This is a genomic window from Caballeronia sp. SL1002, assembly GCF_057814995.1.
The window spans coordinates 230,687-461,372 of record NZ_JBYMUW010000001.1 but is presented as its reverse complement, the minus strand read 5'-3'; the positions used below and the strand labels follow the sequence as shown (position 1 = coordinate 461,372).

The window sequence follows — 230,686 nt, the reverse complement described above, 5'->3', positions numbered from 1 at the left end:
CGTGTGACAGTACGGCGAAGAACTCGTCCTTTTGGCGATTGACAGATTCGGCCTGCGCACGCGTCGCTCGCTCTAGCTCAAGTTGCATCTGCTGTTGGCTCTCGACACTCTTCTTGTCGGTCATGTCGCGAACGATCTTGGCCAGCCCACTGAAGCCTTCGCTGGAGATTTTGCTCATCACTCCGCTACAGTAGATTCTCCTGCCGTCTTTGCGTTGGTGCCATCGTTCGTCTTCGGCCCGACCAATCGCCTTTGCGGTTTCGCGTTCCCGAAGTGCGACCTCTTGCGCGCGATCTTCCGGCGTGAAGATCAGGTCGGCAGGCTTGCCCAGTACCTCCGGTTCACCATAACCAAACACGCGCTCCGCACCCTTGTTCCAGGACACGATCCTACCGTCCAGATCCTGGACGATGATCGCGTAGTCGTCGGTGGCCACTGCGGCTAGCTTAAGCCGTTCCTCCCCCAGACGAACCTCCTGCTGAGCGAGGCGTCGCTCTGTGATATCAATCAGCGTCAGCACCGCGCCGTCGATGTGGTCTTCACCGGTTCGGTAAGGTAACAGCCGGACCAAATACCATTCTCCGCTCGTCGTGCTAACTTCGCGTTGCGTGATCTGCAGGCTTTCGAAGGTCGCACTCGCGTCGGCGGTCAGCTCCGGATAGATCAGGCGATGCGTCAGGTCGAACAGCGAACGGCCAATGTCCGTTTCGATCAGATTGAACAACCCAACAGCGGGCGCCGTGTATCGCTTGATGTGCATCTCCCGATCGACGAAAATCGTGGCGATGCCCGTCGCCGCGATAAGGTTCTGAAGGTCGTCATTGGCCTTCGCCGTTTCTTCGACCTTGTTCTGAAGCGTGCTGTTGACGGTGACGAGTTCCTCGTTCACCGACTGCAGCTCTTCCTTGCTCGTCTCCAGTTCCTCGGTCGCCGAGCGCATTTCTTCGTTGATCGCCTGAAGTTCTTCGTTTGACGCCTTAAGTTCCTCATTTGAAGCATTAGATTGCTCGATGCTCAGTCGCAGAAGTTCCTTGGTGCGATGCAATTCGCCCTCGAGATGCGTGACAAGCGGATTCTGGTCCGCATTTGTCTGCTCCGCCCGTTCGGGCCGAGTCGTCTCCTCGACCTCGTCGAAGAAAACCGTACAGAACACCGCCGAATTCGTTGCGTCGTTGAACGGACGAACCGTCATGTTGACGTAGGAAGAAGTTGCGCCGTGTGAGAACCGCACCCGCTCAGCATCAACGCTCCTGCCGTTTTGCAGTGCTTGAAAGAGCGCCGTGCGCAATTCGAGCCCCAAGTCAGGGTTGATGAGTGTGAGCAGATTGTGTGAGGGCTCACCACCGACATAACGGAGAAATCGCCCGACGTCGTCGGACATGTGCAGGATCTCCGCGTTCCTGTCCACCAGCACACTCGGCGGCGGGTACCGTTCGATTGCCTGCTGATGAAGCGTCGCGAAAGTCAAGCTTGCGGGGTCGCGTATGGGTGCCGGCCCGAGCGGGCGCGGCGCGAGAGCCTGATGGCCGGTCACAGCCGGCGACGAGATCGACGGGACCTTTGTGGGTAACATTTTCGCCCGATAAATGCGATTTTTCTTATCGACCGTGCTAAAAAGATCGTCGGCGATGTCGACTGATTCCGAGGTCCCGAGGAATAGCAAGCCACCCGGCTGGAGTGCAAAATGAAACGTTTCGAAGACCTGACGCTGCACGCGCCTGTCGAGATAGATCAAGAGGTTGCGGCACGACACGAGGTCGAGATGAGAGAACGGCGGATCGCGCAGCACGTTGTGAGGCGCGAACAGCACGCTTTCCCGCAGCGCCTTGTTGATGACGTAACGGCCGCGCTCCGGCGTAAAGAAATGCCGCAGGCGCGTGGGCGGGACGTCGGTCAGAATCGACTCCGGGTAGCTGCCGGTGCGCGCGACTTCTATCGCCTGCTGGTCGAGGTCCGTAGCAAAGATCTGCAGTTTCGGAAACTCGGAGCCCTCCGCCTTGCGCTCGCTGAACAACATGGCGAGCGAGTAGGCCTCTTCGCCCGTTGAACATCCGGCGACCCACACGCGAACGGACTGAGCCTCAACCTTGCTGGCGAGGATGGCCGGCACAACCTCGCGCTCAACCGCCTCGAATGCCTCACGGTCACGGAAGAAGTTCGTCACGCCGATCAGCATGTCACGAAGCAGCGCACCTGTTTCGTCCGGATGGGTCTCGACAAAGCGCTGATAGGCAAGCAGGTCCGGTAGGCCGTTGACCTGCAATCGGCGCTCGATTCGCCTCAATACAGTCGCACGCTTGTAGTGCTGAAAGTCATGACCAGTACGGACGCGTAGGGCCTTTAAGATGCGTTGCAGCGCGTGTTCTGCCGCCATCGCACCGTCTTCAGCCGCCTCCACCGCCGTTCCGCTCGGGGCTGCGTCGGGAGACGGCAGTGTTATCGAACGAGCGTTCCCCGTCAGTTCTATCAGCTTTTGCGGCATGTCGGCAACCGGCAGCACGATGTCGACCTGCCCGGTTGCCAACGCATTGGCCGGCATCTCAGCGTACTCAGCATCCTCCGGCGACTGCGCCAGCGTGATCCCACCGCATTCCTTGATACGGCCGATGCCGACTGCGCCGTCGCTGCCCGTGCCCGAAAGGATGACGCTGATCGCACGTTCGCCGTGTGCTTCGGCGAGGCTGCGAAAGAACAGGTCGATCGCGACAGGCCCGCCTCGCCCCCGCTCGGCGGGCGTCACTGACAGGTAGCCATCGGTCAACGATAGCGCGGTCGCCGGAGATATGAGATAGACGTGGTTCTTCTCGACCGGCGTCGCCTCGGTCACCTGCAGGACTGGCATTCGGGTGACGCGCCGCAGAACGTTGTCGGCCTGACTTTCGTGCGAAGGTGAAAGATGGAGGACGACCACGAACGCCATACCTGGTTCCTGCGGCATATGTTCGAAGAATCGGATTAAGGCCTGAACGCCGCCGGCCGATGCACCGATCCCGATAATCGGAAAGTCGAGCGCAGGAACCTTGCGAGGCGCTGCGGCCTCGTTGCCGACACCATAATGTGGATTTTCCATCTGACAAGTCAACCTTGAGTAAGTATTGACAAGTTTAATCTGATCTGTGGCAGCAAGGGAGTACGCACCGGGTCTTCCAGGCCCGACGCCCGAAAGTACCCTAAACGCCTTGCCCGCCCACGGCGCCTAGTCGTGCGCAGGCAAGCAACAGGCTCGCGATTTGCTACTGTATGCGAGGGAGGCGACAACACATGGATCAAAGACGCAACTCAGGGCATGTCGTGGTAGTGGCGGCGTCGCTGGGCGGACTGGAGGCGCTGCAAGCGATCGTCTCCACGCTGCCGGCCGATTTCCCGGCGAGTATGTTCATCGTCATGCATATTGGCACGTGGCCAAGCCAGCTGCCCGAGCTGCTCGCCGCAGAAACCAACCTGCGGGTCGTCCATGGCTCCCACGGTGCGGTCATCACCGCAGGGACGGTCTATATCGCGCCGCCCGATCGGCACATGCTTCTTGCTGACGGCAGCATTGTTCTGTCGACCGCGCCGAAGGAGAACTTCACGCGTCCTGCCGCTGACCCGCTGTTTCGCTCGGCAGCGGTCAACTACGGGAACCGCGCAGTCGGCGTGGTACTCACCGGAAAACTGGATGACGGCGCAGCGGGGTTGAAGGCCATCCATGCCTGCGGCGGCTATACGATCATTCAAGACCCGTCGTCGTGCGTTGCTCCCGACATGCCCCGAGCTGCTCTCAAAGCCGTTCCTGCGGACGTGGTCGCTCCGATCCAGGACATAGGCCCGGCCATCGTCAAAGCGTTGACAGACCATTCGTCCAGGGGCTTTGACATGAACGAGAGAAAGCGCGCCGCGCTTGAGCTGAAAATTGCCGCCACCGGCCACTCATCACCAGCCGAGCTGGAACGGCTCGGACGCCGAACGAGCATGACCTGCCCGGACTGTGGCGGCGTCATCTGGCGCATCGGAGAGGGTTACCCGCTTAGGTATCGGTGTCACACAGGCCACGCGTTTTCCGCATTGTCGCTGGAGGCGGAGCAGCGCTCAGGTGCCGAGAATGCGCTATGGTCAGCGGTTCGACGCCTGGAGGAAAAGCTGCTCCTTGCGCAGGAGCGACTTTCTCTGGCGGAGACTGCGCAGAGCGCCGACGCATCGGCGTTTCTCGCCGAGATAGCTCCGTTGGAGATCGCGATTGAGACGGTCAGATGTCTGGCGATCGAGTCGGCCGCTAATATCCCAAACCACAGCATCGATTAATGCAGCGGCTCCGATTCGCCCCCTGCGGCGCATCCCCGCGGGACTGTCGCGACTGGCCGGGCTCAACTCAGGGCGGAACGCGCCAGGGCCGCTGCGGATTCAATTAGTGAGTCAGACGCCCTGTTGTTTGCGGTGGCCGGTTGGGAAACGGCCGAATGGCCGGTCGCGACGTCGAAGCTGACATTGGAATGTCGCCGACTAAATGCTTGCGAACGTCGCTTCATGGCCGAAGCCGGTCCTAGTGACCCGCTCAGGTCGCCCCAAATTTGGCGGTCACAGAGAGCAATCCCGGGCGCGTTGGATCTTGTCGGTCGCTCGTCAGGTCGGACTGACTTCAGGTGCGTTCTAACGTATTGAACTGGTGGTCTTGCAGAAGCCATCAACGGCGATCCAGGCAATGGCGCCGACGAAAATCGCATCGGAATCGTGGCTATCGAACCAAGGCCGTCGGGATTATCGCGACGCCGCGGCCGAAACTGGTGCGCGCGGTGCTGGAAGAGCTCGATCAGGTCGACAGTTGGGCGCGCGACAACGTTCCGGCCGTGGCCGCGCAGTTGGCGCCGCTCGTGGAACTCGACCAAGGTGCTGGAAACCGCGCTTCGACGCACCGCCTACGGGGTGCAGCCCGTGGCTCCGGAGACGCTCGCGTACTAACAGCAGATCGCTGATACCTTTACCGAGTTCAAGGTCATTCCAAAGATACCGGCACTGCAAGACGTCGCGCAAAGGGATTGGGGCATGGCGGAACTCTACGTAATCGACCCGGACGGCAACTTGATTAAATTCGGTCAGTCGATCGACGATTAGGCGGCGCTGCAAAATTCCTGACACGTGTGCACCTTTGCGACTGGTGCGCTTGTGGATCAGGGCGCATTGAAATGCGGACCACGCCGACGGGTCGGGCGTCGCGCTGCCTTGCGTGATTGAAAATTTTGCCCTGCGAGCGAGTTGCGCGGCCACTCCTTTTCTACACGGCGCTCGTAACGCTCGGGACCTTGCCGCTATTCTTTCCCCTAGGCTGGGAACAAAGGCCCGCCGTGCGGCGACGCATCGGCGTTCGTACACTTTAAGAGAAGAGCCGGAACGCCCGTCTCGACGGGATGTATAAGCTCTAGTCCTCCTATTTTACTCATCAACCCCGTGCGGGATGAGTCGTTGGCAGTCGCCCGACAACTAGAGCGCTTGCCCGGATTTGAGCCGTACACGCCGGTCACCGCCGATCGATCAATGCCTTGATCTCCTTCGCACCCGAGCCCTGCGCTGGGCATGACTGCTGAAAGCTACGCAACGCGGTCGGGATTGGCGCGGTGGCGCCTGTCGCGCACCGAACCTGTTTTCCGACCCAGGCGAACACGGCCGTAGCTCTAAACGCCCTTCTGGCGCGTCCTTCAACGAGAGAACAACTGAAGCGGAATCCGCGCAGACTTTTTGCTTAGCCTGGTCCGCTAAACTTCCTCATCAAAATGAAGGGGCGACTCCCGCACGGCAAGAATCCTACAATGTTGTAAATCAAATGAACCGCCGCAGACCGCGAAGATCGCCACGCTCGTTGAGGTTTATTTTCCGCGGACGCTAAGGCTCCGGCGCTCGGGAAGCGGGCGTACCTGATTGTATCAAGGCAGCTTGGACACATACCTTACTTGCCGCTGGCGTTGTTGGAATGCGGCGACGGCGCGTTCACCTTGTTGCTGTCGGGTTCGGCGGTTGTGCTGGTCCCTGACTTGCCGTTGCTTTGGTTGGTCACCTCTCCTGTTTCGTCGAGCGCGTCGTCAACGTCGTCCTCCGGGTTGTCGGGCGTGTCAGCCTGACAACTCCAGGCGGCAATCTCCGCGTCGACGCTCCGCAGGTAGCGGCGTTTCTGCTGAAAAAGCACGATGGATGGGTTCATTGCTTGTCTCACGGTTGGAATTGGGATAGGTTGAAATCGCATGAGCCGAAATCTTATTGGCTGAAGTTTCGTGGATTCAATTTCACTGGCTGAAATCTGAAATACTGCGGCGATGGTGCAGGCGAGGGTATCATCGTCGCCGTTGGTCACCCTGATGCATCGGTTTCCTCCGCTGCGCCTACTGCCGTTTGCCCTTCACCTTACTTCTGTGTTCGTCACCGCGTGTATTGGTGTCGTTCGAACGGCGCAGTCTCGAATCTGGCATGGTTCGCTCATAGAGTCTGGGGTTGAAGTCGACGCCCACAATGACCCAGCATCCCTCGTTCCCGAGGACCCGTCCGGTACGGCCTTATCTTGACCCGGGGGCGCGCCGGCGAAAGGCCGAGCGGTCAGCGCTTTGACACTTACTGATGGTCAAAACGTCGGCCTCAGAGATCGAAACGTGGGTGCGACTGAGCGGGGCGACCGAGGTTCGGGTCGGACCCTACTTATTTCAATCGTTACCCGTCGTTGGGAACTGCATCCGGAGCACGTCCTTAAGTTGGCGCGTCTGAGGTTCGTGGAGCCGAAACAGTTGGGGGATACGGTCCTGCAACCTGCGAATGCCCACTAGTGGTGACTGGATTCGTGCCTTCGGTTTGCTACCTGGCACGACTTGATGTCAGTCGCGCCGCCTCTTGACCGAGTCTTGCCCGGGCGCCGGGACGCCATTGGCTCCGGCTGCGCTCGCTTGGAGAAACCGTATTCCCGGGGTGAATTCGAAGACATCGAGGAAGATCAGTGCGTCGAATACCAAGGTCAAAGTTAGGTCGTCCCCGGCATAGTTGAGCGCTCGACGACCAGTCGTCCGCATGCCGCACAGTGCCAGACACCACTGGAACCATGTGACGAGGTACGCCCCATTCAAACGCCGTGTTGTCTTTTAGCAATTGCTCCGCATACTGGCGAAAGACCTCAGAGGATGTGAGCTCTGGGCATGTGTCGGTACGACCGAGCCCTGTGCAGACAAGCGAAGTGCAGAACGCATCGGTTGAGCGCCACACCAACAAGTTGTACCCACGGACTATCCACCCGCCCAACCATTGCACCTTGAACTTACTGAACCGTAACCAAAGTATTTGCGTCAAAGGCTCTGGGATGCCTAAGCGTTCGTATCCAGCGCTTGCATCCGCCATGGCTGCCCCCGAGGTCTTGTCAACGTCGCTTGGCAGCAAGCGACGTGCCGTCGTGGTGCGTCGCACAGAAAAAGTTCAATGCGTCCGCCAAGTGCGGTCGGAAGCGAGTCCCACTCAGCCAACGACATTGAATGTCAGGTCATTGGCTATGCTGATTGTCATTCGAGCGATTTAGCAGCGCTAGGTACAGACAGGGTGGGGTGGCGCCGAACAGAGGTGTTATTTAAATGGTTGAGCGACCAGCCGCGGCGGACAAGCAACGGTTCAAAGAGATTCGATATTTGCTGTATAACTGTTGGTGACTCGACGCCTAAAAAGATCCAGGGACAACTGAGGTATTTTTTTTTGGAAGGTGGTCAACATGTATGGGACGGATGAGCCTCCAACGTCGGACGCGAAGTAACCCTCCACACGAAAAGAGCGCCGTTGGAGCGTTTCCGTATCGGGTCCGAAGATTGCGCTGTTACTCTCTGACGGGAGAGGACCTAACATCATGGCGCAACTGGTAACCCGAGACGGGTAGTGATCGCCACGTCGCTCGGCGGTCTTCCGGCGCTTAAGAAACTGTTGTCCGGTCTGCCCGAAGATCTGCCCGCGAGCATTTTCATCGTCATGCATATCGGTGCATGGCGCAGTGAGCTCCCTGCGCTTCTCCAGGCTTCGTCCGCATTGCCCGTTTCGCATCCAAGCGACGGCGAATGTATCGCCCATTCGCAAGTATATGTCGCGCCTTCGGACAGGCACATGCTTCTGGTTGGCGATCAGATCATGTTATCGCGAGGCCCGAAGGAAAACTTTACGCGGCCGGCGGCAGACCCGCTTTTTCGGTCGGCGGCGGTCGCGTTCGGGCCTCGCGTTATTGGTGTGGTTTTAACAGGCATGCTCGACGACGGCGCAGCCGGGCTGAAAGCGGTTGACGTGTGCGGTGGGTTTTCGATCGTTCAGGACCCGTCGGACTGTGTGGCGCCCGATATGCCGGTGGCTGCTATGGGAGCGGTTTCGGTGGATATCGTTGCTCCCATCGAACATATTGCGCCGACTGTCATTGCCGCGCTGGCAGGACGCTCGTCAAAAGGAGTCCGTGTGGAAGACAGTGAGCGAGTCGCTCTTGAGACTCGAATTGCGCTTTCAGGAACGTCAACCCCCGAAGACCTTGAGCGGCTGGGCGTTCGATCAAGCCTGACTTGCCCTGACTGCGGAGGTGTGATCTGGCGTGTCGGAGACAACCTTCCCCTGCGCTACCGTTGCCACACGGGCCACGCGTTTTCGGCCAGGTCTCTCGAGGCGTATCAGAGGGAGGGCGCGGAGGATGCGCTCTGGTCCGCAGTGCGACACCTTCAAGAAAGCTTGCTCTTAGCTCAGGACCGGTTCGCTCTCGCGGAAGCCGCAAAAAGCCCACAGGCAAAGGACATTCAGGCTCGCATCGTTCAATTGGAGGCATTAGTCGAGGCTACGCGACAGTCGGCCACGACCACAGACGGGCCACCGCATTAAATGCGCGGCAGCAACTATTTCGTATCGCACACCGGCGTAACGATGCAATACCAAAGTGTCGGCCGTTCATACCTTGGCGTCTCCAACTGTGGCGACTGTTGTCGCCGCGGTTAGCAGCCCAACGCCCGGTATGTCCGCGATGGGCTGGCACGCAAGATTAGGCGTGCGAGTTAGTGAAGCGAGGAGACGAGGATCACCACCTCAGTCATCAGACAGGCGTGGAAAAGTCGCTTTTGTCGGCAGTTAGACGCCTGCAAGAGAGCGCGCTATTGGCGCGCGATCGACTCGATCTAGCGGAAGCGGCGAGAAGTGGTTAAGCCGCTGGGACTGCCAAGCCGCATTGCAAAACTAGAGGTCTATCATTTCCGCGCGGGAGTTGGCGGCTGCATCGAGGGAAACGCATCGCGTTGAGGGTTAGACGCAATCCGATGGTGCGCCGTCGAAGTCGAGCCTGGCCGAAGGGAATAAGGCTTGCTGGTCTGACGGACGATGTGAGAGCTCGTTGACGAGATTAATTGGCTCCGTAATCGTCTTAGCCGCTGTCTTGCGAAAGGAACGAAATCGTGCGACTCAAAGTATTTCATAAGGGCTGGACTGTCGTGTCTGAAAGCGACGAAACTGCCCACGGATTTCGATCCCGCGCAACTGCGAGCATCCGAGCTCGTGACGACGACGGGCCCGGTGGGAAGGAATACGTATTTAGAGAACTTGGCGTCTTTGCCAGTGCGCTGGAGGCGTCGGAGCATGGGCTCGCCTGGGCGAAGCGCTGGCTGGACGATAACCTTTGACCCTTGCGCTAAAGCTGCGCAACAAATTAGCGCCATTCGCGGCTGGAGGTGCCGCGGGCGTTAAACCGGACCGACGTTATTTTTTTGCCGCGGTTAATCCGCCGCTTCTATACCCGCACTTGCAAAATGAGAAAGAAGCAGAGGGCTACTGTTATCTGCCTGGACGAAGGTCGAATATTGCTTGTCCGTCGCGAACAAGCATTATGGACCCTGCCCGGCGGAACGATACGGCGCGGCGAGGCGCCGGAAGAGGCGGCGAAGCGTGAGCTGCTCGAGGAAACAGGCCTTTTCGTCAGTAAGTTGCATTACCTGTTTCTTTTTGGCGGATTAAGTAAGCACCACCACGTCTACTCTGCGGAAATCGGACTTCAATGCAGCGCAGAGCCTCGCCACGAGATAAAGCAGTGCGGCTGGTTCGAGTTTGATCAGATCGGCGGGCTAACCACCAAGGTCCCCACGAGAGAAATCGTCATCCTCCTGCGGAACGGGCTGCAAGCTTTAGACGGGAGTTTCGACGGTACTGTGCCGCCGCCGCGCCTGCGCTGAGAGCGGTTTCGCCGGTCACCCGGACGTCTTGGAAACGATCCGAGCTGCTCTTCTCATCAGGAATGGTGGTCCGTAGCGCAATAGCCCGTCTCTTCTTTACTGTCGGGACCTGTCGCTTCGGGCGCCCTGGGAGGCCAACTGATAGTGCCTTCCGCATTGGCGGATCAATCTTGCCAGCGGCCACCAACGGGGGCGGAGGGCGTCCACGTACGAACCTTTTGGCTGTTTGTTGCAGCGTACTCCGCAACGAGACGACGTCATTGGTTGTAATCGAACGTGCATCGTTTCCGCAGGAAGCACGAACCTAAGTGAGAACCTTTGCGATCTGCGCGTCGGTGAGCCCTCCTGCACAGGATGGCATTGCCCGGCGAAGTGACCCATGAACGGTCGCGGGGGTGTTGCCGCCTTCGACGACTAGGCAGATGAGGGAGGTCGTGTCCTCGCTGACGACCGAAGGATTGCCGCGAAGCGCCGGGAACGCATCTGGCACGCCTTGCCCGCCGCTGAGATTGCACTGCGCGCAGAATGCAGCGTACACCGCAGCGCCGAGTTCGGGAGGTGAATCGGGAGCTCGTGTGTTCAGACGTCCCTCGTCCGCCAGCGCCGGGTCGGATACCCCGTCTGTCGCGCCGGTCGCTGACAGCGACATGAGATAAGCCGCGATCTAGCGCAGGTTGTCATTGCTTAAGTACTGCAGGCTGTCCTCGACCGTCTGAACAATGCTGCCGCACCCCATTAGCAATCCTCGTGCCGAGCGCAAAGTTTCTTGCGCCTAACCAGAACGGCGAGTGCTGCTTCGCAATGCACGTCGCCGTTCCGTCGCGGCCATCCCGGCGCTGGACGTCTACTCGGCCTACGAATCGTCGAAATGAGCTCCCACGCCGCGATCCGCGACCGCCGACCAGGAACAGAGCGCCCAACGTTCCTCGATAGCGTCCGCCGCCGACGAGAGCGCAAAGAAACGGGTCGATATTCCGGCTGAAAAGACTTCCGGCGCCCGCTGGCAACTTTGCGCAGGCCCTAACAGCACAGGATGGAAGGTGACACTTCGATTGCCGGCCATCTGTGTCATCGGGCGAGCCCAGACGTTCCGCGATCTCCAGCGCAATACTGAAACAGCCGAGGCCCACGCCAGCTTACTGGCGGCGGCCGGGGCATCCGAGGCTTCCCACTGCGCAGCGTGGCGCTCCACTGCATTCTCCACGGCGCCTCCCGATTCCTGTGCGGGGTGCCACCGGCTGCCGGCGAGCGCGGTTGAGATCGCGTGATGCTGTCCGACCCAGACATGACGACGGCTGCGCCGAGTGATTAGAATGCTCGCTGCTGAAGTTCTTGCGATGCGATGCGATGGGCGCGGCACGCGGCGTGCGCAGATTGTGGTGTCGACCAATCGCTGTTGCGACAGTCGACGACTGGCTCGCATTGCGGTTCCCGATTAACTCAGGTTGCGCCGCCCGAACGTGGGCAATTTTCACGTCGGATACGCTTAGTGCTGAGACGTTGCAGGGGCCGCACTACAGAAGCCTATTCCACGCTATCGAGCGCGCGGTCGTCAGGCAATGCGATGGGTTTAGCCGAAGTCCGTCGCGTTGACGAGCCCGGCACTGATGGCGTCCGTTTAACGAACCTTGAACAAAGAGGTATCTATGGAAGCGAACACGCCTGCGAACGGGTCCAGTGACAAACTTTCATACCGGGCCTATCAAATCAGCGTCACCGCGCATGAGGGCTCCGAGGGACAGTGGTCTGCGACGATCGATGTCTCACGCGACGGTGTCCCCGTCGATTTCGACGAACCTGAAAGCGTCGGCCCCTTCTGGATCACGCCCGAGGAGGCGGTGCGGGCCGGTGTCGAGCGAGCACGCTATCTGCTGGACCGGCGCGATGCGGTCTTGGACGGACGGAACCCGGCGAGGCCCGGCGCGACCAGCGCCGCGCCCTAACAATCAAATCGCCTCCGCGGTCTTCCGGCAGAGAAGGGTGATCGGTAGACTCGGCGCCATGGGCCTCCGGTGCGCGCGCCTGCTCTCCGACGATTCCCCGGCATCGGGCGAGAGTGAGAGTGCTGCAGCGCGGTGTTTCACGAGAAGTGGATCAACTCAGCCAATTTTCGGACCGTACATAAGGGCAAAAATTAATGCTATAGCGCGGAAATACAATGGATGTGCGGGGACATCCTCTCTTGCAGAAGCGCGCGATGAACCGATGCCCGAAAGCTCGTGTACGCATGTCGGGGCGTCGTACACTACGACCATTGGCCGATGGGTTTTTCTTGGGAGATTGGAAAACAGAGGCGGGTTGTAAGCAGCCTCCCGGCGGTTCCTCCGAAGTCGCTCCCCCGGCACCGTTTCGAAAGGTCGCGTTTGCGAAGCGACACGATTTCGTTCATTCGAGCGGCACACGGTCGCTGCCCAAGCGTGTTTCGCTTGTTTTCTCGGCCGGGCGCGCCAGCAACGGAGGCGTCACGGATTAAACCGCCAAGTACATCGCAACGATCATGCGGGCCGATTCGCTCTCGCGAGATGCATTGCAGGCCCGCCGTGCCGGATCGGAGGGCAACGGAACGCCGGCGACCTCGGGTCCAGCGCCTCGCTGAACTGCCAAATCATACTTCTGAAAAGCTTCGATAACTTTCCGAGCTTTAAGTAACTTCCGCCCCTATAAGGCGGAGGCAGCGGTATGTTGTTTGCTGTTAGGACTCGGACGGTTAGGAGGCACCGATCTCGTTAAGAAGGGAGCGGTGCGGATTTCCGGCGTCGTGAAACGCCAAAGGAACACCGATGATCGAGATCCCTTCCGCCCTACTTTTTCCGCGTCGAAATGTCAGCGCCGCCGACTGGATCGCGTTTGCGCTCGTCTTGTTTGGGGCGCTCGAGTGGGGATGCATCGGCCTGATAAGAGCGGATTTTGTAATCCTGACGTTCAGATCCGCCCCGGCCGTCGTCCAAGGTATTCACACGCTTGTGGGGCTTGGAGGTGTGTACACGATCCTCCGTCTATCGTTACTTCGCTCGGAAAAGAAGGACGAGAACTTCGCTCGTTAGCATTTGCTTGACGCTAAGGGACACAGTCCCGGGCAAACACAGCGTGACCGCACGTCTTGTGCGTTGGCACTGACATGGCGGTGCGACTAGCAGCCCTCAGCAGCGGCGAAAGCGGAGGGCGACGTCGCTGGAGCGCGGTTGCGGGCTGCGATCTTAACGGGATTGCGCACATCCGCCAGGTTGTTTCCATCCTCCTTTCACACCTGCCCGAGCTAGGCTCTGGTCCCACAGCCGATATTCAGAACGTCACTCATTTCATGTTGTTGCCTCCGGGAGATGCAAGTAATTGAGAGCAGCCCCATTTCTTGTTCCTGTCTGCGCTTTCAAGGCAAATCGCGCAGACGCAATCGAGGAGCGCTGCAAGCGGCGACGACCAGCGAGCTTCGGCCGCTCTCTCGCAATAAGCCGGTCGGGCGACGCCCGGTTCTCGCGCGATCGAGCATGACGAAACGCACGGCACGTCGACATAAATGCACATTGCCCGCGCAGACGCCCGGTCGTCTGCTAATGGGAGTCACAGCCCGCACTGCGACCGCCGTGATGTAGTCCTACCGAGCCTCGAGCCGACGGGTCTTCGCCCAGCGGCATTCGGCATGCCGTTTGCTCTACGGACGATGATCCTTGTCGCGTCTTAGCCCGCTTCGCCGCGGGCTTCTTTTTGCCTGGCACTACGATGCCCTGCCGGATAGTCGGTCAGAGGCGATGAGCTCGACTTCGTCTGCTACGGCGCCTTCTTTTCTTCCTTGCCCTATTGCCCCGATGTCAAGCCCCAATTCGGCCCGGAAGGTTGTCAGAGAATGCAGGGTTGACGAAGGTCGGTGCGCAGCCGCCTCAAGCAGTGGCCAGACCGCCCGTGCGAACGACTCTGCCGCTTCCGAAACCATGCATTCCTCCCAATGCTTCAGACCGCGGTCGGCGTTCGATGGCGCGCGCCGGACCATTAGAGGTCGCGGGAGTCTTGGCCTGGCATAGGGCGGCGCAAGAAACGTTTTGCAAGCGGTCTGTGTTTTCGCCCGCTTCCGCTCTGATAAAGTCCGCCAGCTGAGCGGCTTTCAATCTCCTCAGCGGTGTGTGCCCGGAGTCCATCACGGCATGAGCCAACCAGACGATCTCGACCTCTCGCTGCACCAGGATTTTGACTGCTACTAGCGCATCGCCGAGTACTGCATCATTTACTCCCTCGGCCTGATTTGGGTCGCCGCGTTGAGGACCGGAGCGCTTGGTTCGGGGCCCCTGAGCCGGGTGAGTGCACCCCCGCAAGGGGCGGGCGCGCCAGCTCTCGACTGCGAGCGGACCTTGCGAAACTATGGGTCGAGCTGGTTGCACGTCCGTTTGGCTGACGGCGTTTCGGGAACGGTCGATGTGCATTCGGATGCTGCACTTGTCGACTTGGTCTCCATCGAGACTGCCGCTTTCCGCCCATATCGCGGCGGACGGCATCACCTATACGTTTGATGTCAGAGCCGCGGAAGGCGCGTCGCTGAATTCTAAGGTGGCGCCATATCGCATCGGGCTGCGCTGTATCGTCGTTACGGTTGGCGGCGAGCGGGTCGCTGTTACCCAGATCGCACTCCCCAGACCGCCATGGACGTCGTCCTCGGATCGGCTGGTGCCTACCTTTTCCTTCTGCTTGTCCTGCGCATCACGACTCACCGCGTGAGCCGCACGATGACGCCCCTCGATATGGTCATCATGTTTTTGTTCGGCGGCCTATCAAGCCAGGCGGTGCTGGATGGCGACCAGTCGTTCGCAGCGGCATTGAACTTCAACGTAGAGACAAAGATATGCAGCAACGCGATCGTGCGCTCTGCGACGACGTCGATCGACACTGTACGGCTATTCGCTTTTGTACGGGGTCGGCCGACGACAAGGTGTGCGCATCTAGGTCGAGTTCGGGCAACAAGGAGGGTCGCTTGTCTTGCCGTGAAGGCGGTGGCTCGGCCGCGCCGGCCGCACTGCGCTAGCCGAATTCTTTAGCCTTGGTCGAAGCGTCGGGAGACTCGGTCCCTGCAGCCGGCGTGTGGACCGGACTACACCCGGCGATCTCGTTTTGCTGCGCTTGGGTCGGATTCGATTATGAGTTCTGCATGGTATTGACTCGGGTGTGGCATACCCATGATGCCCATGGGCTCGGCCCGCGCATCGACAGAAACAGTGCGCAGGCATGGTATGGCTCGGATTGCGTTGCGCAGCGTCGCATTGCCTGGTGTGGCGCCGTCGCATTTCGGGCCGCTAATGTGCTCGCCGCAACGCCCATTCCAGGGCTGCCCGCGGTCGGAGAGCGCTAAGCTTGCGAAGGCGCTCGTCCCGATTACCAGCGCCAGCGTCGCCCGACGGCATCGACATCATTTGGCTCGGCGCGCTACAGGCCATCACCCGGCAGCAACCCACTCACTCTCCGAGCGCGATCGGCCGTTTCATTTCCAGTGTCGCGGGGACAGGATGCGTAGCGGTACTCAGAGTGCACGGATTTCGCGTGGCATCTCGGAAGTTGAACGCGCCAGCCCGCGCATTTGCTCGGGTGGATGCGGAAGACCGCTGCAAAGTGGGATAACTGTGCAGTCGGTCCCTGCGGCTGAGCAGTTGTATCGAAGACCGGCGCGCGTCGTAGGGCCGCGTATAAGCCGAGCGCCCCGATGCCCGCGACGTTAATCGCCGAAATGAGCGCCCGCAGCTTGGATCGGCGGCCGCCGCCGCGGGACAGAGCGCCCAGCGTTCCCAGATCTATCGCGTCGCCGCCGATGCGAGCCCATAAAAACGGTTCAGCATTCCGGCTGCAAATGATCCCGACGCCACTAGCGACTCCACGCGCGCCATAACGGCGCCCTAAGGCAGGGGTTGCTTCGATGTCGGCCAGACGCGCGATCGCACGGGGCGCGAACGTCTCAGCGACCCAGAGCGCAATACTGAACCAGCCAAGGCCCCACGACAGTCTACCGGCGCCGATCCGAGGCTTCCGTGTGGTCACCGTGACGCTCCACCACATTTCTCATGACATCTCCCATGTATGCGAGGCGCCGTCCGCCGGCGAGCGCCGTCGAGATGTGCGATGCTGTCCGACACGACCGATGAGCAACGGCTGTACCGAGTACTAAGCTCGCTGCTAAACTTGTTCCGGTCGGAATCGTCTAAGACCAGGAGCTGCGGACATGACCGCAAGACCGCAAAAATTGCAAACTCTCGCGCGCAAAATACACAGATACGTGTGGACGGCACTTTTTCTGGAGCACACGAAATCAGACGAGCGCGCCTGTTGGTTTTGAACACCCGACGCTCGCGAGGGGCCTTCAGGCGAGGCGCAAGGGGCCGCATCATGCGGCTCCGATTCCGCTCGTCTTTCGAAGCACGTTAGCGCGGCCCGTGCCGTTGTTTGGCGCCGCCACCGGCACCATGATCCTTCCCGGCCTTCGTATGGTTTCCCGCATGCTTGCCGCTGCTAGGCTTGTCGCCATAATTCGCCGCTGGTTTGCCTGAGTGCGCCTCGGCCTTGGCGTCCTGTTCGGTTCGGCTGCTCGGTGATCCTGTCTTCATGATGAAGCCCTCACTGCTTATGGAGTAACGTTTTCGCCGCCAGAAGGCTGGAAGGGAAAACGTCGGTGAAACCCGCAAGCATCATTCCAGCCCACGCGCCGGCGTGTGGCCCAAGGCGGCTCTCCGGAGGCGCACGCACCGGTTGTCGACCGCGCGGTAGGAAAGTGACCGTTCGCGCGCGGCAGCGCGTCATCACCTGTCGTTTGCAGCGTTTCCAGCACGGCTATCGGGCGCGCTCAGTGCTGACGAAGTCATAGTTTCCTCAAACTCCCAACGGGCAATATTCAATGAAAACTCACGTTCTCAAGCCGCATGCCGCCGCCGTTGCGCTCCTGGTTGGTCCTATCGCCTCAGCGCACTTGTTTGCGTCGGACAACTCTGGACTCAGTCGAGCTCAGGTCCAAGAGGAACTCGCGACCTATCGCTGTGCGGGATTTAACCCTGTCGCCGACGAGATCACCTATCCAGCGGATGTCGAGGCAGCGCAAGCCCGCATGGACGAGGGCCGCGATTGTACTGTTGACCGCCGACCGGCTAAATCGCCACGTGCGCGAGACTCTGGTCAGTCCCGGTAAGCGGTTGAGCGTCCGGCCTCCACAGCAAGGATGGAGGTGACACACTGCCGAGCAACTACGCGCAATGGGCAGCGGCGAAGACCGCTTGTCGTGCGGCGGAAGGTTGACACGCTTGTATGGGCTTGCTGCAGAGCGTCCGGGACCAGCATGTTCCAGCAGCGCGGGGGCGTTTGCCCGCGCCTTGCGCCGGTTTAGATTCCCGACATCGAGAAAGTCGACCAACAAAAGGCCACGGACGTAGCAGCTTTTTTCGCTAATACAAAACGGGGGTGACACGGCCGCTGCAGTTTAGTATCGTCGGCGCCCGGCACCGCTATCGCGTCGCGTGAAGCGGCGCACGGGAAAAGGAAATGCGTCGAGACGCTTCAAGTGGAGCGACCGGTGGTTGTCGCGCGGGAGGCACGCTGGTTGCGGCACGGGACAGGGCGCGGATCGGCGCGCTTACGACTCAGGAGAAACGAATGCCAGCCAAAACGCTCAACGACTTATTCATTCACGCGCTTTCGGACGTTTATAGCGCCGAAAAACAGCTGACCAAGGCTTTGCCGAAGCTTGCTAGGGCGGCAACAAGCCCCGAGCTAGCCGCGGCGTTCACCACTCACTTAGAGGAAACGCAAGGCCAGATCGAACGGATCGATCGGGTAGTCGAAGCTTCGGAGATCAGATTAAAGCGAGTTAAATGTGTAGCGATGGAAGGTCTCGTCGAAGAAGGGCAGGAGCAGATTGACGAGATCGAAAAAGGTCCCATTCTGGACGCGGCACTAATTGCTGCAGCTCAGAAGGTCGAACACTACGAAATCGCAACTTATGGAACGCTGGCCGCTCTGGCCAAGAAGCTGGGCTACACAGCGGGAGTGGAGTTATTGCTCGAGACCTTGCAAGAAGAAAAGGCGACCGATGAAAAGCTCACCATGTTGGCCGAGCAAGAGCTTTCGAATGAAGAAGTGGGAAAATAGTAATCGACGCAATCCGTCTGCGGGCCGACCCCGACCCGCAGTAACAGAGATAACCATTGGAGTAAGTGATGACAGATCCGAAAGAGCACCTCCTTGACTGGTTGCGCGATGCGCATTCAATGGAGCAGCAAGCGGAGCAGATGTTGCGCGCGCAATCCGGGCGGCTGGAACACTACCCGGACCTTAAGGCGCGAATCGATCAACACCTTCAGGAGACTCTGGGCCAGCAAAAGCTCGTTGCCCAATGTATCGAGCGGCTTGGCGGAAGCACGTCGGCGATTAAGGATATCGCTGCGAAAGTCATGGCTTTTGGACAGGCCGCTGGCGGGATGGCAATGTCTGACGAGGTTGTCAAAGGCGCGATCTCCAGCTATGTGTTCGAGAATCTCGAAATAGCTTCATACACTTCATTGATCGCCGCGGCCGAGGCAGTAGGCGACCTACAGACGAAAGAGGCGTGTGAAAAGATCCTTCCGCAAGAGATCGCAATGGCGCAATGGCTATTAGAGCACCTTCCCAGCGTGACGCAAAGGTATTTGGCGCTCTCTGCGACTCCGGGCGTCGAAGCGAAGAAGTAGGGCTGCGGGAAATGTGATCGCCGCAAAGGCCGGTAGCGAGCACCGCCGGACACGCGGGCCGGCTCCGCGTGGGCCTACTAATCGATATCGCCTCTCGCTGACAGACGGTCTGAGCGGCTCCCAAAGGGTAGCTCGACCGTCGGTCCAAGTTTGACGTGTCTCGCACGCGTTGAACGCGTCGTGTTGTGTCCCATCTGCCTGTTGTCACGCATGCGGTTAATTGAAAAGCATCCCATGTCGAATAGGGATCGAACCGCCGGAACGGAGTTTGCTGCCTTTCTCTTTGTCAGTTGGTGGTCATCGGACTCTGTTGGTTTAGGAGAGTGCCCCGGTTATTAGACGGCAAGGCTGACCACTCAACGGCTACGCTCAAGGAGCGGACGTGATCCAACCCGAGACTGCGACTGCTTTCAGCGCTGAAATCCGAATCGAGCTGTCGGAAGCGAGCATCACACCGAGCGGTAACGCGTTAAGGGCGGCGATGACAGCCGCTGGACTATCTCGTATCAGTCAAATCGGACCGGAACGGATCCTTAAGTTTGTGGCGTATGGCGAAGCTAAAGCCTTTCCAGCATTTGCGGGAAAGGCAATGTCTATAGCCGGTGTCTGCGGCGTCACCGTGCAGCGAGTCGACGCGTTGAAAAAACATAGTAACTGAAGAATCTCTGCGCGAAACTTGGACGGCCGAGAGCGGCAATATCCGTGTCTGATGTGAGCGAACGACGACGGTCATCGCCGGGCCAGAATTGTTAGCCGATCGGAGCGTCGCCGCCAGCGAACCCAACGTCAGGAATTGAAATCGCCCGACCCTTAGGATAGCTAAGGGCGTCACGCTCCATCAATAAAAAACGTTACGGCAAGCTCTGAAGAGGGTATGCCTTACCAAAGCATGGTAGGAATTACATCGTTGGACGGCGCAGCGCGCGGTTAGTAGAGGTCAGGGGAGGCGTCCCATCCGAGGCGGTGCGCATCGTCCCGGAAGCGAAATTTGTGAGCCGCAAGTTGGAGTCGATGTAAGACTCGAAGGGCCCGCCAAAGGGCTCGTTAGTCGGGGCCGAGTAGCCGAGGCGGACGCGATATCCCCGGGTTTGGCATGCGCTGTGCTAAATCCAGACTGGCCGGCCGGGGATTATTCCGCGGCGCCAATGCCAGCGGCCTTAGCAGGGCATGGACCGTCGAGACGCCCTGCGACCCAGGGAGAAAGCATGACCGACAGCTACGATCCCGAAATCGGATTCGAACTGGGGTGGGACTTCGCTCGTTTTGGTAGGAGGCCGGACGCCACCAAGGTCGTCCCGCCCGATGTCCAAAGGGGCTATCGCGCCGGCCTCGTTCACTTCGTCCGACCACAACGGATCGCCGATCGATTTGATGTCAAATGGCTCCAACTGAGACTGAATGCGCTACGCAGAAATCGGGTTGTTCAACCCGACGTCACGCCTTCGTTCCTGCGAATGATTGACACGCCGGTCTGCCCTGTGTCTCTAGCGTCACTAACGCACGCCACTCAGACCGGTTCCGATTGGTCCGTCGACAGGATTAACAACGACGGAGCCTACGCAACGTGGAACCTGATGGTCCTAAGCACGCGCGTAAATAGGGCGAAGGGCCGGCTGAATTTCGCGGAGGTACAATCGTTGGCGAACAGCGGCCACGAACAAGGGGGGTTAGCGGCTACGGAGTGGCGTCGTCTCGTATGCCTGATGGCGGGCGCCTTCGAAGAGGAATCGTCGCCGGTTGATTACTTGCCGCTGCTCACAGCGCTACCAAAACGCAGCATTGCCCCGCTCTACCTTCACTTTCAACATATCGTCCTGCAGTGCGCCGCATGCGCGTCGCTGCGCAATACCTTGCTTAAGGCGCTGAAAGTAGAGCACCCGGACGCTACACAGCGGATTCGCCTGAAGATCGCATGCGAACGGCTTGCGCTTCTAATAAAGGGGGTCGATTACCCGTACGATGCACTGGCAGATCCGGGCGTCCAAACCATGCTCGCAGGGTGGTTTCGCAGCCTGCCGGACGGCGAACATCCCGTTCTTGTACGAATAAGCTCTGTGTTCGGCGGCGCGATGCTTGAGGATGAGGCTAAGCAGATGTGGTGTTTAGAAACAAAGGGCTACTACGACGATTTTCACGCAGCGGAAACCGAATGACCTTGGAAAAGCGAATCGGCTCGCTTCAACAGCCGCATGTCGCAAGGTCGGGCAGCAGCTAGCAATGTAGCAGTCGTAAAAGAAGGAAGGCGTCGCGACTCCGCCAACTGACCTTTTTGACTTTCCTTCTCGCCTCGGCTTCGCACGGCAGAGAATCTCGCAGCGCGCGAGCCGCCCGTTCAGCATTTTCAGTAGGGCGTGTAACGATCGCTTACCAGGCGCGCCTGGCGTACAGCGTTAAACGAAGCGAACGTCAGCTGATCTCCAGCGCCGGCTCGGCTGTCCGTTTGAACTTTTGATGCTACCGGGCGCTAGACCGCAGGAAGCGTAACGGGTGCATGCTGCGACGTTCTCAGCATCTCTGCGCTTTGCACACATGATGGCACGAGCGTTGCTGAGTCTCGCCAAGGGACTTGTCCGTTAGTGCGATGAGCAGGTCGCCTCACTTCGACGCCGCGCGGCGTTTTTGGCCGCAACGCATCGGTGCAGCATCAGCGCTTAGACTCGCGGCACAATCGACCGCAACCAACGCACTCGCGTACCTCCGGGACGCTGTAAGGGTTCAGAGTCTTCGCAAACATAATTGCGCGCGACTCCGCGCAATAACTTGTCCACCGTTGTCGAAAAGGAGTGCTCGATATGTTTGTCCATAACAAACGCCTGCAATATACCGTCCGCGTTGGTGCGCCCAACCCTGGACTTGCCAATCTCTTGCTTGAGCAGTTCGGCGGGCCGCAGGGCGAACTGGCCGCTGCTTGCCGTTACTTCACGCAGGCTGTCGCGGAAGACGACCCAGGCCGCAAGGACATGCTCTTTGATATCGCGACTGAAGAACTCAGTCACCTCGAAGTAATCGGCTCTATCGTCGCGATGCTCAACAAAGGCGCGAAGGGCCAGCTAGCGGAGGCTGTTGAATCGGAGGCAGCGCTTTACCGGTCGCTCACAGGCAATGGCAACGATTCGCACACCACCGCGCTTCTGTATGGCGGCGGCCCGGCGCTAACCAATTCGGCCGGCGTTCCTTGGACGGCGGCGTATATCGACACCATCGGCGAACCGACAGCCGATCTCCGCTCGAATATCGCGGCAGAGGCACGCGCGAAGATCGTTTATGAGCGCCTGATCAATGTGACAGACGATCCGGGCATCAAGGAAGCACTGGGGTTTCTGATGACACGGGAGATCGCTCATCAAAAATCCTTTGAAAAGGCGTTGCACTCGATTCAACCCAATTTCCCGCAAGGCAAGTTGCCCGGCGACCCGGCATTCACGAGCGTCTATTTCAACATGTCGAAAGGCGAGGATGCACGTGGCCCCTGGAACGAAGGCGGCGACTGGAAGTTCGTCGAAGATCCGCAACCGGCGGTCGACGGCGGTGACGGTCTTGCGACGGTCCACGTATCGGAACAGGACGTCGAGACGCTAGACGCGTTGGCGTCGCGTACCGCGTCTGACCCGAGCAGTGACCCAACCACTGGCGCGGACCTCGGTTCAACTCAAGGGACGTAATTCCCTTCTGCCGACTCCGCTGCGTTCGCAGCGACAGCCGGGCGGATTGCGGGGATGTAATGCGCCGCTGATCATCGCGGCCCGGCTTCATCATGACCATAGAGGAGCATTGTGATGGCAACTGTTACTTCAAAAGGAACTGTGCGCACCCGTCGGAGCCCAGCCGACTGGGTCGCGGGAGCGCTCGTGATCATCGGCGCGTTGAATTGGGGGCTAGTCGGGCTCGTTCGACTGGACCTGGTTGCGACGATCTTCGGGGCTGACTCCTCGGGCGCACGAATCGTATACGTGCTTGTCGGGCTTGCAGGTCTTTACGTGTTGGTCCGTGCATTCGTCCCTGCACGCGAGCAAAGGCTCGACCATCACTAACCGCAGGTGCATCGGCGCCTTTTAAGCTCCAAGTGCGCTCGCATATGTCTCAGCTCGAAACCGTCGAGGAGGTCGTAATGAACGAGGATCAGAGGGGGGGGATCAAAGACCAGTCGAGAGGTTGGGGGAACACCGTAATCGGAACAATCACGGGAAACGAAGACCGTAAGGTTAGGGAGACGTGCAGATCACTAACGGCGCCAACCAGAAAAACTACGGTGATCGGAATGACAATGTTGAGCAAGGTGCCGACGATCCAGGTAATCCGTCCGACGAGTGACTACGGTCTCTCGGCTTCGGAACCTGCCCGGCTATCGCTAACTCAGCTCTGGAACGCGGTCCTGTATTAAATAGTTACTCACGTGTGCCCCGCTGAACGACGCTTTGCATGCGTGTTCGCCCCGCGAACCGCGTACAACGCCGGTGGATCTCAACAAGGCCGCTTTCAATTTTGTCCGGTCCGAACCCTGGCCCCACCGCTCCCGACCGGGCGGCGGCGAAGAACAACAACAGCCCGCGTAGCATCTTTCGCCGCGGGCGGTCGTCATTCACGAAGTCGGAGGAGGGCGAGATGGAACGAACGCTCGGCGCCTTGGTTGAGCCGGGCCTTGCCGTGGCTATTGAGGAGGTTCGTACGATTTAACGTGAGGAGTGCAGATGTCGAAGGAGATTTCCCTTGAATGTTCTGTTCGTTGACGACGACCCGTCCTGCGGATGCTTTAGCTGCTCTCGTGGTGGCAATGGGACGTGAAGCCACCGTTGCCTACACCGCTCGGGAAGCAGTTGCAATTGCACACGCCAAGACATTCGATTTAATTCTCCTAGACCTCTGTCTAGGAGAATCAGATGGTCGAGATGTGTGCACGGAAATGCGACGCGAAGGCGCGTCGCAACACTCCACAATCCTCGCAATGACTGGGCAAGTTGGATTGGAGGCTGCGGTAAGCCTTGGGGACTTCAGCGGCTACGTGTTGAAACCGCTGCAGTTTGATCGACTCGAAGAGCTGTTGACCGCATAACTGCCGGCCGCAGACTAACCGGCGGGCGGGCTCAATGTCTGAGATTCGAAGTGCGCCAATCGGATGTAAATGGGCCGCTGCAAGCTAGGTGCAAGGCCGCATCGACCACATTCGGACGATCCACTTCTCGACGCCACATACATGGACGGTGCCAGTCGTATCCCGACACTCCGAACTTCCCGGCAGCACGTGGTTGCACCTCGCTCAAGGCTCCTCGACGACCGATCGTTTCCAAACCGATGGATACCGTCGGTCCGTATGCGGCTCGCGCCGACCGATCGCCCCAGCGCGCGCGCCTGAGGCATGCTGGCGATTCTGCCTTGCGCGATCAAGTGTTGGGTGTCGGCGGACTGGCTGGCGTGCGCAGCTTGTCGGCCACGCTCCATGGCAGAAGCATCGTCGATGCGATTGATCTTATGATCGGCGATGTGGGCCAGCACAAAGTAGCGTTAGCAAGTGACGAGGAGCGATCTGACTATCGCCGCCGACTAGCACGAAGTACGGCCGTCGAAGACGCGCCACAGTACTCAAGCAGCACCCATCTTTCTGCGGCTGAGCGCCGCGCCGTTCCCCCCAATGCCGGACTTCATGCGCGCCTCAGGAAATCGGATTGCCGCCCGTCACTCCGTACACCTCGCCCGTGACGAAGCTTGATTCCTGCGACGCCAGCAAAACATAAATCGGTGCGAGCTCTGCAGGCTGACCGGGGCGCTTCATCGGTACCTCCGAGCCGAAAACTTCGATCTTTGCTTGCGGTTGTCCGCCACTTGGCTGCAGGGGCGTCCAAATCGGGCCGGGCGCGACCGCGTTGACTCGGACGCCTTTGGGCGCAACCTGCTTGGCAAGCGCATGAGTGAACGCCGTGATCGCGGCCTTCGATGGCGCGTAATCAAGTAGCGAAGCACTGGGTTGATAACTCTGGATCGACGTGGTGTTTATGATGGTAGCACCTGGCGGCATGTGTTCGAGCGCGGCCTTGCAAAGCCAGAACATCGCGAAGACATTGGTTCGGAAGGTGGCTTCGAACTGTTTGGTCGTCAGTCCGGCAATCGAATCGACAGAGGTCTGTTTGCCGGCGACGTTCACAAGAATGTCGATCCCGCCCAACTCCGACACTGTGCGTTTGACAAGTTCGCCGCAGAACGCTTCGTCGCCGATATCGCCTGGCAGCGCGACCACCGTAACGCCGGCGTCGGTGGCGAGCTTTTTCACCTCCTGCGCATCGGCTTCTTCGTCCGGCAGATAATTGAGTACGAGATCGGCGCCTTCCCGCGCAAACGCGATTGCAACGGCGCGCCCGATGCCGCTGTCTGCGCCCGTGATCATCGCGCGTCGGCCTTTCAATCGCCCGAAACCCTGGTAAGTTTCTTCGCCGTGGTCAGGACGCGGTTTCATGTCTTTTGCGAGGCCTGGTGGTGACTGAGGCTGCCGCTCGAAGTCTGGTCCCGGATATTGCTTCAATGGGTCTTGCATCGAATACTGGTTTTTAACGGCCATGGTACTTCTCCTTTTATAACGAGAACAAATTGTGGCTCACAGGCACGTTTGCTGGAGCGCTGCGGCAGTCGCACAGCAAGCTGTATTCCCCCGCGGCGCGGGGCCGATGCTAGTATGAGTCACGAAGTTTCGGCAGATCCGACGCGGGCCGTTTGTCCAACAAGCCACGGAGGGCTTTCCTGGCTCGCGCTGCGTCTGCGAACTCACGTTTCTACCGCGGGTGCTCGGGTAGCGCCTACAGGGCTGACGCGTAAAGGCTACAAACATGGCTGCGGCCGTTCGGCGGTATCGGCACACTGGCGTGGCGGACGGCGTGGGGCACTGCGATCCCGCCCCATAAGCTCTTCTCCGGGAGCGTCAGCCAAGCGATCGACGTGTTCGGTCCGTCTTCGAAACCTAGTCCGGGTCGCCGGCAGTCTCTCGCCGTTGATTGACCAGCTCTAGCGCGGCTCGGACATCGCAGGATAGGCTGGTCAAACTAGTGCGCTCTGTCACGCGGGCGTCTTCTCCCAGATTTGTATGGGACCGCTGATTTTCGAAGGCGCGGGACGCGTCGATGCGTGGGTCTTGTCCCCGGAGCAGAACGAAGCGCTTAACCTCGCGCTCGTGCACGGTTTAGCCGCCGCTCTAACATCCCGCGACCAAGCGTTACCAGGTCGGTGTAACTTTCATAGAACCGGTTGTCGCGGAAGACGGCAACGTCGTCATCTTCACGATTAAGGCGTCTGAACTGCCACAACAGGGCTGGGCTTCGGTGGTCGCGTCCCGGCTCTTGGAATGCGGCGATGCCCCTCAACCGACGAGTGCCCTTCAACAACCTTAGCCTTACTTGTTTGTCCGCCTTGCGTACGCTCGGGATTGCGCGGGGTTTATAGCCAAGGCCGGTCCATGGCTCGGCCTTGTAGGAAGTCGGTTTCACGGCGCGAATTCGGGCACCTAGACGCTTGTAGCACCGGCGGCTCACGCGGGGATCGGGCCATCAGCGCGCCACATGAGCAGCCCTCGGCTACCGACGGCGCCAGCCACTTCCGGCTTCGAGAAGCGAAAAAAGAAGGGAAGCACTCGGCGCAGCGTTGCTTGGCGTATAGCGAACGTGGCTGTCCGAAGGGGAAGTTCGACGTCTTGTCGCGCCGCGGCTTATCGACATGTCTTATCGTCGCGGCGCGCCGAAGACAGGAAGCCGGAACCTCTGTCGACCCACACGCGGCCGCTGTCCGGAATGCGGCTTGCTATGGCTCACGTTCACACTAAACTTGGAGGCAAACATGGCAGGCGACACCGCATACAAGCCCGGCGAAATCGTGAAAGTCAGCGGCATCTACTCTGTTGTTCACGAGGACGGCAAAAATACGTTCGAAGTGACCTGTGTTGAGGGAGAGCACTTCCCGCCGACGCGAAGTGGGAAAGGAGCGCATTTCGAACTTAAGTACGCCGCGACGCATTCTCATAAACACGACCAATTGAAGGGCACTGAGGCTCGCAACTGATGCGGATCGGCCGCATGGCATGCCGGAAGTGGGAATAGGCCAGCGGCGCCGTCGTCTCGCGCATGGTACCCATGCGTTGCATATGACGTGAATTAGGCCTTTACCTCGACGGGCGTTTTTTGAGTCTGGAGCTTTCGATGTCCAAACATGTTTATAAACTTCTCGAGCTAACCGGCTCGTCCACGATTTCATCAGACGACGCCGTGCAGGTCGCGCTGAGAAGGCGTCTGCTACCGGAACTTCGAATGGCTCAAAGTTCGCGAGGTACGAGGTCGTGCCGAAGGCGGGCAACTCCTGCGCTGGCATGTGACGTCAACGCTGGCCTGCGCATCAGATTGACTTTGTGGAGCAGTCGGAAGTGAAACACAAGTGTGGGGAGGCCGAGGCCATCTTACGAGTAGCGAGTGCAGCGCGAGAGGTGCTTTCGGCGAGCGAGGCGTTGGAAGAACACGCCGAAGCCGAAGGCAGCGAAGGCGTACGGGCCTTGTACTTGGCGCGCCTCGCCGCTGCCGTTGATGATCTGCAATCTGCACGCGATGCGCTGGGGGAACTGCTCGCCAAGAAGTTACGCTGACCTTTTCCGCGTAAGCTTGTCAGTGTGGGACTAGCGGTATGACACGCTCGGGTCTATCTGACCGTAGTTCTTGAGTCCGCGCAAAGCTGCGTACGGCAGACGCTTGCTTTTGCTTACGGCAGACGCTTGATTGCTGCCGCCAGAAATTGTCTGGCCGACCAGAAGTCGCTCCACGGGTCGCTCGACTGGAAGCTTAGATATTCACGTGCCGTCTGAACGTTCCACTGAGCTCCGGTCGTGAGGTCGGAAAGTTGCTCCCAAGCGACAGGCATCGAAACGCCCATTCCAGGTCGAGCACGAGCAGAAAACGCCGCAGCCGTCGTCTGACCCTTACCGTTGCGCAGATAGTCGACATAGATTTTTCCGATTCGGTTAGATGGTCCAGACACCGCCGAAAAGCGTTCAGGAATAGTCTTGGCAAGATGTCGAACGAATGATTGCGAGAAAGCCTTCACCTTCGCATAGTCCATTCGCGGAGTCAGCGGCACGACGACATGCAACCCTTTGCCGCCACTTGTCTTGAGCCAAGCCTTGATGCCTAACTCGGACAGCAGTGTCCGAACCAGCATTGCCGCCTCCTGAACGTGACTCCACTTTACACCTTCGCCAGGGTCTAAGTCGAAGATGACCCTGTCAGGCGCGTCAGGCCGCCGGACGACCGAGTTCCAAGTATGGAACTCGATGGCGCTCATCTGAGCCGCGCTCAGCAACGCGTCCGCCGTATCGACCGTCAGTAACGGCGGATGCTTTGGCCACAAATCGCGGCTGTGAGCAGTCAGGCCAGGCATCGATGTGCGCTCGGCATGCTTTTGAAAGAAGAGGTTACCAGCAACACCGTCCGGCGCGCGAACAAGCGCGACAGGCCGGTCTTTGAGGTGAGGCAGCATCCGCTCCGCAACACTCGCGTAATAACGGACAAGGTCGGCCTTTGTGATTGACGCCGACGAATCGATAACGCGCTCGGGGTGGGTAATTTTGAATTTCGGGGGCGGCTCGGGAGCTTGTGTCTGGTCACCTTCACGGATGACGCTACGAGCAGTCTTGTCTAGGCGTAACCCGACAAACGACGCTTGCCTTACCACTCCCTCCGCCGTCCATTCCGCAAACTCCACCTCTGCGACCAAGGTCGGTCGAACCCACCTCTCGCTGCCGACTGTACGCTTAGACCATCGTCCGGGCTTCTTGACAGGGGTGTCGAGCGGCATTGTACCAACCTCCAGAGGCGCGAGGCGCTGCCAAAGGTCACGTGCGGTTCTCGAGTCCCATCCGGTGCCGACACTTCCAGCGTGATGGAGCTTGTCGCCAACGTAATAGCCAAGCAACAAGCTGCCGACTTCCCCATCGTTGCTGCCACGTGCGGTCATGCCGCAAATAACGAGCTCCTGTCTCAAGCGTGTCTTCGCTTTGAGCCACGTTTGCGTCCGTCCCGACTCATAGAGCGCATCGCGCCTTTTGAGCATTAGGCCCTCCAGACCTAGCCCTGCAGCAGCTTGAAAGACTTGCGCGGGGGGCGCCTCGAAATTTTGACTGTACAACAGGTGTTCGCCGGAGTCTTCAAGAAGCTGCGCTAGTCGTGCTCGCCTTGCCCAGAGCGGCACTTTTCTAATGTCGTCCCCGTCGAGGTACATCAGGTCAAAGACGAAAAACAGAATTTCTTGATTCTTGGCGCCGTCAATGGCATTCTGAAGTGCCGAGAAGCTGGGAATGCCATCCTTGAGCACGACAATCTCGCCGTCAATCCAGGCGTTTGAAAGCGGGAGCTCCAACAGCTCGGCGGCGAGCGTTGAAAACTTTGCGGTCCAATCGTGGCCGTTTCGCGTGAACATTTTCACTCGCTTCTTATCAATCCGGGCAAGGAGGCGATAGCCGTCAAGTTTCGTTTCGGTTATCCAGTCGCCGATAGCAGGGAGAGAGCCAGCAAGCGTGGCCAGCTGTGGCTCCAGCTTTGCAGGGAGTGGCGCTCGTACTGCGGCAGACATGTCAATCTCGGATTCGGCCGCGCGGGAGCGTCGCGCTGCCCTCGGCTCACGTTCCTCAATAAGCCCGAGCGGTTTCGCGATGACGCTGTCAGGAAGCGCCTTTATCACATCGTATTCAGCGAGCGGGCGAGCCCACTCGTCGCGTTTTTTGAAGAGCATCCACTGGTCTTGCTTGTCGCCGGACTTCGATATGCGGACCAACTCCCACAGGCCGGCGAGCTTCTCACCGTGCAGTCGAAAGACTAGCTTTCCAGCTTCCATTCCTTTGGCGGCGTCGCCCACCGGCTGCCACGTCCCGCGGTCCCACACAATGACGGTGCCGGCACCGTATTGCTTCGGAGGGATGGTGCCCTCGAAGGCAGCGTAGTCGACGGGATGGTCCTCAACATGCACCGCCATCTGCTTCTTCCCAGGGTCGTAGCAAGGACCTTTAGGCACTGCCCACGACAACAGCACACCATCGAACTCGAGTCGAAAGTCGTAGTGCAGACGGCTCGCCCAATGCTTTTGGATGACGAACTTAGGACTACCAGTGCCGACATTCGTGTCACCGGTCCGTTGCGACGGTTCGGGCGTGACGTTGAAGTCTCGTTTTTTCCGGTAGTGCGTCAGCGGGCGCAAGTTCGTGTCACGGGCAGGAATCATGATGGCGTTTCGTGGGCAGAGCGGTGAGCAAACGCAACGTGCTACCTTGATCAAACTTCCGGTGAGCCGACGAGCAAGCGGCATGCCGCCGTTGCATGAACACCAAGAGGCGAAATGGCACTCATCGCGACTGCTGGCGTAATGCGGCGCAGCTCGTGCTATGGGTTTTGGCGCCCACGCGGCCGCAGGCCGAACCTGGGCGAGCGCTGTCTGCCGATCAGTGCGTGCTGCACTCAAAAAGGCGCGGACGCAGCGCAGATGAATTTTCAGCTTCAGTTGCGCCCGGGGCACTGGCTCGATTGCGGTTACTCGAAGAGAGGATTGAGGGTACGCCAAGCACCGCCGCGCGGTACGTCGACGCGGCGGTGGACTTTTGCATGATGTTAGGGACGTTTGCTGCGCGCTGGGTTTCGAGCGAAGACTTGCCACCTGGGCTTGCAATCATGCGCTTCCACAAGCGTGCAATCATCGCCTACACGATTGACAACGAGGTCGTATCGGTGATCGACGTGGTTTATGGCGGCCAGGACCAGACACTTATCGTTCAGGGATTTTCATCGTGGTTGTACGTTCGTAATATTGAAATATTCACTGAACTGAAACACGGGTGGACGGCTCCGCTCGGACGCGAAAAATGAAGGGGCGGATAGTTAGAGCTATCCACCCGTTCATTTGCGACACTGGCGACCTTCTCGCGCGGGAATCAAATGAAAACAGCAACTTTCATGGAACCGGTTGTTGCGGAAGACGGCAACGCCGTCACGTTCACGATCGAGGCATCCGGACGGCCGGTTACGGCAATGATCTCGAGAGCCGCGCTCGAACAGCACTTCTGGCTGCGATCTGATGCGGACGCGAACCACATGTTGCGAACGTTCGCCGACGGACGCCATCGCATCGTCGCCGTGGCCGAGCGCCTTGCGTTGCGGAGTGGGGCGGCAGAGGTGAAGCTCGACTCAGCCGATTTCAGGCGGTAAGCGCTTTCTTGGTGAAACTGCGACGTTGCTGTCCGATCCGCTGCCGGCGCAAATGCAATGCGATCTGCCGGCGTATACTTAGCCGCCTGCAAGCTCGACTACGACTGTCGTCGATTTGAGCGGCGCACAACAGAAGCTATAAAAAAAGGCCGATCGGAATCTTTGAAATCGACGGCATCTGACAAACGTGACTAGGGGCTAACTATGGGTGAAGCGTATGGACGCGCGGATTCGCGCGGCAAAGGCTCGCGTCTGCGACGCACGCCCCCGAAACCGGGCAGCACCGCTGCGCCAAAGAAGCACTATTCGAAGCCTGCATCACCAACTTGCAGGTTTTAACAGCGCGAAACGGTTCGAAGGCGCTGCTCGGCCGAATGTTGGATATCAGTCAGTCGAACATGGCCCACCGTCTGCACGGTAAGAAACGCTTGGACGACGCGGAGATCACACGCTTTACCGAAGTGCTGGGATTACCCGGCTGGCTGGACGTACCTCGAGAGCCGAGCGACGTGCCCGAGGCTGTCGCGAAGATGCTTACGCCCGCGTCGCGCGCACGATCTTTGGCAGTGGCGAAGGACGGTACCGCAGAACCTGGGCAACCAGGACGCCCGACTGGTCTCGGCGACACCGCTGAGAGTCCGAGTACTGCGAACGGCATTCTGTCTATCGCGCGGGAGACGCCGGCTTCGGTGGCGGTTCGCTTGCCTTTAGCGTCGCCGCCTCTTCAGGGTTTGGCGATCGAGCTAACGAAGGTTGCGTCGGGCGACAAAGAGTCGTCTGCGCCAGACGCCGTTCCGTCGACCGCGATGACCGATCTGACGGGTCTGGATGGAATTTCGCCGATAGCAGAGGCGTTGCTCAAGACCCTCGCTGGAAAAGCACGCACGGGGCGGCTGAACGAGCCGCAAGCACTACTGCTTCTGCGGCAAGTGGTGCTGCTGTAGGCGGAGTTGCGCTGGGCCATCGAGCGTCGCATAGGCAGTGGCTTGCCTTCACATGGCGTTTTACCGGTCGGCCGCAGGCTTGTCGCGTGTGTCACGCGACTTTAACCGTATGGTGCCCCGCATGTAGAGCGATCACGGAGCACTTTGTTGACGCCCGAGTCACCTTCTATCCGGGGCTCGCTTTGGCTTGCGTGCAAGGGTTTCCGCAGCTTCGTTCAAGCGGTAGCTTCGGACGTCGAATCCAAGCGAACGGCATTGATGCATGAGCGGTCCGGAATCGTGCGATTCAGGCTATTGTCGCCGAGACAGGCGGTTTGGCCGCTGCGCGGAATTTCGCAGGTCCTGCATCTCGACAATGCTGCCGAGTTAAAAGCAGTGCCCTTCGCAGCGGTTGTCGGAACACGGTGTCGACTTCGTCTGGGAAGACAGGTATGCCTAGCGAAGGGGACTTGAAATGTAGGGTAAATCGAGTCTAATCTAGTACCTGTATTCCAAAACGGTCGGAAACGCCCGGCCTTAACTAGAAAGACAGTGAGTAAGTATGTTTGCCGCAATTGTGCCTGAAAACGAGACAGAACGAATCGCTGCGTTACGCTCCCTTAAAATCCTCGATTCTCCACCCGAGGAACGTTTTGATCGCGTGACGCGCCTGGCCAAACGGCTTTTCGACGTGCCGATCGCACTCGTCAGTTTGGTCGACGTGAACCGGCAGTGGTTCAAGTCGTGTGTCGGCATGAACCTCAGAGAAACGTCGCGCGACGTCTCGTTCTGTGCGCATGCGCTCACTGGTGGCAACCTGCTCGTCATCCCTGACGCGCGGCTGGATGAGCGCTTCCACGACAATCCGCTGGTAGCGAACGAACTTGGGATCAGGTTTTATGCCGGCTACCCGCTTACTTTGCCCGGCGGTTCAAGGATCGGCACGTTATGCGTGCTGGATCGGCGACCGCGCCACTTCGGCGCAGAGGAACTTGATCTCCTACGCGATCTTGGGCAGATGGTCGAGCAGGAGTTCGCAGCGCTGCAACTGGCGACAATCGACGAGTTGACGCTGCTGTCCAACCGTCGAGGTTTTGAGGCGCTCGGGCAGCATGCGCTAAACGTATGCAAGCGGCTGAGCCGACCTACCTCGCTGCTTTTTTTCGATCTGAGAAGATTTAAGGCTATCAACGACAGCTATGGTCATGCGGAGGGCGACCGGGCATTGCAGACGTTCGCAGATGCTTTGCGGGACACGTTCAGGGAGAGTGACATTATTGGGCGGGTCGGCGGAGACGAGTTTTGCGCATTATTGAGTGGGTCGCAAACGGGCGAAATTCCGACCGTTCTCCAACGTCTCGGCGAGGGGTTAAAACGGCGAACGAAGCGCGTCGATCGCGGATACGAGATTGAATTCAGCGTCGGCGCAACGCTGTTCGACCCGTCATGTCACGAAACGATCGCGGATCTGATTTCGGACAGCGATCACCGGATGTATGCACATAGACGGGCGCTTGAAGCGGCCCGGGTCGTCCCGGAAAAAAAGTGACGCCGACGGACCGGCGATTTGTTCCGACAGGAACTAGAGGCAGCCAAATCACCTCTGATGGATCGCTGCCTAACGCTAGCATCCGATAGCGGTCATTCGGAGGCGACGCCGACGCGGGCCGCCCATGCCGTGGGCCCGTACGATGCCTTGGGCGCGACGCGGCTTTAAAAGTCTGATCGGCGCGAAAACGCGAACGATCCGGTTCCTATGACGAACCCACGGAGCGCTCGCCACGAACTGCTGCGGCGCCTTCCGACGCAGCATGATCCACAACGCGAGGTGCCTGCCACGGCGCCATCCGCGTAAATTATGCCGGGCGGCTGCTTTTCAACAGACCCAAAGCTCATGTTCTCGCTTCTTCAAGGGCTGCGACGCGTTTGGCCAGACTGAGTCTTCTTGATCAACAGGCTTCTCGTGCTGGAGCTGGTCACGGGCGAGTACTTCACCTTTTCCTGCTCGTCTTGCCACCTCCGCCAGTTGCCGTACGGCCACCGTTAGAATACTGCCGACGACCGTGTACGCTAGCAGGACAGCGCGGTCCTCCGGCGGGTCGACCGCCAGGCCTGAAGGCGGCATCCAAGCGCGCCGAAGCAAAGACCCCTCACCAAAAGCAGAAAGCCCGGCGGTGCGCCAAAGAGCACGGCAATAAACTGCAGGGTCGCACTGATAAGGAGAAACGTCAGGCGACCTTGAGCGAGCATTGCCGGTGCCTACTGCGCTAGGAGCACGACCGCCGTAGCCGCAATTCCGAACAGCAGCCGCTTCATCTGCGGCAACTGGTTGATTCGAACGATCATGGAGTGTCCCCACTTTGCACGTTTTAGCCCGGGGAGCACTAAGTAGTCCTACTTGTTCTACAAAAGGGGGCGACCTAACGCTGTATGGAAGTCCGCAGTGCAAAATACCGGGCGATTGCCCGGCTGGGCACAATAATAAGGGGTATGTTCAGACCTTGACCTTATATTAGGCCGGGCGGCCTCAAATCTGAAGCGCAACACCGTTTCGTATAAGGTGTTGCGATGCACGAAAGAACTCAGTACCAGCAACTTCAACCTGAAGAGCGCCTGACCATTGCAAGCCTGCATCTGCAGGGTTCGAGTATCCGGGCCATGGCCCGGATACTCGGGCGCTCGCCGGCCACCGTTAGCCGTGAACTAACCCGAAACAGCTCTCCAGCAGGCTACGCATCGGTACCGGCTGAAGCGCTCAGCGCTTCACGCCGCAGCGCAGGGCGCCGCCCCACAAAGCTTTGCCTGCAAAGCGTCTGCTGGCGAATCGTTCTCACCCTGCTCGAGTGGAAATGGTCACCCCAGCAGATATCGGGCACACTCAAACGTATGTATCCGACCGACCCGACGCAGCAGGTTTTCCACGAAACCATCTACACCGCCATCTGCGCCCAGCCGCGCGGCGAACTTCGCCGCCAACTCATCGCCTGCCTGCGCCAGGGTCACAGCACACGTATGCCGCGTACACGCGGCACAGACCGACGCGGACAGATTCCCGACATGGTCAGTATTCATGTGCGGCCGCCCGAAATTGAGGACCGACTGCTGCCCGGACACTGGGAAGGCGACTTCATCAAGGGCGCGGGCAACCAGTCCTCGGTCGGCGTTCTGGTTGAACGGACCAGCCGCCTGGTGCTGCTCGCAAAGATGGAAGACGCCACCGCAGCTTCGGCGCTGGCGGGCTTCTCCGCCAAACTCAATTCGATTGTCGCGCCACTGCGGCAGAGCTTCACCTACGACCAGGGCAAAGAAATGTCGCGCCACAAAGAGCTCACGGCCGCCACCGGCGTGAACGTGTACTTTTGCGACCCGCACAGTCCCTGGCAGCGCGGCACTTGCGAAAACACCAACGGGCTGCTGCGACAGTACCTGCGCAAAGGCACCGACCTTTCGGTCTACAGTCAGGACGAACTCGACGCCATCGCGGACAGCCTGAATAGCCGGCCTCGTGCAACTCACAACTTCCATTCACCATTCGAGGTCTTCGCCGCGACCCTCGCATCAGCAAGTCAACCTCAAGGCTCTAAACATTAATCCCGCTGTTGCGCTTCACCCTTGAAACCGCCCCGTCATCCTCTCTTCACCTCGTATGCATTTTGGCTGTCAGGCGGAAATCCATTCGACGCCCAACGGCCCAACGAGCGTCACAGTCCGTTTTAGGTTAGACCATGGAAGCCCGCAGGCGTATCTCCGCCGCTAACCACACTGGGTGAACGCTGAGACATCTCATAGCATCCCGAACTGTGTAGGGGAATAATCGTAGATAAAAGGAAGCCGGCTCGAAGCCGGCGCGAAGGGCTCGCGCGCAGGGGCGCTTACCTACGAGAAAGTCTAGAATAGGGCTGCAGGCAGCAACCGAACGTCCGAATTACGGGTATTGGAACCACTTCGGTATGAAATAACAGACGCGTGGCGCATATTGGACCGGTCCCCGCCGAATGCCGAGCGGCGGGAATGGAAGCCCAGTAGAATTCTCCTTAGACCGTTGAAATCAAGCAATGGCCCCGACCGATGCGACGCGACTAGCGAATGATCGCAGCAACGATTGTTTTTCTCTTTCGCTACGGCGCGGTCCGTTGCAAAGGTTCTTAAGCTGCCGCACGGGAAGCGCTAACTGTCGTAGGCGAACCGAAGGACGCGGATGTACGGTAAGCTCAACCCTTGAACGCGATGACAACAATTCTGGTAGTTGACGATGAGCTTTCCGCACGTACTTATTTGCGCGCCGCACTTCGCAGATGCGGGTATCGAGTCATCCTCGCTGCTGACGGGATCGTCGGTGCGGCAGTTGTTGGTCGCGTAGACGTTGACCTGCTTGTTTGCGATTGGAAAATGCCGCGGATGGATGGGATTAGCCTCTTCAACTACGTTCGCAACAAACGAGCTTTGTCACTCATACCATTCATCTTGATGACGGACGATGGCGGGCCGCCGGACGTCCCATTTTCGGCAGTGGTGAATAAGCCGGCGCGGGCGAAAGAGATCCAACACCTCGCGCGTAAATTTGCACCGCCGCGGCGGAAATACCAGTTCCGCTGGCTGACAATCAGTTTCGATCGATGCGACAAGATAAGTGATAGACGGGCGAAACGCTTGACACCGGCGGCTGGAGAAAATGATGGAGGAAGCGGGATTGGTGTTGAACGTTGATGCACAAATCGGCGAACATAGAATGCGCGATTCGGCGTCATCGTCTCTGTAAGCTTGCCCTGTTGAACGCAAAGCGTTGCGATGTCAGAATGCGTGTCACAATAAGACCTCCCGCAAAGTGGGAAGATGCCGACACATCAGTATTATGAATATTACAAAAATTTCCACATTCTGGTCATGGTGGAATTCATCGGTGAAGAATTCGTCCGAGTAGTAAGCGTGTCGGTGCTCGACAAATCAAGCTTCAGTGCAGCGCCTTTCGACCTCACAGGCGTCGCGCACGATCGCTTCGACTCAATCGGGACTGCCATCGCCCAGGGTGCTTCGAGAGCGCGCGCTTGGATCGATAAGATCGCGCGTTGACTGGGCGCTCTACGCACGGATTCGATTCGACGTTTCAACATGACGTGAAGGATTCAGTCGAACGAACCAAAGTTCTGACATGGAGAGGGCACGGCGCTGCCATCGAGAGAAAAGAGCGTACGGGTCGCTGGTACGCTACGCTTCTACCTGAAGCCCTGCTTGGCAGCGGGCACCGACGAGTTTGGTTTGTCGTTCCGTTTGCATCGCCGCGTCTGCGAACTCGACGGGGAGTTACGGGATCCGCGGCGAACAGCGACGACCTTTCCCATTGTTCCTTTTCTTGTCGCTAAGCGTCCCTATCCCTACAATTACTTTGCGCGCTTTGTTCACACCTTTAACCACTGCAAAATCCCGTAGCGGTCTGTATCGAACCGTTCGTTCCCGTTGGCCTCAATCGCGAGCACGCTCCACTCGTGGGCCGCGCTAAAGTCTTTTGGCGGGTCGTTTTTGCATTGAATGCCAGTTGCACCACTCGCTTGGAGAGCATACGCCATGGCAACAAGTTCGAACGGCTCCGTCCCTGGGGTCCCGGAACTTACTGTGAAGCTTTACACCGCGGTTCTTGAGAGACGGGCGGCGGGAGCGGCTGCGCGACGGGCGAACGGCGCGACCGACGCGCAGCTCCAAGCGCATCCGACTCCGATCGAGCTTGCCGTCCTCACCGCGCTCGCCCAGACCTACGGTCCCACAATCATGCGAGAAGAAGTGATCGCGTCCGTGCTTGATTTAGTTGCGGAAGCCGGTGGCGCAGCGCTCGTTCAGCAGGTGCTATGGGGCGAACGTTCGGCGGATAGGCGGCTCGCCAGGCGCCTGCTGCCGGCACGCCCTCTGTTCGAGATTCTCTGCGAAACATGGCCCGACCTTTTTATGCAGCACGCGTGGGCCGAATTGAAGGGATTCCGTTTTCGACGGCTTGAGCGACCGATGGAGTCGGAGGACGGGGAGCGTGACGATGGATGAGCGCGAGCGCCGACTGCTGGGAAAAGCGCCTCCCGCCGACGGCAAGCCTTCGGGCATACGACGAGTGGCGCCAGCCGTTGCGGCTACGTTGTGAGCAACCGTGACCGACGCACCGTTTAAGTCAGGACTTCCGGCGGCAGAGGTACGGCACGGCGTGCAATCGCTATTTTGTAGAAGACGAAGTAGTTCAGTGTCATTCGCAAGAAGCGTCGGGACGCGCGAACGCCTGTACGGTTCCCGAACGTCCGAAGCGGGATCGCTTTCGCGGCTGTAGACCCCACGGCCGACTTAATTCCGAGTTCGATTCCACGCAAAACGTCTGACACACACGCGCCCGGCCAAATCCTCGAATAGACGGTGCTGAATGTGCTTCAGACGAGGCGAGACGGTGTCGACCACGGGTCAGTGTCAACACGCACAAAGTTCCCTAGCGGTGGTCTATCAGCTTATAAGCGCCGTGCGTCAGTAGAAGCAAATTCCCGGTTCGGCCAGCATGAGGGGTTTGGGTGAAACCGGTCAGCCTTTGTCGCGTCTTCCACGACGAACAGCGTTGGCCCGACCAAAGCGAAGTTACAGTATCGATTTTTGCCTGAGATGCACGCCGTGTTCGCTGCGGCCATTCGCAGGCAACGGAAGTCGCGTTATCGGCGCAGCGAACGATTACCAGCACACGCAAATCAAGATTCAACAGTAATTTTGGAGAGGGTGTCCGGCCGTTTAAGATCGTGCGGGGACGCCAATTTCGCACGCTGTGGTACGCCCGCGCCGGCTCCGATGTTTTCACCAAGGGTTCACGTGGCTGGAGTCGTCGCTTTTTTCATAAGCGGGTCGAGGTGTTATTAGCGAGCGGAGAGGTCTACCGTGCTCACTATTGCCGCGCCGGCGATCCACTCAGAAGGTCCGAGATTCGCTAGATGGAACGCTTCTTCGGAACGCTCAAGTCTGAATTCTTCTACCTGAACAAGTTTCGCAATCGTGACGAGCCGCAAGCCGGCATCAAAGACCGTTTCTACTATTACATCAATGATCGAATCAAGCTAAGATTACGAGGACCTAGCTCAGTCCAATGCAGAAGAAAATATAAGCAATCCTAACGTCAACGTGTCCAACATTCCGGGGTCGGTTCCCCCGGGGGAATTGGCGCACGTCGAAAATACGCGATGCGGCCGTCATCTCTCCTGTAAGCTTGCCCTGTGGAACACGAGGCGTTCCAATGTCAGAATGCGCAACGGCCGCTTCGACGCGATCGAACGGGCGATCGCGGAGGGTACTTCAAGCCCGCGTGCTTGGATCGAAAGGTCGCGCGTCAAAATGGCGCTCTGCGAGCGCCTTAGATTCCGGAACCGGCACGGTTGCGAAAGCTAAGGCTATTGCTGGCCACTTGGAGGACAGTCGGAGCACCCGGGTGATTAATCTGCAATATATTGGCATGCGGCAGGTCCATAGGGACGTAAGTTCGCGACCTAAATATATCGAGTCTTACGACATTCGGAACGATTTTTCGGCCCCGCAGCGGCGACATGGAGAAGTTCAAGAATGCGACGACACTGCCGATAAATAGGCAGCAACCCGCAGCTGCGTCCGCTAGGCGCTCCGCGTTGCGCACAGCGACCTGCGGCCGCTGTCAGAGCACGTAAAGTTAAGCGTATCGACGCTACATCGGTCGCGCGCGGCGAATGGGAAACGTTTTGAGCGAAAGCTCTGATCTATGTGCTCGTCTTGATCCGTCACTCGCGCGCGAATTTTTTTTTACGTTGGAATCAGACATTACCCCTCTTTGTACTCAATCACAAGCACGGCCATGACTCAGCAGATCCCTTTCCCTCGCGTGTTTGGCGGGACAACCTTGTTTGTCTTCCTGAACGCCGTAAAAATGACGTTGTTCATGGTGGACCCCGTCATGCCGCTATTCAATGTGGTCATCGGTGGAGTGAAGTTCTTCGCGACTGAATGCCAAGTACGGAAACACGTCGAAGAAGTGGTGAGCGGTGATCGGACGGCCAGCGCTCCGACATGGCAATGTGTGTTCGGAACCGGCTTCGTTAAATCGGTCGAAGGACAGTGTAAGAAAAGCTGGACTTCGAAGGAGGAGGGCCGGGCGAATGTCTCTTAGAACAGCGCTGCGAAAGAAGCAATACGCGACGAGTGAAGCGCAATTTTTATCAGACACGGCAGAGGGCCTCCAAAACGCGCTCGAGCGTTTCTGGAGCTCAGCCCGCCGCGACGCCGTGGAGGAGTGCATGACCGTACTCGAGCTTCGAATGAAGGACCTATTTTCAGATAACCGGGTCCACGATAGCGCGGAGGCCATGCGGTGCCTTGGCTTGCTGCGCCAGCTGCAGGAGGAATATTCTGAGCTACTCGGGACATTGTGCTCCGAAGCCGGGGAAGCCAGACGCCCCTGAGTAGCAAAACTTGAGACTCATGCTCCCAGGGGATATGTAGTCGGGGGCGGTGAGCGCCCGCCAACGATGAGGGGCTCGTCGGGTCACCCAATGCGGATCTGTCGAAACTAAGCCAACGAGTGAAGAGTTGTTCGCCGCGGACTCTCTTGGATCGTTTCTCGCACCGACTGCGCGCAGTTCGAGCAGAAGTGCTTGTGGAACAACGCGCGGTTCATGGTTCAACATGCTTTAACGGTCAGTGACGTTGATCAGGCGCTCGCACACGATTTTTGCCCGGGCCTTCGCGGCGATGTTCGATCGAAGATCAGCCGTTGGCTCACCGATCCTATCGATGTAGGCCGCCGTCCACGGCACGCCCGCAGAGTCGGTGAGCGGTGCACCGCCGCCATATAACAGTTGCGTTAAGTGAGAGTCGTTGCCTGAGCCGGTGAGTGAACGATACAGTGCCGCCTCCTTCTCGACGCCTTCGGCCAATCGACCCTTCGCCCCCCTATTGAGCATGGCGACGATCGAGCCAATGATCTCAAGGTGACTCAACTCTTCAGTGGCGATGTCGAACAGCAAATCCTTGCAGCCTGGATCATCCTCAGAGACGGCCCGTGTATTGAAGACGGTTGTTGTGAACGAATATTGGTGCGCTCCATTGTGGGGAACGCCCGCCAGCAGGCTCGATCTCGACCATGCCACGATCGTCTTCTGAAGCGTGAACAAATTTTCAGTGCGAGACTTTTGACGGATCGGAGTCGAATCATTCGCTCATCTTTCTATGAGTAATCTGCGGTCTTCGGATTGCTTGATCGCTCTCTTAAAAACCGAGGCGCCGGTGTGCCTTACATCGAGACATTATCGAGATGGACATTGAGCTGCTGAAGAGGCTGAGGTACTCATGCCCCCGGCCATTATTCACAGGAAGAGGCGCGGTTCCGGATGGGAAGGGCTCAGCGGGAAGGCGCGGCGCGTTTTTTAGATGCGGACAGTGCGGCTACGGAGGACCTCCTTACGTCGGCTTTTTTTTGCGGGCAGGTTGTGTAGGTTGTCTACTATCTATTGGGTGATAGATCTTGTCTGAGAGCGGAAGTCGCTCAAAGATTGCTCACCGTGAGAGTTTGTCGATATTGGGTCAATCCCGGCGCGGGTTGACCGACGCGTGCGGCTGCTCGGCTATCGGAGTGATAACAAGTTCGATACCGTAATCACTAGCCGCCTCGAAGGCGCTTTCGCGATCCGTGAACAGACCGAGCAAAGGAGAAATCTGTGTCTGTCCGTCAGGGGTGGTTATCATCGCGATTGAAATTGGCTTGCCTTCGCCATTCGTTCCTACGATGGAAGTGACAGTGAACCCGCGATAGTTGATTTGTCGAGCTTCCATGGCGCGAATGTGTAGTGATCGGGACGGAGCAGCCGCGTATGCCAGCTTCCTACTTGGCCTGAAGGACGTCCGTGCCCTTCACGCCCGCCTTGAACGCGCTAAGCGCGCCGCCCAGATCGCCGCCGATATTGCGCAGCTTCTTGGTGCCGAAGATCAACGCACGGCCAGCAGCACGATCAACCAATGTCCGATACTCAATGAACCCATCATGACGTGTCTCTCTATAACAATTAAAACTCAAACCGGGTTAGCGGCGACGAAGCTCTTGTACGCGGCGTAGGCCGGGTTCTTGGTCTTGCCGTCGGCCTGAATCAAGCCGTAGGCTTTGTCGATGATGCAATACATCATGATCGATTCGACGTCGTACTTGTCCTTGATCGAGTGATACTGCGTGAGCGCTTTGGTGAGATACGCCGCGCCCGTGTCGGGCGTGTCTTGCGAGCCCGACCAGCCGAATTCCGTGATCCAGATCGGCACGCCGAACGAGTCCTTCAGAATCTGCAGCACGTTGATGCTGCCCGTCGGGCCCGCCCCTTCGATGTTGTAGTAGCTCTTGTACCAGTGGCACGTCGTGTAATCCCAGCGCACCAGCGCCGCGCCCGACGCACCCGCCGACGTGCCGTTGGGCGTAATGCCGTTCCACAGCATCTGCTGGGCGCGATAAGCGAGCGGAATGCCCACGTTCACACCAACCTTGATGGTCGGATCGATCGCCTTCACCCCGTCGATCATGCCGCGAATCACGCCGCGAAACGACGGCCACAGCGCCGGGCTCCAGTCGGTCGTCTGGCTGCCGTTGCCGGCGATCTTCAAGCCGACCGTATCGAGTTCGTTACCGCATTCGATGTGCGTGACAAGACCTTTAAGCACCTTCGTGCAGTTCACCGCGAGGTTGTAGCCGAGCGTGTAAGCAGCCGATTCCGAGCTGGTCGGGTCCCAGTGCGCCGAGCGCGGGTTGAGCACCGGCATGATCGCGACGCCGCTGTTCTTGAACGGGCCGTTCAGCGCGTCGGCGAGCACTTGCGACATGCCGTCGCTGGCCACGTCGCAACGGTAGTTGGTGACGCCCAGATCTTGCAGCATCGCGAGTTGGGTGGCGACCGGCGTCGTGTTGTAGATGCCGCTGTTGTAGGCCATGTGGCCGTTCATGCCGTAGAAAATCTTCTTGGCGGTCGACGTCGACGTGGCGGCCACTGCCTTACGCGGGTCCGTACACTTGGTCCAGGTGCTGCCGGTCCAGTAATAGAACTGGCTGTTGGTGCCTTCCTGATAAATTTTGCTGTTCATCCACAGCAGCAGCGTCACGCTGTGGGTGCTGCCCGCTTTCGCGCCGTTCTTGTAGACCACGCCGCCGACCACGGTCCAGACCGCGCCGCTCGCATCGGTAATGGAGGCCGCCGGCGGGATCGCCGTGCCGTCTGCCGACGCGGTTTTGCTGGCTTTGGCGGTGGCTGCATCGGCGCTGGCCGAGAGCGCATCGGCTTCGCTGCCGCCGCCGCAGGCGGCCAGCGCGATGGAGCCTGCACCTGCGGCAAGCGCGCCGAGGAAGTGGCGCCGGGGGGCGACGGTGCCCGCGGTCAGGTCGGAAGCGGAATTCGGTACAATTTGCTTGAGAGCGAAACGTTTGCGGGCGGTCATGGAGTAGAAGTTACGTAATTACTTGGAAGCCCGAAGTATATGCGTAGCATTCCTACCGATCGACCCGTTTGAATCGGAAAAAATGAAAGTAAGAAAATTCTCCTTTATACCTATGGTATGAGCAGGATCATTTGCCGATTCTTTCCAAGTATTACGGGCAAACGTTTGGCTAATGAGCAAAAGTTACGGATCGATCATCCCTGGTTCCTGTAGGGTCTTTCGCTGCGATAGTTTTTTTTACCGTATCCAGGACGTTCGTCTCTTTCCGCCCCGGCCTTATAGGACGGTCGTTCGGCGCTTGTTACCGAAACGGCATTCTTTACCGTCGCGTTAACCAAACAGTGAAAAAAAGCGCTTTTCCGTATTGATCTGTCCAATGGGACTCCTTAGAATCCATTTCGAGATGTAACGCAGCGTAATACTTTCGCGTAACAACTCCCATGCTCTGAGAGGCATCGGCGAACGCATAAGAGATAACCGGCAAAAAATGCCGTCAACGTTCGGGGATTTATCTGGAAACGCTGGAACATGAACGGTCGTGAAACGCTGGACTCCATCCGCGAAATCAATCTGTCGTATCTGATGTTGGCGCAGCGCGTGCTGCGCGAAGACCGCGCCATCGGCATGTTCCGGCTCGGTTTGTCGGCCGAACTCGCCGACTTGCTCTCGGGCCTGACGCTCGCTCAGGTCGTGAAGCTCGCCGCCTCCGATCAACTGTTGTGCTTCTTCCGCTTTAACGACCACTCGATGCTCTGCGCGCTCACGCAGCCGGCGAAGCACGCGGACATCGCGCCGACCCACGCCGCGATCCTGCTGGCCGGCCGTCAAGCCGAACAATTCGCTTAAATCGGGAGCACGCCATGTTGAAGAAAAGCCTGACCGAAGACGCACAAGAAGTGTTTCGCGCGATCGCCCTGATCGAGCTGGGCGCGCGCATGCAGGTGCTCGAAAGCGAATTGACGCTCTCGCGCGACCGGATGATCCGGATTTATCGTGAAGTGAAAGGCATGTCGCCGCCGAAGGGCATGCTGCCGTTCTCGGCCGACTGGTATATGACGTGGATGGCCAATATCCACGCATCGTTGTTCTACAACACGTATGTGTTCTTGAAGAAAGAGGCGGGCTGCTCGCACCTCGATGCGTTGACCAAGGGCTATCGGCTGTATCTCGAACATTGCACGCACAGCGAAGTCGAGCCGGTACTCGATCTGACGCGCGCGTGGACATTGGTCCGTTTCTTCGATGCCGGCATGCTGCAGATGACGCCGTGCTGCCGTTGCACGGGCAAGTTCGTCGCGCACAAGCACGACTTGCAGAACAATGTGGTGTGCGGCGCGTGCCAGCCGCCTTCGCGGGCAGGCAAAACCAAGAAGGCAGCCGCCGCGCGCGAAGCGGCGCTGGCGGCGGCGGAAAAGGATGCGCAGGACGACGTGTCGACGGTGTATCCAGTGGTCGAGCTCGCTGCGTAGGATTTTTGGCGCTGGCCAGCTTTGTTAATGGAACTTACGGGCTAAGCGTGACACCGCGCCCGGCAATCGTCCGCGGCGATCTATTTCTGCGATCCTCGATTGATCGCTTACATCTTTGAATCGTCGACGCTTCCGGGTGAAGCTGACTGATTGCATTCCCGGCAGTTGCTCCGAACGCACGGAGGATCAACGTCATCACCGATTCACGATCCTGGCGGGCAAAGTAAAGCGATGATTCGCGATGACGCAGGCCATTCGCTCTACCATCGACGCTTTTACAAGGCTTCATTTCCGCAATTTTGACACTACTCGCCCGACCGTCTGAGCTGGTGACGATCCAGAAGCGGCAACTTCGAAGATCGCGAATCACGACGTCCTCATAGTTGCATCCAGACAAAGCGGAAAAGCATCAACGGTAGGCTCGCCCGTGCAAATGCGAAACGCGGGTGCAAGATTTCTGAACGTCTCCCGCGCGATGGACTGCGGAACAATCGTCCACGGCTGTCCGACTTGGCGTAATAACAGATCGTCCATGTCCGTTCCTGTAACCTTAGCGTTGCCGCAGAGAAACATGGCGCTGTAGAACCGAAAGCTGTTCCGGTCGACCGGGCCATGGATATGCATGCGTTTCATGGTGCCTCCGCGACAGTCAGGGAGCCCGCTTGCGTACAGATCGCCGCCGGCACAGCAGTTCTCCGGCAGTAGGCATCGAAGGCCCGTCGCCACGTCCACATCAGCTGAAAAAATAAAGCGGCTTTCCTGTCGTGGCTTCATTAGGCAGCATCCGATAGCTCCCTGAGCTGCAGTGACAGACTCGAGGGGGAAGCCCTATCTGCTTCGCGATTTCACCAGTCGCCACGCCGTCCGGTCCGGCGACGACCAGATGGAAGTCCTTGATGCAAAGGAATTCATGCCGCCACCGCAGAGATCACTTGACGCATCACTGCTGCGAGTTCCGCTGCTACGAACTTTGCAACATATGCGTCTGCCCCGACCTTACGCACGTGGTGCTCGTTCGCCGCACCCGACAAAGAAGAATGGATGACCACAGGAATAGCTTGCAGCTCTGCCGCCGACTTGATCTTGCGCGTGAGGGTAAAACCGTCCATTACCGGCATCTCAAGGTCTGTCAACACCAGCGCAATATCGTCGGTGACCTTGCGTCCTTCCTTTATGGCTTTCTCACTGGTGCGAGTCAGGACTTCCCATGCCTCTTGTCCGGTCTTCGTCATGATGTAGGGCACACCCATGGCATTCAAACCCTCTTCTATCAGCGCTCGCGCAACGCCTGAATCGTCGGCTGCGAGCACCTTTGCGCCCGGTGGTAGCACAAGGCGTCCTGTGTTTTCTTCCTTAATTTCCGGCTCGCTTGATGGGAGCACGTCGCGCAGTATCTGCTCGACATCGAGAACTTGCGCGAGGCGTCCACCTGGCTCAGCGTCCAGCCGCGCAATGCTAGTGACGGTCTTGCCGCTTGAATGCCCCTCGGCTGAAAGTACACGATTCCATTCAAGGCGCACGATGTCATCTACTTCTTCAACTGCAAAGCCTTGCGTCGTGCGTGCAAATTCGGTCACAAGTAAGATCCGATTGCCTTCGCGCGCGACACAGCCTGCGACTTTGGCTAGGTCGATGACCGGAATGATCTCGCCCCGAACGTCAGCCACGCCGAGAATCATGTCGGACGACCCTGCGACCTCCGTCAAGACTGGCATGGCAATGATCTCGCGAACTTTAAAAACGTTGATGCCATAAAGTTCGCGGGCTCCAGATTTCGGCGTAGCTCCCACGCGAAATAGCAACAGTTCGAACATGTTGCTACCCGCGAGCCGCACCCGCTGCTCGATGTCATGGTGATCGTTACTCATAGATTCTCCGAATGGCTCCGCGACAGATGACTTGTTTACGGCGGATATTTCGCTGTTCTGAAGTTGCGATTTTTTTGGGCGAACTCGAGTCACCGAAACAATAGGCTAGTCAGCACCTGGGTAGACGCAGCTGACCAGCTAGGACCAGGTAAAGTCTCGCGGATACAAAAATAGGTCGCTAAGGTAGGACTGGCTGTCGAAACCCCGATGCCGGGCATCAAAAGCTGGACGGTACATCGTGGTTAGGTCGCAGTAGAGTCGGCGGTACCTCGGACTCGCCATGTCGGAACTCGTTTCGAACCGGCGGTGGGGCGCGTACTACACATTTACTGCTCGAGTTGCGTGACCTTGCCGGCATCGAACGGATCGTATCGCCGATTCGGTCGGTCACGCGTACGGCATGGTCGCGTTGAACGATCCGGCGGGCGCGGGCGGCGCCGCCGAGGGCCGTGCCGAGGGCGCAATCGCCGAGGGCGAAATGATCGGCTCGTGCGACGCGATGCTCGCGCTCTTCCGCTCCATCCGCAAAGTGACGATGACCGACGCCGGTGTTTATTTCCGGCGAGTCGGGCACGGGCAAGGAACTCACGGCCGTGGCGATCCAGGAGCGTTCGGTGCGTCGCGAACAGCCATCGTCGCGATCGATTGCGGCGCGATTCCGGCGAATTTGTCGCAATCGGAATTATTCGTTTACGAGCGGGGCGCATCCACGGGCGCGAATCAACGCAAGATCGGCCGGGTGGAAGCGGCGAACGGCGCCACGCTGTTTCCCCGACGGAATCGGCGATCTGCCGATCGAAAGCCAAGGGAGCCTGTTGCGCTTCCTGCAGGAACGCAAGATCGAACGGCGTGGTGGACACGATTCCACACAAGTGGACGTGCGCATTATTTCCGCGATGTACGTCGATATGCAGACGGCGATGATCGAAGGGCGTTTTCGCGCGGACTGGTATCACCGTCTGTGCGTGCTGCAAATCGACGAACCGCCGCTGCGCGCGGGCGGCAAGGATATCGAGTTGCTCGCGAAACACATGCTCAAACGGTTTAGAAAGGACGCGAGCCGGCGTTTGCGCGGATTCTCGCCGGATGCAATTGCCGCTATTCATAACTACGGCTGGCCGGGGAATGTGCGCGAACTGATTGATCGCGTGCATCGAGCGTTTGTGATGTCGGAAAGCCGGCAGATTACCGCGCGCGATCTCGAACTCGGTGAAATACGTGGAAGTCGCGCTGGTCTCGCTCGCGCGAGCGCGCGGAGCGGCGGAACGCCAGGCAATCGAACTGGCGCTGCTGCGCCATCGTGGCCGTCTCGGCGATGCCGCGCAGGAACTCGGCATATCCCGCGTCACGCTGTATCGCGTGCTGACCGTTTGATCTGCGGACCGCGACCAACCACGTTCAGGGCAGTGCGCCGGCGTGCGCGCGGCCCGCGCGTGAGGTTTTTCGAACGCGACGACGAACAGCCTTCCGCGCCCCAGGACGGGGGTCTTGCGTCGCGGCGGTCCGATCGCAGCCGAGAGCCGTGCCCGATTAGCTAAATGGATTGCGCAGCAACCCGTGGTCATGTCGTGCTGCGCCTGCTCGCGCGTTACAGGTACCCGGTGCGCAGGAGCAGATGCATGACGGCCACAGCTTCCTTTAGGAACCATCGGTACGCTGCGTTACGGATCAGTGGGACGACTATTTCTCCAAACGTTGGTATTTAAGGCTTCCCTAGCTTTCAAAGTCTTGGGATTCCACCACCTTTCAATACAGGCGGGCGCTCCTGTTTTGGTCCGCCGAGGCGCAACGGGTGTCATTCCGTTTCTGCATCGCAGGTCGTTCAGACTAAGGCCAAAGACACCCTTAAGGAGCACCCCCGGCGGCGGCCAAGCCGTCGTTCAAGCATCAGCAGATTCGGACCGCAATCGATTTCGCGGCCGGGACCTTACTTCCTTCGGCGTAATGCCAGAGCGGCAACAGGACATTGCATTCCGGATAGTAGCCGGCAATACACCCCGGTGGTATCTCATAGGCTTTTACCTCGAGACCACCCAGACGCCGGTCGATGCCATCGTTCGCAATGGTCTGAAGCGTGACGATCTGGCCTTCGCGAAGCTGACGCTTTTCGATGTCGGCCTTATTCATCAGGATCACCATGCGGGTGCCTTTCACGCCGCGGAAACGAGCGGCGCGAGCTCGGGCTTTTCTGTGATGCCGACGGTGCGCTGACCTTGCACATCCGAATGGCCGCGTACCGGCGAAGGCCCCGCGCCTGGCTTACCGATGTTGCCCCGTAACAGAAGGAGGTTGACGAGCATGCGGACGTTCTGTACGCCGAGGCGATGTTGCGTCAGGCCCATGCCATAATGGGCCATTACGGCTTCCGCGTGCATGTACTCGTTGGCGGCCTCGCTCAACGAACTGCGCGAGAGCCCACTCACGCGTTCGATCTCACTCCAACCGGTCGAGCGCGCATAGGCTGCAAAGTCATCGAAGCCAGTCGTGTGTTCTTCTATGAAGGCGACGTCGAGCACGCGGGCTAGACCTTGCGCACGGGCATCGTCGTCGGCCTCGATGACGGCCTTACAGATGCCGAGCAAAGCAGCGCTATCGCCGCCGATCTTCACTTGATGGTATTGCGTGCTGATCTGCGTTTGAGCGGGCGTGAGCATTTGCATCGGCGACTGCGGATTCGCGAACGACACCAAGCCAGGTTCACGTAAGGGATTGAACGTGATAATCGGCACGCCCCGTTTTCGCGCATCCTGTAGCTGATGAAGCATGCGTGGACTGTTTGTCCCTACGTTTTGCCCGAAGAAAAACATCAGATCCGTTTTTTCGAAGTCTTCGAGGGTAATCGTTCCGACGCCGACGCCAATAGCTTCCTTCAAGCCGACACTTGTACTCTCATGACACATATTCGAGCTGTCGGGCAGGTTGTTGCAGCCGTACATGCGTGCAAACAGCTGATACATGTATGAGGTTTCGAGCGAAGCACGGCCGGATGTGTAAAAAACGACCTCCTCCGGATTAAGCGCCTTCAACTCCTTGCCGATCTCGGCGAACGCGTCTTCCCAAGAGACTTCCAAGTAGCGGTCCGAGGCGGGATCGTATCGCATCGGCGCGGTGAGGCGTCCAGCTTCCTCGAGGTCGTGATCGTGCCAGTTGAGCAGCGAAGTAACGGTATTCAGCTCAAAAAAGGCCGGAGTCATGCGTTTGGCAGTTATGTCCCAAGCCGTAGCTTTCGCACCGCTTTCACAGAACTCGAACGTGTGCGGATCCGCAGGCTTGGCCCATGAGCAGCTGACACACATGAAGCCGTCAGGCTTGTTCTGCTTGAGCAAAATGGCGGTGTCCGCCAACGGAACCTTTTCCTGCATCAGGATCGTGGCGACCGACTAAAGTGACCCCCAACCGCCGGAGGCGAACGGGTAAGACGCGCTTTTCGTATCACGAGTCATGGGAAACCCCAAATGGAGGATTTTCACGTCGTCAGTTAGCAAGCGCTGTTCCGCCACCGTTTTAATGCGGGGAAAATCGCCGGTCATGCCGAGACGGCCGGCCACGTTGGTCCGAGATACGACCGGAATTCGGCTCCCGCCGTATCCGGCACCGTCTCCAAAGGTTCGACGATGCGTGCCTCGATGAAGTCTTCCTGGTGGTTGGAAGCAAGGGGGCCGCGCGAGCGACGTCGAGGGTGTCGAAGCCCGCCTTTAACAAACTACCTGGTTTTTGTTCGGCGGCTGCGTCACGTTTGTCCTGTGGCTTCGCTCGTCGGTTCGGCATCCGGCTTTACGGGACGGTTAGTCGCTCTCATGCGTCGGCATGCGATGCCGAAATGTTCTCTATCGCGTGCTCTTCTCGAGTGTAGCCACGCACGTCATGTGCAAGGCCGATCCTGCTTTTCGGTCGGCTCGGCCACTTCGGTACGTCCATGGAAACGGGACAGGCCGGGCCTGTGCCGGCGGGCCGACTGTTTCATAGGGAATTGCATACGCCTTTGAGGAGGCGTTTACTTATGCAGCGTGCTACGCAGCGAAGCGACGTCATTGGTTGTAATCGGACGTGCATCGTTTCCCCACGAAGCGCGAACGTATGTGAGCACCTGTGCGATCTGCGCGTCGGTGAGCCGTCCTGCAAAGGATGGCATTGCCTGGCGAAGTGGCCCATGAGTGGTCGCGGGGGTGTTGCCGCCTTCGACGACTAGGCGGATAAGGGAGGTCGTGTCTTCGCTGACGACCGAAGGATTGCCGCGAAGCGCCGGGAACGAATCCGGCACGCCTTGCCCGCCGCTAAGATGGCATTGCGCGCAGAATGCAACGTACACCGCAGCGCCGAGTTCGGGAGGCGAATCGGGAGCGCGTGTCTTCAGACGTCCCTTTTCCGCCAGCGCCGGGTCGAATACGCCGTCCGCCCCGCCGGTCGCTGGTAGCGACTTGAGATAAACCGCGATCGAGCGCAGGTCGTCATTGCTGAAGTACTGGAGGCTGTCCTCGACCGTCTGCACCATGCTGCCATACGCCGCCATGTTTGCGCCGTGTCCCGTTTTGAGGAACGCGGCAATGTCCTCCTGAGTGATGCGCCCGAGCCCGGAACCCGGATCGGCGCGAAGGTTCGGCGCGAACCAGTTGTCGTTGACGCCCCCCGATAAGTACGTCTTCGACGCTTCATCGAAGCCGCGCTCCTGGTATCCCATTCCCCGCGGTGTATGACACGATCCGCAGTGCCCGAGCGACTGCACCAGATATGCGCCACGATTCCAAGCGGCATCGCGATTGGCTTTGGGTTTGAACCGCTCCTTTGGCGCGAAAACAGCCCGCCATACCCGCAATGCCCAACGCTGGTTGAATGGGAACGCCACCTTCGTCTCAGGCGGACGCAGGTTCACTGGCGGCACGCCGCGCATGAAGTAGGCGTATAGCGCGTGCATGTCGTCGTCGGTGATCTTTACATAAGCGGGATACGGCATTGCTGGATAAAGACCTTTGCCGCCGGGGGCGACGCCTTCGCGCAGGGCCTTCGAGAAGTCGTCATAGCTATACTCGCCGATGCCGGTCTCCCGATCCGGCGTGATATTGCTGCTGATAATGGTGCCGAACGGCGATGCTAGTCCGAGGCCGCCAGCGAACGGCGCGCCATTCAGCGGCGCCGTGTGGCAGCCCGCACAATCCGCGGCTTTGGCGAGATACGCGCCGCGCGCGATCAGTTCGGGTGACGGCTGATCCTCGCCCGCCTGTGCAACGAGCGACCACAGCGCCGAGCACAGGACCGGCAGGATGAAGCGAGAAATGACGCGGAGCGGATGCATTGCTGAAGACATGCCTCACTGATGATAGAGATAGGCAGTAATATCCCGTGCGTCGACTTCATTCACGGCTAGATCAGGCATTGCGCTACCAGGCGCGACGCGCGGCGGGAAGCGGATCCACATCTGGAGATTTTCGGGCGAATTGGGCAGCTTTCCGGCGATGTAGGCGCGCTCGCCAATGTCTTGTAGCGTCGGTCCAACCTTCCCGTACGCACCAGGCACGCCGTCGATCTGGTGGCAAGCGCCGCAGCCGTAGCGCTGAATCGCCGTCCGCCCGTGTTGCGGACTGCCGCCTGTGACCTGATCAAAGGACGGCGGCTTGCCTTCACATGCGACGAGCGCGACGAACACCGCAATCATGAATGCAGTTGAGCGCATCTTACCGACCCTCGCCCAGCGAGTTTGTGCCGCTTCGAACCTGCGGCGGGCCTGCGAGCCAGCGCGCGCCCACGAGCAGCCCGCCCACAAGATACGCAAGCCCGCCCGGCACCCACATTACCAAGCCGCCAAGTTGCTGATCGTGAAGCGGATCGAAGCCGAGCGCGAGCGTCGTCTCGATGCACGATGGGTACCATATCCCCGGTGCGAGCGTCAGCAACGCGCCGAGCGCGCCGGTATGGACCATTGTCGTAAAGAGCGAGAGCATTGCGTGAGCGTTGCCTGATTCCCGTGCGCGCGATGTCTTGCCAAACACGGTCCACCAAAACAACAACGCGCTTAGCAGAAAGCTCGCATGCTGAAGCGTGTGAATGCCTGGCCGCGCGAGCGCGGCCTCGAAGAATCGCGGCACGTGCCAGCACCATAGGGCGGCCGCATGCAGCGTCCACGCGACGGCAGGCAGAGTCAGCCATCGCCATGGGTGCTTGATCCAGGGCGAACGCGTTGCCGCTCCGATCCGAGCGCGTGCTGCAGTCGGAAATGCCCAAAGCCAAACGGCGAGCGGCCGGCCAATGACCAGTAGCGGCGCGGCGACCAGCATGAAAAGTTCATGCTGAAGCATGTGCGCGGAGAACAGCCACTCGCTCAATGCATGCAGAGGCGATACCAGCGCGACGGCCAGCATGAGCCACCCGGCACCGAATGCCGCGAATCGCGTTGTCCGCGTCGCGCGGCCCTGCGATCCACGCCCGCGCAAGCGGACGTAACCGGCGACGTAAAGGCCGAGACTGCCGACGAGCGCGATGATGACCCACGGCTCGAACGTCCACGCGAGCGGCGAAGCATCGATGGCCCCCGAGCCCGCCGCATACACATGCGCCCGCGCATAATCAGAGTAGGCGAGCGCGTAGGCGAGGACGTATTTCAGCAAGCGCGAATGAGCCATTGCGGTATTGAGATGGCGATTACCGAAAGGGCCGACAGCGTACCGACTCCCACCCCCACTGCAGCTATAAAACCTGCGCGCGCAGGGAGGGCGTCGTCGTCTGCTGTGGCTAACCTCAGTGCCCGCCAGCGCTGCAAGGCCAGCAAGGTCGCGAGCGAGCAGACAACGAAGCTCGCGCCGCTCACGCCGTGAAGCAGCACACGGCTGCCAAGCTGGCAAGCGGGCTCGACCAGTGCGTAGTTGAGACTGAGGCATGCAAGCACCATTGACGGTGCGCCTAGAAGCGCAAGCCAGGATTTCATATTCGGACTTAAAAGCGCGACGCCCAATAGATGACAGCATAGATCGGAACCCAGCTTGCCACGACGAAGTACCAGTACAACGCGTTCTCACTGACATCGACAAAACGCCTACCTTCGAACGGTCCAGTGAAGAGCAAGACCGCGAGCACCGCTGTATCGACCGTGTCGGTGATCAGGTGAGTCGTGTGCAGGCCAAGCAGCAGCCAGACCACTGAGCCATATGCGTTGGTGTACCAACTGACGTTTAAAGAAGCGAATTCGAATCCGCGCAGCACCAGAAAAACCACGGACGTCGCCACACATACGCTCAGCCACAACCGCGCGTTCGCGCGATCGCCGCGTTCCGCCGCATTCTTCGCAAGCTGGTTCGGCCAGATGCTCAGGAGCAGCACGCCGGTGTTGAGCGTACCCCAAAGCAGGCCGGGCGCATCGGCGGCCATCGGCCAACTCGGGGCGCGCAGCCGCAGGTAGAAGTACATCATCACCGCGATAGCGAAGACCGTGCCTTCGATAAGCATTAGCCCCATCGTACTCCACCACATCAGGCTGCGATGGCTGAAGCAAAACGTCGGCAGCGCGCCGACGTCGAGAACGAGGCGATCATCATCGGCGTGAGCCGGAACGGAGCGCGCGGTGCGTGAATCTGAGTTCATGGCCGGCGCTCCCGCGATACCGCCAGCCGGTTCTCATTGCGATTCGGCCAGAACCAGCCGATTGTCGCCACCGCCACTGGCAGTGATGCCCACACGACCGCCCACGGCGTATAGATGGAGCCGATGAAAAGAATAGACGTCGCCACCGCGCTGATGAACGGCCAGACAGAGGGTGCGGGAAACAACGGACGATGATCAGGCTTTGCGTCAAGTACGCTCGTTACCAGCACCTCGCGCGCGTCGGCGGCGAGGCCCGCGACGAACGCTGGCTGTGCGCTCGGCTCCCAGAGCGGATCGCGGCCGTGCACAACCGGCATGGCGTCGAAGTTATGCGGCGGTGGTGGCGACGGAATGCTCCATTCGAGCGTGCCCGCGCCCCAAGGGTCGCTGCTCGCCCGCTCGTCGCCCCGCAGACTCTTGACCACGTTGACGATAAAGAGCAGAACGCTCACCGCAATCATGTACGCACCGATCGTCGCCGTGAAATTCATCCCGTCCCAGCCGAGCCCATGCGGATAGGTCCATACACGCCGGGGCATGCCGTGAAGACCGAGCAGATGCATGGGGAAGAATGTGACATTGAAACCGACGAAGAAAAGCCAGAAGTGCCACTTGCCGAGCCGTTCGCCCAGCATGCGGCCGGCGAACTTCGGCCACCAGTAATAGAACGCGCCAAAAAGCGGAAACACTGCGCCTCCCAGCAAGACGTAGTGCAGGTGCGCGACCACGAAGTACGTATCGTGCACCTGCAAATCGAGCGGCACAGAAGCGACCATTAGGCCGGTCATCCCGCCCAACACGAGAATGAAGAAAAACGCGAGAACGAAGAGCAACGGCGTCCGAAGATTTATGCGCCCAGTCCACAGCGTGCCGATCCAGCAAAATATCTGGATGGCCGACGGAATCGCGATCATCAGGCTGGCGGCTGTGAAGAAACTCTTGCCGAGTTCGGGAATGTTGGTGGCGAACATGTGATGGACCCACAACCCGAAGGCGAGAAATGCGGTCCCGATGAGGGACAGCACCATCGCCGAATAGCCGAATATCGGGCGTCGTGCGAAGGTCGGAATGATTGATGATATAAAGCCCAGTGGCGGAATGAAGATCAGATACACCTCGGGATGGCCAAAAAACCAGAACAGGTGTTGCCACAACAGCACGTCACCACCTTTCGCGGGGTTATAAAAGTGTGTGCCCACGAGGCGGTCGAGGATGAGCGCCGTGCTGCACAGCATCACGGAGGGCATCGCGAAGAGCACCATGAACTGCGTAACGAGCGTCGCCCAGACAAACAGCGGCATGCGGTTGAGCGACATCCCGGGCGCTCGCAACTTAAAGATTGTCGTGATGAGGACAATCGCCTCAAGCAAACCCGACAGTTCGGTGAAAGTGATCATTTGCGCCCAGATGTCGGCGCCCTTGCCGGGCGAGTAATCCGGTCCGGCGAGCGGCACGTAGCTGAACCAGCCGGTCGACGGTGCGGCGTTCACGGCAAGCGAGCCGAACAGCAGGAGGCCGCCGAACAGAAAAACCCAATACGCGAAAGCGTTCATGCGCGGAAAAGCGACACTGCGCGCTCCGATCATCAACGGGACGAGGAATGTGGCAACCGCCTGCATCACGGGCACAGCGAACAGAAACATCATCGTTGTGCCGTGCATCGTGAAAAGCTCGTTGTAAAGGTTAGGGCCGACAAGCCTTTGGTCTGGCAACGCGAGTTGGGTGCGCATCACTAGCGCAAGCAGCCCCGCGAGGAGGAAGAACACGAAGGTCGTTGCAATGAAGCGGCGCGCGATGGTCTTGTGGTTGATCGCGCTCAATGCGCCGATAAAACCCGGCGGGTCGCTCCAGGTCGCCGCGAGCGTCGCGCGTACATCCGCGCGCGCGAACGGGCCATCTACCGGATAGGACGCCTTTTCGTCGTCGCTCATTGCAGTGTCTCCAACCAGACAAGAAGCGCCTGCAAGTCGGCCGACGGCAGGCGCGTGGGCGGCATGACCGTGCCGGGCTTCAGCGTACGCGGATCGACGATCCATCCAGCGAGATTGCCGCGATTGTTGGCGAGCGTTCCTGCGGCAAGCGCTTGTCGGCTCCCGATGTGCGTGAGGTCGGGACCGATCAGTCCTTGCGCGTCAGTGCCGCGCACGGTATGGCACCGCGCACAGTCCTGACCCATGAATACTTCCCGGCCGCGCGCGGCCGTTTCGGTCGCCGGCGGCATGGCGGCCCGACGCTGCTGTGCCGCCCACGCTTCATAGCGCGCAGCGGGCTCAGCGATAACCGAGAATGCCATCAAAGCGTGCTCGTACCCGCAGAACTCGGCGCATTGCCCGCGATAGACGCCTACTTTGTCAGCGCGGAATTCAATGGTCGCGTCCTGGCCCGGGATCATGTCCTTTTTCCCGTGTAAATTTGGCACCCAGAATGTATGAATGACATCGGCCGCCTTCAGCGACACGACAACCGGGCGGCCTACCGGTATGTGAAGTTCGTTTGCCAGCGTGAAGCCCGGTGCGCCGTGATCGGGCAAGTAGCGAGCTTGCCACCACCATTGGTATCCCGTCATTTCGATCCGAAGCGCGTTATCGACTGGCAGGCGCGAAAGCGCACGATCTGTCAGCACGTCCGCAATGACAAGTCCAAACAGCAGGAGCGCGGAAACGGCTGTAGCAGCAACCACCCAAAAGTGCAACGGGCGACGCAAGGCGTTAGCGGCGGCGACGTCCACCCGGGCCGCCCGGTTCGCGCGCGGCGCCCGAATGACCGCGAATAGGCAGGCCAACAAAATCGCCGCAAAGACCGCACAGCACACTCCGAGCGTTAAATGCCACAGCTCGAGAATGAGGCTCGCTTGGATGCCGCCTGGATTCAATGCGCTTTGCATGATCTCTTGTTCTTCATAGGCCTTCCCGTGATCGTTTGGCGCGATGCGAGGATCAAAATTAGCCCCGTCGGGACGCGGCGGCCGACTCTTTGGGATTTTGACAAACGGCTCGGTCGTCGTGCTTGTGCGGCAAGTATTGTGCCTGGTATTTACGCGTCGGTTCGGCATGCACATTGCTCGAACGGATCGTCGCGCGGGTGTCCCGCGAGCACTGTTCCAACAAGGCGGGGCCCATCGAGTGGGGCGAATCGCGACGGGTTTGCAACGGAGAGGACGGCTTGGGAACCGACGAGCACTGAGGCGGAGGCCGCTGAAAGCCGAACCGCTTCCTGAGCGTCAGACTCCGGTTCCGTGGAGGCAACTGTGCGTGTGCATCATCTTAACTGTATATCTAGTTGCCCCCTCGCGGGCAGGCTCTTCGACGGCCGCACGGCTGGGATTTTGCAACGGGGCGAACTTACCTGCCACTGCCTGCTCGTTGAAACAAGCGCCGGCCTTGTACTTGTGGACACGGGCTTCGGGCTGCGAGATGTCGAAGATCCGCAAAGCCGCCTGAGCACATTTTTCCTTCTGCTGATCAAGCCCGATTTTCGAGTTGAAATGTCAGCGCTCAGGCAGATCGAACGCCTCGGTTTCTCCGCGGGCGACGTGCGCCATATTCTCCTCAGTCATCTTGACTTCGATCACGCGGGCGGACTCGACGATTTTCCGAACGCCACGGTTCACATGCTGCGGGTCGAGCGTGATTATGCCGTCCAGCAAAAGACCTGGCTGGACCGTCAGCGTTTCCGTCCGGCCCAATGGTCGACCCAGCCTAACTGGCTCATACACGAAAGCGGCGGCGAACCGTGGTATGGATTCGACAGCGTTCGGCCCCTGTCGAACTTTGCCGACGAAATCGCACTTGTGCCCCTGCCTGGACACACATTCGGGCATACGGGAATCGCCGTGCGCGCCGGTACCGGTTGGCTGCTGCTAGCGGCAGACGCATACTTCTATCACACAGAGATGGATCACCTGCATCCGCGCTGCACGCCTGGACTCGCTTTTTATCAGTGGATGATGGACAAGGACGCCGTGGCGCGCCGGCATAATCAAGCGCGTCTTAGAGCGTTGTGCAGCCCTGGGTCGCCGGCCGGCGTTACCGTTTTTTGTAGCCACGATCCGATTGAGTTCGAGCGCCTCGCGGGACGTTCGGCCGGCGTCCCCGCGGACCAGGTGTTGCATCTCGCGGGCGGGTCTTCCGACCAGACAATCGTCATGCGATGAATGCGCAATGTATTTATCGAAGCCACCTCCAGGATCGTCAGATTCAAAGGAATGTGGAGGTTTGCATTGCGACCCAAACTGCAACCTCTCAGCGAACAGACCGAAGTGATCACCGGCGCAATTAGCGGGATCGGTCGTGTACTTCACGCCGCGTCGCGAAGAGTGGCGCGCAGATCATGCTAACTGCGCTCGATGAGGGCGCGCTCAATCGCGCTTGCCAAAGAATTGTCGGCCAACGACGGTGGACAAAACCGGAAGATCGTTCGATAGACGTTCTCCGAGACAGTCTTCCCTTCAAGAAAGTCGTCGATGTCGTTGTAAGAGATTCCGTGCTGTCTTCGTCTGGTCGCTGAGGCGTCAGCGTCTCAAGGTCAGCGGTAGGAACTTCTCCGAACAAGCGCTCACCCGCGCCCATCTCTGCAGCCACAACTCGCACGCGTCGCTTTGTGAGCCCGTACAGCGGCAGGATGTCTGCTCCCCCGTCTCCGTACTTAGTAAAAAACCCCATTAATGATTCCGCAGCGTGATCGGTGCCAATGATAAGCGCGCGCCTCGCACTGGCCAAAGCGTATTGCAGAACCATGCGCTGTCTCGCCTTAATGTTGCCGAGGATGAAGTCCTGCTGTTGTGTCGACGAACGTACGCCCCCCGGCGTGAAGCGATGCGAGTGCGCCATCGGCTGCCGGTGCGACATTCGCGACCACGACCTCGTCTGGGCGGATGAACTCAATTGCATGCTGCGCATCGTCCTCGTCGCGCTGGTTTCCGTAGGGCAATCGGACCGCTACAAACCTTGCGTCTGCCCCGCCCGCACGTAGCTTCTCGACCGCCAATTGCGCGAGGCGTCCCGCCGTGGTGGAGTCGACACCTCCACTGATTCCAAGTACGTAGGTCTGGAGACCCGCTCTAGCAAGGTAATCCGCCAAGAAATTAACGTGCTGAACGCGTTCGTCAGGTGCATTGAACTCCGCCGCGACACAAAGCGTGTCGATGATGTCGCGCTGCCGTGCCTCAAATCCATTGCCACCGCCTCACTCGTGAGTCCGTGCTGTACGATCTGCGCAAGTCTCACTGCGTCGCCGTACACAACAATCGGCTCCGTTGAAATGTCCGAAGTCAGATCATGCGATTGTCCCTGCGGAAAATGGCGCGCGCGCGTGCTCTCAATAACGTCGCTTACGACAGCGCAGACATCAATATGCTTCTTCTGCAGTTCGATTTTTCCTTTCGCGATCCGACATAAGTCTGAGCAATCATTCGGCCGCTGACCGTTAGCAAATCTAAGAAGCTGCGGTTGCCGATAAGGTCGGTGGGCACAAAACCTACAACCGCAAAGCGTCTGATTAATTCGCACAATGGGCCCGTCGACCGACGCCGCGAACAAACCACACGGGGCCCGCTCATAGGGTGTGCCGCTTGTGACGCCGTCCTCCCTGCGCTCATGCATGACCGCGCGCGACCGTACGAACGCGAGTGCGCGAGAGGATCGCCGAGATCGCTGCACCCACGGACGATGAAGTGAGGTTCGTAAATGTAGGCTCGCATGCTTCGGCAACCGCCTTGCGCTATGCTGAGGGTCGGGATGGGCGATGCCGTTGCTTGCCTGAAAACGGCGGTTTCTTGCCGCTCGTCCCTTCTCAGCGCCTCGCGCTCGACAAGCGACTGCCGCAGAACGACGATGCGCTTTATCGATGACCGTATGAGTTGAATTGTCTTCAACGCCACGCGGTAGGAAAACCGCGATTTTTCTTTTGAATCAGATGACAACAGCGACTTTCATGGAACCGGTGGTTGCGGAGGATGGCAACACCGTCATTTTCACGATCGAGGCATCCGGACGGCCGGTTACGGCAATGATCTCGAGAGCCGCGCTCGAACAGCACTTCTGGCTGCGATCTGATGCGGACGCGAACCACATGTTGCGAACGTTCGCCGACGGACGCCATCGCATCGTCGCCGTGGCCGAGCGCCTTGCGTTGCGGAGTGGGGCGGCAGAGTTGAAGCTCGACTCAGCTGATTTCAGGCGGTAGCGTTTTCTTGGTGAAACTGCGACGTTGCTGTCCTACCCGCTGACGGCCCAAATGCAATGCGATCTGGCGGCGTATACTTGGCCGCCTGCGAGCTCGAGTACGACTCTCGTCGATTTGAGTGGCGCACAACAGAAGCTATAAAAAGGCCGATCGGAATCTTTGATCAATCGACGGCATCTGAAAAACGTGACTAGGGGCTAACTATGGGTCAAGCGTATGGACGCGCGGATTCGCGCGGCAAAGGCTCGCGTCCGCCACGCACGCCCCCGAAATCGGGCAGCACCGCTGCGCCAAAGAAGCACTATTCGAAGCCTGCATCATCTAAAGATTCTGCGCAGACAGCGTCAGTTGTGATGACACGGGCGTTTAAGCAGCTGATGGAGGCGGTCGGCGCAGAAAACCTTGCACTCGGTCTCGATTTGAATCTGGGTCGAATTGCGGAGCTGAGTGACGGGGAGCGCTTCACGGCGGAAACTGCTTTCCATATGGAATCCGCGCTTGAACTGCCGGACGGCTATTTTTATCAGCCTAATGCCGTCCTCACATCGGAGACGATCGCACGCTTGCGTGCGCCATTGAGTCACCGGGCGCCGGAAGACGAGCCTCCGCATTTGGATGACACGGGTCGAGGCGATTTTGCGTCCGACCAGGCAGCACAACATACGATCATCAAAGCTCAGGCCAAGGACGCTGACATGCCTAGACGAATCAGCAGGGCGGCGACCGACGCGGTCGACACAACGCAACCAACGGCATCGTCCGCGGCGAGCGTTACGGCGAAAACGTCAGAGGCTAAAGGCGCGTCGCGAGGACGCAAAATAGGAGTCGAACCGTCTCCCCCGCAGAGTCAGGTGCCCTCAATCCTAGAGGTCCGCCGCACCAACCTGCAGGTTTTGACAGCGCGAAACGGTTCGAAGGCGCTGCTCGGCCGAATGTTGGATATCAGTCAGTCGAACATGGCCCACCGTCTGCACGGTAAGAAACGCTTGGATGACGCGGAGATCACACGCTTTACCGAAGTGCTGGGATTACCCGACGGCTGGCTGGATGTGCCACGGCAGCCGAGCGACGTGCCCGAGACTGCCACGAAGATGCTTACGCCCGCGTCGCGCGCACGAGCTGTAGCAATGGCGAAGAACAGTGTGGCGGAACTCGAGCAACTAGGTCGGTCGATTGTATTTGACGCTGACGACCGGGCAGAGACGTCGGGCGCTGTGAACGGCATCTCTTCTGCCGCGCCGGAGGCGCCGGCTTCGATGCCGGTTCGGTTGCCTGCAGCGTCGCCGCCTCTTCAGGGCTTGGCGATCGAGCAGACGAAGGTCGCGCCGGGCGACAACAAGTCGTCTGCGCCAGACGCGGTTCCGTCGACCACGGTGACCGATCTGACCGGTCTGGGTGGAATTTCCCCGATAGCCGAGGCGTTGCTCAAGACCCTCGCTGGAAAAGCACGGACGGGGCGGCTGAACGAGCCGCAAGCACTAGTTCTTCTGCAGCAAGTGGTCCTGCTGTAGGCGGAGTTGCGTTCGGCCAACGAGCGTCGCATACGCAACGGCGCTTTTGCATCGCTTTTTACCAGCCGGCCGCGGATTGACGGGTAGCCGCGCGACGTCGAGCGCATGATGCCCGGAATGTAGGGCATCGTGGAGCACTTTGTTGGCCCCGCGTCATCGTCTATCCGGGGTCTTCCGTTGAAGCCGGCGAGATTGGTCGAAGGCCTAGAACGCTAACGGCGACGGGTTTCAGGTTCTACGGTTATTTAAGCCTTCGTCGAGGCCACACATCCCAACGGTCAATGATCGCTGCCCGTTCGCTCGGCTGTATCGTGCGATGAATATTTGATGGTTCGACAGGCGCCTCGTCCAGTAAGATGACCGTCGGCTTGAAAAGAGTAACCGGGCGCTGCGAGCGTGAGGCGCGCACCGGTCGCAACCGGCGACCGGTGAAGTAGTCGAAATCGGTGCCGTAAGGTCGCAAATGCGCGAGGCCAGCAAAGAATTTCAACGATGCGGTCAACGCCTCTTGAAGTGAAGGTGCGATGGCCGGCTCAGAACAACTGGTTCTCCAACGGGAGCAGATTGGCTGGTTTAACATGCGCCAAGTGCTCGCGGCCAACCGGGTGCACGATCGGATCATGACCCGCTGTCCACAGGCTTTGCCCAAGATCTCGACGATGGATCTCGATAGCGAGCGTCCCGCGAGGCGGTTTTCGCTTCGTACGAGGGCGGTCGATGACGGCATGGCTTGGAAGTGGGCTGCGTTGGGTCGTTATGCCAAGCGCCAGTTACCGCCGTCTATGCGCCCCTCAATTCAACCTTGAATCTATGTCAATGCGTCGCATCACTGTTCGCACCTCGCCCGTTCATGGACGCGGGGTTTTCGCGGTTGCTCGAATGACCGCCGGCGAAACCATCCTCGAATACAAAGGCCAACTCCTTACTTGGAAAGCGGCGCAACGTCGCTACGAACGGTCAACTGCGGAGGACGGGCACACGTTTCTCTTTGATCTCGGTGACGGCCGGGTGATCGACGGCGCGCAAGGAGGCAATTCGGCCCGCTGGTTGAACCACAGTTGCGAGCCAAACTGCGAAGCCGAGCAGCAGGGCAGCCGAGTGTTCTTTCGCGCGTTGCGCAATATCGAGGTAGACGAGGAGCTGTTTATTGACTATCGGCTTTTCGTCGAGGGGCGTCGGACCCCGGCACTGAAAAAGCTTTACCGATGTCGCTGCAGCTCGCTTAATTGTCGGCGAACCATGTTGGCGCCAGCGACACGATGAGCGATGCATCACAGGCTAACGCTGAGTCGTAGCGCAGCGCCGTCTATCGCTTTCAGGTGCGCTGGGCTTAGGACTGGAAGGAGGGCCTTGCGCAATTGCTCGCGACGCAGTACACGTGATCCGGCGAACGAGGTTCTACACGATGGTGCCGACGCGACGGGCCCGTCTCCGCTTTACGTTCCATCGCGACACCGAAGTGACTGGGTACCACACGCGTCCCACTTGTTGCTGAAAACTTGCCGACTTCGTCGTCAAACTGCGCGGAATGCCTGGCCGCACCGCCAACGAGCACTTGGTCAGACGGATTAAAGCAGGTCGAGCGCTATGAAGTCGTACACAGCGCCGATGGCAACGAAGGTCTGCGCGTTTTTGGAGCAGGGCGGCTGGGACGCCCTCGGACCCGGCACAGATCCTAGTTTTCTGAGCAAGGTTGCGCGCCACGTCGCAGCCAGCGACGTGAACGGCGTTCGCGGCGAATGCCCTGGAGGGCAGTGTTCGACTCAGATAATTGTCGCTGTCCAATCGCTGAGATTACCGAGATCATTGAGGGAATGCCTTCCGGACGAACATTCTTGCGCTTAACGCAGCGGTGGAAGCGGCGCGTGCGGGTAAACAGGGCCGCGGCATTGCGGTGGTAGCGACGGAGCGAGCAACCTAGCCCAACGGTCGTCTAGCGCGGCAAAAGAGATCAAGGGCTTGATTGCTGCTTCAGTGCAGGAGATCAAGGTGGGCTGGCGCCTAAGGGACACCCTAGCAGCCTAATTGAGGAAGCTACGAAGGCATTGCGCGTGATGGAGATCATGGCGAAATCGCTGCGGCCTTGTCCAACCAAAGCCGAAAAATCCAACAGGTTAGCGAGGCATCTATTCGGATGGACGAGGCGACCCAGCAGAACGCGGCCATCGTCGAAGAGGCCGCTGCTGCTTGAAAGTTGCTCGAAGATCGGTGTGACGAGCTGACCGAATCGGTGGCTTCTTCGCTTCACTGAACCTCAGGAACTCCGCCTACGACCGGACAATGCAGAGCCGCGTGACGTCAAGCGGCGCGGCTCAGAGCAAGCGTTCGAAGCCGGAGCTGCACTGATCCGCACCGCCATGGCGGCTCGCACTGCGATAGCACATACCCCGGCGACGACCACGGCCGCTGCCCGCGAGTCAGCCGGAGATTGGAGGACATTCTGAGAAAGCACGCGACCCGCGCGGAAGCGCGGGGCCCGAACGCGACGGCGCGCCGAAAAATCAACGCCTGCCCATGGCGGAGGCGCGTTCGGGTGAAGCCTTGGCGCGAGCCTACATGACGCTGTGCTGCATCGGACTTGTCTACATCGCCGTCGCCGCACGCTCAATCGCTAGATTAAGACTGCCTACATCAACCGGTTTGGTGAAATGGAAGTCGAATCCGGCGTCTGCCGTTCGCGCTCGGTCCTGGGGCTGCCCCCATCCAGTGATGGCAATGAGCGTCACATCTTTCATGTCCGGCATCGCTCTTAACCGGCGAGCGACCTCAAGTCCGCTCATGCCGGGCAGCCCAAGGTCAAGCAAAATCACGTCTGGGCTGTAGTGCATAAGGATGTCGACGGCTTCCTCACCCGAGTACACAGTCCGTACTGCATGCCCCTCCAGTTCCAGGAGCGCGGTCATCGCGTCAGCCGCATCGACGTTGTCATCTACGACGAGGATGCGATGCTTTTCCACCGCCGCGACATCGAGCATCGTCGGCGTCGGGACCAATGGCGGGATCACCCTCGAGCTTGCTGGAAGGTGGATGGCGAAGCAGCTTCCTCTGTCCTTTCCAGCGCTCGACGCCGTTACCCGGCCGCCGTGAAGCTCGATCAGCGACTTTGAAAGCGCGAGTCCGATGCCCAGGCCACCCTGTCGATGATGGTCCGGGTTCACCTGAGAGAACATCGAGAAGATAGCCGACAGCTTTTCCGGTTCGACGCCGATGCCGTTGTCCGCGACCGAAATGACGATCTCGGCGTCATCGGCTACCACGGTCAATTCAATTCGTCCGCCCGGTGGCGTGTACTTGGCGGCGTTCGTCAGCAGGTTGGCTAGCACCTGCGCCAGCCGCAGGCGGTCCACCTCAACGTAAAGAGGCCGGGCGGGGAGTTTGACGTCAAGCTCGTGCCCCTTGCCGTCGAGCATCGGTCTCGCGGTCTCGACTGCATCGTCAACCACTTCCTTAAGCGCTACCGCTTCCTTGCGCAGTGTCAGCGACCCGCGCGTGATGCGCGAAACGTCCAATAGGTCATCCAAGAGAAGCGCCATCGCCGCGGACTGCCGGCGCAGCAACGCGGTGCACCACTTCCTGCGCTCATCGGTAAGCCCGGGCTGCTCCAAGATCTCTGCCACTTGCCTGATGGGGGCAAGCGGATTGCGCAATTCATGAGCGAGCGTCGCGAGAAACTCGTCCTTGCGGCGGTCCGCTTCTGCGAGCGCCTGTTCGGCTCGCACTCGGGCGGTGACGTCGCCAAACCAAGCGACGACCGAACCATCGAGCGACGCGGCGACGACGTGAAACCATTGCTCGCCGTTACCTCCTTGAATGCGCACGTCAAAGGCTTCGTGCCCCTGCCGTTCGGCAAGCGGTGCAAGTCGCTCGAGCAAAATGTCCGCATCCCACCCGGCCGGACGGACATAAGAACTCGAACTGCCGACGACGACACCCGCGGCCTGGCTAAATAGCTGAGACGCCGCCTCGTTCAAGTAGTCCCACCGAAGCTCTGCGACTCGGCCATCATGAACCACCGGAGTTACGATGAAAAACGGCACACCGGCACTGTTCAACGCCACATCAAAACGCTGCCGCGCGTCGCGCTCGAGGCGCAGAAGTCGATCGGCAGCATCTTGCGTAGCCGCTTCCGCTTTCCCTGCCCTTCTTGCCACCTCCGCCAGTTGCCGTCCGGCCACCACTAGTATACTGCCGACGACCGCGTACGCTAGCAGGACAGCGCGGTCCTCCGGCTGGTCGACCGCCAAGCCTGAAGGCGGCATCCAAAGCGCGCCGAAGCAAAGACCGCTCACTAAAAGCAGGAAGCCCGACGGTGCGCCAAAGAGCACGGTAACAAACGGCAGGGACGCACTGATAAGGAGAAACGTCAGGCGACCGTGAGCAAGCATTGTCAGTGCCTGCTGCGCTAGAAGCACGGCCGCCGTAGCCGCGATCCCGTACAGCAGCCGCTTCATCCGCGGCAACTGGTTGATTCGAACGATCATTGAGTGTCCCTGCTTTGTGCGTTTTCAGTTGAGAAAGCATTAAGCGTTCCTTTTCCTTCCACAAAATGCGAATCATGTTCAGAAGCTCCACGTCTGCCGCCATTCCAGAACGGTATCAAGCGGCTGTTGCTCATGTCGCTCCAATGTGACTCGCCGATAGAAAAAGACGAAAGCCCCGACTGATGGAAACAGGCCGGGGCTTCGAGTGAGTACTGCGTGATGCGCACAACGCTTCAAATACAACGGACTTCGGTACAGCGGCCTCCGTACAGCGACATCGGTATTGCGGACTCTGGTACTGCGGACTTCGATACTGTGTTACGTCGAGACAAAACATTGGCACAGCGGTCTTGCATGAAAACCCCGGACTTCTCCGGTACTGCGAGGCTACTTGGAAACACACTGCAATCGGTAGAGATTTGACGTTAAGCCGGTCTGCTCAGAGTGTTGCGTTTTGCTCCTTCCATCCGGTGCGATGCGTTGCACCATGGGAACCAGTGTGGCGGAGCTGGCCGGGAAGCAAATGCCCGATCAAGCCGATAATTGTTCGTCTTTCCGGAGATTTGCATGCGCGCGACGCTCCCTACAATGGTGGCTGTCTCTCGGTTTGCGTGGTCATCCCGGCGCGCAAACTTGCTCAACCGGCTCCTCGAGCCGGTTTTTTTTTCGCCTGTCGGCGGGTCTTGTCGCTTACGGAGCTAGTCGATCACGACATTGAAATTGAAGACGGAAGACCGTTCCGTCACTTTTTCCCTAGTGGTTTTTCCATCGCTTAAGCACTTTCCAGGGCTCCGACCGGATCCTATAGTGGAAGTGTGCGCGCCTGGTCGCGCAACCCGTCCCCAACCCTGTAGGAATGGGCTTCTAAGGCGCCGTCCGACGGACGCGTCCCTCGGGCTCTTCTTAGGGATAGCCACAAGGTCGTCGCGCGGTCTCAGCGCTTGGTGGGCGTCTGAACTGTGTACTTTGGCGGCCGGCCAACAAACGACATCCGTTCGATCGGCGCTTGCACTGCGAAATTCGGCATCTGGCCCGAGGAAGGACGGCCACCGGGGCAGTCTTTTGGACACCCAGATCGCACCTTCTACTTAGCAATCAGTCGTTCAGTCATTCAGTCGTTCAGTCGTCGAAGCGTGCGCCGCGGCGTTCACCAGATGCTCGCTTTTCAGCCAAAGCTGGCTGGCTTTTTCGGCGTCGAGCAGATACGCCCGGGCACCGTCGGCAAACGGGTTGGCCGTATCGTTGATCGGCGCGATCGCACAATCTTCGAGATAGCGTCCGCCAATCTCAGCCGCATTAGCTACGACTGCGGCCCAGACCGACGTTGCGGCTGCCTGCGGGATTTCTTTCAGCACTGGAGGGGGCAGACCCGCTTCGGCGCGCGCGGCTCCAAAGGTCTCGAGAAGACCCTGCAAATCTTTCTGCGAAAAATGACGCGGGAGGTCAGTCAGACTGTTTCCTGGCATTACCGAGGCTGCACGGACTCCGCGATCGCGGTGTCGCCGGTCGAATTCGACGGCGAACAGAGCGTTGGCTGTCTTTGACCGGCCATAGGCCACAAACGGGTCATATTCCTGATGCTCAAAATTGGGATCGTTCAGGTCGACGTCGGCAACGCGATGCGCTTGCGACGAAAGCACGACCAGGCGCCCGTTATCTAGGAGCAGCGGCTCGATCCAGGTAACCAAAGCAAAGTGGCCAAGATGGTTGGTCCCGAATTGAAGCTCGAAGCCATCGGCCGTCCGACCAAACGGAGTTGCCATGATGCCCGCGTTGGCGATGATGGCATCGAACGGCCGGCCGTCAGCCAGCAGCGTGTCGGCACAGGCGCGCACGCTCAGCAAGGATGCAAGATCAAGTTCGATCAGTTCCAGACTGCCGCCGGATCGCATTGCGGCGTCAGTGAAAGAAGCCATAGCCCGTTCAGCTTTGGCGAGGTCCCTGACGGCACCGACGACGCTGGCACCATGAGCCATCAGTGCGCGGCATGTTTCGCGCCCAATGCCCGATGATGCGCCTGTGACGAGGAATCGCTTGCCTTTGAGATCGACTCCGGAGAGCACTTCATCGGCGGTCAACTTTTCACCAACATTCTCGGTCATTTCCTTTCCTTGGGTTTCATGTTTAGTAAGGGCTTTGGTCTTCTTCTGCCTAATCCTGAGCGTCGACGAGCCCATTCCGCTATGAAGGAGCAGCACGTCCAAGATGACATTGGTGCCCTGGCCAGCGACTGAAAAGCCGGGAAGGGCGGGTTAGAAGGCTTGCGCGAGCTGGGCAGAACCCGTCGAGATACCACTCGATGCCACGCCATCACGTGTTGTGATAATTTGCTACTGACGGTTTCGATAACGAACGTTACGGTATTAGACGTGAGACTGTCAAGCGGTCTGTTGCTTGCCACGCGAAGACCGTCTGTCGGCAGCGGGGCCCTCCGCGGACGCTGGTGAATCGTAACGCGTGTTACGATAATCATTGGTATCGTTTGTGAAGGGTCGTCTAGTCGCGACCGTTATGAGAAGAGCGAGGCAGACTGGCTATGGGACGTCACCGCGAGTTCGATGTGGATCAGGCGTTGGAGGCGGCACTTTGTGTGTTCTGGCGCAAAGGCTACGAGGGTGCGTCGTACGCCGACCTGACGCAGGCCGCTGGTGTTGAGCGCCCATCGCTTTACTCAGCGTTTGGCAACAAGGAAGATTTGTTCCGTCGGGCGCTTGAGCGGTATTACGACCGCTATCTAGGTTTTTTTGCGGCGGCGCTCGAACGGCCAACCTCGCGCGAGGTGGTCACAGACATTCTCCGGGGCACGGCCGAACTCAACACCCGTTATCCGGATCGCAGAGGGTGTCTTGGCGTTCATGGTGCTCTCGCGGTCTCCGACGATGCAGAGCCCGTCCGCCGCGCGGTCATCAAGGCGCGCGCGGACGGAGAAGCGTCGCTGCGCGAGCGGCTTGAACGGGCGCAGCAGGAAGGGGATTTGCCAGAGACAGCCAACTGTGCCGCGCTGGCCTCGTACGTGTGCGCGGTGGCCCATGGCATAGCTGTTCAGGCGAAAGCCGGCTACAGGCGTGACATGCTGGAGGCCGTTGCCGAGCAGGCGCTCTCGACGTGGCCCGCCAGCGCGCGTAGTACCCGAAAACGCAAAACACCTTCTGCCACCTGATTTCCAGCGACGTGCCACCAAGGCGCACGGTGGCGTGATTGTTGACGCATGCGTTGTTCATGTCCAATGGTATTGACCGCTCAGGCCGCGATAGCCGTCGTTTGCTCGGGCGGGCGCATGCACGCCTGGTCTAGCTCTCGGCGCATGTGATTATCTTTGACTCCGTACGCCCGTAAAACCGCGATTTTTCTTTTGAATCAGATGGTAACGGCGACTTTCATGGAACCGGTGGTTGCGGAGGACGGCAACACCGTCATTTTCACGATCGACGCCTCCGGACGGCCGGTTACGGCGAACGCCTGTGCTGCCGGCGGCTGATGATCGGCCTGTTGACATTAGCAGGAGACGAAAGCAGCGCAGAGCGCAACGGATGATGAGAATCGTTTGGAGAGCTTCTGGTAACGGGTAGCCACGCGACGGATTTTTTTGACGCGACAGAAGAACCGTTTGACCAGATTTCGATAGGCGTACAGATCTTCATCCAAAGGACGTCGCGCAAGAAGATTGGCGCGACTGGGGATGACAGACTGAATGGCCGCCGATTCCGGATGTTGCAGGGTCGCGTTTGTGTCAAAAGCAGTTCGAACTGCTCAGTAGTCGTAGTAGGCGCGATGGCGTTCGTACTCTTGGCGTTCCCGCCACGTCGCTCGCGCCACTCACGTTCACGCCACTCGCGTTGCCGAAAGGCTTGCCCACAAAACGACCGGTGCGGGCGCGGTTCGATACTCTACAGCCCGGGGAAAGGAAGGGGCGTAATAGACGGGCGGCGGTGGACGCGGGGCGTAGTAGACAGGCGGTGCGGCTTAGTCGGGCGCCGCATATCCCATGCCGATATTGAGACTCACGTGGGCGGAGGCGTTCGCCGAGGCTAACGATATCGCGGCGGTGAGACTGACCACGATCGCTATTGAAACTTCCTTTGCGCAAGACGTCTCGCGCGCACGTATGCTGGCCATGTTGACTCCTCGATGATCAGCGTTTAACGCTGCACGGCCGAACGTGGTGCACAAGACGACTCTCAGTAATGTAACGCGAGAAGCTGCCCGTATTCCTGCGGCGCAATGCCGTACGGGAGCCGTAAACTCGGCTTTGGCAGACGAGTTCATTCAACCCTAGACCTAGTCCGTGAGGGAGTCGTCGAGCTTTGAGATTGATGCAAAGGAATTCATGCCGCCACCGCAGAGATCACTTGACGCATCACTGCTGCGAGTTCCGCTGCTACGAACTTTGCAACATATGCGTCTGCCCCGACCTTACGCACGTGGTGCTCGTTCGCCGCACCCGACAAAGAAGAATGGATGACCACAGGAATAGCTTGCAGCTCTGCCGCCGACTTGATCTTGCGCGTGAGGGTAAAACCGTCCATTACCGGCATCTCAAGGTCTGTCAACACCAGCGCAATATCGTCGGTGACCTTGCGTCCTTCCTTTATGGCTTTCTCACTGGTGCGAGTCAGGACTTCCCATGCCTCTTGTCCGGTCTTCGTCATGATGTAGGGCACACCCATGGCATTCAAACCCTCTTCTATCAGCGCTCGCGCAACGCCTGAATCGTCGGCTGCGAGCACCTTTGCGCCCGGTGGTAGCACAAGGCGTCCTGTGTTTTCTTCCTTAATTTCCGGCTCGCTTGATGGGAGCACGTCGCGCAGTATCTGCTCGACATCGAGAACTTGCGCGAGGCGTCCACCTGGCTCAGCGTCCAGCCGCGCAATGCTAGTGACGGTCTTGCCGCTTGAATGCCCCTCGGCTGAAAGTACACGATTCCATTCAAGGCGCACGATGTCATCTACTTCTTCAACTGCAAAGCCTTGCGTCGTGCGTGCAAATTCGGTCACAAGTAAGATCCGATTGCCTTCGCGCGCGACACAGCCTGCGACTTTGGCTAGGTCGATGACCGGAATGATCTCGCCCCGAACGTCAGCCACGCCGAGAATCATGTCGGACGACCCTGCGACCTCCGTCAAGACTGGCATGGCAATGATCTCGCGAACTTTAAAAACGTTGATGCCATAAAGTTCGCGGGCTCCAGATTTCGGCGTAGCTCCCACGCGAAATAGCAACAGTTCGAACATGTTGCTACCCGCGAGCCGCACCCGCTGCTCGATGTCATGGTGATCGTTACTCATAGATTCTCCGAATGGCTCCGCGACAGATGACTTGTTTACGGCGGATATTTCGCTGTTCTGAAGTTGCGATTTTTTTGGGCGAACTCGAGTCACCGAAACAATAGGCTAGTCAGCACCTGGGTAGACGCAGCTGACCAGCTAGGACCAGGTAAAGTCTCGCGGATACAAAAATAGGTCGCTAAGGTAGGACTGGCTGTCGAAACCCCGATGCCGGGCATCAAAAGCTGGACGGTACGTCATAGTTACGTCGCGGCAGAGTTGGCAGTATCTCAGTGGAACGGCCAGCCTCTCTCCACGAAGCAGGCGGCCAAAAGAGCATTGGAACTGTGCGGCGGCCGACGGTCGCCGCTTTTTTGGGGAGGAGATCGATTCACGATCATAGACGCCGATGGGTTGATCGCGATCTTCTCGCTGAACGTTCACGACCGGAGCCGGCCGTCCGCGAAAAACGCCGCGCGCTACCGATATCGCTTTCTCCCCGCGTTACGGCAGGTGGACCACTTCGTGCGGGGGGGCTCGGGCCAACAAAGCGAGTCCTGTGTCCGATCGTGAGGTCGAACGACTGCAATCTAAAATTCATCAGTAAGATTGCGCTTGCAATCACCTGCCGCGCAAGCGGGAGCGCGTATCCCGCAGGCGATCTCACTGTCCTATTGCCGCTCCAGCTCAGCCACAATCCCAAGAGGCAAGGTCGCGGTCGCGATGTCAATTTCGGCACTAATCGGTCGATGCCTAGGGGGACGGGACGTCGCTCGGCTGCTGACCAATCAAATTTCGCTAGCGCACGTGTCCTGATGCAGTACGATAAGGTTGTGCCCGTCACGCTTGGCTTGGTACATCGCCGAATCGGCTTGAATAAGGAGGTTCTGTGCGTCGCTTCCCTCGTCCAAGCTTGTACTGATGCCCACGCTCAGCCGCGGCAAGACGCTTGAGCCATTAAGCACGACGGGATGGCTGACCGCTTCGACCACGATGCCGGCAAGCACGATGACATCTTCCAGCGCAGTGCGCGCCGACACGATGACAAACTCGTCGCCGCCATAGCGTCCGATGTCTTCGCTGCTTTCCATCTTTGCAGCAAGCCGTGCTGCAACTTCGATCAAGAGATTGTCGCCGCATTGATGGCCAAGCGAGTCGTTGACCGTCTTGAAGCCGTCCATATCGATGAACAGCACACTGACGCGCGACCGGCGGTCGGCACCCTGCAGACGCTCCCTCAAGCGGCGGATCAGCGTGGCACGGTTGAGCAGCCCTGTCAGGCTGTCGTGCTCGCTCATGCGTTTGAGTTCCCTTGAACGCTCCGCGAGCTTAAGCGATGTGCGATGCGTAACGATGCCTAAAGACAGCGGATAGACGATGAGCATCGGCGCACTGGCGATCGTACTCGACGAAAGACTGCTCCAGTCGAGCGCTAGCCCGAAACACAGTGCGCCCGCGCCAAAGCCTAATAGACAGACCGCCACGCCGCGCCCCAATAGACGCGCGCCGCCAGCCGCAACGTTGTTCATCATGAACATAAGCAGGACGAGCGCGGACGGTAGCCAGGCAAATTTCATGGCGACGACGACCATTGCGCCGATGAAGTTGTCGACATAGATGTTGCGCCGCTCAGCCGCCCCCGGACATACGCTGCTGCGGGCGAGGAAGTACCCCAAATGCGGCCATGCGAGACAATATGAAGCCGCGAATAGCCGCGCGGCCAACGAAGCGTCTTGTGCCCACAAAACCGTCTGCACGAGGATGCACCCCATGGCGAGACCAACACATCGCAAACCGTATGCGCGCCTCGCAAAGCCGGCGCCGCGCAGAAGCGTGGCATCCGAGCCCATCCTTCGTCGCATGGCTTTCAATTGCGTCTTCATTAGCATCTTCTTACGTCCTTGATTCCGCAGCGCGAGCATGTCCACTCGAAGTTGGGCGTACCTCACTGGTTTTTGTGCTTGCGAGCATATTCTCCGGATACCCGCGGTCTTGATGCGTGCATCCGGGCAGCGTTCGCCGCAGCGCACGGCGGCCGGCTGAGCCTGGATTAGACGAGGAAAAGAGACACGACACGAGCCCAGACCATCACGCAATTGTTGAATTCACCGCGATGACCTGTTTACGACTCATTCGTGACGACCTTTAGGCGACTTGACTCGCCGGCGATAGCGCACTGGAAGGCTCTTACCGCTCTTCCAGATAACACCACACACTGCGGACAAGTCAGCGCGCTCGCTCGCCGATAGCTTCCAAATCAGACGTCGTAATTCGCCCGGTCCGCAGCATCCTTTCTTCCGTCTGATAGCGCTCACATCTCCCTGCTTCCGCGGCTGCGCATTTTCCATGGGCGGTTCCAAGCTTCAAGAATGGCGGTGCCAAGCCTTGCGACTCGACAAGCCGCCGCACGCAGACCGCACGTAGTTCGTTAGCGGTATGCCATCTCTCACTCGACCGCCTCCGTTTGGCAGTTCCGAGCGACGATGAACGGGAGAACCTCAGCGGCGCTCATCGGCCGTGCAAAAATGTAGCCTTGCACGACATCGCAACCGTATTGCTTCAGGTAAGCAAGTTGCTCGGATGACTCGACGCCTTCCGCGACGATCTCAAACTCTAGCGAGTGTCCCAAGGACAATATAGCGCGCGTAATCGCCTCGTCCTCAGCATTAACACCGATGCCGCGAACGAAGGACATGTCAAGCTTGAGCCGGTCGGCACGGAAATTCCGGATATAAGCCAGACTTGAGTAACCGGTTCCGAAATCGTCGATCGCGATGCTCACGCCGGCCGCGCGGATGCGGTTGAGCACATCGACCGCTCGATACTCCATCAAAGCTCCCTCGGTTATTTCGAGTTCGACAGATGTCGGACTCAAGCGGGCACTCGATAATGCGTCTGCCAAAAGCGTCGGTAGATCTCCTCGTCCGAACTGTTTAGGAGACACGTTCACTGACATCCGTACACCGGGGCATATTTCCTCCCACGCTTTTGCCTGCTTGCACGCCTCGCGCAGCACCCACGCCCCTATACGGACAATGAGTCCATTCTCTTCTGCGGCTGGAATGAATGTGCCTGGGCTGATCGGCCCCAACTCCGGATCATTCCAGCGAAGCAATGCTTCAACACCAGTGACCCATCCAGTATGAAGGCTGACCTGCGGCTGGTAGACGAGCATGAACTCATTCTTCTCCACCGCGCGGCGCATCCTGCGCGACAGGTCGATTCTAGCTTCAGCGATGCGTGATAACGTGCTGTCGAAAAGCCGGATTTGGTTCCGTCCGGTCGCTTTTGCTTCGTACAAAGCTAAATCCGCGTGAATCAGTAGCGTCTTGGCGTCGTGCGCATCCCCGGGGTAGCTAGCAATTCCAACGCTCACCTCAACTTGCGATTCCACGTCGTCGAGCATGACTGGGACTTCGAGTTCCGCAGACAGCCGTTCGAGAAAGCTATTCAGCTCGCCACTTTTCGGGTGGGATTGCACGACCACGATGAATTCGTCCCCACCGTACCTGGCCGCCAGGTGCGAATCTCCCGCACAGCGAGTCAAACGTTGTGCCAATTCACGCAAAAGGCTGTCGCCCGCCCTGTGTCCGAGACTGTCGTTGATATCTTTAAAGTGATCGACATCGATAAAGACAAGGTCAACGCGCGTCCCGTGCTCGGAGGCCATCCTAATCTCCGAACGCAGGTGCTCATTGAGCATGCTACGATTGGCGAGTGCTGTCAGCGGATCGAAGTTAGCCTGCTTGTGCAAGAGGTCTCGCGACTGCACCAACTCCGTGACATCGTTAATCACACTGATGTGGTGGGTAATCCGCCCGCGTTCGTCGGGGACGGGCGCAACGTACAGTTGATTCCAGAACGGCGTGCCGTCTTTGCGATAATTTCGCAGGAGCGCCGTAGTTTCCCGCTTCTCTTCTAAGGCTGAGCGGATTTTATCGACCGATGACTGCTCCGTGTCACTGCCTTGGAGAAATCTACAGTCTCGTCCTCTGACTTCACCGATTGAGTAGCCAGTGATTCGTTCGAAGGCGGGATTTGCATATTCGATCAGTTGGGCACCCGCCATGGTGCGTGTAATTATTACCGCATTGACAATCGCATCAAGCGCTCGGCTGCGCAAGCGCAGCGTCAAATCGGCCTCTTTCAACGCTGTTATGTCTTCATAGGTGCCGAGGACACCCGCAGACCGGCCATTGGAGTTATAAAGCGGAAGCTTATTACACTTGAGCCATCGGGCGGGGCGCGCAGGCACTTGCAGTAGCGATTCCACGTTAAGCAGCGCGGAGCCCGAGCTAAGTACGGTTTGGTCTTGTCTCTTAATGTCTGCGGCTCTGTGCCTCCATGGCATCGAGTCGTCGGTCAGCCCGACGATGTCCGCGGGGTCGTCCATTCCCACATCGGCCGCGAAAGAGCGGTTACAACCCAAATAGCGAAGGTCCGCGTCCTTCCAAAATATGCGCTCCGGAACCGTATCAATGACGGTTCTCAGCATCTGCTCCGCTGTCCGCAGCGCTTCTTGCGCGTGCTCGCGCTCGCTTACATCTATCGCAACGATGAAACACGCCTTCTTGCCGCTATAGTCCAGAAAGTGGTACGACACTTCGACTGGAAGAACGGAACCGTCTCTACGCAGATGGTCTCGCAGCCCAGCTGAGCCACTTACGTCGGAGGCCAGATGGAACTTCGATAGGTCGCTGAGGAACGAGTCGACATGATCCGGAGGGCGAATGGCGGTGATTTGCATCGACTCCAGTGCCGCTCGGTCAAAGCCGTACTGGCCAGCGCTCGCCTCGTTCGCCGCCAAGATGTCGAGCGTCGCCACGTCATAAATGAGCATCGCTAGCGGGTGAGTCTCGAAGTAATCGCGGAACCGGCTTTCAGCCTGCTCGGCGATGATTCGCACCTTTGCGCGTGCCAACGTGGTGCGATAGTTCGCGATGAGAGCGCAGCAAAACAGACCGAACGTCAAAGCGCACAGCGCGGAAAGTAATATTCTTTGACGTGCAGACTCGTCGCGACTCTCGGCGGACCGTGCTGCTGTTTCCGCCTCCAGCCTTGTCCTCAAGCCGGCGAGCGCGCCAGTGATGCGCTGCAACGTGTCATTTGCCGCAACCAGTTCTTTACTCGGGACGGCGATTTCGTCCCCGCGACGTACTGTGTGCCTTGTCGTCTCATCGAGTTGGGCTTGCCACTGCGCGGAATCGGCGCGCAACATCTGGACGGCGCGCGCGCCCTCCGGGCTAGCGCGAAGCAATTCCTCGAGCCGCGCATAGCGCCGGCTCGCGCCTCCCGCGCCGGATACGGGCCACGCTGACGAGGAAAATCGTGATATCCCAAGTCCCCGAAGGAACGCGGTGTTCGCTGCGGCGTGGATCGCCTCGAGAGCGCGGATATTTTCCTGAATAAGTGCACCACCTTCGACCTCGCAATCCGCCCGCTTGTGCTCGTCAACGGCGCTTGCGATCATCACGCTTGTTACTGCGAGGGCAGCGGTAAGGCTTGCCAAAAGAAAAGTGAGGCGGTGACGCCCTAATATATGCGTTTTCCCCGCCGGTTTCGCTGACCGTCTCTTTCTCATTTCCGTAGCTCGTCCTTTCGGCCCGGCCCCTTCGTGGCCTCCTCGACAGTTATCGGCACGCAAATGAAGATCCTTGAGCAACGAGCGACGTCGTAGCGGTCCTTGACCTATTTTTCGTATCTGACGGCCGATCCTCGGTCTGGCCCGTCTTACAACACGCCTTCGCAAAGAGGGCACTCATCCCTGGAAACGCGCGCGAAGTCAGGTAACGGCGGCGCTTTTCGCGCGTTTCGGTATTTTCGAATCAGAAGATCTACCTGCGGCCCGTCTATCCGGAAGATAAAGATCAGACTCTATTTGGTCGTCGAAGTGAAATAACCAAGCCGCCTTTCCCGGAGGTGGAGCGGAGCGCCGGCAGCTCGATGAAAGCCTGCAGAGGGCTCAACGCTCACACAGACCGATCAAAACGCCAGACGGTCGTTGCAAGCACCTAGCGCAATCGGATGAAGCACCTTGGTCGCGCACCCTTCGTCAACCAATTGCGGATATGCGAGACCCCGAATAAAAACCGAGGCGCACGCTACCGCATTGCAGGCGAGCTGTCGGGCTAGAGAGCACGGAGCGCATCTCCCACGTGGCACCGACGCCAGTAATCCGGTGGTACCAATCTCGCACCGCCGTTTCACATGTGTCCGGCATCGCTCCTTACACTCCAACCGTGATCATGACAATGCACTCAATGTGCGAAGGGGTAGCGGAAATGAACAAAAAGATTCTCGGTGCAGCGCTCGGTCTGGCGGTACTAGCCGCATCAACAGCAGCATCGGCGCACGTCGACGTTGCCATCGGAGTGGGCATCCCCGGCGCCGTGTACGCGCCTGCACAGCCGGTGTACGCACCGCCGCCTTCCGTCGTATATGCTCCCACACCTGTCGCAGTCGCATACGACGGCGATAACGACGACTGGCGAGCCCGTGAATGGCGCCAACGTCGTGAGTGGCGTGAACGTGAACGGCGCCGCGAGGAATGGCGTGAGCATGAGCTGCGCGAGCATCGCGAGTGGGGCGGGTATTGAAACGATGACGGAAGACGTCACATCCGAATAATCGACCTCAGAGTGTTTCCGAATGAAAAGTAGCCCAATACCGATCATCGCGAGTGCAACGTCGCTGATCTTCGCAACGGCAGGCACGGCAAACGCAGCAGGCTGCCTCAAGGGCGCGGCGGTGGGAGGGGTCGCCGGGCATTACGCGGGGCACCGCGCTGTGGTTGGTGCGGTCGGCGGCTGCATGGTAGGCAGGCACCTTGCGAAGCAGCACGCTCAACAGCAAGCTGCGGAACATCAGGCAGCGCAGACGCAATAAAACGCCGGGGATCTGCGCCAGTGGAACCGGGGAATTGCTGGTCCACCGTGCATCCTGCAGCTAGGCTTAGGTTGTTACCTCGGCGCGGGACTGACCTTGGCCAGCGGAGCGCACGCGGCTACACTCTTGCGGGGCGCTCTTCTCGCCGACGTCTTCTCGGCCGGATTTTTCTTTGCTTTCCGGGCCTTTGCAGTGGCCCCCGCGGCCGGGGTATTCGTCCTTTTCGTACTAATTCTGGCGGGTTTCTCTGGAGCACCTTAATTTATGGACTGCCAAGGGGTTCCGACTTTTGTCCGAAGGCACAAAAATCGCGCCACCTTGACGGGAGGCGGAGATGCCTGGCCTGGAATTTCGATATGTGGGACGGGATCGCCTGCTCGACTATCGGAATTCGACGTGGAGCGTCACTTCGCGTTGACTGACAGCGACATTGAAGCAATCAACGAGCGCTTTCGGCGCGATCGCCTTGCTCGCGTTGCCATCCAACTGGTCTTTCTGCGGGCCAGTGGCCGCACCCTCGATCATGTCGGCACACTGGCGCGCCAGTTACTGCGCCACATTGACGAGCGGCTCGGCCTGCCCACCCCGACTTTCGCGTCCCTTCGCACACTTTATCAGCGCTATAAGACGCTGTACGAGCATCAGGTCTGGATCTGCGAATATCTCGGCATGACGTCGATCGGACAGAGCCACTGGGCAGGACTGGAAGCGTGGATGGGACAGGATGCCATCGAATCCCTTACCCTTCATGAGCTGCTCCAGCACTTTCATTGCTGGCTGTATGAGCGTTGCATCCCGATACCCGCCGAACGGAAACTGCGAGACCTCGGCCGTTCGATCTGGTCGGATGTTGAGCATGGTCTGCTCGCCCTTATCAAGGCAACAGTCACGAAAACACAGTTGGTTCATGCCGATTCTGTCCTCTCCGCCCAGCATGGGACTTCTGGGATGAGAGTGCTCGAATGGCTGACGACGCCACCAGCGCGACACAGTCCCTCGACGCTCACCGAAACCCATATGAAGGTCCGGTTCCTCAAGGAACTCGGTGCGCATACGTGGATACTCGACGCCGCTCCGATCGAAAAGCAGCGTGCGTACGCGCAGCGCATCCACGCGCGCCGGCCTGCGAAGGCCCGCGAACTCAAGGAGTCAACTCGCTAGGCCACTCGCTGAAAAAACGAGAAAGTGAGTTTCGGGTGCAGGAGGCGCCATCGGCCTTCGGCGCCAAGCGTTAAGGCCGGTTACCGAGATCGCGCCTGCAGCTTTCGGCGATTCCGGACTGAGGACAGCCCGTCAAGTTGCGAAAAACCATGCCGACATCGTCCGTGCCAGCTCGAGCACGACCTCCGCGTCGGTCCGACCGGAGGACGCACGTACGTGGAACGAATGATCTGCGTCGTCCACCACGTGCAACGTGGCGCGTGGTCCCAGCGGCTCGACGACCGACCTCAGCAGGGGAAGCTCGGCCAATTTGTCGCGCGTGCCCTGCAGGAAGAGAGTCGGCACCGTGACGTCCGCCAAGTGCTGTGCCCGCTCTATGCCGGGCGCGCCCGCCGGGTGCAGCGGGAACGCGACGAAAGCGAGGCCACGCACGCCGTCGAGCGGGGAGATGGCTTGGGCTTGGGACGTCATGCGGCCGCCGAACGACCTGCCGCCTGCGAAGAGCGGCAGGGCTGGCAGCCGCCGGCGGGCCTCTGCGACGGCTGCCTGCACGGCAGCATGCGCCACGGCCGGCGAGTCCACCCGCTTGGAGCCCCTCTCCATGTACGGAAACTGGTAGCGCAATGTGGCGACGTTGGCCGCCGCAAGCGCGTCGGCCAATGACGACATGCCGGCGTGCTGCATGCCCGCCCCGGCACCGTGCGCAAAGACATACAGGACTCGCGCGTCTTCCGGCACTCGGAGGAGCGCAGAGACCTTAGTGCCGTCGGGCAGTGCCAGGGAAAGCGATTCTAGGTCTTCCATCGTATTCAGATCGTGGAGTTGCGGCCTTTGCGCCTATTCTGCAACGATGAGGCCTCGGGGCGCGTTGTGGCGGCCTGCGGTAAGCGGCAGGTGGAGTTTGCCGGCCGAACCATGGGGCGCGCGCCCATTATGAACGGCGCCGCAGTCGCAATGTGTCGGGTTGACGACCGCAAGCCCGACCTGTGGGCCGCAATGTGATCCGCGCTTTGAGACACCTGCGTATTAGCGCCTCCATCATTGTCAGCGAGCTGTTACGACACTGCAATCAGCATCGACGGAAGTTCTCGCAGAGGGGGTTTTTTATCTGACTCTGTGGAAGAGCATGTCCGGCTGGAAAAGGTTCTGGGTCCGGCCACTTCCGTCTCTTATCGTTGTTTCTTGCTCCATTAATCATGAACTGCATGGCGTCTTGTGGTAGCGACAATCGCTAATGAGCGTCGTTCGTAAGCGCTGCCATTCGATGCTCGAAGGCGTCGTGGTGCAATACTTAATTAGACGGCGAGAGGGATCCCGTTTGGCGACGGGTGCGCACAGGGACTCGCATGACGCGCGAGTCCTGTCGGATGGGTATGGGGATTGCGCGACCATTAGATTTTCAAGGAGCATCGTCATGAATGAAGATCAGAAAGAGGGCGTCAAAGATCAGGTGAAAGGCTGGACGAATACGATCATCGGGAGCGTCACAGGAGACGAGGACCGCAAAGTAAAAGGGGACGTACAAATCACAAACGGGGCAAACCAAAAGGATTACGGGGATCAGAAGGACAATATTGAGAAAGGCGCAGATGACCCCGGTAACGCCTCGAATGAATGAATGTCAAGCCCGTGGGCTTCGTTACGATGGTGTGACGGAATGTCGGACTGCCACTATGACCCCGCACGGAACTTAAAGACGACGACGTGGTTTGAAACAAGCGAAGCGTTGAGTTGCTAGTACGACTGCTTCCCTAAAACCAGCTTTGTGGTGCGACGGCCACGTCGGCCCTTCCAAGTCACCCCGCACTCTTGCGGCGACCATCATCTACCGCGGCACGCCTTGGAAAAAATAATGACCCTCACGTTAAAGAAAGGACCCAACAGCCCCGCCGTGATCGCAGGCATTACTGCAGTCGTCGCGGGCGCCGCACTCGCAGCCGCTGTCTGGAACGTTAGGAAGGCGCGCCGAGCCGAGCGCGCAAATCCCCCTATCGGCGCGTTTCTCGAGATTGATGGTGTGCGTCTGCATTACCTCGATCGCGGAGAAGGCCCGCCTGTCGTGCTGTTGCATGGGAATGCCGTGCTGTTGCAGGACTTCGACGGAAGCGGGCTCATTGAGGGGCTTGCCGCGCGCCACCGGGTGATCGCTTTCGATCGGCCGGGCTTCGGCTACAGCACGCGTTCGCACAGGAAGGTTTGGACTGCGGCGGCGCAGGCGGAGCTTTTTACAAAGGCGCTCCTTCAGCTAAAGGTCGAGCACCCCGTGGTGGTGGGGCATTCGTGGGGCACCCTTGCCGCGCTAGAAATGGCGGTCCGATCGCCCGATGAACTCCGCGGTCTCGTGCTGCTGTCGGGCTATTACTACCCGACCCCCCGTCTAGACGCGGCCATGAGCGCGCCCCTCGCTTTGCCCCTGATCGGCGACGCGATGCGGTACACGATTTCTCCCATCACGGGCAGGGCTCTCATTAAGCAAATGGTTAAGACGATGTTTTCTCCTGTGCCCACGCCGCGCAATTTCGGCAATGCCGTGCCACATGAAATGGTTTTGCGCCCGTCACAGTTGCGGGCGGAGGCGCAGGACGGCGCGTTGATGATCCCCGCAGCAGCGCATCTGAGGCATCACTATGGCGAGCTTCGGCTGCCGGTCGACATCTTTGCGGGTGCGGGCGACAAGGTTGTCGACGTGAACGCACATTCGCGACGTCTGCACGACGACCTTCCGCACAGCAGCCTGACGGTGGTGCCCGACGCGGGCCACATGGTTCATTATGCCGTCGCCGCAGACATTGTCGCCTCGGTCGAAGCGATGATAGGCGCAAGCGCGTCGGTTCGATTCGCAGCGAATGCAGAGCTTGAGGCTTAACGGGCCCGAGCACATAGCTACCCATTGCGCGACCTGCGCATTTCAAACAGCTACTACCGGAGGTCCAAAATGTCAGAAGAAAAGATCGAAGAGAAGATCCGTCGGTTTGCATACGAACTTTGGGAACGAGAAGGTAGCCCAGAAGGCAGAGCGGAAGACTTTTGGGAGCAAGCGAAGCTCAGACTTGGTGTCGAATCGGGTGCGGCAGAGAGAGAAGAAGACGCAACTGACGAAAGTCGACATCTAACCAGTGAGAACGAGCTGGCATCGACACAGGATAAAAACCCCGTCCCATCAAATTCGACGACCAAATAGACGGCGGCGAGGCCCAGCGCTCGCGGCCAGGTGAAGTATCTTCTGGGCAGTTAGCGAAAGTCGGAGGCCTTTCCCTTTCAGGCTCCGCGCCCGCGCGACTAAGATTTTCGTTACTCAATAAGCCTCGCTGGTCGACATTACCGCACTGTGATCAAAAAGGACGAGCAAGAGAGAAGTCGAAACCATCCAGCGAAACCGAACTTGCATCGACCAGGAGAAAAACCGCGGTCCTCCGAGTTGGATAGATCATTGTCGGTCTTACCGGCGTGCGTGCAGTCCTTCGAGGCGGCCCAAAACGCCACGGAAATCGCGGGTATCGACATGGATTCGACCTGCCGACAACTCCGGTCTAGCTCCGCGACGCGGTGCGCGTCGAGCAAGCGTGGGGAATTTGGTCGGCAACGGCTCGAAATTTTTGCTCAAAGGCGGGCGCGTGACCGTACGTCTCGTTCTTGAGGCGGAATACGACACGCGCGATGGGGTGACCGAGTGCGACCTCTCGGTCGGACCCGGCCACGAGTAAGCTTTGTCATCCGGCCACCTGCGGACGCCTCGTCCAGCCATCGGCTCGTGGGAAAGCCGCCTGCCGATATTTTCAACAAAATTCTTTTCGCAGACAAAGCTCCGGAGTCGCTTGCGGATGCAGTGACAACATGTAAAACTGCAAGCCCGATGCGTAATCGGAAAATCTTGCCCCGGCGGAACCGGCCCAGAAAATCTTTCGACGGGATCCGGTTGGACGAGCCGGCCGGGTCTGCAATTCAATGAGTGAATTACGTCTCTGTTGCGCTCACGAGCAGGTACTCGCGCATCATTGAGAATTCGCGCGCGTCTGCGGCATGCGAAGCGAGCGCGCGACTGCGATGCAACGCCGCGTCTGCGAAGCCGATCCTGTAACGTCGGGCGCGCAGCACTCGTTGCATGCTCCTACGATGCCGTTGCAGCTCGCAGTGCATCCGCGACGGCGCCTAACAACGCGTCAGGGCCGACGGGCTTTCTCAAGATACTCGCATTGCCGATCTGATCAAGCGCTAATGTATCCGCGTAGCCGCTCACAAAGATGATTGGCAAGGTAGGGCACTTCACGCGTGCAAGTCGCGCCACCTCCGCACCGTTGAGGCCCGGCATGATGAAATCTATGACGGCAAGGGCGGGGTCTATCTCGTCCATCACGCTTAATGCCGTAGACCCGTCTTCCGCTTCGATTACGTCGTAGCCGGCAACTCGAAACATTTCCGCAAGTGCAACTCGCACATGCTCGTCGTCGTCTACTACGAGTAGCGGTCCCATGTGGGTGACAACTTTGGCTCCGTTGGAAGGTGCGGGCCCGTGACCTTGGGGCGCAGCGTCCCGGGCCGTCGTGAGCGGGAACTGCAATTCAATGGTGCTGCCAGCTCCCGGCGCGCTAATAATTCGAAGTTCGCCCCCGCATTGCTTCACAACCCCGTACACCTGTGCAAGGCCGAGGCCGGTCCCTTTTCCGCGTTCCTTGGTGGTGAAGAACGGCTCGATTGCGTGTTCGATAATTTCGGTGGACATTCCCACGCCGGTGTCGCTCACGCGTACCACGCCGAAGCCCGGACGGTGCGTATCTTCCGTCCCTACGTCGCCTACCGCGCTCGCAATTTCCAAAATGCCACCTCGCGGCATAGCATCGCGTGCGTTCAGCGCAAGATTGAGAATTGCAAGGTGCAGCTGCTCCGCATCTGCGAGAATCCACGCATCTGAAGCGCGGAATTCCACTCGGATCTCGATGCTGGGACCCAACGCGTTGCCGATAAGATTACGCGACTTTTCGATAATTGCATCAAGTTCGACCGGTCGGATATCCAGCCGCTGCGTGCGTGAAAACGCCAGAAGTTGTCCAGCCAGCTTTGCGCCGTACTGCACGGCAATGATTCCCTTTTCAATATACATTCGAGCGGGATGTTCATTGTCGATCCGGCTGCGAGTCAAATGCAGGTTGCCGGATATCGCCATGAGGACGTTATTGAAGTCGTGCGCGATGCCGCCCGTCAATTGTCCGACAGCTTCGAGGCGTTGCGCTTCATACATGGCCGCTTCCGCCTTCACGCGCTCGGCTTGCTCATGTCTTAGTTCGACAGCCTGTGCCACGAGCCGCGCATTTAGTTCTTCTGCTGTCGATTCTCTTAGCCGATCCTTTGATTCTCGCTCAAGGTCAAGCGCATCGAGCGTGTTGCCATCGTGCAAGATAAGCGCGATAAGCGGCGCGATCGTGACGACGACTAGCAGCGCCATTGCAACGCCTTCTCCGAGCTTGCCGACCCTTGTGAGGTCAAGAAGCAGACCGGCTATCAGGGGTGGCAGCAGTGTAAAGGCAAGCTGGCGACGCGTGGCCCCACCGCCGGGCCGCGACGAGGCGACCATCCGAGCCCAACCGGAGTCCGCTTGGGCAAAGTGAGTGGCAAGCGCGAGCGCAAAAAGTGCCGCAGCCGTGTGGGCTGCCATTGTATTGAAAAGAAAAAGAGCATAGAGGTCCGCTACGCCATATGCGTACCCCAACAGCGCGGTACTGGCGAGCAGCAGCACTGCGCTCGCCAGTAGGTCCGCCACTAGATGCCTCAATTTCAGCCTCTCCTGTTGGGCCAACGCGAGCAATACGATTCCGATAGCCGTAGCAATCGAGGTGTGTCCGCTTAGTGCCACTGGCATACGAAAAATGGCATGCGCGAGCGCGGGACTCAAAGCATCTTGGCCGAACACACCGTGTGACAAAAGTGCAGCGACGGCGGCTGTGAAACCTAGTCGGCACGAGACCACGGCTGCTACCGTCGGTAGTATGAAGGCGAGCGCGACACATCCTATGCCGGCGGCGGTAAGCACCGACATCCCCTGCAGTGTAGGGCTCAACGTAATAACTAACGGAAGATGGACCGTGTATCCAATGAACACGGCCACTACGAGACAAATCACCAGCGTGGCGCAGATCCGCGCAAATCGCTTCATCAAGGCTATGTAGTGTCGGTTCAAGTTCTTTTCTCAGCGCTGTCGATCCTTGGATCGTACCAAACGGTGGCCATTACCGCCTCCCCGGTAAACGGATGCCCAATAACGCATCACGCGCCGCACAAGGATTTCAATCCCGCGTTACCGCGAGTATCCGAGCCCGCGGCGATGATGAACCTGGTGGAAAAGAATACGTCTCGAGGGAATTTGGCGTTTTTGGCAGCGCTCTGGAGGCGTCGGAGCATGGGCTCGCCTGGGCGAAGCGCTGGCTGGACGATAACCTTTGACGCTTGACTTGAGACCGTGTAACAGGGCACCGCCATTCACCACCTGGGTGGCGTGCGCAATAGACGGGATCGGCTGTATTGCCCATGGTCAATCCATCGCTTCTAAACACGCAGATGACAAAGAAGCAGAGGGCTACTGTCGTTTGCTTGCACGGAGGGCGCGTGCTGCTTGTCCGTCGCGAGCAAGCATTCTGGACGCTCTCCGGCGGAATGATACGGCGCGGCGAGACGAGACGCCGGAGGACGCGGCGCAACGCGAGCTGCTTGAGGAAACAGGGCTACTCGCCAGTACGATGCATTACTTGTTTCTTTTTGGCGGATTAAGTAAGCGCCACCACGTCTACTCAGCCCACATCGGACCTCAGTGTTGCGCAGAGCCTCGGAACGAGATAAAGCAGTGCGGGTGGTTCGAGTTAGATCGGATCCGGGCACTCACGACCGAGGTCCCTACGCGAGAAATACTCATGCAGCTGCTGGATGGGTTGCAACTCTGAGAGGGGAGTTTGGACGTTACTGCGCCCGATGCCGATGCCGATGCCGATGCCGATGCCGACTAGCGAGTTTGGGCCAGTTCTACTACCGTCCAAACGCAAAGCCACTTCGAGACCCTGAGATCGCCTTGCGCTTTTAGCGTTCAGGCGCTTCGCGTATTGAACCTCACGCGGCTTTTCGTGGCTTCCCTCTTGACTCGACGGTCCGGATCGGTATCGATTTTGCGGCCGGCACCATGTGCGCCTTTCATCCGCGCGGCTTGTTGCACTGGGGCACGCGTTCGCGCCCGACATCGATGCGCGCGCCGACCTTTGCTTTGGCAGAAAAAAAGCATCGGCATCGACAGCGACAGCGACAGCGACAGACGCAGAATTGACGCCCCGTGCTTATATGTTCGCAACGAGATGCAAACTGAAACCAAACTCGGCGGCGCGGATCAATGCCGGGCCCTCGCCCTTCCCGTCTGCGGCGACGGTTTAATCACTTAGTCCCCGCTACCGGGAGCCGTTGTGATTGCAATGACGACGCCTGCCGAAGGCGTCGGAGATAACGCGCAATAAACGATCGGGTTTCGCCATCCGGAAACACGACGGCGACCTGGTCACCGCAGACCATTGTTACCGTGCCTTCACCATAGCGACGCACGTCCACTATGTCACCCTGCTCGAAAGCCATGACTTTCTTCCGTGACTTTGGGATGCGTGGATTCTGCCATTCACGCGCGCTTCCCTGAATTGCGGGCGGATTCACGCAGTTGTCGCAGCGGCAACAGACACCGCCGGCCAGCTCGTCATCGAGTACCGGACGAACTGGCGAAGTCTGTTTGCGCGTGAGCACGCCGGCATCATCGAAGCTCGTCGCGAAGTAATCCAGCAATGCGCGCCAACGGCATTGCCCGCTCTGCGCATATGCGATCATCCTTTCCAGCACGGCACGATCGTGTTCTGCCATTGCTCGGTATCGCTGTGCCGCGCCTTCGATCAACGCGGCCCTATCGGCCCGGTCGACTACTTTCAGCGCGCCTCGCCGCATTCGGCGCACGACGCCGATCTCTTCGAGCAATGCAAGCGCAATGCGCAGCCGGTTCGCGCCGACGTTCGATACCGCCTCGCGCAAAGCTTCCGCAGGCCTAGCAATCGTGCCGGTCTCGCTTTTTTCCGAGAGCGCGCGTAAGGCGTCCGCGATCTGCAGAATCGTATCGACCCCCGGATAGCGGCCGCTTCGAAAAAACTGCTGAACCTGCTTGTCCTTCAATTCGAACAGCAGAACGCAGCGCGCATCGCCGCCGTCGCGACCCGCGCGGCCTGCTTCTTGATAATAGGCTTCGAGACTTCCCGGCATTTGATGGTGAATTACGAAGCGGATATCCGGCTTGTCGATGCCCATGCCGAACGCATTGGTCGCAACCATGACGCGCACGCAATTTTCCATGAACGCGTCTTGCATGGTGGCGCGTTCGGCGCGCGCAAGACGTCCGTGATAGCGTCCCGCCAATTCCCCCGCTTCTATCAGCGCTGCGTGCACGGCCTCGCATTCGGCGATCGTCGCGCAATACACGATGCCCGAGCCATCCAGCGAACGCGCCAGTTCGACCACGCGCGCACGCTTCGCACGTTGATTGGTGATCTGCTCGACAGAGAACAGCAAATTCTCGCGATACACGCCCGTGTTGATGATGTTCGGATCGCGCATGTCCAGTTCGCGCAAGATATCGATGACGACTGAGGGCGTCGCCGTGGCGGTCAGCGCGAGTACTGGCGGGCGCCCAAGCGCTTTGATAGCGTGAATGATTTCAATGAAGGCAGGACGGAAGTCGTGTCCCCATTGTGTGATGCAGTGAGCCTCATCGACCACGATCAGCGGAATTGCCGGCATGTCCGGCTTAGCCAGCATACCGACGAACTCGGTATTGGCAAGCCGTTCGGGCGTCACAAAGAGAATGCGCGCCGTGCCGGATTCGATTGCGTGCACGGCCTCGCGCTCGTCGGCGGCGCCGAGGGAACTGTTCAGCACGACGGTCGCGACACCGGCGTCTCTCAGCTTGTCCGATTGATCCTTCATCAACGAAATGAGCGGCGAGACCACAACGGTCATGCCGGCCAGATGTATCGCTGGAAGCTGATAACAAAGCGACTTGCCCGCTCCTGTAGGCATGACGGCAAGCGTGTCGTGTCCGTCAAGAACGCTTTCGATTACGCTAGCTTGTCCGGGGCGCAAGCTGTCCAGGCCGAATACACGCTTGAGCGAGTGCTGCAAACGATGGTCGAGAGTTCGGATATCGGAATGGTCGACTTTTCGATGGGTATCCATCTTATTTCAGTAGTGAAGCAAGGGACGTCCCGGACGATTGGTGACGCTCCGCGCTCTCTCGCATGATTTGGCGGAAGTACCGCGCGGTGTGTGCCAATCCGTCGTCGAGCGATGTGATTGGTTCCCACCCCAGCAAGCGACGCGCCTGCGAGATGTCGGGTTGCCGATGCCAAGGATCGTCGACGGGTAGCGGCTTATAGACGATCCCGGAAGCGGAACCCGTCAGCGCGACGACTTTGCGCGCAATATCAGCCATCGACAGCTCCTCGGGATTGCCGAGGTTGATGGGACCCGTCACGTCTTCGTCGGTGTTCATCAAGCGAATAAATGCGTCGATCATGTCTTCCACATAACAGAACGAGCGAGTCTGCGTGCCGTCGCCGTAGAGCGTGATGGACTCGTTCGCGAGCGCCTGCATCATAAAATTGGACACGACGCGACCGTCTGCCGGATGCATTCGAGGGCCGTACGTGTTGAAGATTCTGGCGATCTTGACCGACAAGCCATGTTGCCGCCGATAGTCCATGAACAGCGTTTCGGCGCACCGCTTGCCCTCGTCGTAGCACGAGCGCGGACCGATTGGATTGACGTGACCCCAGTAATCCTCGGTTTGCGGATGAATGCGCGCATCGCCATAAACCTCGCTGGTTGAGGCTTGAAAAATACGAGCCTTTACTCGTTTGGCGAGACCCAGCATATTGATTGCGCCGTGTACGCTCGTCTTCGTCGTTTGCACCGGATCATGCTGATAGTGAATGGGCGACGCGGGACAAGCGAGGTTATAGATCTCGTCGACCTCGACATAGAGAGGAAACGTGACGTCATGGCGCATCAGCTCGAAGTTGGCGCTGTCGAGCAGATGCGCGATATTGTCCTTCGTACCCGTGTAGAAATTGTCCACGCATAGAACGTCGTGGCCGAGCGTCACCAGGCGTTCGCATAAGTGAGAGCCGAGAAAGCCGGCGCCACCTGTCACGAGAATTCGTTTTCGGAATGTTTCCTTCATGTCCTTCGCTCCGTTGTGCAATCGGCTATGTGGCGACGTGGCGCAGCGTTTCGTCCCAGTCGCGAACGAAACGGTCTATATGGAAACGTTCGAGCGCGACGCGCCGCGCGCCTTCGCCAAGACGCCGCGCCTCGGCTGGATGGCGCAGCAGCTCCTGCATCGCGGCGACGAGCGTCTCGACGTTCGTATCGACTACGCCGCTTTCTCCGCTGCGAATGACCGTTGCCAGCTCGGTCGTTGCGAGCCCGACGATCGGCATGCCGATCGTCATGGCTTCCACGATCGCGAGACCGAGACTCGTCCAGCGAATCGGGTTGAAGAAGAAGCGATAGCGAGCACTTAAAGCAGCTAAGTCGAGATTTCCGACCTCGCCGATGCCGCCAGCGGACTGCGCGTCCATGCCGACCAGATCGAGCGGCACACGCGTGCGTACCTCCGCGAAGACATCGCTGCCGAGGCGCCGGCCGCGCTGCCGCAAGTGATTAATCACGACGATGCCGCGCTCTATTTCACCGCTGTACCGCACGCCGTCCGGCACCAGCACGCCATGCTCGATCACGCGTGTGGGAGTCGCTCCGTTGTCCCACATCAGGCGATTGAAATGGGTGACGTGAACGAGGAGCGTGTTCGAATCCTCTGCCCAGTGACGTTGTCCGAACGCGTTCTCCTGCGGCGGATCATGCTCGATATACACACGCGGCAACCGGCGCTGCGCATCGGTCAGCAGGTTGAGGCGGTCGTCGTCCCAATGCGATTTGTGCTGAAACAGGATGACGTCGAACGTCTCGGTTCGCACCTGCTCATACGAGACCTCGTGGACATTTTCGCCCCACGGCAACTGGCCGACTGCCCCGGCATAACCCGGAGGGTGACCCGGCTTTGTCACGAGATAGAAATTGTGATGCGCCTGAGTCAGGTAATAAAGGTAGTTGCCGTGTACATGCCAGGTCAGAACACGCAGACGTCGTTCACTGGATATCGGCATGACAGGTCCCCTGAATGGGTTGAAAAGCGGCGAGTTGCGCTCGCGCATGCGATAGAACGGCGTCTATGCTGATATTTAACGCGCAGGGGTGCCCGTATGGACACTCGCGGAAGTCGCACGGACGGCACGCCGGATAGTCGGCGAGCACGACATGGCGTGCGGTATCGAGCGGCGCCCAGCGGTGCGTATCGCTGCCCGAAGCGACGACGACGCTCGGCGTGCGCATCGCGGCTGCCACGTGCGAGAGACCCGTGTCGTTGCACACGATGAGCCGCGCCCGCCCGACAAGCGCCGCGAGCGCGCCGAGCGACGTACGTCCGCATAGATCGATCGCGTCGCTGATCGAGGCGCCGACGATCGCCGACAACGCGGATTCATCCGCACTTCCGGTGATGCCGATTTGCCAACCGTCCGCTGCGAGAGCCGCTGCGACGGCGGCAAAGCGCTGCGCCGGCCACCGCCGAGACGCAAGCTGCGCGCCGGGATGTAGGAGTACAAGACGCTCAGGACACAACTTCGAGGTTCTCTGCAGAACGTCGCACCGTGCCTGATCGGTTGCCGTTAGCGGAATCTCAAGACTCGCGTCTTCCGACGTGATGCCGAGCGCTTTCATCAGCGCAAGGTAGCGCAGCGGTTCGGGCTGGTCGTCGGGCCACGGGATAAACACACCGGCACGCTCGGCTTCGGCGGGTTTCAGGAAGCCTGCTTTATACGGCGCGCCGAATAAAGCCACGATATCGTTGGCGACGCCGCCGCTGCCGTGCAACTGGATCGCTAGGTCGAAATGGCGGTCCTGCACCGCTTTTGCGAATGTCGCTAGATTCGCATCGGTTTCGGCCTGCTCGGGGAATCCCACGGCGCCCGGGAACACGATGAGTTCATCGATCAAATGCGAATACCGCGTAACGAAGCTTGCCGCCCACGGCAGCCCGATCAGAGCAATTTCCGCGTTGGGAAATGCCGCGCGCAGTGCGCGCAATGCGGGCACCGCGCACAGCATGTCGCCAAGCTGGAGTGCGCGAAAGACCACGATGCGCTTCACTTGAGGGGGCGGGGTCATCATAGGAAGAACACCCGAAATTTGAACGCGCCGTAGATCCGCCAGTAAATCGATAGAACGGGAATAATGGCTGACGTATAGGCCATTTCTGCGACATGCTCGGGTGTGCGCGCGGTGTTGCCGAGACGCTTTGCGCAAAACCATAAGGTCATGACGAGCCATAGCAGGCCGGCGCAAGTCGCGGCAACTGGCCGTTGGGCCGCCAGCGAGGCGGCAACCACGACAGCTGCCGCGACAATCGCATAATAGAGCCATGGCGCGTGGTGTCGAACGCGTTCACGGTAACGCTGCGGATACTTCTTGTAGAGAAGCGCATCGAATTGGCTTTTTCGTTGTTGCGACAGGCTGACGCCCCATCGAGCGGGTCTCACCGGGTGGCGCACGATGGCGTCCTCGGCGCGGGCTAGCGTCAAACCTGCATCGAGGAGCGCGAACTGGAGATCAGAGTCCTCCCGCCACGCCGCGGTGAAGCGTTCGTCGAAGCCATCTACGTGAACCAGTGCGCTGCGCTTTACGAACGTGTTGGCCGTGGCGAACTCCGCGCTCGCCAGACCCGCCGCATCGCGTTCGTAGTCTGTCGGCCGCGCGGGCAGCGGTACGACAATGCGCCCGGACACCGCCGCCGCACCTTCGCGCAACCGCGCGACGCCAGCCGCGAGCCACTTCGGATCGGGCTCGGTGTCGTCGTCGGTGAAGGCGATGTATGGCGCGTGCGCCGCGCGCCATCCTGCGTTACGCGCAGCGGCGGGGCCTTGGGTTGCGCTCACGGGCACGTAGCGCAGCCGCACATCGTGCATCCTGGCGAGCTTGTCGACGGTCGCGCGTGTGTCGTCATCGGGACCGTCGTCGCATACGATGATTTCGAAGCGGTGTGGATCGAAGCGTTGTGTAAGGATTGCATTGAGGCAGCGTTCGAGCATCGCCGGGCGACGATAAGTTGGCACGACCACTGACACCTCCAGTTCATCCGCGCCATGCGCGTCATGTGGTTCGCGCACGGACGCCATGGGCGACCCAATTTCTTCGAACGGAAGGCTCGCTGAATTCATCGCGCCGCTCCATTCTTTTTGACAAGGAACGGGCCAATCACGAGCGCATCGAGCGGTGACGTCCAGAACGACTCAAGTGCATCGCGCGGCGAATTCACCATCGGTTCTCCGCGGGTGTTGAACGATGTATTGACTAGTACCGGCACGCCGGTCCGCGCGCGGAACGCGTCGATCAGGTCGTAATAGAGCGCATGCTGTGCGCGGTTGATCGTCTGCACTCGCGCCGTCCCATCGACGTGACGTACAGCCGGGATGCGGTCCTCTTTGCCCGGCTTCACATCGAAGATAAACAGCATGAACGGCGCAACACGGGCATTTACGAACCAATCGCTTGCCTGCTCTTCCATCACGACCGGCGCTACTGGACGGAAGTCCTCGCGGTCCTTGATTTCATTGAGGCGTGCTTGCATGCCAGGATCGAGCGGTGAGGCGAGAATCGAACGCGCGCCGAGCGCACGCGGGCCGAACTCGCTGCGACCCTGATACCAGCCAATCACCTGATTCTGCGCGAGAAGGTCGGCGGTCTCGCCCGCGATATCATCGAGCCGCCGATAGGCGACGCCTGTCCACTCGAGCAATCGCTCAATCTCCTCGTCGCTAAAGCTCGGTCCGAGATAGGCATGATCCATCACCCATTGGCGAGGCGCACTGGGCGAAGAACCCTGCATTGCACGTTCCTTATAGTCGACCCACAATGCGGCGCCGAGCGCGGTTCCTGCATCGCCCGCGGCAGGTTGCACCCACACTTCGTCGAAGGGGCCGAGATCGCGGAGCCGCGCATTCATGACACAGTTGAGCGCCACGCCACCGGCCATCGCAATAAACTTGAGGCCGGTCTGCGCATGCAGCCATGCGGCGAGTTCTAGCACCGTTTCTTCGAGCACTGCCTGAAGCGAATGCGCGATATCGAAGTGCCGCTGTTCGAGCGGGCCGCCGCGCTCGCGCCGCGGCCCGAAGCGTTCGGCCAGACGCGGTGCTTCGACCGTATAGCTGCCGTCGCGACGGTACTTCACGATCTCGCGGAACTCGTCGCGATACGCGGGGCGGCCATACGAAGCGAGCGCCATGACTTTGTACTCGTCCGACGAATGCAGGAACCCAAGGTAGTTAGTGACTTCCTCGTACAGCAGGCCAAGCGAGTGGGGCAGCTCAACCTGTTTTAGCCGCTTGTACACGCCATTCACGAATTGGCCGAGGCTCGTCGTGACACCTTCGCCACGACCGTCCAGCGTCAACACGGCGGTGTCCTCGAATGGGGAGGCGAGGAACGCGCTGGCCTCATGGGACAAATGGTGGTCGACGTAATGCCAGGCAAAGCGCGGCGCACGGCCGCCGCTCACAAAGCGCTTGCGCAAATGATGCGGCGCGCCGTCGATCAATTGCGCGCGCGCATTCATAATGTAGCTCAGAAATAGCGGGTCCCACGGTGATTCCGATGGATTCGCCGATGGCTTCTTGCCCGGTTCCAGCGGCAACTCGATGGTTTCTCGAGATCCCGCCGGCATCGCGGAAAGCAGCGAGGGGTCGTAGGAGTAAGCGACGTGATCGAGATCCGCGAGTTCGATCCCAGCCTCCCTGAGACAGTAGTCGATGGCATCGAACGGAAGCTGCCAGGTCGAGAACGGCACGGGCCGCTTCGCGTGCTTCACATGGGTAAACCGCTCGTCCTCCGCCGCTGCAATCACGACGCCGTCTTTCATGAGCGCTGCCGCGCTGTCGTGGTAGACCGCATTGATTCCTAGTGTGTACATGACATGACCTCTTGTTGACGGATGGCGAGAACGCGACTCAGGACGTGGCAAGCGGCGCGTCGCGAGTAGTCTCCGGCGGTGAGTCGAGTAACTGCTGAACGGCGTCTACGACTTCATCGACGCTCACGCCTTCGAGACATTGATGGTGCCCCTCCGGACACAGGCTTCGGTAGCACCAGCGGCAGGGCACGTCATGGGATAGGACGCGGTGCGGCGTCATCCATGGTCCATGCTGCGGGTTCGTTAGCGCGTACAGATCGACAACCGGCGTGCGCAAAGCCGAGGCGATGTGCACGGGTCCGCTGTTGTTCGAGATCAGCACGCGTGCATCGCGAATTAGCGCCGCGAGTTCACCGAGTTCGAGCGCGCCCGCCATGTCGATTGCGAGCGGGTGCGACGCGGCGACCAACGCGGTAATGGGCGCTTCGCCAAGTCCGCCGGTTACCAGCACCGGCCAGCGCGATCGCTCGGCAAGCCGGGCGCTGACGTCCGCGAAGCGGGCGGCCGGATAGCGGCGAGACGCCGCTGTCGCGCCAGGATGGACGATGAAATAGGGCGCTCGCGTATCAACGCCGTGGCGATGGAGCTTAGCGGCGAGGCTGATCGTGCTAGCAGGCGGCACGGCGAACCGCATGGTCGTATCCAGTGCGTGCGCGCCGACCCGCGCGACAAGCGCTAGTTGCCGCTCCACTTCGTGACGAGTGCCGTGCTCCGGCTCCGTTTCGGCGACCCAACTGGTCAGCAGCGAATACGGGTTCTCGCGACAGTGCGCAAGACGGCGGGGAATGCCGGCGAGATGGCAAAGCATCGCGGCGGGCAAAGGATTCTGGCTGTAGACGGTGAAAATTACAGCGGCATCGAAACGCTCCGCTCTCAGACGTTCGCACATTGCAAGATCGGCGGCCGGGTCGGGCGGAGCGTCGTGTTTCATCCACGGCGCATCGTATTCGATCACCTCGTCGATGACGTCGACAAAGGCCGCCGCTGCCGCGCCCGCACTCGACGCCAGCAGTGTGATGCTTCGTCCCGGAACGGCGCTGCGCAGCGCGTGCAGTGCCGGCGTGCTCATCAGTACGTCGCCAAGATTGTCGAGCCGGATGCACAGAATACGCGTCACCTCGGTGCCCCAGTTGGCGTCGAGTCCCGTATCTGGCCGCGCATGCGCGCGCGTTACTGCGAGGGCGACCGGTTTCATCGCGTGGTCTCGTGATTCGTTGCCGTCGCATTCCACCCGTGACATACGGCAAGCGCTGCTTCATGCAGATCCGCAGCAATGACATGCGGCTCGCGCAGTGGTGTGCGATGCCACACCGTCTCGTTGCCGTTATCGATTAGGACTGTTTTGCAACCTGCGCGCCGGCCTGCTTCGACGTCGTCGAGAATATCGCCGACGAACCAGCTTTCGGCAAGATCCAAACCGTGCTCTCGCGCGGCCTGCAGCAGCATGCCAGGCGCGGGCTTGCGGCAGTTGCACCCTCGGTCATAGGGCGCCACGTTGCCACTCGGATGATGCGGACACCAATAAACGCCAGTCAGCATGGCGCCAGCTTCCTCGACCAGGTCGCGCAAGCGCCGCTCTACCGCGACGAGCGCTGAAGGCGCGAACCGGCCGAGCGCAACGCCGCTCTGATTACTGATGACGAAAAGCGGAGCGCCGAGCCGGCCCAACACGCCGAGAGCCTTCCGCGCGCCGTGCGCGAGCCTCATGGCAGCCGGGTCGACGTTGTATGGGACGTCGTCGAGCAACGTGCCGTCCTTGTCCAGGAAGACCGCTGGAGTTGCGCCGCTCACGCTCGCGTCCCATCGGCGACGCGCAAAGCCGCGGACGATTCGACCCCCGCGACGCGCGCGTAGACATCGGCGAGCGCGCCGGCTACGCCGCTCCACGTGAACATCTCGCGCACACGGGCCAGGCCCGCAGCGCCGAGCCGCGTGGCATAGTCCGAATCGCGTTTGAGCATCGTGAGGCACTGCGCGACCGCCGCGGGGTCCTTTGGCGGCACCAGCAGGCCGCTCTCGCGGTCAGCCACCGAGTAGCGAATGCCGCCGACGTCAGCGCCGATCACAGGCGTCTCGCATGCCATCGCCTCAAGCGGCGTGATGCCGAACGGCTCGTACCACGGCGTTGTCACGAACACATCGGCCGCGCTGTAGTAAAGACGCAGCTTTGCGCGACCGCGTCGCCCGAGGAAGGTGACGCGATCTTCCACGCCTGATTCCCGCGCGATTTCACTCAGCCTGCCGATTTCAGGCGTAGCGAGCGCATTCGGATCGTCGGAATTGCCGCCAACCACGTAGAGGTCTACGTTCTCGCTGAAAGTCCGGTTGCAAAGCGCGACGGCGCGCACAACCGTCTCGATCCCTTTGCGCGGCACCATTCGACCAAGTTGCAACGCGATGAACCGGTCCCGCGGCCAGCCCAGCGCGTCGCGCGCGGCGCCGCGATCCATCGGGTAGAACTCTTCGCTGTCCACACCGCACGGTACAAGGTCGAGGCGCGTTGGATCGGCCCCGTAAAGCGTCGTCAGATCGTCGATATCTTGCGGGCATTCCGCGATCACCGAGTCCGAGTGCCGCACCAGCGACTCTTCTATATCGAAGCGGTCATCCGGAAAGCCATCGTCGGAGCCTTGATGTTGCCGTCGAACGCGCCCTAACGCATGGAAGGTCGTGACGAGCGGCGTGCCGAGCGCTGCCTTCAACCGCAGGCCAACAAGCCCCGACATAAAGAAGTTGGCGTGCAGAACATCATACGGCGCACCTTCTTCGCGGCAAAAATGAAGCATGTAGTCCGCGAATTCATCCATATATGGAAGCAGTTGCTCCTTTGGTAACTGCGTTGGCGGGCCCGCCGGAACATTGATCACGCGCGCGCCGTCGTAGCGAGAAATGAGCGGTAACAAGGACCTGTCCCGGCGCGTAAAAACATCGACTTGATGACCGCGGCGCACTAATTGCCGGGCAATACTGGCAACATAGATGTTTTGACCGCCACTATCTACGCCGCCTGCCAGTGCAAGCGGTGAAGCATGTTCACTGATCAAAGCAATCTTCACGATAACGACCTCGAAAGGGCCCGGCACGAACTCGGCGAGCGCCGCGTTACAAAAGTGTTGATGCGCCGTGACATTCAGCATTCGTTGTGCCACCGAAGCTGGACGCTGAATTACCGTTTGTTCGTTGCGAAACGAACGCAATTTCGTTGCGACACCTTTGAAGTAGAGTCGGCACTAAGAAACCCACCGTTCGCGATGACCTTTGCTGTGTTTGTTAGGAACGGAACTCAATTGAAGAGGTTCGGAATGTTGTTCCCTTTTACAAGCGGCGCGTAAATTCGAGAATCCGTGCGCGAAAAAGCAATCGCGCTTGCACTGGGCATCCTTTCCTCGAAGGGACCGGGCGCACCGTTTGCTAGCGAGTTCGACCGTACTGCGTTGCGGACATCGTAGGTTTCCTTCTAATGCCGATGCATAGATCCCCAAACTCACACGCGCGCGAGATCGCCCTTGAACTCGGTCGTGCGGTATGGCGATTTCGGAAGCAGACGCTAATCGCTCTTGCGCTAATGCTCACGGCGAAGCTCTCGACCGTCCTGATTCCGCTCGCGCTCAAACATATAGTCGACGAACTTAGCCATCCTGTCGCGCAAGCGTTGTTTCCACTGTTCCTGGTTCTCGCGTATGCACTGTTACGCTTCTTCGGCGACACGCTGAACGAAGCGCGCGACGTAGTGTTCAGCGCCGTCACTCAGCGAACTGTTGCGGCATTTACGGAGCGCACTTTTGCCCACTTGCATCGGCTGAGTGCACGGTTTCATACGAAGCGTGAGACAGGCGGAATAGTCCGGGACGTCCAAAAAGGGGCGGACGGTATCGGCTTCCTGCTCGGGACGGCGCTATTTACGATTGTGCCTACCGCATTCGAAATCGCGGCCATTGTTGCGATCATGATGAGCCACTATCCGTCGGAATTCACTTTGGTGATAGCCGCGACTTTTGTTGCTTACGCGCTTTACACGTTCGTCTTCACGCGGCGTAGAGTCGCATTTCAGCGCGCGGTTAATGCGCTAGAGGCGCAGTCGGACGGACGTCTCGTGGACAGCTTGCTTAATTACGATACGGTCAAATATTTCGCGACCGAAGATACCGAAACGTCAAGGCTCGCCGCCGTTCTTGAAAAATGGATACAGGCCAGGATCGCAAACCAGCGCGCACTGACCACGCTGCACGTAGGCCAAAGCGCCGTCATTGCGGCGGGGATCGCGGCCATCATGCTGCTCGCTGCGCAGCGGGTCATGAGCGGCCAAATGAGCGTGGGCGACCTTGTTCTCGTCAATGCGTACATCATCCAAATATGCATGCCGCTGAACACGCTAGGCTTCGTGTTCCGGGAAACAAACGATGCCTTGGTCAATGTCGAGCGCATGTTTGCGATTCTCGCCACGAGGGGCCGCGTAGGGGAAGATATCGACGAGCGCGCGGCACTCCCGCTGGAAGTGACGGCTGGGGAAATCTATTTTGAACACGTCGATTTCGGCTACGACTCGGCCCGGCAAATCCTTCACGATGTCGATTTTCACGCTTATCCCGGCAAGACTTTGGCGGTAGTCGGTGGCAGCGGCTCCGGAAAATCGACGCTGGTGAAGCTTTTGTTTCGTCTTTATCAGCCGCTGCTAGGATCCATTCGCATCGACGGGCAGGATTTGCGCAACGTCACGCAGCGGAGCTTGCGTGAAGCCATCGGCATCGTGCCGCAGGATACCGTCCTGTTCAACGAGACGATTGCCTACAACATTGCTTACGGGCGCCCTTCAGCAACGCGTGCTGATGTCGTGCGAGCCGCACGCGCGGCGCAGCTAGACGAGTTTATCGAACGCTTGCCTGATCATTACGACACCCGTGTGGGCGAGCGCGGCGTTCGACTCTCCGGCGGGGAGCGGCAGCGCATCGCTATTGCGAGAGCCGTTTTGAAGGATCCGCGCATCATAGTATTCGACGAGGCGACGTCTGCGCTCGATACACGCTCCGAACGCGCGATTCAGACCGAACTATCACGGCTCGCGCGAGGCCGCACCTCGATCGTAATCGCGCATCGGCTCTCCACGGTGGTGGATGCCGACTGGATTCTGGTGATGGAGCACGGGCGGCTTGTGGAACAGGGCAGGCATAGCGATTTGCTGGAACGCAACGGCGTGTATTCAAAAATGTGGTCGCTGCAATGGCAGCAGGGGGAGCTCGAACATACGCAACGCAAGCTAACCGCACAGTCTGTCAGCCTCGCTGCGTTGACGGCGGGCACAATCGACTCGCTGCACGATGAATTGAAGGCGCAAGATGTGACGCTCATCGCCGACATCGATGGGGGTGACTTGCGCGTGACCGGCGATCCCGCAATTTTTCAGCCACTCGTTGCAGAACTTTGCCGATTTGAAGTGCTCCGCGCGACGCCGGGACAGCGACTCAAAATTCATGTCAAACGCCATAATAATCACGCGTGGATCGATGTGTCCGGAGCGGGCTCCGACCCAGCAGATGTATCAAATGCGGCCGCGCGATACATGGAGACAGCGCTGGCGGCAGCCGGTGGGCATTTCGCGCTGACGCCTCTCGGCGATCGTCTGGCTTACGTTGCGATGCTTCCATTGCGGCCCGTCGCCGATGCTGCCTATGAAGCATGTTCGGCAGAGGATTCTTCGACCGAGAATCCCAGCACAGCGCCGCTGGAGAATTTGCTCGTGCTTGCGATCGACGATCAGGAGGAAGCTCGTGATGCGCTGGAAGCGGTGCTCGCTTCCAATGGCGCGCACGTGCTGCTCGCTTCCTCGGGAAAAGACGCACTTGAGTGCCTCGCTGATCTTGCTGTTGCGGATTGGCCGCACGTCATGCTTTGCGATATCGTGCTAGGCGACGATGACGGCAATGCGGTGCTGCGCAGCGTCCGTCAACTGGAAGAAAAGCGGAAGCCGCCTCAGATGCTACGCCTGCCCGCATTAGCGTTGACCGGCTATACCGACCTCGACGTGAAAATTGGTGCAGAGACGCAGAGCAGCGGGTTTCGTGCGCACTTGACGAAACCCGTCGCAGCGGAGCGGCTTATCGAAGAGATCAAGCGTGCGGCGAGAGCGCCGGCAGAGGAACGAATCGAAGCATCGTAACGCGCCTCACGTATCGACACTCGTCGTATTCGGGCGGACGCGAGCGGGATTCGACGCCGCCTCGTTCTGTCCCGCATCACGCACACAGTCGAGCATTTGTCTCACGCGCGCCTCAACGGGCTTACGTCGCATGAACGCCCACGCCGCACCGCTGGCAAATTCGGCGCTGTCGCGGATAAACGTGCCTTCCCGCCAAAATGTTCTCAAGGCGTGAACCGTTTCCTGCAAGACCAATGACCACGGCAGGCGCAGGCAGGCAACCCAGGCCGCGTTGCGTGCGAGCAATCTTCGTCGTAGCCGGCTGTTGCGGCTGGCGGACGGATGGTGGTGTACGGTCAACTGGTCGCAATAGACGATTGCATGATGAGATGCCAATACATCGAGGGCGACAAGTTCCTCTTCGCCGCCAATAAAGAACTTGGTCTGGTAGCCACCCACTTCGCGAAACAAGGCGGTCCGGAAGACGGATGCGCCTGCCAAAAAGCCGACTAGGGCAGGGCCGGGTAAGGCGTCTCTGCTAAGTGGACTTTGGGACATCAGAGCGCACGTCGGATCCGTGCGACGCTCAAGACCGACAACTACGCGAGCGCTGAGTATGCCGACTGACGGCCACGTGTCGAGAAGTTCGATAGCACGCGTCAATGATCCCGGCTCCCACCACGTGTCGTCATCGCAGAACGCGACGTACTCGGTTCGCACAGCTGCAACCGCGCAATTCCTTCCCGCAGCGCCTAGATTCGCGCCGCATTCAACGATGCGCACGCTTGGGAAACGCGAACGCACGGTCCGTACGGTATCGTCGGTAGAGCCGTTATCGGCCAGATAGATGGGCGGTTCTTCAGGAAGTGCGAGCAGGCGCTCGAGCGTTGCGGCGATCTCGCTCGAGCGGTTATACGTCAGGACGACGAGGGAGATGCGCTGCGAAGGGTGTCGATTGATTTTGTTCATGGCGCGGGACGCTGCAAGACTCCGAGAACTTAGTGAGTGCGGGGTTAAGCCGGCCGTGCTGAAGCGGCTGCCCCGATCTTCCAGTAGCGTTCCATATCGAACAATATCTTCTCTGCATCCGGGCCGAACGCTCTGAGCTGACTGCGATAACCACGGAGTGCTTTGCGCTTCATAAGCGCATAGCGGTCACTCTCAACGGTATCTGCGTCAAGAACGTGAGCGACCGATGCAATAAACCCTTCCTCTGCAAGAACGGTAAGACGCTTTGTCACGATGTCCGGCATGCGGCGGTAGGGTACGTCTTCGTAGAGATGGAGCGCATGTTCTCGCCCGGAAGCGAAAGCGGTAAGGCACGCTTCTGAGACCAGCTTATGATCGGAGTGAAACAGGCCCATCGGCGCAAACACAAGGTCCGGCTTCGTATCGGCCGCGGTGTTTCTAAACGCAGCGACCAACGCTTCGCGCGAGGGCGGCGTTAGGTATTGCGCGTCGCAGAAGGGAAGATGAATTGCTCGCGCACCTAAAGCGTCGAGGGCTAGGGTATCTTCGATAACGCGCGCACCCATCGCTTCGAATGCGTCGATAAATCCTGACTGCGCGTCCCAGTCCGTCGTCATGTTTTCGCGCGGCGCAGCGGTGAACGCGGTGCATACTATTGCACCGGGGTGCGCAGCCAAGAGCATCCCGCAGCTTAGGACGGCGTCATCGAGATGAGGCGAGATAATAAGGAGGCGCGTATGAGGCGGCATTATCGTCCGGTAGTGTATTTTCTACGGTTGCTCGTTCGGCCCAATGCGCGCGCTCGATCCGTGGCAACCGTCCACTCATGCGATGCCTTAAGGCTGCCCGGAACCGCCCGTCTCGCCATAAATCTGACCAGTGATGTAACTGGATTCAGTCGAAGCGAGTTGGACGTACACGTGGGCTATTTCGGCAGGCTGTCCAGGGCGACCGAGCGGTGTGTCCGAACCGAACTTATTCACCTTCTCAGAGGTTTGGCCGCCGGTCACTTGCAACACCGTCCAGAATGGCCCGGGCGCCACGGCAATTTTGCAACCGCACCAGTCTCTTACTGGTAGCAATGGGGATTCCCGGATCGTGGTGTCGATCCTGTATCGGATCGGTCTATGCGGAGGTTTGGATCGAAAGACGAGCCGGCCATATTGAACGTCAGGACGCGTTGCTCACGCGTGGTAGCGGTAGGCTGCGCGGCATTTGATTGGAATAGTGCTCTATGCTCGAAAGTGCGTACAAAGAGGCCGCCTAACGGATGTCATTCCGGCTACCCGCGAATCGCCGCGTCTCGGAGAAAGTCACGATACTCAGTATTTGACACGACGATGTTCGCAGGAGACTTCTTGGCGAAGGGCGCCTTCCGCCATCTCGCGGGCCACCTCTTCGCTCGTGAGACCAAACTGCTCCATTATTTGCTTCTGCACACCGAGGAACCCGCCCTATCCGTCGGCGAGTAGCTGACAAAGCCACGTCGAGGCAACTCCGCATCCGGGCACGCTGGCCAGATACGAGGCAATCTGTCCGGCGGTGCAAGACTCGGCGGTGGCAAGGGTGAAGCCAGCGATGACAGGAACGAGTCCGGTATGGTGTTCAGGTTGTGCAGCCAGACAGTCGCGTCGCTGTCACTCGGCGCCCGCCGGTCGCCTCGAGGCGACAACGAACCGCCAGCATCCACTTTCGGAGCATTGGGAATGCACGAACGTTTGAACTGACTTGTGCGAAAGAAGCGATCCGCGAAAATCGCGAGGAAGCGTTTAACGTCTGCTAACTTGTATTCGTTGCGTACCGAATCGTGGCCTGTAGGCCATATTCCGCGGTCGCGACCAGACCAGGCGGACAGCGCGAGAAATGCAATCCTTGAAGGCGCGAAGCCGAAGCGCAAGACGTGGTAGAGGTTAAAGTTATGCAACTCGTACGGACCAATGACGCTTTCTGTTTTGTGATCCAATACTTTTAGGTCCGTGCCGGGAATAAGCTCAGGGCTGATTTCCGTGTCGAGAACCTGCCGCAGCACTGCGGCCGCGCCGTCACTGAGTTGTCCCGGATCGTGTTCACGCCGATAGCGCGCGAGTCCAAAGCTGCTCTCGTAAGCGCATCGGCGGCACCATCTACGACCGCTTCGGAAGCGGGCGCGCGGGTTGCTGTTAACGCAGGAACAGTCCAACCAGGGAGCCCCCGATGAAAGCAGTTGTGTTCAAAGGTATCGGCGATATTTCACTCGACACGGTTGATGACCCGACAATCAAGCACGATTTGGACGCGGTGGTGCGGATCACGTCGAGCGCGATCTGCGGGACCGATCTGCACATGATTCGCGGCACGCTCGGCGGGATGGTGCCAGGCACCATCCTTGGCCACGAAGGCGTCGGAATTGTGGAGGAGGTGGGCAAAGGCGTGCGGAATTTTCGCGCCGGTGACCGGGTGCTGATTCCGTCAACGGTATCGTGCGGGTCCTGTTCCTACTGCCGTTTTGGCTATACCGCGCAATGCGACGTGGCAAATGAAAACGGTGCGAGCGCGGGCACGGCATTCTTCGGTGGCCCGAAGTCCACAGGCCCCATTAACGGTCTGCAAGCAGAATATGCGCGGACCCCGTTCGCGAATGCGAGCCTGATTCGCCTGCCTGACAGCATCGATGACGACCGTGCCATTCTTATGTCGGATATTTATCCGACTGGGTTTTTCGGCGCGCAACTGGCCGAGGTCAGGCGCGGCGATACCGTGGCAGTTTTTGGCGCGGGTCCGGTCGGACAGTTTGCGATCGCGGGCGCATTTCAGCTCGGTGCAGGACGGGTCATCGCGGTCGATCGTTTGCAAGATCGACTCGAAAACGCGCGCACGCGGGGCGCGGAGACAGTGAACTTCGAAAAGGAAGATCCGGTAGAAGCCATCCTGGGAATGACTGGCGGCATTGGCGTGGATCGTGCTATCGATGCCGTCGGTGTAGATGCTCAGCGTCCCGATAGTGGACCTGCGGCGTCGCGAGAAAAGGCGCAACGGGCCGAGTTCGAGAGCCGAACCCTCACCCCCGACCGTCATGAGCACGAGGGAAATTGGGTGCCAGGCAATGCGCCCTCCCAGGTACTCGATTGGGCCGTCGCGGCGCTTGCTAAAGCGGGAAACCTCGGCATCATCGGCGTTTATCCGCCGAATGACCGGTTTTTCCCGATAGGTGCTGCTATGAACAAGAATCTGGTAGTAAAAATGGGGAACTGCAATCACCGCTCCGTGATTCCGGATCTCGTCGCTATCGTGCAAAGCGGCTCCTTCGACCCTTTGGGTGTTCTGACGAATCGCGAACCGCTCATGAACGTCATCGACGCCTACAAGGTGTTTGACAAGCGCCAACCCGGCTGGCTTAAGGTCAAGCTCGACGTGTGATGCGACTTCGGGACCGAACCAGAGACCGTCAGAGGCGTAGATTGCCAGCCGGCGGCTATTCAATACATTTCTCAGGGAGCACCATGTCATCAGATCCGATTGTCAATCCCGTCGCGGACCCCGCAAACGAGCCTCTTGATGATCCAGGTACGCAGATAAGACCGATTCCCGGGGCGGTTCCCGATTCCGATCCGCTCGTACCCGGCGCGTCGCCTGAACTCGAAGAGGACTTGGGAAAAAGCTATCCAAAGCCCGCTGATATCGCTAATTAATTCCGGCATTGGCTAACCCGGCACGTCGAAAGGGCGATATCCCCGGAAATCATAGAGAGCATGGACAATGAGCGAAATGAACGCCTACCGTATCCACCGCCTTGGCGGTGCTTATGTGCTTGAACTTAATGAGATTCCTATTCCGCAGCTTAGTAACCGGGACGTCCTGAAAAAAATCAACGCGGCAAGCTTTAATCCAGTCGACTACAAGACACGAGAAGGTAAAAGTCGCTCGGCGCCGATGCGGTGATCGACTACACGGAGGAACGCTTCGAACGTGTCGCCAACGAGGTGGACCTCGTTTTTGAAACGCTTGGCGGGGAAACCCAAGAACGGTCATGGTCCGTATTGAAGCGTTGTGATCGATCAGGGGCTAGGATTGGCAGATCATCCTTCGATGTAACGATTCTTCCCTCGTAAGGACCTCTGTTTGATGATAGGAGGCGGCTGGATACCGCCCTTCATCCACCAAACTCCTTCAGTGGGGTAGGTGCTGGCGAGGAAAAGCGTCCCTTGGACCGTGTCGGCAGCGCCACTTCCTGAGACTGACATTACGATTCGGGGTAAGTCATCGGACGATGGCTTTCCCGCCGCGATAAGTAGAGCAAAGACGTTGCGAAATTTGGCAAGAGTGACTTTAGTAGACGGGAGTATGCGATGAGAAGCCTTCAGCCGTCAGAAAATTATCGTGTGTATTCGAGCCGCCCCGCTCGAGATGACTCGTGGCGGAAGTGAACCAACCGTCGACCCACACGAACATCGTGGGGCATCTTTTTTCAGGAGATGTGGATGCAACTTACCCTTTATCGCAGGTTATGCGCCGGCGCTTTTGTCTTGTTAGTAACTCTTTGCGCAGGCTGCAAGCCTGCCGGCAGAGCCGGAGGGGCGGCCAACGCAGACGCGCCCCCCAGCAGTTCACCGTCGGCCGCGAGTCAGTGAACGCAGTTCGTTCAGGCGCTCATACTGGCCGCCGACTGCCGGCAGCGCCGACCAAGATCTGCGGAGTGCCCACGGTTTCGATCACTTTTGCTTTGAGCGTCGTGACGTCGCTGCTTTCTGTCCGGTGAGCGGCGGAACCCGTGTACCCCGTGGCCAAGCTCTGCCACAGCTTCATCTCGTCTCGATTACAACTTGTCCGCGATGCCGACCCGAGCGCCTTCCGTCAGAAGTTGTTTCGACGTGCACAAGGCGATACCGGAGTCAACGCCGCTGATAAGCTCGATGCGGTGGATTCCTCGACACAACAGTATCGATGAAGAAGGTGGCTAGCCGTTGAGATTGCGGGGGCATGCTCACGCTTGCGCATGCGCGCGTCGCTGTTGGTATTGATGTTGCTCGATAATTTTACATAAACCTATTTATCAACTTTTTGACTGTAGCAGCTAAGTTGTAATGTCCGCTTTGAGCCAGATTCAAATGTCCGCTTTCGGGCGGCTTAAGCTTACCCGGCGTCGACCCTTCGGCGCCGGAGGCTGCAATGGCTGCGACGGATGGCATTACCATGACGATGCGCGAGTTGGACCGGTTCAAGGTGATTCAGTCCGTCGTCGACGGTCTGTTGAAGCCGTGGCGTGCCGCTGAGCGGCTGTCGTTGACGACGCGCCAGGTTCGACGCCTCGCGGCACGCCTGCGTGAGCAAGGACCGCGTGGGTTGATTTCGGGTCGGTGCGCCAAGCCGAGTAATCACCGGATTGATGATGGATTGACGGTGCGAGCCGTGGCAATCATCAAGGAGCGGTATGCGGATTTTGGCCCGACGCTCGCCTGCGAGAAACTACGCGAATGCCACGGCCTGAGGCTGGCCAAGGAGACGGTCAGGCGCTTGATGATCGACGCAGGTTTGTGGACGCCACGCCGACAACGTCCACCCAAGATCCACCAGCCGAGGAACCGGCGCGCGTGTCTGGGCGAATTGATCCAGATCGACGGCAGCGATCATCGGTGGTTCGAGGACCGCGCGCCCGCCTGCACGTTACTCGTGTTTATCGACGACGCGACGAGTCGTCTGATGACGCTGCACTTTACCGCGACGGAGTCGACCTTTAGCTATTTCGAGGCAACGCGGCGCTATATCGAACAGCATGGCAAGCCCATGGCACTTTACAGCGACAAAGCGAGCGTGTTCTCGGCCAATCGCGGCAAAGCCACTGCCGACAAGGGAATCACGCAGTTCGGCCGAGCCTTGTACGAGCTCAATATCGATACCTTTTGCGCCAACAGCAGCCAGGCGAAGGGCCGCGTCGAGCGGGCCAATCTCACCTTGCAGGACCGGCTCGTGAAGGAGTTGCGGTTGCGCGGAATCAGCACACAGGAGGCCGCCAATGCTTATGCGGTCCACTTTATCGCTGATTTCAATGGCCGCTTTGGCAAGGCGCCAAAGAGTGACTTCGACGCACACCGGTCACTGCGCCATGACGAGGATCTGGATGCTGTTCTAACGTCTCGCGCATCGCGCTGCGTATCGAACACACTGACCGTCCAATACGATCGGGTGCTGTATTTGCTCGATGATTCGCCTGTGACCCGAGCGCTGATTCACCATTATCTTGACGTGTACGAATACCCGGACGGTCGCATCGAACTGGTGGCGAACGGCACTGCCCTGGCCTATCGCCAGTACGATCGGCTCTCGGATGTAGACCAAGGCGCCGAGATTGACAATAAGCGCCTTGGTCACGTCCTCGCGCTGTCGCGACAAGTACAGACGGAGCGCGACAACCGGCGAATCTCGGGGTCGCCTTCGAGGACCAACCAGGGCGAACCGGTAAAGCCGAAGATGCGGGCCAACAACACGCGCAAGCAACGCGAACTCAAGCCAATTGACCTGAACGCGATGATCTTGAGAAGCGCCGAAATGCAACGAGCCGCGGTGGTGAAACTGACTTCTACAGAGATAATTCTCGACCCAAAACCGGACATTTCAACTTAGCCCGGACCCGGACATTTGTATCTAGCCTCGACACTTGAATTCGGCCGACGTTGCGCTGTACGGCGCCGCAGAGTAGGATTAAATCCTATCCAAAAGGAGGTCGGCGATGCGTACGACACAGCAGATGAGCATTACGCTACCTAATGAAATGGCGGAGTTCGTCCGCGAGAAAGTGGCGCGCGGCGACTACGCATCCGACAGCGAAGTGCTTCGCGACGCACTGCGAACGCTTCGTGAAAGAGACCGGGCTGTCGAAGTGTGGCTGCGCGAAGAAGTCGTTCCGGCCGCGCAGGCGCTCCGCGACGAACCTGGGCGAGCGTTGTCTGCTGACCAGGTACGTGCTGAACTCAAGAAATCGCGGGCGCAGCGCGGATGAATTGGCAGGTCCGATTTGCGCCCGAGGCACTGACTCAGTTGCCGTTACTCGAAGAAAGGATTGCGGAAGCAGGTGCGCCCAGCACGGCCGCGCGATACGTCGACGCTATCGTGGACTTTTGCATGACGCTAGAGACGTTCTTGCGCGTGGGGTCCCGCGCGAAGACGTGCTGCCCGGGCTTCGAATCACGCACTTCCGCAAGCGTGCAATCATTGCCTACCCGATTGACGACGAGGTCGTATCGGTAATCGGCGTGTTTTATGGTGGCCAAGACTATCGATCCGCGCTGAACTCCGATGAGCAATGACTGGAACGGGGTACTGACGGGGGCCAGGCGAGTCGTGTCAGATTGGTTGACTTGGCATAATTGTTTCTACCGAACTTTCGTATGTGCCTAACTACTTCGGGCACTTTAGTAATTCCTTGAGCATGTAGCAACGCGCGTTTCGACGGCGTTGACACCTTTCTTTGCAGCGCGTAATATAAGAAGTGTATCAACGAAGTATCGACTCGTACCAACCGAGGAACGCAGTATCAAAAACGTGAGCCTATAAACGGCCCGTTCACATGAGGTGCTACCAGGAGAAGTGCAATGGCCGTTCAAATCCTTAAGCGTTGGGGGAACAGCCTTGCGGTTCGCATCCCGGCCAACATTGCGCTCGAAGCTGAGTTCACCGAAGGCCAAGAAGTCGATGTTCAGGTGGCCGACGGACAAGTTCTGGTCCGGCCGCACACCGCGATTCGACGCTTTTCCCTCGAACGATTTATACAGCAGCACCGGGAGGGCAAGCTCGTGCCGCACGACGAAATCGACTTTGGCGAACCGCAGGGTTCGGAGCTCGGTGGACCCGACGATCCGACGCGATTCGACAGATGGTAATCGAGAATGCGAGACGAAGTTCCGGAAGCAGGCGACATCATTCGGCTCCACATCGGGCCGAGTAAGGGCAACGAGCAGGACGGGTATCGCGCCGTTCTCGTCCTGTCCGAGTACGGTTTCAATGAGGTAACCGGGCGCGTTTATGCAGTGCCTATCACTTCAACCGTTCGTGGCTGGGAAACGGAGATCCTCATCTCCAGTCTTGAGCGTCCGGGTGTGGCGCTCGCCGACCAGATGAAGAACCTCTCGTTCAGAGCGAGAGCGTTCAAATTTAACGGAGAGCGGGCCACTGAGAATGAATTGGACGCAGTCCGATACGCTGTCAGGGTGCTGACCGGAGGATGAAAAAAGGGGGCCCGGAAACGAGCCCCTTTTTGTTGAATCGCCGGATCTCATTTTTTTCCGATCTGCTCGGACGAAGTGGTGCAAATGGCGATCGATGCCAAATGGCACGATCCTGTTCAGCCGCGCGAAATTGCACAAGCTGATCCGCGAGGCACCCGGCGAGAGAGCCGCGAGATCCCCAAAGGCAAGAACATGAGTCGCTACGAAATCCGCCAAGTCGAGGAAGCAATCAACTATTGGCGCGCACGGCAACAGGCAGGCGAGGACGCAGCGCTCTGTCCTCTTGCGCGTGTTCTCGCAAATGTGTACGGGAAGCTGATTTTGAAGGCGCGGTGGGCGGCGACAATTGTCTTGGCCGGTCGTTGACGATTGTTTTGGCCGGTGGTGAGGAGTTGGAGGCGGCGTAGCCGCCGGAGACGACGAACCACCGGCGGCGCCAGGTCGACGGGGCTTTAGGATGGGCTGATCGAAGCTTAAATAAAAAGCGGTCAGCTCATGTCTGGAACCCGCATTACCGACCAACAGGTTCGTCTCTACATGAACAAGCGCAAACACCATCCGCAGGAAGTCGCGGCCGCCAAGACCGGCATCAGCGTGCGTACGGCACGCCGCATCGAGCGCGATGCCACGTTGCCCAGAAGCCACGCCAATCATGGCGGACCCGCCCTGATCCCTTCGTCGACGTATGGGACAGCGAAGTCGTACCGTTGCTGCGCAACGCGCCCAACCTGATGGGCATCACGATCTTGCGCAAGCTGCAGGATGATCACCCGGATCGATATCCCGATAGCATGCGTCGCACGCTGGAGCGACGTATTCGCCAGTGGCGGGCACTCGAAGGGCCTAGCCAGGAGGTGTTCTTCCCCCAGGAGCATCAGCCCGGCGTGCGCGGACTATCGGACTTCACCGATATGAGCAAGCTGTGCGTGACGATCGGCGGCGCCCCGTTCGGCCACCGGCTGTATCACTTCGTACTGGCGTTCTCGCGCTGGGAGTATGCGAACGTTGTTGAGGGCGGCGAGAGTTTCGAGGCCCTCGCTGCGGGATTGCAGAACGCGCTATGGCAGGCGGGCGGCAGCCCGCACGAACATCGCTCTGACAGCCTGTCGGCCGCCTTCAAGAACTTGCAGGAGCAGGAGGACTTCACGACACGTTATGCGGCGTTACTCGACCATTACGGCATGGAGGGCACGCGCAATAACCGCAGCTTGGGCCACGAGAACGGCAGCGTGGAATCCTCGCATCGGTATCTGAAGGAAGCGGTCGACCAGGCCCTGATGCTGCGCGGCCATCGCGACTTCGCTGACCGGGCGGCCTACGATGAATTCATCCGTGAAGTGGTGATGCGCCGGAACCGGCGCAACGCCGCGGCGTTTCGCATTGAGCGCACACAGTTGCAGGATTTGCCTGAACGCCGTACGACTGACTTCGTCGAGGAAGAGGCGCTCGTGACCCGTTGCAGCACGTTCACCGTGCGCGGCATCCTGTACAGCGCGCCGTCGCGCCTGATCGGCCACCGCCTGCAGGTGCGTCTCTACGGTGACCGGCTCGACTGCTATCTGTCGGGCGCGCTGGTGCACAGTACGCCGCGAGGCTCCCGTGCCGCCGACAACCGCCACGCGCTGGATTACCGTCACTTCATCGATTCTCTCAAGCGCAAGCCTCAGGCGTTCAGGGGACTTGCGTTTCGCGACGCGCTGTTTCCGCGCGATGCCTACCGCCGAACCTGGGAGCGGCTGGAGGCGCAACTGACGCAACGTCAGGCATGCAAGACCATGGTAGGGTTGCTCGAACTTGCAGGACACCACGGCGTTGAAGCGTTGCTGGCGCAGCGGCTTGATGCGTTGCTCGTAGTCGGCGAACTGCCCGACCTGAAACAGTTGCGCGACGAATTCGCTCCGCGTGAGGCGCTGTGTCCCGAGGTGGTGGTCGAGATGCCTCCCATCGCAGTCTATGACGAACTGCTCGACAAGGCGGCCGCATGAACGCACCCGCCTATGAGAACGGTCGTCTGGCCCTGATGCTCAACGAGCTGCGCCTGCCCACGATCGGCAGGTTGTGGCCCGAGTTCGCGGAACGCTCTGACAAGGAAGGCTGGCAGGCTTCACGGCTGCTCGGCGCATTGCTCGAGCACGAACTGGCCGAACGCGCCAAACGACGCATCGAGCGCCACCGAACCGAGTCGCATCTGGACCCGACCAAGACACTTGCTACCTTCGACTTCGGCATGGTGCCGATGGTCTCGAAGGCGCATGTCACCGCGCTGGCAACCGGGGAATCCTGGCTGGAGAAAGGCGCCACGATTCTCCTGTTCGGGCCGCCTGGTGCCGGTAAGAGTCATCTGGGATCGGCCATCGGGCACGCGCTGATCGACGCTGGCTACCGGGTGCTGTTCACGCGCACCAGCGAACTCGTCCAGAAGCTGCAGGCTGCACGCCAGAGCCTGCAGCTGCCATCCGCGCTCGCGAAGCTCGATCGCTTCGATCTCATCGTCCTGGATGACCTGTCGTATGCGCGCAAGGACCAGGCCGAAACCAGCGTACTGTTCGAACTGATCGCCGAGAGGTATGAGCGCAAAAGTCTTTTAATAACGGCCAATCAGCCGTTCTCTGGCTGGAATGACGTGTTCCCCGACCCCGGCATGACGGTCGCAGCCATCGACCGGCTTGTCCATCACTCGACGATCTTTGAACTGAATGTGGAAAGCTATCGCCGTCGAAAGGCCAGCGACAAACAGAGCGCGCGCCGGCGACAATTACCCAACGACAATTACGATGGAGGCGCGACAACTATGAATTAGCCAGCGACAACTACACCCGTTGACCGGCCAAAATAGTTGTCGCTGACCGGCCGTGCTGCTTGACGCTGTCTAGCGCGGGAAGCGTCGATGCCCGGGGCCTGTCGCCGGAGCAAAACGAAGCGCTTAACCTCGCGCTCTCGCAAGGTGAGCTGCCGCTCCAACATCTCGCGCCCGGGCGATGGTGAGTGGACGGCCGTCAGCCTTGACACACGCTTTTCCCCGGCACAATGGAGTTGTTCCTTGCCTCGAAGGGGCATTTAACCGAAAAGGACCCGAAAAGCAGATGCGGCGGCCGACTCAATCACAGGCGAAACTATTAGAGCAACTCGACCATGGGTATTCGATTGAGGAAGTTGCGGCACGGCTTGGAAAGAGCGTACTCGCGGCGCGGCGCCAGGTCGCGCGGATAAAAAACGCGTGCGGGAGGGAAAGCTCGCGCCCTCGCCCCTGCCCATCGAGCACGCCGCACGTGAGCCGCGAATCTATCTGGCAGGCTTCGACGTGTTCCGCACGGACGCGCGAGAGCACGGCGAGCATTTGAAGCAACTCTGCCGAGAACGCGGTTTCGTTGGTCTCTATCCGCTTGATGGTGACGTGCCCGCTTCGCTCCAGCGCGAAGACGCGGCTCATTGGATCTACCGCGCTAACGTCGAGGCGATCCGGTCGGCCGATCTCGTCATGGCAAACATCAATGATTTTCGTGGTCCAGGTGAACCCGACAGCGGGACCGCTTTCGAAATCGGTTTTGCCGTCGCGCTTGGAAAACCAGTATTCGGGTATCGGTCGAGCGCCGAACCCTTGATTGAGCGCGTTTCGCGGAAGCCGTCGGCGGTCGGGCAGCCTGCGCTTTGCGCCGGAGGATATGTGATCGAAGACTTCGGCGCGAGTGTGAACCTGATGCTTTCCGCTTCGACCAAGCTTATTTTTGGTGGTCCGGCTGAATGTCTTGATGCGATGAAGACCACATGGGCGTTCTGCACGGCAAGAAGCGCATGGACGAGGCAGAGGCGAACCGCTTTACGGAGCGGCTTGGTTTGCGAACTGGCTGGTTGGACCAGCCGCGTTCCGAAGCGGAAATTCCCGGGTCCGTCTCAGTTTTACTCGCGCCCGCGTCACGCGCTCGCGCGAGCGCTCAAGAGCAAGCGTCTCGCGCAGCCACCGTTGACGCCGGCGCACTGAACGTATCGGCTCCTACTCCACGGGCAAGCGAGACGCCGTCGGCTACCCCGGAGAGTGAAGAGGCCCCGATTCTAACCGAGCCTCAAATCAGTAGTGTAAGGATGGCGGGGGCCTTCGCGACGAACGAGACCGAACAACCCGCGACAACCGATGCACACGCCGTGGAAGGCGACGGTGACCGCGTACCGGCACGCGCACTCGCGAACGCTGAGTTTCCACCCGCTTCGGCGACAAGTCTGCAGGGTCTGGACGGTATCTCGCCAATAGCGGAAGCGCTGCTCAAGACGCTGGCGGGCAAAGCGCGCACCGGTCGGTTAGACGAGTTGACGGCACTCGAGCTACTACACAAAGCAGTAATGCTCTGACTGGGTCGGCGCGTCGGCTTCAATGCAGCCGCCCGGTTCGTCGCGTCCGCAGTGCGGAGGTCAGGCCAGTTTTGTTGCGAGCACCTTCGCGATAATCGAGGAAGGCGCTCCGACGAGTTGTCGCACACGAGCCTGCACGTCCGGCGCCGGAACGCCCGCTGCCGCCGCGGCCTTGACCGTCGCGTCGTAAGCGTCGAGCACATCGATAGGCGCTATCTCGTAACCGTAGCCTGCATCCATCCATCGCAAAGCGCACAGTCCGCAGGCCATTGCGAATGACGGCTGCTTCACTGCATATTCGCGCGCCGCGCGCGTGAGCGTTTTGGGGTCTGTCGGGTGATTCTTCGCAAGCGAAAGCGCAATATCCAACAAACCCGCGTCTTTCGCTGCGGCGAACCATTTGCCTAGCGAGCCAGGCTCCGATTCAATGAGGTCGGCAAGAATGCTTTGCGGCGCACGATCGGGATACTTCTTTGCGATTGCCCGAAAAGTCGCAAGGTAGGTCCCTGCCCGATTGGCAGCGAGCGCGTAGCGCTGATAAGCCTCCTCGGCCATCCCACAGTCATGAAGAATCGCCTCGCAACGCCGTGCGATGGCGCCTTCCGGGGCGTTGAGTTCACGGCTCGATTCCGCCAGACTGATCGCGTCGCCTGGGCGACCGAGCGAAACGAGGGACTCGACCGCCCACCGACAATACCACCAGAACTTCAGTCGGTCATGGCTGACAAGCTCCAGCACCTCATCGAAGCGGCCGGCCGCGTGCAATGCGCTCAGACACGGTATCGTCCCGACGAAAAATCCGTACTCGTCCGCCTGCAAAACATGCCGCGTGAGCGGCAGCAATTGGTCTGCCCATCGAGAAGCGAGCTCGGGCGTGACGCATAAAGTGCCCCAGTGTTCGCCCAAACTCTCGATGTACGGCATCTGGTCCTCTTGTAACGCTTCGAACAGCCGTTCCAACCAGCGCTCCCGCACCGCTTGCGGCAAGTCGGCCGCGGCGATCACCGGCACCAGCGCATCGATTGCGCGACTGACGGCGCTGCCCAAAGCGCCCGAGGAACTGTCCACCTGCTCGAGTGCAGGCGACAATTTTTCGAGCAGCAGGACTGCGCCCTCTGCGCCCAGCACCGGATCGCTGCGCGCGGCAGAACGGATTTCAGATATCGCTTCTTTGATACGCTGGATCGGCAGCGCCGATCTCCACCCGAACGCCGAGCGTCTGAAGCGAGGCGCGAAAGTCCATTTATGTGCTGGCATGCGACTTCACCATAGGCCTAGTTGTCGGTGTACCGGTGTGCGTCGACGGATACGCGCGGCAGGCGAAAGCTTGGCATAATCGGAGCGACACATGCTACCGCTACGCTTATGCCCTCATCGACTCGCCTTCGCACGAAGCGAAAACCGTCACGCGGCACGCTGGCGCATTACCGGGATCGCATCGTCGAGATTTTAGGTTAGGCGCGCGGTCAGCGCGTCATGATCCGCTCGATTCATCCCGATGGGCGCGAGCGACTGACGGCCGTCAAACTGGCCAATCTGCTTCCGCTTGAGAGCCAGTTGTTCTGATCCGGCCGCGTGCATTCGCCCACGCCTGAAGTCTCGAGACGTCAAGACGCGTTGACCGCGCCGTGAAGCCTTACCGGTGGAGAACTTGACCGTCATCGCGGCGGCGATCTCGGCAACCTCGCCGGTCAAGGCCCGCGAAGCGACGCGAAGCAGCGAGCGAACTCGTCGGCAGTATCGGACCGATCGGTCGTCCGTCGATCATGCGTCGGCAGTGGCAGTAACTTCCGGGGAAGACGCGAAGCTCAGGCGATGCGCCTGGCGGCGCCGGCCGCAAATATGCAATCAGCATCTCTCGACTTGCAACTCAGTCACCGCCTCGATGACACGACGGTTCGTGTAGTCCCGTCCGACAAACGCTTTCAGCGTGAACCGATTGGAAACCGAGTAGTAACCCATTGACGCCAGCGTGACGTGGAAATCCAGCGCGTTCACAGCGGCCCGGAAATCCCAGTGGCTGCCCCGCGCGCCAAAGTCGCGCGCACCAAGTCGATCACGGGCGAAATCGCCTCGGTCAGTCTCGGCGACCGCTTGAGGCACCGCCCTTCATACAGATTTTCGTTGTTGATGAGATTCAACCACCTCGGATTCGCCCGGAAGTAATCCCAGATGAAAGCGCAAGCGTTCGTATCGGGCCCCCGAAAGTCCGCAGGTTGAAAACTGCTGTGTCGCCTCGCAGTTTCACTAAGAAAACGCTCACCGCCTGAAATCAGCTGAGTCGAGCTTCAACTCTGCCGCCCCACTCCGCAACGCAAGGCGCTCGGCCACGGCGACGATGCGATGGCGTCCGTCGGCGAACGTTCGCAACATGTGGTTCGCGTCCGCATCAGATCGCAGCCAGAAGTGCTGTTCGAGCGCGGCTCTCGAGATCATTGCCGTAACCGGCCGTCCGGATGCCTCGATCGTGAAAATGACGGTGTTGCCATCCTCCGCAACCACCGGTTCCATGAAAGTCGCTGTTGTCATCTGATTCAAAAGAAATATCGCGGTTTTCCTACCGGGTGGCGTTGAAGACAACCCAACTCATACGGTCATCGATAAAGCGCATCGTCGTTCTGCGGCAGTCGCTTGTCGAGCGCGAGGCGCTGAGAAGGGACGAGCGGCGAGAAACCGCCGTTTTCAGGCAAGCAACGGCATCGCCCATGCCGACCCTCAGCATAGCGCAAGGTGGTTGCCGAAGCATGCGAGCGCCTACATTTACGAACCTCGGCTCATCGTCCGTCGGTGCGGCGATTTCGGCGATCCTCTCGCGCGCTCGACGGCTCGACCGGTCCGTCTCATATAGAGGGCTGTTAATGCGTCGTCGAGGTGGCTCGCAGCAGGTCATCGACGGTCAGGGCGCCGTTCACGTTCCGAGCGGCGTAGGAACACAAAGATCCACCTTAATTAGGGCCAGTGTCCGCAAACGAAGGGTCGGATAGTCCTTACTATCCGACCCTTCGCTTCGTCAGCGAGTAGGCGCTGCACGGGGCTCGTTCGGCTACGAATTAGACCGGCCTGCATGCGTCGCGAGTTCGCCAGTCCGTCACGGTTGGCGACGGTTGGCGAATTCGGCGCTACATGCAGCGCCCCAGCGCATTTGACTCCGTATGGACCTCCGTATCGACTATTTATATTCTTTTAGCGGATGTGTTCGCGTTTTTGCAGCAACTTTTGGCTTCTCGCGTGCGTTGCAGGCAACCGAAGCGCAATTGGCTCAAGGTCAATTTTCCGCTGCAAGGGTGCGCCTTGCAGCGACTGTCGCACCACGGCGGAATTGACGGCTTTCGAACCCGCATGCGCCCGCAACCGCCCCGCTTCAATGGTGATAATTCGTATTAGCACGCTTGCGTTTAATGGGTAAAACCGGGGGTACAGCATCTACGTCCCATCCAGACGGGCGCCGACGAACCGTCACGGCGGCTCGTCCGCTCAACGCGTGAGGGTCACGGCGAGACTAAACGTCGCTCAAACCCGCAAACGAAGTATGATTGCCCCGCCTGTCATCTGAGGGAGTACGAGTGAGCGCCGGGGCCTATCGTCGCCAGCTTGATTGATCGCTAGGAAGCTGCCCACCGGGGTCATTCACCTCGATCGAATTCCCGGCGCCGAGTCGATCGGTGAAAATCATCATGTTAGTGCCGCCAGCATGCGCCTGACTCGGAAAAACAATCCCCGTGTAGCCGAGGTCCCGGACCAGGTCGCTTAATACCCAGCTCGGCGGCTCAATGTGTTGGTCGAACTTCCAATACCGCCAGTCCTCGCGCCAGTCGTGCCAAAGCTCATCCCAATTTCCTTGGTCGAGTTGCCGTAGGTCCACCAGGTCCCGAAGCTCGGCGACGTAGGAGCAAATGGTGCAGGGCGGAAGGAAAGGGGAAGCCTGCTGGTATTCGCGCAGCGCGGTCAGTTCTTCTAGCGACAGGTATAGCGCCTCGACCCCTTCGCGGTTGAAGCGTCCACCCTTCAGCGCGGCGCCCGCGCCGCTCATCGGACGGGCGGCCCAGCGCGGAGTGTGAGCGCGATAGAGCGTGGTTCCCTTCGGCAGATCGGTGAGGATCATCCAACGAAACCTGCGCTGATCGACTCCAGGTAATCGATCGCATCCTCGATCCGGCCATCTTGGGCCAACTGGAGGATCGTCTTATGGCGAAACGCCGGAATGGGATGGTTCTTGATGAGGAACACCGCACGCTCGACGTCTGGCTGGACCGCGACCGCCGCCGACACCACCCGCATCAGGTCACGCAGGGCGGCTTGCAGTCTCGGCGACTCAGGGTGCGTGCGCAGCGTATTTCGGTGCACGCCGGCAATGGTGGCCAAATCTTGCTGCTGCAGGCCGAGCACGTTGGCGAGATTGACCGCCGAAAACCGGGACGTTCCCTCTTCTCGGGCAGACTCCAGTACGTCGGCAAAGGTCTCAGCGTTCATTTCTTGGGCTCCCGGCGGCGATCCGTGATGCACATTATACGCACAGTTCAAGCATAGTGCTCAGGGTTGTTCCAAGAAGCGGGTTGTGAAATAAAAAATCCGATTAGTTAGCTGTTTCACGAAAAATTGATAAATCGCTTTATGTAAACTTATCGGGCAACATCAATATCAACAGCGACGCGGGAATGCGCAAGAGTGAGGATGTCCGCGCGATCTAAGATGGCCAGCCACCTTCTTCATCGATAATGTTGTGTCGTTCGCCGTTTTCCTGGGCCGGTAATCATTCGCTGCGCCGATAACTCAACTCCCGTTGGCTGCGAATGGCCGCAACGAACACGGTGTCTATCTCGGGCACAAATCGATACAGTGCGAGATAGCCATGGGCTCCATTTGATATCACGAGCTCGCGTATTCCGTGGACACCGTCAACTGGCCGTCCGATCAGCGGACTTGATTGAAGAATATCGAGCGCGGATACGATATCGTCTATGCGTTTTGCAGCGTGCTGCGGCGTGTGCTCGAAAAGAAAGTCGAAAATGCGATCGAAATCTTCACGAATGTCTGGTGCAAGAATCAGTCGCGCCATTTCTTCGCCTTCGGCGGGCTCGGGTCAGTTCCGGCAGCCCGTCCGCGAAGATACTCGCGCATCTCGGCCCACTCGATTCCGACGCCTACGTCCAGCATCTTCACCAGTCGAGCATTGCCATCACTGATAAATCCACGCCGCAACTCTTCGTTGGCGACCCGTTCGGCGATCGCCTCCAACATAAAGCTATGCGCGGTCTTTCCTGACTCTTCCGCAAGCTTCGAGATGCGGTCGCGAAGGTCCGGCGGCAGGCGAAGCGTTGTCGTAGACATAGTAGTTCCGTTTGGAGTGTCACAACTGTGCTACATCTTACGCACTTTGAACGGTTTCGCAAGCCAGTCAACTGAAGCCGAACTCGGATCATAAGAGCGAGTATCGCCCTTGAGAGAAAATAGGGACAACTTTAGTTATGTCAATCAGGTGTGGGGAAACGCTGTCAGTGTTGTCTATCAGGATAATGAGGCCGGCTGGTTTCTCTTCCACCGCCCCTCATCAAATAACACGCGTCGATGAATGTAGCTAATCCGCCCCACAGCCGATCGGACGCGACAACCAAACCGGCAAGCTCCTCATTGACGGTTCCCGAAAGAAGACGGGAAGTTGATTGATGAACTGAGTTCATAAGCCCATGCACCGTGTTGCGTTCAAAACGCGATAGCAAGGGTATACGCTTGAGTCATCGCGATGAAGCTGACAGCCTGGTATGACCGCTGCCGTGTTTCTCGTCAAATATCAACCCATCTTGGAGCGCGTCATGAACCGCAAAGTATTCGCTACTCTCTTTTTTATCGCTTCCAGTGCATTCGCTGGGTCGGTTTTCGCTAGCGGCTACGGTCCGGCTCCGTTTTACCGGCCGGCGGTCGGTGCGCCGAGCTCACAGCAGGGACCGAGCGCGCAAACATTTGCTGCCGAGCAGACCGCGCACGGCATCGATACGTATAGTTTTGGCAGTTCGCGCGACACGCAGAAGCAATCGGGTGCCCGGCGCGTTGAGGGCGCAAGCAACTCCACTTCGTCGTCGGTCAGTAATTGAAACGCTCCGCGAGGCAGGCTTGCCGTGTGAACGCCCGGTATAGCGGTGACACGGAGCGGATCGTTTGATGACGCTCTGCCGCCGACCCAGCGCGTCCTACGTGCAAGCATGACGTTCGAGTGGGCCTGCGGACTGGGCATGCGAACCCACTTGCTCGCCAATACCGCAGAAGTGGTCAGATCGCCCACGAGAAGGGAGGGTGAAGACAAGGATCATGTTCGAATCCCGTTTAAAGAGTTCAGCCGGGCATTTGGTTGTTGCAACCCTGTTCCCGAGAATGAGTGCTGTGCTGGCCGGCTTCCTGATCATTGGCGTGGCGCTCCCCGTACTGCCTCTACATGTCACAAACGATCTCGGCTTCGGACCACTGGTTGTTGGCCTCGTGGCGGGTGCACAGTTCGCAGCGGCACTGCTCTCACGCATTTGGGCGGGTTCATACTCTAACAGGCGCGGTGCAAAGCGCAGCGTCTTCGTCGGCCTACTCGCCGCCGGGGCCGCCGGGCTGCTGTACCTTCTGTCGCTAGTAGTCCTAAAGGCACCCACGGCTTCTGTCGCGATTCTGCTCGTAGGTCGTGCGGTTCTCGGCGGCGCCGAGAGCTTCATTATCACCGGTGGCATCGCCTGGGGGATGGGTCTCGTTGAAAGGCAGCATGCTGGCAAAGTGATCGCTTGGGTCGGAACTGCGATGTTTGCAGCGATGGCGCTGGGCGGTCCTCTCGGGTCCATTCTTTACACATCATTTGGGTTCGTCGCGATAGCACTGATGACCGCCCTTCTGCCACTATTCGTCTTCGCATATGTGAGCCGGACCCCGGCCGCGGTACTGCCCGGTCACGGACAGCACGCTTCTTTCAATGCCATCGTGAGAGCCGTTTGGCTCCCCGGACTCGGCGCGGCGCTCGCCAGCATGGGGTACTGCGCGATCTTGGCGTTCAGTTCGCTTTACTTCGCGGACATGCATTGGCAGCCGATATGGATGGCCTTTACCGCTTTCGGTGTTGCATTGATCGCGGCTCGCACCATCGCTGGGCATCTTCCAGACCGGTTAGGAGGCGCACGAGTTGCCTTCATATTCGTCATCGTGCAGGTAGCTGGCCTTTTAATCATGTGGCTAGCAAAGACAACGCTGCTCGCGTCCCTAGGCGCCGCCCTCTCAGGCGTCGGCTATTCACTCGTCTACCCAGGGCTCGGCGTCGAAGCAGTTCGCACGATCGCACCCAACGATCGCGGCATGGCGATGGGTCTCTATACGGCCTTTCTCGATGTGGCAATGGCTCTAGGCAGCCCGTTCCTTGGATGGGTCGGCGGACACGCCGGCCTGCGTTCAGTGTTCCTAGCCAGCGCCGCGATAGTTGGCTGCGCCGCTGCCGTGGCAATTTTTCTTCAACGTCGACAACACGTAAGTGCATGATCAATCGCAGACGATCGCTATCAAACTCCTCGTCAATGGTTACCCGTGAACATTGCCTAGGATTTCCCGACAACGAAGGTGGAATTCGTTGAAGCGCTTTACATTGATGACCGTGTCTGATTAAAGTGGCGCACCACCGCTGTTGTCATGACCCCGGCTCATGAGTCTGGGGCGCGGAGGCAGCGGGTTCGCGCACGAAGAGTTCGGTGCGCGGATTGAAATTCGACTACACCGGGCGCCTGGCGCAATGGCACGTGAAAACTTTAACGACATCCTCGTCTTTCTCGCAGTCGCGCGGGAGCGCAGCTTTACACGTGCTGCCGCGAAGCTTGGGGTCTCCCAGTCCGCACTGAGCCATACGATTCGTGACCTGGAATCGCGGCTGGGCATTCGCTTGCTCACACGGACGACGCGCAGTGTGTCGATGACCGAAGCCGGAGAGGATCTCTTTCGAACCGCCGCGCCGAGAATTGAGGAAATCGATGCCAAGCTATCGGCCTTGTCAGAGTCAAGGGAAAGACCTGCAGGCATCGTTCGCATCACCGCCACCGATCACGCGATCGACGCCATCGTTTGGCCGAAGGTGCGCAGGGTGCTGCGCGATTATCCGGAAATACAGGTGGAAATGACAGTCGACTACGGGCTCGTCGACATCGTGGAGGACCGATACGACATGGGCATACGGTTTGGCGACCAGGTTGCCAAAGATATGATCGCCGTGCGCATCAGCACGGACATTCGTATGTCCATCGTCGGCTCGCCCGCGTATTTTGAACGCCGGCAATTGCCACGCTCACCGGAAGACCTGCTCAAGCACGACTGCGTCGCGCTGCGCCTGACGACGACCAAAGGCCTTTATGCCTGGGAACTTCAGAAAGGGAAGCGTTCGGTTCAAGCCCGCGTGAGCGGACAGACCATTTTCAACTCGCAACCGCAAATGATCCGGGCCGCGATCGACGGCTACGGTTTGGCGTTCGTTCCCGAGGACGCCGTGCTACCGCACATCCAGAGCGGTGAATTGCGGCCGGTGATGCGCGACTGGTGCCCGGCGTTTCCGGGCCTTCACGCCTATTACCCGAGCCGACGTCAGAGTTCAAAAGCATTCTCTGTCGTCTTGGAAGCGTTGAAACAGCCGCTGTAAAGTAGGGCCGCTACTGCCTTGGGACTAGCTTAAGCTTGCCCCGTAACGCGTGACGCCGTCCTTCCTGCGTTTTCGCATCGAACGCGCGATGCGACCGCCGCCAGCACCGCACCGGCCAGAAGCAGCCCGGCTGAGAGACCAAACGTCGCGCGATATCCGCTGCTGTCGAAAAGCAGACCGCCGAGCGTCGCGCCGAGCGTGATAGCAAGCTGGATAACCGCAACCATCAGGCCCCCGCCGGCTTCTGCATCGCCGGGGAGCGTTTCAGATAGCCACGTGAACCAACCGACGGGTGCTGAGGTAGCGATCAAACCCCACGCGGCCAGCAATACCGCGGTCGTCGCAACCGATTCGCCAAAAAACATTAGCGCGACGGCAATGCCGCTCATAAGCAAGGGAATCGTGATCAACACGCCATGCAGATTCCGCTTGATTATCGAGCCGACGAAAACTGTGCCGCCCAACCCTGCGGCGCCGATCACGAGCAGCATGAAAGACAGAATTGACACGTCTACCTTCGTCACCGTCTCAAGAAAGGGACGCAAGTAGGTGAACAGCGAGAATTGCCCCATAAACAACAGAGCGACAGCGCCGACTCCGCATAAGACCTCACGGTCGCTGATTATTTGAAGTACGCCGCGCCTAGTCTGCGCTTGGCGCTGCACGGGTAATTTCGGCAAGGTGAGCGCTTGCCAGATTAGCGCAATGGCGGCAAGCGGCACGACGCAGAAAAAGGCACCTCGCCATCCAATGATCGAGCCAAGGAAACTTCCCGCGGGTGCGGCGACTGCCGTCGCAAGCGCACTGCCGCCCTGCACTACCGCGATCGCACGCGGCACGAAAGCATCGGGTGCGATGCGCATCATCACGGCCGTGGACATCGACCAGCATCCGCCAATTGAGACACCGAGGAGTGCGCGGCCAAGCATCAAAACAGTGTAGGTGGGCGCCACGGACACGAGAACGCCCGAGGCTACCATCAGCGCTGTCAGCGTGAGCATTACCTTTTTTCGGTCAAAACGTCGCGTCAACGTTGACACAGAAAGGCTCGTCAGAACCGCAAAAAATCCCGACACAGAAATCGCCTGGCCCGCCTGCCCTTCGCTTAGGGAAAGCTCATGTGCGATGGGCGTCAGAAGGCTGACGGGCAAGAACTCTGATGCGACGAGGGCGAAGGCACAGAGCGACATGGAAAGCACAGCGCCCCATACCTGTTTGTTCGATAGGTTGGATCGGGTCATTGGAAAGAAAATTAATGCTTAGATGCGGCGAAAGCGGCGCCTTTGCGAAGCAAAAAAGGCTCGACCAAGGTGCTAATTTACAGCAGGCTGTCAATGGGATTAATCCCTGAAAACTCATCGGGCTTATGAATACGGATCATGAATCGGCCGGCTTGGCGCCCTTATAGTTGGAGAATTGAACACGCTCGCCGCCGAGCGCGCGTTTCCAGGAGCGAAAAATATGAACGCTAGTAGCCAGCACGTTGACGACGACGGCGTCGCCGCAAATTGCAACGCCGCGGAAGACAATCTGAACATCACTCGGCGAAGTCTTCTAAAACTCGCAGGAATGGGCGCTGCCACAATCGCCAGCGGTTCGGTGTCGATTTCCAGCATGTCCGCCGAAGCACCCCGGCCGGGTGCCGCCACCGTGCCAGCATCGAAGGTCCTGTTGCATGTGAACGGCGTGCCGCGCGAACTTTCGCTGGACACACGCACGACGCTGCTCGATGCGCTGCGTGAACAGCTGCATCTGACCGGCACCAAAAAGGGCTGCGACCATGGGCAATGCGGCGCTTGCACCGTGATCGTCGACGGACGGCGCATCAACTCCTGTCTCACGCTTGCGGTGATGCATCACGGTAGTCAGGTCACCACCATCGAAGGCCTTGGCACGCCGGCGAAACTCCATCCAATGCAGGCGGCATTCGTAAAGCACGACGGCTTCCAGTGCGGCTACTGTACGCCTGGGCAGATCTGCTCGGCAGTCGCCGTGCTCGATGAAATCAAGGCCGGTGTCCCGAGTCACGTCAGTACGGACTTGCTGGCTCCTCCTCGTCCGACCAACATGGAAATGCGCGAACGCATGAGCGGCAACATTTGTCGCTGCGGGGCGTACTCCAACATTGCCGAGGCGATGACCGCGGTCGCGGGAGGTCAGGCATGAAGCCGTTCACCTACGAGCGCCCATCGACGCCTGCCGCCGCCGCAACTGCTGCCCAGCAGACGCCGGGCGCGAAGTTCATTGCTGGCGGAACAAACCTGCTTGATCTGATGAAGTTACAGATCGAGACGCCGGTTCATTTGATTGATATCAACGGGCTTGGCTTCGATCGAATCGAGACGACGCCCGATGGCGGACTGCAAGTCGGCGCGCTTGTGCGCAACACGGATCTTGCGGCGAATCAGACAGTGCGCCGCAACTATCCCTTGCTCTCGCGGGCATTACTCGCCGGTGCGTCTGGTCAACTGAGAAACAAGGCGACGACGGCGGGCAATCTGCTTCAACGCACGCGCTGCCCCTACTTCTACGACACCAACCTCCCGTGCAATAAGCGCGCGCCCGGTAGCGGCTGTCCGGCGCTACAAGGAAGCAGCCGGTCCTTGGCCGTGATCGGTGGCAGTGATGCCTGTATCGCCACCTATCCCGGCGACATGGCCGTTGCATTGCGAGCGCTTGACGCAATCATCAACACCGTTCGCGCGGATGGTACGGTGAGAAACATACCCATCGCCGATTTCTACCGGCGTCCCGGCAAGACGCCGCATCTGGAGAACGCGCTGGAACCCGCAGAGCTGATCACGAGTGTCACTCTGCCGAAGCCCATTGGGGGCACGCACATCTATCACAAGGTTCGTGACCGCGCGTCGTATGCATTTGCGCTGGTATCGGTCGCCGCAATCGTGCGCAAAGATGGCACGGGCCGCGTCGCGCTAGGCGGCGTGGCGCCGGTGCCATGGCGCATGGAAGCGGCTGAAGCCGAACTGCCGAATGGCGCGCGCGCGGTGATGTCGCGTCTCATGGCGGATGCCAAGCCGACGCACGATAACGGGTACAAGGTAACGCTGGCAGAGCGCACGCTGGACGCGGTACTGACCGAAGCGAAGGAGGTGAGCCAATGAAGTTCGATACCCCCGCCACCAGTAATCCGATCGATCGCCTAAAACACATTGGTCATGCGACGGACCGCATCGACGGACGTCACAAGGTGACCGGCACCGCGACCTATGCGTACGAATGGCACGACTCGACCCGCGATCCTGCCTATGGCTTCGTTGTGGGCGCCGCAATCGCGCGCGGACGAATGACGTCGATGAATCTCACAGCCGCGAAGGCAGCACCCGGGGTGGTTGCGATTGTCACGGCCGAAAATGCCGGTAATTTGACGAAGGGCGACTTCAATACGGTCAAGTTGCTAGGTGGGCCGCAAATCGATCACTATCACCAGGCGGTCGCACTGGTCGTGGCCAACACCTTCGAACAGGCTCGCGACGCGGCTCAGAAGATACTCATCGACTATGTCGCCGAGGGCGGAAGCTACGATCTCGCCGCAGCGAAAGACACAGCCGACATGGCAGGGACTGGTTACTGGGGCGAACCGGCGACGCGCACGGGTGATTTCGATGGCGCGTTCTCCGCAGCTTCAGTGCACCTTGATGCAACCTACACCACGCCCGATCAAAGCCACGCGATGATGGAACCGCACGCCTCTATCGCGGCATGGAACGGCCACAAATTGACGCTGTGGACTTCGAACCAGATGATTGCGTGGGGAGCAGGCGACGTCGCCAAGACGCTCGGCATTCCCAGCGAGAACGTGCGCTTGATTTCGCCTTACATTGGCGGAGGATTTGGCGGCAAGCTCTTCGTGCGCAGCGACGCGCTGCTGGCCGCGCTTGGCGCAAAAGCCGCGGGCCGTCCTGTGAAGGTCGCGCTCACGCGCCCGCTCATCTTTAACAACACGACACATCGACCGGCGACCATCCAGCGCATCCGCATCGGCGCAGACGCGAACGGAAAAATCACCGCCATCGCACATGAAAGCTGGTCCGGTGACCAGCCAAATGGGCAACCCGAGACCGCCGTCGGTCAGACGCGCCTCATTTATGCTGGCGCGAACCGCATGACGGCGATGCGCCTTGCTACTTTGCATTTACCTGAGGGAAACGCGATGCGCGCGCCTGGCGAAGCGCCAGGCCTGATGGCCCTGGAAGTCGCAATGGACGAGATGGCGGAAAAACTTAAGATCGACCCGATCGAGTGCCGCAGAATCAACGACACCCAGGTCGATCCGGAGCAGCCCGAACGGCCCTTCTCGCAGCGTCAGCTCATCGAGTGCTTCCGCGTGGGCGCCCAAAAGTTTGGCTGGCAGAAGCGTGACGCCCGTCCAGGGCAAGTACGCGACGGCCGCTGGCTGGTCGGCATGGGCACCGCCTCGGCGTTCAGAAACAATATTTCGATGAAGTCGGGTGCACGAGTGAGGCTCGATCGCCGAGGGTTCGTGACGGTCGAAACCGACATGACCGACATCGGCACGGGGACGTACACCATCATTGCGCAGACGGCAGCCGAGATGATGGGGCTGCCGCTCGACAAGATTTCTGTACGCCTGGGCGACTCGACGTTTCCCGTGTCTTCGGGCTCGGGTGGCCAGTGGGGTGCCAACAGCTCAACGGCGGGTGTCTATGCTGCCTGCATGAAGCTGCGTGATGCAGTTGCCAACAGGCTTGAAATGCACGGTACGGACGTCGTCTTTGCGGATGAGCGCGTGCGGTCGGGCGGGCGCAATGTGCGGCTTGCCGAAGCAGCATCTTCCGGCGAAATCGTCGTTGAAGACACCATGGAATACGGCGATCTGGCAAAGCGCTATCAACAATCAACCTTCGGAGCACACTTCGTCGAAGTCGGCGTCCATGCCGCCACCGCCGAAATTCGCGTGCGTCGCATGCTCGCCGTCTGCGCTGCGGGCAGAATCCTTAATCCTAAGACCGCCAGAAGTCAGGTTATCGGTGCGATGACGATGGGCGTAGGCGCAGCGCTCATGGAAGACCTCGTGGTCGACAAGCGCTACGGCATGTTCATCAATCACGATTTGGCTGCTTATGAGGTGCCTGTCCATGCCGACATTCCGCATCAGGAAGTGGTGTTTCTTGACGAAACAGACCCGACCTCCTCGCCGATGAAGGCGAAAGGCGTGGGCGAGCTCGGTATTTGCGGCGTGGGCGCAGCGATCGCCAATGCGCTCTACAACGCTACCGGTGTACGCGTGCGCGATTACCCAATTACGCTCGACAAAATCCTGATGGGAATCGCGTGAGTGCGTCGCGCAGCGCTAGACGACCGATCGCAGCGATCTGTTGTTTCTTGCGTTGCACGCTACCGGCGGTGTCTAGCTCCGCATCGCGCATCCCGCAAGCCGTCCGCCGGGCGTCCCATCGAAGGTTTGAACACTCAGGAGCGAATCATAGAATATCGATCAAGTTCGATGGACAAACGATCATCAGCAGATCTGAAGGACAATCCGAGCAGCTTTGATCCATCCGTAGGTACGGTTGCCTACTATGCAACGTGGGGCAATCTTGCGCTGGTTTACTTGTGTCCGGGCTGGACGCGCTCACCAAGGCGGCGACGTTCGAGGCCACCATCGTACGCGTAATGGATTGAGGGATTGAGGCAACGTTCCTTGGCGGTAAGCGGACCTTTTTTGGGAGAAAAAATATGCAACTTAAACGCGCTGGCTCACAGCCGTCGATCAAAGGACCGGAGGAATGGTTCACAGGCACGGTGCGGATCGATCCGCTCAACGCTCCGCCCCCGCCAGCCCGCGTGTCGTGCGCGAGTGTGACCTTCGAGCCCGGCGCGCGTACCGCGTGGCATACGCACCCGCTCGGTCAGACACTCCTGGTGACGGCCGGATGCGGCTGGACGCAATGCGAAGGCGAGCCGCGCGTCGAAATCCGTGCAGGCGACGTCATCTGGTGCCCGCCCGGCCACAAGCACTGGCATGGCGCGACATCGACGACCGCGATGACCCATATCGCCATCCAGGAAGCACTGGATGGCAAGAACGTCAAGTGGATGGAGCACGTCTCAGACGAGCAATACCTCGACGGTCCGCAACGCGGCTGAGCCGCTTTAAATCAGGAAGAGATATCCATGCACTCGTTCCTCAGGCTTTCCCTGTGCGCCGCCGCCCTTCAGGCCACTTTGGCCATGGCCGCCGAGCCGCAGGCTAATACGTCCGCTGGCGCGCAGCAGATCGAGCGCGGGCGACCAACCCCGGCCGCCGGCCCGGCAGAATTCTTCACCGTCGAGCGCGGGTCGATCCCGTGTGGCCTGCGGACAAGAGCATCAACGCCGCTGGTCTTCTGGTGACCTTCGAGCCTGGCTCGCGCTCCGCCTGGCACACCCGTCCCGCAGGGCAGCGGTTGGCGAAGGCGCGCCTTTCGAAACTTAGCGCGCGTTGTATCGCTCATCGGGACTTTCTCCATCCATGTAACGTTCTTGCCGTCCTCCGTCCCGGTGACAGCCAGGTGGGTCATCGCCGCGATCGGCGAGGCGCCATTCCAGTGCTTGACGCCGGGCGGGCACCACACCACGTCGGTGGGACGGATTGCCTGGGTGGGCTTACCCCATTCCTAGGTCAGACCGACGCCGGACTTCACGGCGCGCTCGCCGTGGCCTTGGGGCTGGTCACTACATTGAGCCAAACCGCCGACGCGCAGGAGACCCGACAGACTACCCAAAGTCCGGCCCGCACACCCAGCGCTTCCGAGACTCTTAACGCCCGCCAGCATGCCATCGTGCCCATCGCGGCCTTTGCCGCCGCGGGCAACATGGCCAAGTTGAATGCATCGCTCAACCAGGGACTGGACGCCGGCATGACAGTGAGCGACGCCAGGGAAATTCTGGTGCAGCTCCACGCCTATGCGGGCTTTCCGCGCAGCCTCAATGCGCTGGGCGAGTTGATGAAGGTGCTGGAGGCATGCAAGCAGGGGGGCATCCAGGATGCGCCGGGCCATGCGCCTAGCCGCCCCATCCCGAAGGGCGATGCGCTGCTAGCCGCCGGAACGGCCAACCAGACCAAGCTGGTGGGCGCGCCTGTCAAGGGTCCGCTGTTCGATTTCGCCCCGGCCATCAACGAATACCTCAAGACGCATCTGTTCGGCGACATCTTCGAGCGCGACAACCTCGATTGGCAAAGCCGTGAGTTGGCCACTATGAGGAACTCATGACCACGAGCCCCAGCGTCTTTCGCAATATCCAACGCCTCCCGGCCTTTAAGAACCGCCATGCACGCGGCCTGCGGGCTTTGCGCGGGCTTGGCCTACTTTGCGGCCTGCTCGTGCTCGGAGCATGTGACGCGGCCCAGCCTGGCGCGTCAGGCCCGCCCACCACCGCCATCGCCGCCAGTTCGGCGGCAACTGTCCAACCAGAGGAATTTCGCATGTGGATGACCCTCGGCGAACGTCGCATCGCCATCACCCTGGCCGATACCGAAGCCGCCCGCGCGTTCGCCGCGATGCTGCCGCTCTCGATCGACATGGCCGACCTCAACAGCAACGAGAAGCACGCCGACCTGCCAAAATCTCTGCCCACGAACGCCAACCGGCCCGGCACGATACGCAGTGGCGATCTCATGCTGTACGGGTCGAGGACCCTGGTCGTCTTCTACCTGACTTTCAACTCGTCCTACTCGTACACCCGCCTCGGCCGCGTGGACGACCCCGCTGGCCTGGCCCAGGCGCTCGGCAGCGGCAGCGTGCGAATCGAATTCTCCAAGAACTAGATGCAGGTGACTCCCTTGAAAAGATCGCCTGCGCCCACGACGCGATTCAATGCATCAGTGCATTAGCGGCTCCTGAATTAGTTGTAACCCAGGATTGCGTCGGAGCTCGCGTCTGAACGCTCCGGAACATTGCTCGCGATGTTGCTAATTGTTCCTGTTATCAACTGCGAGTACGACGAATTTTTAAATTCGCCGCCAATGTGGCGCGACGCTGGCAAGTTCTTCTCGAGCACCTCACCTCGGGAAGCTGGGGCATTGTCAAAAGCGTGGTTCATGTTTCGCTCAAACGTTGAGTTAGGGATGGGGTTCGCTTCGCTCAAATGGCGGGAACCACCTACTGCGCTTGCGAGGATATGGCAAGGGTGAGTGCTCCGAAGCAGGCAGCGTCGCGTACACTGCGAAGCTGCTATTTGAGGACTACTGGAATGAACCATCATATGGACGGGATGCACGCCGTCTGACCGCCATCGACGGAGACAATCGCGCCCGTCATAAAACTTGCGTCATCGGACAACAGAAACGCGGCGACCGCTGCGATTTCCTCGGGCTGACCTTCGCGACCTATCGCATGAGCGGCCCGGATACGCTTGGCCTTCTCCGGATCGTCGAACATGTAGGCCGTAAAAGGCGTGCGGATCATGCCAGGGGCGATGGCGTTTACTCGAATACCGTAAGGCCCAAGCTCCGCGCCCATCGTGCGCGTGATACCTGAGACAGCGAACTTCGAAGCCACGTAGGGCAGCCGGTTCGGCACACCCATGATTCCCGCCCCGGACGAAATGTTCACGATGGCGCGTGACGTCTCGTCATGTTGAACCGCGCGTGCAAATGCCTGGCACATGAGGAAAGTGCCGTCGAGGTTCACCGACATCACATTCTTCCAGTTCTCGGACTCGCAATCCAGCACGTTGCCAACACCCTTGATGCCAGCGCAATTGATCAGACCGTGTAACTTCCCGAGGTTCTGTTGCGCCTCGACGATGAACCGCTGGACCTGTTCCGCGTCCGACACATCGAGCTTTCCGCCAAAGACGCGAACGTCGTCGTGCAACTCGGTGACGAGCTTGTCGATTCCGCTCTGATCTTGATCCGCCAGCGCCACCGACGCGCCCTCTTCCCACAACCGGCGAACGCACGCCGCTCCAATACCGCTGGCAGCGCCCGTCACGACCACCGCCTTACGTTCAAATCGCTTCATGCCGCTGTCTCCCTGTTGATGTATGAGCCTGCGATTAGATGACTGCGTTGAACAGCATCGTCGAATCCTCTAGCGACTCAAGGTTGCGCACGAGGTTGATTGCTTCCTCGATTCGCTCTACCGCAAGCGGCCTCGCCGCAACCGAAGCGCAATCGCGAAATTTAGTGGCGAGCGCGTCCCATGACATCGGTGCTTCGGGGCTTCCCGGCACGTTGTCGCCGACGCGTACCAACTGACGCCCATCGCGGGTCACGATCTCCATGCGACCGTCCGGGATCTTCACTTTCCAGTCGAGGCTGCTGTCTTCTACCGGAACGACCTTCTGAGCGATTGCAAGCACCTCGGGGTCGCGCAACGCTGCCGCGCTGAAATCAGCGATATGGATCTGTCCGCGCGCCGCTGCAAGCGCGACGCAGAATGGAAGGCTGAACTTCGCGTCCACGAGCGTCGCGGGCGCGCGTCGCAGCTCCAGCGGATAACACATGCGCTGATGGAAGTCTCCGACGAAGACCTTAATTTGCTCGATGTCGCTCGCCTTCAGTTGATGCTCGTTCATTAACTCGATGGTGGCGTGAATGTATGTGTGCACGTTCCCGACGGCCGGCCACGCCTTGTACAGCATCGAGGCCCCGAGATACTCCTTGCCCAAACCGTCGACCATCTTTTCCCGGTCGTACTTTCCGCCGAAGTAAACGTTGAAGATGCCCGCCTTTCCCTCGAAGAGTTCCGCGATTCCCGTAATGCCCTTCTTTGCCAGAAGCACCGACATCACAGCGCCCTGTGCCGTGAACCCGGCGTACATCCCGCGAAGATCGCTGCCGATGCCAAAGATGACCTGCATCGTCCCGCTCGACTGCATGCTCGCAATGCCGAGCGTATGCGCAATTTGCTCGCGGCTCATCCCCTGGACGTACGCCGCCGCAGCAGCGGCCGAGAATGCGCCGACGACAGACGAGAGGTTCCAGTCCTGTCGCCATTGAACGTTGCAGCGCAGACGCACGAACAGGTCTTGTCCCAGCGCGACGCTTGTGATCAGATCACGCCCCGAGACCCGTCCTTTGCGTTCGGCGAGTGCAAGCACAGCGGGAACGACGGAGCTGTCGGGGTGCGCGCCCCACGGCGTCTGGTCGTCGAAATCGAGGCAGTGCGCCATGACGCCGTTAGCAAACGCGGCCGACTGCGCCGGCGCTTTACCGCCGAACCCGAGAACAGAAGCTTCCGGTCGCCCGCCTGCATCTAGGATAACGTCGGCCACGCCGCGTACCGCGGGCTCCATGCCACTGCCGGCGAGCGTTACACCCATGATGTCGAGAATGGATTTCTTGGCCGCTTCGACGGCTTCTTGCGACAGGTCTTCGAACCGGGTATCTGCAACGTGGTTGGAGAAGACATGGCAAAGGTCGCCGGCAGGCGTAATGGATTGCGAATCAGCGTGTTGAGAAGGGTTATGCGCGTTCATGTGATGGCTCTCTCGATTCCGCAAATTGACTGAGCATGAGTTTGCTAGGAGATACACCGATGAACAAGCGATGAATCGTGAGGTATTCTTAAGAAACACTTAATAATGCGATGCATCGCGCGGTCCATGTCCCTTCCTCGATTCACGCCACGACAACTCTCGGCGCTCGTGACCGTAGCTGATGTCAAGAGCTTCGCCAAAGCCGGAGAACGTCTTAATCTGTCTGCATCCGCCGTTAGTCAGCTCGTCGCCGAACTGGAGTCCTCGATTGGCTTCCGGCTTTTCGATCGCACAACGCGCAGTGTTGCTTTGTCTCCCGCAGGCCGTGAGTTTCATCGCTCGGCTCGATGCGTGCTCGCGCATATGGAACTCGCACAGGCAGCGGCGGACGACATTCGTAATCGTGCGGCCGGCATTGTTCGTGTGGCCGCGCCGCTTATTCTGGCGAGCACGGTTTTGCCCGCAGCGGTCAAGGCTTACGCAGGATCGCAACCCAAGGTGCTCGTGCGTATACGGGACACGTCAGTAGAGAATCTTGTCGATAGCGTCAGCAGCGCCGCAGTGGACCTAGCCGTCGGCCCGGACCAGACGGTAAGCGATGGTGTCGCGCGGCTCGACCTCTTCAAAAGCGCGTGGGTCTTGTGGTTTGCCACAGGGCATCCGTTGGTCGAACGCAAGGAGATTTCATGGGCCGAATTGAGGCACTATCCGCTAGTCGTCGCCGGGCGAGACTATGAGCGCACGATCTCGCTCACGCATGGCGAATACCATGCGAATGACCGCATTACGCCGGTCGAGATCGTCGAGAACATCAGCACGGCTTTCGGCATGGCGGCCGAGGGACTCGGGCTCGTGATCGCGCCCGCTTACGTCGGGCTGCTCGGGCGGCGCTTCGGCCTCGTGATGCGCCCGATCATCCAACCTGAAGTCATGCGCCAAGTCTGCCTTTACCACTCCTCGACTCGCGATGTGTCTCCCGCGGCCGAGGGCTTCCGTGCACATCTGATTGCGTGGCTCGCGGGAAAGGATCACCTCGGCTTGTGAGGGCGCGTCCACGTTCGTGCACTATTCAAGGGACTATTTACAATGATCGACTTCCCGATCATCGACTCGCATATCCATCTGCTCGACCGAAAACGCTTCGGCTATTCGTGGTCGGGCGGCTCGTCGTGGGCGACCGGCGCCACAAAGCTCGACCGCGACTGGACTGCCGACGACCTCGCAAGCGCTTCGAAGCCCTACCAAGTCCAAGGCTTCGTCTTCGTCGAAGCCGATGTAGACATGCCGCAATATCTCGATGAAGCGGAATGGATCGCCTCGGCGGCCATCGATGACCGACGCATCATGGCGTGTATCGCTTGCCTGAGGATGGAAGAAGGCTTGTCCATCGAGCCGGAGATGGCGCGTCTGTCGCGTCTGAACGCGGTTCGCGGCATACGCCGTCTTATTCAGAACATGCCCGACTCGGCTGTCATCTTGCAGCGCGACTTTCTGGAAGCCGTCAATCTGTTGCCGAAATACCATCTTTCCTTCGATATTTGCATCGATCCACCTCAGTTCGATCATACGATCGAGATGGTGAGACGATGCCCTTCGGTGTCGTTTGTGCTGGACCATATGGGCAAGCCCGAGGTGAAGGAGGGTCGGCTTGGTTCATGGCGCGAGTCCATGAGGGAGCTATCGTCGCTCCCCAACGTCGTCTGCAAGGTCTCCGGCTTATTAACGCAGGCCGATCATGCGACATGGAGCGAAGACCAGGTGCTGCCGCTCATTGACCACGCGATCGACCGCTTCGGCGTGGATCGGGTGCTTTTCGGCGGCGACTGGCCTGTGCTGGAACTCGCGGCAAGCTACGGGCAATGGGTCGATATCGTCGACCGCGCCGCGCAGCACCTGTCGCACGCTGACCGGCGCAAGATCTTTCGCGAGAACGCCATCAAGACTTATCGCCTGGATCAACCGGCCTGACCTTATCTCAGTTCATGTGCGACGCGCGAAGCGCCCTCGTTCGGCGTTGCACTGCCAGATGTACGCAAACTCACGCCTCTCGTTTCCGGCACGAACTGCACGAGGACGAGACAAACGACTGCAATCAATGCCACGTAATAAGCGGGCGCGAGCGGCGAGCCGGACGCCTGAACGAGAAGTGTCGCGATGAATGGCGTCGTCCCGCCGAAGATTGCCACCGCGGCCTGGTAGGAGATCGCGTGCCCGGTGGCTCGAAAGGCAGTCGGAAAGAACTCCGGCGCGGCAACAAAGCAGGCGCCTCCATACAGCCCGACTCCCACGGCGAGCAGCAGTTGACCGGCAAGCGCGCCGGCAATCGTTCCGGTTGCCGCGAGATACACGCCGGGATACGCGGCGAACGCGAGCCAGGCAGCGCCGAAGGACAGGACGGGCTTGCGCCCGAGCCGGTCGCTTAATACGCCGCCGAGCGGAATCATGAACGACAGTACGACGATGGCCGCCGCGTTCGTGATGAGCGCCGATGTCGGGTCGAGCTTCGCCACCCGAACCAGGAACGTGTACATGAATCCCAGCAGCAAGTAGGATCCGACGGTCTGTATGGGCTGAATCATCGCCACATTCAGCATGCCCCTGAGGCCGCCTGTGCGGATTGCGGTGCGCAGCGGATTCTTCGAATCGGTTCTGCTAGTCGCCTGTTTGTATTCGTCCGGTTCGTCGAGATTGCGCCTCAGCCAGAACCCGACGATGCCGATAAGCCCGCCCGCCAGAAATGGAACGCGCCAGACCCAGTCGGCATACGCGCTTGCACCGGCGGCAAACTGAAGGCCGATCAAGAGTCCCGCCACCAACGCGTTGGGCAGATGCGAGAAAATCAAGGTCAGACCGATCCAGCCGCCTCTTCGGTCATCCGGCGCCGATTCGAGGATGAAGCTGGTCGTGCCCGTCGTCTCGCCACCGAGTGCGAGACCTTGAGCAATGCGGCAAAAGACCAGCAGCGCGGGCGCTGCAATGCCGATGCTCGCATACGTGGGCAAGAGCCCGATTACGGCGGTGCCGAGGGCCATCAACCAGACGGTCATCGCCATGACTTTCACACGGCCGACCTTGTCCGCCATGACGCCGAACAACAGTCCGCCGAGCGGCCGTGCGAAGAATGCAACCGCATAGACGGCGAACGTACTGAGTAGCGCGGCGGTGCGATCGCTGCCGGGGAAGAAATGAGCCGACAGAATCGGAACGGAGAATCCGAACACCGCGAAGTCGTAGATTTCGCCGAAGTTGCCGATGGAGCCGGCCGAGAGCGTCCGGATCGAGCTTTGTTTTGTCACCTTTCTTCTCCAGAAGCGCTTCTATCGACAAACGCGCTCAACAATGGGTTCTACTAGATTATTCGGCTGAGACGGAGGATGTCGGGCAGACCAAAATCGCGCACGTCCGGTCGGGCGAGGCCGCGAGAAAGCGCGACGTCCACTGCGATCTCGTGGGCCACTGACCGTTCCCGCAAGAGCGCGGTCAACCCTTGCGAAATGATCTCCCGGTCGGCAGCCGTCAGCGCATCGGAACCGATGAAACGCTCAGTCAGCATCAACGGCTCCCGACGCAACGTGCAATCCGCAACGTGTGCGGACACGGCTTACCGCTTGCGACGCCGCGTACCGCCGACCGTATAGATGGCCGCTGCCGTCACGACCACCGTTCCCTCGATGACGCCCTGATAGTTCGCGCCCAGATTCAGTATGTTGAATCCGTTTGTCAGGGTGAAGAGCAGCAGCGCGCCCGCAAGCGTTTTGATCACGGAGCCTGCGCCGCCAAACAGTGACGTGCCGCCAAGAATCGCCGAAGCGATGACAGTCAATTCCGCGCCTTGCATCGCAGTCGGATTGACTGCGCCCAGACGGCTGCCGAACAGGATTCCGCCGAATCCGGCCGCCGCGCTACAGAGAATGAAGCCTGCCATCTTGTACCGCTTTACGTTGATGCCCGATAAACGCGCTGCCTCGGGATTGCCGCCTACCGCGTAGACCCGCCGGCCAACGTTGGTCATGCTCAAAACGAACCAGACGATCAACGTGAAAACTGCCATATACACGACGGGCTTCGGCATGGCGAGCGACATCCCGCCGGCCCCGACCAAAGCCAGGCAGCAGACTCCACCTGCCAGCATGCCGAACGACGTCACCGGGACATTGCGCGATTCGCGGCGCGCGCGAACCAGGAAATAGCATCCCGCCAACAGCAGCGTCGCGCCGATGACGATGAGCGGAACGGCGATGGGCAGTCGACCCGATTCAAAGAGCCGCATCGCCTGCAAGGCGTCGGGCGTGTCCACCGATAACGAGCGGCCATCGGTATAGATCTGAACCACCCCGCGAATCGCGGTCAATGTGCCCAGCGTCACGATGAACGCGTTAATGCCGAGATACTGAACGATCGCGCCATTCAACAGGCCGGCCAAAACCGAGACCAGCATCGCGATGAGCGCAGCCGGCCAGAAGCCGACAGTATCCGCGAGCCCGACGACCACTGCGGCCGAAAGCGCCGCCACCGAAGCGACCGAAAGATCGAAGTTGCCAGTGATCAGAATCACCGTCATTGCAACTGCGATGATCGCAACCAGCGACGCCTGATAAAGAACGTTGGAGATATTCGCCACACTAAGGTAACTGGGCCTGCCGGTATAAACCGTGACGGCCGAGATGACCATTACCAGCAAGATGAGGGCGTAGTAGACGCCCATCTCGCGCAGACCGAGTAAGCGCCGCCAGTCCGTCGCCTGTGTCTGCGTCGTAGCGGTCACGCCCTCGGTTGGGCCGCCCGAAGAACCGTTGCCGCCGTGAGACGGGCCCGAATGGGTGGAAGTCGTCAGGTTCATCATTACTCACTCTTTGAAGATTGCGCGGCTGCATGTGGCGTGCTCGCCGAGTTTGCACTCGTGCCGCCTGACAGCAGAATCAGTTCGTGCTCGGAGGTTTCGTGGCCCAGGCGCTCGGCGATGCAGCATCCATCACGCATGACCAAGACTCGACTGCTCACCGCCAGAATCTCCTCGAACTCCGACGATACAACGATCACCGCCTTTCCCGCGGCCGCCAGTTCTCGCACGAGCAACAGAACGTCGGTCTTCGCACCGATGTCGATTCCGGCGGTTGGCTCGTCCAGCAGGAACACCTTTACATCGCTGAACAACCACTTCGCAATGGTCACTTTCTGCGCGTTCCCACCGCTCAGTTCGGTTACGAGAATGTCCGGCGAGTTCGCCTTGATCGATAAGCGCCGGATGGCCTCTGCGCCTCGCTTCTGCTCTTGCATCCGGTCCGGCAGCCAGCCTCCGAGCGATACGCCATTGAGCGCCGGAAGCGTCGTGTTGCGCCAAATTTCGAAGCCAGGCACGAGACCCTGTGCCATACGGTCCTCCGGCACGAGAGCCAGTCCCGCCTTCACTGCGGCCGCCGTCGACCGGCCGAGCAGCCGGCCTTCAACGCGTACTTCTCCCGTAGCGTCTGGGTCCGCGCCAAAGATCGCATGCAGCAGCTCGCTGCGACCCGAGCCGAGGAGCCCGGCAATGCCCACGACTTCGCCGGCCTTGACGCTCAAGGAGATCGGTTCGAGCTTGTCTTGAGACGCGAGGCCCTTCAATTCAAGCAGCACAGGGGCCGCCGCGTCGACGGACCGCGGCGTCGCCTGTTCGAGCGCGACGATCTGCCGGCCGACGATGGCTTCAGCGATACGCGATTCGTCGAGATCACGCGTCTGCGCGTCCACCACCGCCTGCCCATCTCTCAGAATCGTCACGCGGTCCGTGAGCGCGATCACTTCATCGAGAAAATGCGAGACAAATACAATCGCCTTCTTTTCAACTCTCGAAAGATGCCGCACGATGCGATAAACCACCTCGCGTTCACTTGCGGCAAGGGACGCTGTCGGCTCGTCCATCACGATCATTTCGGCGCCCGTGCCAAGCGCTTGCAAAATCGCGACCATCTGACGCTGCCCGATGGACAGATCGCTTACCAGACCGTCCGGCTCGAGCCAGTATCCGACGCGCTCGCACAATTCCGAGAACCGCTGCCGTATCTTCGTGTTTCGTCGCCACCGGCCCTCTTCGCCAAGGAACACGTTCTCGAGCACTGAGAGCGTCGGCACGAGCGGAATGTGCTGGTGGATGGTCGCAATGCCCATGTCGTTCGCGGCTTTCGGACTCGAATATTCGACCGCGGCGCCTTTCCAGACGATTCGACCGCCGGTGGCTGCAAGCGAGCCGGAGAGGATCTTGATGAGCGTCGATTTGCCGGCGCCGTTTGCGCCCAGCAACCCGTGCACCGTGCCGCGCGACACTTCCAGATTGACTCCGCGAAGTGCAGTCAGCCCGTTCGGGAATGTCTTCGTCACACCCTCAAGCTGCAACAGCGGGACTTCGTTTGCCATTTGTCTCTCTCCTACCACATCTGTTGTCGTCGCTTGTGCTTACCACTCGGGCACGCATTGCGCGAGGCTCGCCTTAGTGACCTGAGGCGTGTCGACATCGACGAACTGTGCCTTCGGCGCGCCGGGGTTCTTCACCGCTGCGTACAGCGCTTGGAACGCGAGTTGCCCCATTTTTCCGGGTTGGATGCAGACGGTTCCATCGACGTCGCCGACCTTGATCGCGTTGATGCCAAGACGCGATCCACCGCGCCCGATCAGCTTGGCGTGCGAGCCTGCGGAATGGACCGCGCGAGCGCAGCCGATCACCATGTCATCGGCCTGATTGAAGAACAAATCGATGTCCGGGTGCGCCGTCAGCATGTTCTGGCAGACCGATTCGCCTTTCTCGGGCGTCCAGTCGGTAGGCTGCGAGGCGACGATGCGATACTTGATCCCCGCCTTGTCGAGCGCATCCTTGAAACCCTGAGTGGTCTGCCATACGGTCGGATAACCGGGCGCACCTTCGACGATCGCGATATTCGCCGTGCGCCCCTTGGGCAGCAGCGTCGCCGCGATTTGCCCGGCGTTGTATCCGGCATGCACTTCGTCGCTCGCGACCAGCGCGGTCAGCTTCGGATAAACATCCTTCACAGGATGCTTCTGCGGATCACCGACCTGCGTCGCCACGGCCACGATCGGTATGTTGTGGGACGCGGCTCGATCGACCCAGGCTTGCGCGACCACGGCGTCGATCGGCAGGACGGCGATGCCATCGACTTTTTGCGCGATGAGGTCATCGACCGCATTCCCCTGGCGCTCGACACTCGTCTTCGCATCGAGGACGATCGTCTTGACGCCGGCCGCCTTCGCCGCTGCTTCGAAGCCTTTGGCGGCCGCAACGTTGAACGGATACTGCATGCCCGCGGCAACGTAGCCGAGCGTGATGTCCTTCGCCAGAGCGACGTCCGCCATGAACGCAAACGCGCTCGCCAGGCAAATCACCCCCACTTTCCTGAATTGATTCTTCATGTGTGTCTCCGTCGGTTTGTTATGTTGTCTTGCTGTTTTCGTTACTTGAATCGTGTTGTGGGCGGCGTTTACCATTGAGGCACGCAACTGGACACGTTCTCTTTGGTGACGCCGGGCGTAGGGATTTCGATGAACTTGCCTTTCGGTGCGCCGGGATTCGTCACGGCGGCGTAAAGCGCCTTGAACGCCTGCTGGCCCATCTGCTCCGGCTGGACGCAGACGGTGCCATCCACCGCACCCGCCTTGATCGCCGCAATGCCCAGGCGAGAGCCGCCCCAGCCGACGAGCTTTGCATTGGAACCGGCCGCGTGTACAGCGCGTGCACAGCCCACGACCATGTCATCGGCCTGGTTGTAAAAGAGATCGGCATCGGGGTGAGCGGTCAGGATGTTCTGACAGACGGCTTCGCCCTTTTCGGCGGTCCAGTCGGTCGGCTGGGACGCAACAATGCGGTACTTGGCTCCGGCCTTGTCCAACGCATCCTTGAAGCCTTTCGTGCGCTGCCAAACCTGCGGATAACCCGGCGCGCCTTCCACGATCGCGATGTTCGCGACGCGTCCCTTCGGCAGCAGCTTTGCCGCAATCTCCCCCGCGTTATAGCCCGTATGCACCTCGTCGCTCGCCACCAGCGCGGCGAGCTTCGGATAGACGTCGTGGATGGAGCGCTTCTGCGGATCGCCCAGTTCGGTCGCCACCGAGACGAGCGGAATGTCGTGCCCCGCTACGCGGTCCGCCCAGCTTTGCGCGACGACGCCATCCAGCGGCAGAAAAGCGATGCCGTCGACTTTCTGCGAGATCAGGTCGTCGATCGCGTTGCCTTGCTTCTCGACGCTCGTCTTCGGGTCGAGGATGATAGCCTTGGCACCCGCTGCCTTGGCCGCTTCTTCGAATCCCTTCGCGACAGCCACGTTGAACGGATACTGCAATCCCGCAGCGACATACCCAACCGTGACTTGCTTCGCGCCTGCAACACCAGCGGCTAGCAACAGGCTCGCCGCGCCTGCGCTCAAAAGACGCCTCTGAAACGTGCCCATCGTTTGTCTCCAATATGTTTTATTTGGTCCAACGTTTGCGCTCGTTTCTGAACGGGTCTTCTTGTATTGAGCTTTTCTTACATGCGCACTGTCTTTTGCAGCACTGTCTTCGTGACCATATAGGCGTCGAGCGTTGATGGGCCGCCTTCACGTCCGATACCGCTGTCTTTGACACCCCCAAAAGGCGTGTCGGCGTCCGGCGTGCCGAAATGGTTGATGGAGAGGACGCCACACTCCAGCTCGCGGCCGATACGCTCGGCGTCCTCCAATGAGTTGGTAAAGGCATACGCGGCCAGCCCGACCGATAGGCTGTTGGCGAGCGCAATGGCCTCGCCCAGATCGTCCACGCGCACGCATGCGGCGAGCGGGCCGAACGGCTCTATCGTCATTGCGTCGGCGTCGTTCGGGACGTCGGCGAGAACGGTCGGCGCGAAGAAGTAACCTCGTTCGCCAATGCGCTCGCCTCCGGCAGCCACGCGCGCTCCGCGTTGCCGGGCGTCCGCCACGAGAGATTGCATGGCCGCCAGCCGCCGTGCGCTTGCCACCGGCCCCATCTGCGCGGTCTTGCTGAAGCCGTCGCCGACGCGGACATCCTTCACCGCATCGGCGAAAGCGGCGACGAAGTCGTCATACACGCTGCTGTGAACGATGAACCGTGATGGCGACGCGCAGATCTGTCCGCTCGCGTTCGTCTTGCCGCGCGCCGCGAGCCGTCCGACTGCCGCGCCATTCACACCTTCGCAGACCAGTACCGGAGCGTGACCGCCGAGTTCCATCAAGACGGGCTTCATAGCCGCCGCGGCGAGTTGCGTGAGGTGCTTGCCGACCTGCACCGAGCCCGTAAACGTGACGAGCCGAATGACAGGCGAAGCAATGAGGGCCGACGATATTTCCGCCGGATTGCCGAACACGAGATTCAGCACGCCAGGCGGCAACCCCGCCTCTTCGAAAGCCTTCACCATGAGACATGCGGTAGCGGGCGTTTCTTCGGCCGCCTTCAGAATGACTGAGCACCCCGCCGACAAAGCGGCACTGACTTTGCGGGCGGCCGAACTGATCGGTACGTTCCACGGCGTGAACGCGGCCACCGGTCCGATCGGCTGCCGCAAGATGAACTTCTGCATCTGCGGTTCGCCGGGCACGATCAACCCGTAGTCGCGTAGTGACTGCGCCGCATTCCATTCGAAGAAGTTCATCGACCGGTCGGCTTCCGCGTAGGCATCGGAGTAGAGCTTGCCGTTTTCCAACGTGATCGTCGTGGCGATGAGCTCGAGCCGCTCGCGCATCAAAGCCGCTGCTTTCTGGATGATCTTGACGCGCTGCTGGGGCGGTGTGTCGCGCCAGATTGGGAATCCGCGTGCGGCTGCGTCCAGGGCACGCGAAAGATCGTCGCCTGTCGCCTTCGGCACCTGTCCCAGTACTTCTTCCGTAGCCGGGTTTCTTACTTCGACCGCTGTTTCGCGGTCGTAGATCCACTCGCCATCGATGAACAGGCCGACGCGCGGATACTGAGTTTGCACCTTGCTTTGATCGCTTTGAAGACTTGCGGTTGACATTGAAGAAATTCCTTTTGCTTAGCTTGTTCAGACCGCGGACACTCTCTCGATCTCGCGAATGCCTCGACGAGATGAAGCGTCCTTCGCAATCATGTCGGCCGCCTTCACGCCGATCATGATGGAGGGCGCGTTCGTGTTGCCCGACGTGAGATGCGGCATGATCGATGCATCCGCCACCCGCAAGCGCTCTACCCCTCTCACGCGCAGGCGCTCATCCACGACAGCGAGGCGGTCGCGGCCCATCTTGCAGGTGCCCGCCTGATGGTGTGCGGAGTTTCCGGTCATCGCCATCCATTGAAGAATCTGTTCGTCCGTCTCAACCATCGGACCGGGAATCTCTTCTTCGATGACGCGCGATGCGATCGGCGCCGTCGACATGATTTGACGAATCATCTTCACGCCCGCGATCATCGCCCTGTTGTCGTCGTCGTTGCTCAGGAAGTTGGGCTTGAACACGGCGGGATCGTCAGGCTTCGACGAGCGCAAGGTCACGGTCCCAGTGGCGCGCGGACGCAGCAGGTACACCGATACGCCCATGCCTGGCTGACGATCCACTTCGCACTGGCCGCCCGGATGGTAGGTAAAGGTCATCGGCCGGAAGCTGATCTGCAAGTCCGCATACGCTTCTTCGGGACGGCTCTTCACGAAGGCGCCGACTTGCGAGGAGCCGAGCGCCAGATAGCCTTTGCGCGTCAGCAGATAGCGTGCGCCTTCGAGATACTTCCGGAAGCCGCCCAATTCGAGGTTGTAGGAACTATCCGGCGTCGAGCGATAGCTTCCATGCACATAAAAGTGGTCTTGGAGATTGAGCCCCACGCCCGGTAGGTTCACGAGCATTTTGATGCCGTGTCTTTGCAACTCTTCGTCCGGCCCGATGCCGGATAGCATGAGTATCTGCGGCGAGTTGAGCGATCCGGCCGACAGAATCACTTCCTTCGCTGCATCGAACGTTCTACGCTCTCCCTTAACAACGACTTCGACACCTGTCGCCACATTGCCCTTCAGCACGATGCGTTGCACAGCGGCCTCGGTCAGCACCGTTAGGTTGCGCCGGTGACGCACGGGTTCCACGAACGCCGTGTAGGCGGAGTAGCGCCGTCCTCCGCGAATGGTGTGCTGCATGAAGCCGACGCCGTCGTGCACTGCACCGTTGAAGTCCTCCGTGGGAGGAACGCCCAAACGCGCCGTGGCCTCGATAAAATCATGTGAGCTGCGGACCTTCAATACGGGATCGCTGACCCACAGTGGTCCGCCTGCGCCGCGATAGTCGTTCGCGCCGCGTTCGTTGTGCTCCATCTGTTTGAAGTACGTCAGGAGATCGTCGTATCCCCACCCCGGATTTCCCAGGTCGCGCCAACTGTCGAAGTCGTTACGATGTCCCCGAATAAAGATCATTCCGTTGATAGAACTGGAGCCCCCCAGTGTCTTACCGCGCGGCCAATACATCTTTCGGTTGTAAAGCGCCGGCATCGAATCGGTGTGGTAATTCCAGTTGAGCTCTTTATGGAAGTACAGCTTCGCCATACCGGCCGGTGTGTTCACCCAGAACCTGTCGGCAGGAGGCCCAGCTTCCAGAAGCAAGACCTTGTTCTCCGGGTTATCGCTTAGGCCACGTGCAAGCGCGCAGCCCGCCGATCCCGCTCCGATGATGATGTAGTCGTATATTTCCATGCCGTCCAACTGCTGGTCAGAAGTGGGTGTTGCTGTTTGATGAAGGTTATTTCTCAGTTGACGGTTAGGTCTAGTTGGTTTTTCTGGCGTTGAGGGTAAGCATTGCTGAACTGATCTCCGGCCGGCATGCAGACCGTCCGCAGACGCCCGCCACAGCGCCTTTCGCTTGTCAGCATTAGGGTGGCCGATCATTCAAAGCCCGCGCTTCCTAAGGGAAACACCTAGCCTGCGGCTTCGTCTGATTGCCTGCGGTGTCGCGATTTGCGCTGACCTATCGCAAGAGCGCTTTTGTTCTCCGATGCGCGCGTATATCCTCGCCTTTCCTTTTTCCATGTCGACAGGAGAACACCATGTCCGAGGTATCCGCGATTGCCATCTCGTTTGCAAAGCCCGGCTGCGAGGAGGAGCTGGCTGAGGCACTCGAAGGCTTGCTCGCGCCCGTTCACGAAGAAGACGGCGTGCTTCAGTACGAGATGTACCGCGATATGCACGAGCCGCGCTGCTTCGTCTTTATCGAACGATGGGAAAGCCTGGAAACTTTCAACGCGCATTGCAGCTCGCCGCATGTCAAGGCTTACCTGACGAAGACTGAAGGCTGGGTCGAAAGCAACAAGATTCATGTGCTGAAGAAAGGGAAATAACCGGTTCAAGGTGGGCCTTCAGCCTTGCTTACCGTCGAGCGAACAAAAACGAACTGGACCTGACAGGCAACGAGGCAATAACCTGATTCGAAAGGAGACACCTCACCGCGTCATTTCCATTACAAGAGCATATCCATGAAAGAGCATCAGGCGACGCTTGTGGCCGACGGCTTCATCTTCCTGGAGGCGCCACGCTGGTTTGACGACCGCCTTTGGGTCTCGGACGTTTTCGATTCCAAGCTTTATGTCGTCGCTGAAGACGGTACGCGCAGCGTCGTCTGTGATGTACCGGGACGCCCGGCGGGAATCGGCTTTCTGCCGGACAAGACGCTCATTGTCGTGTCATGCGCGCAAAGGAAACTGATGATGGTGTCGAACGGCGCCCTTTCGGTTTATGCGGACCTGAGCGATATAGCGAGTGGTGACCTCAACGATCTCGTCGTCGATGATGCCGGCCGCGCTTATGTCGGGAATTTCGGCTACGACCTGTTCGGTGGAGCGCCGATACGACCGACCGATATGCACGCCGTCGAGCCTGACGGTTCCATTCGCGTCGCAGCCGAGGGACTGGAATTCCCCAATGGAGCAGTGATCAAGGACGACGGCCGCACGCTCGTGGTAGCCGAGACCTGGTGCGGCAGGCTGACTGCGTACGACAGAGCGAATGACGGCAGGCTATCCAACAGGCGTCTTTTCGCGAACCTCAAGAGCAGGCAGCCCGACGGGATCTGTGCGGACAAGCATGGCGCCATCTGGGCGGGCTGCTATAACACCGGCGAGTTCGTTCGTGTACTCGAAGGCGGCGAAATCACGGACCGAATACGGTTCGAGGGCAACGCCGTGTCGTGCACGCTCGGCGGCAGAGGGGGAGATACGCTCTATTGCTGCGTGTACCTCGGAACGGATGAACAACTGCAAGCGCGACAGCCGCGCAGCGCCATATTTAAAACGGAGATATGAAGCAATGACGACTCATCGCAAGTGGAACTATGAAGGGAAAGTGGCTTTCGTGACCGGCGCGGCGAACGGAATCGGGCAGGCAACCGCCCTGGCTTTCGCGCAGGAAGGCGCGGATGTGGTGGTGGTCGATCTCTCGGAAGAAGGCGCACAGGAGACTGTGCGGATGATCGAAGCGGAGGGGGTTCGCGCGCTCGCGGTTAAATGCGATGTCTCGAAGCCGGACGACGTGCAAGCGGCGCTCGCCGCAACCATCGATAAATTCGGCCGGCTCGACTTCGCGTTCAATAACGCAGGCATCGAGCAGGCGCTCGCCTACACGGCCGAGATTCCCGACGAAGCGTTCGAACGCATCCTGCGCGTGAATCTCGGCGGCGTCTTTTACTGCATGAAGTACCAGATCCCGATCATGCTCAAAAACGGCGGCGGTTCGATTGTCAATACATCGTCTGGCGCAGGCGTGGTTGGCATCCGTGGTCAAGGCGCTTACTGTGCGTCCAAGCACGGCGTCATTGGTCTCACAAAGTCGGCAGCGCTCGAGTACGGGAAAGATGGCGTGCGCATCAACGCTGTGTGTCCGGGCATCATCGATACGCCGATGATCGGCCGCTTCACGCAAGGCACCGAAGAGAACCGCAAGCGGATGATCGCGCAAGAGCCGATTGGCCGCCTCGGCCGCCCAGAGGAGATCGCCAATACGGTCCTCTGGCTGTGTTCTGATGTAGCGGGTTTCGCGATCGGTCATGCAGTCGTGGTCGACGGCGGGCAGACAGCGGGCCTCTGACCCACAAATCGACTCCAACGTTCGATGCGTTCGCGGGATCATGGAGACAGGTGCGTGAAGACATATCAGTTGTGGATCAACGGGAAGCACGAGGATCCCGTGAAAGGCGAATGGATCGACACAGTGAATCCCTACACCGGAGAGCCTTGGGCAAGGGTTCCTCGCGGGACGGCTGAAGATTCGGCCCGTGCCGTAAAAGCCGCCAAGCGCGCGCTGGATGACAGCCCGTGGAGCCGGATGACAGCAACCGAGCGCGGCAAGGTGATGCGGCGCATAGGCGATCTGATCGTCCAGCATGCCACGCCACTCGCCGCAACAGAGACGCGGGACAACGGCAAAGTCTTCACGGAGATGCAGGGTCAGTTGAAGACCATTCCCGAATACTGGTACTACTACGGGGGGCTCGCGGACAAGATTGAAGGCGCGGTCATGCCGGTGGAGAAGGCCGACGTCTTCGCCTTTACCACGCATGAGCCAGTGGGCGTCGTCGCGGCGCTGACCGCATGGAATTCGCCGTTGCAATTTTTGTCGTTAAAGTGCGCTCCCGCGTTGGCCGCCGGCTGCACGGTCGTCGTGAAACCTTCGGAATTTGCGTCGGCGAGCTCACTCGAATTTGCAGCGCTCACCAAAGAAGCCGGATTGCCCGATGGGGTCTTCAATGTCGTCACGGGCTATGGCAACGAAGTAGGCGCTGCGCTCGTCGAGCATGAGGATGTCGCGAAAATCAGCTTCACTGGCTCGGACAACACAGGCAAGCGGATCTACGAGACTGCAGCCCGAGGCATGAAGCGCGTCGCAATGGAACTGGGCGGGAAGTCGCCGAATATCGTTTTCGAGGACGCGGACCTCGATGCTGCGGCAGTCGGCGTCGTCTCGGGCATTTTTGGTGCAGCGGGACAGATGTGCATCGCCGGTTCGCGGCTGCTCGTGCAGAATTCGATCAAGGAGCGTTTCACTGAGCGCCTGCTCGCTCGCGCTCGGGGTGTGAATCTTGGCGACCCGATGCAGCCGGAGACGAACGTTGGGCCCATCGCAACGCCTCCTCAATACGCGAAGGTGCTCGACTACATCGAGATCGCAAGACGCGACGGCGCCCGTTGCATTCTCGGCGGCAAGCCCGCGGCCGGTCCCGGTGTAACGGGCGGCCAGTTCGTGGAGCCGACCATCTTCACAGACGTCACCAACGACATGCGCATCGCGCAGGAGGAAGTCTTCGGTCCGGTGCTGTCCATCATCGGGTTCGATGACGAGCAACACGCCGTGGCGTTGGCGAACAGCGTGATTTACGGTCTGGTCGCGGGTGTCTGGACCGCGAACATCGGCCGAGCGATGCGCATGACAAAGGCCCTGAAAGCCGGCACCGTCTGGGTCAATACGTACCGAGCCTACAGTTTCATGATGCCGTTTGGCGGCATGAAGATGTCGGGCATCGGTCGTGAGAACGGAATCGAAGCGGTTCATGAGTTCCTCGAAACCAAAAGCGTCTTTCTATCTACCTCCGAGAAGCCGCCAGCGAATGCCTTCGTGCAGCGGTAGCAACGTTCCTGGTCATACGCGGTAAGACGCACTTACCACCACGCCGAGAAAATGCGACTCGACGCACAACGTGCCGTGGCGCACCATCACTTTGCGCCGCATTGTTCCTGCGGCGGTCGGCCGGGGACGTCATCGGCAATGAAAGTCAGGAGGAGATAAATGCGCATCGGTTATATCGGGCTGGGCGCCATGGGTGGCGCGCTCGCGCGTCATCTGATCGGCAAGTTTCCGTTGAGCGTGTTCGATTTGAACGAGAAGACTGTGAGTGCTTTCGTCGAACTGGGCGCCACAGCGGCAGCAACGCCCGCGGAACTCGCGCGTAATAGCGACGTCGTGCTGCTTTGCTTGCCGAGGAGCTCGGACGTCCAGGCGGTGCTCTTCGGTGCGAACGGGGTGGCCGATGGGCTAGCGCCGGGAAAGATCGTCGTCGATCAAACCAGTGGCGTGCCGGCAGAAACCAACGGATTCGCTCGTCAACTCGAAGAGATGGGCGTCGCATTGTTCGACGCACCGGTCTCCGGTGCGATGGCTACGGCCATTGCCGGTACCATTTCGATCATCGCCTCGGGCCCGCACGACGCGTTTCAGAAGACGCTGCCGGTACTGCACGCGATCAGCCCGAACGTCTTTCATTGCGGCGAACGCGTGGGTAACGGTCAGACCATGAAGACCGTAAACAATATGATGAACGTCAGTTGCCGCCTGGCGACTCTGGAGGTCGTGGCCATGGGGCGAAAGTTCGGCCTGCCCCTCGAACTCATGACCGAGGCGATCAACGCAACGACGGCTCGTAACTACACCTCGCAGGGCATGCTGCCTGCCATCGCGGAAGGGCGTCAGTCCACCAAGTTCTGGCTCGCGCTTCAAGTGAAAGACATCCATCAGGCGATCGGTTTGGCCGCAGAGCAGAAAGTCCCCATGCCCATAGGCGGCGCTGCGCGCTCGCTTCTGCAGATCGGCCTAAATTCGCTCGGCAAGGACGCCCAACTCGAACAGATGATCGGCGTCATCGAGTCGATGGCCGATACCAAGTTCGCTGATCTGCAGAAGAATGTCGCGAACCAGGAGGCAAAGTGACTACGATTGCAATGGCGGGAAGCGGTGATTTAGCCGCGTTTGTCGCGCGTGCGTTGGCGAAGACGCATTCGGTTCGAATTTTTGACACAAACAATGGCTCTCTGCAATGCGAGGGCGCCGAACAAGCGAAGAGCCTTGTGGATCTGACCAAGGGCGCAGACGTCGTCGTGCTATGCACCGATGCCGATAACGCGCGCGAGGCGCTGCTTCGCGACACGGACTGGCTAAAGGGCATCTCCGTTGTCATCGACGTGGGGCAAGGTGACCCGGACAATAGCCGGTCGCTTTCGAAGAACTTGAACGACATCGGCATCGCGCTTGTCGATGCACCTCTTCACACCGAGAACACTGAAGCGATTGCCGACGCATCGGCGATTTTCTTTGGTGGCCCCGCCGACGTACTCGGTTCTGTGCGACCGATTCTTGAAGCGGTGTGCCCGAAGGTGATTCATTGCGGCGATGCCGGGAGCGGGCACGCCATGCGTCTGGTCGTCGCGGCAATTGCGGCATGCAACCGCCTCATCACCTATGAGTGCGCCGCCATGGGCGCCAAGAACGGACTCACGGTTGCAGATATGGCGACCGTGTTGAACAAAAGCTCGGGCTACAACAGTGCGTCCGCGCGTGTGCTTCCGGCTCTCGCCGCGAATGCGCAAACGGCTAATGCAACGGTGGGCAACTGCGCGAGCGACTTGAGAAAAGCATCGGCGCTAGGCATGCGTTACGGGGCACCGATGCTCATCGCGACCATGGTCCGGTCCACGCTCGATGCTGCGTCCCACCGACTCGGCGAATCGGCGAGTATCGACGCGTTGGCGAAGATCTGGGAGATCGATGCGGGGTTGCCAGCGTCAAGCTCACATTGATTCTCCGATGAACTCTGCGGACGGCGGTTCGCGCAACTCAGTCTGACCACCAATACGGGGCAACGGAATCCCCGAGGGAGCGAAGCAATGGCGCAGGCACTGCTCGGCTGCATCGCCGACGACTTCACCGGCGCGACCGATCTGGCCAATATGCTGGTGCGCGGCGGCATGCGCACGGTTCTAACTATCGGTGTACCGGATACAGATGTAAAAATCGAAGCCGATGCGCTCGTCGTCGCGCTTAAGTCGCGCACGATTCCCCGCAAACAAGCCGTGCGGCAATCGCTCGATGCGCTCGAGTGGTTGCGCGCACAGGGCTGCCGGCAGTTTTTCTTCAAATATTGCTCGACCTTCGACTCTACGAATCGAGGCAATATCGGCCCGGTCGCGGATGCGTTGCTCGATGCGTTGAGGGGCGACTTCGCCATCGCCTGCCCGGCGTTTCCAGAAAACGGCCGAACGGTGTTTCGCGGCAATCTTTTCGTCGGCGACGTGTTGCTGAACGAATCGGGCATGGAGAATCACCCGCTCACGCCCATGTCCGATTCCAATCTCGTACGGGTGTTGCAGCGGCAGACCAAGTCCATAGTCGGACTCATTCGTTACGACATCATCGCGAAAGGCGCAGAGGCCGTGCGTGTGCGCATCGAAGAGTTGAAGGAGGACGGCGCGCGGATGGCCATTGCCGACGCACTTTCGGATGCCGATCTGTACACAATCGGCCGGGCATGCCGCGACCTCTCATTGGTTACTGGCGGGTCGGGGATAGCGCTCGGGTTGCCACAAAACTTCCACTCGGCGGACCTGCTCGTGTACGCGGGCGATGCCGCCGATCTTCCGCGCATCGACGGTGGCTCGGTCGTGCTCGCCGGGAGCGCATCGAAGGCGACTAATGCGCAGGTGGCCGAGTGGCGTGCATCGCGGCCGAGCTTTCGCATCGACCCGATCGCGCTGTCTCGCGGCGAACCGGTGGTCGAGCGTGCTATCGAATTCGTGCGCGGACACGATGAAACGGTGCTGATCTACGCCACGACATCGACGGACGAAGTGAAGCTTGCGCAGAAGGAATTGGGCGTTGAGAAGGCGGGGCATTTGGTCGAAGCTGCGCTGGCCTCCATCGCGTGCAAATTACGTGAAGTGGGTGTGCGCAAGTTCGTTGTTGCAGGCGGTGAAACGTCAGGTGCAGTGGTTCAGGCGCTCGATGTCCGCTCGCTGCGCGTTGGACCGCAAATCGATCCTGGGATACCGGCGACGCAATCCATTAGTGCCAAGCCGCTGGGACTGGCCCTGAAGTCTGGCAATTTTGGGACGATCAACTTCTTCGCCAAAGCCCTGGAAGCTTTGAACGGCGCGCATGTGGCCGCCTGATGAAGATGCGCCTAATGTGGCGAAACGCCTTCCATTTGAGACTCTGCAGGAAGACGCTCCAGGATGTGTGACTACTCGTGCATCCTGGAGCGTTCCTAGCGTCTATTCGCAACGCACCGCTCGTCAGTCGAAACCGATCATGGCTTTGGTCTCGAGATACTCCTCGAGCCCGAAGACACCCATCTCTCGTCCATTACCGGAACGCTTGTATCCACCCATCGGCGCCTCTGTGTTGCTCGTCGCACCGTTGAGAAAGACGCGGCCAGCCTGAAGCTGACGGCCGACGAAACCACCTCGTTCCCGGTTCGATGAGAACACGTAAGCGCCTAAACCGTACGGCGTTCCATTCGCGATCTCGATGGCTTCTTCCTCCGTCCGATAAGCAATGACGGCAAGCACAGGACCGAATATTTCTTCCTGCGCGATGCGCATCTGTGGCGTCACGCTGGAGAATATGGTGGGCTTCACAAAGTAACCGCGCTCAAGTCCGTCCGGACGACCGAGGCCGCCAACTCGAACGGTGGCGCCCTCCTCGATGCCAATCCTGATGTAGTCCTGCACTCGTTCGAATTGCAGCTTGTTGACGACTGGGCCCATCGTCACCTGCGGGTCGAGCGGGTTCCCCACTTTCACTGCCTTCGCTTCTTCCTGAAGCAATGCCAACAGTTCATCTTCTTGGCTGGCGTGAACCAGGATGCGCGTGGGCGCATGGCATGACTGACCGGAATTTGAAAATGCGCGTGTGACGTTCCATTTGGCCGCAGCGTGTAAATCCGCATCATCGAGAATCACGTTCGCTGATTTTCCTCCCAGTTCCTGAGCAATGCGCTTGACGGAGGGCGCAGCCGCTTCCGCGATCAAGACCCCGGCTCTGGTGGACCCGGTAAACGAAACCATGTCGATGTCCATGTGCTTGCTAATGGCATTGCCTACGATGGGGCCGTCGCCAAGCACGAGGTTGAAGACGCCCTTCGGGACGCCCGCTTCGTGAAGCACTTCCGTGAGGTGGATCGCACTCAACGGAGTGAACTCACTCGGCTTGAGAACCATCGTGCAGCCGACAGCCAGCGCATAGGCGAGCTTGGTTGCGAGAAGCTGCAGAGGCCAGTTCCATGCGGTGATCAGGCCACACACGCCAATAGGTTCGCGACGAACCGTGTTGGGCCCCAGGCGGTACTCGAACTCGTACTCACGAAGCGTCGCAAGTGCTTGCTTGAAAGAGCCGAGCGCGGCCGGTACATGAATCTTCTGCGAAATCGGTGTACCCAGTTCGAGCGTGACGATTTCCGCGAGCTCGTCCTCGCGTCGAACGAAGCGGTCGATGATGGTTTCGAGCAGTTCGATGCGCTCGTCCTTCGAAGTCTTGCCGAACGAGCCAAAGGCATCCCGCGCGGCCTTCACCGCCAGATCGACGTCTTGCGCGCCGGCCAACATGACTTTTGCGATCGGCTCCTCGGTAGCAGGGTTCACCAATGCCCATTCGCTACGGCTAAGCGGAGAAACCCATTTTCCGTTGATATAGCATTTCTCGTACGATCGCATATGCATCTCCAGTTTGATTTAGTCGGCCACGTCTCGCTTGGGCGTAGCCTTGTAAAGCGTGTGTTTCGGTTGATTTTGGTCCGTGGACCCGGCGCGCTATTCGCGCTCAAGCGCCGAGATTCATGGCGGGCCGCCTGCGCTCTGGCGGAAAGACACACCAGCTCCCGTCGGCGTGGCGAAAGAAGATGAACGCTATGGGACCGTCGTCCGCTGGGCCTTCAACACGCACGAATCTGTATTGCTCGTTGCGACCGTGGCTGAACTGCGTGACGCGAATTCCGTTCGCCACTCCAATCCACTTATCGACGAGCGTGCGTAACGATGTTCCCGAAAGGCTCACTGCTGTCTCCTGCTCTACGTCGACGCCGAAGCGCCTGGCCATCTGTCGCATCCAAAGCGACGACGATAGAAGTTTGAAATCCCACAGACATTGGGTCAAGTCAGCTATTATGGTGCGCTGGTAAGCGGCGCTAACCGACACGAAGAATCATGAGCGTCATGCTGAGACAACGCCCGCGCCCGTTGAAGCTACAGTCTTCCAACCGGCCCCGCTGAAGGAGACACAATAGAGATGGAGCTTCGGCATCTTCGATATTTCATTGCGGCCGCGGAAGAAGAACACTTTGGACGGGCCGCCGTGCGATTACACATCACCCGGCCCGCCGTCTCGCAGATCATCGCCGACCTGGAAGGCGAACTGGGAACACCACTTTTCGAACGGCTCGCGCACACGGTAAAGCTCACTGCGGCCGGGCGCACGCTGTTGCTCCAGCTCGTGCGGGTCATGGACGATTTGAACGAAGCGATCATCCTGACCAAACGTGTTGGACATGGCATGACAGGGACGCTGCGTATCGGATACGGATCGCTGACTCTGATGCATTCGATCTTTCGCGCCGCAGTCAAGCAATTCCGCGAGACGTATCCGGAGATCAGTCTTTCGCTGGTCGAACTCTCGACCTCGCTACAACCGAAGGCTCTCGCAGCGGGTAAGATCGACGCCGGCTTCATGCACTTGGGGCCAAGTCCGCATCCGGGCAAGCGGCGCACCGAGATCAACATCGAGCGGGAAGGCATCGTTCTTGATTCGCTGTGCATCCAGACCGGCCACTTAGGTGTCGCGGTTTCAAATGACCATCGATTAGCGCGGAGGAAGTCGCTTACGCTCGCCGATCTCGCTGACGAAGGGTTCGTAGTCGACCCAAAGTCCAGCAGTAGTCTGAGCTATGGGCAGTTGCATGCTTTCTGCCAGGCAGCCGGGTTCGAGCCGAACATCGTCCAGGAGGTGAGCACGATCGCCTCTCAACTCAACCTTATTTCCGTCGGCATGGGCATTGGATTGGCGGTCATGGGCAAGAACTTCCAGTATCCGAGCGACCTGACGGTCATCCCACTGACGAACCTGGACTATTCAACTCGCTTCATCTTCGGATGGGTACGCAGGCAGAACGATCCGATTTTGGACAAAATGATCGAGATCGTGAATAACCTGTCGAAATAGTCGGGTTGGCGTTGTAGGGCGCGACGCAACTGGGGCCTTCAATCTCGCCCCAGCGCGCACGTTCTCTCAGCGTTGCAACACTTCCGGATTGATCATATTGGACTTTAACGTGCCGTTCAGCGCGCTGATGAGGTTCTCGGCAGCGTTCTTGTTCATTGCGCGTCGCGTCTCATGTGTGGCGGATCCGATATGCGGCAACGTCACCACGTTGTTCATCTTCAGGAGCGGCGACTCAACCGAGAGCGGCTCTTCCAGATAGACATCGAGCCCTGCGCCGGCGATGGTGCCGTCTTTGAGCGCCTCGACGAGCGCCGCTTCGTCGACGATCTGCCCGCGCGACGCATTGATCAAAAACGCGCTGCGCTTCATCGCCTTCAGTTGCGGCGTGCCGATCAGGTTGCGCGTCTCCGCGCTCAACGGCGGCTGTAACAACACGAAGTCGGACGTGCTGAGAAGTTCCTCCAGTTCCACCTTCCTCGCTCCGTACTCGCGTTCAGCGCGCTCGTTGACGCCGTGGTCTACGTACAGAACCTTCATCTCAAAGCCCAAGGCAGCGCGCCGGGCGACCGACGTTCCGATACGGCCCAGTCCAACGATACCCAGCGTCTTGTGATGAACATCCACGCCAAACTTTTCCTCACCGATTTTCTTGGTCCACTTCCCAGCCTTCACGAACGCGTCGAGTTCGGCGAGGCGCCGGGCCGTGAGCAGGACCAGCGAAAACGCAGTGTCGGCGGTCGACTCCGTAAGGACATCCGGCGTATTGGTCAGCAAGATGCCGCGTTGATTCAGATAGTCGATATCGAAGGCATCGAATCCGACCGATACGGTGGATAACACCTTCAGACGTGTCGCGCCCGCGAGCGTTTCCGCGTTCATCTTCACGCCGGTTCCGATGGCGCCGTCAGCAGCCTCGAGCGCGTCGATTAGCGCGTTTGGCTGCTTCGGATCAACGATTGCAACATCGGCGTGAGAACGCAGGTACTCAATCGTTTCCTCGGGCAGCGGCTTATAAACTACGATTTTGTTCATTAACAAGATCCTTGAAGGACAGCAGTCAGAGGTCGCGCATCATCGCGGCCTTGGCGCTTGCTCCGCTCACCAGAAACGAGATGTCGGTGCCAGTCGAGACATATCGTGCCCCCATTTCCACGAACTGCGCGACGAGTTTCGGATGAGCATTGAGGCCGCCGACACCGAGGTGCTTGCCGTGCTTTCTGCAAGCGGCAATCCCCTTCGTGTAAGCATCGCGCACGCTCTCATGCTCGAACTGACCCGCAATGCCAAGCGATGCGCAAAGGTCGTTGGTCCCGATGAAGAGCAGGTCCACGCCTTCGATCGCGGCAATCTCGTCAATCACGTCGAGCGCTTCCTTTGTCTCGATCATGATGACGACCATCGTCGCGTCGTTGACCGCCTCACCCACTTCGGAAGTCGGAAACGAGCGAAAGCCCATGTGAGGCAGCACGCCGCCGTGAGAGCGTTCGCCCAGCGGCGGAAACTTGGCCGCACGAACGACCTGCCTCGCCTGCTCGGCGGTCTCGACATGCGGCGCAATGACCCCCAGCGCGCCACCGTCCAGAATGCGGGCGATCACATCCGACGTGAGATTCGGCAGGCGAACGAATGGCGCGATACCTGCGTTCATGGCCGAGATACAGATTTGGCTCGTCGTTTCCATCGACAGCGTGCTGTGCTCTAGGTCAATGTAAAACGTATCGAAACCCGCAGTTTTGGCAATCGTTACGATCTCAGCCGTTCTGACCAGTCGAACCGTCATGGAGAGCGCCACTTCATCGCGCGCCAGTTTCTCCTTGACGACGTTTCTAACTAGTTCCCGCGCGGTTACTTTCATGTTGTCCCCTCGAGTACACAAGAAGCGCTTGCGCGCTTTCCGTTTAGCGCATGTTGGCGAGTGCTCGCTTGAGCGCTGCGACACCGCTTTGCGGGCTGGATAGCACAGGGATGCGCACGCCCTGCAACTGCGGAACGAGTCGCGCCATTGAAGCCTGCGCCAGCACGACCACGTCGACCTGCTCCGTCAGAGCCGAGATCGTGCCCTTCACGATCTCGTCATGTTTCGCGGCGTCGCCACTGAGCAGCGCCTCGAACGCGCCTCCCGCGATCCGCTCCGTCACGTCAATCGTGCGGCCTAGTTCGGCCGCCTTTTTCTTGATCAGTCGCACGGTCGGTTCGAGCGTCGTCGAAACAGTTGCGACGACGCCGATTCGGCGGCCAATCGAGCTCGCTTCCTCGGCCATCGCCTCATCGATTTTGACGATCGGGGTTGTAACGAAGTGGCGGACGTAGTCAACTGCTTCGCCAACCGAGGAGCATGCGTTCAAAATAATGTCGGCATGCATCGCTTGTGCATTGGACATGTATGAGTTGATTCGACTGGCGACTTCGGGCGTCAGATGCCCGGCAGTTCGTACATCGGCAAGCAAGCTGTCGTCAATAATATTGATGACGCGCGCCTCAGGAATTTGCTCGCTGATTTGCTCCTTGATTGGCTGAACTGTAACCGGCCCGGTGTGAATTACGGCAATCGTAGTCATAGCCTGAGAGGATTCCGTATAAGAGCAACGTTAGACGAGATGCTTTGTTCGACGCAGTAGCGTCAGAATGTTGGCATCACGATACGGAAGAATTCCGTTTCCTCTACCGCCCTGAGCGGCACAGGACCTTCGTTCGCGTCGAACTCAAACGCCGAGTGAAGACCGTACTCTTTGCCTTCAAAGCTGACCTTGCCCTTACTCAGGAAGAGTAACTCGATGGACGGTTGCAACCCTGCGGGAAACGACGCCCCGGCCTCCACCTTCACAAATCCGATTCGTGTATTGCGTTCCGTAAACGAGCCGAGCCATTTTGAAAAGACGCCATTCGTCGGTTCTGGAATCCAGGCATAATTCGCCGGGTTCATCAGTACAAGGTCGTTGTATCGCGGCTGAGCATATTCCAGCTTGCGACCCATCACTTCTTCGAAGCAGGCCTCAAATCCGTCTTGGTTATGCTTCTTGCCCGACTCGTCATACCAAGTGTAGATACCGTCCTTAAATTCGCCTTTGGTTTTGAGCAACTGATTCGCCGCCTCACGCTCTTCGACGCTGACGAATCCGTACCCTTGCGCGCCACCTAACTGGCAGACCATCATCTCCAAGCCTTCGGGACGATCTTGTGGTCCGTAGTACACGCTTTCTGGGAAGTACCCAACCCAACCTTCGGGCATGGTCTTACCCTGTCCGTACGGGAAGCTGCCTTTGATGACGTAGCGAATCTGATCGAAGTTGTGACGGTGACTTGGCGCTGTCCAGCCGCCGGCGCCTGTCCGGCCCACATTAATCAAATAGTTGTTGGGGGAGCCGGGCTTTCCTTGCAACAAAAACTTCTGCTCAAGGACCCCTTCCCGCATGTTGCTTCCAATCCTGCCGAAGTCTGTCGACGACGCTTCTGAAACTCGCATTTAATCCTCCTTACGGTCGTTACATGCCCGCGCTTCATTGCGGATGCGCCCGACGGCGCAAATTCAAATTCGTTGGAACCATTAGGATTCCTGCGTTAAATACACATTTCCCTTTGCGCTGACGAATAACACCGCTTCACGCGGTTCATTCCCTGCTAAGACCTTTCGGCTACGGCTCGCAGTACGTCAGTAGCGTCAACGACCGTTTCGAGCTGGCGGACCAATTGTTGAGCCTTTTCGATGCCCGCGTCTGACGGAGCCACAGTCGCGACGGATGCGCAACTTGCAAACTTCTTGGAGAGCTGCTGCCAGGTAAGCGGTGCTTCGGGGCTACCCGGCACCTTGTCTCCGAGTCGCTCGAACACCTGCCCGTCTTTCGTTGCAATCTCGATTCGGCCGTCAGGCAGCTTGAACGTCCAATTCTGGCTCGGGTCCTGTACTGGCGTCACCTTGGACGCCATCGCGAGTACATGGGGATCCTTCAGCGTCTTCTCAGTAAAATCGGCTATGTCCATTTTTCCTTTGCTCGCCGCGACGCCCACGATGAACGGCAAGCTCATCTTTGCATCAACGAGCGTGGCCGGCGCGCGGCGAACGTCGAGTGGCGTGCACATGGTGTACGTGAAATCGCCGACATAGGTTCGAATCGTCTCGATGTCCTTCGCAGCAATCTGCTTCTCCTTCATCAACTCGATGACGGCGTGGATATAGGTGTGGGAATTTCCGACTGCGGGCCACGCCTTATAGAGGGTCGTGCTTCCGAGAAACTGCTCGCCCAACCCATCGAGCATTTTTTCGCGGTCGTACTTCCCGCCGAAATAGACCTTGAATATCCCGGCCTTTCCTTCGAACAACGTGTCGATGCCCGTAATTCCCTTCTGCGCGAGCAAGGCGGCAATGACAACACCTTTCGCAGTAAAGCCGGCGTACATGCCACGCAAGTCACTGCCCGTTGCAAAGATCACTTCCATCGTCCCGCACGACTGCTGGCTCGCAATACCAAACGCATGGGCGGTCTGCCTGGCAGACAGTCCGAGTACATGAGCGGCTGACGCGGTCGCGGAGAATGCGCCGACCATGGACGACAAATTCCAGTTTTGATTCCAGCCGACATTGCAGCGCAGGCGTGCGAAAAGATCTTGGCCAATGGCGACGGCGGTGATGATCTTCTTGCCAGACACCCCGCCCATGCGTTCCGCCAATGCAAAAACAGATGGTACAATCGAGCTCGCTGCGTGTGCGCCCCACGGAGTCTGGTCGTCGAAGTCCAAACAGTGAGCCATTGAACCGTTAGCAAATGCTGCCGAAATTGCCGGCAGTTTGCTTCCGAAACCCAGAACCGTGCTCTCTGCGCTTCCGCCGCTTTGTTCCAGCAGTTCTACCAACGCTTTCACCGCAGGCTCCATTCCGCTTGCAGCCAGTGTCACGCCCAACGTGTCAAGAATCGTCTTCTTCGCGGCTTCGATGGCGTCGTCGGGCAGATCTTCGTAGCGTGTATTCGCTGCGAATTCGGCAAAGTAATGGCAGAGGTCCAGTTCGTCGTTCATGAAAGAGTTGCTCGGTAAATCAGGGCTTATCGTCGTTTTGATTCTGCGCGACCCAGTTGTTTAAGTACAGTTCGATTTCCTCGACGGCGCGGTAAGTTTGGCTGACTTCCGCCCACATTATGAAAATGACGCGTACTTGACGTTCTGGAACGCCCGAAGACCTTCGATGCCGCCTTCCGAAAACATCCCGCTCTCTTTATGACCGCCGAAGGGCGTTTCCGGATAAGTGACGCGCCAGCCGTTGCAAATAACATTGCCCACTTCGAGGTCATTGACCGCGCGGTGGAGCGTTTCGAATTCGCGGGCGTGCACGTAAGCGCCGAGGCCGTACGGCAGTCGGTTCGATAAGGCTATTGCTTCATCGTACGTATCGAAGGACGTTAATGCTGCGATCGGGCCAAACGGCTCGTCGTTCGACAGCTTTGCGTCAATGGTCACATCGGCAACAATAGTGGGTTCGTAGAAAAACCCCGGGCGATCGATTCTGTTTCCGCCGGTTGTAATGCTCAGCCCGCGCCGCTTGGCATCGGCAACGAGATCCTCGATTGCATTGAGACGTCTTTCGCTTTTCAGTGGCCCCATCTGCGTCGTTGAATCAAAGCCACACCCCACGACGATCTGCTTCGCCTCCGCGGTCATAGCGTCCACAACATCCGCGTAGATTGAGCGTTGCACATAGAAGCGTGTAGGGGCGAAACAGACCTGTCCCGAGTTGGCGAACTTGGCGGCAACCGCGCGTTTGGCGAATGTTTGAACGTCAATACCCTCGAAAGCCAACACGGGTCCGTGACCGCCTAACTCCATGATCGGACGCTTCATGTGTGCGACGGCCTGTTGCGACAGCAACTTCCCAACGGCGGTCGAACCGGTAAACGTAACGGCACGCACCACAGGACTTCCGAGCAACTTGTTGGACATCATCACGGGTTCGCCTGCAAGCACCGACAGCACGCCAGTTGGCAGACCGCATTCGTACACAATCTGGCCTAGCGCGAACGCGCATGCCGGTACCTCTTCGGAAGCGCGAAGCACGATTGAACAGCCCGCGCCCAGCGCGCCTGACATCTTTCGTGAGGGCGTAACTAGCGGCCCATTCCAGGTGACGAAGGCGGCGACAGGACCCACAGGTTCAACAAGCGCCATCTGGCGCGCGTTTAATTCTCTTGACGGTATGACGCGCCCGTACGCGCGTCTACCCTCCTCAGCCGCCCACTCCCACATCCCAGCCGCCACTTCGACCTCTCCAAGCGCCTCATTCCACGGCTTACCTAATTCCAGGACCAAGAGTACAGCCAGGGCTTCCGCTCGCTCGCGCATACGGTCCGCAACGCGCCGCATAAGTTTGCTGCGCTCAAACGCAGATGTATTTCGCCAGGTGTTGAAACCCTTGCTCGTTGCAGCAAGCGCTTCATCAACGTCGCCATCCGTCGCCATCGGCACAGGACCGAGAGCCAAGCCAGTCGTGGGATCAATGACATTCAAGGACGGTTGACCGCTTGCGTATCTCATCTTACCTGCGATGAGCTGGCCCAACTTCGGATACCGTCTGGCCGCTTCTGCTCTGGTAGTGCTCATTCGATTCCCTATTATCTATATTCCTGTGGAGCGACTGGCACTTACGAACGCCGCGACTACATCAAGAACACGCCCTTGCCGCCACTTTGACGGTTAAAGACTTGATAAGCTTCTTGCGCTTGATCCAAGTGCCAACGGTCGGTGAACAATGCGTCGAGATTGAGTCCCCGGTCTACGACGAAGTCCGCGCATGCCCGCTGTCCCTGGACCGACATCGTCCACGACGTCAGAATGCGAACTTGAGTGCGTAGATACTTGGCCAGCGACAGGCTGAATTCCGAGCCGATCCCGACCAGACACACGGTGCCCCAAGGGCCTACTGAGTCAAGTGCGTCCCGATTTGCCGCAGCAGCTCCCGATGTTTCCAACGCAACGCTTACGCCTTTGCCACCGGTCAGCTCCCGAATTGCCTCGGCAACCGGTCCGTCGAGGGGATTGATCACCGCATCGGCGCCGAATTCTCTTGCCGTTTTGCGGCGACTTTCATCGATATCAAGTGCGATGACGCGAGCGCCTTGAGCCTTTGCAAGCATCGTTGCGGATAGCCCCACGGGCCCCTGACCAAACACCGCAACGGTATCGCGGCCAGATAGGTCGATGCGCTCAAATGCGCCCGAGGCTGTACCGGTTCCACACGATATGGCGGCGCCTGCCTCGAAGCTGAGCCGCTCGTCCAGCGGAACGAGCGTATCGGCCCGAACTTTCATGTAAGGAGCGTGTGCGCCATGAGCGTCCGTTCCATACACCGTGATCGGTGCGGTTCGGCACATCTGCGGCCATCCTGAACGGCACTCCGGGCAACCCATGCATCCGCTGTAGTGATGCACCATCACACGTGCGCCAATCCGTGCATGAGGTCCAGCCGCGCCCGGGCCGACTGCGACGACCACTCCACACGGCTCATGACCGGCAATGACCGCCGGAACTTCTCCAGCCGGACGACGATACCAGTGCAGGTCGCTTCCGCACATCCCGGAAGCCTTGATTTCGAGAACAACTTCACCGACGCCCGGGGTTGGATCCGGGAAAGTTGCAAGTTCGAGAGTCGAGTCACCGCGAAAGACGATACCGCGCATGTCCGAATTTCCTCTTCAATTTTTTAGCCGTCAATTTGATGCAGACAACTCACTTTTTAGTTGCTACTAGGCCGTATGAGCGCCCCCGCTGGGGCGCCTAGCGCATTGCCTGATACGTCGTAATCGCGTCGTTTGCTAGCGTCGAGTCGTGGTCGACGCGAGCGCAGTATCCGCCTCAGGCAATTCCTCAGGCTCCAATGCCTCGAGAGATTGTTGATTGGTCTCGATACCAGCCACCATAATCAGAATCGCGATGAAGACATACGCTCCAGAGATGGCGAAAACAACGCCCGAGATTCCGAAGCGGTTGAATAACTCGAGCACGATGAAGGGCGAACCAATCAAACCAAGCCGTCCAAACATTTGAGCCACGCCGCCCCCACGGAATCTATATTCCGTCGGAAACATTTCTGGTGTCATACCCAGACCCAGGGTCAGGAAGATTGCCACTGACGATACGAGCAGGAAGCCGCACGAAATGATCGCTGTTGCGGATGTGAGGAACGGGTAGATCGCTCCCAGGCACGCGCACACGCCCGCGAAGACCATGATCGCGGTACGCCGTCCCATCTTGTCGGAGACGTACGAAAGGAACAGCGGTCCCGCAATCCAGCCGCCCATCATTGCCGCCGTGAAGCCCAGCGAATGGGTAACGCTCATACCTTGCTTGACGAAGAAAGTTGGCATCCATCCGGTGAGACTATACGATCCAAACAGACAGACAACGTTGACCACGATAGCAAGCAAGGTACGCCGGATGACGGTCCTCGAGAAAAGCGTGGAAAGTGGTACCCAATGCGGCTCGTTGGCCGGCGCTGTAAATTGCGGAGCAGGCGAAAGCGGCGTCGTAATGCCGGCGTCTTTTTCGATCGCCCGCATAATCTCTTCCGCCTCAGCATGGCGACCCACACGTTCCAACCAACGGGGTGACTCGGGGAGGTGACGACGCATCCACCAGACCCAAAGGGTACCAATACCGCCAATCACGAACATTGGGCGCCATCCGATCCAAGGAACAACCAATGTTGCGACCACTGCTGTAACGAAGACACCCGAGCCTCCAATTAGCGCGAGTTTGCCCAGGTATCTGCCGCGATGCGACGGAGGAACAAATTCGATGATGAGGCCGTACCCCATGACGTACTCAGCACCCATCCCAATGCCCATAATGAAGCGAGCAGCGATGAGCCACGGCATCGATGGGGCGAGTGCCGACACAAGCGCCATTCCACCGAAGATCGCAAGGTTGAACTGGTAGGCGAAGCGGCGTCCAAACTTGTCGCTCAACCAGCCTGCGAGTGCAGCACCAATTGTCAGGCCAACGAACGTTGACGACATGAAAACGGAATTCAGCTGCAACGTTGACCAGCCGCTTTTGAGCATTGCGGCAAGGACCGAACTTGAAAGCGTATTATCGAATGAGTCAAAGAACATACCCATTCCGATTAGCCATAAGACGCGCGTATGGAAAGGGCCGATCGGAAGGCGATCAAGCCGCGCACCAGCATTCACTCTATTGCTCATCCGAAGTCCCCTGATAAGACCACCAGACAGTCACTCGTATAGAAGCTCATCACGACGCCGCGCGGGAGAGTGTTACCGCAGTCGCCGGTGTTGAACGCCCACGCAGCGCACGGCTGCTTGCCGATAGCTGCTGTTGATGCGCACATAAGGAACGAATAAACTTCGCCTTCTGCTGGCGAATCAGAGGCTGTCTCAGTACAAACTCGTTGGTGGCACCGAGCCTCTTTGACATCTCGCTCCGCACGAGATAGCGCTTTGAGGTTTGACTGTTGTTCGGAAAGCGTCCCGATCAATAGCAGGTTGGCGCGGCACACGCCACCATTACGGTGGACGGGCTCATAGAAAGTTGTCTCCGTGCTTATTCGGCTAATAGCCATCTTGTGAGGCCAGTTTGCGCTGTGAGCTCCGCTGCGTACAGTTGATTATTCTTCTTGGTGGGTAAGCTAAGCTAACCGCCAACGCACTTCGTCTCTGTCGCGCAGAATTCAGTACGGCCTAAGTGCGGATATATCGGTTGGTCCTTCGGTGGGACTTGCTGTCCTTGTCCTGTTGTCATTTGCTGAGATACCAGGTTGAACTAGATCTGACAAATTGCGAAATGGTTGTCTTGCTCAACATCATCCTGCATTCCTGTGGAAAGTGAATCAACTGTCCGGGCGTAGCTGGACGAGGCGCAGCCTTCTCGCCACGCTGCGGCGCGTCGTTAGAGCGCACGCGGAAACCCCGAATTCCTTCACGCGCGTTCAAGAGTTGGTTCCAGACTGAAAAGTCCGTTCGTTCCTGACTCATGCCCCCGGGTCAGTTGTAGCCGAGAATGGCGACGGCTTGCACGTCGGAGCGGTCCATCGCGTCACCGGCAAGCAATGCCATCGGGCCCGCGAGCAACGACGAGTGCGTGGTGGCAGGGCGAATTTTCGTGGACCCCGTCGGTATCGACGAAGCGCCGCTCGAGCGCCGTGATCAGCTCCTCGGGCGTGCGGATGCCGACAAGCCCTGAGCAACTCACGACATCGCCGTCGCGTATCAACGCGATAGCCTCATCGGCGATAACGACCTTGTCTCGAATCATGGCAGTCTCGGATCACTTATTAAGCGTCAGCTAGTCGGTTGAGAGGTCATTTTTGATGACACCGATCTGCGCCCCGTCCATCAACGCTGGCGCATGTCCACAGTGGGGAAAGTCGCACGCGGTGACCCGACCGTCGCTCGCTGCCTGGCCAAGTTTGAGCATCGCGTCCACGGTGCTGCGCGAGTGCAAGTCGGAGTCTTCCCCACGCAAGATCAGCACCGGGCAATCCTCGAAAAGCGCACGCCAATGCCTGGAATCGAAGTGAAATTAGAAGCCACCTTTGCCGTTCGGGACGGCGCTGTGCTGCGCGAGAGACGCCAGTGCGCGTCGCTGAGTTTGCCAAACGGCGCATGGACTTCGCGCAGATGCGCTTCCACGTCGTCGAACGACGCAAAATGCCACTGACGCTTCAGATAACCGCCGACCCTGCGCAGTGCCGCAGCCAACACGCGTGCGCCAAAATCATTGAGCACAAGCTTTCGTACCGGCGTGCCGGATTCCGACGCCATCAACATGCCGATATGCCCACCGAGGGACGTGCCCACCCAGTCCACCTGATCGACATGAAGCCGGGCAACCACCGTCGACACCGCACGGACATAGGCGCGGTCCGTATCGTGGACGGGCGACGCGAGTCACTCGCTACGGCCACGCCCTGGAAGGTCGGGCACGATGACTCGCACGCCCTTAGCCTCAAGTGCAGCCGCGAGCATGTCGAAACCCCAGGCCCGGTGTGAGACACGCCGTGAACACAGACGACGGTGTGCTCGGCCTTCGGCGCCCCCACTCGGCATGGGCGAGCTTGTGAAATCCACCTCGGCCGATGACGGAGACCTGCTTCAGTTCGGTTTGCATCGCGTCGGGTTCGGGTCAGAGCGAGGGTCAGGCTGGCGCACCATCACGCTCGTGCAGCCACTGGACGATGCCTTTGCCGAGCACGCCCTGCGACTTGCCGCTGACAAAAACGCCGACATGCCCACCGTCGAGGCAAAACTCCTGATAGTCGTCGCTACCCGCTGCATCTCTCAATGCCTGAGTCGTTTTCGGCGGACTGACGTGGTCGTCCTTTGCAAAGACGTTCACCACCGGCATACGGATGTCAGCGAAATCGACCGTGCGGCCACCCAGTCAAAATTCACCGCGAATCAGCTCGTTGTTCGTAGAGGTTGATGAGTAGCTGTTTGGCGGCTTCGCCCGGATGATGCGGCCGGTCATCCAGCCACTTCTCCATGCGCAAAAAACCAGGAGCTTCTTTTCATCGTCGAAGGTGTCGAGCAGACCCACTTTGTACTTCGACGGCGCCGGGCGTCAAATAAAGCCCGCGTGCGGCGGGCTTAAGCTGTCCGAGAAGGGTTCAGATACCCACTGCCCTCGTACAACGATATTCAACGATCTGCTGATCGAGGAACGTGCTAAATCTAAAACGCGCTGAAGTTCGCGAAAGAAAGCACTTTGATCACGAGGTAATGTCAGTAGGAGGGAAAGGTCGGAGAACACAGACGCGCTGTCTATGCAAACCCGCAGCCGCCGAGAAATTAACTTTGCCCCCCCATGCCAGTTCAATAGACCAGAGACGAACTCATGAAACGTTCGTTAATTGCCGTATTGGCCGCCATGGCCGCAATGATGTTTAGTGCGGCTACGGTCGCGCAAACTGAGTCGGTGACAGCCCCCACGGGGACGGCACTGCCAGCCAAGAAACAAGCGCGGCGAGCGAATTGGCAAGTAGAAAAGGCCGTGCGAAAGGCATTGTCATCCGCTAAGCATCTAGATTCATCGGGTATTATTGTTGTTGCAAGGGATCATCAAATCACCCTGGATGGTAGCGTCAAGTGAGGACCAAATCCAGATCGCTCTGGACGTTGCTCGGCGAGAAGAGAGCGGAAAGACGATTGTCAACAACCTGATCCCTCGAGAAGCGGGGCACTGAGACTCTGACGCGGACCGCAAGCGGGGCCGACAAGAGTGATCCCACGTGTCAGCGCTCCGCTTCGCCCGCTGACGGGGCTTCCTGTAATGTCGCGGCGACTGCCGTTTCTACGGTTGACGAAGATCGCGAACGTCAGGCCCCCAATTATCGCAGCTATTAATTTATCGTTTCGGTGTTGCCAACATGGTCCTACAGCAGCACCACTTGCTGCAGAAGCAGGAGTGCTTGCGGCTCGTTCAGCCGCCCCGTCCGTGCTTTTCCGGCCAGGGTCTTAAGCAGCGCCTCTGCTATTGGAGAAATGCCATCCAGGCCCGTCAGATCGGTCATCACGGTCGACGGAACCGCGTCTGGCGCAGACAAGCTTTTGTCGCCCGGCGCCTCCTTTGTCGGCTCGATCACGAAGTCCTGAAGAGCCGGCGACGCTACAGGCAAGCGAACCGGCTCTGAAGCCGGGCGAGCCGAGTCGCCGCAGGTCATCGACCGTTCAGAGCGCCGTTCAAGTCCCGAGCGGCGCAAGAACGCAAAATTCCCCTTAATTAGGGCCCGTGTCCGCAAATGAAGGGGTGGATAGCTGTAACTATCATACCCTTCATTTTTAGTGTCCGAACAGGTACACTCAAATCTAGGTCTCGCTAAAACCCCGGCCCGTAAGACGCACCGGCCAGTCGGCGGCGAGCGTCGCAGTCGCCGACCGTGGCGCGTATCTTCGGTAGCCGTCCGATGAAGTAAAAGTAAAAGCGTTTTTGAAGTAAAAGTAGTAGCGGCAGCGGTTGCCGTCGTATTCGCGCATTGCAGTGAAAGCTCTCTCCGCTGCAAACCGTTCATCGCTCCGGGCTTATGTCTCAGCGGTTATGTCTCAACGGTTCCGCGATCGGCGCGCTGGGGGAAGCACGCTAAAACCTCATTTTTCCGGCTTGGCCCACAACCGCAGCCGCGCTGCCTCGATGGACTGGTGAAGTTTGGCCTGCAAGGTCTCGCGTGAAGGCAGCACGGTCAGGTATTCAGCGACGTGGATGCCGCTCCTGTCCAGTTCGAGCAGTTCGATCTGCTATGTTTCTTGCCGGCGCGAAGGATAATGCCGAGTGGCGGCAGTTCGTCCGGTTCCTGTTCGTGTTTCGCCAGCCAGCGTAGATACAGTTCCATCTGGCTCTTGTATTCAGCCTTGAATGAGCCGAGCTTCAGTTCGATGGCCACGAGCCGCTTGCGGTTGCAGAAAAGCAGATCGATGTAGAAATCATCGTTATCAATCTGCGGCCGCTTCTGGGGGGCCACAACGTTGAAGCCAGCACCGAGTTCAAGCAGGAATCGCTGCATCTCGCGCAGGATGGCGTCTTCGAGATCCTTTTCGAGGTAGTGATCGTTCAGGCCGAGGAAGTCCAGCACATACGGGTCTTTCAACAGCACGTCCGGCTGCACGTGCCGCTCCTGCCGCATTTGCGCCAGATCATGCCGGATCGCGTCTGTGGATTTCCGCGAAATCGCACTGCGCTCGAAGAGCATCGAATCCATGCGCTCCTGCAATTGCCGGGATGATCAGCGTTCGAGCCGACAGAGCTCGAGGTAAAACTCGCGCTTTAGCGGGTCGTCGACATAATGAGCGTCTTAATGTGTGTCCAGCTCAGTTCTCTCCGCACTGCGGGGAAGTCGCGCGCTTACAGGAAAGTCATATCAGTGGACACGGTGCTCCCAAGCCTACTGCGTCAGTTCAAGATGCCTTCGCCAGCCGCTTACGATTGAATTGTCAAATAGACTGATGACTGCGACGATTTGGGCATGAAACAAGCCAATCTAAGATTGGGTTTGACGACCAAACGTTCTTGCGCGATTTATGCAGACGTTCCCTAACCCGTAACATCACGGCTACGTCGCATGCAATTCAGAATTGCATGCAAACGGCTTTCACGTAGAGCCTGCGTCCTTTGCCTGATCACTCGCTCAAAACGTTGCCCAGTCCCCTCCAACGACCTCCGCTGCAGGCGTTTTGAATTCCTTCGGCGCTTGCGCCTTCGCGATCGTGCGACTAGACGCGCGTGGTATTGTGCAGGAGGGCAGTTTCTGCCTCGGTCGCAGCAACGACTTTGGGGCCAGTGCGAAACACGGCGACGGTTGTGCGCAATCGCTCAGCTTGATCTTCCAGCGATCCGGCCGCTGCGGCCGCCTCTTCGACGAGTGCCGCGTTCTGCTGTGTGACCTCGTCCATCTGCGAGATGGCCTGATTCACTTGCTCGATACCGCGCGTCTGCTCATGCGATGCCGAGGCGATTTCGCCCATGATGTCGGTCACGCGTTGAATTGCCGTGCCAACCTTCTGCATCGTTTCCCCGGCGCGGGCAACGAGTTCCGAGCCCGCCTGCACGCGGTCACCCGACGTCTCGATCAACTCCTTGATCTCCTTCGCCGCACTCGACGAACGCTGCGCGAGGCTGCGCACTTCGCTGGCGACAACGGCAAAGCCGCGACCTTGCTCACCTGCGCGAGCCGCTTCGACAGCGGCGTTCAACGCAAGAATGTTGGTCTGGAATGCGATGCTCTCGATCATGCCAATGATCTCCGCGATCTTGGCCGAACTCTGCTCGATGCCCGCCATGGTCTCGACAACCTTACCAACGATGGCGCCACCTTCGTTGGCGACGGCGTTCGCGTTGTCGGCGAGGCCGCTCGCCTGCATCGCACTCTCGGAATTTTGCTTGACCGTGGCGGTGAGTTCTTCCATGCTCGCGGCCGTTTCCTGCAGCGACGCGGCCTGCTGTTCGGTACGCGATGACAGATCAGTGTTGCCCGCCGCGATCTGCTTGCTCGCGCTAGCAATTGCTTCACTGCTCGTGCGTACGGAGCCTACCGTTGCCGCTAGCTTCTCCTTCATGGCGGCGACGCCCGAGAGCAACTGGCCCATTTCATCATGGGTTTTGATCGTGACCGTACGCGTCAGATCGCCTGCTGCGATATACTCAAAATGCGCGAGTGCATCAGCGAGCGGCGACATGATCGCGCGACGCAGAAAAAACCATCCGAACGCCGCACCCGCAATACCCACGAAGAGCGAAATGAAGCCGACGATACGCACAGTCGCATAGCTGTTGTCGTTTTCCTCCTCTTGGTGCGCTGCATCCGTCAGCTGAAATTCCTTAAGCTTTTTGAATGCGTCGCTCGTGCGATTGTAGGCATCGGGCACATATTTCTGCGCATAGCGGACGACCTCGGCCTGATCGCGCTTTTCGATAGCGGCGCCGAATCCTTCGAGTGCTTTGCGCATCTGGACGCGGCTGTCCACCACGTCTTTAGCGAGGACGTCTTCGTCCGCGCCACGGGGGATGACGTCATACTTCTTGTACCACTCGTCGGAATCGGCCACGGCCTTTTCCGCACGAGCGCGTAAGTCAGCCGATTCCGCGCCGTCGCGGTCGAGCGCGAAGCGGTCGAGCAGCACACGCGCACGATTCAGATACACATCCGAGACACCAAGGGCATTGACGGACGGCAAAGTGCTTAGACTCACATCCCTCGCGGACGCCTTGATCGTCGCCATGCCATATAAACCAAACCCGACAGATAAGCTAAGCAGCACGCCCAGGAAGCTCATGGTGAGCGCGAGCCGCGCCCGAATAGTCAGACTCTTCATTTTCATTCCAAAGTATTCGACGGGGGGACGAGGCGCGATGCGCACCTACACCTCATGCAAGGTGTTAACCTGTTATCGGCAATTGAAACGTAAACTGTAATGTCCTGAAAGGTTGCATACGACAAGACGTCGCTCTGGGTTGCTGCGCATCAATCAGTCCGTGTCTGAAAAAAGGTTGACAAGAGGTACTCCATCGCCCTGGCGACCACCATTTATTCCAATTACGTTTAGAACAACTGCGCCATGCTCTTGTTACGACACTGCGTTGATAAAAACATGACCTTCACAAGAGTCCGAACTGTTCTGCATAACGCCGCATCCGATCAACCTAGCGGTATTGATTGGCAGGTTTTGGACATCGCTTCCTTCAATCGCGGACGTTAGATGTGTAACGAAAGAGGAAACTCGCCGGCCGCGTCGGCCCTTGAACGGTGCGACTATCGAAGCGAAGACAACTTTTACCTCTGGTTGAATACACCACAAAACCGGCTCTGGGCCCATCACTCGGGTATTGCGGGCGGTGGCCGATAGGTGAGCTCTCTCGTTCTCCATGAGCACCACCCGAACCTCCGTGTGAGCGGTTGCTTTGCCGAACAAATAGCCTTGACCGGAGGCGCAACCGCGCGCTCGCAACGCCCCGCTTTTCACGTTGTGGCGTGTAGGCCGCTCTCTTGTCGACGGGTCGCCGTGTATATGGGTTATGTATTAGCATGTTCGGTTATATCAAGCACTGCCCGACCGGTTGGCGCTTTGAGCGCACCTCGAAGATGTCTAAGAGAAAAGTGGGAGCTCAGTTTTGAAGAACGCGCCGCAGTCATTTGCCGCAGAGGCAATCGAATTCTCCTGGTCGCGCGAACTCGGTCGAAGTGGGCATTGCCGGGCGGGATCCTGAAACGCGGAGAGCATCTTTCGGACGCCGCACTTCGAGAACTTCGAGAAGAAACGCGACTTTCCGGGAAGTCGGCAAAGTATCTCTTCGATTTTCGAGGCAAGCAGAAGCACCATCACGTGTTCTCCTGCGAAATCTCGAGCCGAGCCAAGGCTCGGCCCAGCAACGAAATCTCCAAGTGCCGTTGGGTCCGCGTCGAGGATATTCCTCGCCTTTTGACCAGTGCACCGACCACCGACATCGCGAAACTCACGGGCCAACGGCGGAAGAAGTAATTGCTCAGGGTGACGAAATTCGCGTCGTCAACTGGGAGAGCGAACAGTCAGCCCATACGGAGCCGCCAAACAGGCGAGTGCCTAGATGCTTGAAGGCTCGGTGCGCCGGCCTCGATCCTGCGCACTGACTTCCGCAACGGCCGCGCTGATGCGCTGACGATTGAGCTGAAACGCAAGATGGAGTCTCGATGATGAAAGATCCTTTGCGCCAAGGCTTTCCATAGCTAGGGCAGCGGGCAAAATCTAAGAACAAAAGCCCCAGCCAGGTCCAAACGCTGATAAGTGAATTTCGCCATTCACTATCGCAGGCTGCGAGAGTTGCAACCCTGATTTGATTTCCACAGGGGAATGCTTCATCGCGAACTTCAAAATAAAATCTTCTGTGCCGCCGTTGCATTGTTACAGCGAGCATGCACACACATCAGACAGAACATCTCGTGCCGGACCGACAGTCCTTCGTTAGAGCTCGGATATCAGCGTCGACAAGTCTTGGGTTGAAGAGAAGCGGGCATACGGTTTCCTGCGAAAACAATCCCGAACTCATGTGTGGTGCCAACCAATAGCTCACGTATGTAAGCTCGAGCGATTAGTGCCTCCCTTCGAGAAATACCGCACCAAGCGCAAGCTATTAAGATAACTATCCTTATTCTAATAGCCGTTTCTTTGCGCTCAACTCACGTTGATGAAAACGCGCGAGATCGCCCTCCCCCACTCTTCGACTGCCGGAACCGATCGAATGGATCAGTCCGCGGTTGCTGACCTGCCCGCTGACCTGCCCGTCGACCTGCCGGATCACGCCGCGCTCGCGGCGCTGCGCGCCTGGTACGCGGGCGTGCCGACGCGCGAGGCCGTGGTGCGCTATCTCCCGGACGCCATCGCGCGAGGCGTCTCCGCGCGGCGTGTGATCGGCGAGATCCGCCGCCAACTCACCCGCTGTGCGCTCGCCCGTCACCGCGATGAACTGGCCACGCTGTTCGGCCACCCTGCGGCCGAACGGGTGAAACGCGCACGAGCGGTGACGCAAGCCATCGAAACGCTCCGCATCGCCACGGTTGCAACACCCTCGATCACCGACGACATTCAGCGCTGGTTACCGCCGCGCGCCACCCGCGCGCTATTGGCACATGGAATCACGACGCTTGCCGAACTGACGCTGCGCATTCCGCGTCGGCGGCAATGGTGGAAAGCGGTGCCCAAACTCGGCCAAGAGAGCGCCCGACAGATCGAAGCGTTTTTTGCGATGTACCCGGCGCTGACCGAGCGTGCCCGTGCGCTGATCAAGTCAAGCGCCGTGCCCATCGTCGTCCCTTGGGAAAACGTCCGTCTCCCCCATGAAATCGACGGCTCGTGTGGTGTATTTCGTGCACCACGCGAAACCTGCGCTCTCGATGCGAACAACGACTACGACGCCGTGCAGACCTGGTTGTCGCTGCACGAGTCGCCCTCCACCCTTCGCGCCTACCGAAAGGAGGCCGAGCGTCTGATTTTGTGGGCCATCGTCGAGCGGGGGCGCGCCCTCTCGTCGCTTACGACCGAGGATGCGATTGCCTATCGCGCATTCTTAAAACGTCCAACGCCACGAGAGCGATGGGTCGGACCCACGCGTCCGCGCTCGTCGGCGCAGTGGCGACCATTTACCGGCAACCTGGCGCCTCGCTCGGTCGCTTGCTCGCTGATGGTCCTCGGAGCGCTTTACCGATGGCTGATCGAGCAACGCTACGTATTGGGAAATCCCTTCTCGGGTGTGAAAATGCGGGGGACCGAACGCGTGGCGGCGCTCGACAACTCCCACGCGTTCACGGAAGGAGAATGGCAACTCCTTCGTGCCATCGCAAATGGACTGGAGTGGTCGTATGGATGGAGGGTCGAAGCCGCTCAGCGACTGCGGTTTCTGCTGGATTTTGGGTATGCGACGGGGCTCCGGGCGAGCGAGCTGGTCGGCGTTACGCTGGGTGACGTCCGTACCGATACGCAAGCGGACCACTGGGTGCACCTAGTCGGCAAAGGAAAAAAGGCGGGCAAGGTCGTGCTGCCTCCGCTTGCACGGTCCGCGCTGGACCGATACTTAATCGAACGCGAACTGCCGGTCTCGCCGGAGCGCTGGCAGCCGGCGATCCCTCTCGTGCCCAGCCTGAGCGCGGATGACGCCCATGCACTCAGCACCGTGCGCCTATGGGCCATACTGAAACGCTTTTTTAAGACCACTGCCGACCTCATCGAGTCTGACAACCCGGCGTTCGCCGCCAAGTTACGCCAAGCAGGGCCGCATTGGATGCGGCACACCCACGCAACACACGCGTTGGAGCGCGGCGCGCAGCTCATCTCCGTTCGAGACAACCTGCGTCACGCGTCGATTTCGACCACTTCTGTCTATTTGCATAGCGACGAGATAGAACGTGCGCGGCAATTACGGGATGCGTTTAAAGCAAGCTGATCGTAAGTCGTTTAGATCTGCCCCCCATTGGACGGACCGGCTTCTGCTGACGTTTTGATTCGTTTCCCACCGCTCGTTCACACCAACTGGAGGATTTTCGGGAACACGATCGTTAGTTGCGTATAGCCCTACTTTCACGGGACCCAGCCTGAGCAAATCTACGCGCTCCCGAATGACGGTCCGCTTACTTGAACGCTCCTTATCGACCCCTTGCAGCCAGTCGGCGCATCGCTGTTCTGACGTCTCGTCTGAAAAGTACACCGGTCATTCGCCGGTCATCCTGAACGGGGAGCAGGCTGTTCCGCCGAAGCGTTGAGACTTCCCTCTGTTAGCTTGCGGGGCGGGCGCTTTTTCTCACCAACGGGTCCCGTTCTGACGACCGCGCTCATGACGACACGCGGCCGCGTGAGTACGCCTTCAATTCTCTTCGGTCTGCACCGTCAGCTTGTTCCTGACTTCGACGACGCCGCTCACACCTTTGGCAACCTCTCCCGCCTTCGACGACTCTATCGACGACGGCACCGATCCCGCCAGCGTGACCACACCATTTTTCACGCGCACGGTGAGGGCTGCCATGTCCACGCCCCCGGCCTTCCTGATCGCGCGCCGGACGTCCTTCGCCAATTGCTTGTCGGCCGGTCTCGCCTGCGCGCCCGATGCGGGAGCTTTGCCCGACGCATTGCTCGCCTGACCGGGTCCCTGAGCCATCGCGAGTCCGACGGATGCCATCAACATGCACGCGATGCCAATTCTTGCGGCGGTACGAAGTTTCATGCTGCTCCTCCTGTGTCTCATCGTTGTGGGTATGGGTTACGAGGGTTACAAGGGTGACGACAGCGCTAGCGCAACGCGGCGCTCAGGTCTTCGAGTTGCCCGGCGAGAAACGCGGCGTCACTGGACACACCGTAGACGTAGTGATCGGGACGCACGATTGCAGCGCCGCACTGCTGCTTTTCGAACCATCCCGCGAGCACGCCTTCGACCTCCTGCACGACATGTCCGTCGAACTCCGCGTCGCGCGGATCCGGCTGCAGGCAGGACCATTGCACGCCCAGTTCCGATGCCTTCGCGCGCGCACCGTCGCTGATCATCGATGGATCGGCGACCACGATGCGCCATCCGCCGCCGATGACTTCATCGAGCAGCTTGACGGTGGCGTCGTCGCGCACGCGGGGCTGCGGAAACAGCGTGCCGTTGGCCGGATGCGCCGTGCCGCTCAGCATGCCGTCGCGCAAACCAGGAACGATCTCCTGTCGCGTCACCGTGCGGATCGTCCCGCCCGCCTCGTCGATCAGACGCTGGTCGCGTGCGCGCGCCGCCTCGGTGTCGCGCTCGCAAATGACGCGGCCGAGTGCCTTGATGCGCGTCGTCAACTCGCGAACATGCGCCTTGCGTTCCGTCTCGTAGCTGTCGAGCAGTGCATCCGACGCCGCACCCCGCATGACCGAGTCCAGCTTCCAGATCAGATTGGTTACATCGCGGATGCCCTGACACATGCCCTGACCGATGAACGGAGGCTGCTGATGCGCCGCATCGCCGGCGATGAACACGCGCCCGCGCCGCCACTCTTTTGCGACGAGCGCATGGAAGCGATAGCTCGCCGCGCGCCACAACTCGCCGTCCTCGGGCGTCATCCATCGTTCGAGCAGCTTCCAGACCTGCGGCGCCTGTTGCATCCGGGCCGGATCTTCGTCCTCCTGCAACATGATTTCCCAGCGCCGATGCCCGCCCGGCCCGACGATAAAGGTGCACGGGCGGCTCGGCTCGCAATACTGGATAGCCGTCTTTGGCAGCTTCGCCAGGCCTCGCTCGTTGACCTTTACATCGACGACGAGCCACGGCTCATCGAATTCCAGGTCTTCATACGCGATGCCGAGCGACGTGCGCACGGTGCTCGACGCGCCGTCGCAACCGATGAGATACCGGCATGTGACGCGCCGGACGCTGCCGTCGTCCGCACGAAGTTCGACATGCACGCGGTCTCCTTCATCGGAAAAGCCGGCGAGTTCAGTTCCGAGCGCCACCTCGACGCTCGGATACGATGCCGCATGCTCGCGCAACGCCGCTTCCACGGGAGGCTGCGTGAACACCATCGTCGGCGTATAGCCGAGCGGATACGGCTCCGGCACGGTGTCGATGCGCTTGATCAGCCGGCCATCCACGCCGTAAAACTCGGAAGCCGGAAACGCCGCGACGTGCTCCATCACGCGATCCGCGACGCCCATTCCCTGAAACACCCGCATGATCTCGTGATCGACGGCGATCGCGCGCGGCTTGTCGTACACCTCCTTCGCGCGGTCGACGCAGAGCGTGCGGATGCCCTTGTGCCCCAGCAATCCGACCGCCACCGCCCCGGACGGACCGAAGCCGACGACGACCACATCGAACTGTTCATCGTTGGTCGTCATTGCGTCCGCGCCTCGTCTTGCACCACGTTCTTCAGCACGCCGATGCCATCGATCTCGACGGCGACCGTGTCTCCGTGCTTAAGCCACACCGGCGGATTGCGCGCCCAGCCGACGCCCGCGGGCGTGCCCATCACCACGACATCGCCGGGTTCGAGCGTCAGGCATTCGGTCAGCAGCTCGATGGTTTCCGCGACGCTCCAGATCATGTCCGACGTGTTGGCGCGCTGCATCACCTCGCCGTTCAGACGCAACCGCAGATCCAGACCTTCGGCCCCGGGCGGAGCCTCGTCGGCGGTGACGAGCCACGGGCCGAACGCGCCGGTGCCGTCGAAATTCTTGCCGATGGTCCATTGGCTCGTGCGCTTCTGATAGTCGCGCACGGAGACATCGTTGAAGCAGGCATAGCCGAACACGTAGTCCAGCGCGTTCTCGCGCTTCACATGCCGCGCACGCTTGCCGATCACCATCACGAGTTCCGCTTCGTAATCGAGCTTCTCCGACACTTGCGGACGAATCACCGGGTCGCCATGCGCGATCAGCGAGCTCGCTCCACGGAAGAAGATCAGCGGATATTCCGGCTTGAGATTGCCGCCTTCCTTTGCGTGGTCGTAATAGTTATGACCGAGGCAGACGATCTTGCCCGGCTCGGGAACGAGCGGCGCGAGTTCAAGCGACGCCATCGGCATGCGTTCGTTCCCGCTGTCGTCCAGCGCCTTGCGCGCCGCCGCCACGATATCGACGCCAGCACGCAAAGCCTCGCGCAGATCGGCGGGAATCGACGCATCCGCCTTCGCCAGATCGACGACCTGTTCCTGGTCCAGCACGCCGAGGCGATATCCCGCTTCGGTCTTGAAAGTGATCAGCTTCAACTTGTGAGTCCTCAAATGATTCCGGTTTGTCAGGAGCGCGGCAGCGCTCAGGTCTGCAACGCGCTGTCCTGCGCAAAGAAAATCGCCTTCTGCGCGGCTTTCAGCCGGGGCGACGGCGCTGTGCCGATGCCCCATTGATCGATGCGTCCCGGCGGCCATTTCCAGTCCTCCGGTCCGCCGGTTTTGTAGCTGTCGTCCACCTGCTGCACTTCCGCCGTGTACTCGATGACGAAATCGAACGGCCCCACGAAATAGGCGAACGCGTTGTTGCCCGGCCCGTGCCGCCCGACGCCCCATTCGATCGGATAGCCCGCGTCGTTCATGCGTCCGCCGCCGCGCATCACGGAGTCGAGATCGGGCATCAGGAACGCGACGTGGTTGAGGCTGTTCTCCTCGGCATCCGCGAGCGCGATGCTGTGATGGTCGGAACCGCAGCGCATGAACGCCATAATTCGCGTCCGGTCGGAAAGCCGGAAACCGAGCGCGTCCTCGAAGAAGCGCTGCGCGACCGCGACGTTCTCGCTGTTGAGCACCACATGTGTGATCTTCACGGGACGGTCGGCGGCGGCTTGTGTATCGGCATGCCGCGCGTCGCCGGTCACGAAGCGAAAGCGCCGCCCTTGCGGATCGCGCGCGACCAGTTCGACGCCGCCCGCCGGATCCGCCGATGCCTCCGGGCCGCTCAGGATCGCGCCGCCATGCTCGGGGATCGTGCGCGCCAACGTGTGCAGCGCCTCGATGGACCGCACGCCGAACACCACGGCGCGCACCTGCGGCGTCTCGCTGCGATGCAGAGCGAGCACGTGATGCGCGTCGCCGGTGCCGCGCAGATAGACCGTATCGGCATCGCGCGCGGCGACGGACAGCCGCCATGTCCCGGTGTAAAACTGCGTGGCCAGATCGAGATCCGGCACGCCGATATCGATCCCGCGCAATGCGGTGACGAGGCCCTGTGTCATCTGTGACTCCTTCATTGCAGGCCGAGAAAGCACTCGGCGTTTCGATGGATCAGGCGCTCGCGAATGTCCTCGTCCGGCACGGCGCGTTCGATGCGTTCGCGCGCGGCGGTATCGGAGAAGCCGAACGGATAATCGGTGCCGAGCATGATTCGCGTATCGCCGAACATCGTCCGCAAATGCGCGAGCGTCGGCGCGTCGAACACGAGCGCGTCGTAATACATGCGGCGCGCCTGTTCGACGGGCGTCATCTCGATGGCATCGCCAAGCGGCGCGAAAACCGTGTGCGCCTGTTCGAGCCTCGGCAGCAGCGATGCGAGCGTGCCGCCGCCATGACTGAACGCGATGCGCAGGCGCGGTCGGCGCACCATCAGATTCGTGCAGATGGCCGAAGCCGCCGCGAGCCCGACATCGGTGGGATAGGCGAGCGCCTGAACCAGTTGGGGCGGACCGATGAGCCGTTCCTTGCCCGCGGGCCGCAGCGCATGCACGAACACGGCCGCGCCGAGGGCTTCGGCCGCTTCGAAGAACGGATCGAACTGCATTGCGCCGATGGGTACGCCATTCACGTTGCTGCCGATCTCGACGCCCGCGAAGCCCGGCTGGTGCATCAGCCGCTCCAGTTCGGCGATGGCCGTATCGACGTTTTGCAGCGGCACCGCGCCGAGTCCGATCATGCGGCCGCGGCTTTGCGCCACCATCTCGCCGATGACGTCGTTCACGTAATGCAGCAACGGCAGCGCGTCGGCTTCGCTCATCCAGTACGAGAGCAGCTCGGGCATCGGCGAGAGCGCCTGCAGGCCGATGCGCTGCGTGTCCAGGTCGGCGATGCGGCGCGGCACGTCCCAGCACTGCTCGGAGACGGTCCGGTAGCGCTTGCCATCGATCATCACGTGGCGATGGCAAGCGTGTGCCGGCTCCATCGAAGGCCAGCCATCCGGCACGCGTCCCGCGACGCTTGCCGGAAACGATGCGGGCACGACATGCGTATGGATATCGACGCCGCCCTTCGCGCATGAACAGTGGATCGTGTGATGCATGGGCGCCTCAGCGATGCGTGAAGCCAGCCGCTTCCACGCCGGCGATGCAGATGGCTTCGTCCTCGTCGCCCGTACCGCCGCTCGCGCCGACCGCGCCCAGCACCTGCCCCTCGCCGCCGACGATCACGACCGCGCCCGTTTGCGGGACGAACTTGCCCTGCGCGGTCGCGGAGAGCGCGCCGAAGAACGCGGGGTTCTCCTTTGCGCGTTCGAGCAACGCGCGGCTCGCGACGCCCATGCCGGCCGCTGCATACGCCTTGCCCTGCGCGATATCGAAGCGCAGCATGCTCGCGCCGTCTTCGCGGTGCATGGCCTTCAGATGTCCGGCGTCATCGAGCACGACGACCGTCATCGGCTTATGATTGCGCTTGCGCGCGGCGGCGAGCGCAGCTTCGATGATGCGGCTGGCATCGGCGAGACAGAGGCTTTGCATGATGTCGTCTCCTCGTTGCGATCAGAGCGTGGCGGGCTGGATCGGCGGCTTCGCGCGCTGCACGAACTCGATCAGGTTGCCCGCGTTGTCGCGCATGAAGAGGTTCGAGCCGAAGGGAAACTTCTTGACCCAGACGATATCGGCGCCGCGCGCCTTGAGTTCGTCGGCGAGCGCGAACACGTCTTCCGCCGCGAACGAGACGTGCTTGTTGCCGAAGGTCTTCAGGTCTTCGTTCGGCAGGCTGCGGTCTTCCGCGGGCGGCTTGGCGCCCGGCACCTGAAACAGTTCGAGGCGCAGGTTCCCGTTGATCAGGATCGCCACTTCGGCGGGAATCGATTCGATGGTGTTGCGGCGCTCGACGGTGAAGCCGAGCACCCCTTCGTACCACGCGATCGATTCGTCGAGATTGGGCACGCTGATGCCCGCATGGTCATGCCAGAATTCGATGCTGCTCATTGAACGGGTCTCCACGTAGTGTTCATGCTCTTCATGCGTTCGGAACGGTCTCACGCGCGGCCGAGCGCGCACGCTGAACCCGGGCGTCTTGAAATTCGAGCGCTTCACGATTGAGCGGCTCGCCTGCTTCGATGCGTTCGCCGAAGCGCATCGCGAGCGGCGCGTGCGGCGTGAAGGCGGGCCATGCGGGCAGGCCGTCGACATTCGGATTGCCGGTGCGCGCGAAAGCCACCCATCTGCGCGACATGTGATGCGCGATGAGCGCGTCTTGCGCCGTCCACGCCCAGGGCTGCTGCTTCAGGGTATCGAACACATACCAGAGCTCCGCGCCGTGATACGCGCCGTAGCCGTGCGGCGGCGCCGGTTCGTGAAAGCGCGCCGTCTGCGGCAAGGGAACGTCACGCTCGAAATTGAAGAGCCAGGTATCCGCGATGCCCGCTCGGGCCGCAAACTGCGCGTACTTGTACGGCTGATACGCGAACGCCGTGTCGCGCCGGAGCAGATAGCTGGACTGCGCGGCCTCTTCATCGGTCGCATGCGGATAGAGGCGCAGGAAAGCCTCGGCGGCATCGCCATAAGTATTCGATGCATGACGCATGAAGCCTTCGCGCGTATGCAGATCGGTCTGCGGATACGGCGCAGCTTCGTTCGACGTATAGCCCGCGAGCACGGGCACGCGCGTTTCGTCGCCGCGCTCGAACACGATCTGCACGCTGTCGTTGAGCAGCGCGCCGTCGATGATCGGATTCCACATGCCGCGCGGACCAGTCATGACGTCGGCGGGCATGTTGCGCAGTTCGTCGAGCGAACGCGCACCGAGGCTCGCGAGCAGACGTTCGCCGTCCTGTTCCGCTTCTTCACGCATCTTCATCGGCGCGCCCGTGGGTCCGCCCGCGAAGCGCCCGGAGCTATGCACGATCACGCGATGAAACAGCCCGCGCGCGAGCGGCGACGCCGCAAGCACGTTCACATGCGCCGCGCCCGCCGATTGCCCGAAGAGCGTCACGCAGGAGGGATCGCCGCCGAACGTGTCGATGTTGCGCTCCACCCACTGCAACGCGGCCACGAGATCGAGACCGGCGTAGTTGCCCGATGTGCCCGACTCGCGCGTCAACTCGGGATGCGCAAGATAACCGAGCGCGCCGAGCCGGTAGTTCACCGACACGACGACCGCGCCGAGCCTCGCGAGCTGCGTGCCGTCCGCGACCGGATGCGACGCGCTCCCGACCCGATGCCCGCCGCCGAAGATCCACACGATGACGGGCCGCTTCTCGCCGGAAGCACGCGCGCCGGTCCATACGTTCAGATACAGGCAGTCTTCGCTGATGCCGCACTCGGGCGGGCTAGCGAACGAGAACTGCCGCATGATGCTGTCGCCCGCGATGAGCGGCTGCACCGGCGCGGGGCCGAAGCGATCGGCGCGCCGCACGCCCTGCCACGGCTCGACCGGCTGCGGCGCGCGCCAGCGCAACGGACCGACGGGCGGCGCGGCGAACGGAATGCCTTTGAACACGCGGCAGCCGCCGTCTTCGCTGACAAGACCTTCGATGCGCCCGCTGTCGATCTCGACGATATCCGTACGCATCATGAGCGGTCTCCGCCGAACGTCACCGCCTGCTTCGATTCGACACCGAAGGCGTTGATCGTCATCGAGATCAGCGTGTAATAACCCGCCAGGCCGACCAGATCGATCACCGCGTCCTGCCCGAGCACCTCGACGGCGTGGGCGTACAGCGCATCGGAGACGGCGCGCTCGCGATGCAGCGCGGTCACGAAGTCGTGCACGGCCTCTTCATCGCGCGCGGTGAAGGTCGGCGTTACGCCGTCGCGAATGGCATCGACGATATCGGGCGCGATGCCCGCCTGCAACGCGAGCGGCGCGTGCGCCTCCCACTCGTACGCCGATTGCCAGATCGCGCCCGTCACGATGATGGCGAGCTCGGAAAGCCGCGCTGGCACACAGGTTTCGTACCGGCAATACCGGCCCAGCGCCTGCGCATGCATGGCCAGCTTCGGCCGATGCAGCCACACGGCCAGCGGTCCGCGCACGCCGCCGCGCGGACCGGCCGCGATGGCCGCGTGTACTTGCGCCTGTTCCGCGTCGAGCGCGAATACATCGAGATCGGCGATTCGTTTCATGGGTGTCGGTCGTGAAGTCATGTCAGCTCCGCGACAAAACGCTGGAGCACTTCGTTGAACGCGTCGGGGCGTTCGAGATTGGGCAGATGGCCCGCGTCGGGAATTGTCATGTAGCGCGCGTCGGGGGTCGCGTCGCTCATCTGCCGCATCACGGCGGGAAGCGCGCCATCGTTCGCGCCGGCGACATAGCGCACCGGCACGCGCAGATGCGGATAGTCGCCACGAAAATCGTAGGACTGCATCGCGCGGGCGGCGGCGATGTAGCCCGCGGCGGAAGTCGCGCCGATCATGCGCCGCGCGTGCTGCACGCCGTCCGTCGCGTGGGCGAGCGAGCCTGCCGTGAACCAGCGCGATACCGTGGGTTCGACGAGCGCCGCCATCCCTTCGTCCATCGCGATGCGTATGCGCGCCTCCCAGGTCTCGCGCGCGCCAGCGGGCGCGGCCCACTGACCATCGCAGGCGAGCACGCCCGCCACGCGCGACGGATGCAATGCCGCGCAACGCAGCATCGTCACCGCGCCCATCGATACGCCGACGAGCAACGCGCGCTCGATATCAAGCGCATCGAGAACGGCCACGACCTCCTGCGCGAGCGTGTCGAAGGTGATGTCGCTCGATGCAACGGGCGTCATGCCGTGGCCGCGCTGGTCGTAGCGAATCACGTTGCATCGATTCGCGAGCGCATCGGCTTGCGCGGACCACAGCGAAAGATCGGTCGCGTGGGAATTGCTGAAGACGATCGCGGGGCCCTCGGCGTGGCCGTCCAGTCTGACATTCAGCGGTCCGCGCGGCGTCTGTATCTGAAAGCATTCGCCACGGCGCGATGCATGAAGCGTTGTCGCGTTGCTCATGCCGTCAGCCTCGCGTGTAGGGAACATACAGGTTGAACACGTTCGCGCCGTGTCCCTTCAGCGCGCCCAGCGGCTCGTGAAGCGCGGCGGCGCAGATCGGCACATTGAAGCCGACCATCAGCCAGAGCGACGTGGCGTCGTCCTCGCGCGCTTCGAAGCCGCGAACATGCACGACATCGTCGCGCGCGCCGAGACGCTCGAACGCCTGCGCGACGAGCGCGTGCGAATCCTTCACGCGCGGATAGCACGCGATGAGCAGACGGGACACCGTTGTGTCATCGCTGTGCGGCGCATCGGCGTTCAAGGCCGTCGCGATGACCCGGCGACGTCCACATGTGCGCGGCAGCATGCGCTTGCTCCACGGCGTGGACTGCGCGCCGGATGCGGCGAGATAGGCGCCGCTCTTCAGCGCATCGGGCGATTCGAGATCGTAGAGCGCGCCATAGCGCGGCCAGCCATCCACGCATACCCAGCGCGATGCCGACTCGAAGCCCGGCATCGCACGGCGCTGCGGAAAATGCTCGGTGTCGTACCAGTCGTTGAACTCTTCTTCGAGCGTCGCGGGTGGCTCCATCATCACGAGCAAGAGCGCTTTTGAAGTCATGCGTGTACTCCGGGATTCGCGCGGCAGTCACGCGTGAAGTCGAGAATGTGCCGGGCGAGTTCATCGGGCGCCTGGACCGGCATCACGTGAGCGCAATCGAGCTCGGCGTAGCGCGCATCCGCGAAGAGCGGCACCAGCGACCGCACGTAGGAAGGCGGACGCAGCGGATCGCGCCTGCCCGCCAGCAGCAGACACGGATAGTCGATCGATGAAAGCCGATCATCGAGCGTGAAGTCGATCAGCGCGCGATTGGCGAGACCATAAGACACGGGATCGTTGGCGAGCCAGCGCGCGCGATAGGTGTCGAAGCGCTTGTCCGCGCGTTTATCGGCGGGATAAGAACGGTCCAGCGATGCATCGGCGATGGCGCGCATGCCGGATCGCTCCGCTTGCTGCATGCGCGCTTCGAGATATGAACGGCGCGCGGCATCCGTCGAAAGCGCGGGCGCGCAGAGCACGATTCCCGCGACGCGATCCGCGAAACGCGCGGCGAATGCCAGCGCGGCGGCGGCGGCCGCCGCGACGCCGACGAGCCACAGCCGCCCATCGAACGCGAGATGCCGCGCGAGCTGCATCGCATCGTTCGCATGATCCGTCATGCAGAAAGGACGGCGCACCTTTTCGGATAGGCCGTGTCCGCGCTGATCGAAACGCAGCACGCGGAACCGCGCGCTCAACGCGTCGATCACGCCGTCCCAGCTATGCACGCTGCCGCCCAGTTCATGGAACAGCACCATCCCTGCCCCCCTGCCGCGCACGTCATAGCGCAGGCTCACTTCGCCGGTATCGTGAAAGCCGCTCGCTTCTGCCTGGTACAAGACTCGTCTCCCTTCGTGCATCGTTTAGAGAGACTGTATGCGAGCGTTTTGCTCCTGCCTACGCCACGCCCGGCAAAGCAGCTATGAGCAAACGGGAACGGCTGCCGATAAACCGCTCAATCGGCGTCGAGCGCGCCGTCTTCAGGCGCGAGATCGAGACCCTCTGCGGGAAAGGTCCAGCCCATCGCGGGCGCGAGCTCCAGCGCCGCTTCGCGGATCAGCCGCGACACATGACGCACCGCGACCGTCGAAGGCCGCGTCGACGATGCGCTCAGGTAGATCGGCCGCTCCAGCACGGGCTCGACGATGCGCGCGGCGCTCAGGCGTCCGCGCTGAATCTCGGGCAGCACCGAGGCCATCGAAAGCACGCCATAGCCGATGCCCGCGATGACCATCTCCTTCGTCAGCGCGACCGACTCCATCTCCGCGACCACGTTCCAGCTAAAGCCATGCTGACGCGCGGTGTGCTCCAGGCTCAGGCGCATCGCGTTCGGCGCACCGGGTTGAAGCACCGGCACGCCCGCGAGCCGCGCGAGCGGAATGGTTTCATCCTGCGTGAGCGGATCGCCGGGCGGACCAACGAGGCAAAGCTGAATCTTCGCGACGGGCTGCTCGAACACGCAGCCCGCGCCTTTGCGCAGCACGAAGCCGAGATCGCAGACGCCCGTCGCCAGCCATTGTTCGATGTTGCCGCTTAAGCCCTCCGACGCGTGAATGATCACATCGGGCAGCGCCTTTCGCGCCTCGCTCACGACCTTGGTCATCAACGAACTGGCGATAGACGGCAGGCAGGCGATGCGCACGGTGCCGCGCACCGTGCCCGCGCTTTCGCTGATTTCGGCTTCGAGCGATTTGGCGTCGTTGAGCAGCGCGCGCGCTTTCGGCAGGATGCGTTCGCCCAGTTCGGTAAGCGAGACGCCGCGCCCCGTGCGATGCAGCAGGCGTCCACGGCATTCCGTTTCCAGCGCGGACAACTGGCGGCTCAGCGCCGACGGCACGAGACCGTAACGCGCGGCGGCTTTCGACAGGCTGCCGAGCTCCGCGACGCAAACGAACGCCTCCAGTTTTGCGAGGTCCATCGATGTCTCCGGCCGTTCGGGGCTCTCGTATTGCAGGACAGACAGTATAGGCGCGGGCCACGCGAAGTCTCCATTCGCAACAACCCGCGAGACGCGTGTTAGCGCGCGAATTCCGCCGTTTCGCTCACCTGCCGCGCGAGCACGGGCGCCTTGCGGAACGCGCCGTCCTGCATGATCGCGAGCAGCTTCGCGTGATCCTGGAGAATCGTGATGTCGTCGAGCGGATTGCCGTCGACCAGCAGCAGATCGGCGAGAAAGCCCTCCCTGATCTGCCCGAGTTCGGAACCCATGCCCATGAGATCCGCACCCCATTGCGTCGCGGCGACGAGCACGTCCTTCGCGGGCCACGAGAACAGCTTGACGAACAGTTCGAGATCGCGGGCATTCTCGCCGATCGGGTTCCACGGAAAGCCGTAGTCGCCGCCCGGCAGCACGCGAATGCCGCGCTTGCGCATGCGCGCATAGACGTCGATGTTGCGTTCGAGCGCGTCGAAGTAGCCGTTCTTCTCCGCCGCTTCGCGCGTGAAGCCGAACGCTTCGCCGAGATACGCCTTCGCATACACGATGCCGATAGCGGGCGCGGTAAAGACATCGTCGCGGCGCGCTTCGAGCAGATCGAGCGCTTCCTCGTCCGCGTGCGTGCAGTGATAGATCACGCGAAAGCCGTGGCGCGCGGCCATCTTCACCGCCTCGGGCGCCTGCGCGTGCGCGGCGAGCCAGATGCCCTGCTCGCGCGCGGCGGCGCCTGCGGCGGCCACTTCCTCGTCGGTGTATTCGACATCGAGCGAGCCGCCCTTGCCGAATGCATCGTCGCCGGACAAGAGCAGCTTGACGGACTGCACGCCGTCCTGCGCGGCATGCGCGATGAACTGCGCGAGCGCTTCAGGGCCACTGCGCGTCTTGTCGGCGTCGGCGGCGCGCTCGAACGTGGAAGGCACGAGGCGCGGTCCCGGCAGATAGCCGCCATCGATCTCCTTCTTCAGCGCCACTTCAAAACGCGCGCCCTTCGAACCCGCCGAATACGCGCTCGTGAAACCGCTGTCGAGCAGCACGGCCGCGTTGTGCGCCGTGATGAGCAGATGCTCTTCCGCCGGCAGATTGCGCTCGCGGATGATGCGCCCCGTCGACGATGCGAACGACAAATGCGCGTGCGCCTCGATCATGCCGGGCATCAGCGTCGCGCCGTTGCCATCGATCACGCGCGCATCGCCTTCGTCCACGGGCTGCGTGCCGCGCATCACGCTCACGATGCGCTGCCCTTCGACGCGCACCGCACCGGCGAACGGCTCCGCGCCGCTGCCATCGAAAATATTCACGTTCCTGAACAAGACTGAAGTCATCTGGCCTGGCCTTTGAAGACGTTTGGAAAGACGCGCGGCGCATGCTTCCCGCGCCCGGTCGATGACACCAGTCTAGCGAGCGATATCGCGTGTTTTAAGGGCTTCGCGCTGCAAACCAGTTGTGCTTCGGATGCACACGTGAAGCCCCTGATGCGTTCAATGAACGCGTTCACGCGACGGCTCGATGCCCTCCGCATCCTGCGCAAATACAGCGGGCGGCAGCGCGCGTCCGAGCAGCAGATCCGCCGCTTTTTCCGCGACCATGATGGTCGGCGCATTCAGATTGCCGCTCACGACATTGGGCATCACGGAGGCATCGGCGATGCGCAATCCCTCGACACCGTGCACGCGTAAGTGCGGATCGACTACGGCGAGGCTGTCGACGCCCATCGCGCAAGTGCCGCACGGATGACACGCGGTGCGCGCGTTCTGCCGCAGAAAGGCCTGCAAATCGGCATCGCTCGAACGGGCCGGACCCGGCGCGACTTCATCGGCGACGAGCTCGCGCAGCGAGGGCATCGAGAACAGCTCGCGCGTCTGGCGGATCGCGCGCACGAGCGCCTCGCAGTCCTCGGCATCGGCCAGCATGTTCGATACGACCTGCGGCGGCGCGGCCGGATCGCGCGACTGAAGCCGCAGCACGCCCCGGCTCTTCGGCCGCAACAGCGCATTGCGCGCCGTCACGATGTTGGATGTCGGCCCGCGCACGCCGGGAAACCAGAGACGCGCATCCATCGATACGGGGCTGAAGAAGAACTGCACGTCCGGCCGTTCGAGCGCGGGCAACGTCTTGCGAAACGCCCAGCAGGAAAGCGGAATCTGTGCGAACGCGCCGGTCCCGAAGAGCTTCCATTGCAGCACGGCCAGCGCCGCGCGATCGAAGCGAAGAAAGCGGTTGAAAGTCACGTCGCCGAGTGCGCGATACATCATCGCGACGACCACGTGATCCTGCAGATTGCGCCCGACGCCCGGAAGATCCACGACGGGATCAATGCCGAGCGCGCGCAGTTCGTCCGCCGGGCCGATGCCGGAAAGCATGAGCAATTGCGGCGAGTTATACGCGCCGCCCGCGACGACGATCTCGCGCTCGGCGAACACGCTCGCCATGGCCCCGTCGCGCCGATACTCCACGCCCACGGCGCGACGCTCGGAAAACAGGATGCGGCTCGCGAGCGCATTGCATTCGACGGTGAGATTGGGCCGACGCATCGCGGGACGCAGATAGCGCTCCGCCGTGCTCGCCCGCCGGCCTCCGCCGATGGTGAACTCGACATTCGCGAAGCCTTCGAGCGAAGGGCCGCAGTAGTCGTCGTTGATGCGCTCGCCGAGTTGCGCGGCCGCCTGCATCATCGCGGGATGAAAGGGATCGTCGACGGGCTCGCCACGGCTCACCGCGAGCGGCCCGCTGCCGCCGTGCCAGGGCGTCTCGCCGCGCCAGCTCGACTCCGCGCGCCGGAAGTAAGGCAGCACGTTCGCGTAGTCCCAACCCGTCGCGCCGGCTGACGCCCAGTCGTCGTAATCCTGACGATCGCCGCGCGCGTAGGTCATGCCGTTGATCGCGCCCGTGCCGCCGAGCACCTTGCCGCGCTGAAGCGGCAGCGTGCGGCCGTCGGCATGCGGTTCCGCCGCGCTGCTGTAGCCCCACATCAGCGACGGCTCCTTGAGCAGCGCATAGAACGCGGCGGGCATCGGCATATAGCGATGACGGCGGTCCGGCCCGGCTTCGAGCAACAGCACGCGCACGGAGGGATCCTCGGAGAGCCGCGCGGCGAGCGCACAGCCCGCCGAGCCGCCGCCCACGACGATGTAGTCGAAGCGGCGCGAAGCAGGCACGCCGCTCATCACCGCGTCTCCGCCGTCAGGAAAGACAGGAACACGCCGCGCGGATCGTGCTGCGCACGCAGGCGTTCGAGCTTGTCGCTGACTTCGTCGGAGAGATACTTGTCGGGGCGCGCGAGCATGTTCTCGTCGTTCATCTGGCCGCCGGCCGAGAGATCCTCCAGCTTGCGCATCTGCTCGACGGGCCACGCATCCATCGCGGCGTCCTCGGCAGGATCGCTCCAGATCGAATACGCGCCCAGATAGATGTCGCCCTGCACCGACAGCACCAGATCGCCGAGCGGCTTCACCGGTCCCCAGTTGAACCAGAACACATGCGAGCGCGGTGTCGGCAATGACGTGAAAAGCTCGCGCATGCGCGGAATCAGCTCGCTCGCCGGCGCGTTCGTGTAGAGGTTGTCGCAGGCGTAGCGATAACCCACCGGATCGGCGGCCGTGCCGCTTACATAGCGTTCGGTCAGGTTCGTCGGCTGGAAGGTTTTGCGTTTGGTCGCGCGATCCACCACGGGGCAGCGCTCGAACAGCGAGAGCGCTTCGTCGGCCTCTTCGTCCGTGTCGGTGATGGCGAGCGCGGAGAGCGTCAGACGCACCGGCGCCCAGTTGCCGTCCGGATCGTGCGCCGTCGACGTGATCACCAGTTCGACGAACGGCGGCACCTCGCTCACGATCTCGCGCGCCCAGGTGAGCAGCTCTTCGAGCACGTCGGCGGGATAGACGTAGACGCTGCTCTTCATGACGGCGGGCAACGGATGCGCCGTCAGTTTGAAGCGCGTCACCACGCCGAAGTAACCCGCACCCGAGCCGCGCACGGCCCACCAGAAATCACGGTTCGTGTGCTCGTCCGCGTAGATGATCTCGCCCTGCGCCGTCACGACCTCCACGCCCGCGATCTGGGCGCACCCATTGCCCCACAGGCGCGAGTTCCAGCCGAAGCCGCCGCACATGAGAAAGCCGCCCACCGCGACCGTCGAATGATGGCCCGTCGGCACGATCAGGCCATGCGGCTTGAGCGCGTCGTTGACCTTCTCGCCCTGCGCGCCGGGGCCGACCCAGACATGACGCGTTTCGGTGTCCACGTCGATGCCATTGAGCCGCGACACGTCGATCAGCATCGCGCCGTCGCGCAGATGCGGCGAGGTCCAGCTATGTCCGCCCGAGCGCACGCCGACCTTCAGGCCGTGCTTCGCGGCATGGCGCACGGCGATGGCCACATCGGCGGCACTTTCCGCCACGACGATCACCTTCGGATAACGGTTCGGCTTGTTCGCGCGCCACACCGCCGCGCCGCGCGCGTCTTCGTATCCTTCCTCGCCCTGGCAGAAGACCTTGCCTTCGACCGCATCGAGTTCATTGCTATCGTTCACTGCGATTTCCATCCGTCTTCTCCAAATCTCTCTCGTTGCGTGTCGCGTCAGGGATGCGCCGTGCCCGTGTCGAGCCGGCTGTCGACCTTCATGAAAAGCGGCTCCTGTTCCGCGGGAAAGCGGCGGAAGAACATGAGCAGCGCGGCGGCGGCGAGCAGCACGACGACCAGCGTCCACAAAGCCGGGCCATAGCCGCCCGCGCCCTGCGCGATATGCGCCGTGGTGACCGGGCCGATGCCCGAGCCGAGCGCGAACAGCGAGAAGCACGCGCCGTAGATGCGGCTGTAGTGCTTCAGCCCGAAGTAGCGGCTCGCCATGTACGCGAAGGTGTCGACTTCCGCGCCCGCCGCGAGACCGATCAGCATCGCCGCGACAAAGGCCGACGAACCCGTCGCGCCGGTGGCGAACATCGCCGCGCCGATGACCGGCAGCAGCAGGAAGGCCATCGCGACGCGCGCCGCGAAGAAGCGGTCGAGCAGCCAGCCGGTGATGATCCGCCCGAACACGAGCGCGCCCCACAGCGACGCCTGGATGATGCCCGCGATGTTGGCCGGATCGCCCGCCTTCTTCACGATGGGCACGAGGTTGAACATGATGCTCTGCACACCGAACGCGACGAGGAACGACACGGCGAGCAGCATCCAGAACTGGCGCGTGCGCGCGGCCTCGAGCAGGCTCATGCCCCAGTCGCGGTTGATGGCCGTCTCGCTGCCCGGCGCGCCGCCATCGACGCGCAGGCCCATCGAAGCGGGATCGTCGCGCAGAATCATGTACAGCATCGGGGCGGCGAACAGGCCGATGAAGGCCGCGAACCAGCCGAACGACGCGCGCCAGCCGATCGACGCGAACATCGTGCTGACCGCGAGCGACCACAGCACGCCGCCGAGCCCCGTGCCCGCGAGCGCCACGCCGAGCGCGAGGCCGCGCCTGCGATGGAACCAGCGCGAGATCATCGTCGTGAAGCCGATCGCGGTGCAGCCGCTGCACAACAGCGCGAAGGCGGCGAAGCGCGCGTAGAACAGCACGAGCGAATCGCTCATGAAGCGAAACGACAGAATGATGAGCGCCTCGATGACGAACGAAGCGATGATGACCTTGCGCGCGCCGAGCCGGTCGACGAGCGCGCCGATGAACGGTCCGACCAGCACGCCCGCCGTCGTCGTGAAGATGTTCGCGGCCATGACCTGCTGCACGGACCAGCCGAACTCACGGTTGAGCGGGCCGGCGAGCAGGCCGAGCGTCGCCGGAATCAGCACCGCGAAACTGCAGGCGATGCCGAATCCCGACGCGAATGTAATGATCCAGCCGAAGAAAAAGCGTGACTTCATGGGTGTCGATCCTCTGTGTCGTTCTGATTTGCCGATTTCGGTGCGCATCGTGTCTCCTCTTTGCGCATCCGGCAGGGACGCGTTAGCTTCAGCCGGCCATCACACCTCCGTCAACGGGAAAATTGGCGCCGGTCACCCAGCCCGATTCGTCGGAAGCGAGATAGACCGCGCACCACGCGATGTCCTCCGGGCGGCCGAGGCGTTTCATCGGAATGCGCGCGAGCAGGCGCTCGCGCACTTCGCCTTGCGTCGCGCCCGCGTATTCCGTCGCAGGCGTGACGATGAGGCCGGGCGAGATGGTGTTGGCGCGGATCGTCGGGCCGCCTTCGAGCGCGAGCTGGCGCGTCATCGCGAGCACCGCCGCCTTGCCCGCGCAATGCGCGGCCATGCCGAAACTCACCGACGCGCGAAACGCCGACACCGACGCGAAATTGATGATCGAGGCCGCCGCGCTGCGCTGGAGATACGGCCACGCGAGCTTGCAGGCGAGAAACACCAGATCGACCTCGCCGACCATCGTCGGGGTCCACTGGCTCGCGTAGTCCATCTCGGCCACCGAAGCCATGTGGGGCGGGATCGCCGCCGCGTTGAGCAGCACGTCGATGCGTCCGTAACGCTCGCCGCCATGCTCGACGAAGCGACGCACGTCGTCCGGTTGGGTAAGATCGCACGGCGCCACGGCATCGATCGACAGGCCGCGCTCGCGTGCCTCGCTGACGGTCGCGGCGGCGGTGCCTGCATCGATGTCGCAGCCGATCACGGTCGCACCTTCCTGCGCGAACAGCATCGCGCAGCCCTTGCCGATGCCGCCACCGATACCCGTCACCAGCGCCACCTTGCCGCTCAGTCTTCCTGCCATGTCTCGCTCCATGTTGAGGCGGCCCGCGCCGCCCGTGCTTCACTCGTACCGGACAGCCGGTTTCGCCCGGTTTTCGGAAGACTGTAGGCGCGCCGCCCGCCCTTGCCTATCGCCAATCCGGCAAACCAGTTGTGCGTGGAGCGGAACGCGGCGCGTCGCCAATCCCGCACAACTGGTTTGCTCCGCCAGCAATGGTTTTCCGAGTCCCACTCCATTAACTTTCGCTCGTGGCAACTCGACGAACTGGATTCACGGCGCCGCCCACTGCAGGCGTGCCATGTGAAGCGAATAAAACAACGATGTCTGGAGACTGGATGAGATCCCAACGACTCGCCGCCGTCGCGGCGCTTGGCACCTGCGTTTCCCTCGGCGCGCATGCGCAAAGTTCGGTTACGCTCGGCGGATATGTCGATAGCTATTTTCAGCACGCCATCACCGGGCAGGGCACGGTGAACGGACTCGGCAACGGCGCGCTCAATCAAAGCCGCTTCTTCCTGTCGGGCGTCGAAGACCTCGGCGGCGGCACGAAAGCACTCTTCGATCTGGAAGCGCCGTTCAATCCGAACACTGGCGTGGGCGCGACGTCCTTTTTCAGCCGCAATGCCTATCTGGCCCTGCGCAACGACGCATATGGTGAATTGCGCATGGGCCGTGTGACGACGCTGCAAAACGACATTTTGTCGAACTTCTGGATGGCGCGCTGGGGCGCTTCCGAGAACGCGTTTCTGTTTCAGGGCTACACGGTGATGAACACCAACAACACGGTGCGTTACGAATCGCCTTCGCTGTACGGCCTGGTGCTCGATGCCCAATATTCCTTCGGCGCCAATGGCAACGCCGCGGGCAATCTCTGGGAAGTGAAGGGCCAATACGATTTCGGCGGGCTGCGCGTGGCAGGCGGCTTCTATCGCTCGAAATCGCCGCATGACGTGAATTTCCCCAATTCGATGCTCTCGATGGTCACCGCCGGCGCGAGCTACGCCTTCGCCTATGCCATTCCCTACGTGCTGTATCAGCGCGTCTTCACCACCGATGCCACCGGCACGGCGGCGGTGAACCGCTATAACGTCGACTTTGCGCTTGCCATTCCGTTCGGCGCAACGTCCGTGCGCTTCGACTACGGCTTCACGCGCGATCAGGCCGTCGCCAATGCAAACGCCGATTCCGCGAGCGTGCGCGTGGACTACAGCCTCTCGAAACGCACCATCGTGTATGCGGGCGTAAGCAAGGTCTGGAACGGCGAGAACGCCTACTATCAGGCGACCAGCGCGTCGGGTAGCACACCGGTTTCGACCGTGACGACCGCTTACCTCGGAAAGAATTCCACCTCGTTCATCGTCGGCATGCGTACGGCGTTCTAGCGGCACGGCGCTCGTCGCGCGCTGCCCTGTCGGCGCGCGACGATCCGCAGGTCGCGAGCGTGTTCGTTGTTCCACGGGTAAACCCCTGAGCGCGTCATTGCGTATTGAAAGGCCAGTCGGCACGCGCTAAATTACCATCGATAGTAATAAAGAGCAAAGGAGTCGGAGAGCATGGATTTCAACGGGAAGGTGGTGCTTATCACGGGCGCGGGGCGCGGCATCGGCGAGGCGCTCGCGCACCAGCTCGCAGGCGAAGGCGCACGCGCCGTGATCGCCGATATCGATGCGGAGCGCGCGCACGCTGTGGCCGCGGCGCTCGCCGAAAGTGGCGCGCAATCGCTCGCCGTCACGTGCGATGTCGGCGATGCAGCGTCCATCGAAGCGGCGCGCGGGCGCATCGTCGAGCGCTTCGGACGCGTCGACGTACTCATCAACAACGCCGCCGCACAGCAGTTCGGCCCCGGCGACGTGCGCACGATCGATCTTGACCGTTATCGTCAATCGTTCGAGATCAACGTGCTCGGCGACGTCCGCATGGTCGAGGCGTTTGTGCCTGACATGATCGAGCGACGCAGCGGCTACATCGTCAATACGGCTTCGTCGCTCGTGATCCGGCCGAATCCGGTCGTGCAGCATTTGATGCCCTACGTGACATCGAAAGGCGCCGTGCTGGCGTGGACCTATGCGTTGTCCTGCGCGATGAAGCCGCATGGCATCGGCGTGTCGCTGTTCTGCCCGGGACTCACCGCCACGCGTCCCGATGGGCTCACCTATCCGCAACGCATGGGCTGGTTCGAGCGCACGCCCGCCGAACTGGCGACTCCCGGAAGCATGACCGATTGCGCGACGCGCCTGCTGCAAGGGCTGCGCGAGGAACGCTTCGCGATTTCCTCCGAGCCCGACTACGAAGAGGCGCTGGTGGACTTCGCGCGTGCCGGCCTCGATCCCAACTTCTATTCCGCTTGATCCGGAACACCGATTCATCAAGGAGACATGTAATGCCGCAATTCGATGTCGTCGTCATGGGCGCGGGCCACAACGGGCTCGTCGCCGCCGCTTATCTCGCCAAGGCGGGCAAGAGCGTGCTCGTGCTGGAGCGCGCGTCCTTCTACGGAGGCGGCGTGGTCACTCGCGAGATCACCTTGCCTGGATTTCATCACGACACGCACTCGTCGTCGCACGTCATGCTGGCCGGCAATCCGATGATGACCGAGGACGAACTCGGCCTTTTGTCACGCTTCGGGTTGAAGTACGTCGCGATGGACAAGCCGCAAGCCACGCTCTTCGCCGATGGCAGCCACATCGTCACGCATCGCAACTCCGACCAGACCTGCGAGTCGATCGCGAAGTTCTCCGAGAAGGACGCCGAGACCTATCGACGCTTCGCCGCGCAAAGCGAAAAGCTCCTGCCGATGTTCCTGCAGGGCATGTACGCGCCGCCCGCGCCGACCGGCCCGTTTCTCGCGATGCTTTCGCAAAGCCCTGAAGGCCGCGACATCTTCCAGATGATGACGCGCAGCCCGCTGGACTTCGTCGACGACATGTTCGAGAACGAGCAGGTGAAGATCCACATGCTGAAGCCTTCAGCCGAACTGCTGCACTTTCCCGACGAAGGCGGCACCGCGATGGGCCTGTTCCTGTTCCCGGCACTGATGCACAAGTTCGGATCGCCGAAGCCGATCGGCGGCAGCGGCAAGCTGTCGGATGCGCTCGTGCAATGCATTCGGCACTTCGGCGGTGAAGTGGTCTGCAATCGTGAAGTGCGCAAGGTGCTCACGAGCGGCGATCGCGCGGTCGGTCTCGAAACCACCGACGGCGAGCAATACATGGCGCGCGATGCGGTCATCGCGGCGATTCACCCGAAGGTGCTCGATCGCTTCGTGGATGGCCTCGCGCCGCCGCTCATCAAGCGCGCCAAAGCCGGCAAGTTCTCGTCGTTCAATGTGCTTCAGGTGCACATGGCGCTCGACAAGCCGCTCGAATTCCGCGCGGGCAAGTCGCTCGAAAGCTGTCAGATGGTTCAGTACTGCCATACGGACAGACTGTCGGAGTTCCTCAAGGAATACGATCCGCTGCGGCACGGCGAGATTCCCGCTAACCAGATTCTTTCCGGTCAGGACCAGACGCGTATCGATGCGACGCGCGCGCCTGCCGGCAAGGGCATCGCGTTCACGCAGGCGTTCGTGCCGTATCGGCTCGCGGAAGGCGGCGCGGCGCGCTGGGACGAAGTGAAGCACGAGATCGGCGAACAGGCGCTCGAAGGCGCCCGCAAGTTCGTAAGCAATCTCGATGAGGGCAACATCCTCGCGCGTGAAGTTCAAAGCCCGCTGGATCACGAACGCGATTCACCCAACAGTTTCGTCGAGGGAGATATTCACGGGCTCGGCGGCAACTTCTTCCAAAGCGGCGGCAATCGCCCGACGCCTGAGCTCTCGGACTATCGCGTTCCGGGCGTGAAACGCCTCTATCTCGTCGGCCCGTTCATGCACCCTGGCGGCAGCGTCTTCGGCGCGGGACGCAACACCGTGATGAACGTATTCTCGGACATCGGTCTCAACTTCGATCGCGTACGCAAGGCGGCTGTATGAAAATTTATTCTTCGGATGGTCAGGAAATGATGACGGTGACGTCGTTCGAACGCGACGGATCGAGCCTCATCGTCAAGGGCATGATCTTCGGCGCCATGCCGATGTCGGCGGAGCTTCGGCCGGAAGAAGCGCGCGCGGCGCTGAAGCTCTTCGACTTGAAAACGCTCTGGCTTTTGCTGACAATTGCCTTCCGGCGCAGAAAATCGGACACACCTTCCGGCGCGGCTCAGGAAGGTCTGTGACGTTCCGCCCTTCAACCTTCAGACGCGATGCCAAAGTCAGCCAATGTCACACCGCAAGGTGCAACGAAGCGCAAACCCCGCGCCGTCAAGCGACCGAGCGGACGTCCGGGCGCCGACGCACCGGCGATCGGACGTGACACCATCGTCGAATGTGCGTGCGAGCTTCTGCGCAAGCTTCCTCCAAGCAAGATCACGCGCTCGGAGGTGGCGCGTCTTGCGGGCGTCGACCCATCTCTCGCGCGCTATTACTTCCGCGACGGCCAAAGCATGCTGCTCGCCGTCGCCGAAAGGCTCACAGAGCAGTTTGCGCATCGTGTCGATCGCTTCGTCGCCGCGTCCGATGGCACGCCACAGGAGGCGCTGAAGGCACGGATCAGGTCGCTGATGGCGCTGCAGATCGAGTATCCCTTCTTTCACCAGCTCATCGCGCAGGAGGTGATGGAGTCTGCTGATCCGACCGCACGGCGCCTGATGGAAAGGCTGACCGACAGCGGCATGCGCGCCTATCAGGCGATCATCGACTCCGGGGTCGCTGACCAGTCGATGCGCGCGGTCGATGGGCAGCAGCTCTTTCTCGCGGTCGTAGGCATGTGCGAGTCCTTCGTCACCGGTTTGCCCATGCTGCGCTTTGCTCGTGCAAAGACGATCGACGTCCTGGCCGAAAGCAGACGCTACGAAGAATTCATCTGCGAACTCGTGCTTCGTGGCGTGCTCGCGCGGTCATAAAAGTCCACGGCGGATGGCGAGGTCGACCACGCCCACTCGCGCGCGCAGTGGTCGTCATCGCCCCGGTGCCAAGATCCACGGATCAAATGGAGCATCTTGTCGAAGAACGCGCTCGTGAGACTCTACGCCACGTAACCATTCTTTAGCCATCCAGAGTAAGCCGGTGTATCCCGCACATTTTCCATGTTCACATCCGTGGGCTGAAGATCGGCTGCACACGTCTTCAGTGAAGAGCGAAACACTATTCTGAACAACTTCCGCGACCCTGGAATTCGTATGGCCGGTTAGCCGACTTGAGCAGTCGATCGAGTGTCCAGCGCCACCCAATGCCGAATGACCGGAAGTGGCCGCTTGCCGAAGTTCGAGGCAGACGCCCAATCGAGCGCTGCGGCCGCACGGTCAAACTTCCGGAGCCGACCCTACACCGCCGCTGGGCCTGGTGAAACACTAATGGAGGCGTTAAGGACCGTTTCGGACATCGGCCCCCCGCTATTCGCTGCACCTCGTAGCCGGTGGTGTGTACATATCGTTCGTGCGACTTGACACGGCGCGCTTGCCGTCACGCTCACTCCTTTCCGTCCGGAAAGAGACATCCGCCGTTGCGCACCAGTGCCTTAACCTCTTCGCTTACCTGAGCGTGGCTTCGTCTTAATCGAGAGAGGAATTCCTTACTGCGCCGCACGTACGACTTCGAGTCGTACTGCGCGCTCCAAAGGATAATGTCAAGCACGATGGGAATGAGGTCAAGGCCCTTCTCGGTGAGCGTGTAGAAGTCACGGCGCCCGTCATCGGGGCTGGGCGCCTTTGAGAGAATTCCTTGCTCTTCAAGAAATGCAAGGCGGGAAGCAAGGACATTGGTCGCGATTCCCTCTTCCGATTTAAGGAACTCGCCATACGTCTTCTTACCCACAAAAACGATGTCGCGAATGATCAAGAGCGACCACCGGTCGCCGAAGATCTCCACGCCGTAGTTCACCGCGCAATGGGACCGAATGTCTTCTTTAGATGTCGTCTTCATAGCTAGATATTAACATCGCTTGTATATCGCAAGTAAATTCCGGTTATTACTTGTTTTTTACAAGTAATGTGTCTAGCATGGTTGTTCGGGGTACGAGCAGCACCCAACAAACCAGGAGGCTGCACATGAGCACTATCAGCATTATCGGCACAGGTAGCATGGCCGCAACGATCGGCGGCCTTTCCGCCAAGGCCGGACACCCCGTCGAGGTGATGAGTCGTGACGCCGCCAAGGCGCGGGCACTCGCCGACCAGCTCGGAGCCGGCGCGACGACAGGAACGTTCCGCGCCGCCCCGGCCGGGGACATGGTCATCCTGGCGGTTCCCTACTCCGCCGTTCTTGACGTGGTGAAGCAGTACGGCGATGCGCTGGCAGGCAAGGTTCTTGTCGACGTCACCAATCCCGTCGCCTCCGACCACACGAGCTTCGTGACCCTCGGCGACAGTTTCGGCGCGCAGGAGATCGCCAAGGCCGCCCCTGCCGATGCGAAAGTCGTCAAGGCGTTCAACACTCAGTTCTCCCACGTCCTGGCGGCCGGTCCCGTCCTGGTCCACCCGTTGGACGTGTTCATCGCAGGGGACGACGCGCAGGCGAAGGTGCGCGTCTCGGCGTTCATCGAGAGTCTCGGACTGCGCCCGTTGGATACCGGATCGCTGCCCATGGCGCGGACACTGGAGAACGCCTGCCTGCTGTCGCTGGGCCTCCTCAGCCACTCCGTCAAGCACACCAACTTCTCAATCGGCGTCAGCCTGCTCGGCTGAGTGCATCTATACCGCCGCTTCCCGCATCACTTTACTCATAAGGACCGTTCAGATGCACATATTCGTCACTGGCGGGACCGGCCATTCCGGTCCGTACATCATCTCTGACCTCATCGCCGCCGGCCATGAGGTCACCGCCCTGGCTCGTTCAGACAAAGCGGCGGCTTCGGTGTCCGCACTCGGTGCAAAGGCGCGTCTCGGTAGCCTCGAGGATCTTGACGGTCTTAAAGAAGCGGCCGCCGCCTCAGACGGTGTCATCCATGTCGCACACCGGCAAGACTTGATGCCGGTCGGCGGGATCAACGCCGTGGCCGATGCGGAGCTTCAGATCATGCTCGCATATGGCGAGGCACTGGCCGGAACCGGAAAGCCGCTGGTCTCATCGGGAAGCATCGGCTCGCCCGGATGGGAAGGCCTGGGCCGGCCGGCCACCGAGGAGGATCAGCCCCTTCCCGGCGGCGATCCGTACAGGAATACCCTGCGGGTTCGCAACATCGTGGAAACCACGGTGATTGGCCTCGCTGAGAAGGGCGTCCGGTCTTCGGTCGTACGGATTCCTGAGATCATGCACAGCACGACCGATAACGCCGGCTTCCTTCCGCTGCTGATCGGGCTCGCGAAGGAAAAGGGTGTTGTCGGCTACCCCGGCGACGGTCAGAACCGGTGGGCCGCCGTGCATGCCCATGACCTCGCCACTGTGTTCCGTCTGGCGCTCGAGAAGGGTCCCGCCGGGAGAAACTGGCACGCGGTCGCTGACGAAGCTTTCACGTTCCGCGAGCTCGCTGAGGCGATTGGCAGCCGTCTGAACCTGCCCGCCGTGCCCATTCCCGCGGACGAGCTCATGCTGCCCGGATTTTTCGGGTTCCTCGCGAATCTGGTCAAGCTGGACACCCCGGCGTCTAACGCCATCACGCGCCAGACCCTTGGCTGGGAGCCCACTCAGCCCGGCCTGTTCGCCGGTCTGGACAACGGCCATTACTTCCCTGTCGGCTGACCCCGCCGAGGGACCACCAGCGGCACCGCAACTCTCAGGAGAATGAAGATGAGCACTATCAGCATCATCGGCGCAGGAACCATGGCCACGGCGATTGCCGGCCGTATTGCCAACGCCGGGCATACCGTCGAGGTAGTCAACCGCGACCCCGACAAGGCACAGGCGCTGGCCGACAAGCTCGCGGCCGGAGCGACGACAGGGACGTACGGCGCAGCGCCGGCGGGCGAGATCGTCATCCTCGCCGTGCCGTACAGCAACGCGGCGGCGGTGGTGGCCGACTTTGGGGAAGCGCTCGACGGCAAGGTGATCATTGACATCGCCAACCCCGTTGCCCCCGACCTTTCGGGCCTCGTCACCCCCCACGGCAGTTCTGGAGCGCAGGAGACCGCCAACGGGCTCCCCGCTGGCGCGCATGTCGTGAAGGCGTTCAACACCATCTTCGGTCACGTGCTCGCCAGGAACGGACGCCTCGACGCATTCATCGCAGCCGACGATGCGCAGGCCAAGGCGCGCGTCTCGACCTTCATCGAAAGTCTCGGTCTGCGTCCGTTGGATGTCGGCGGCCTGCACATGGCGCAGACGCTTGAAGCACTCGGCTTGATGATGATCGGCCTGGCCAAAAACGGCGCTGGGACCTGGGACATCGCCTTGAACGTCGATATCGGCTAAAGCAGCGACGTTACGTTATCGCCGGCAAACCGACAGCGTGTCCTGTCGGGGCCGACATGATCGGAGATGAAAGAATGGAGAGATCGGAATGAGCATCGAGCGGAACGTCCAGATCGTGAAGGATTTTTTTTCTGCAGTCGGCCACCGCGATATGCAAGGTCTGCTGGCCTTGTGTGCGGAAGATATCGAATGGATCATTCCCGGCGAGGACTGGCCGCTGGCCGGCACCCGCCGCGGGCACGACGGGCTAAAAGATCTACTTCAGAAAGAATCCGAAACAATGGAAACTTCATTCATGGAGGCACGTGAATTCGTCGCGCAGGCAGACCGGGTTCTCGTGATCGGCTTGCCAAGGGGAGCGTCAAGGCCACGAAGAGGACCTGGGAGGACCATTGGGTCTTCGCGGTCACCGTTCAACATGGCAAGCTGACGAATATCCGGGAATATGTCGCACGCAGGCGTTGGCGCGAGCCTCCGGGATGCCGTGAGTCCTGCCCAACCGGTCGCGCCTGCACATCAGGTATTGGATGCTTCGGTAAGCGCCGCGATGGCGACTTGCAGTCGGGCCGGCACGGCCGGTGTCGTCGCCCAAAGCAAATGGATGTCATGGTGACGGGCAAGGACATCAGGCAGTAGGCGTATGAGTCGTCCTGTCTCGAGCGCATCCTCTATTAGCCAGTCGGGCAGCCACGCGACACCCCGCCCCGAGATCGCGACATCGAAGATGATGCCGAGATCGGCCGCCCGAATTCGGGAAGCCGGTTCGATCGACACATGACGCCCGTCCTCGTCAGGGAACATCCAAGGCTCAGTCCAGCCATCGCGGTGGTAAATAATGGCGTCGTATCGAGCGAGGTCATCGAGTGAACCGGGCATGCCGAGTCGCTCGACCAGAGACGGTGCGGCGCAGAGCACAGTGGCATGTCGACCAACGACACAGGTCGACAGACCTGCTACGGAACCGATTGGACCGCTTCTGACAGCGAGGTCGAACCCTTCCTCTACCAGGGAAACGCGTCGGTCTCGCAGGTCCAGTTCGAGTGTCAATTCGGGATGTTCATCTGCGAGGCGCAACAGCATAGGCGCGACCTTCAGCCGCCCGTAAAGGACCGGCATCGTGACCTTGAGTACGCCCCCGATGCTTGACCGCCGCGCTTCGAGTAGAGCCGCGCCCTCGAGCAACTCATCCGTTGCCCTGACACACCGTGCAAGGAATGCACGGCCCTCTTCCGTGAGTATCTGTGCGCGCGTCGTGCGACTGAACAATCGCACGCCGAGCCGCGTTTCGATTCGGGCGATCGCTTTGCCGACAGCCGAGCGGAAGAGATGTAGATCCCGTCCGGCGGCCGAAAAGCTACCGGCCCTGGCGGCCGCGACGAACGCTGGAATGTCATTGAAAAGATCGAGCACATTGTATCCTTAGTCGCTACATTGAGTAGAAATAATATCCCAATGTAGCCAATTGATATTCAGCAATGACGTCGATACTATTGGTCACAAGGAGACACACATGTATTCAATACGCACATGCGGCGGTCTGGCAGTAGCGCTTGTCGTTACCTGATGTTTTTTGAGCTTGCCTGCCTTCGCACAAACATCGGCGGAGACTGCGGCGCTGTCCGAACAGGAAGGCAGTTGGTCAGTGGTCGATACATTCAAGGCTGGACCCGGCGCGGCGCCGGAGGTCAGCAAGGGTCTGGTTGCCGAGCGTCGGATGGTGGGTAGCTTCCTAGAGGAAACGCTACACACGTCGGAAACACTTAAACCGCTCCGAATCGACTACCTCGGTTACGACACGACAGCAGGACAGTGGCGCTACGTCTCGATCGAAGCGCGCATTCCTGTTGCGCCGATGTCGGCATCGAGTTTCGAGCGAGACACGCCGCACCGCATCACGCTGCGGTTCGATCCGTTCGCCGCGCCGCCGGTCGCGCCCGGTTGGGCCGGGCGCATGCTTCGAATGGAAGAAGTGATCACGCGCGATGGCCCCGATCATGAAACGAAAGATCAGTATTTCATCCTTGCAGATGGATCGGCGAGACGTTGGCTTGCTCACCGGTACGACTACCGGCGCCCGCGCTGAGAACAGCGAATCGGGATCCCCGACCGTCAAGCCAACTTGATGAGGTCCTTGAAGGTCAGGCGGCTTCAAACGTACTGTTGGACTATTTCTTGACTCGCTTTGTGGACCTGTCGCTTGACGCTCTCTATCGAGGCCGTCCTCATCTCACGCGGTCTTCCCATCCAATCAGGTCATCACGTGCATCCTTCCGTGGAGTTCCAGGGAAGCAGCGAACTTCGTGCTGAGACCGGTCCAGCGCTTCGCGACCACCAACGAGATCGCTAATGCGTTAGGTCGTTACGCCTAGGCAGCGAATTTGACGATGTTCTGACTACAGTGCCGGCTCGGTCAGTTCCGGACAACTGCTTGTCATTGTCCGAAGCGCGAACCAGGCATTCGTCGTTTTACTAACCTGGTCCGCCATAAGCCCGCTGACCTCCAGTGCGGAAAGCCAATGTTCGATTTCCCGAATGGACGCCGGTTTTCAGGCGCGTACCCGACGTCTCAACGTCTGGGTGACGCGATGGGTGAATGACGCTTCGTGGCCGGTTGCCGGAGCTCACAGTTCGAGCGCCGACCAAGGCGTTGCGACCGCGGGGCGAAGTCGCTACCCGACCCAAAAGCGACCTTCGGCGTAAGTCGTCGGCGACGACTGCTTTCGGAAAGATTCAGGACATCCGCGGGGCGCTTGGCAACAGAAAGTCACCGAAGTACCGTCAAATCTCGCCCTTCACCGATTCGGCGCGAGGCTGTGGATCGCACGGATTATGCCTTCGGGGCGTTATCTCGTTGCTGTTCGCGTTCATTCAGCGGATTTCGAGCGCCATCGGCGTCTCCAATCTGATGACTTTCTCCACGCTTCGTTTCTTGCTCGGTGCGTGCGAGGCAGGCTCATCTTTTATCTGACGCTGTGGTTTCCTGCGGTGTATCGAGCGCGGGTTGTATCTCTCTTCATGTTGCATGATACCGGTAACATGGAAACGGGCTTGGCGGGTGATCACCGCGTGAAGTTAGAGCAGCGGCAGGCCGCCGTCAACCGGTAGCAGCCCCGGGGAAACCCGCGCGAAATCGCAATGGACGACCATCGGTCGCACGCGCATTGCGAGTACCATCTCACGGCTCGACCTCCGACGAAACCGAGGTCGGTAGGGATCGGTGGAGGCCAACGCGTTAAGCTGCAGTACGATCCACGTAGAAGCGCTGCATAAATGCGGCGAATGACAGGTAGCGTAAAGAAAACTGCGTGCGCTGCCGGTTGTAAAGTTGCAAAACAGTTCGATGTATTTGATGATGGCGAGTTTTGGCTTGCTCGCGCGTAGCGAACCGCAGATGGTAGATTAGTTCGCTCTTGAGACCATCCCAGAACGATTTGATCGGCGCGTTATCGCTGGCGTCGCTCACCAACGCCGTGATGGCTTGGAACACGATGCGTATGCAACGTGCCGTTGGTCGGATCGACGCGATGAGTGGCGACGTCCTTGGGCTGTGGACCTGCGTCGAATCGCACCCACCTATCTGGAAGGCAAACTTGCGTGGCACGTTCGATCTTCCGATAGCCCGCTATGCGGACCGCGTCCTGCCCGGCCTAGTGTGCGGGTGTTCATCGACACGTTGATTGAACATCTCGTTCGCGACGATGCGGAAGCAACCTGAAAAATCGTCCCGTAAAGCGACGCCTTAACATCTCTAATGTCAACCAGCGACGGTGTATGTCATCGGTATTCGAAAGACCGATGACGAGCAGAACGTCGCGCGAGTGTCTAAATGGCAGTCACGACGAACGAGTCTTCGTTGCCCGCACAATACCCGATTACGTCGGACGCATGTCGACCGGATTTGGCTGTGAGCGCTGACGAGCAACGAGCTGCGTCATCAAAAATCCCGATATCCGGCGGCTTGAAGCACCGATGCCATTAGCGGCGCTACGGAGCGCTCGCAGCGGCGTGGTCGTTCAGAAACCAGCCAACGCTGCCAGAACGTGGCGATCCGTCGTTATTGTTGCATCGCGTCGACGATCGCGGCTCGCCGCTTTTCGTGAACATCGCGAATCCCCGTGCTGTCAGCTAGGCCACCAGATAACCGCCGTCGACCGGTACGATAGCCCCCGTCATGAAGGCCGCTGCCGGGGAACACAGGAAAGCGACGACATCGGCGACGTCCTCGGGACGGCCCCAGCGCTTCATCGGCGTACGTTCCAGGATTGCCTGCGAGCGGCTCTCGTCAGACACCAACGCCTGCGTGAGAGGCGTCGCGATCCAGCCGGGCGCGACTGCATTCACGCGGATGCCCTGCGCTGCATAGGCGATCGCGAGCGACTTCGTCAGTTGCGCAACGCCACCTTTGCTCGCGCTGTAGCCCGGCACGAGGCCACCGCCAAAGTAGGCCAGCATCGAGGCGGTATTGACGATCACACCGCCCGCCGCCTCCAGCTTCTGGCGCGCGGCGGCGCAGACCCGCATTGTCCCGCCCAGGTTCACCGCGATCACCGTTCGAACATCTCGATCTCGAGCTCCTCGCCGCGCCGGATCATTCCGGCGCAGTTGACAAGGATGTCTATTGCTTGCGCCTCGCCGACGAACGACGCCACGCTGGCATCGTCGCTGACATCGAGCGCGACAACTTTCACCCGCGCACCAAGCGTTTGCCGCTGCTCATCGGTCGGCGCGATGCCGCCCGCGATCACCTGCGCGCCGAGCGAGGCGAGCCGTTGCGCGATGGCCGCCCCGATACCCTGGGTGCCGCCGGGTGACAAGGGCGGTCTTGCCTTTGAACAAATCAGTCAGGAAAGTCATATCGGTCAGGAAAAGTCGGAAACAGGAAGAGCGGAGACGGCGGTTTCGCCATCCTCGATTCGGCTGCGCACGACGAACATGTAGACGAGAGCCGCTGCGAACGCGACGGCCGCACTGATGAGAAACGCGTTCACAAACGAGTGAGTCCGGTCTACGACGATCCCCGTCACGAATGGAGCAAACGATCCGCCGAAGTATCCGCCGAAGTTCTGAATGCTCGCAAGCGACGCCACCATGTGCCGTGGCGCGGCCACTGTCGCGAGCGCCCAGCACGCGCCGCTCGCCATGTTGACGAAGTACATCGCGGCACAAAGGTAAATCATTGCGAGTGTCAGGTTTGGGGTGAACGCGGCAGGCACGGTGAAGAGCGCAGCGCCGAGGAGCCCGACGCAGATTGGCCACTTGCGGCTGCGCATCGGCGCCATGCCGCGCGCCATCAGGCCATCGGCGACGAAGCCGCTCGAGAGCATGCCGATCGTACCGAACAGGTACGGGATGGAGACGAGCCACCCGGTGCTCGCAATCGAAAGATGCCGCTCGTGCTCGAGGTATGCGGGCAGCCATGTGAGATAGAGCCACACCATGTAGATCACGCCCATGTTGCCAAAGATCATGCCCCACGTCGTCGATTTGCTGAATAGGTTGCGCCATTCGCGCATCGTCATACGGCGCTCGGCGCGTTGCTCGCCTTCACCCTCGCTGAGAAAAGCAATCTCGCTACGTTCGAGCGGGACCTTCCGGCGGTCTCGATAGACGAGATACCATCCGATCGACACTGCAATCCCAAACGCGCCCATGATGATAAACATCGTGCGCCAGCCGAACGTCAACAGGAGCACGGTTAATACAGGCGGGGCAAGCGCCGGTCCGATGGTCGACGAAGTGATGAAGATGCCGGTCGGCCGTCCGCGCTCATGTACGCCGAACCATTCGCTGACGACTTTCGCGCCGGCCGGAAAATTCGGCGATTCGCCGAGACCGAGCGCGACGCGCGCGACGAGAAACTGCGGAAGGCTCGTCACGAGGCCGCCGCACAATTGCGCGGCGGACCAGACGAACATGCCAAGGCCAAGCATCACGCGAGCGCCGAAGCGATCGAGCAGCATACCGATGGGCAACTGCGAGAACGCGTAGGCGAATGAGAAGGCGGAAAGCAGCAAGCCCATCTGCGATGCGGAAAGGCCGAGTTCCTGGCTCACGGAATGATTTGCGATCGACAGCGTACTTCGATCCAGATAATTGACGATGCCCGCAATCGTCAGCATTGCGATGGCGATCACCTGAATACGCTTCAGGCGCGATGACTTCACATGCATGGTGTCTCCTACAATGCTCTTGTAAGCTGGGGGAACGCGGCCTTCTGGATTACCGGATGAACTGATCGACGTATTCCTCGCCGAGTCCGACGCTCGCGAAGTGCTTGCGGCACATGTCGACTTTCGTGAAGACGTCCTCATAGCCGGTGTAGTTGCCATACGGATCGCAATAGAACATCACGCCGTTGACCTGAAAGTAAGTGATCATCTCTTCCACGTCTTCGGGTACGTAGAGCGTGTGGGTTTCACCGGGCGGCTCGAATACGTAGCTGCCTTCGGTCGCTTCCCAGTCGTGCTCCAGATAGCGCCAGCGGCCCTTGAGCACCATGCCATGCACCGCCTGCGGATGGCGGTGGCGGCTCAGCACGCCGGACTTTCGCACGCGCAGCAGGTTCATCCAGTAGCCGGTCGATACGTTCAGGCACAGCGGCCTAAACCACACGTTCTCGGCTTGCGGCACCCACAGGCGCTCGTCTTCGGGTATCGCCGACGGCACGACGATCTCCTTCGCTGCTTCTTTCGGAAACGGCAATTGATAGGGTCTCATTGCGTCCGCGGAAGGGTTCGATCCGGCCATGCGTTGTCTCCTTGTGATTAATGGCGAGTGCGACCTTGCAACTGTCGCGAAGGTCGCGGCTCGTTAGCGCGGCTCGTTACAGCGCCTTGACCTTGCCGATCGAGGCCCGCGAATACGGGCCGAGCACGGGGCCATCGCCTGCGACTGTCGTGCGACGAAACACGCGGCGGTACTTGCTCATGTCGTAGGCTTCGGCCTTGTGAAGCATCGTGCGGTTGTCCCAGACAACCAGGTCACCCTTCTCCCATTCGTGGAAGTAAGTGAACTGCGGCTGCGCGATGTGTTCAACTAGCGTTCTGTGCAACGCCTGGCCTTCTTCGAGCGGCAGTCCGCTGACTTCGTTGCCGGCATTCGCCGTGAAGTACAGCGAGCGCTCATAGTTACGGTCCGGATGCACGCGCACGAGCGGCTGGCTCACCGGGGGCACCGACTCCTTCTCATGCTTCGTCACCGGCGGTAGTTCGGGGAAAAGGCGCCGACCGAATTCATATGTGTGGACCATGTGCAGCGGTTCGATCTGGTCCTTCAGAGCATCGGGCAACGCGGCGTACGCCGTAATCATGTTCGAGAATCCCGTGCGTCCACCTGGTGCGCCCTTTGGCATCACCTCGATCCCGTACAGCAGCGACACATAGGCCGGGACGTACCGATAAGAACTGTCGGTATGCCAGCGTGCGTTGACCTTCTGGAAGATCACGCGGAAGTCCGTCTCCGGCAGGCTCTGACCGTCCGCAGAAACGTTTGCCACGTGATAGACAGTCGCCGCCGATACCGTCTTGTCCTCCTCCGGAAAGTCTTCCAGCGGTCCCCACTGTTTCGAGAACGCGATCTGTTGCCCCTCGCTCAGCGACTGGCTGCGAAAACACAGCACGCCGTATTGACCGATCGCGTGCTTGAGTTCCGCGATGATTTCGCCGCTTACAGGCGTCGAGAGATCGAGGCCCGTCACTTCCGCGCCCAACGCGTCTCCCAAGGGCGAAATCATGTACTGACTGGTTGCTGCTTGCTCCATCGTCCCCTCCAAAATGGTCGCTTTAAATTCTGGCATGCCACTGGCATGCCAGTACGGAGACGATAGTAAGGGTGATGTTTGCGTGCGGCAACTGCGAGATAACCCTTAGATGGAATCCGAGCCGAAGCGCCTCAGTCGGGCTGGTGGGGATGCGGCAGCGTGGCCTGAGCGAACGCGACGAGATGGTCAATCAGCGCGTTGGAAGACTGGCCTGCCAGCGCAGGATCGCCCGATGCGATTGCTTCGACGAGATCGGCGTGGATCGGGCCGATCTCCGCAAGGGCCTTGCGTTCATCGTGGTGATAAAACCAGAAACGACGCGACACGGTATGCAGTGTCGATGCGAGCGCTGCCGCCGTGCTGTTGCGCGCGGCCTTGGCTAGCAACAGGTTCAGTTCGGCATCGAGGCGCAAGAACTCGCGGGTGTCGTGGTCGGCGATTGCCTTGCGCGTCATCGCGAGATTGCCCGCAAAAGCTTCCCGCTCCGCAGCTGTTGAGCGACTTGCGGCTGCGGAACTTAGCAGCCGGTCTAGTTCACGTCGGGTTTCGAGCACTTCGAACTGGCGTCGTACGTCGATGGTCGTCACCACGACACCGCGCCGCGGAATGATCTCGACGAGATATTCCCGCGCGAGCCGCTGCAGCGCTTCGCGGATCGGCGTCGTGCCGATGCCAAGCTGCCGGCTCAGGATCGATTCGGACACCAGCGAGCCGGGCGCAAGCTCAAGCGTCACGATCATTTCCTCTAGCCGCCGGTACGCTTCCTGGTTGAGCGTGGTGCTGCCGGGAATCGGCTGCTCAGAAACGGCTGCGGTCTCATTCGGGTCCTTCAGGCGCTGCACGGCACGAATCTCCGGAGGTTGGGAAGTTACGTACCCTATAGCTTACCCGACCGTAGGTTCTGACCGGAATTCACTGGTCCGTCGAAGGCATGTTTCAATTGACAACGCGTCAGCATTCGATCGGGCACCCACCCTCAAGCACTCGTTCGACTCTGACGTTAGTCAGATCGCTGACCATAACCTGGGCCGTTTTACGCCTGTCATTATCCACGTGCGAATTCAGACGGCGATGCCGACGATTAATTCCGAATGGAGCGTCTCCACCGTCCCGGGAGCATGCCGAACAGCTACGCCTAAGTGGATCAGACCTTCGAACGTAAGCGTCCAGCGTGGCGCAAAGACGGATGATGGCCGCTTCCTGTTGTCACCACCGTCGAAACCCGACTCATTGCCGACAGTCGGGTCGTCACGGTTCAAAGGGCAGGTATCAGAATGGAACGGCCATACCGCGCCTTCGTCGCGGCACTTAACCGCGCTCATAGTCAGCCGTTTACCACGACGTTCCAATTTCCTCGCGACAAATTCTCCTTACGCGGTTCTGAAGCTCCCTCGATATTGCTGAGGTGTGACGTTGAGTCGTCGCTGAAACGCGCTCCGCATTTGGTCGGGACTGGTAAAGCCACAGTCGAAAGCGATGGTCTTGAGGGCCACCTCTGTGGATTCCAAAAGTTTGCGAGCTTGATCTAGGCGAACCCCTTCTACGAATTCATGCGGGGTTACTCTCAGTTCACTAACGAAAAGCCGCGCAATGCTACGCGGGCTTACACCGCCAATATCAGCGAGCCGCTCAACCGGGAAGGCCTCCCGGATATGTTCCATTACATAGGTTTGCACCTTGCCCAGCGGGGTTTCCGGGTCGCGGACCGAGATCAGCAGGGGGCTGAACTGAGATTGGCCTCCCTGGCGCTGCGCGACAACAACGAGTGCCTTGGCGCATGCGAGAGAAAGCGCAGGTCCGTGATCTTCTCCAACCAGAGCGAGGCTAAGGTCAATGCCGGCCGTTACGCCGGCGGAGGTCACCAGTCGATCGTCACGAGAATAGATCCGGTCGTGCTCCACTCGTGCTGCAGGGAACCGCGTTGCGAGTTGCTCCGAACAAAGCCAATGCGTCGTGACGGTTCGCCCATCGAGAAGTCCCGCATGGCCTAGCGCAAAAGCGCCCGTGCAGATCGAGCCGTATCGCTGGGCCGCTACACCCCATCTTCTCAGCCATGCCGACATGTCATCGTCGGGTGGACTGGCGGGAAGGTGCGGGCCTCCTGCTACCAGTACTGTGTGAAAAGCGCGGTCTGCCTGAGCGAAGCTGAGATCAGCGACCATCCACATTCCGTTGGACCCGCGCAGGCGCTGTGTGCTGTTCGCCACCAGGACGCATTGGTAATGGTCCTGTTTCGGCAAAAAGCCATTGGCTGCTGTGAAGACATCGAGCGGCCCGGCTACGTCAAGCGCCTGAACGCCGTCGAAAACGACAACTGCTACTTCTCTCTGTGCCATCAGTACCCGTGTCCTTGTGCCAGGAATGATCCGTTTTCCGGCCGCCACTCAGCCCAAAACGCCGCTGGCAGTTTATCACTCACGCTTGGCAGTTTTCCGGACATCAATGCAATTGCTGCCAGGCCGGAACGTCGCGATGATGACTGGGTCGGCTGCTAGGTCCTCGTCGGGCACCAGTCAAACCATCCATTCAATCCAGGGCAACGGCCGTCAGCAAAAGCCGCTGCCGCATTCATCAGATACCCGCCATGTCTGCTATCCAAGGAGAACAATCTTGACCCACCATCATCATGCAACGCGGGCCATCAATGGCATCGCCATTCCCGACAGCGCCCTGGCCCGGGCTATCACCGAATTTGTGCGCGATACCGAGACCGAGCTGCTCTTCAACCATTCCAGCCGAGTTTATTTTTTCGGCGCCATCGCCGGACAGCAACGTGGCCTGAGCTTCAATCCGGAGCTGCTTTACGCAGCGACGATGTTCCACGACGTCGGTCTGATGCCGTCGCACAGCAGCGCCAACCTGCGCTTCGAAGTGGATGGCGCGAACGCCGCCCGCGACTTCCTGCAAAGCTACAAGCTCGACCCCGCTGACATTGAAAAGGTGTGGACTGGCATTGCGCTGCACACCACGCCGGGCGTACCGGAATTTATGCATCCGGTGATCGCTCTTACCACTGCAGGCGTTGAGATGGACGTGCTGGGCCTGACCTATGACCGCTATCCCGCTGACATCCGTGAGGCCGTGGTCGCAGCCTTTCCACGCACACCCGCCTTCAAGGAAGACATCATCCAGGCCTTCTACGACGGCGTCAGGCATAAGCCCGACACCACATTCGGCAACGTCAAGGCAGACGTGATCGGCGACAAGGAGCCGCATTTCCATCGCGGTAATTTCTGCTCCGTCATCCGCTGCTCGCACTGGCACGGCTAAACATCTTCCCCCAAGCATTTATTCAAGGAGAAATACCATGACTGTCTCAGCATCTCACTCTGTCTCTAATAATCCTCGTTCATGGCGCTTGGGCTGATGGCTCCAGCTGGGCCAAGATCATTCCTCTGCTGGCCGCCAGGGGAATGACCTTGACTGCCGTCCAGCTCCCGCTCACCAGTTTCGAGGCCGATGTCGCGGCCGTTGGCCGTGCCATCGCGCGGGCGCAGGGAGATGTGGTTCTGGTTGGTCACAGCTATGCGGGCGCCGTGATCGGGCAGGCAGGTAACGATCCCAAGGTCAAACGGCTCGTGTACATCGACGCCTTTGCGCCGGATGCGGGGGAATCCGCGGGTTCGCTCTTCGCCCAGTTCGAAGCAGCCCCGCTCAACGACGAAATCAGGCCCGACGCGGAAGGGTTCCTGTCGCTCACCTCCAAGGGCGTCGCCACCCTGTTCGCACAGGACCTCGACCCCGCCGAGCAGAAGGTAGCCCATGCCACGCAGGGCCCGATCAACGGTGCGGCGCTTGGCGGCACTCTGACACAGGCCGCATGGCACAGTCGTCCCACCTTCTACCTGATCGGCGAAGACGATCAGGCCATCCTGCGCGGGGAGCAGGAACGCATGGCCGCGCGCATGAATGCAACGATCAAGCGCGTCGCTTCCAGCCATGTGCCGATGCTGTCACATCCCGTGGTCGTCGCTGACTTCATCCTTCAGGCCGCCGCCTGAGATCACCACAGCCGCAATATCCGTGCTGCCAGCCTGTTTCAGGAGCCGTCTCGTGAACACCTGTTCGAACAACTTCAAACTGCATGTCGAGGATCTCGGGATCAACACTCCGGCGCTTGTGTTCCTGCATTACTGGGGAGGTTCCTCGCGCACGTGGCGGCATGTCACCCGGAGCCTTAGGGCCGCTTTTCGTACTATCGCTATCGATCAGCGAGGCTGGGGCCAGTCGGACAAGCCACCTGGCGGTTACATGCTAGCGGCTCTGGCCGATGATGCCCAACGGCTGATCGAAAGGCTCGGCCTCGATCGTTACATCCTGGTGGGGCATTCAATGGGCGGCAAAGTCGCGCAGCTGCTGGCATCGCGCCACCCGGCGGGACTGGCAGGGCTGGTGCTGGCGGCGCCATCGCCGCCATCTCCGATGAACATGCCGCTTGCAGTCAGGCAAGGCATGGTCAACGCCTACGACAGCCGGGAAAGCATCCTGGCCACCGTCCGGCAGGTGCTGGCAGCCAGCCCTCTTCAACCGGACGATCTGGAAACAGTCGTGCAGGACAGCCTGCAAGGAGCGCCCGCTGCCAAAGTGGCGTGGCCGCTGGCCGCCAGCCAGGAAGACATCAGCTCGCAAGCCGCACTGATTCGCGTCCCCACCCTCGTCATTTCGGGCGAAAAGATCAAGTCGATCCACCGGCAGTGCTGCAGCGGGAGTTGATGACGCGCATACCGTATGCCACTTTGCATATTCTGTCGGGCATCGGCCATCTCTCGCCCCTGGAAGCACCGGGCGACCTGTCAGACCTGATCCGGGGCTTTGCCGCGCCGTTAGTCGCTGCTATGCCCTCAAAGATTGAGCCTGCGGAAGGGCCTCTTGCCGGTCTTTACATGATCGCGGGCACCGGTGAGCGCGTGGCATCGCAGCGATGAGGAAGACTTCTTCATTTACACAATAGACCGCAAGTAGCCGTGCCCTTGCATATCCAAGGATAACTCCATGTTTCAGATCCAGATCATTACCATTCCGATCTTGCCTTTTGGTATGGTCAACGCCCACCTCATCCGCAGCGAGGCCGGTTGTGTACTCATTGACACCGGCATTCCCGGATCGGAAATCAAGATCGGCAAGGTTCTGGCCGAACACGGGCTGACGTTTCGCGACATCAAGTTGATCGTTGTCACGCATGCCCATACCGATCACGCCGGCAGCGCGGCACGTGTGCGCGCATTGTCGGGCGCGCCCATTCTGGCGCACCAGAATGACGCGCATTTTTACAGTTGCAAGGAGCCGATGACTTATTGCACGACGAGTTGGGTCGGCAAGCTGTTTCTCAAGACGCCAGTTCCGCACGAACCATACGAAGGCTTTGTCCCGGACATCATGATGACCAACGGCCACACGGTGAACCTGCTCGACTTCGGAGTTGATGGCGTCGTGCGGCATACTGGCGGCCATACGCCGGGCTCGATTGCCGTGGAGTTGTCGTCCCAGGACATGATGGTCGGCGACCTGATCGCATCAGGCATCCTGATAGGTGGTGTGATCCGAAAGGGGCGAGCGATTCGACCGCCGTTCGAAGATGATCCCGCGACTGTGTCGCGTGAATTGATCCGGATGGTGGAGAGCGGCGGCAAGCGGTTCCACATGGGTCACGGTGGGCCTTTGGAGGTCGGCGAGGTGCTGCGCCATGCCCAAGCTCTTGCGAAGCTAGAGCGCAATCCATGCGTCTCTGGCAAATGCGAACACCTGCATCACTAAACCTTCCAGAATCATCAACTAGTGCTCGTCAAAAATGAGCTCTTGTCATGCGTTCCAATGTCAGTCTCTGGCCCAGACGAAGCGCTGACGGTCGGCCAGGTCTCGTCCGCCGGGAAGCATGTAATGTCGGAGGAAGGAGCGACGCGAAAGGGGTGCAATTATCCTTGCCGCGTACTTGTCATGACAGCAGCCCGGGATCACTCATTCGCCTTCGACTCGAGACGCTGCAGAGCAAAGCGAAGGCTGCATTGTCGGCGAAGAAGCGACGGCACCGAAATTAGTCGGGTGCGGTGTCGCTACTGCGCGCGCCTTGGGTCGATGAACGGCAACGAGGCGTTGTTTCCGTGCGAGTATTTGCGGACAATATCGGCTCGTGCGGCATCAACTCGACCCCGTTCACAGCCGGGCGCATCGTGATGCAAGACTTCCGCCTCCACTTGCGAGCTGGTCGGCTGGCGCTTTGCTGCTAGGTGTCTATCTGTTCAGCCGAAGCGAGGAGCGCCTCGTGCAGGTCCGTTCCGCTCGTTTCGGGCAAGAAAACGGCGGCTCCGAAGGCGACAACGTAGGCGCACAGGGCGCATGCCGCCATCGCCGTGCCGAGCGACAAAGACGCGGCAAGAAGCCCTACCGCTGCCGGGACCACGGACCCGAAACCGCGCCCGCCTCCAAGGCAAAACCCTTGGCCGCTGGCCCGAATGGTAGTCGGAAACAATTCGGCAAAGGTCGGAAGCATCCCGGACGCCAAGGCCGCCTGGAAAGCGCCCAGAAAGAAGCTGAGTCCGATAGTGACGATGGGGCCTATCGAAGCAAGCAGAAAAGCGGCTACGTTCGCGGCTTGAAGAGCTAGGAATGCCATGAACGCCGGTCGTCGGCCCACGCGGTCCGCCATCCATCCGTAAAAGAAAGGTCCGACAAGCGAACCTAGGATATTAAAGGCCAAATATCCGGCGCTCGTTGCGACCGAGAGATGCAACGCGGTGCGTAGATAGGTAGGCAACCAGGTGATCATGACATACGCGCCTCCGTATATGCCGGTCGCCATAACCACTGCGGCCACGGTGCGACGCAGGTGAGCTCCAGCGAAGATCTCCCAAAACGGCATCTGCATGCCCCCTGTATCGCGAGCCGCCTTCGCATCCGAGTAGACGCTAGACTCAGGCACGAGACGACGGATGAAAGAAACTAAGCCAGCCGGCAAAATGCCGATAGCGAAGAAAACCCGCCATCCAATCTCCTCGGGGAACAGAGAGGATATGACCGGCAAGAGCCCGACAGAGGCAGCATAGCCGAGCGCATAACCACTTTGGACAGAGGCCGCAACCCGGCCACGCAGCGCAGGCCGGATGACTTCGCTGATTAGCACGCCACCAACGGCAGCTTCACCTCCGTAACCTAATCCCTGCATGAAGCGGATAGCAAACAGTACGTGAAACGAGTTCACGAAAGCCGCGGCAAGGGTAAAGATGCCAACCCACAGAATGGTGAACTGCAGCACCCGAACGCGCCCAAGTTTATCGGCGAGAATTCCGGCGCCCCAGCCTCCGATGGCGACCCCTAGCAGTGCCGCAGTAGCCAAGTAGCCCACTTGCGGGTGAGTCAGGCCGAGCGTCGCAATCAGAGCGGGAATCACCAGTGAAAATATCGTGGCGTCCATTGAATCGAGCCCGAGTCCAGCAAAGCAAGCCCAGTATGTGCGCCGCTCCACAGGCGTGAGATTAGAGTACCAACCCAGTCGCATTGCTAGTCCCTGTCAGTTGCGGTGAGGTCCGACAGCGTATCCACCGCAGTTTATTGAGTTATAGAAGTTCTCGATCGGAGTGGCGCTCGACAACGTGATGGCCATGGCTTTCAAAACGCGCACTGCTCGACGATTGGCGCGGCGCCGGCTCGCCCACGAGGCTTGCTGGTCCGCTTCGACTGAAAGCGTAGGGTCTCATCGTTGCGGAGGCGACGAACGGGCCACTTATCGCGAGAAGTGAAGAAACGTCCTCGGCAGCACCCTAACGAGGAAGCGCGCGGTTCAAGAAGGCCGGGTTTACCAGATGAAATCATGCGGCGTTCGGCTTTTTCGCATTCTTCGCCAACAGCAGGCGACAGCGAGTTTGTCCCTGCGCCCCTGCCGCGCAGGACCCGCACCATTTCTCTTCTTTTGAGAGGCAATCCTCGTCTTGGTTATGGCTTGACCGCTCAATAACTAAATCAGATGGCTTCAGTCGGAAGTCGCAAGGACGCTGTCATACAGTGCGTAGCCATTTAGCGCCGCGGTCACTCCGAGCGATGTCACCAGGCTGCTCGACTCAGTCGCGCAAATCTGGACTTATAGACTACATACCGCCGATCGGTTCCCACACAAAAACTCTTACCAGTCGTCTCCTCGCGTTACGCTTCTGGCACCGCACACACATCTCAAACCTCCACAACGCAAGTCGCCCTGCCCCGGACTATCCTCTCTCGCACACCTAGCAAGGCTCGCCGAAAGAAACGAGACGCACACAAGGCTAGCGCCGCGCAAACCGTGGAGAACACACGGAAATACCCCTGTAACTCAAACCTGCGGCTCCCCTGCCTACACTACGCGCTTTGTTTAAGAGGGAGCTAGGCGATGGAAAGGCGACACGCACTGACGATCGATTCACTCGACGGATTCCGGCTCACCGGCGATGGACGCTACCTGGTCGTCGACGCCAAAAGTCACGACTCCGTCGCGCTGCATTGCTCAGTGATGCACGAAATGCTCGCCGCGCTCGCCAACGCCATCTCATGGTCCGAACGCATCCGCAAAAACGAGCGCGCCACCAAGTTTGCGATGGAATGCGCAGGCTGGGAAATCGCTATCGACGCGGACTGCACGGACTCGCTCGTCCTCTCGTTTCTGCTTCGCGGCGGCGCGGAGCTGTCGTTCCGTCTGCGCCGGACAAGCGCGGAACAAATGAATGAAGTCCTCGGCGTCGCGACTGGCCAGTCGCTTCCGACACCCGGAAATGGGCCGCTGCAGTAAAGCGGCCACGCCATCTCATCTCTTTTGAAAAGCTCGAATGAAGCATCACACCCTGCGCTCACTCGCACTCGCCGCAGGCGCCGTCATGACGTCGCAAGCGCACGCAGTCACTCCGTTCACGATCCGCGATATACGTATCGAAGGTCTCAGCCGCATTGAACCTTCTTCGGTCTTCGCGTACCTGCCGATCAAGCGCGGCGACACTTTTAGCGACGACCGCGCATCGGAAGCAATCCGGACGCTCTATGAAACCGGTCTCTTTACCGATGTCAGTGCTTCGATCGAGGGTGACGTCGTAATCATGCGCGTCGTGGAGTCCGCGGCCATCGCGAGGATCGACTTCGCAGGCCTGCATGAATTCGATAAGGACACACTCACCAAAGCGCTGCGTGCGGTCGGTCTGTCTCCGGGCCGGCCCTTCGAACGCGCGCTGGTGAATCGCGCCGAGCAAGAATTGAAGCGTCAGTACCTCACGCGGGGCTTTTATGCAGCCGAGGTCACAACCACCGTGACACCTGTAGATCAAGGCCGGGTTCAGCTGCTGTTTTCCGTGACGGAGGGCCCGAGCGCCAAAATTCGCCAAATCAATCTTCTGGGCAATACCGTATTCGAAACGAAGACCTTGCTCGAGGAGATGCAGTTGTCCACGCCGAACTGGTTCTCTTGGTACACGAAGAACGACTTGTATGCGAAGGAAAAGCTCGCTGGCGATCTCCAGAACGTTCGCTCTTATTATTTGAATCGCGGCTACCTCGAGTTCAACGTGGAATCGACCCAGGTGTCGATTTCGCCCGACAAGAAGGACATGTATCTCACGGTGACGTTGCACGAAGGCGAGCCCTACGCCGTGTCGAGCGTAAAACTCGCAGGCACGCTCCTCGGCCGCGAAGCCGAACTCGAGCGCCTGCTCAGGATTGCCCCGGGCGAAAGGTTTTCTGCCGACAAGCTGCAGAGCGTAACTCAGTCGCTGGTCGATAAGCTCGGCGAATATGGTTACGCGTTCGCAAGCGTGAACGCCGCGCCCGTAATCGACCAGGTGCATCACAAGGTGGCGCTCGTGCTGCAAGTGGATCCGGGTCGGCGCGTCTACGTGCGTCATGTCGAGGTTGTTGGCAACACTCGCACGCGCGACGAGGTCGTGCGGCGCGAGATGCGACAGTTCGAGAGCGCTTGGTTCGACAGCAACGCGCTCAAACTATCGAAGGATCGCGTGAACCGTCTGGGCTATTTCACCGACGTGGACGTCACTACGATTCCCGTGGATGGCGTGCAGGATCAGGTCGATATCCAGGTCAAAGTGGCTGAAAAGCCGACCGGCGCGATCACACTCGGTGCGGGCTTTTCATCGACTGACAAGATCGTGCTGTCGGCGGGCGTGACCCAGGAAAACGTGTTCGGCTCGGGCACGAGCCTCGGAGTGAATGTGAATACAGCGAAGACCTATCGTACCCTTAGCGTCACGCAGACGGATCCCTACTTCACAATCGACGGCATTCAGCGCATCACGGACGCGTACTACAAGACGTCCTACCCGCTCTATTATTCGAGCGACTCGAGCTTTCGGATCGTGACGGTCGGAGCGGATACCAAGTTCGGCATTCCGTTCTCGGAGGCGGACATGGTGTATTTTGGCGCGGGGCTAGAGCAGAACCGCTTCAATGTTGATTCAGCGACGCCGCAGTCGTATCAGGACTACGTGTCTGAATTCGGCCGCGTGGTGAACAACGTGCCGGTCACAGCAGGCTGGAAGCGCGACAACCGGGACAGCGCGCTCGTGCCGAGCCGCGGCTACTATTTGCAGTCGAACGCGGAGTTCGGCACGCCGCTCGGCAATACCGAGTACTACAAGACCGATGTCACCGCGCAGTTTTACCACTCGTTTTCCCGCGGCTTCGTGCTCGGACTCAACTTCCAGGCGGGCTACGGCGCGGGGCTCGGCGGCAAGTCGTTTCCAATCTTCAAGAACTACTACGCCGGCGGCATCGGCTCGGTTCGCGGCTACGATTCGAGTTCGCTCGGTCCGCGCGACAAGACCACCAACGACCCCATCGGCGGCTCAAAGATGCTGGTCGGCAACGTCGAGCTGACGTTTCCGCTGCCGGGGACCGGCTACGACCGCACCTTGCGCGTGTTTACGTTCGTCGACGGTGGCAACGTCTGGGGCGATGAAGGCAACAGCACAGGCTCGAACGGATTGCGCTACAGCTACGGTATGGGTCTCGAATGGATTTCGCCGATTGGGCCGCTCAAGCTGAGTCTCGGCTTTCCAATCGTCCACCACGCCGGCGATACCTATCAAAAGTTTCAGTTCCAGATCGGCACGGCATTTTGAGGGCGCGTTTGCAGTGAGCATTTCCAAGCGCCTGGCACTGCTGCTGGCCGGAGCACCGGCAGTAGCGCTCCATCCAGCCGCGGCGCAAGTCGAATTGCGCCTCAGTCCGCAGCTCGACGAACACCTGACCCAAGCGGACAGCCGTCCAGCGGTATTCGGCTTGGCGGACTCGCTGACCGCGACCGCCGACACCGATGCAGCGCTCACGGGTCACGCCGAATTGCGCCGCACGGGGCGGCTCGTGAAGGGCGATGCGCTGCATTACGACGCCGACACCGACCGCGTCGATGCCTACGGTCGCGTCCGCCTTTTCCACTCGGGCGACACCTTCGCCGGCCCCGAGGCACACCTGCAAGTCGACGCGATGGATGGCTACATGATCGCGCCGAAATACCGCTTCCGGGTCACCAACGGGAGCGGTAGTGCCGCGCGGATCGACTTGATTGACGACGATCGCTCCGTCATCCATAGAGGTACCTACACGGGCTGCGATTGCGCAGAGGACCCCGCGTGGTATCTGAAGGCGAAGCGCTTCGACATGGATAGCGCGTCCAATCAGGGCATCGCGCGCGACGGCGTGCTGTTCTTCCAGGGCGTGCCGATGTTCGCGAGCCCGTGGCTGTCGTTTCCGCTCGATTCGACGCGCGCAAGCGGGCTGTTGCCGCCGACCTTGTCGTACAGTTCGAGCAACGGCTTCGACATGATGCTGCCCTACTATTTCAATCTCGCGCCCAATTACGACTTGACGCTCACGACCCGCGCGATGTCGAGGCGGGGCGTGATGCTGACACCCGACTATCGCTATCTTTCGTCGAATTACTCGGGGGAGCTGAGCGTGTCGTACTTGCCGGATGACGCCGTCGACAAGCGCAACCGCTACTCGATCGCGTTCAAACACAATCAAAATTTCGGGGCCGGGCTGGCGGGCTATGTGAACTACAACCGCGTATCGGATGCGGACTTCACCAACGACCTCGCGTCGGCGAACAGCTACCTCGCCGGCTCGCAAACGCTTTTCCAGCAGGAAGCCGGACTGACGTACAACAGCGGCCCGTGGTCCGCGCTCGTGCGCGAGCAGCGCTGGCAGTCGTTCGATTCGAGCCCGCCTTACAATCGCGAACCGGAGGTCAACATGGACTACGCCCGCTACAACGTCGGCGGCTTCGATTTCGGCATGCAGGCCAACGCGACTCGTTTTACGATCGCCACGGCCGACACCATGCAGGGCGACCGCTTCGTCTTTAATCCGTATCTCAGCTATTCGATCAACCGACCGGGCTTCTTTTTCACGCCGAAGGTGCAGTGGCATTTCGCGTCGTACGAGCTTTCCACGATCGGTAGCGACACGCTCGCCGGACAGCCCAAGCACTTCACGGTGAGCGTGCCGACCGCGAGCCTGGATACGGGGCTCGTGTTTCAGCGGACGATCCGTGTGTTCGGTGCAAGCTTGATTCAGACGCTGGAGCCGCGGCTCTTTTACGTCTACACGCCGTACCGCGACCAGAACTACGCACCGCTCTTCGATACAGCCGCCGCCGACTTCGGCATCGCCGAGATCTTCTCGGAGAACACCTATGTGGGCAACGACCGCATAGCCGATCAAAACCGCCTGACCGCCGGCCTCACGACGCGTTTCGTGAGCGCCGAATCCGGCGCGGAACTCGCGCGCGTCGTAATCGCGCAAGCGTACTATTTCCGCGATCAGCGCGTGACTTTCCTGCCGACCGACGCGCCTTCCTCGGCGGATCACTCCGACCTCATCATGGGCGCCTCGTTTCGTGTGGGCGAGGGCTTCAGTGCGGAGCAGGCCATCCAGTTCAATCAGGGACGAAACCAACTCGAACGCGCGACGGCGGGCTTCGCGTGGAGTCCAGCCTCGCAGCGCGTGCTCAATGTCGGATATCGCTATACGCGCGCCGACCTCGCCGTGCTCGACAATCAGCCGGTCAACCAATTAGTCGCTTCGACGCAATGGCCACTTACCAATCGCCTGTCAGGGGTCGGCCGCGTGAATTTCGACATGCGCGTGCATCGGATAACGGCAGGTCTGCTGGGCCTGCAATTCGACGCGCAGTGCTGGTCGCTCGGCTTCGCGGTGCAGCGCTACATCACCACTTCGACGAGCACCGCGTCGGGCGGCAGCGGCACGCGCGTGCTCCTGCAATTGCAGCTAAAAGGCCTTTCGAACGTCGATACGGGACTGATCGAGCAATTCCGTGCCAGCGTGCCCGGCTATTCGCCGCTGCCCGCAAGTAGCCCGGCGCAATCGGAATTCGGGAGTTACGAGTGAGCCGTGAGTCGGCTGAGCCTCGTCAGCCAGACGCACGAGCCGGTTGACGCTCGCATGCGGAAGAAGGAGGCGCGCAGGTGCGAAAGGCTCGACCCACGCCGCGCATCAGTGCGGGCTGAAGACGTAGCCGCGCCCGCGAACAGTCTGGATGTAGCGAGGCCGGGCAGGCTCGTCTTCCAGCGCCCGGCGCAAACGGCAAATCAACACGTCGAGCGACCGGCCGCAGCGGCCCGGGCCGAACTCTCCCAATTGGTCGGCGAGACTGCTACGCGACAATACGGTAAGCGGACGCTGCGCGAACAGTTCGAGCAAGGCAAACAACAACGGATGCAGCGGTACCGGTTCACCATCGCGCAGCAACAGACGCGCATTGAAGTCCAGGACGAACGGGCCCACTCTGCACTTGCCGGATTGGTCCACGAGCGAAGGCGTTTTCCGCGGCATCCGGCCCAGGACGTTGCGCACCCGCGTCAAGAATTCACGCTCATTGCAGGGCAATTTCACGTAGTCGTCTGCGCCAAGTTCGAGACAGATGATGGCGTCGATGGATCCGCTCGACGCGCCGATCACTACGACTGGTATGTCGTAACCCGTGCTTTGCAGCGTCTGCAGGACGGCTGCGCTGGTAGTGTCGGGAAGCCCGTCGCGCAATACGATCAGCGAAGGGGCTTCGCGCTTGATTTCCGCGAACAGCGACCGGACAGTCGTCAGTGGCACGACCTGCATGGGCTGCATTGCGAGGCTGCGGCGAAGTTTCTCCTGCACGGCCGGGTCGGGCTCTACGAGAAGGATGCGGGTTTTCAACGGCGTCTCCGGATTGGTGGTTTTGTCAGTGCCCGTGCTCAGGTGCGGCGCAGACGGGTGCGCATTTGCGGGGCTTCGGGGTCGTCGGTGACGAAATGGCGCAGACCGCTTCGGTGCCGCCGCATGCGCTCGCGGATTTCCTCAACGCTCGCGGCATCCGGCACGGCCATGCACGAGTATTCTCCGCTGCGGTCGACCCACTCGACGATCCGGCAGCGCGCGCCCCACATCTGAGAAAGCGGCGCCGAGATCCTGCAGCCGCGCAGTTTGACGAACGCCTCGGACCGATCGGGCGGCGGGGCCGTGGCGGCCGCGGCGTCGGCGCTCGGCGCGGCGTCGACGCCGGACCTCCACTCAGGCCAGACGTCCCGCGTGCCGGCAGTGCTTAAATTCGCCGAAGCTTGCATTCCGTTTCCTCCTTGGATGTCTCGAGACGCCGAGGCGAGGCGTTAACGCACAGGCATCGTAGTCAGTAACGGCGCAGCCACAATGAAGAAAGGATGGAGAAGTCGTGGAGATTTGCCCGGACGACGAAGTGCCATATCGCGATCCTTTAGAATCCCGCCATGCCCAGCCCAACTTACTTTTTCTGGCCAATAGGTCATTTAAGCGCCCTGCTCGCGCGCGTCAGCGCGCGGCGAGCAAAGATGCGCTTCGGCATTACCTGGAAAATGTTTCTAGCTGTATTGATCGCCTGCCTCGTAATTGCACTGACGATGGGCTATGCCGTGCGTGTAAGCTTCGAGAACGGCTTCTTGCACTATGTCCGCGAACGCGACGCGGGGCGCGTCAACGCGATTGTGGCTAAGGTCAGACGCGGCTACGCGATTCACGGCGACTGGAGTTTCCTTCGCGAACATCCGGACGCGTGGCTCGCGCTGCTCGACAGCGCGCAGGACGAGGCCGTCCGGCAAGAGCTCGCCGCAGCCCAGACCGGAAAGCAGCCGAGCTGGAAGACCTTTCCCGGCAGCGGCAGCGTTCAGCAGTTGCTAGAGCCGCTCTCGGGTCAGTCCGAAGGACCGCACTGGGGCATGCGCCTTCCGGCTCCACCGCCCGAGTCGGGCATGACGGTGGGCGGTGACCGCGCGATCGTGGGGAGTGTCGAGCGCAGCGACCCGAGCGATTCGCGCGCGCCGGCGCCCTCGCACGATGGCTTTAATCGCAGCGCGCATCGCTTGCGTCCGCGCGCAGCGCTCTTCGACGCCAATCGCGAACTCGTGGTCACGTCGGCCCCAGACCTCGGCCCCGACAGCGCAATGAAGCCCGTCGTCCATAACGGCCGTATTGTGGGCTGGCTGGCGGCCGATGGCCCGGACACGCTGTCCGACGCCGCGGACATCGCGTTTCAGGCGCAGCAGATGCGCGCCACCTGGCAGATCGCGGGAGTGGCCGTCGTGCTAGCGGCCCTCGTCGCGTTGCTGCTTGCGCGCATCGTACTCGCGCCGGTCAAGCGCCTGATGAACGCGACACACCGTCTCGCGGGCGGCGACTACACCACGCGCGTGCCGGCGGGCCGGCGCGACGAACTCGACCGCCTCGCGGGCGACTTCAATGTGCTGGCCGATTCACTGCAAAAAGCTGAGCGCTCGCGCCGGGACTTTATCGCGGATATTTCGCATGAACTGCGCACACCGCTCGCGGTGCTGCGCAGCGAACTCGAAGCGATCGAAGACGGCGTGCACGCCTTCGATCGCGATTCTCTGACATCGCTGCAAGCCGAGGTCGGCATGCTTAACAAGCTGATCGAAGACCTGTACGAGCTTTCGCTGAGCGATGTTGGCGCGCTGACTTATCACAAGACGCCGACGCATGTCGCACAACTCACCCGCGTGTCCGTTGAAGCGATGCGCGAATCGTTCAAGGCGAAGCGGATCGCGCTCGAATTCATCTGTCCCGAAGAAACCGCTCACGCGAGCTTCGACGTCGACCCCGCGCGCTTCGTGCAGTTGCTGAAGAACCTGCTGCAAAATTCGCTGCGTTATACGGACCCAGGCGGCTATGTGCGCGTAACGCTTTCACACATCGCCGATGCATGGCAGCTCGAGTTGCAGGATTCGCTGCCGGGCGTGCCCGACGCCGCGCTCGAATATCTCTTCGATCGTCTTTATCGTGTCGATGAATCGCGCAGCCGCCAGAGCGGCGGCGCAGGCCTTGGTCTTGCGCTATGCCGCGCGATCGTAGGCGCACACGGCGGCGCCATCGGAGCGCAGGCCTCGCCGCTCGGCGGCGTTGCGATCACCGCCCGGTTTCCGCTGGGAGGAGATTGACGCGATGACTGTCGAGCGCCCCGTGCATATTTTGATTGTCGAGGACGAGCCTAAGCTTGCCGCTGTGCTCACCGACTATTTGCATCTCGAAGGTTTCACCACCACGACGCTTGCGGACGGCCGTGAGGTGACGCCCTTTATCCGGGCGACGCCGCCGTCGCTGATGCTTCTCGACGTGATGCTCCCCGGTAGGAGCGGCATGGATATTTGTCGAGAACTTCGGCAGTTCTCAGCAGTTCCTGTGATCATCCTGACCGCGCGCGTGGACGAAATCGACCGTCTGCTCGGTCTCGAACTCGGTGCCGACGATTACGTCTGCAAGCCGTTCAGTCCACGAGAGGTCGTCGCCCGGGTGAAGGCTATCTTGCGGCGCTCGTCACCCGCCGCCTCGGGACCCGCTGGCGCGTCGAAGCCGGAGAACGGCCTCGAAGTGGATGAACAGTTTCATCATGCGTTGCTCGACGGCATCGTGCTCAGACTCACGCCCGTCGAATTCCGGCTGCTTTCGCTGATGATGAACGCACCGGGACGAATCTTTCCTCGCACCTACCTGCTAAGCCACCTGTACGACGACCATCGTGTGGTTACCGACCGCACTATCGACAGTCACATCAAGAATCTACGCCGTAAGCTGCAGCATGTGCGGCCGGGCAGTGATCCGCTCGTCTCCGTGTATGGCGTTGGGTACAGACTCGAAATATGAAGAGACGGAACGATCAACGCGCTGTTGTAACGCGCACCGCATCGCTGTTGAAAAACGTGAATTTCGGACAGTGTCCATCCAAGTGCTATGTTGTCCATTGAATCTGCTAGCGCAGGCGGACGGTCGCATAAAACAAGCGTATTTCGCGGTAGCGGTCGGTCGCCGGAAGCGCGGCGTCGACTTTTTGATGGCGGAACATGGACGGCGGCACCGCTTCAGGCGGCCGGGATGCACCTACAGGATCCGGCTGTCGGACCGGCCGATTCGCGTTTTCAACGTCGAGCTGGACGTTTGGTTAGATTCAGTTAACGTACGCGTCGCAGCGAGTCAAGGCGGAGATTCTGCCGTCTGAGACCGTCAGTCAACGCTTCAGACGACCTCTTGTGTCGCGATTCTCCGCATCTCCGCTGGTCAAGTTAAGGCACCACGAAGTCGTCCGGCTTTATCCGTGCAGTGGTGAATGGCAAGAGACGGGGCTCAATAGAACTCCAGTCGCCACCTAATTTGGTGTTTCGCGCTGTTCTGCGTGATCCTCGCGGCATCACCGTCGCGGGCCACTACTGTGAAGCCGGCACAGTCCCTCTGCTGCAAAGCCGTCTTGTGCCGCATAACAATCCGGTCGTAGGACACGCACAGCTCTAACGGAATAGAAATTGGATCAGTTGAATGCCGTAAGGTCTGTCGGCCTGATCCACGCTGCTCGCACCTGCGGAAACGAGATCATTCGCGCACGAGGCACTGATCGAATGGCTGCTCATGGGATCCGCGCGCGGCCGAATGTCGATCCAGGAGTCCCCTGCGTTCGTCGGGTTGGACCACCTCGGTCCTCCAGACCGTCGCGCCGACGTTGGCGACCCGTCCTCACTCAAATCCTCACCGCGTCTTACCAGCGCCGGCAAGCCTCCTCTGATAAGTTACCATTGAACACACGACGGCGGGCTCAAAGCGGGCACCGTCACACCTGGCGCATCGCTCAGATGGTCGAACCCGTCCGCGAATGGGTGTTCCGCCAGCACAAGTGAAAGTTGAAATAAGCGAACGCACTCCCATCCCCACTTGCTTGAGTTGAGTGTTCGATCGTAGGGGGTTCACCCTAAATCCGCATATCTCTTCCAAACAAATGGGCACGCGCGTTAACTGGTCTGCCCGAAGAATCGATATAGCAATTTGCGCAAACAAGACTGGCTAGACAAAATGTATAGAATGGTTCTTGTCATAATGAGTACCGTGGCTACGTCCGTCCAAGCGAAAAGCGTCGACGAACTGATCACAGCGGCGCGTGAGGCCTCGATGCATTATTGCGATGCAAGAACTGCTGCGGAATCGTTCGAGTCAGGCAAGTCACGTCCTTACTATGTGCTCCGAAGCGGTACGTTGGTTTGCCCCGCTCTCAGTGACTTGTCCAGCAGTCCGACGGCGACCAACTTCGAACCAGAAATAGGGACGAGCCGTCAGAGCCGGTGTACCCGGCTCCAGCAAGAAGCGATCGTGGACTTTAGGCGTGCAGCCCGCACCGGGACGAGTGGAGCGTGCGATCTCGCACAGATCCACTATTTCCTGCCGGTCATAAACGTGCCGACGACGGCGTTCGTCCGCCTTTCGGATATTCGAACGGCGCGACAACTGCTTCCCCGGCGAAGCTCTGTTGATGAGTAGTACGGCGGGTGAGAGAAATTTCTTCTTCGTAATCGACCAGATGCTACTGGTAGCGCCGCAAGTCCTCGACCGTCGCGGTGTCTGGGGAGCGACCAAGAAACACACTGAACTGGAGAACCACAATATCCCTAGGCCACCAAGCCAGTGCACAAAAGGTGCATTCCCTCCGAGACTAGGCTGCGGCGCGGCGCCTAACGAAGCTAATCCATGGGTACCGGATCGGGGAACTTCCATGCGCCCGTCAAGACTTCTTCGCGGGGCCGGTAGAGTCGAACCGTGTAGTTCCATCCAGGGACAATGGGCAGACAATTCGACTTGGACGAATCGCATCCGCCAAACTGCATATCGATGCTTCCATCCGCGCCCTTTTCGGCCGTAAGGTTGTTAAGCGCATAGGCGTTTCGACTGTTCTTCTCGAAGTAACCCTTCTCGTTGTAGACGCTAACAGACCAGAAGCCATCAACCGGAACGTCCTTCACGTGCAGGCGATAGACTGTTTTGCCGTCGTTGTGGGATGGCGTGATGTTCAAATAGGTCGCGTCCCGGTCAGGGTTGCCGCCCCAAGCCGCGGCCGTGCCGAGCAAATGTCGAACCGGATCGACCTCTTGTCTGGTTCCGAAGGCGTGACGGAAGTCCGGAATTGTTGCGGCAAGAACTAGTAGTGCATCCCGGACTTTCTTTTGGCTAGCCGCGTCCCACCTGGGAAGCTCCAACTTCCCAGGCGCTTGCTGGTTCAGCGTTATCGCGTCTTGCAATGCATGCACCTGTGCGATGTCGTCCCGGCTGCCTGGATTGACGAGAGTGCGGATGCCGACGACGACGTACCGAGTGCCGACGCTCTCACGTGTGAGCGTGTGCGCTCCAGCGCCGTAGAATACGTTCGGCACGTAGTGATCTTCGTTGATGACCTGCATTGACATAAAGCGCTTGCCGGGGTCAGGCATCGTGATTGTCACCGGACCAGCGTCAAGGTCAAAGACGCCAGAGGTGTAGAGCGTGTCCCGGTTGAGCCGAACAATGGCTTGGTCTTCGATGGCAGCGGGTTCCCGTCGGTGAAGCAGTTTGCCGAGGCCGCCTTGTTTAACAAGAGCGCCGACATACTGGTCTGACTCGGCTCGCACAAAGTTATCGACCGTCACCCGTGTCGACACCGATTGTGCAAACACGACGGGAACGACGCCCACTATCGCAGCCGCGAAAACAAAAAAACACCGTGCCTTGCCCATTGCGACTCCTGCTTTAAACGTGACGGTTGCCAAGACGAGGGATGGTCCGATCAAGCCTCGGAAGCCTGCTACTGGAAGGTCGCGCCGATCGAAAGCTGCACGACGTTGCCTTTCGGGCGCCGAGTCACTTGGAATTCGTTGACCCAGCGAAGCGACGCTGAAATGGGCGTCTGGCCGATCTTCCCCGACCACGTCACCATCGGCCCGATGCCTACGGCGTGGCCGCTCGCACCGCCCGTTAGTTCGGCGATTCCGCCAGTATCGTTTCCGAGCTGCTGAGTCCACCCGCCTACCACCCCGACGCCCCATCCCCCGGAAAATCGCTTAAGCGCCAAAAGATCAAGGACGCTAAGCGGAGCGTTTTGATAATGCGTTTTGTCATTGGCCGTGTAGAACTGAATACCGTAGTTAGCCGACAACTCGATGTTATGAGAGGGAATCAGATGTGTGTACGCGATGGTCGGTACGAATGTCCATGTGTTCTGCCCCGCATTGGCAAGCCGACCGACGCTGTAGGCGCCTGTCGGCGCATACATCTGAACGCTCAGCGCGATGTGGTCCGTCTTGGACAAGTGGTAGCCGGCGACAATCGGTGTGAAGAAAATGTCCGCAAATTGCGTGGCAACGTCGTCCGGTAGGATGCCGTGGTAGCTCGAAACGTTCGTGTATTGGAACGGCACGCCAAATGAAGAGGCGAAGTTCCATCCGCCGACGGAGACGCCCCAGGTCTTCACGAGATTCGCGATCGTGTAAATTACCTGATAATCAAGCCCGGCCGTAACCGTTCCGGCGACGGGAAGCGACTTCGATGCTCCAAGCGATCCGTCGTAATAGATTGTACTTAGGGACACGATCCAGTCGGACGTCGGCGGAACGATGCCGGCGTAAGGCATCACTTGTTCGCCGGTTAGCGGTCGCCCGATGCCTCCCTCAGTCGCGTTGGCAAGGCTTACGAAGCCCGCGCTCAATGCAACGCTCAACGCCGCGCTCCTGAACACCCATCCGGTACGGCATCCCATACTGTTCGTCACAATAGCCTTTCCTGGGTCGTCAGCGAATTGGTGCCTCATCTCACCGTTTCTCCGGAACCGGGAATTTCCAGCTTCCGTCGAATACCGTTCTTTCCGGTCCATAGATCCGTGCGATCAGGTCATAAGCGCCTTGCGGCGCTGGCAGCCAG

190 protein-coding genes and 21 pseudogenes (2 of these 211 cut by a window edge) are annotated in these 230,686 nt (G+C 60.0%); 100 read left to right on the top strand and 111 right to left on the bottom strand.

The window, feature by feature from the left end; translation table 11 throughout:
* Nucleotides 1-3,070: the 5' portion of a CheR family methyltransferase gene (locus tag AC3D25_RS02180; RefSeq protein WP_488886852.1), read on the bottom strand. The gene continues 1,064 nt to the left of window position 1, outside the view; the window shows 3,070 of its 4,134 coding nt (coding positions 1-3,070); the start codon lies at nucleotides 3,068-3,070; its stop codon lies beyond the left edge, outside the window.
* A gap of 191 nt (nucleotides 3,071-3,261) precedes the next feature.
* Here AC3D25_RS02180 and AC3D25_RS02175 point away from each other — a divergent pair, with 191 nt between their 5' ends.
* Entirely contained in the window at nucleotides 3,262-4,281 is a 1,020-nt protein-coding gene (locus AC3D25_RS02175) for a chemotaxis protein CheB (RefSeq protein ID WP_488886851.1), read from the top strand.
* Between the two features lie 1,636 nt (nucleotides 4,282-5,917).
* Here AC3D25_RS02175 and AC3D25_RS02170 read toward each other — a convergent pair.
* Nucleotides 5,918-6,169, bottom strand: a complete 252-nt coding sequence (locus AC3D25_RS02170) for a hypothetical protein (protein WP_488886850.1) — start codon at nucleotides 6,167-6,169, stop codon at nucleotides 5,918-5,920.
* Nucleotides 6,170-7,866: 1,697 nt separating this feature from the next.
* Between AC3D25_RS02170 and AC3D25_RS02165 the strand changes: the two genes are divergently transcribed.
* Together AC3D25_RS02165 and AC3D25_RS02160 are read left to right on the top strand one after the other, a co-directional pair.
* Nucleotides 7,867-8,838 (top strand): chemotaxis protein CheB, encoded by a 972-nt coding sequence (locus AC3D25_RS02165; RefSeq protein ID WP_488886849.1) that lies wholly within the window; start codon nucleotides 7,867-7,869, stop codon nucleotides 8,836-8,838.
* Nucleotides 8,839-9,752: 914 nt separating this feature from the next.
* Complete coding sequence (locus AC3D25_RS02160) at nucleotides 9,753-10,172, top strand: NUDIX hydrolase (RefSeq protein ID WP_488886848.1); 420 nt, start codon at nucleotides 9,753-9,755, stop codon at nucleotides 10,170-10,172.
* A 304-nt stretch (nucleotides 10,173-10,476) separates the two neighbouring features.
* On the opposite strand, the gene AC3D25_RS02155 is transcribed toward AC3D25_RS02160, so the two are convergent.
* Nucleotides 10,477-10,821 carry a c-type cytochrome gene (locus AC3D25_RS02155; protein ID WP_488886847.1) on the bottom strand — a complete coding sequence of 115 codons (345 nt, stop codon included), beginning with the start codon at nucleotides 10,819-10,821 and terminating at the stop codon, nucleotides 10,477-10,479.
* Nucleotides 10,822-11,818: 997 nt separating this feature from the next.
* On the opposite strand from AC3D25_RS02155, the gene AC3D25_RS02150 reads away from it, so the two are divergent.
* Together AC3D25_RS02150 and AC3D25_RS02145 are read left to right on the top strand one after the other, a co-directional pair.
* On the top strand, nucleotides 11,819-12,115 hold the full coding sequence (locus AC3D25_RS02150; RefSeq protein WP_488886846.1) for a DUF6566 family protein: 297 nt from the start codon (nucleotides 11,819-11,821) through the stop codon (nucleotides 12,113-12,115).
* A gap of 837 nt (nucleotides 12,116-12,952) precedes the next feature.
* Nucleotides 12,953-13,216: a DUF378 domain-containing protein gene (locus tag AC3D25_RS02145; protein WP_488886845.1), complete on the top strand. Its 264-nt coding sequence runs from the start codon at nucleotides 12,953-12,955 to the stop codon at nucleotides 13,214-13,216.
* Nucleotides 13,217-14,865: 1,649 nt separating this feature from the next.
* Here AC3D25_RS02145 and AC3D25_RS02140 read toward each other — a convergent pair.
* On the bottom strand, nucleotides 14,866-15,045 hold the full coding sequence (locus AC3D25_RS02140; RefSeq protein WP_488886844.1) for a hypothetical protein: 180 nt from the start codon (nucleotides 15,043-15,045) through the stop codon (nucleotides 14,866-14,868).
* Nucleotides 15,046-17,034: 1,989 nt separating this feature from the next.
* On the opposite strand from AC3D25_RS02140, the gene AC3D25_RS02135 reads away from it, so the two are divergent.
* The 8 genes from AC3D25_RS02135 (at nucleotide 17,035) to AC3D25_RS02100 (ending at nucleotide 23,906) form a co-directional block, all read left to right on the top strand.
* Nucleotides 17,035-17,322, top strand: coding sequence for a DUF4148 domain-containing protein (locus tag AC3D25_RS02135; protein ID WP_488886843.1), 288 nt, complete (start codon nucleotides 17,035-17,037; stop codon nucleotides 17,320-17,322).
* A gap of 461 nt (nucleotides 17,323-17,783) precedes the next feature.
* Nucleotides 17,784-18,278, top strand: a complete 495-nt coding sequence (locus AC3D25_RS02130) for a YciE/YciF ferroxidase family protein (protein WP_488886842.1) — start codon at nucleotides 17,784-17,786, stop codon at nucleotides 18,276-18,278.
* Nucleotides 18,279-18,346: 68 nt separating this feature from the next.
* Entirely contained in the window at nucleotides 18,347-18,856 is a 510-nt protein-coding gene (locus tag AC3D25_RS02125; RefSeq protein ID WP_488886841.1) for a ferritin-like domain-containing protein, read from the top strand.
* A gap of 382 nt (nucleotides 18,857-19,238) precedes the next feature.
* On the top strand, nucleotides 19,239-19,514 hold the full coding sequence (locus AC3D25_RS02120; protein ID WP_488886840.1) for a hypothetical protein: 276 nt from the start codon (nucleotides 19,239-19,241) through the stop codon (nucleotides 19,512-19,514).
* Between the two features lie 547 nt (nucleotides 19,515-20,061).
* A complete protein-coding gene (locus AC3D25_RS02115; protein ID WP_488886839.1) occupies nucleotides 20,062-21,009 on the top strand; it encodes a hypothetical protein in 948 nt (315 codons plus the stop codon).
* A gap of 639 nt (nucleotides 21,010-21,648) precedes the next feature.
* On the top strand, nucleotides 21,649-22,518 hold the full coding sequence (locus AC3D25_RS02110; RefSeq protein ID WP_488886838.1) for a manganese catalase family protein: 870 nt from the start codon (nucleotides 21,649-21,651) through the stop codon (nucleotides 22,516-22,518).
* Between the two features lie 114 nt (nucleotides 22,519-22,632).
* Nucleotides 22,633-22,887, top strand: coding sequence for a DUF378 domain-containing protein (locus tag AC3D25_RS02105; protein ID WP_488886837.1), 255 nt, complete (start codon nucleotides 22,633-22,635; stop codon nucleotides 22,885-22,887).
* 680 nt (nucleotides 22,888-23,567) lie between these two features.
* Nucleotides 23,568-23,906, top strand: coding sequence for a response regulator (locus tag AC3D25_RS02100; protein ID WP_488886836.1), 339 nt, complete (start codon nucleotides 23,568-23,570; stop codon nucleotides 23,904-23,906).
* Between the two features lie 597 nt (nucleotides 23,907-24,503).
* On the opposite strand, the gene AC3D25_RS02095 is transcribed toward AC3D25_RS02100, so the two are convergent.
* The gene (locus AC3D25_RS02095) at nucleotides 24,504-25,403 is read right to left on the bottom strand and encodes an SDR family oxidoreductase (RefSeq protein ID WP_488886835.1); all 900 of its coding nucleotides are present in this window, start codon (nucleotides 25,401-25,403) and stop codon (nucleotides 24,504-24,506) included.
* A 1,265-nt stretch (nucleotides 25,404-26,668) separates the two neighbouring features.
* Here AC3D25_RS02095 and AC3D25_RS02090 point away from each other — a divergent pair.
* From AC3D25_RS02090 to AC3D25_RS02080, 3 genes are all read left to right on the top strand, one after another.
* Nucleotides 26,669-26,890: a hypothetical protein gene (locus AC3D25_RS02090; RefSeq protein WP_087633456.1), complete on the top strand. Its 222-nt coding sequence runs from the start codon at nucleotides 26,669-26,671 to the stop codon at nucleotides 26,888-26,890.
* 137 nt (nucleotides 26,891-27,027) lie between these two features.
* Nucleotides 27,028-27,252, top strand: coding sequence for a dodecin domain-containing protein (locus AC3D25_RS02085; protein ID WP_488886834.1), 225 nt, complete (start codon nucleotides 27,028-27,030; stop codon nucleotides 27,250-27,252).
* A gap of 77 nt (nucleotides 27,253-27,329) precedes the next feature.
* Nucleotides 27,330-27,464 carry a hypothetical protein gene (locus tag AC3D25_RS02080; protein ID WP_488886833.1) on the top strand — a complete coding sequence of 45 codons (135 nt, stop codon included), beginning with the start codon at nucleotides 27,330-27,332 and terminating at the stop codon, nucleotides 27,462-27,464.
* 113 nt (nucleotides 27,465-27,577) lie between these two features.
* On the opposite strand, the gene ligD is transcribed toward AC3D25_RS02080, so the two are convergent.
* Nucleotides 27,578-30,088, bottom strand: a complete 2,511-nt coding sequence (ligD, locus tag AC3D25_RS02075) for a DNA ligase D (RefSeq protein ID WP_488886832.1) — start codon at nucleotides 30,086-30,088, stop codon at nucleotides 27,578-27,580.
* Nucleotides 30,089-30,183: 95 nt separating this feature from the next.
* On the opposite strand from ligD, the gene AC3D25_RS02070 reads away from it, so the two are divergent.
* The 10 genes and pseudogenes from AC3D25_RS02070 to AC3D25_RS02025 all read left to right on the top strand — a co-directional run bounded on the left by AC3D25_RS02070 (nucleotide 30,184) and on the right by AC3D25_RS02025 (nucleotide 40,131).
* Nucleotides 30,184-30,726: a hypothetical protein gene (locus tag AC3D25_RS02070; protein ID WP_488886831.1), complete on the top strand. Its 543-nt coding sequence runs from the start codon at nucleotides 30,184-30,186 to the stop codon at nucleotides 30,724-30,726.
* Nucleotides 30,727-30,795: 69 nt separating this feature from the next.
* The gene (locus AC3D25_RS02065; RefSeq protein WP_488886830.1) at nucleotides 30,796-31,065 is read left to right on the top strand and encodes a DUF1488 family protein; all 270 of its coding nucleotides are present in this window, start codon (nucleotides 30,796-30,798) and stop codon (nucleotides 31,063-31,065) included.
* Between the two features lie 374 nt (nucleotides 31,066-31,439).
* Nucleotides 31,440-32,009: a hypothetical protein gene (locus tag AC3D25_RS02060; protein WP_488886829.1), complete on the top strand. Its 570-nt coding sequence runs from the start codon at nucleotides 31,440-31,442 to the stop codon at nucleotides 32,007-32,009.
* A 541-nt stretch (nucleotides 32,010-32,550) separates the two neighbouring features.
* On the top strand, nucleotides 32,551-33,537 hold the full coding sequence (locus tag AC3D25_RS02055) for a sensor domain-containing diguanylate cyclase (RefSeq protein WP_488886828.1): 987 nt from the start codon (nucleotides 32,551-32,553) through the stop codon (nucleotides 33,535-33,537).
* Nucleotides 33,538-34,556: 1,019 nt separating this feature from the next.
* Nucleotides 34,557-35,579 carry an IS30 family transposase gene (locus AC3D25_RS02050; protein ID WP_488886827.1) on the top strand — a complete coding sequence of 341 codons (1,023 nt, stop codon included), beginning with the start codon at nucleotides 34,557-34,559 and terminating at the stop codon, nucleotides 35,577-35,579.
* A gap of 636 nt (nucleotides 35,580-36,215) precedes the next feature.
* A complete protein-coding gene (locus AC3D25_RS02045; RefSeq protein WP_488886990.1) occupies nucleotides 36,216-36,695 on the top strand; it encodes a response regulator in 480 nt (159 codons plus the stop codon).
* A gap of 126 nt (nucleotides 36,696-36,821) precedes the next feature.
* Nucleotides 36,822-37,058, top strand: coding sequence for a hypothetical protein (locus tag AC3D25_RS02040; RefSeq protein WP_488886826.1), 237 nt, complete (start codon nucleotides 36,822-36,824; stop codon nucleotides 37,056-37,058).
* A gap of 540 nt (nucleotides 37,059-37,598) precedes the next feature.
* The gene (locus AC3D25_RS02035) at nucleotides 37,599-38,018 is read left to right on the top strand and encodes a hypothetical protein (protein WP_488886825.1); all 420 of its coding nucleotides are present in this window, start codon (nucleotides 37,599-37,601) and stop codon (nucleotides 38,016-38,018) included.
* Nucleotides 38,019-38,932: 914 nt separating this feature from the next.
* Nucleotides 38,933-39,112, top strand: a pseudogene (locus AC3D25_RS02030) (IS3 family transposase); the annotation flags it as partial.
* A gap of 707 nt (nucleotides 39,113-39,819) precedes the next feature.
* Nucleotides 39,820-40,131, top strand: coding sequence for a hypothetical protein (locus AC3D25_RS02025; RefSeq protein ID WP_488886824.1), 312 nt, complete (start codon nucleotides 39,820-39,822; stop codon nucleotides 40,129-40,131).
* A 526-nt stretch (nucleotides 40,132-40,657) separates the two neighbouring features.
* Here AC3D25_RS02025 and AC3D25_RS02020 read toward each other — a convergent pair.
* From AC3D25_RS02020 to AC3D25_RS02005, 4 genes and pseudogenes are all read right to left on the bottom strand, one after another.
* A pseudogene (locus AC3D25_RS02020) lies at nucleotides 40,658-41,026 on the bottom strand (manganese catalase family protein); the annotation flags it as partial.
* A 517-nt stretch (nucleotides 41,027-41,543) separates the two neighbouring features.
* Nucleotides 41,544-41,792, bottom strand: coding sequence for a hypothetical protein (locus AC3D25_RS02015; protein WP_488886823.1), 249 nt, complete (start codon nucleotides 41,790-41,792; stop codon nucleotides 41,544-41,546).
* 52 nt (nucleotides 41,793-41,844) lie between these two features.
* Nucleotides 41,845-41,999 (bottom strand): annotated as a pseudogene (locus AC3D25_RS02010) (Sec-independent protein translocase subunit TatA); the annotation flags it as partial.
* 30 nt (nucleotides 42,000-42,029) lie between these two features.
* Nucleotides 42,030-43,430 (bottom strand): glycosyl hydrolase, encoded by a 1,401-nt coding sequence (locus AC3D25_RS02005; RefSeq protein WP_488886822.1) that lies wholly within the window; start codon nucleotides 43,428-43,430, stop codon nucleotides 42,030-42,032.
* Nucleotides 43,431-43,958: 528 nt separating this feature from the next.
* Here AC3D25_RS02005 and flhD point away from each other — a divergent pair.
* The gene (gene flhD / locus AC3D25_RS02000) at nucleotides 43,959-44,276 is read left to right on the top strand and encodes a flagellar transcriptional regulator FlhD (RefSeq protein WP_488886821.1); all 318 of its coding nucleotides are present in this window, start codon (nucleotides 43,959-43,961) and stop codon (nucleotides 44,274-44,276) included.
* A gap of 14 nt (nucleotides 44,277-44,290) precedes the next feature.
* Nucleotides 44,291-44,899, top strand: a complete 609-nt coding sequence (flhC, locus tag AC3D25_RS01995) for a flagellar transcriptional regulator FlhC (RefSeq protein ID WP_488886820.1) — start codon at nucleotides 44,291-44,293, stop codon at nucleotides 44,897-44,899.
* A 366-nt stretch (nucleotides 44,900-45,265) separates the two neighbouring features.
* Here flhC and AC3D25_RS01990 read toward each other — a convergent pair whose 3' ends face one another.
* The gene (locus AC3D25_RS01990) at nucleotides 45,266-45,532 is read right to left on the bottom strand and encodes a hypothetical protein (RefSeq protein ID WP_488886819.1); all 267 of its coding nucleotides are present in this window, start codon (nucleotides 45,530-45,532) and stop codon (nucleotides 45,266-45,268) included.
* Nucleotides 45,533-45,807: 275 nt separating this feature from the next.
* Nucleotides 45,808-46,767, bottom strand: coding sequence for a chemotaxis protein (locus tag AC3D25_RS01985; protein ID WP_488886803.1), 960 nt, complete (start codon nucleotides 46,765-46,767; stop codon nucleotides 45,808-45,810).
* 400 nt (nucleotides 46,768-47,167) lie between these two features.
* On the opposite strand from AC3D25_RS01985, the pseudogene AC3D25_RS01980 reads away from it, so the two are divergent.
* The 3 genes and pseudogenes from AC3D25_RS01980 to AC3D25_RS01970 form a co-directional block, all read left to right on the top strand.
* A pseudogene (locus tag AC3D25_RS01980) lies at nucleotides 47,168-47,476 on the top strand (sigma 54-interacting transcriptional regulator); the annotation flags it as partial.
* Nucleotides 47,361-47,912 (top strand): annotated as a pseudogene (locus AC3D25_RS01975) (sigma 54-interacting transcriptional regulator); the annotation flags it as partial. The pseudogenes AC3D25_RS01980 and AC3D25_RS01975, both read left to right, overlap by 116 nt.
* A gap of 64 nt (nucleotides 47,913-47,976) precedes the next feature.
* Nucleotides 47,977-48,141: a helix-turn-helix domain-containing protein gene (locus tag AC3D25_RS01970; protein WP_488886818.1), complete on the top strand. Its 165-nt coding sequence runs from the start codon at nucleotides 47,977-47,979 to the stop codon at nucleotides 48,139-48,141.
* A gap of 513 nt (nucleotides 48,142-48,654) precedes the next feature.
* Here the strand turns inward: AC3D25_RS01970 and AC3D25_RS01965 are convergent.
* From AC3D25_RS01965 to AC3D25_RS01930, 8 genes and pseudogenes are all read right to left on the bottom strand, one after another.
* Nucleotides 48,655-48,906: a hypothetical protein gene (locus AC3D25_RS01965; RefSeq protein ID WP_488886817.1), complete on the bottom strand. Its 252-nt coding sequence runs from the start codon at nucleotides 48,904-48,906 to the stop codon at nucleotides 48,655-48,657.
* 26 nt (nucleotides 48,907-48,932) lie between these two features.
* Nucleotides 48,933-50,129, bottom strand: a pseudogene (locus tag AC3D25_RS01960) (molybdopterin-dependent oxidoreductase); the annotation flags it as partial.
* A 632-nt stretch (nucleotides 50,130-50,761) separates the two neighbouring features.
* A complete protein-coding gene (locus tag AC3D25_RS01955) occupies nucleotides 50,762-52,069 on the bottom strand; it encodes a c-type cytochrome (protein WP_488886816.1) in 1,308 nt (435 codons plus the stop codon).
* Nucleotides 52,070-52,072: 3 nt separating this feature from the next.
* On the bottom strand, nucleotides 52,073-52,417 hold the full coding sequence (locus AC3D25_RS01950; RefSeq protein WP_488886815.1) for a c-type cytochrome: 345 nt from the start codon (nucleotides 52,415-52,417) through the stop codon (nucleotides 52,073-52,075).
* Nucleotides 52,418-52,436: 19 nt separating this feature from the next.
* Complete coding sequence (locus AC3D25_RS01945; protein WP_488886814.1) at nucleotides 52,437-53,381, bottom strand: cytochrome c oxidase assembly protein; 945 nt, start codon at nucleotides 53,379-53,381, stop codon at nucleotides 52,437-52,439.
* A 310-nt stretch (nucleotides 53,382-53,691) separates the two neighbouring features.
* On the bottom strand, nucleotides 53,692-54,336 hold the full coding sequence (locus AC3D25_RS01940) for a cytochrome c oxidase subunit 3 (RefSeq protein WP_488886813.1): 645 nt from the start codon (nucleotides 54,334-54,336) through the stop codon (nucleotides 53,692-53,694).
* Nucleotides 54,333-56,267, bottom strand: a complete 1,935-nt coding sequence (gene ctaD / locus AC3D25_RS01935; RefSeq protein WP_488886812.1) for a cytochrome c oxidase subunit I — start codon at nucleotides 56,265-56,267, stop codon at nucleotides 54,333-54,335. Before ctaD ends, AC3D25_RS01940 begins: the two co-directional genes overlap by 4 nt.
* The gene (locus tag AC3D25_RS01930; protein ID WP_488886811.1) at nucleotides 56,264-57,220 is read right to left on the bottom strand and encodes a cytochrome c oxidase subunit II; all 957 of its coding nucleotides are present in this window, start codon (nucleotides 57,218-57,220) and stop codon (nucleotides 56,264-56,266) included. The genes ctaD and AC3D25_RS01930 overlap by 4 nt, the downstream gene beginning before the upstream one ends.
* A 363-nt stretch (nucleotides 57,221-57,583) precedes the next feature.
* Here AC3D25_RS01930 and AC3D25_RS01925 point away from each other — a divergent pair, with 363 nt between their 5' ends.
* Nucleotides 57,584-58,489: an MBL fold metallo-hydrolase gene (locus tag AC3D25_RS01925; protein WP_488886810.1), complete on the top strand. Its 906-nt coding sequence runs from the start codon at nucleotides 57,584-57,586 to the stop codon at nucleotides 58,487-58,489.
* A gap of 179 nt (nucleotides 58,490-58,668) precedes the next feature.
* On the opposite strand, the pseudogene nadE (AC3D25_RS01920) reads toward AC3D25_RS01925, so the two are convergent.
* A pseudogene (nadE, locus tag AC3D25_RS01920) lies at nucleotides 58,669-59,484 on the bottom strand (NAD(+) synthase).
* Between the two features lie 765 nt (nucleotides 59,485-60,249).
* Between nadE (AC3D25_RS01920) and AC3D25_RS01915 the strand changes: the two are divergent.
* Together AC3D25_RS01915 and AC3D25_RS01910 are read left to right on the top strand one after the other, a co-directional pair.
* Nucleotides 60,250-60,519, top strand: a complete 270-nt coding sequence (locus AC3D25_RS01915) for a DUF1488 family protein (protein WP_488886986.1) — start codon at nucleotides 60,250-60,252, stop codon at nucleotides 60,517-60,519.
* A 353-nt stretch (nucleotides 60,520-60,872) separates the two neighbouring features.
* Nucleotides 60,873-62,030: a hypothetical protein gene (locus tag AC3D25_RS01910; protein WP_488886809.1), complete on the top strand. Its 1,158-nt coding sequence runs from the start codon at nucleotides 60,873-60,875 to the stop codon at nucleotides 62,028-62,030.
* Nucleotides 62,031-62,271: 241 nt separating this feature from the next.
* On the opposite strand, the gene AC3D25_RS01905 is transcribed toward AC3D25_RS01910, so the two are convergent.
* Nucleotides 62,272-62,532 carry a hypothetical protein gene (locus AC3D25_RS01905; protein ID WP_488886808.1) on the bottom strand — a complete coding sequence of 87 codons (261 nt, stop codon included), beginning with the start codon at nucleotides 62,530-62,532 and terminating at the stop codon, nucleotides 62,272-62,274.
* Between the two features lie 314 nt (nucleotides 62,533-62,846).
* On the opposite strand from AC3D25_RS01905, the gene AC3D25_RS01900 reads away from it, so the two are divergent.
* Together AC3D25_RS01900 and AC3D25_RS01895 are read left to right on the top strand one after the other, a co-directional pair.
* Nucleotides 62,847-63,293 (top strand): SET domain-containing protein, encoded by a 447-nt coding sequence (locus AC3D25_RS01900; protein WP_488886807.1) that lies wholly within the window; start codon nucleotides 62,847-62,849, stop codon nucleotides 63,291-63,293.
* A 547-nt stretch (nucleotides 63,294-63,840) separates the two neighbouring features.
* Nucleotides 63,841-64,218: pseudogene (locus AC3D25_RS01895) on the top strand (methyl-accepting chemotaxis protein); the annotation flags it as partial.
* Between the two features lie 394 nt (nucleotides 64,219-64,612).
* Here AC3D25_RS01895 and AC3D25_RS01890 read toward each other — a convergent pair.
* Together AC3D25_RS01890 and AC3D25_RS01885 are read right to left on the bottom strand one after the other, a co-directional pair.
* Nucleotides 64,613-66,511, bottom strand: a complete 1,899-nt coding sequence (locus tag AC3D25_RS01890; RefSeq protein ID WP_488886806.1) for a hybrid sensor histidine kinase/response regulator — start codon at nucleotides 66,509-66,511, stop codon at nucleotides 64,613-64,615.
* 1,103 nt (nucleotides 66,512-67,614) lie between these two features.
* Nucleotides 67,615-68,613 carry an SDR family NAD(P)-dependent oxidoreductase gene (locus AC3D25_RS01885; protein ID WP_488886805.1) on the bottom strand — a complete coding sequence of 333 codons (999 nt, stop codon included), beginning with the start codon at nucleotides 68,611-68,613 and terminating at the stop codon, nucleotides 67,615-67,617.
* A gap of 434 nt (nucleotides 68,614-69,047) precedes the next feature.
* Between AC3D25_RS01885 and AC3D25_RS01880 the strand changes: the two genes are divergently transcribed.
* Nucleotides 69,048-69,671: a TetR/AcrR family transcriptional regulator gene (locus AC3D25_RS01880; RefSeq protein ID WP_488886804.1), complete on the top strand. Its 624-nt coding sequence runs from the start codon at nucleotides 69,048-69,050 to the stop codon at nucleotides 69,669-69,671.
* Between the two features lie 1,165 nt (nucleotides 69,672-70,836).
* On the opposite strand, the gene AC3D25_RS01875 is transcribed toward AC3D25_RS01880, so the two are convergent.
* The 3 genes from AC3D25_RS01875 to AC3D25_RS01865 form a co-directional block, all read right to left on the bottom strand.
* Nucleotides 70,837-71,796, bottom strand: coding sequence for a chemotaxis protein (locus tag AC3D25_RS01875; protein WP_488886803.1), 960 nt, complete (start codon nucleotides 71,794-71,796; stop codon nucleotides 70,837-70,839).
* A gap of 767 nt (nucleotides 71,797-72,563) precedes the next feature.
* Complete coding sequence (locus AC3D25_RS01870) at nucleotides 72,564-73,658, bottom strand: diguanylate cyclase domain-containing protein (RefSeq protein WP_488886802.1); 1,095 nt, start codon at nucleotides 73,656-73,658, stop codon at nucleotides 72,564-72,566.
* Nucleotides 73,659-74,221: 563 nt separating this feature from the next.
* Complete coding sequence (locus tag AC3D25_RS01865) at nucleotides 74,222-77,245, bottom strand: sensor domain-containing protein (RefSeq protein ID WP_488886801.1); 3,024 nt, start codon at nucleotides 77,243-77,245, stop codon at nucleotides 74,222-74,224.
* Nucleotides 77,246-78,056: 811 nt separating this feature from the next.
* On the opposite strand from AC3D25_RS01865, the gene AC3D25_RS01860 reads away from it, so the two are divergent.
* The 3 genes and pseudogenes from AC3D25_RS01860 to AC3D25_RS01850 all read left to right on the top strand — a co-directional run.
* A complete protein-coding gene (locus AC3D25_RS01860; RefSeq protein ID WP_488886800.1) occupies nucleotides 78,057-78,371 on the top strand; it encodes a hypothetical protein in 315 nt (104 codons plus the stop codon).
* A gap of 52 nt (nucleotides 78,372-78,423) precedes the next feature.
* Entirely contained in the window at nucleotides 78,424-78,660 is a 237-nt protein-coding gene (locus AC3D25_RS01855; RefSeq protein WP_488886799.1) for a hypothetical protein, read from the top strand.
* Nucleotides 78,661-78,994: 334 nt separating this feature from the next.
* Nucleotides 78,995-79,818, top strand: a pseudogene (locus tag AC3D25_RS01850) (DUF4158 domain-containing protein); the annotation flags it as partial.
* Between the two features lie 135 nt (nucleotides 79,819-79,953).
* On the opposite strand, the gene AC3D25_RS01845 reads toward AC3D25_RS01850, so the two are convergent.
* The gene (locus AC3D25_RS01845) at nucleotides 79,954-80,625 is read right to left on the bottom strand and encodes an alpha/beta hydrolase family protein (protein ID WP_488886798.1); all 672 of its coding nucleotides are present in this window, start codon (nucleotides 80,623-80,625) and stop codon (nucleotides 79,954-79,956) included.
* 610 nt (nucleotides 80,626-81,235) lie between these two features.
* Here AC3D25_RS01845 and AC3D25_RS01840 point away from each other — a divergent pair.
* The 3 genes from AC3D25_RS01840 to AC3D25_RS01830 all read left to right on the top strand — a co-directional run bounded on the left by AC3D25_RS01840 (nucleotide 81,236) and on the right by AC3D25_RS01830 (nucleotide 83,002).
* Nucleotides 81,236-81,439, top strand: coding sequence for a CsbD family protein (locus tag AC3D25_RS01840; RefSeq protein ID WP_488886797.1), 204 nt, complete (start codon nucleotides 81,236-81,238; stop codon nucleotides 81,437-81,439).
* Between the two features lie 234 nt (nucleotides 81,440-81,673).
* Nucleotides 81,674-82,687 carry an alpha/beta fold hydrolase gene (locus AC3D25_RS01835; protein ID WP_488886796.1) on the top strand — a complete coding sequence of 338 codons (1,014 nt, stop codon included), beginning with the start codon at nucleotides 81,674-81,676 and terminating at the stop codon, nucleotides 82,685-82,687.
* Between the two features lie 69 nt (nucleotides 82,688-82,756).
* Nucleotides 82,757-83,002, top strand: a complete 246-nt coding sequence (locus AC3D25_RS01830; protein ID WP_488886795.1) for a DUF2934 domain-containing protein — start codon at nucleotides 82,757-82,759, stop codon at nucleotides 83,000-83,002.
* A 927-nt stretch (nucleotides 83,003-83,929) separates the two neighbouring features.
* On the opposite strand, the gene AC3D25_RS01825 is transcribed toward AC3D25_RS01830, so the two are convergent.
* Nucleotides 83,930-85,552: an ATP-binding protein gene (locus tag AC3D25_RS01825; RefSeq protein WP_488886794.1), complete on the bottom strand. Its 1,623-nt coding sequence runs from the start codon at nucleotides 85,550-85,552 to the stop codon at nucleotides 83,930-83,932.
* Nucleotides 85,553-86,303: 751 nt separating this feature from the next.
* Here AC3D25_RS01825 and AC3D25_RS01820 point away from each other — a divergent pair.
* Complete coding sequence (locus AC3D25_RS01820; RefSeq protein ID WP_488886989.1) at nucleotides 86,304-86,750, top strand: NUDIX domain-containing protein; 447 nt, start codon at nucleotides 86,304-86,306, stop codon at nucleotides 86,748-86,750.
* A gap of 478 nt (nucleotides 86,751-87,228) precedes the next feature.
* Here AC3D25_RS01820 and AC3D25_RS01815 read toward each other — a convergent pair whose 3' ends face one another.
* The 9 genes from AC3D25_RS01815 to AC3D25_RS01775 are packed head-to-tail and all read right to left on the bottom strand — an operon-like array spanning nucleotide 87,229 to nucleotide 97,965.
* The gene (locus tag AC3D25_RS01815; protein WP_488886793.1) at nucleotides 87,229-89,058 is read right to left on the bottom strand and encodes a RecQ family ATP-dependent DNA helicase; all 1,830 of its coding nucleotides are present in this window, start codon (nucleotides 89,056-89,058) and stop codon (nucleotides 87,229-87,231) included.
* Nucleotide 89,059: 1 nt separating this feature from the next.
* Nucleotides 89,060-90,064: a UDP-glucuronic acid decarboxylase family protein gene (locus AC3D25_RS01810; RefSeq protein ID WP_488886792.1), complete on the bottom strand. Its 1,005-nt coding sequence runs from the start codon at nucleotides 90,062-90,064 to the stop codon at nucleotides 89,060-89,062.
* 25 nt (nucleotides 90,065-90,089) lie between these two features.
* Complete coding sequence (locus AC3D25_RS01805; protein WP_488886791.1) at nucleotides 90,090-91,049, bottom strand: glycosyltransferase family 4 protein; 960 nt, start codon at nucleotides 91,047-91,049, stop codon at nucleotides 90,090-90,092.
* On the bottom strand, nucleotides 91,033-92,109 hold the full coding sequence (locus AC3D25_RS01800) for a glycosyltransferase family 9 protein (RefSeq protein ID WP_488886988.1): 1,077 nt from the start codon (nucleotides 92,107-92,109) through the stop codon (nucleotides 91,033-91,035). The genes AC3D25_RS01805 and AC3D25_RS01800 overlap by 17 nt, the downstream gene beginning before the upstream one ends.
* Entirely contained in the window at nucleotides 92,109-93,116 is a 1,008-nt protein-coding gene (locus AC3D25_RS01795; RefSeq protein WP_488886790.1) for a glycosyltransferase family 2 protein, read from the bottom strand. The genes AC3D25_RS01800 and AC3D25_RS01795 overlap by 1 nt, the downstream gene beginning before the upstream one ends.
* Before the next feature lie 38 nt (nucleotides 93,117-93,154).
* Nucleotides 93,155-94,909: a carbamoyltransferase family protein gene (locus AC3D25_RS01790; RefSeq protein WP_488886789.1), complete on the bottom strand. Its 1,755-nt coding sequence runs from the start codon at nucleotides 94,907-94,909 to the stop codon at nucleotides 93,155-93,157.
* A gap of 37 nt (nucleotides 94,910-94,946) precedes the next feature.
* Nucleotides 94,947-96,104, bottom strand: coding sequence for a glycosyltransferase family 9 protein (locus AC3D25_RS01785; RefSeq protein WP_488886788.1), 1,158 nt, complete (start codon nucleotides 96,102-96,104; stop codon nucleotides 94,947-94,949).
* A complete protein-coding gene (locus tag AC3D25_RS01780; protein ID WP_488886787.1) occupies nucleotides 96,101-96,700 on the bottom strand; it encodes a D-glycero-alpha-D-manno-heptose-1,7-bisphosphate 7-phosphatase in 600 nt (199 codons plus the stop codon). Before AC3D25_RS01780 ends, AC3D25_RS01785 begins: the two co-directional genes overlap by 4 nt.
* Nucleotides 96,697-97,965, bottom strand: a complete 1,269-nt coding sequence (locus tag AC3D25_RS01775) for a glycosyltransferase family 4 protein (protein WP_488886987.1) — start codon at nucleotides 97,963-97,965, stop codon at nucleotides 96,697-96,699. Before AC3D25_RS01775 ends, AC3D25_RS01780 begins: the two co-directional genes overlap by 4 nt.
* Nucleotides 97,966-98,369: 404 nt before the next feature.
* Between AC3D25_RS01775 and AC3D25_RS01770 the strand changes: the two genes are divergently transcribed.
* Nucleotides 98,370-101,063, top strand: coding sequence for an ATP-binding cassette domain-containing protein (locus AC3D25_RS01770; RefSeq protein ID WP_488886786.1), 2,694 nt, complete (start codon nucleotides 98,370-98,372; stop codon nucleotides 101,061-101,063).
* A gap of 6 nt (nucleotides 101,064-101,069) precedes the next feature.
* On the opposite strand, the gene AC3D25_RS01765 is transcribed toward AC3D25_RS01770, so the two are convergent.
* The 5 genes and pseudogenes from AC3D25_RS01765 to nadE (AC3D25_RS01745) all read right to left on the bottom strand — a co-directional run.
* Nucleotides 101,070-102,011 (bottom strand): glycosyltransferase family 2 protein, encoded by a 942-nt coding sequence (locus AC3D25_RS01765; protein ID WP_488886785.1) that lies wholly within the window; start codon nucleotides 102,009-102,011, stop codon nucleotides 101,070-101,072.
* Nucleotides 102,012-102,055: 44 nt separating this feature from the next.
* Nucleotides 102,056-102,760 (bottom strand): PIG-L deacetylase family protein, encoded by a 705-nt coding sequence (locus AC3D25_RS01760; protein ID WP_488886784.1) that lies wholly within the window; start codon nucleotides 102,758-102,760, stop codon nucleotides 102,056-102,058.
* An 87-nt stretch (nucleotides 102,761-102,847) separates the two neighbouring features.
* Nucleotides 102,848-103,054: pseudogene (locus tag AC3D25_RS01755) on the bottom strand (SDR family oxidoreductase); the annotation flags it as partial.
* A 127-nt stretch (nucleotides 103,055-103,181) separates the two neighbouring features.
* Nucleotides 103,182-103,591, bottom strand: a pseudogene (locus AC3D25_RS01750) (CinA family protein).
* Between the two features lie 11 nt (nucleotides 103,592-103,602).
* A pseudogene (nadE, locus tag AC3D25_RS01745) lies at nucleotides 103,603-104,073 on the bottom strand (NAD(+) synthase); the annotation flags it as partial.
* A 131-nt stretch (nucleotides 104,074-104,204) separates the two neighbouring features.
* Between nadE (AC3D25_RS01745) and AC3D25_RS01740 the strand changes: the two are divergent.
* The 11 genes and pseudogenes from AC3D25_RS01740 to AC3D25_RS01690 all read left to right on the top strand — a co-directional run.
* Entirely contained in the window at nucleotides 104,205-105,407 is a 1,203-nt protein-coding gene (locus AC3D25_RS01740; RefSeq protein WP_488886783.1) for an alcohol dehydrogenase catalytic domain-containing protein, read from the top strand.
* Between the two features lie 339 nt (nucleotides 105,408-105,746).
* Entirely contained in the window at nucleotides 105,747-105,929 is a 183-nt protein-coding gene (locus AC3D25_RS01735; RefSeq protein WP_488886782.1) for a hypothetical protein, read from the top strand.
* Nucleotides 105,926-106,099 carry a hypothetical protein gene (locus AC3D25_RS01730; protein WP_488886781.1) on the top strand — a complete coding sequence of 58 codons (174 nt, stop codon included), beginning with the start codon at nucleotides 105,926-105,928 and terminating at the stop codon, nucleotides 106,097-106,099. The genes AC3D25_RS01735 and AC3D25_RS01730 overlap by 4 nt, the downstream gene beginning before the upstream one ends.
* A gap of 1,057 nt (nucleotides 106,100-107,156) precedes the next feature.
* Nucleotides 107,157-108,608 carry an ISNCY family transposase gene (locus AC3D25_RS01725; RefSeq protein ID WP_488886780.1) on the top strand — a complete coding sequence of 484 codons (1,452 nt, stop codon included), beginning with the start codon at nucleotides 107,157-107,159 and terminating at the stop codon, nucleotides 108,606-108,608.
* Nucleotides 108,609-108,714: 106 nt separating this feature from the next.
* Nucleotides 108,715-108,984: a type II toxin-antitoxin system ParD family antitoxin gene (locus AC3D25_RS01720; protein ID WP_488886779.1), complete on the top strand. Its 270-nt coding sequence runs from the start codon at nucleotides 108,715-108,717 to the stop codon at nucleotides 108,982-108,984.
* Between the two features lie 592 nt (nucleotides 108,985-109,576).
* Complete coding sequence (locus AC3D25_RS01715; protein ID WP_488886778.1) at nucleotides 109,577-109,864, top strand: AbrB/MazE/SpoVT family DNA-binding domain-containing protein; 288 nt, start codon at nucleotides 109,577-109,579, stop codon at nucleotides 109,862-109,864.
* Nucleotides 109,865-109,870: 6 nt separating this feature from the next.
* A complete protein-coding gene (locus AC3D25_RS01710; protein ID WP_488886777.1) occupies nucleotides 109,871-110,209 on the top strand; it encodes a type II toxin-antitoxin system PemK/MazF family toxin in 339 nt (112 codons plus the stop codon).
* A gap of 84 nt (nucleotides 110,210-110,293) precedes the next feature.
* Nucleotides 110,294-110,575: a DUF3717 domain-containing protein gene (locus AC3D25_RS01705; RefSeq protein ID WP_488886776.1), complete on the top strand. Its 282-nt coding sequence runs from the start codon at nucleotides 110,294-110,296 to the stop codon at nucleotides 110,573-110,575.
* Between the two features lie 129 nt (nucleotides 110,576-110,704).
* Nucleotides 110,705-112,194: pseudogene (gene istA, locus AC3D25_RS01700) on the top strand (IS21 family transposase).
* Nucleotides 112,191-113,009, top strand: a complete 819-nt coding sequence (gene istB / locus AC3D25_RS01695) for an IS21-like element helper ATPase IstB (RefSeq protein WP_488886775.1) — start codon at nucleotides 112,191-112,193, stop codon at nucleotides 113,007-113,009. Before istA ends, istB begins: the two are co-directional and overlap by 4 nt.
* A gap of 417 nt (nucleotides 113,010-113,426) precedes the next feature.
* Nucleotides 113,427-113,849, top strand: a pseudogene (locus AC3D25_RS01690) (nucleoside 2-deoxyribosyltransferase); the annotation flags it as partial.
* 764 nt (nucleotides 113,850-114,613) lie between these two features.
* Here the strand turns inward: AC3D25_RS01690 and AC3D25_RS01685 are convergent.
* The 7 genes and pseudogenes from AC3D25_RS01685 to AC3D25_RS01655 all read right to left on the bottom strand — a co-directional run bounded on the left by AC3D25_RS01685 (nucleotide 114,614) and on the right by AC3D25_RS01655 (nucleotide 119,881).
* Nucleotides 114,614-115,810, bottom strand: coding sequence for a hypothetical protein (locus AC3D25_RS01685; RefSeq protein WP_488886774.1), 1,197 nt, complete (start codon nucleotides 115,808-115,810; stop codon nucleotides 114,614-114,616).
* A gap of 591 nt (nucleotides 115,811-116,401) precedes the next feature.
* Nucleotides 116,402-116,694: pseudogene (locus tag AC3D25_RS01680) on the bottom strand (hypothetical protein).
* A gap of 118 nt (nucleotides 116,695-116,812) precedes the next feature.
* The gene (locus AC3D25_RS01675) at nucleotides 116,813-117,082 is read right to left on the bottom strand and encodes a DUF1488 family protein (protein WP_488886986.1); all 270 of its coding nucleotides are present in this window, start codon (nucleotides 117,080-117,082) and stop codon (nucleotides 116,813-116,815) included.
* 1,048 nt (nucleotides 117,083-118,130) lie between these two features.
* On the bottom strand, nucleotides 118,131-118,655 hold the full coding sequence (locus AC3D25_RS01670) for an RES family NAD+ phosphorylase (protein ID WP_488886773.1): 525 nt from the start codon (nucleotides 118,653-118,655) through the stop codon (nucleotides 118,131-118,133).
* On the bottom strand, nucleotides 118,652-119,023 hold the full coding sequence (locus tag AC3D25_RS01665) for a DNA-binding protein (RefSeq protein ID WP_116564708.1): 372 nt from the start codon (nucleotides 119,021-119,023) through the stop codon (nucleotides 118,652-118,654). The genes AC3D25_RS01670 and AC3D25_RS01665 overlap by 4 nt, the downstream gene beginning before the upstream one ends.
* A 280-nt stretch (nucleotides 119,024-119,303) precedes the next feature.
* Entirely contained in the window at nucleotides 119,304-119,609 is a 306-nt protein-coding gene (locus AC3D25_RS01660; RefSeq protein WP_488886772.1) for a type II toxin-antitoxin system RelE/ParE family toxin, read from the bottom strand.
* Nucleotides 119,597-119,881, bottom strand: coding sequence for a CopG family ribbon-helix-helix protein (locus AC3D25_RS01655; RefSeq protein ID WP_488886771.1), 285 nt, complete (start codon nucleotides 119,879-119,881; stop codon nucleotides 119,597-119,599). Before AC3D25_RS01655 ends, AC3D25_RS01660 begins: the two co-directional genes overlap by 13 nt.
* A gap of 482 nt (nucleotides 119,882-120,363) precedes the next feature.
* On the opposite strand from AC3D25_RS01655, the gene AC3D25_RS01650 reads away from it, so the two are divergent.
* The 3 genes from AC3D25_RS01650 to AC3D25_RS01640 all read left to right on the top strand — a co-directional run bounded on the left by AC3D25_RS01650 (nucleotide 120,364) and on the right by AC3D25_RS01640 (nucleotide 123,194).
* Nucleotides 120,364-120,642, top strand: coding sequence for a hypothetical protein (locus AC3D25_RS01650; RefSeq protein ID WP_488886985.1), 279 nt, complete (start codon nucleotides 120,364-120,366; stop codon nucleotides 120,640-120,642).
* Nucleotides 120,643-120,856: 214 nt separating this feature from the next.
* Nucleotides 120,857-122,053 (top strand): arabinose transporter, encoded by a 1,197-nt coding sequence (locus AC3D25_RS01645; RefSeq protein ID WP_488886770.1) that lies wholly within the window; start codon nucleotides 120,857-120,859, stop codon nucleotides 122,051-122,053.
* A 247-nt stretch (nucleotides 122,054-122,300) separates the two neighbouring features.
* Nucleotides 122,301-123,194, top strand: a complete 894-nt coding sequence (locus AC3D25_RS01640; protein ID WP_488886769.1) for a LysR family transcriptional regulator — start codon at nucleotides 122,301-122,303, stop codon at nucleotides 123,192-123,194.
* 29 nt (nucleotides 123,195-123,223) lie between these two features.
* Here the strand turns inward: AC3D25_RS01640 and AC3D25_RS01635 are convergent, their stop codons facing one another.
* Nucleotides 123,224-124,435, bottom strand: a complete 1,212-nt coding sequence (locus AC3D25_RS01635; RefSeq protein WP_488886768.1) for an MFS transporter — start codon at nucleotides 124,433-124,435, stop codon at nucleotides 123,224-123,226.
* A gap of 175 nt (nucleotides 124,436-124,610) precedes the next feature.
* Between AC3D25_RS01635 and paoA the strand changes: the two genes are divergently transcribed.
* From paoA to AC3D25_RS01610, 5 genes are all read left to right on the top strand, one after another.
* Nucleotides 124,611-125,360, top strand: coding sequence for an aldehyde dehydrogenase iron-sulfur subunit PaoA (paoA, locus tag AC3D25_RS01630; RefSeq protein ID WP_488886767.1), 750 nt, complete (start codon nucleotides 124,611-124,613; stop codon nucleotides 125,358-125,360).
* Nucleotides 125,357-126,316: an FAD binding domain-containing protein gene (locus tag AC3D25_RS01625; protein WP_488886766.1), complete on the top strand. Its 960-nt coding sequence runs from the start codon at nucleotides 125,357-125,359 to the stop codon at nucleotides 126,314-126,316. The genes paoA and AC3D25_RS01625 overlap by 4 nt, the downstream gene beginning before the upstream one ends.
* Complete coding sequence (gene paoC, locus AC3D25_RS01620) at nucleotides 126,313-128,511, top strand: aldehyde oxidoreductase molybdenum-binding subunit PaoC (protein ID WP_488886765.1); 2,199 nt, start codon at nucleotides 126,313-126,315, stop codon at nucleotides 128,509-128,511. Before AC3D25_RS01625 ends, paoC begins: the two co-directional genes overlap by 4 nt.
* A 401-nt stretch (nucleotides 128,512-128,912) precedes the next feature.
* Entirely contained in the window at nucleotides 128,913-129,323 is a 411-nt protein-coding gene (locus AC3D25_RS01615; RefSeq protein WP_087649238.1) for a (R)-mandelonitrile lyase, read from the top strand.
* Between the two features lie 27 nt (nucleotides 129,324-129,350).
* Nucleotides 129,351-129,569, top strand: coding sequence for a hypothetical protein (locus tag AC3D25_RS01610; protein ID WP_488886764.1), 219 nt, complete (start codon nucleotides 129,351-129,353; stop codon nucleotides 129,567-129,569).
* Between the two features lie 78 nt (nucleotides 129,570-129,647).
* Here AC3D25_RS01610 and AC3D25_RS01605 read toward each other — a convergent pair.
* Nucleotides 129,648-129,865 (bottom strand): annotated as a pseudogene (locus tag AC3D25_RS01605) (cupin domain-containing protein); the annotation flags it as partial.
* A gap of 129 nt (nucleotides 129,866-129,994) precedes the next feature.
* Here AC3D25_RS01605 and AC3D25_RS01600 point away from each other — a divergent pair.
* Together AC3D25_RS01600 and AC3D25_RS01595 are read left to right on the top strand one after the other, a co-directional pair.
* Nucleotides 129,995-130,417 (top strand): annotated as a pseudogene (locus tag AC3D25_RS01600) (carboxymuconolactone decarboxylase family protein); the annotation flags it as partial.
* Between the two features lie 8 nt (nucleotides 130,418-130,425).
* Complete coding sequence (locus AC3D25_RS01595; protein ID WP_488886763.1) at nucleotides 130,426-130,983, top strand: cyclophilin-like fold protein; 558 nt, start codon at nucleotides 130,426-130,428, stop codon at nucleotides 130,981-130,983.
* A 433-nt stretch (nucleotides 130,984-131,416) separates the two neighbouring features.
* Here the strand turns inward: AC3D25_RS01595 and AC3D25_RS01590 are convergent, their stop codons facing one another.
* Both AC3D25_RS01590 and AC3D25_RS01585 read right to left on the bottom strand, forming a co-directional pair.
* A complete protein-coding gene (locus tag AC3D25_RS01590; RefSeq protein ID WP_488886762.1) occupies nucleotides 131,417-132,181 on the bottom strand; it encodes an SDR family NAD(P)-dependent oxidoreductase in 765 nt (254 codons plus the stop codon).
* Between the two features lie 34 nt (nucleotides 132,182-132,215).
* On the bottom strand, nucleotides 132,216-133,640 hold the full coding sequence (locus tag AC3D25_RS01585; protein ID WP_488886761.1) for an MmgE/PrpD family protein: 1,425 nt from the start codon (nucleotides 133,638-133,640) through the stop codon (nucleotides 132,216-132,218).
* Nucleotides 133,641-133,745: 105 nt separating this feature from the next.
* Between AC3D25_RS01585 and AC3D25_RS01580 the strand changes: the two genes are divergently transcribed.
* Both AC3D25_RS01580 and AC3D25_RS01575 read left to right on the top strand, forming a co-directional pair.
* Nucleotides 133,746-134,684 (top strand): LysR substrate-binding domain-containing protein, encoded by a 939-nt coding sequence (locus AC3D25_RS01580; protein WP_488886760.1) that lies wholly within the window; start codon nucleotides 133,746-133,748, stop codon nucleotides 134,682-134,684.
* A 42-nt stretch (nucleotides 134,685-134,726) separates the two neighbouring features.
* Nucleotides 134,727-135,608: an amidohydrolase family protein gene (locus AC3D25_RS01575; RefSeq protein WP_488886759.1), complete on the top strand. Its 882-nt coding sequence runs from the start codon at nucleotides 134,727-134,729 to the stop codon at nucleotides 135,606-135,608.
* A 2-nt stretch (nucleotides 135,609-135,610) separates the two neighbouring features.
* Here AC3D25_RS01575 and AC3D25_RS01570 read toward each other — a convergent pair whose 3' ends face one another.
* The 8 genes from AC3D25_RS01570 to AC3D25_RS01535 all read right to left on the bottom strand — a co-directional run bounded on the left by AC3D25_RS01570 (nucleotide 135,611) and on the right by AC3D25_RS01535 (nucleotide 145,302).
* Complete coding sequence (locus AC3D25_RS01570) at nucleotides 135,611-136,936, bottom strand: MFS transporter (protein WP_488886758.1); 1,326 nt, start codon at nucleotides 136,934-136,936, stop codon at nucleotides 135,611-135,613.
* 53 nt (nucleotides 136,937-136,989) lie between these two features.
* Nucleotides 136,990-137,193: a hypothetical protein gene (locus AC3D25_RS01565; protein WP_488886757.1), complete on the bottom strand. Its 204-nt coding sequence runs from the start codon at nucleotides 137,191-137,193 to the stop codon at nucleotides 136,990-136,992.
* A 48-nt stretch (nucleotides 137,194-137,241) separates the two neighbouring features.
* On the bottom strand, nucleotides 137,242-138,483 hold the full coding sequence (locus AC3D25_RS01560) for an ABC transporter permease (protein WP_235025354.1): 1,242 nt from the start codon (nucleotides 138,481-138,483) through the stop codon (nucleotides 137,242-137,244).
* The gene (locus AC3D25_RS01555) at nucleotides 138,483-140,033 is read right to left on the bottom strand and encodes a sugar ABC transporter ATP-binding protein (protein ID WP_488886756.1); all 1,551 of its coding nucleotides are present in this window, start codon (nucleotides 140,031-140,033) and stop codon (nucleotides 138,483-138,485) included. The genes AC3D25_RS01560 and AC3D25_RS01555 overlap by 1 nt, the downstream gene beginning before the upstream one ends.
* A 39-nt stretch (nucleotides 140,034-140,072) precedes the next feature.
* Nucleotides 140,073-141,041, bottom strand: a complete 969-nt coding sequence (locus AC3D25_RS01550) for a sugar ABC transporter substrate-binding protein (RefSeq protein ID WP_488886755.1) — start codon at nucleotides 141,039-141,041, stop codon at nucleotides 140,073-140,075.
* A gap of 68 nt (nucleotides 141,042-141,109) precedes the next feature.
* On the bottom strand, nucleotides 141,110-142,075 hold the full coding sequence (locus tag AC3D25_RS01545; protein WP_488886754.1) for a sugar ABC transporter substrate-binding protein: 966 nt from the start codon (nucleotides 142,073-142,075) through the stop codon (nucleotides 141,110-141,112).
* Nucleotides 142,076-142,152: 77 nt separating this feature from the next.
* The gene (locus AC3D25_RS01540; protein ID WP_488886753.1) at nucleotides 142,153-143,631 is read right to left on the bottom strand and encodes an NAD-dependent succinate-semialdehyde dehydrogenase; all 1,479 of its coding nucleotides are present in this window, start codon (nucleotides 143,629-143,631) and stop codon (nucleotides 142,153-142,155) included.
* 27 nt (nucleotides 143,632-143,658) lie between these two features.
* Entirely contained in the window at nucleotides 143,659-145,302 is a 1,644-nt protein-coding gene (locus tag AC3D25_RS01535; RefSeq protein WP_488886752.1) for a GMC family oxidoreductase, read from the bottom strand.
* 350 nt (nucleotides 145,303-145,652) lie between these two features.
* Between AC3D25_RS01535 and AC3D25_RS01530 the strand changes: the two genes are divergently transcribed.
* The 7 genes from AC3D25_RS01530 to otnK all read left to right on the top strand — a co-directional run bounded on the left by AC3D25_RS01530 (nucleotide 145,653) and on the right by otnK (nucleotide 152,531).
* The gene (locus AC3D25_RS01530; protein WP_488886751.1) at nucleotides 145,653-145,943 is read left to right on the top strand and encodes a putative quinol monooxygenase; all 291 of its coding nucleotides are present in this window, start codon (nucleotides 145,653-145,655) and stop codon (nucleotides 145,941-145,943) included.
* 135 nt (nucleotides 145,944-146,078) lie between these two features.
* Nucleotides 146,079-146,903, top strand: a complete 825-nt coding sequence (locus tag AC3D25_RS01525) for an SMP-30/gluconolactonase/LRE family protein (RefSeq protein WP_488886750.1) — start codon at nucleotides 146,079-146,081, stop codon at nucleotides 146,901-146,903.
* A 4-nt stretch (nucleotides 146,904-146,907) separates the two neighbouring features.
* Nucleotides 146,908-147,684, top strand: coding sequence for an SDR family oxidoreductase (locus tag AC3D25_RS01520; RefSeq protein ID WP_488886749.1), 777 nt, complete (start codon nucleotides 146,908-146,910; stop codon nucleotides 147,682-147,684).
* Between the two features lie 54 nt (nucleotides 147,685-147,738).
* A complete protein-coding gene (locus tag AC3D25_RS01515) occupies nucleotides 147,739-149,220 on the top strand; it encodes an aldehyde dehydrogenase (protein ID WP_488886748.1) in 1,482 nt (493 codons plus the stop codon).
* 159 nt (nucleotides 149,221-149,379) lie between these two features.
* Entirely contained in the window at nucleotides 149,380-150,297 is a 918-nt protein-coding gene (locus AC3D25_RS01510) for an NAD(P)-dependent oxidoreductase (RefSeq protein ID WP_488886747.1), read from the top strand.
* Nucleotides 150,294-151,163 (top strand): NAD(P)-dependent oxidoreductase, encoded by an 870-nt coding sequence (locus tag AC3D25_RS01505; RefSeq protein WP_488886746.1) that lies wholly within the window; start codon nucleotides 150,294-150,296, stop codon nucleotides 151,161-151,163. The genes AC3D25_RS01510 and AC3D25_RS01505 overlap by 4 nt, the downstream gene beginning before the upstream one ends.
* 87 nt (nucleotides 151,164-151,250) lie before the next feature.
* Nucleotides 151,251-152,531: a 3-oxo-tetronate kinase gene (gene otnK, locus AC3D25_RS01500; RefSeq protein WP_488886745.1), complete on the top strand. Its 1,281-nt coding sequence runs from the start codon at nucleotides 151,251-151,253 to the stop codon at nucleotides 152,529-152,531.
* 123 nt (nucleotides 152,532-152,654) lie between these two features.
* Here otnK and AC3D25_RS01495 read toward each other — a convergent pair whose 3' ends face one another.
* Nucleotides 152,655-154,073: an aldehyde dehydrogenase family protein gene (locus tag AC3D25_RS01495; RefSeq protein ID WP_488886744.1), complete on the bottom strand. Its 1,419-nt coding sequence runs from the start codon at nucleotides 154,071-154,073 to the stop codon at nucleotides 152,655-152,657.
* A 571-nt stretch (nucleotides 154,074-154,644) separates the two neighbouring features.
* Here AC3D25_RS01495 and AC3D25_RS01490 point away from each other — a divergent pair.
* Complete coding sequence (locus AC3D25_RS01490; protein WP_488886743.1) at nucleotides 154,645-155,574, top strand: LysR substrate-binding domain-containing protein; 930 nt, start codon at nucleotides 154,645-154,647, stop codon at nucleotides 155,572-155,574.
* Nucleotides 155,575-155,640: 66 nt separating this feature from the next.
* Here AC3D25_RS01490 and AC3D25_RS01485 read toward each other — a convergent pair whose 3' ends face one another.
* The 12 genes from AC3D25_RS01485 to AC3D25_RS01430 all read right to left on the bottom strand — a co-directional run bounded on the left by AC3D25_RS01485 (nucleotide 155,641) and on the right by AC3D25_RS01430 (nucleotide 167,112).
* Entirely contained in the window at nucleotides 155,641-156,606 is a 966-nt protein-coding gene (locus AC3D25_RS01485; RefSeq protein ID WP_488886742.1) for a 2-hydroxyacid dehydrogenase, read from the bottom strand.
* Nucleotides 156,607-156,631: 25 nt separating this feature from the next.
* Nucleotides 156,632-157,429 carry an HpcH/HpaI aldolase family protein gene (locus AC3D25_RS01480; RefSeq protein ID WP_035942077.1) on the bottom strand — a complete coding sequence of 266 codons (798 nt, stop codon included), beginning with the start codon at nucleotides 157,427-157,429 and terminating at the stop codon, nucleotides 156,632-156,634.
* Nucleotides 157,430-157,472: 43 nt separating this feature from the next.
* A complete protein-coding gene (locus AC3D25_RS01475; protein WP_488886741.1) occupies nucleotides 157,473-158,132 on the bottom strand; it encodes an aspartate/glutamate racemase family protein in 660 nt (219 codons plus the stop codon).
* Nucleotides 158,133-158,194: 62 nt separating this feature from the next.
* Nucleotides 158,195-159,037, bottom strand: a complete 843-nt coding sequence (locus AC3D25_RS01470) for a hypothetical protein (protein ID WP_488886740.1) — start codon at nucleotides 159,035-159,037, stop codon at nucleotides 158,195-158,197.
* Between the two features lie 155 nt (nucleotides 159,038-159,192).
* Nucleotides 159,193-160,584, bottom strand: a complete 1,392-nt coding sequence (locus tag AC3D25_RS01465; protein ID WP_488886739.1) for an MmgE/PrpD family protein — start codon at nucleotides 160,582-160,584, stop codon at nucleotides 159,193-159,195.
* A gap of 117 nt (nucleotides 160,585-160,701) precedes the next feature.
* Nucleotides 160,702-162,159 (bottom strand): NAD-dependent succinate-semialdehyde dehydrogenase, encoded by a 1,458-nt coding sequence (locus AC3D25_RS01460; RefSeq protein ID WP_488886738.1) that lies wholly within the window; start codon nucleotides 162,157-162,159, stop codon nucleotides 160,702-160,704.
* Between the two features lie 56 nt (nucleotides 162,160-162,215).
* Nucleotides 162,216-163,235, bottom strand: coding sequence for a zinc-dependent alcohol dehydrogenase family protein (locus AC3D25_RS01455; RefSeq protein ID WP_488886737.1), 1,020 nt, complete (start codon nucleotides 163,233-163,235; stop codon nucleotides 162,216-162,218).
* A gap of 135 nt (nucleotides 163,236-163,370) precedes the next feature.
* A complete protein-coding gene (locus AC3D25_RS01450) occupies nucleotides 163,371-164,669 on the bottom strand; it encodes an MFS transporter (RefSeq protein ID WP_488886736.1) in 1,299 nt (432 codons plus the stop codon).
* A 940-nt stretch (nucleotides 164,670-165,609) separates the two neighbouring features.
* Nucleotides 165,610-165,828, bottom strand: coding sequence for a CoA-transferase (locus AC3D25_RS01445; protein ID WP_488886735.1), 219 nt, complete (start codon nucleotides 165,826-165,828; stop codon nucleotides 165,610-165,612).
* A gap of 212 nt (nucleotides 165,829-166,040) precedes the next feature.
* Complete coding sequence (locus AC3D25_RS01440; protein ID WP_488886734.1) at nucleotides 166,041-166,373, bottom strand: alpha/beta fold hydrolase; 333 nt, start codon at nucleotides 166,371-166,373, stop codon at nucleotides 166,041-166,043.
* 337 nt (nucleotides 166,374-166,710) lie between these two features.
* Complete coding sequence (locus AC3D25_RS01435; protein ID WP_488886733.1) at nucleotides 166,711-166,920, bottom strand: hypothetical protein; 210 nt, start codon at nucleotides 166,918-166,920, stop codon at nucleotides 166,711-166,713.
* Nucleotides 166,921-166,956: 36 nt separating this feature from the next.
* A complete protein-coding gene (locus AC3D25_RS01430) occupies nucleotides 166,957-167,112 on the bottom strand; it encodes a hypothetical protein (RefSeq protein WP_488886732.1) in 156 nt (51 codons plus the stop codon).
* A 297-nt stretch (nucleotides 167,113-167,409) separates the two neighbouring features.
* Between AC3D25_RS01430 and AC3D25_RS01425 the strand changes: the two genes are divergently transcribed.
* A complete protein-coding gene (locus tag AC3D25_RS01425; protein ID WP_488886731.1) occupies nucleotides 167,410-167,664 on the top strand; it encodes a BON domain-containing protein in 255 nt (84 codons plus the stop codon).
* A 283-nt stretch (nucleotides 167,665-167,947) separates the two neighbouring features.
* On the opposite strand, the gene AC3D25_RS01420 is transcribed toward AC3D25_RS01425, so the two are convergent.
* The 3 genes and pseudogenes from AC3D25_RS01420 to AC3D25_RS01410 all read right to left on the bottom strand — a co-directional run bounded on the left by AC3D25_RS01420 (nucleotide 167,948) and on the right by AC3D25_RS01410 (nucleotide 171,377).
* Nucleotides 167,948-168,157: a hypothetical protein gene (locus tag AC3D25_RS01420; RefSeq protein WP_488886730.1), complete on the bottom strand. Its 210-nt coding sequence runs from the start codon at nucleotides 168,155-168,157 to the stop codon at nucleotides 167,948-167,950.
* A 502-nt stretch (nucleotides 168,158-168,659) separates the two neighbouring features.
* Nucleotides 168,660-169,395: pseudogene (locus AC3D25_RS01415) on the bottom strand (PDDEXK nuclease domain-containing protein); the annotation flags it as partial.
* A 383-nt stretch (nucleotides 169,396-169,778) separates the two neighbouring features.
* Entirely contained in the window at nucleotides 169,779-171,377 is a 1,599-nt protein-coding gene (locus AC3D25_RS01410) for a methyl-accepting chemotaxis protein (protein ID WP_488886729.1), read from the bottom strand.
* 816 nt (nucleotides 171,378-172,193) lie between these two features.
* Here AC3D25_RS01410 and AC3D25_RS01405 point away from each other — a divergent pair.
* Together AC3D25_RS01405 and AC3D25_RS01400 are read left to right on the top strand one after the other, a co-directional pair.
* A complete protein-coding gene (locus AC3D25_RS01405) occupies nucleotides 172,194-172,541 on the top strand; it encodes an NUDIX hydrolase (RefSeq protein ID WP_488886984.1) in 348 nt (115 codons plus the stop codon).
* Between the two features lie 736 nt (nucleotides 172,542-173,277).
* The gene (locus AC3D25_RS01400) at nucleotides 173,278-174,975 is read left to right on the top strand and encodes a site-specific integrase (protein WP_488886728.1); all 1,698 of its coding nucleotides are present in this window, start codon (nucleotides 173,278-173,280) and stop codon (nucleotides 174,973-174,975) included.
* Nucleotides 174,976-175,392: 417 nt separating this feature from the next.
* Here AC3D25_RS01400 and AC3D25_RS01395 read toward each other — a convergent pair whose 3' ends face one another.
* The 18 genes from AC3D25_RS01395 to AC3D25_RS01310 all read right to left on the bottom strand — a co-directional run bounded on the left by AC3D25_RS01395 (nucleotide 175,393) and on the right by AC3D25_RS01310 (nucleotide 193,358).
* Nucleotides 175,393-175,749, bottom strand: coding sequence for a BON domain-containing protein (locus tag AC3D25_RS01395; protein ID WP_488886727.1), 357 nt, complete (start codon nucleotides 175,747-175,749; stop codon nucleotides 175,393-175,395).
* Nucleotides 175,750-175,814: 65 nt separating this feature from the next.
* Complete coding sequence (mhpA, locus tag AC3D25_RS01390) at nucleotides 175,815-177,383, bottom strand: bifunctional 3-(3-hydroxy-phenyl)propionate/3-hydroxycinnamic acid hydroxylase MhpA (RefSeq protein WP_488886726.1); 1,569 nt, start codon at nucleotides 177,381-177,383, stop codon at nucleotides 175,815-175,817.
* Nucleotides 177,380-178,252 (bottom strand): fumarylacetoacetate hydrolase family protein, encoded by an 873-nt coding sequence (locus tag AC3D25_RS01385; RefSeq protein WP_488886725.1) that lies wholly within the window; start codon nucleotides 178,250-178,252, stop codon nucleotides 177,380-177,382. The genes mhpA and AC3D25_RS01385 overlap by 4 nt, the downstream gene beginning before the upstream one ends.
* Before the next feature lie 47 nt (nucleotides 178,253-178,299).
* On the bottom strand, nucleotides 178,300-179,211 hold the full coding sequence (locus tag AC3D25_RS01380) for a VOC family protein (RefSeq protein WP_488886724.1): 912 nt from the start codon (nucleotides 179,209-179,211) through the stop codon (nucleotides 178,300-178,302).
* An 11-nt stretch (nucleotides 179,212-179,222) separates the two neighbouring features.
* A complete protein-coding gene (locus AC3D25_RS01375; RefSeq protein ID WP_488886723.1) occupies nucleotides 179,223-180,248 on the bottom strand; it encodes an amidohydrolase family protein in 1,026 nt (341 codons plus the stop codon).
* 7 nt (nucleotides 180,249-180,255) lie between these two features.
* Nucleotides 180,256-180,681: a GlcG/HbpS family heme-binding protein gene (locus AC3D25_RS01370; protein WP_488886722.1), complete on the bottom strand. Its 426-nt coding sequence runs from the start codon at nucleotides 180,679-180,681 to the stop codon at nucleotides 180,256-180,258.
* A gap of 21 nt (nucleotides 180,682-180,702) precedes the next feature.
* Nucleotides 180,703-181,137: a VOC family protein gene (locus AC3D25_RS01365; protein WP_488886721.1), complete on the bottom strand. Its 435-nt coding sequence runs from the start codon at nucleotides 181,135-181,137 to the stop codon at nucleotides 180,703-180,705.
* A gap of 31 nt (nucleotides 181,138-181,168) precedes the next feature.
* A complete protein-coding gene (locus tag AC3D25_RS01360) occupies nucleotides 181,169-182,725 on the bottom strand; it encodes a carboxylesterase/lipase family protein (protein ID WP_488886720.1) in 1,557 nt (518 codons plus the stop codon).
* Nucleotides 182,722-183,276, bottom strand: coding sequence for a carboxymuconolactone decarboxylase family protein (locus AC3D25_RS01355; RefSeq protein ID WP_488886719.1), 555 nt, complete (start codon nucleotides 183,274-183,276; stop codon nucleotides 182,722-182,724). Before AC3D25_RS01355 ends, AC3D25_RS01360 begins: the two co-directional genes overlap by 4 nt.
* Nucleotides 183,277-183,293: 17 nt before the next feature.
* Complete coding sequence (locus tag AC3D25_RS01350; RefSeq protein WP_488886718.1) at nucleotides 183,294-184,127, bottom strand: alpha/beta fold hydrolase; 834 nt, start codon at nucleotides 184,125-184,127, stop codon at nucleotides 183,294-183,296.
* 4 nt (nucleotides 184,128-184,131) lie between these two features.
* Nucleotides 184,132-184,731, bottom strand: coding sequence for a hypothetical protein (locus tag AC3D25_RS01345; RefSeq protein WP_488886717.1), 600 nt, complete (start codon nucleotides 184,729-184,731; stop codon nucleotides 184,132-184,134).
* Nucleotides 184,728-185,549 (bottom strand): alpha/beta fold hydrolase, encoded by an 822-nt coding sequence (locus AC3D25_RS01340; RefSeq protein ID WP_488886716.1) that lies wholly within the window; start codon nucleotides 185,547-185,549, stop codon nucleotides 184,728-184,730. Before AC3D25_RS01340 ends, AC3D25_RS01345 begins: the two co-directional genes overlap by 4 nt.
* A gap of 116 nt (nucleotides 185,550-185,665) precedes the next feature.
* Entirely contained in the window at nucleotides 185,666-186,628 is a 963-nt protein-coding gene (locus AC3D25_RS01335) for a LysR family transcriptional regulator (RefSeq protein WP_488886715.1), read from the bottom strand.
* A 98-nt stretch (nucleotides 186,629-186,726) separates the two neighbouring features.
* Complete coding sequence (locus AC3D25_RS01330) at nucleotides 186,727-187,968, bottom strand: amidohydrolase family protein (protein WP_488886714.1); 1,242 nt, start codon at nucleotides 187,966-187,968, stop codon at nucleotides 186,727-186,729.
* Nucleotides 187,969-188,124: 156 nt separating this feature from the next.
* Nucleotides 188,125-189,810: a GMC family oxidoreductase gene (locus AC3D25_RS01325; RefSeq protein WP_488886713.1), complete on the bottom strand. Its 1,686-nt coding sequence runs from the start codon at nucleotides 189,808-189,810 to the stop codon at nucleotides 188,125-188,127.
* Nucleotides 189,810-191,171: an FAD-binding oxidoreductase gene (locus AC3D25_RS01320; protein WP_488886712.1), complete on the bottom strand. Its 1,362-nt coding sequence runs from the start codon at nucleotides 191,169-191,171 to the stop codon at nucleotides 189,810-189,812. Before AC3D25_RS01320 ends, AC3D25_RS01325 begins: the two co-directional genes overlap by 1 nt.
* Nucleotides 191,172-191,218: 47 nt before the next feature.
* The gene (locus tag AC3D25_RS01315; RefSeq protein WP_488886711.1) at nucleotides 191,219-192,499 is read right to left on the bottom strand and encodes an MFS transporter; all 1,281 of its coding nucleotides are present in this window, start codon (nucleotides 192,497-192,499) and stop codon (nucleotides 191,219-191,221) included.
* A gap of 88 nt (nucleotides 192,500-192,587) precedes the next feature.
* Complete coding sequence (locus AC3D25_RS01310; protein ID WP_488886710.1) at nucleotides 192,588-193,358, bottom strand: SDR family NAD(P)-dependent oxidoreductase; 771 nt, start codon at nucleotides 193,356-193,358, stop codon at nucleotides 192,588-192,590.
* Nucleotides 193,359-193,672: 314 nt separating this feature from the next.
* Here AC3D25_RS01310 and AC3D25_RS01305 point away from each other — a divergent pair, with 314 nt between their 5' ends.
* The 5 genes from AC3D25_RS01305 to AC3D25_RS01285 all read left to right on the top strand — a co-directional run bounded on the left by AC3D25_RS01305 (nucleotide 193,673) and on the right by AC3D25_RS01285 (nucleotide 198,275).
* Nucleotides 193,673-194,719, top strand: coding sequence for a porin (locus AC3D25_RS01305; RefSeq protein WP_488886709.1), 1,047 nt, complete (start codon nucleotides 193,673-193,675; stop codon nucleotides 194,717-194,719).
* Between the two features lie 171 nt (nucleotides 194,720-194,890).
* Nucleotides 194,891-195,685, top strand: coding sequence for an SDR family NAD(P)-dependent oxidoreductase (locus tag AC3D25_RS01300; RefSeq protein ID WP_488886708.1), 795 nt, complete (start codon nucleotides 194,891-194,893; stop codon nucleotides 195,683-195,685).
* Between the two features lie 32 nt (nucleotides 195,686-195,717).
* The gene (locus AC3D25_RS01295) at nucleotides 195,718-197,307 is read left to right on the top strand and encodes a phytoene desaturase family protein (RefSeq protein ID WP_488886707.1); all 1,590 of its coding nucleotides are present in this window, start codon (nucleotides 195,718-195,720) and stop codon (nucleotides 197,305-197,307) included.
* On the top strand, nucleotides 197,304-197,549 hold the full coding sequence (locus tag AC3D25_RS01290; RefSeq protein ID WP_488886706.1) for a hypothetical protein: 246 nt from the start codon (nucleotides 197,304-197,306) through the stop codon (nucleotides 197,547-197,549). Before AC3D25_RS01295 ends, AC3D25_RS01290 begins: the two co-directional genes overlap by 4 nt.
* 27 nt (nucleotides 197,550-197,576) lie before the next feature.
* The gene (locus AC3D25_RS01285) at nucleotides 197,577-198,275 is read left to right on the top strand and encodes a TetR family transcriptional regulator C-terminal domain-containing protein (RefSeq protein ID WP_488886705.1); all 699 of its coding nucleotides are present in this window, start codon (nucleotides 197,577-197,579) and stop codon (nucleotides 198,273-198,275) included.
* Between the two features lie 565 nt (nucleotides 198,276-198,840).
* Here the strand turns inward: AC3D25_RS01285 and AC3D25_RS01280 are convergent.
* Entirely contained in the window at nucleotides 198,841-199,293 is a 453-nt protein-coding gene (locus tag AC3D25_RS01280; protein WP_488886704.1) for a winged helix-turn-helix transcriptional regulator, read from the bottom strand.
* A 125-nt stretch (nucleotides 199,294-199,418) separates the two neighbouring features.
* Here AC3D25_RS01280 and AC3D25_RS01275 point away from each other — a divergent pair, with 125 nt between their 5' ends.
* The 4 genes from AC3D25_RS01275 to AC3D25_RS01260 all read left to right on the top strand — a co-directional run bounded on the left by AC3D25_RS01275 (nucleotide 199,419) and on the right by AC3D25_RS01260 (nucleotide 202,147).
* Nucleotides 199,419-200,054, top strand: a complete 636-nt coding sequence (locus AC3D25_RS01275) for an NADPH-dependent F420 reductase (RefSeq protein WP_488886703.1) — start codon at nucleotides 199,419-199,421, stop codon at nucleotides 200,052-200,054.
* A gap of 52 nt (nucleotides 200,055-200,106) precedes the next feature.
* Nucleotides 200,107-201,048, top strand: a complete 942-nt coding sequence (locus AC3D25_RS01270) for an SDR family oxidoreductase (protein WP_488886702.1) — start codon at nucleotides 200,107-200,109, stop codon at nucleotides 201,046-201,048.
* Between the two features lie 42 nt (nucleotides 201,049-201,090).
* Nucleotides 201,091-201,717, top strand: coding sequence for an NADPH-dependent F420 reductase (locus AC3D25_RS01265; protein ID WP_488886701.1), 627 nt, complete (start codon nucleotides 201,091-201,093; stop codon nucleotides 201,715-201,717).
* An 88-nt stretch (nucleotides 201,718-201,805) separates the two neighbouring features.
* Nucleotides 201,806-202,147, top strand: coding sequence for a nuclear transport factor 2 family protein (locus tag AC3D25_RS01260; RefSeq protein WP_488886700.1), 342 nt, complete (start codon nucleotides 201,806-201,808; stop codon nucleotides 202,145-202,147).
* An 86-nt stretch (nucleotides 202,148-202,233) separates the two neighbouring features.
* Here the strand turns inward: AC3D25_RS01260 and AC3D25_RS01255 are convergent, their stop codons facing one another.
* Nucleotides 202,234-203,127, bottom strand: coding sequence for a LysR family transcriptional regulator (locus tag AC3D25_RS01255; protein ID WP_488886699.1), 894 nt, complete (start codon nucleotides 203,125-203,127; stop codon nucleotides 202,234-202,236).
* Between the two features lie 232 nt (nucleotides 203,128-203,359).
* On the opposite strand from AC3D25_RS01255, the gene AC3D25_RS01250 reads away from it, so the two are divergent.
* Both AC3D25_RS01250 and AC3D25_RS01245 read left to right on the top strand, forming a co-directional pair.
* Nucleotides 203,360-203,800: a hypothetical protein gene (locus AC3D25_RS01250; RefSeq protein ID WP_488886698.1), complete on the top strand. Its 441-nt coding sequence runs from the start codon at nucleotides 203,360-203,362 to the stop codon at nucleotides 203,798-203,800.
* A 686-nt stretch (nucleotides 203,801-204,486) separates the two neighbouring features.
* Nucleotides 204,487-204,735, top strand: a pseudogene (locus AC3D25_RS01245) (MFS transporter); the annotation flags it as partial.
* A 214-nt stretch (nucleotides 204,736-204,949) separates the two neighbouring features.
* Here the strand turns inward: AC3D25_RS01245 and AC3D25_RS01240 are convergent.
* The 7 genes and pseudogenes from AC3D25_RS01240 to AC3D25_RS01210 all read right to left on the bottom strand — a co-directional run.
* Nucleotides 204,950-205,165: pseudogene (locus tag AC3D25_RS01240) on the bottom strand (IS3-like element ISBvi4 family transposase); the annotation flags it as partial.
* Between the two features lie 677 nt (nucleotides 205,166-205,842).
* A pseudogene (locus AC3D25_RS01235) lies at nucleotides 205,843-206,462 on the bottom strand (SDR family NAD(P)-dependent oxidoreductase).
* Nucleotides 206,463-206,576: 114 nt separating this feature from the next.
* Nucleotides 206,577-207,887, bottom strand: a complete 1,311-nt coding sequence (locus tag AC3D25_RS01230; RefSeq protein ID WP_488886697.1) for an MFS transporter — start codon at nucleotides 207,885-207,887, stop codon at nucleotides 206,577-206,579.
* A gap of 49 nt (nucleotides 207,888-207,936) precedes the next feature.
* Nucleotides 207,937-208,464, bottom strand: a complete 528-nt coding sequence (locus AC3D25_RS01225; RefSeq protein WP_488886696.1) for a 2,4'-dihydroxyacetophenone dioxygenase family protein — start codon at nucleotides 208,462-208,464, stop codon at nucleotides 207,937-207,939.
* Between the two features lie 76 nt (nucleotides 208,465-208,540).
* Nucleotides 208,541-209,476: a TauD/TfdA dioxygenase family protein gene (locus AC3D25_RS01220; RefSeq protein WP_488886695.1), complete on the bottom strand. Its 936-nt coding sequence runs from the start codon at nucleotides 209,474-209,476 to the stop codon at nucleotides 208,541-208,543.
* Between the two features lie 131 nt (nucleotides 209,477-209,607).
* Complete coding sequence (locus AC3D25_RS01215; RefSeq protein WP_488886694.1) at nucleotides 209,608-210,318, bottom strand: GntR family transcriptional regulator; 711 nt, start codon at nucleotides 210,316-210,318, stop codon at nucleotides 209,608-209,610.
* A gap of 528 nt (nucleotides 210,319-210,846) precedes the next feature.
* Complete coding sequence (locus tag AC3D25_RS01210) at nucleotides 210,847-211,812, bottom strand: GlxA family transcriptional regulator (protein ID WP_488886693.1); 966 nt, start codon at nucleotides 211,810-211,812, stop codon at nucleotides 210,847-210,849.
* Nucleotides 211,813-212,086: 274 nt separating this feature from the next.
* Here AC3D25_RS01210 and AC3D25_RS01205 point away from each other — a divergent pair, with 274 nt between their 5' ends.
* The 5 genes from AC3D25_RS01205 to AC3D25_RS01185 all read left to right on the top strand — a co-directional run bounded on the left by AC3D25_RS01205 (nucleotide 212,087) and on the right by AC3D25_RS01185 (nucleotide 215,230).
* Nucleotides 212,087-212,746, top strand: coding sequence for an HD domain-containing protein (locus AC3D25_RS01205; RefSeq protein WP_488886692.1), 660 nt, complete (start codon nucleotides 212,087-212,089; stop codon nucleotides 212,744-212,746).
* Nucleotides 212,747-212,787: 41 nt separating this feature from the next.
* Nucleotides 212,788-213,477: an alpha/beta fold hydrolase gene (locus AC3D25_RS01200; RefSeq protein WP_488886983.1), complete on the top strand. Its 690-nt coding sequence runs from the start codon at nucleotides 212,788-212,790 to the stop codon at nucleotides 213,475-213,477.
* 52 nt (nucleotides 213,478-213,529) lie between these two features.
* Complete coding sequence (locus AC3D25_RS01195) at nucleotides 213,530-214,189, top strand: alpha/beta fold hydrolase (RefSeq protein WP_488886691.1); 660 nt, start codon at nucleotides 213,530-213,532, stop codon at nucleotides 214,187-214,189.
* Nucleotides 214,189-214,401, top strand: coding sequence for a hypothetical protein (locus AC3D25_RS01190; RefSeq protein ID WP_488886690.1), 213 nt, complete (start codon nucleotides 214,189-214,191; stop codon nucleotides 214,399-214,401). The genes AC3D25_RS01195 and AC3D25_RS01190 overlap by 1 nt, the downstream gene beginning before the upstream one ends.
* 67 nt (nucleotides 214,402-214,468) lie before the next feature.
* Nucleotides 214,469-215,230: an MBL fold metallo-hydrolase gene (locus AC3D25_RS01185; protein ID WP_488886689.1), complete on the top strand. Its 762-nt coding sequence runs from the start codon at nucleotides 214,469-214,471 to the stop codon at nucleotides 215,228-215,230.
* A gap of 466 nt (nucleotides 215,231-215,696) precedes the next feature.
* Here AC3D25_RS01185 and AC3D25_RS01180 read toward each other — a convergent pair whose 3' ends face one another.
* The gene (locus tag AC3D25_RS01180; RefSeq protein ID WP_488886688.1) at nucleotides 215,697-216,968 is read right to left on the bottom strand and encodes an MFS transporter; all 1,272 of its coding nucleotides are present in this window, start codon (nucleotides 216,966-216,968) and stop codon (nucleotides 215,697-215,699) included.
* 864 nt (nucleotides 216,969-217,832) lie between these two features.
* Between AC3D25_RS01180 and AC3D25_RS01175 the strand changes: the two genes are divergently transcribed.
* From AC3D25_RS01175 to AC3D25_RS01165, 3 genes are read left to right on the top strand one after another with little or no spacing between them, the layout of a single operon-like run.
* Entirely contained in the window at nucleotides 217,833-218,228 is a 396-nt protein-coding gene (locus tag AC3D25_RS01175; RefSeq protein ID WP_488886687.1) for a hypothetical protein, read from the top strand.
* A 37-nt stretch (nucleotides 218,229-218,265) separates the two neighbouring features.
* Nucleotides 218,266-220,560 (top strand): outer membrane protein assembly factor BamA, encoded by a 2,295-nt coding sequence (gene bamA / locus AC3D25_RS01170; RefSeq protein ID WP_488886686.1) that lies wholly within the window; start codon nucleotides 218,266-218,268, stop codon nucleotides 220,558-220,560.
* A 13-nt stretch (nucleotides 220,561-220,573) separates the two neighbouring features.
* Nucleotides 220,574-222,850: an LPS-assembly protein LptD gene (locus AC3D25_RS01165; protein WP_488886685.1), complete on the top strand. Its 2,277-nt coding sequence runs from the start codon at nucleotides 220,574-220,576 to the stop codon at nucleotides 222,848-222,850.
* 105 nt (nucleotides 222,851-222,955) lie between these two features.
* Here AC3D25_RS01165 and AC3D25_RS01160 read toward each other — a convergent pair whose 3' ends face one another.
* Both AC3D25_RS01160 and AC3D25_RS01155 read right to left on the bottom strand, forming a co-directional pair.
* Nucleotides 222,956-223,654 carry a winged helix-turn-helix domain-containing protein gene (locus tag AC3D25_RS01160; protein WP_488886684.1) on the bottom strand — a complete coding sequence of 233 codons (699 nt, stop codon included), beginning with the start codon at nucleotides 223,652-223,654 and terminating at the stop codon, nucleotides 222,956-222,958.
* Nucleotides 223,655-223,692: 38 nt separating this feature from the next.
* Entirely contained in the window at nucleotides 223,693-224,061 is a 369-nt protein-coding gene (locus AC3D25_RS01155) for a DUF2866 domain-containing protein (protein WP_488886683.1), read from the bottom strand.
* A 240-nt stretch (nucleotides 224,062-224,301) separates the two neighbouring features.
* Here AC3D25_RS01155 and AC3D25_RS01150 point away from each other — a divergent pair, with 240 nt between their 5' ends.
* Entirely contained in the window at nucleotides 224,302-225,921 is a 1,620-nt protein-coding gene (locus tag AC3D25_RS01150; protein ID WP_488886682.1) for an ATP-binding protein, read from the top strand.
* A 4-nt stretch (nucleotides 225,922-225,925) separates the two neighbouring features.
* A complete protein-coding gene (locus tag AC3D25_RS01145) occupies nucleotides 225,926-226,624 on the top strand; it encodes a response regulator (RefSeq protein WP_488886681.1) in 699 nt (232 codons plus the stop codon).
* A gap of 1,856 nt (nucleotides 226,625-228,480) precedes the next feature.
* On the opposite strand, the gene AC3D25_RS01140 is transcribed toward AC3D25_RS01145, so the two are convergent.
* From AC3D25_RS01140 to AC3D25_RS01130, 3 genes are all read right to left on the bottom strand, one after another.
* A complete protein-coding gene (locus tag AC3D25_RS01140; RefSeq protein WP_488886680.1) occupies nucleotides 228,481-229,506 on the bottom strand; it encodes a DUF1254 domain-containing protein in 1,026 nt (341 codons plus the stop codon).
* Nucleotides 229,507-229,574: 68 nt separating this feature from the next.
* Nucleotides 229,575-230,486, bottom strand: a complete 912-nt coding sequence (locus AC3D25_RS01135) for a SphA family protein (protein ID WP_488886679.1) — start codon at nucleotides 230,484-230,486, stop codon at nucleotides 229,575-229,577.
* A gap of 91 nt (nucleotides 230,487-230,577) precedes the next feature.
* Nucleotides 230,578-230,686, bottom strand: the 3' portion of a protein-coding gene (locus tag AC3D25_RS01130) for a DUF1254 domain-containing protein (protein WP_488886678.1). 1,274 nt of this gene lie beyond the right edge of the window; the window shows 109 of its 1,383 coding nt (coding positions 1,275-1,383); its start codon lies off the right edge, out of view — the gene reads right to left on this strand; the stop codon is at nucleotides 230,578-230,580.

Excerpts from the sequence above, each read along its gene's own strand:
- ctaD (WP_488886812.1), bottom strand. The coding sequence starts at position 56,267 with ATGAGCGACGACGAAAAGGCGTCCTATCCGGTAGATGGCCCGTTCGCG.
- AC3D25_RS01660 (WP_488886772.1), bottom strand. The coding sequence starts at position 119,609 with ATGGCGCGACTGATTCTTGCACCAGACATTCGTGAAGATTTCGATCGC.
- AC3D25_RS01670 (WP_488886773.1), bottom strand. The coding sequence starts at position 118,655 with ATGATCCTCACCGATCTGCCGAAGGGAACCACGCTCTATCGCGCTCAC.
- AC3D25_RS02040 (WP_488886826.1), top strand. The coding sequence starts at position 36,822 with ATGCCGACACATCAGTATTATGAATATTACAAAAATTTCCACATTCTG.
- AC3D25_RS01860 (WP_488886800.1), top strand. The coding sequence starts at position 78,057 with ATGAACAAAAAGATTCTCGGTGCAGCGCTCGGTCTGGCGGTACTAGCC.
- AC3D25_RS01560 (WP_235025354.1), bottom strand. The coding sequence starts at position 138,483 with ATGATGAACCTGACGACTTCCACCCATTCGGGCCCGTCTCACGGCGGC.
- AC3D25_RS02115 (WP_488886839.1), top strand. The coding sequence starts at position 20,062 with ATGACCGACAGCTACGATCCCGAAATCGGATTCGAACTGGGGTGGGAC.
- paoC (WP_488886765.1), top strand. The coding sequence starts at position 126,313 with ATGAAGTTCGATACCCCCGCCACCAGTAATCCGATCGATCGCCTAAAA.
- AC3D25_RS01945 (WP_488886814.1), bottom strand. The coding sequence starts at position 53,381 with ATGGCTCATTCGCGCTTGCTGAAATACGTCCTCGCCTACGCGCTCGCC.
- AC3D25_RS01470 (WP_488886740.1), bottom strand. The coding sequence starts at position 159,037 with ATGCGAGTTTCAGAAGCGTCGTCGACAGACTTCGGCAGGATTGGAAGC.
- AC3D25_RS02005 (WP_488886822.1), bottom strand. The coding sequence starts at position 43,430 with ATGACCGCCCGCAAACGTTTCGCTCTCAAGCAAATTGTACCGAATTCC.
- AC3D25_RS01370 (WP_488886722.1), bottom strand. The coding sequence starts at position 180,681 with ATGCAAAGCCTCTGTCTCGCCGATGCCAGCCGCATCATCGAAGCTGCG.
- AC3D25_RS02065 (WP_488886830.1), top strand. The coding sequence starts at position 30,796 with ATGAAAACAGCAACTTTCATGGAACCGGTTGTTGCGGAAGACGGCAAC.
- AC3D25_RS01425 (WP_488886731.1), top strand. The coding sequence starts at position 167,410 with ATGAAACGTTCGTTAATTGCCGTATTGGCCGCCATGGCCGCAATGATG.
- AC3D25_RS01640 (WP_488886769.1), top strand. The coding sequence starts at position 122,301 with ATGGCACGTGAAAACTTTAACGACATCCTCGTCTTTCTCGCAGTCGCG.
- AC3D25_RS02100 (WP_488886836.1), top strand. The coding sequence starts at position 23,568 with ATGTTCTGTTCGTTGACGACGACCCGTCCTGCGGATGCTTTAGCTGCT.
- AC3D25_RS01300 (WP_488886708.1), top strand. The coding sequence starts at position 194,891 with ATGGATTTCAACGGGAAGGTGGTGCTTATCACGGGCGCGGGGCGCGGC.
- AC3D25_RS01760 (WP_488886784.1), bottom strand. The coding sequence starts at position 102,760 with ATGCCGCCTCATACGCGCCTCCTTATTATCTCGCCTCATCTCGATGAC.
- AC3D25_RS01295 (WP_488886707.1), top strand. The coding sequence starts at position 195,718 with ATGCCGCAATTCGATGTCGTCGTCATGGGCGCGGGCCACAACGGGCTC.
- AC3D25_RS01985 (WP_488886803.1), bottom strand. The coding sequence starts at position 46,767 with ATGAGTAACGATCACCATGACATCGAGCAGCGGGTGCGGCTCGCGGGT.
- AC3D25_RS01145 (WP_488886681.1), top strand. The coding sequence starts at position 225,926 with ATGACTGTCGAGCGCCCCGTGCATATTTTGATTGTCGAGGACGAGCCT.
- AC3D25_RS01530 (WP_488886751.1), top strand. The coding sequence starts at position 145,653 with ATGTCCGAGGTATCCGCGATTGCCATCTCGTTTGCAAAGCCCGGCTGC.
- AC3D25_RS01575 (WP_488886759.1), top strand. The coding sequence starts at position 134,727 with ATGATCGACTTCCCGATCATCGACTCGCATATCCATCTGCTCGACCGA.
- AC3D25_RS01400 (WP_488886728.1), top strand. The coding sequence starts at position 173,278 with ATGGATCAGTCCGCGGTTGCTGACCTGCCCGCTGACCTGCCCGTCGAC.
- AC3D25_RS01565 (WP_488886757.1), bottom strand. The coding sequence starts at position 137,193 with ATGCTGACTGAGCGTTTCATCGGTTCCGATGCGCTGACGGCTGCCGAC.
- AC3D25_RS01865 (WP_488886801.1), bottom strand. The coding sequence starts at position 77,245 with ATGATCGCAAGCGCCGTTGACGAGCACAAGCGGGCGGATTGCGAGGTC.
- AC3D25_RS02105 (WP_488886837.1), top strand. The coding sequence starts at position 22,633 with ATGGCAACTGTTACTTCAAAAGGAACTGTGCGCACCCGTCGGAGCCCA.
- AC3D25_RS01740 (WP_488886783.1), top strand. The coding sequence starts at position 104,205 with ATGAAAGCAGTTGTGTTCAAAGGTATCGGCGATATTTCACTCGACACG.
- AC3D25_RS01555 (WP_488886756.1), bottom strand. The coding sequence starts at position 140,033 with ATGGCAAACGAAGTCCCGCTGTTGCAGCTTGAGGGTGTGACGAAGACA.
- AC3D25_RS02130 (WP_488886842.1), top strand. The coding sequence starts at position 17,784 with ATGCCAGCCAAAACGCTCAACGACTTATTCATTCACGCGCTTTCGGAC.
- AC3D25_RS01380 (WP_488886724.1), bottom strand. The coding sequence starts at position 179,211 with ATGACACAGGGCCTCGTCACCGCATTGCGCGGGATCGATATCGGCGTG.
- AC3D25_RS01275 (WP_488886703.1), top strand. The coding sequence starts at position 199,419 with ATGAGCACTATCAGCATTATCGGCACAGGTAGCATGGCCGCAACGATC.
- AC3D25_RS01330 (WP_488886714.1), bottom strand. The coding sequence starts at position 187,968 with ATGACTTCAGTCTTGTTCAGGAACGTGAATATTTTCGATGGCAGCGGC.
- AC3D25_RS01845 (WP_488886798.1), bottom strand. The coding sequence starts at position 80,625 with ATGGAAGACCTAGAATCGCTTTCCCTGGCACTGCCCGACGGCACTAAG.
- AC3D25_RS01785 (WP_488886788.1), bottom strand. The coding sequence starts at position 96,104 with ATGAAACCGGTCGCCCTCGCAGTAACGCGCGCGCATGCGCGGCCAGAT.
- AC3D25_RS02125 (WP_488886841.1), top strand. The coding sequence starts at position 18,347 with ATGACAGATCCGAAAGAGCACCTCCTTGACTGGTTGCGCGATGCGCAT.
- AC3D25_RS01835 (WP_488886796.1), top strand. The coding sequence starts at position 81,674 with ATGACCCTCACGTTAAAGAAAGGACCCAACAGCCCCGCCGTGATCGCA.
- AC3D25_RS01930 (WP_488886811.1), bottom strand. The coding sequence starts at position 57,220 with ATGCAAAGCGCATTGAATCCAGGCGGCATCCAAGCGAGCCTCATTCTC.
- AC3D25_RS01360 (WP_488886720.1), bottom strand. The coding sequence starts at position 182,725 with ATGATGCGTACGGATATCGTCGAGATCGACAGCGGGCGCATCGAAGGT.
- AC3D25_RS01305 (WP_488886709.1), top strand. The coding sequence starts at position 193,673 with ATGAGATCCCAACGACTCGCCGCCGTCGCGGCGCTTGGCACCTGCGTT.
- AC3D25_RS01350 (WP_488886718.1), bottom strand. The coding sequence starts at position 184,127 with ATGAGCAACGCGACAACGCTTCATGCATCGCGCCGTGGCGAATGCTTT.
- AC3D25_RS02175 (WP_488886851.1), top strand. The coding sequence starts at position 3,262 with ATGGATCAAAGACGCAACTCAGGGCATGTCGTGGTAGTGGCGGCGTCG.
- AC3D25_RS01155 (WP_488886683.1), bottom strand. The coding sequence starts at position 224,061 with ATGCAAGCTTCGGCGAATTTAAGCACTGCCGGCACGCGGGACGTCTGG.
- AC3D25_RS01770 (WP_488886786.1), top strand. The coding sequence starts at position 98,370 with ATGCCGATGCATAGATCCCCAAACTCACACGCGCGCGAGATCGCCCTT.
- AC3D25_RS01720 (WP_488886779.1), top strand. The coding sequence starts at position 108,715 with ATGCGTACGACACAGCAGATGAGCATTACGCTACCTAATGAAATGGCG.
- AC3D25_RS01445 (WP_488886735.1), bottom strand. The coding sequence starts at position 165,828 with ATGATTCGAGACAAGGTCGTTATCGCCGATGAGGCTATCGCGTTGATA.
- AC3D25_RS01725 (WP_488886780.1), top strand. The coding sequence starts at position 107,157 with ATGGCTGCGACGGATGGCATTACCATGACGATGCGCGAGTTGGACCGG.
- AC3D25_RS01900 (WP_488886807.1), top strand. The coding sequence starts at position 62,847 with ATGCGTCGCATCACTGTTCGCACCTCGCCCGTTCATGGACGCGGGGTT.
- AC3D25_RS01315 (WP_488886711.1), bottom strand. The coding sequence starts at position 192,499 with ATGAAGTCACGCTTTTTCTTCGGCTGGATCATTACATTCGCGTCGGGA.
- AC3D25_RS01815 (WP_488886793.1), bottom strand. The coding sequence starts at position 89,058 with ATGGATACCCATCGAAAAGTCGACCATTCCGATATCCGAACTCTCGAC.
- AC3D25_RS01645 (WP_488886770.1), top strand. The coding sequence starts at position 120,857 with ATGTTCGAATCCCGTTTAAAGAGTTCAGCCGGGCATTTGGTTGTTGCA.
- AC3D25_RS01885 (WP_488886805.1), bottom strand. The coding sequence starts at position 68,613 with ATGACCGAGAATGTTGGTGAAAAGTTGACCGCCGATGAAGTGCTCTCC.
- AC3D25_RS01990 (WP_488886819.1), bottom strand. The coding sequence starts at position 45,532 with ATGAAACGCATGCATATCCATGGCCCGGTCGACCGGAACAGCTTTCGG.
- AC3D25_RS01665 (WP_116564708.1), bottom strand. The coding sequence starts at position 119,023 with ATGAACGCTGAGACCTTTGCCGACGTACTGGAGTCTGCCCGAGAAGAG.
- AC3D25_RS01880 (WP_488886804.1), top strand. The coding sequence starts at position 69,048 with ATGGGACGTCACCGCGAGTTCGATGTGGATCAGGCGTTGGAGGCGGCA.
- AC3D25_RS01810 (WP_488886792.1), bottom strand. The coding sequence starts at position 90,064 with ATGAAGGAAACATTCCGAAAACGAATTCTCGTGACAGGTGGCGCCGGC.
- AC3D25_RS01220 (WP_488886695.1), bottom strand. The coding sequence starts at position 209,476 with ATGGAGCAAGCAGCAACCAGTCAGTACATGATTTCGCCCTTGGGAGAC.
- AC3D25_RS01540 (WP_488886753.1), bottom strand. The coding sequence starts at position 143,631 with ATGTCAACCGCAAGTCTTCAAAGCGATCAAAGCAAGGTGCAAACTCAG.
- AC3D25_RS01410 (WP_488886729.1), bottom strand. The coding sequence starts at position 171,377 with ATGAAGAGTCTGACTATTCGGGCGCGGCTCGCGCTCACCATGAGCTTC.
- AC3D25_RS01675 (WP_488886986.1), bottom strand. The coding sequence starts at position 117,082 with ATGACAACAGCGACTTTCATGGAACCGGTGGTTGCGGAGGATGGCAAC.
- AC3D25_RS02025 (WP_488886824.1), top strand. The coding sequence starts at position 39,820 with ATGACTCAGCAGATCCCTTTCCCTCGCGTGTTTGGCGGGACAACCTTG.
- AC3D25_RS02155 (WP_488886847.1), bottom strand. The coding sequence starts at position 10,821 with ATGTCGCTGTCAGCGACCGGCGCGACAGACGGGGTATCCGACCCGGCG.
- AC3D25_RS01790 (WP_488886789.1), bottom strand. The coding sequence starts at position 94,909 with ATGTACACACTAGGAATCAATGCGGTCTACCACGACAGCGCGGCAGCG.
- AC3D25_RS01950 (WP_488886815.1), bottom strand. The coding sequence starts at position 52,417 with ATGATTGCGGTGTTCGTCGCGCTCGTCGCATGTGAAGGCAAGCCGCCG.
- AC3D25_RS01450 (WP_488886736.1), bottom strand. The coding sequence starts at position 164,669 with ATGTTCTTTGACTCATTCGATAATACGCTTTCAAGTTCGGTCCTTGCC.
- AC3D25_RS01475 (WP_488886741.1), bottom strand. The coding sequence starts at position 158,132 with ATGACTACGATTGCCGTAATTCACACCGGGCCGGTTACAGTTCAGCCA.
- AC3D25_RS01595 (WP_488886763.1), top strand. The coding sequence starts at position 130,426 with ATGACCACGAGCCCCAGCGTCTTTCGCAATATCCAACGCCTCCCGGCC.
- AC3D25_RS01435 (WP_488886733.1), bottom strand. The coding sequence starts at position 166,920 with ATGCCGGTGGTGAACGTCTTTGCAAAGGACGACCACGTCAGTCCGCCG.
- AC3D25_RS01510 (WP_488886747.1), top strand. The coding sequence starts at position 149,380 with ATGCGCATCGGTTATATCGGGCTGGGCGCCATGGGTGGCGCGCTCGCG.
- AC3D25_RS01735 (WP_488886782.1), top strand. The coding sequence starts at position 105,747 with ATGAGCGAAATGAACGCCTACCGTATCCACCGCCTTGGCGGTGCTTAT.
- AC3D25_RS01365 (WP_488886721.1), bottom strand. The coding sequence starts at position 181,137 with ATGAGCAGCATCGAATTCTGGCATGACCATGCGGGCATCAGCGTGCCC.
- AC3D25_RS01940 (WP_488886813.1), bottom strand. The coding sequence starts at position 54,336 with ATGAACTCAGATTCACGCACCGCGCGCTCCGTTCCGGCTCACGCCGAT.
- AC3D25_RS01190 (WP_488886690.1), top strand. The coding sequence starts at position 214,189 with ATGACGCGCATACCGTATGCCACTTTGCATATTCTGTCGGGCATCGGC.
- AC3D25_RS02050 (WP_488886827.1), top strand. The coding sequence starts at position 34,557 with ATGCACGAAAGAACTCAGTACCAGCAACTTCAACCTGAAGAGCGCCTG.
- AC3D25_RS01965 (WP_488886817.1), bottom strand. The coding sequence starts at position 48,906 with ATGGTGATCCTGATGAATAAGGCCGACATCGAAAAGCGTCAGCTTCGC.
- AC3D25_RS02085 (WP_488886834.1), top strand. The coding sequence starts at position 27,028 with ATGTCCAAACATGTTTATAAACTTCTCGAGCTAACCGGCTCGTCCACG.
- AC3D25_RS01525 (WP_488886750.1), top strand. The coding sequence starts at position 146,079 with ATGAAAGAGCATCAGGCGACGCTTGTGGCCGACGGCTTCATCTTCCTG.
- AC3D25_RS01545 (WP_488886754.1), bottom strand. The coding sequence starts at position 142,075 with ATGGGCACGTTTCAGAGGCGTCTTTTGAGCGCAGGCGCGGCGAGCCTG.
- AC3D25_RS02145 (WP_488886845.1), top strand. The coding sequence starts at position 12,953 with ATGATCGAGATCCCTTCCGCCCTACTTTTTCCGCGTCGAAATGTCAGC.
- AC3D25_RS01490 (WP_488886743.1), top strand. The coding sequence starts at position 154,645 with ATGGAGCTTCGGCATCTTCGATATTTCATTGCGGCCGCGGAAGAAGAA.
- AC3D25_RS01870 (WP_488886802.1), bottom strand. The coding sequence starts at position 73,658 with ATGAAGACGCAATTGAAAGCCATGCGACGAAGGATGGGCTCGGATGCC.
- AC3D25_RS01840 (WP_488886797.1), top strand. The coding sequence starts at position 81,236 with ATGAATGAAGATCAGAAAGAGGGCGTCAAAGATCAGGTGAAAGGCTGG.
- AC3D25_RS01280 (WP_488886704.1), bottom strand. The coding sequence starts at position 199,293 with ATGAAGACGACATCTAAAGAAGACATTCGGTCCCATTGCGCGGTGAAC.
- AC3D25_RS01310 (WP_488886710.1), bottom strand. The coding sequence starts at position 193,358 with ATGGCAGGAAGACTGAGCGGCAAGGTGGCGCTGGTGACGGGTATCGGT.
- AC3D25_RS01915 (WP_488886986.1), top strand. The coding sequence starts at position 60,250 with ATGACAACAGCGACTTTCATGGAACCGGTGGTTGCGGAGGATGGCAAC.
- flhD (WP_488886821.1), top strand. The coding sequence starts at position 43,959 with ATGAACGGTCGTGAAACGCTGGACTCCATCCGCGAAATCAATCTGTCG.
- AC3D25_RS02045 (WP_488886990.1), top strand. The coding sequence starts at position 36,216 with ATGACAACAATTCTGGTAGTTGACGATGAGCTTTCCGCACGTACTTAT.
- AC3D25_RS01150 (WP_488886682.1), top strand. The coding sequence starts at position 224,302 with ATGCGCTTCGGCATTACCTGGAAAATGTTTCTAGCTGTATTGATCGCC.
- AC3D25_RS01705 (WP_488886776.1), top strand. The coding sequence starts at position 110,294 with ATGGCGATCGATGCCAAATGGCACGATCCTGTTCAGCCGCGCGAAATT.
- AC3D25_RS01615 (WP_087649238.1), top strand. The coding sequence starts at position 128,913 with ATGCAACTTAAACGCGCTGGCTCACAGCCGTCGATCAAAGGACCGGAG.
- AC3D25_RS02055 (WP_488886828.1), top strand. The coding sequence starts at position 32,551 with ATGTTTGCCGCAATTGTGCCTGAAAACGAGACAGAACGAATCGCTGCG.
- AC3D25_RS01550 (WP_488886755.1), bottom strand. The coding sequence starts at position 141,041 with ATGAAGAATCAATTCAGGAAAGTGGGGGTGATTTGCCTGGCGAGCGCG.
- AC3D25_RS01230 (WP_488886697.1), bottom strand. The coding sequence starts at position 207,887 with ATGCATGTGAAGTCATCGCGCCTGAAGCGTATTCAGGTGATCGCCATC.
- AC3D25_RS01535 (WP_488886752.1), bottom strand. The coding sequence starts at position 145,302 with ATGGAAATATACGACTACATCATCATCGGAGCGGGATCGGCGGGCTGC.
- AC3D25_RS01375 (WP_488886723.1), bottom strand. The coding sequence starts at position 180,248 with ATGCATCACACGATCCACTGTTCATGCGCGAAGGGCGGCGTCGATATC.
- AC3D25_RS01495 (WP_488886744.1), bottom strand. The coding sequence starts at position 154,073 with ATGCGATCGTACGAGAAATGCTATATCAACGGAAAATGGGTTTCTCCG.
- AC3D25_RS01805 (WP_488886791.1), bottom strand. The coding sequence starts at position 91,049 with ATGCCGATATCCAGTGAACGACGTCTGCGTGTTCTGACCTGGCATGTA.
- AC3D25_RS01855 (WP_488886799.1), top strand. The coding sequence starts at position 78,424 with ATGAAAAGTAGCCCAATACCGATCATCGCGAGTGCAACGTCGCTGATC.
- AC3D25_RS01335 (WP_488886715.1), bottom strand. The coding sequence starts at position 186,628 with ATGGACCTCGCAAAACTGGAGGCGTTCGTTTGCGTCGCGGAGCTCGGC.
- AC3D25_RS01765 (WP_488886785.1), bottom strand. The coding sequence starts at position 102,011 with ATGAACAAAATCAATCGACACCCTTCGCAGCGCATCTCCCTCGTCGTC.
- AC3D25_RS01355 (WP_488886719.1), bottom strand. The coding sequence starts at position 183,276 with ATGAAACGAATCGCCGATCTCGATGTATTCGCGCTCGACGCGGAACAG.
- AC3D25_RS01325 (WP_488886713.1), bottom strand. The coding sequence starts at position 189,810 with ATGAGCGGCGTGCCTGCTTCGCGCCGCTTCGACTACATCGTCGTGGGC.
- AC3D25_RS01485 (WP_488886742.1), bottom strand. The coding sequence starts at position 156,606 with ATGAACAAAATCGTAGTTTATAAGCCGCTGCCCGAGGAAACGATTGAG.
- AC3D25_RS02110 (WP_488886838.1), top strand. The coding sequence starts at position 21,649 with ATGTTTGTCCATAACAAACGCCTGCAATATACCGTCCGCGTTGGTGCG.
- AC3D25_RS01260 (WP_488886700.1), top strand. The coding sequence starts at position 201,806 with ATGAGCATCGAGCGGAACGTCCAGATCGTGAAGGATTTTTTTTCTGCA.
- AC3D25_RS01875 (WP_488886803.1), bottom strand. The coding sequence starts at position 71,796 with ATGAGTAACGATCACCATGACATCGAGCAGCGGGTGCGGCTCGCGGGT.
- AC3D25_RS02170 (WP_488886850.1), bottom strand. The coding sequence starts at position 6,169 with ATGAACCCATCCATCGTGCTTTTTCAGCAGAAACGCCGCTACCTGCGG.
- AC3D25_RS01225 (WP_488886696.1), bottom strand. The coding sequence starts at position 208,464 with ATGGCCGGATCGAACCCTTCCGCGGACGCAATGAGACCCTATCAATTG.
- AC3D25_RS01800 (WP_488886988.1), bottom strand. The coding sequence starts at position 92,109 with ATGACCCCGCCCCCTCAAGTGAAGCGCATCGTGGTCTTTCGCGCACTC.
- otnK (WP_488886745.1), top strand. The coding sequence starts at position 151,251 with ATGGCGCAGGCACTGCTCGGCTGCATCGCCGACGACTTCACCGGCGCG.
- AC3D25_RS01710 (WP_488886777.1), top strand. The coding sequence starts at position 109,871 with ATGCGAGACGAAGTTCCGGAAGCAGGCGACATCATTCGGCTCCACATC.
- AC3D25_RS01685 (WP_488886774.1), bottom strand. The coding sequence starts at position 115,810 with ATGCCAGCACATAAATGGACTTTCGCGCCTCGCTTCAGACGCTCGGCG.
- AC3D25_RS01140 (WP_488886680.1), bottom strand. The coding sequence starts at position 229,506 with ATGGGCAAGGCACGGTGTTTTTTTGTTTTCGCGGCTGCGATAGTGGGC.
- AC3D25_RS01345 (WP_488886717.1), bottom strand. The coding sequence starts at position 184,731 with ATGACTTCAAAAGCGCTCTTGCTCGTGATGATGGAGCCACCCGCGACG.
- flhC (WP_488886820.1), top strand. The coding sequence starts at position 44,291 with ATGTTGAAGAAAAGCCTGACCGAAGACGCACAAGAAGTGTTTCGCGCG.
- AC3D25_RS01480 (WP_035942077.1), bottom strand. The coding sequence starts at position 157,429 with ATGAAAGTAACCGCGCGGGAACTAGTTAGAAACGTCGTCAAGGAGAAA.
- AC3D25_RS01285 (WP_488886705.1), top strand. The coding sequence starts at position 197,577 with ATGCCAAAGTCAGCCAATGTCACACCGCAAGGTGCAACGAAGCGCAAA.
- AC3D25_RS01455 (WP_488886737.1), bottom strand. The coding sequence starts at position 163,235 with ATGCGCGGTATCGTCTTTCGCGGTGACTCGACTCTCGAACTTGCAACT.
- AC3D25_RS01890 (WP_488886806.1), bottom strand. The coding sequence starts at position 66,511 with ATGATCGTTCGAATCAACCAGTTGCCGCGGATGAAGCGGCTGCTGTAC.
- AC3D25_RS01180 (WP_488886688.1), bottom strand. The coding sequence starts at position 216,968 with ATGCGACTGGGTTGGTACTCTAATCTCACGCCTGTGGAGCGGCGCACA.
- AC3D25_RS02095 (WP_488886835.1), bottom strand. The coding sequence starts at position 25,403 with ATGGCCGTTAAAAACCAGTATTCGATGCAAGACCCATTGAAGCAATAT.
- AC3D25_RS01625 (WP_488886766.1), top strand. The coding sequence starts at position 125,357 with ATGAAGCCGTTCACCTACGAGCGCCCATCGACGCCTGCCGCCGCCGCA.
- AC3D25_RS01580 (WP_488886760.1), top strand. The coding sequence starts at position 133,746 with ATGCGATGCATCGCGCGGTCCATGTCCCTTCCTCGATTCACGCCACGA.
- AC3D25_RS02060 (WP_488886829.1), top strand. The coding sequence starts at position 31,440 with ATGTTGGATATCAGTCAGTCGAACATGGCCCACCGTCTGCACGGTAAG.
- AC3D25_RS01650 (WP_488886985.1), top strand. The coding sequence starts at position 120,364 with ATGAACCGCAAAGTATTCGCTACTCTCTTTTTTATCGCTTCCAGTGCA.
- AC3D25_RS01795 (WP_488886790.1), bottom strand. The coding sequence starts at position 93,116 with ATGGCGTCCGTGCGCGAACCACATGACGCGCATGGCGCGGATGAACTG.
- AC3D25_RS01590 (WP_488886762.1), bottom strand. The coding sequence starts at position 132,181 with ATGAAGCGATTTGAACGTAAGGCGGTGGTCGTGACGGGCGCTGCCAGC.
- AC3D25_RS01585 (WP_488886761.1), bottom strand. The coding sequence starts at position 133,640 with ATGAACGCGCATAACCCTTCTCAACACGCTGATTCGCAATCCATTACG.
- AC3D25_RS01185 (WP_488886689.1), top strand. The coding sequence starts at position 214,469 with ATGTTTCAGATCCAGATCATTACCATTCCGATCTTGCCTTTTGGTATG.
- AC3D25_RS02150 (WP_488886846.1), top strand. The coding sequence starts at position 11,819 with ATGGAAGCGAACACGCCTGCGAACGGGTCCAGTGACAAACTTTCATAC.
- AC3D25_RS01715 (WP_488886778.1), top strand. The coding sequence starts at position 109,577 with ATGGCCGTTCAAATCCTTAAGCGTTGGGGGAACAGCCTTGCGGTTCGC.
- AC3D25_RS01290 (WP_488886706.1), top strand. The coding sequence starts at position 197,304 with ATGAAAATTTATTCTTCGGATGGTCAGGAAATGATGACGGTGACGTCG.
- AC3D25_RS01395 (WP_488886727.1), bottom strand. The coding sequence starts at position 175,749 with ATGAAACTTCGTACCGCCGCAAGAATTGGCATCGCGTGCATGTTGATG.
- istB (WP_488886775.1), top strand. The coding sequence starts at position 112,191 with ATGAACGCACCCGCCTATGAGAACGGTCGTCTGGCCCTGATGCTCAAC.
- AC3D25_RS02160 (WP_488886848.1), top strand. The coding sequence starts at position 9,753 with ATGAGAAAGAAGCAGAGGGCTACTGTTATCTGCCTGGACGAAGGTCGA.
- AC3D25_RS01635 (WP_488886768.1), bottom strand. The coding sequence starts at position 124,435 with ATGACCCGATCCAACCTATCGAACAAACAGGTATGGGGCGCTGTGCTT.
- AC3D25_RS01655 (WP_488886771.1), bottom strand. The coding sequence starts at position 119,881 with ATGTCTACGACAACGCTTCGCCTGCCGCCGGACCTTCGCGACCGCATC.
- AC3D25_RS01610 (WP_488886764.1), top strand. The coding sequence starts at position 129,351 with ATGCACTCGTTCCTCAGGCTTTCCCTGTGCGCCGCCGCCCTTCAGGCC.
- AC3D25_RS02015 (WP_488886823.1), bottom strand. The coding sequence starts at position 41,792 with ATGGAAGCTCGACAAATCAACTATCGCGGGTTCACTGTCACTTCCATC.
- AC3D25_RS01955 (WP_488886816.1), bottom strand. The coding sequence starts at position 52,069 with ATGTCTTCAGCAATGCATCCGCTCCGCGTCATTTCTCGCTTCATCCTG.
- AC3D25_RS01910 (WP_488886809.1), top strand. The coding sequence starts at position 60,873 with ATGACACGGGCGTTTAAGCAGCTGATGGAGGCGGTCGGCGCAGAAAAC.
- ligD (WP_488886832.1), bottom strand. The coding sequence starts at position 30,088 with ATGATTCCTGCCCGTGACACGAACTTGCGCCCGCTGACGCACTACCGG.
- AC3D25_RS01460 (WP_488886738.1), bottom strand. The coding sequence starts at position 162,159 with ATGAGCACTACCAGAGCAGAAGCGGCCAGACGGTATCCGAAGTTGGGC.
- AC3D25_RS02135 (WP_488886843.1), top strand. The coding sequence starts at position 17,035 with ATGAAAACTCACGTTCTCAAGCCGCATGCCGCCGCCGTTGCGCTCCTG.
- AC3D25_RS01210 (WP_488886693.1), bottom strand. The coding sequence starts at position 211,812 with ATGGCACAGAGAGAAGTAGCAGTTGTCGTTTTCGACGGCGTTCAGGCG.
- mhpA (WP_488886726.1), bottom strand. The coding sequence starts at position 177,383 with ATGACGACCAACGATGAACAGTTCGATGTGGTCGTCGTCGGCTTCGGT.
- AC3D25_RS01265 (WP_488886701.1), top strand. The coding sequence starts at position 201,091 with ATGAAGATGAGCACTATCAGCATCATCGGCGCAGGAACCATGGCCACG.
- AC3D25_RS01270 (WP_488886702.1), top strand. The coding sequence starts at position 200,107 with ATGCACATATTCGTCACTGGCGGGACCGGCCATTCCGGTCCGTACATC.
- AC3D25_RS02070 (WP_488886831.1), top strand. The coding sequence starts at position 30,184 with ATGAACACCAAGAGGCGAAATGGCACTCATCGCGACTGCTGGCGTAAT.
- AC3D25_RS02090 (WP_087633456.1), top strand. The coding sequence starts at position 26,669 with ATGGCAGGCGACACCGCATACAAGCCCGGCGAAATCGTGAAAGTCAGC.
- AC3D25_RS01465 (WP_488886739.1), bottom strand. The coding sequence starts at position 160,584 with ATGAACGACGAACTGGACCTCTGCCATTACTTTGCCGAATTCGCAGCG.
- bamA (WP_488886686.1), top strand. The coding sequence starts at position 218,266 with ATGAAGCATCACACCCTGCGCTCACTCGCACTCGCCGCAGGCGCCGTC.
- AC3D25_RS01830 (WP_488886795.1), top strand. The coding sequence starts at position 82,757 with ATGTCAGAAGAAAAGATCGAAGAGAAGATCCGTCGGTTTGCATACGAA.
- AC3D25_RS01520 (WP_488886749.1), top strand. The coding sequence starts at position 146,908 with ATGACGACTCATCGCAAGTGGAACTATGAAGGGAAAGTGGCTTTCGTG.
- AC3D25_RS01175 (WP_488886687.1), top strand. The coding sequence starts at position 217,833 with ATGGAAAGGCGACACGCACTGACGATCGATTCACTCGACGGATTCCGG.